At 59.6% G+C, this 230,686-nt stretch carries 210 protein-coding genes and 1 tRNA gene (2 of these 211 only partly in view); 99 read left to right on the forward strand and 112 right to left on the reverse strand.

What is annotated here, in order from left to right; all coding sequences use genetic code 11:
- Together JZX88_RS15565 and JZX88_RS15570 are read left to right on the forward strand one after the other, a co-directional pair.
- Positions 1 to 156 carry the 3' portion of a response regulator transcription factor gene (locus tag JZX88_RS15565; protein WP_065117356.1) on the forward strand. Its footprint begins 519 nt before the window's first position, so 156 of the gene's 675 nt are visible here — the last part of the coding sequence; its start codon lies beyond the left edge, outside the window; the stop codon is at positions 154 to 156.
- Entirely contained in the window at positions 153 to 1,508 is a 1,356-nt protein-coding gene (locus tag JZX88_RS15570; RefSeq protein ID WP_065117355.1) for a HAMP domain-containing sensor histidine kinase, read from the forward strand. Before JZX88_RS15565 ends, JZX88_RS15570 begins: the two co-directional genes overlap by 4 nt.
- A gap of 201 nt (positions 1,509 to 1,709) precedes the next feature.
- Here JZX88_RS15570 and JZX88_RS15575 read toward each other — a convergent pair whose 3' ends face one another.
- From JZX88_RS15575 to gltB, 3 genes are read right to left on the reverse strand one after another with little or no spacing between them, the layout of a single operon-like run.
- Positions 1,710 to 3,164 carry a glutamate synthase subunit beta gene (locus tag JZX88_RS15575; protein ID WP_206914088.1) on the reverse strand — a complete coding sequence of 485 codons (1,455 nt, stop codon included), beginning with the start codon at positions 3,162 to 3,164 and terminating at the stop codon, positions 1,710 to 1,712.
- Between the two features lie 15 nt (positions 3,165 to 3,179).
- Complete coding sequence (locus JZX88_RS15580; protein ID WP_161490922.1) at positions 3,180 to 3,338, reverse strand: hypothetical protein; 159 nt, start codon at positions 3,336 to 3,338, stop codon at positions 3,180 to 3,182.
- An 8-nt stretch (positions 3,339 to 3,346) separates the two neighbouring features.
- A complete protein-coding gene (gene gltB / locus JZX88_RS15585) occupies positions 3,347 to 8,092 on the reverse strand; it encodes a glutamate synthase large subunit (protein WP_206914089.1) in 4,746 nt (1,581 codons plus the stop codon).
- A gap of 370 nt (positions 8,093 to 8,462) precedes the next feature.
- On the opposite strand from gltB, the gene JZX88_RS15590 reads away from it, so the two are divergent.
- Positions 8,463 to 9,515 (forward strand): low specificity L-threonine aldolase, encoded by a 1,053-nt coding sequence (locus JZX88_RS15590; RefSeq protein WP_142856329.1) that lies wholly within the window; start codon positions 8,463 to 8,465, stop codon positions 9,513 to 9,515.
- Between the two features lie 33 nt (positions 9,516 to 9,548).
- Here JZX88_RS15590 and JZX88_RS15595 read toward each other — a convergent pair whose 3' ends face one another.
- From JZX88_RS15595 to JZX88_RS15635, 9 genes are all read right to left on the reverse strand, one after another.
- A complete protein-coding gene (locus tag JZX88_RS15595) occupies positions 9,549 to 10,238 on the reverse strand; it encodes a response regulator transcription factor (RefSeq protein ID WP_065117352.1) in 690 nt (229 codons plus the stop codon).
- Positions 10,239 to 10,298: 60 nt separating this feature from the next.
- The gene (locus JZX88_RS15600) at positions 10,299 to 13,001 is read right to left on the reverse strand and encodes a sensor histidine kinase KdpD (protein WP_206914090.1); all 2,703 of its coding nucleotides are present in this window, start codon (positions 12,999 to 13,001) and stop codon (positions 10,299 to 10,301) included.
- Positions 13,002 to 13,056: 55 nt separating this feature from the next.
- Positions 13,057 to 13,623 (reverse strand): potassium-transporting ATPase subunit KdpC, encoded by a 567-nt coding sequence (kdpC, locus tag JZX88_RS15605; protein ID WP_110758121.1) that lies wholly within the window; start codon positions 13,621 to 13,623, stop codon positions 13,057 to 13,059.
- Between the two features lie 12 nt (positions 13,624 to 13,635).
- Entirely contained in the window at positions 13,636 to 15,720 is a 2,085-nt protein-coding gene (gene kdpB / locus JZX88_RS15610; protein WP_206914091.1) for a potassium-transporting ATPase subunit KdpB, read from the reverse strand.
- A gap of 44 nt (positions 15,721 to 15,764) precedes the next feature.
- Entirely contained in the window at positions 15,765 to 15,929 is a 165-nt protein-coding gene (locus tag JZX88_RS15615) for a hypothetical protein (RefSeq protein WP_188356034.1), read from the reverse strand.
- A 9-nt stretch (positions 15,930 to 15,938) separates the two neighbouring features.
- On the reverse strand, positions 15,939 to 17,642 hold the full coding sequence (gene kdpA / locus JZX88_RS15620) for a potassium-transporting ATPase subunit KdpA (RefSeq protein ID WP_206914092.1): 1,704 nt from the start codon (positions 17,640 to 17,642) through the stop codon (positions 15,939 to 15,941).
- A gap of 33 nt (positions 17,643 to 17,675) precedes the next feature.
- Positions 17,676 to 17,765, reverse strand: coding sequence for a K(+)-transporting ATPase subunit F (gene kdpF, locus JZX88_RS15625; RefSeq protein WP_206914093.1), 90 nt, complete (start codon positions 17,763 to 17,765; stop codon positions 17,676 to 17,678).
- A 317-nt stretch (positions 17,766 to 18,082) separates the two neighbouring features.
- Positions 18,083 to 19,036: an asparaginase gene (locus JZX88_RS15630; protein ID WP_206914094.1), complete on the reverse strand. Its 954-nt coding sequence runs from the start codon at positions 19,034 to 19,036 to the stop codon at positions 18,083 to 18,085.
- Entirely contained in the window at positions 19,033 to 20,490 is a 1,458-nt protein-coding gene (locus JZX88_RS15635) for an amino acid permease (protein ID WP_065117347.1), read from the reverse strand. The genes JZX88_RS15630 and JZX88_RS15635 overlap by 4 nt, the downstream gene beginning before the upstream one ends.
- Before the next feature lie 271 nt (positions 20,491 to 20,761).
- Here JZX88_RS15635 and JZX88_RS15640 point away from each other — a divergent pair, with 271 nt between their 5' ends.
- Positions 20,762 to 22,189 (forward strand): aspartate ammonia-lyase, encoded by a 1,428-nt coding sequence (locus tag JZX88_RS15640; RefSeq protein ID WP_309578293.1) that lies wholly within the window; start codon positions 20,762 to 20,764, stop codon positions 22,187 to 22,189.
- Here the strand turns inward: JZX88_RS15640 and JZX88_RS15645 are convergent.
- From JZX88_RS15645 to JZX88_RS15660, 4 genes are all read right to left on the reverse strand, one after another.
- On the reverse strand, positions 22,158 to 22,874 hold the full coding sequence (locus JZX88_RS15645; RefSeq protein WP_065117345.1) for a FadR/GntR family transcriptional regulator: 717 nt from the start codon (positions 22,872 to 22,874) through the stop codon (positions 22,158 to 22,160). The two genes, JZX88_RS15640 and JZX88_RS15645, sit on opposite strands and share 32 nt — an antisense overlap.
- Before the next feature lie 237 nt (positions 22,875 to 23,111).
- Entirely contained in the window at positions 23,112 to 26,183 is a 3,072-nt protein-coding gene (locus JZX88_RS15650) for an efflux RND transporter permease subunit (RefSeq protein ID WP_142856343.1), read from the reverse strand.
- Positions 26,180 to 27,265 carry an efflux RND transporter periplasmic adaptor subunit gene (locus JZX88_RS15655; protein ID WP_142856345.1) on the reverse strand — a complete coding sequence of 362 codons (1,086 nt, stop codon included), beginning with the start codon at positions 27,263 to 27,265 and terminating at the stop codon, positions 26,180 to 26,182. The genes JZX88_RS15650 and JZX88_RS15655 overlap by 4 nt, the downstream gene beginning before the upstream one ends.
- Positions 27,265 to 28,341 carry an efflux RND transporter periplasmic adaptor subunit gene (locus tag JZX88_RS15660; protein WP_065117452.1) on the reverse strand — a complete coding sequence of 359 codons (1,077 nt, stop codon included), beginning with the start codon at positions 28,339 to 28,341 and terminating at the stop codon, positions 27,265 to 27,267. Before JZX88_RS15660 ends, JZX88_RS15655 begins: the two co-directional genes overlap by 1 nt.
- 300 nt (positions 28,342 to 28,641) lie before the next feature.
- Between JZX88_RS15660 and JZX88_RS15665 the strand changes: the two genes are divergently transcribed.
- Positions 28,642 to 29,256 carry a TetR/AcrR family transcriptional regulator gene (locus tag JZX88_RS15665; protein WP_206914095.1) on the forward strand — a complete coding sequence of 205 codons (615 nt, stop codon included), beginning with the start codon at positions 28,642 to 28,644 and terminating at the stop codon, positions 29,254 to 29,256.
- 17 nt (positions 29,257 to 29,273) lie between these two features.
- On the opposite strand, the gene JZX88_RS15670 is transcribed toward JZX88_RS15665, so the two are convergent.
- The 23 genes from JZX88_RS15670 to JZX88_RS15780 form a co-directional block, all read right to left on the reverse strand.
- On the reverse strand, positions 29,274 to 30,728 hold the full coding sequence (locus tag JZX88_RS15670) for an NAD-dependent succinate-semialdehyde dehydrogenase (protein WP_206914096.1): 1,455 nt from the start codon (positions 30,726 to 30,728) through the stop codon (positions 29,274 to 29,276).
- A gap of 10 nt (positions 30,729 to 30,738) precedes the next feature.
- Positions 30,739 to 31,821 (reverse strand): ABC transporter ATP-binding protein, encoded by a 1,083-nt coding sequence (locus tag JZX88_RS15675; RefSeq protein ID WP_110758142.1) that lies wholly within the window; start codon positions 31,819 to 31,821, stop codon positions 30,739 to 30,741.
- The gene (locus JZX88_RS15680) at positions 31,818 to 32,618 is read right to left on the reverse strand and encodes an ABC transporter permease (RefSeq protein WP_174034618.1); all 801 of its coding nucleotides are present in this window, start codon (positions 32,616 to 32,618) and stop codon (positions 31,818 to 31,820) included. The genes JZX88_RS15675 and JZX88_RS15680 overlap by 4 nt, the downstream gene beginning before the upstream one ends.
- Before the next feature lies 1 nt (position 32,619).
- The gene (locus tag JZX88_RS15685) at positions 32,620 to 33,447 is read right to left on the reverse strand and encodes an ABC transporter permease (protein WP_246753495.1); all 828 of its coding nucleotides are present in this window, start codon (positions 33,445 to 33,447) and stop codon (positions 32,620 to 32,622) included.
- 107 nt (positions 33,448 to 33,554) lie between these two features.
- Positions 33,555 to 34,565, reverse strand: a complete 1,011-nt coding sequence (locus JZX88_RS15690; RefSeq protein ID WP_206914098.1) for an ABC transporter substrate-binding protein — start codon at positions 34,563 to 34,565, stop codon at positions 33,555 to 33,557.
- A gap of 57 nt (positions 34,566 to 34,622) precedes the next feature.
- Entirely contained in the window at positions 34,623 to 34,937 is a 315-nt protein-coding gene (locus JZX88_RS15695; RefSeq protein ID WP_206914099.1) for an NIPSNAP family protein, read from the reverse strand.
- Between the two features lie 4 nt (positions 34,938 to 34,941).
- Entirely contained in the window at positions 34,942 to 36,408 is a 1,467-nt protein-coding gene (locus JZX88_RS15700; RefSeq protein ID WP_206914100.1) for an aldehyde dehydrogenase, read from the reverse strand.
- 3 nt (positions 36,409 to 36,411) lie between these two features.
- Complete coding sequence (locus JZX88_RS15705) at positions 36,412 to 37,452, reverse strand: LLM class flavin-dependent oxidoreductase (protein WP_206914101.1); 1,041 nt, start codon at positions 37,450 to 37,452, stop codon at positions 36,412 to 36,414.
- Positions 37,449 to 38,387: a flavin reductase family protein gene (locus tag JZX88_RS15710; RefSeq protein WP_206914102.1), complete on the reverse strand. Its 939-nt coding sequence runs from the start codon at positions 38,385 to 38,387 to the stop codon at positions 37,449 to 37,451. The genes JZX88_RS15705 and JZX88_RS15710 overlap by 4 nt, the downstream gene beginning before the upstream one ends.
- Positions 38,384 to 39,229 carry an alpha/beta fold hydrolase gene (locus JZX88_RS15715; RefSeq protein WP_206914103.1) on the reverse strand — a complete coding sequence of 282 codons (846 nt, stop codon included), beginning with the start codon at positions 39,227 to 39,229 and terminating at the stop codon, positions 38,384 to 38,386. The genes JZX88_RS15710 and JZX88_RS15715 overlap by 4 nt, the downstream gene beginning before the upstream one ends.
- Positions 39,230 to 39,240: 11 nt before the next feature.
- Positions 39,241 to 39,843: an amino acid synthesis family protein gene (locus JZX88_RS15720; RefSeq protein WP_173989708.1), complete on the reverse strand. Its 603-nt coding sequence runs from the start codon at positions 39,841 to 39,843 to the stop codon at positions 39,241 to 39,243.
- A gap of 117 nt (positions 39,844 to 39,960) precedes the next feature.
- A complete protein-coding gene (locus JZX88_RS15725; RefSeq protein WP_206914104.1) occupies positions 39,961 to 41,139 on the reverse strand; it encodes an iron-containing alcohol dehydrogenase in 1,179 nt (392 codons plus the stop codon).
- A 98-nt stretch (positions 41,140 to 41,237) separates the two neighbouring features.
- A complete protein-coding gene (locus JZX88_RS15730) occupies positions 41,238 to 41,969 on the reverse strand; it encodes an amino acid ABC transporter ATP-binding protein (RefSeq protein WP_110758157.1) in 732 nt (243 codons plus the stop codon).
- Between the two features lie 29 nt (positions 41,970 to 41,998).
- Entirely contained in the window at positions 41,999 to 42,688 is a 690-nt protein-coding gene (locus tag JZX88_RS15735) for an amino acid ABC transporter permease (protein WP_046799979.1), read from the reverse strand.
- Positions 42,689 to 42,763: 75 nt separating this feature from the next.
- Positions 42,764 to 43,624 (reverse strand): transporter substrate-binding domain-containing protein, encoded by an 861-nt coding sequence (locus JZX88_RS15740; protein WP_065117328.1) that lies wholly within the window; start codon positions 43,622 to 43,624, stop codon positions 42,764 to 42,766.
- A gap of 183 nt (positions 43,625 to 43,807) precedes the next feature.
- Positions 43,808 to 44,503 (reverse strand): GntR family transcriptional regulator, encoded by a 696-nt coding sequence (locus JZX88_RS15745; protein ID WP_065117327.1) that lies wholly within the window; start codon positions 44,501 to 44,503, stop codon positions 43,808 to 43,810.
- 158 nt (positions 44,504 to 44,661) lie between these two features.
- On the reverse strand, positions 44,662 to 45,546 hold the full coding sequence (gene purU, locus JZX88_RS15750) for a formyltetrahydrofolate deformylase (protein WP_065117326.1): 885 nt from the start codon (positions 45,544 to 45,546) through the stop codon (positions 44,662 to 44,664).
- 88 nt (positions 45,547 to 45,634) lie between these two features.
- A complete protein-coding gene (gene glnT / locus JZX88_RS15755) occupies positions 45,635 to 46,942 on the reverse strand; it encodes a type III glutamate--ammonia ligase (RefSeq protein WP_206914105.1) in 1,308 nt (435 codons plus the stop codon).
- 85 nt (positions 46,943 to 47,027) lie between these two features.
- Positions 47,028 to 48,356 carry an FMN-binding glutamate synthase family protein gene (locus JZX88_RS15760; RefSeq protein ID WP_065117324.1) on the reverse strand — a complete coding sequence of 443 codons (1,329 nt, stop codon included), beginning with the start codon at positions 48,354 to 48,356 and terminating at the stop codon, positions 47,028 to 47,030.
- A 16-nt stretch (positions 48,357 to 48,372) separates the two neighbouring features.
- Positions 48,373 to 49,059: a GXGXG domain-containing protein gene (locus tag JZX88_RS15765; protein WP_065117323.1), complete on the reverse strand. Its 687-nt coding sequence runs from the start codon at positions 49,057 to 49,059 to the stop codon at positions 48,373 to 48,375.
- A gap of 37 nt (positions 49,060 to 49,096) precedes the next feature.
- Positions 49,097 to 50,002, reverse strand: a complete 906-nt coding sequence (locus JZX88_RS15770; RefSeq protein WP_206914106.1) for a glutamine amidotransferase family protein — start codon at positions 50,000 to 50,002, stop codon at positions 49,097 to 49,099.
- Between the two features lie 96 nt (positions 50,003 to 50,098).
- A complete protein-coding gene (locus tag JZX88_RS15775) occupies positions 50,099 to 50,779 on the reverse strand; it encodes an XRE family transcriptional regulator (protein ID WP_161991349.1) in 681 nt (226 codons plus the stop codon).
- 34 nt (positions 50,780 to 50,813) lie between these two features.
- Positions 50,814 to 51,788 (reverse strand): GlxA family transcriptional regulator, encoded by a 975-nt coding sequence (locus JZX88_RS15780; protein WP_206914107.1) that lies wholly within the window; start codon positions 51,786 to 51,788, stop codon positions 50,814 to 50,816.
- A 90-nt stretch (positions 51,789 to 51,878) separates the two neighbouring features.
- Here JZX88_RS15780 and JZX88_RS15785 point away from each other — a divergent pair, with 90 nt between their 5' ends.
- From JZX88_RS15785 to soxG, 4 genes are all read left to right on the forward strand, one after another.
- The gene (locus JZX88_RS15785; RefSeq protein WP_206914108.1) at positions 51,879 to 53,129 is read left to right on the forward strand and encodes a sarcosine oxidase subunit beta family protein; all 1,251 of its coding nucleotides are present in this window, start codon (positions 51,879 to 51,881) and stop codon (positions 53,127 to 53,129) included.
- A 77-nt stretch (positions 53,130 to 53,206) separates the two neighbouring features.
- Positions 53,207 to 53,482, forward strand: coding sequence for a sarcosine oxidase subunit delta (locus tag JZX88_RS15790; RefSeq protein WP_065117318.1), 276 nt, complete (start codon positions 53,207 to 53,209; stop codon positions 53,480 to 53,482).
- Positions 53,479 to 56,442 (forward strand): sarcosine oxidase subunit alpha, encoded by a 2,964-nt coding sequence (locus tag JZX88_RS15795; protein ID WP_206914109.1) that lies wholly within the window; start codon positions 53,479 to 53,481, stop codon positions 56,440 to 56,442. Before JZX88_RS15790 ends, JZX88_RS15795 begins: the two co-directional genes overlap by 4 nt.
- Complete coding sequence (soxG, locus tag JZX88_RS15800) at positions 56,435 to 56,983, forward strand: sarcosine oxidase subunit gamma family protein (protein WP_206914110.1); 549 nt, start codon at positions 56,435 to 56,437, stop codon at positions 56,981 to 56,983. Before JZX88_RS15795 ends, soxG begins: the two co-directional genes overlap by 8 nt.
- A gap of 10 nt (positions 56,984 to 56,993) precedes the next feature.
- Here soxG and JZX88_RS15805 read toward each other — a convergent pair whose 3' ends face one another.
- On the reverse strand, positions 56,994 to 58,034 hold the full coding sequence (locus JZX88_RS15805) for a LacI family DNA-binding transcriptional regulator (protein ID WP_206914111.1): 1,041 nt from the start codon (positions 58,032 to 58,034) through the stop codon (positions 56,994 to 56,996).
- Positions 58,035 to 58,182: 148 nt separating this feature from the next.
- Between JZX88_RS15805 and JZX88_RS15810 the strand changes: the two genes are divergently transcribed.
- The 16 genes from JZX88_RS15810 to JZX88_RS15885 all read left to right on the forward strand — a co-directional run bounded on the left by JZX88_RS15810 (position 58,183) and on the right by JZX88_RS15885 (position 75,729).
- Positions 58,183 to 59,148: a substrate-binding domain-containing protein gene (locus JZX88_RS15810; protein WP_206914112.1), complete on the forward strand. Its 966-nt coding sequence runs from the start codon at positions 58,183 to 58,185 to the stop codon at positions 59,146 to 59,148.
- A 98-nt stretch (positions 59,149 to 59,246) separates the two neighbouring features.
- A complete protein-coding gene (locus JZX88_RS15815; RefSeq protein ID WP_065117313.1) occupies positions 59,247 to 60,251 on the forward strand; it encodes an ABC transporter permease in 1,005 nt (334 codons plus the stop codon).
- A gap of 9 nt (positions 60,252 to 60,260) precedes the next feature.
- The gene (locus JZX88_RS15820; protein WP_065117312.1) at positions 60,261 to 61,082 is read left to right on the forward strand and encodes an ATP-binding cassette domain-containing protein; all 822 of its coding nucleotides are present in this window, start codon (positions 60,261 to 60,263) and stop codon (positions 61,080 to 61,082) included.
- Between the two features lie 79 nt (positions 61,083 to 61,161).
- Positions 61,162 to 62,064, forward strand: a complete 903-nt coding sequence (locus tag JZX88_RS15825) for a sugar phosphate isomerase/epimerase family protein (RefSeq protein ID WP_206914113.1) — start codon at positions 61,162 to 61,164, stop codon at positions 62,062 to 62,064.
- 82 nt (positions 62,065 to 62,146) lie between these two features.
- On the forward strand, positions 62,147 to 63,319 hold the full coding sequence (locus tag JZX88_RS15830; RefSeq protein WP_206914114.1) for a Gfo/Idh/MocA family protein: 1,173 nt from the start codon (positions 62,147 to 62,149) through the stop codon (positions 63,317 to 63,319).
- 82 nt (positions 63,320 to 63,401) lie between these two features.
- Entirely contained in the window at positions 63,402 to 64,343 is a 942-nt protein-coding gene (locus JZX88_RS15835; protein ID WP_206914115.1) for a sugar phosphate isomerase/epimerase, read from the forward strand.
- 56 nt (positions 64,344 to 64,399) lie between these two features.
- Complete coding sequence (locus JZX88_RS15840; RefSeq protein WP_206914116.1) at positions 64,400 to 65,329, forward strand: sugar phosphate isomerase/epimerase; 930 nt, start codon at positions 64,400 to 64,402, stop codon at positions 65,327 to 65,329.
- Between the two features lie 164 nt (positions 65,330 to 65,493).
- On the forward strand, positions 65,494 to 67,209 hold the full coding sequence (locus tag JZX88_RS15845) for an AIPR family protein (protein ID WP_246753491.1): 1,716 nt from the start codon (positions 65,494 to 65,496) through the stop codon (positions 67,207 to 67,209).
- 345 nt (positions 67,210 to 67,554) lie between these two features.
- Entirely contained in the window at positions 67,555 to 70,023 is a 2,469-nt protein-coding gene (locus JZX88_RS15850) for a class I SAM-dependent DNA methyltransferase (RefSeq protein ID WP_206914117.1), read from the forward strand.
- Between the two features lie 5 nt (positions 70,024 to 70,028).
- On the forward strand, positions 70,029 to 70,292 hold the full coding sequence (locus tag JZX88_RS15855; protein WP_206914118.1) for a type II toxin-antitoxin system RelE/ParE family toxin: 264 nt from the start codon (positions 70,029 to 70,031) through the stop codon (positions 70,290 to 70,292).
- Between the two features lie 124 nt (positions 70,293 to 70,416).
- Complete coding sequence (locus tag JZX88_RS15860) at positions 70,417 to 71,580, forward strand: plasmid recombination protein (RefSeq protein ID WP_206914119.1); 1,164 nt, start codon at positions 70,417 to 70,419, stop codon at positions 71,578 to 71,580.
- Positions 71,577 to 72,242 (forward strand): hypothetical protein, encoded by a 666-nt coding sequence (locus tag JZX88_RS15865; RefSeq protein ID WP_206914120.1) that lies wholly within the window; start codon positions 71,577 to 71,579, stop codon positions 72,240 to 72,242. Before JZX88_RS15860 ends, JZX88_RS15865 begins: the two co-directional genes overlap by 4 nt.
- Positions 72,239 to 74,215 (forward strand): DotA/TraY family protein, encoded by a 1,977-nt coding sequence (locus JZX88_RS15870; protein WP_206914121.1) that lies wholly within the window; start codon positions 72,239 to 72,241, stop codon positions 74,213 to 74,215. The genes JZX88_RS15865 and JZX88_RS15870 overlap by 4 nt, the downstream gene beginning before the upstream one ends.
- Complete coding sequence (locus tag JZX88_RS15875; protein WP_206914122.1) at positions 74,212 to 74,499, forward strand: hypothetical protein; 288 nt, start codon at positions 74,212 to 74,214, stop codon at positions 74,497 to 74,499. The genes JZX88_RS15870 and JZX88_RS15875 overlap by 4 nt, the downstream gene beginning before the upstream one ends.
- 530 nt (positions 74,500 to 75,029) lie before the next feature.
- Positions 75,030 to 75,398 (forward strand): hypothetical protein, encoded by a 369-nt coding sequence (locus tag JZX88_RS15880; protein WP_206914123.1) that lies wholly within the window; start codon positions 75,030 to 75,032, stop codon positions 75,396 to 75,398.
- 4 nt (positions 75,399 to 75,402) lie between these two features.
- On the forward strand, positions 75,403 to 75,729 hold the full coding sequence (locus JZX88_RS15885) for a hypothetical protein (RefSeq protein ID WP_206914124.1): 327 nt from the start codon (positions 75,403 to 75,405) through the stop codon (positions 75,727 to 75,729).
- 114 nt (positions 75,730 to 75,843) lie between these two features.
- On the opposite strand, the gene JZX88_RS15890 is transcribed toward JZX88_RS15885, so the two are convergent.
- The 6 genes from JZX88_RS15890 to JZX88_RS15915 all read right to left on the reverse strand — a co-directional run bounded on the left by JZX88_RS15890 (position 75,844) and on the right by JZX88_RS15915 (position 79,161).
- The gene (locus JZX88_RS15890; protein ID WP_206914125.1) at positions 75,844 to 76,215 is read right to left on the reverse strand and encodes a hypothetical protein; all 372 of its coding nucleotides are present in this window, start codon (positions 76,213 to 76,215) and stop codon (positions 75,844 to 75,846) included.
- Positions 76,169 to 76,498 carry a hypothetical protein gene (locus JZX88_RS15895; RefSeq protein ID WP_206914126.1) on the reverse strand — a complete coding sequence of 110 codons (330 nt, stop codon included), beginning with the start codon at positions 76,496 to 76,498 and terminating at the stop codon, positions 76,169 to 76,171. The genes JZX88_RS15890 and JZX88_RS15895 overlap by 47 nt, the downstream gene beginning before the upstream one ends.
- 85 nt (positions 76,499 to 76,583) lie before the next feature.
- Positions 76,584 to 76,820, reverse strand: coding sequence for a hypothetical protein (locus JZX88_RS15900; protein ID WP_206914127.1), 237 nt, complete (start codon positions 76,818 to 76,820; stop codon positions 76,584 to 76,586).
- Between the two features lies 1 nt (position 76,821).
- Positions 76,822 to 77,004, reverse strand: a complete 183-nt coding sequence (locus tag JZX88_RS15905; RefSeq protein ID WP_206914128.1) for a hypothetical protein — start codon at positions 77,002 to 77,004, stop codon at positions 76,822 to 76,824.
- 19 nt (positions 77,005 to 77,023) lie between these two features.
- Positions 77,024 to 77,296 (reverse strand): hypothetical protein, encoded by a 273-nt coding sequence (locus tag JZX88_RS15910; RefSeq protein WP_206914129.1) that lies wholly within the window; start codon positions 77,294 to 77,296, stop codon positions 77,024 to 77,026.
- 614 nt (positions 77,297 to 77,910) lie between these two features.
- The gene (locus JZX88_RS15915; protein WP_206914130.1) at positions 77,911 to 79,161 is read right to left on the reverse strand and encodes a hypothetical protein; all 1,251 of its coding nucleotides are present in this window, start codon (positions 79,159 to 79,161) and stop codon (positions 77,911 to 77,913) included.
- 114 nt (positions 79,162 to 79,275) lie between these two features.
- Here JZX88_RS15915 and JZX88_RS15920 point away from each other — a divergent pair, with 114 nt between their 5' ends.
- Positions 79,276 to 79,569, forward strand: a complete 294-nt coding sequence (locus tag JZX88_RS15920; protein WP_206914131.1) for a hypothetical protein — start codon at positions 79,276 to 79,278, stop codon at positions 79,567 to 79,569.
- A gap of 350 nt (positions 79,570 to 79,919) precedes the next feature.
- On the opposite strand, the gene JZX88_RS15925 is transcribed toward JZX88_RS15920, so the two are convergent.
- The 7 genes from JZX88_RS15925 to JZX88_RS15955 form a co-directional block, all read right to left on the reverse strand.
- Positions 79,920 to 81,500 (reverse strand): DUF6538 domain-containing protein, encoded by a 1,581-nt coding sequence (locus JZX88_RS15925; protein ID WP_206914132.1) that lies wholly within the window; start codon positions 81,498 to 81,500, stop codon positions 79,920 to 79,922.
- 86 nt (positions 81,501 to 81,586) lie between these two features.
- Positions 81,587 to 81,676, reverse strand: a tRNA-Ser gene (locus JZX88_RS15930).
- A 197-nt stretch (positions 81,677 to 81,873) separates the two neighbouring features.
- Positions 81,874 to 82,755, reverse strand: a complete 882-nt coding sequence (locus tag JZX88_RS15935; RefSeq protein WP_110758189.1) for a dihydrodipicolinate synthase family protein — start codon at positions 82,753 to 82,755, stop codon at positions 81,874 to 81,876.
- Positions 82,752 to 84,395, reverse strand: coding sequence for an ABC transporter ATP-binding protein (locus tag JZX88_RS15940; RefSeq protein ID WP_206914133.1), 1,644 nt, complete (start codon positions 84,393 to 84,395; stop codon positions 82,752 to 82,754). The genes JZX88_RS15935 and JZX88_RS15940 overlap by 4 nt, the downstream gene beginning before the upstream one ends.
- Positions 84,388 to 85,311, reverse strand: a complete 924-nt coding sequence (locus tag JZX88_RS15945; RefSeq protein WP_142856402.1) for an ABC transporter permease — start codon at positions 85,309 to 85,311, stop codon at positions 84,388 to 84,390. Before JZX88_RS15945 ends, JZX88_RS15940 begins: the two co-directional genes overlap by 8 nt.
- Positions 85,312 to 85,326: 15 nt before the next feature.
- The gene (locus JZX88_RS15950; RefSeq protein ID WP_142856404.1) at positions 85,327 to 86,241 is read right to left on the reverse strand and encodes an ABC transporter permease; all 915 of its coding nucleotides are present in this window, start codon (positions 86,239 to 86,241) and stop codon (positions 85,327 to 85,329) included.
- Positions 86,242 to 86,317: 76 nt separating this feature from the next.
- Positions 86,318 to 87,826 carry an ABC transporter substrate-binding protein gene (locus JZX88_RS15955; RefSeq protein WP_110758363.1) on the reverse strand — a complete coding sequence of 503 codons (1,509 nt, stop codon included), beginning with the start codon at positions 87,824 to 87,826 and terminating at the stop codon, positions 86,318 to 86,320.
- 322 nt (positions 87,827 to 88,148) lie between these two features.
- Here JZX88_RS15955 and JZX88_RS15960 point away from each other — a divergent pair, with 322 nt between their 5' ends.
- From JZX88_RS15960 to JZX88_RS15970, 3 genes are read left to right on the forward strand one after another with little or no spacing between them, the layout of a single operon-like run.
- Positions 88,149 to 89,345, forward strand: coding sequence for an exo-alpha-sialidase (locus tag JZX88_RS15960; RefSeq protein ID WP_206914134.1), 1,197 nt, complete (start codon positions 88,149 to 88,151; stop codon positions 89,343 to 89,345).
- Positions 89,342 to 90,298 carry a 4-hydroxythreonine-4-phosphate dehydrogenase PdxA gene (gene pdxA / locus JZX88_RS15965; protein ID WP_206914135.1) on the forward strand — a complete coding sequence of 319 codons (957 nt, stop codon included), beginning with the start codon at positions 89,342 to 89,344 and terminating at the stop codon, positions 90,296 to 90,298. Before JZX88_RS15960 ends, pdxA begins: the two co-directional genes overlap by 4 nt.
- A gap of 6 nt (positions 90,299 to 90,304) precedes the next feature.
- Positions 90,305 to 91,423, forward strand: coding sequence for an iron-containing alcohol dehydrogenase (locus JZX88_RS15970; protein WP_206914136.1), 1,119 nt, complete (start codon positions 90,305 to 90,307; stop codon positions 91,421 to 91,423).
- A 46-nt stretch (positions 91,424 to 91,469) separates the two neighbouring features.
- Here the strand turns inward: JZX88_RS15970 and JZX88_RS15975 are convergent, their stop codons facing one another.
- From JZX88_RS15975 to JZX88_RS15990, 4 genes are all read right to left on the reverse strand, one after another.
- Positions 91,470 to 92,177, reverse strand: a complete 708-nt coding sequence (locus tag JZX88_RS15975) for a FadR/GntR family transcriptional regulator (RefSeq protein WP_035260774.1) — start codon at positions 92,175 to 92,177, stop codon at positions 91,470 to 91,472.
- Positions 92,178 to 92,181: 4 nt separating this feature from the next.
- Entirely contained in the window at positions 92,182 to 93,222 is a 1,041-nt protein-coding gene (locus tag JZX88_RS15980; RefSeq protein ID WP_206914137.1) for a four-carbon acid sugar kinase family protein, read from the reverse strand.
- 332 nt (positions 93,223 to 93,554) lie between these two features.
- Positions 93,555 to 95,798: a polysaccharide deacetylase family protein gene (locus JZX88_RS15985; protein ID WP_206914138.1), complete on the reverse strand. Its 2,244-nt coding sequence runs from the start codon at positions 95,796 to 95,798 to the stop codon at positions 93,555 to 93,557.
- A gap of 172 nt (positions 95,799 to 95,970) precedes the next feature.
- Positions 95,971 to 96,360, reverse strand: coding sequence for an acyl-CoA thioesterase (locus JZX88_RS15990; protein ID WP_110758204.1), 390 nt, complete (start codon positions 96,358 to 96,360; stop codon positions 95,971 to 95,973).
- Positions 96,361 to 96,533: 173 nt separating this feature from the next.
- Here JZX88_RS15990 and JZX88_RS15995 point away from each other — a divergent pair, with 173 nt between their 5' ends.
- A complete protein-coding gene (locus JZX88_RS15995; RefSeq protein ID WP_065117449.1) occupies positions 96,534 to 96,728 on the forward strand; it encodes a hypothetical protein in 195 nt (64 codons plus the stop codon).
- Between the two features lie 38 nt (positions 96,729 to 96,766).
- Here JZX88_RS15995 and JZX88_RS16000 read toward each other — a convergent pair whose 3' ends face one another.
- Positions 96,767 to 98,575, reverse strand: coding sequence for an ABC transporter ATP-binding protein/permease (locus JZX88_RS16000; RefSeq protein ID WP_206914139.1), 1,809 nt, complete (start codon positions 98,573 to 98,575; stop codon positions 96,767 to 96,769).
- Between the two features lie 292 nt (positions 98,576 to 98,867).
- Between JZX88_RS16000 and JZX88_RS16005 the strand changes: the two genes are divergently transcribed.
- The 7 genes from JZX88_RS16005 (at position 98,868) to JZX88_RS16035 (ending at position 110,648) form a co-directional block, all read left to right on the forward strand.
- Positions 98,868 to 102,194 (forward strand): DUF2126 domain-containing protein, encoded by a 3,327-nt coding sequence (locus JZX88_RS16005; protein WP_206914140.1) that lies wholly within the window; start codon positions 98,868 to 98,870, stop codon positions 102,192 to 102,194.
- Position 102,195: 1 nt separating this feature from the next.
- A complete protein-coding gene (locus JZX88_RS16010) occupies positions 102,196 to 104,601 on the forward strand; it encodes a circularly permuted type 2 ATP-grasp protein (RefSeq protein ID WP_206914141.1) in 2,406 nt (801 codons plus the stop codon).
- A gap of 4 nt (positions 104,602 to 104,605) precedes the next feature.
- Positions 104,606 to 105,487, forward strand: a complete 882-nt coding sequence (locus JZX88_RS16015; RefSeq protein WP_206914142.1) for a transglutaminase family protein — start codon at positions 104,606 to 104,608, stop codon at positions 105,485 to 105,487.
- Between the two features lie 166 nt (positions 105,488 to 105,653).
- On the forward strand, positions 105,654 to 106,892 hold the full coding sequence (locus JZX88_RS16020) for a TadE/TadG family type IV pilus assembly protein (protein ID WP_142856423.1): 1,239 nt from the start codon (positions 105,654 to 105,656) through the stop codon (positions 106,890 to 106,892).
- Between the two features lie 160 nt (positions 106,893 to 107,052).
- Complete coding sequence (locus JZX88_RS16025) at positions 107,053 to 108,675, forward strand: ABC-F family ATP-binding cassette domain-containing protein (protein ID WP_206914143.1); 1,623 nt, start codon at positions 107,053 to 107,055, stop codon at positions 108,673 to 108,675.
- Between the two features lie 64 nt (positions 108,676 to 108,739).
- The gene (locus JZX88_RS16030; RefSeq protein WP_206914144.1) at positions 108,740 to 109,750 is read left to right on the forward strand and encodes a 2-hydroxyacid dehydrogenase; all 1,011 of its coding nucleotides are present in this window, start codon (positions 108,740 to 108,742) and stop codon (positions 109,748 to 109,750) included.
- Between the two features lie 145 nt (positions 109,751 to 109,895).
- Entirely contained in the window at positions 109,896 to 110,648 is a 753-nt protein-coding gene (locus JZX88_RS16035; RefSeq protein WP_174034545.1) for a FadR/GntR family transcriptional regulator, read from the forward strand.
- Positions 110,649 to 110,706: 58 nt separating this feature from the next.
- On the opposite strand, the gene JZX88_RS16040 is transcribed toward JZX88_RS16035, so the two are convergent.
- On the reverse strand, positions 110,707 to 111,504 hold the full coding sequence (locus JZX88_RS16040) for a carbohydrate-binding protein (protein WP_174032073.1): 798 nt from the start codon (positions 111,502 to 111,504) through the stop codon (positions 110,707 to 110,709).
- Positions 111,505 to 111,514: 10 nt separating this feature from the next.
- Positions 111,515 to 113,302 (reverse strand): heparinase II/III family protein, encoded by a 1,788-nt coding sequence (locus JZX88_RS16045; RefSeq protein WP_206914145.1) that lies wholly within the window; start codon positions 113,300 to 113,302, stop codon positions 111,515 to 111,517.
- Positions 113,303 to 113,549: 247 nt separating this feature from the next.
- Between JZX88_RS16045 and JZX88_RS16050 the strand changes: the two genes are divergently transcribed.
- From JZX88_RS16050 to JZX88_RS16090, 9 genes are all read left to right on the forward strand, one after another.
- Positions 113,550 to 114,479, forward strand: a complete 930-nt coding sequence (locus JZX88_RS16050; RefSeq protein ID WP_210347514.1) for a carbohydrate ABC transporter permease — start codon at positions 113,550 to 113,552, stop codon at positions 114,477 to 114,479.
- Between the two features lie 3 nt (positions 114,480 to 114,482).
- Positions 114,483 to 115,319, forward strand: coding sequence for a carbohydrate ABC transporter permease (locus JZX88_RS16055; protein ID WP_065117286.1), 837 nt, complete (start codon positions 114,483 to 114,485; stop codon positions 115,317 to 115,319).
- 4 nt (positions 115,320 to 115,323) lie between these two features.
- On the forward strand, positions 115,324 to 116,496 hold the full coding sequence (locus JZX88_RS16060) for a glycoside hydrolase family 88 protein (protein ID WP_206914147.1): 1,173 nt from the start codon (positions 115,324 to 115,326) through the stop codon (positions 116,494 to 116,496).
- Between the two features lie 13 nt (positions 116,497 to 116,509).
- Positions 116,510 to 117,619 (forward strand): ABC transporter ATP-binding protein, encoded by a 1,110-nt coding sequence (locus tag JZX88_RS16065; RefSeq protein ID WP_206914148.1) that lies wholly within the window; start codon positions 116,510 to 116,512, stop codon positions 117,617 to 117,619.
- Between the two features lie 19 nt (positions 117,620 to 117,638).
- Complete coding sequence (locus tag JZX88_RS16070; RefSeq protein WP_206914149.1) at positions 117,639 to 118,343, forward strand: DUF624 domain-containing protein; 705 nt, start codon at positions 117,639 to 117,641, stop codon at positions 118,341 to 118,343.
- A gap of 48 nt (positions 118,344 to 118,391) precedes the next feature.
- Positions 118,392 to 119,672: a sugar ABC transporter substrate-binding protein gene (locus JZX88_RS16075; protein ID WP_174032097.1), complete on the forward strand. Its 1,281-nt coding sequence runs from the start codon at positions 118,392 to 118,394 to the stop codon at positions 119,670 to 119,672.
- 66 nt (positions 119,673 to 119,738) lie between these two features.
- Positions 119,739 to 121,604, forward strand: coding sequence for a DUF2264 domain-containing protein (locus JZX88_RS16080; RefSeq protein ID WP_206914150.1), 1,866 nt, complete (start codon positions 119,739 to 119,741; stop codon positions 121,602 to 121,604).
- 2 nt (positions 121,605 to 121,606) lie between these two features.
- Entirely contained in the window at positions 121,607 to 123,268 is a 1,662-nt protein-coding gene (locus JZX88_RS16085) for an acyltransferase (protein WP_206914151.1), read from the forward strand.
- 61 nt (positions 123,269 to 123,329) lie between these two features.
- Positions 123,330 to 124,478 carry an alpha-hydroxy acid oxidase gene (locus JZX88_RS16090; RefSeq protein WP_206914152.1) on the forward strand — a complete coding sequence of 383 codons (1,149 nt, stop codon included), beginning with the start codon at positions 123,330 to 123,332 and terminating at the stop codon, positions 124,476 to 124,478.
- Between the two features lie 27 nt (positions 124,479 to 124,505).
- Here the strand turns inward: JZX88_RS16090 and JZX88_RS16095 are convergent, their stop codons facing one another.
- Entirely contained in the window at positions 124,506 to 124,850 is a 345-nt protein-coding gene (locus JZX88_RS16095; RefSeq protein WP_110758231.1) for a hypothetical protein, read from the reverse strand.
- A gap of 231 nt (positions 124,851 to 125,081) precedes the next feature.
- On the opposite strand from JZX88_RS16095, the gene JZX88_RS16100 reads away from it, so the two are divergent.
- Positions 125,082 to 126,023 (forward strand): bifunctional helix-turn-helix transcriptional regulator/GNAT family N-acetyltransferase, encoded by a 942-nt coding sequence (locus JZX88_RS16100; protein WP_206914153.1) that lies wholly within the window; start codon positions 125,082 to 125,084, stop codon positions 126,021 to 126,023.
- 33 nt (positions 126,024 to 126,056) lie between these two features.
- Here JZX88_RS16100 and JZX88_RS16105 read toward each other — a convergent pair whose 3' ends face one another.
- Positions 126,057 to 126,494 carry an Lrp/AsnC family transcriptional regulator gene (locus JZX88_RS16105; RefSeq protein ID WP_046799006.1) on the reverse strand — a complete coding sequence of 146 codons (438 nt, stop codon included), beginning with the start codon at positions 126,492 to 126,494 and terminating at the stop codon, positions 126,057 to 126,059.
- A gap of 131 nt (positions 126,495 to 126,625) precedes the next feature.
- Here JZX88_RS16105 and JZX88_RS16110 point away from each other — a divergent pair, with 131 nt between their 5' ends.
- From JZX88_RS16110 to JZX88_RS16135, 6 genes are all read left to right on the forward strand, one after another.
- Complete coding sequence (locus tag JZX88_RS16110) at positions 126,626 to 127,675, forward strand: ornithine cyclodeaminase (RefSeq protein ID WP_065117277.1); 1,050 nt, start codon at positions 126,626 to 126,628, stop codon at positions 127,673 to 127,675.
- Positions 127,676 to 127,683: 8 nt separating this feature from the next.
- Positions 127,684 to 128,610 (forward strand): citrulline utilization hydrolase CtlX, encoded by a 927-nt coding sequence (gene ctlX / locus JZX88_RS16115; RefSeq protein ID WP_206914154.1) that lies wholly within the window; start codon positions 127,684 to 127,686, stop codon positions 128,608 to 128,610.
- A gap of 404 nt (positions 128,611 to 129,014) precedes the next feature.
- Positions 129,015 to 129,791 (forward strand): ABC transporter substrate-binding protein, encoded by a 777-nt coding sequence (locus tag JZX88_RS16120; RefSeq protein ID WP_206914155.1) that lies wholly within the window; start codon positions 129,015 to 129,017, stop codon positions 129,789 to 129,791.
- An 80-nt stretch (positions 129,792 to 129,871) separates the two neighbouring features.
- Positions 129,872 to 130,519, forward strand: coding sequence for an amino acid ABC transporter permease (locus JZX88_RS16125; protein ID WP_206914156.1), 648 nt, complete (start codon positions 129,872 to 129,874; stop codon positions 130,517 to 130,519).
- Positions 130,520 to 130,529: 10 nt separating this feature from the next.
- Positions 130,530 to 131,183 carry an amino acid ABC transporter permease gene (locus JZX88_RS16130; protein ID WP_206914157.1) on the forward strand — a complete coding sequence of 218 codons (654 nt, stop codon included), beginning with the start codon at positions 130,530 to 130,532 and terminating at the stop codon, positions 131,181 to 131,183.
- Positions 131,180 to 131,968 (forward strand): amino acid ABC transporter ATP-binding protein, encoded by a 789-nt coding sequence (locus JZX88_RS16135; RefSeq protein ID WP_065117273.1) that lies wholly within the window; start codon positions 131,180 to 131,182, stop codon positions 131,966 to 131,968. The genes JZX88_RS16130 and JZX88_RS16135 overlap by 4 nt, the downstream gene beginning before the upstream one ends.
- A gap of 75 nt (positions 131,969 to 132,043) precedes the next feature.
- On the opposite strand, the gene JZX88_RS16140 is transcribed toward JZX88_RS16135, so the two are convergent.
- The 15 genes from JZX88_RS16140 to JZX88_RS16210 all read right to left on the reverse strand — a co-directional run bounded on the left by JZX88_RS16140 (position 132,044) and on the right by JZX88_RS16210 (position 145,444).
- Positions 132,044 to 133,075 (reverse strand): L-idonate 5-dehydrogenase, encoded by a 1,032-nt coding sequence (locus tag JZX88_RS16140; RefSeq protein WP_206914158.1) that lies wholly within the window; start codon positions 133,073 to 133,075, stop codon positions 132,044 to 132,046.
- A gap of 64 nt (positions 133,076 to 133,139) precedes the next feature.
- On the reverse strand, positions 133,140 to 133,814 hold the full coding sequence (locus tag JZX88_RS16145; RefSeq protein ID WP_142856457.1) for a 4-carboxy-4-hydroxy-2-oxoadipate aldolase/oxaloacetate decarboxylase: 675 nt from the start codon (positions 133,812 to 133,814) through the stop codon (positions 133,140 to 133,142).
- Positions 133,815 to 133,904: 90 nt separating this feature from the next.
- On the reverse strand, positions 133,905 to 134,741 hold the full coding sequence (locus JZX88_RS16150) for an ABC transporter substrate-binding protein (RefSeq protein WP_065117270.1): 837 nt from the start codon (positions 134,739 to 134,741) through the stop codon (positions 133,905 to 133,907).
- Positions 134,742 to 134,774: 33 nt separating this feature from the next.
- On the reverse strand, positions 134,775 to 135,539 hold the full coding sequence (locus JZX88_RS16155; RefSeq protein ID WP_065117269.1) for an amino acid ABC transporter ATP-binding protein: 765 nt from the start codon (positions 135,537 to 135,539) through the stop codon (positions 134,775 to 134,777).
- Positions 135,536 to 136,297 (reverse strand): amino acid ABC transporter permease, encoded by a 762-nt coding sequence (locus JZX88_RS16160; RefSeq protein WP_065117268.1) that lies wholly within the window; start codon positions 136,295 to 136,297, stop codon positions 135,536 to 135,538. Before JZX88_RS16160 ends, JZX88_RS16155 begins: the two co-directional genes overlap by 4 nt.
- On the reverse strand, positions 136,294 to 137,001 hold the full coding sequence (locus JZX88_RS16165; RefSeq protein WP_206914159.1) for an ABC transporter permease subunit: 708 nt from the start codon (positions 136,999 to 137,001) through the stop codon (positions 136,294 to 136,296). Before JZX88_RS16165 ends, JZX88_RS16160 begins: the two co-directional genes overlap by 4 nt.
- Entirely contained in the window at positions 136,998 to 137,801 is an 804-nt protein-coding gene (locus JZX88_RS16170; RefSeq protein WP_065117266.1) for an SDR family oxidoreductase, read from the reverse strand. Before JZX88_RS16170 ends, JZX88_RS16165 begins: the two co-directional genes overlap by 4 nt.
- Positions 137,802 to 137,983: 182 nt before the next feature.
- Positions 137,984 to 138,919 (reverse strand): 2-hydroxyacid dehydrogenase, encoded by a 936-nt coding sequence (locus JZX88_RS16175; RefSeq protein WP_206914160.1) that lies wholly within the window; start codon positions 138,917 to 138,919, stop codon positions 137,984 to 137,986.
- A 9-nt stretch (positions 138,920 to 138,928) separates the two neighbouring features.
- Positions 138,929 to 139,684, reverse strand: coding sequence for an SDR family oxidoreductase (locus JZX88_RS16180; RefSeq protein ID WP_206914161.1), 756 nt, complete (start codon positions 139,682 to 139,684; stop codon positions 138,929 to 138,931).
- Positions 139,681 to 140,667, reverse strand: coding sequence for a D-erythronate dehydrogenase (gene denD / locus JZX88_RS16185; protein ID WP_206914162.1), 987 nt, complete (start codon positions 140,665 to 140,667; stop codon positions 139,681 to 139,683). Before denD ends, JZX88_RS16180 begins: the two co-directional genes overlap by 4 nt.
- Before the next feature lie 43 nt (positions 140,668 to 140,710).
- Positions 140,711 to 142,222, reverse strand: coding sequence for a tripartite tricarboxylate transporter permease (locus JZX88_RS16190; protein WP_065117262.1), 1,512 nt, complete (start codon positions 142,220 to 142,222; stop codon positions 140,711 to 140,713).
- On the reverse strand, positions 142,219 to 142,671 hold the full coding sequence (locus tag JZX88_RS16195; RefSeq protein WP_065117261.1) for a tripartite tricarboxylate transporter TctB family protein: 453 nt from the start codon (positions 142,669 to 142,671) through the stop codon (positions 142,219 to 142,221). Before JZX88_RS16195 ends, JZX88_RS16190 begins: the two co-directional genes overlap by 4 nt.
- A gap of 73 nt (positions 142,672 to 142,744) precedes the next feature.
- Positions 142,745 to 143,413 (reverse strand): 4-carboxy-4-hydroxy-2-oxoadipate aldolase/oxaloacetate decarboxylase, encoded by a 669-nt coding sequence (locus JZX88_RS16200; RefSeq protein ID WP_110758255.1) that lies wholly within the window; start codon positions 143,411 to 143,413, stop codon positions 142,745 to 142,747.
- A 95-nt stretch (positions 143,414 to 143,508) separates the two neighbouring features.
- Complete coding sequence (locus JZX88_RS16205; RefSeq protein ID WP_206914163.1) at positions 143,509 to 144,462, reverse strand: tripartite tricarboxylate transporter substrate binding protein; 954 nt, start codon at positions 144,460 to 144,462, stop codon at positions 143,509 to 143,511.
- A gap of 94 nt (positions 144,463 to 144,556) precedes the next feature.
- Positions 144,557 to 145,444 (reverse strand): LysR family transcriptional regulator, encoded by an 888-nt coding sequence (locus tag JZX88_RS16210; protein WP_065117258.1) that lies wholly within the window; start codon positions 145,442 to 145,444, stop codon positions 144,557 to 144,559.
- Positions 145,445 to 145,642: 198 nt separating this feature from the next.
- On the opposite strand from JZX88_RS16210, the gene JZX88_RS16215 reads away from it, so the two are divergent.
- Positions 145,643 to 146,572, forward strand: a complete 930-nt coding sequence (locus JZX88_RS16215) for a DMT family transporter (protein ID WP_206914164.1) — start codon at positions 145,643 to 145,645, stop codon at positions 146,570 to 146,572.
- Here JZX88_RS16215 and JZX88_RS16220 read toward each other — a convergent pair.
- The gene (locus tag JZX88_RS16220; RefSeq protein WP_174032155.1) at positions 146,541 to 147,467 is read right to left on the reverse strand and encodes a DMT family transporter; all 927 of its coding nucleotides are present in this window, start codon (positions 147,465 to 147,467) and stop codon (positions 146,541 to 146,543) included. The genes JZX88_RS16215 and JZX88_RS16220 overlap by 32 nt on opposite strands.
- Before the next feature lie 195 nt (positions 147,468 to 147,662).
- Here JZX88_RS16220 and accB point away from each other — a divergent pair, with 195 nt between their 5' ends.
- The 6 genes from accB to JZX88_RS16250 are packed head-to-tail and all read left to right on the forward strand — an operon-like array spanning position 147,663 to position 152,450.
- Positions 147,663 to 148,127 (forward strand): acetyl-CoA carboxylase biotin carboxyl carrier protein, encoded by a 465-nt coding sequence (gene accB, locus JZX88_RS16225; protein ID WP_110758369.1) that lies wholly within the window; start codon positions 147,663 to 147,665, stop codon positions 148,125 to 148,127.
- Complete coding sequence (accC, locus tag JZX88_RS16230) at positions 148,124 to 149,515, forward strand: acetyl-CoA carboxylase biotin carboxylase subunit (protein ID WP_206914165.1); 1,392 nt, start codon at positions 148,124 to 148,126, stop codon at positions 149,513 to 149,515. Before accB ends, accC begins: the two co-directional genes overlap by 4 nt.
- Complete coding sequence (locus tag JZX88_RS16235) at positions 149,512 to 149,952, forward strand: biotin/lipoyl-containing protein (protein WP_206914166.1); 441 nt, start codon at positions 149,512 to 149,514, stop codon at positions 149,950 to 149,952. The genes accC and JZX88_RS16235 overlap by 4 nt, the downstream gene beginning before the upstream one ends.
- Complete coding sequence (gene pxpB / locus JZX88_RS16240) at positions 149,949 to 150,662, forward strand: 5-oxoprolinase subunit PxpB (RefSeq protein ID WP_206914167.1); 714 nt, start codon at positions 149,949 to 149,951, stop codon at positions 150,660 to 150,662. The genes JZX88_RS16235 and pxpB overlap by 4 nt, the downstream gene beginning before the upstream one ends.
- Positions 150,659 to 151,657, forward strand: a complete 999-nt coding sequence (locus JZX88_RS16245; protein WP_206914168.1) for a biotin-dependent carboxyltransferase family protein — start codon at positions 150,659 to 150,661, stop codon at positions 151,655 to 151,657. The genes pxpB and JZX88_RS16245 overlap by 4 nt, the downstream gene beginning before the upstream one ends.
- Positions 151,658 to 151,682: 25 nt before the next feature.
- Positions 151,683 to 152,450, forward strand: coding sequence for a 5-oxoprolinase subunit PxpA (locus JZX88_RS16250; RefSeq protein ID WP_206914169.1), 768 nt, complete (start codon positions 151,683 to 151,685; stop codon positions 152,448 to 152,450).
- Positions 152,451 to 152,603: 153 nt separating this feature from the next.
- Here the strand turns inward: JZX88_RS16250 and JZX88_RS16255 are convergent, their stop codons facing one another.
- The 4 genes from JZX88_RS16255 to JZX88_RS16270 are packed head-to-tail and all read right to left on the reverse strand — an operon-like array spanning position 152,604 to position 156,551.
- The gene (locus JZX88_RS16255) at positions 152,604 to 153,707 is read right to left on the reverse strand and encodes an ABC transporter ATP-binding protein (protein ID WP_206914170.1); all 1,104 of its coding nucleotides are present in this window, start codon (positions 153,705 to 153,707) and stop codon (positions 152,604 to 152,606) included.
- 9 nt (positions 153,708 to 153,716) lie between these two features.
- Positions 153,717 to 154,793 carry an ABC transporter substrate-binding protein gene (locus JZX88_RS16260; RefSeq protein ID WP_206914171.1) on the reverse strand — a complete coding sequence of 359 codons (1,077 nt, stop codon included), beginning with the start codon at positions 154,791 to 154,793 and terminating at the stop codon, positions 153,717 to 153,719.
- A gap of 25 nt (positions 154,794 to 154,818) precedes the next feature.
- Positions 154,819 to 155,622 (reverse strand): ABC transporter permease, encoded by an 804-nt coding sequence (locus JZX88_RS16265; RefSeq protein ID WP_003519698.1) that lies wholly within the window; start codon positions 155,620 to 155,622, stop codon positions 154,819 to 154,821.
- On the reverse strand, positions 155,619 to 156,551 hold the full coding sequence (locus JZX88_RS16270) for an ABC transporter permease (RefSeq protein WP_206914172.1): 933 nt from the start codon (positions 156,549 to 156,551) through the stop codon (positions 155,619 to 155,621). The genes JZX88_RS16265 and JZX88_RS16270 overlap by 4 nt, the downstream gene beginning before the upstream one ends.
- Positions 156,552 to 156,981: 430 nt before the next feature.
- Between JZX88_RS16270 and JZX88_RS16275 the strand changes: the two genes are divergently transcribed.
- Both JZX88_RS16275 and JZX88_RS16280 read left to right on the forward strand, forming a co-directional pair.
- On the forward strand, positions 156,982 to 158,184 hold the full coding sequence (locus tag JZX88_RS16275) for a pyridoxal phosphate-dependent aminotransferase (RefSeq protein WP_142856491.1): 1,203 nt from the start codon (positions 156,982 to 156,984) through the stop codon (positions 158,182 to 158,184).
- A gap of 10 nt (positions 158,185 to 158,194) precedes the next feature.
- Positions 158,195 to 158,887, forward strand: coding sequence for an SDR family NAD(P)-dependent oxidoreductase (locus tag JZX88_RS16280; RefSeq protein ID WP_206914173.1), 693 nt, complete (start codon positions 158,195 to 158,197; stop codon positions 158,885 to 158,887).
- 64 nt (positions 158,888 to 158,951) lie between these two features.
- On the opposite strand, the gene JZX88_RS16285 is transcribed toward JZX88_RS16280, so the two are convergent.
- The 3 genes from JZX88_RS16285 to JZX88_RS16295 form a co-directional block, all read right to left on the reverse strand.
- Complete coding sequence (locus tag JZX88_RS16285) at positions 158,952 to 159,857, reverse strand: LysR substrate-binding domain-containing protein (protein WP_065117244.1); 906 nt, start codon at positions 159,855 to 159,857, stop codon at positions 158,952 to 158,954.
- A 380-nt stretch (positions 159,858 to 160,237) separates the two neighbouring features.
- On the reverse strand, positions 160,238 to 160,849 hold the full coding sequence (locus JZX88_RS16290) for a response regulator transcription factor (RefSeq protein WP_206914174.1): 612 nt from the start codon (positions 160,847 to 160,849) through the stop codon (positions 160,238 to 160,240).
- A gap of 12 nt (positions 160,850 to 160,861) precedes the next feature.
- Positions 160,862 to 162,775: a nitrogen regulation protein NR(II) gene (locus JZX88_RS16295; protein ID WP_206914175.1), complete on the reverse strand. Its 1,914-nt coding sequence runs from the start codon at positions 162,773 to 162,775 to the stop codon at positions 160,862 to 160,864.
- Positions 162,776 to 163,078: 303 nt separating this feature from the next.
- Between JZX88_RS16295 and JZX88_RS16300 the strand changes: the two genes are divergently transcribed.
- The 3 genes from JZX88_RS16300 to JZX88_RS16310 all read left to right on the forward strand — a co-directional run bounded on the left by JZX88_RS16300 (position 163,079) and on the right by JZX88_RS16310 (position 166,107).
- Entirely contained in the window at positions 163,079 to 164,083 is a 1,005-nt protein-coding gene (locus tag JZX88_RS16300) for a TRAP transporter substrate-binding protein (protein WP_110758286.1), read from the forward strand.
- Positions 164,084 to 164,158: 75 nt separating this feature from the next.
- On the forward strand, positions 164,159 to 164,785 hold the full coding sequence (locus JZX88_RS16305) for a TRAP transporter small permease (RefSeq protein WP_065117241.1): 627 nt from the start codon (positions 164,159 to 164,161) through the stop codon (positions 164,783 to 164,785).
- Positions 164,785 to 166,107, forward strand: coding sequence for a TRAP transporter large permease (locus JZX88_RS16310; RefSeq protein ID WP_206914176.1), 1,323 nt, complete (start codon positions 164,785 to 164,787; stop codon positions 166,105 to 166,107). Before JZX88_RS16305 ends, JZX88_RS16310 begins: the two co-directional genes overlap by 1 nt.
- A 247-nt stretch (positions 166,108 to 166,354) precedes the next feature.
- On the opposite strand, the gene mctP is transcribed toward JZX88_RS16310, so the two are convergent.
- The 6 genes from mctP to JZX88_RS16340 all read right to left on the reverse strand — a co-directional run bounded on the left by mctP (position 166,355) and on the right by JZX88_RS16340 (position 172,202).
- Complete coding sequence (gene mctP / locus JZX88_RS16315; protein ID WP_110758289.1) at positions 166,355 to 167,830, reverse strand: monocarboxylate uptake permease MctP; 1,476 nt, start codon at positions 167,828 to 167,830, stop codon at positions 166,355 to 166,357.
- Positions 167,820 to 168,023 carry a DUF3311 domain-containing protein gene (locus JZX88_RS16320; RefSeq protein WP_110758290.1) on the reverse strand — a complete coding sequence of 68 codons (204 nt, stop codon included), beginning with the start codon at positions 168,021 to 168,023 and terminating at the stop codon, positions 167,820 to 167,822. Before JZX88_RS16320 ends, mctP begins: the two co-directional genes overlap by 11 nt.
- Positions 168,024 to 168,138: 115 nt before the next feature.
- Positions 168,139 to 168,783 carry a response regulator transcription factor gene (locus JZX88_RS16325; protein ID WP_142856502.1) on the reverse strand — a complete coding sequence of 215 codons (645 nt, stop codon included), beginning with the start codon at positions 168,781 to 168,783 and terminating at the stop codon, positions 168,139 to 168,141.
- Entirely contained in the window at positions 168,780 to 170,150 is a 1,371-nt protein-coding gene (locus JZX88_RS16330; RefSeq protein ID WP_206914250.1) for a cache domain-containing protein, read from the reverse strand. The genes JZX88_RS16325 and JZX88_RS16330 overlap by 4 nt, the downstream gene beginning before the upstream one ends.
- Positions 170,151 to 170,265: 115 nt before the next feature.
- Positions 170,266 to 170,877: a 3'-5' exonuclease gene (locus JZX88_RS16335; RefSeq protein WP_206914177.1), complete on the reverse strand. Its 612-nt coding sequence runs from the start codon at positions 170,875 to 170,877 to the stop codon at positions 170,266 to 170,268.
- Between the two features lie 143 nt (positions 170,878 to 171,020).
- Positions 171,021 to 172,202: a citrate synthase family protein gene (locus JZX88_RS16340; RefSeq protein WP_246753492.1), complete on the reverse strand. Its 1,182-nt coding sequence runs from the start codon at positions 172,200 to 172,202 to the stop codon at positions 171,021 to 171,023.
- A 94-nt stretch (positions 172,203 to 172,296) separates the two neighbouring features.
- On the opposite strand from JZX88_RS16340, the gene JZX88_RS16345 reads away from it, so the two are divergent.
- The 13 genes from JZX88_RS16345 to JZX88_RS16405 all read left to right on the forward strand — a co-directional run bounded on the left by JZX88_RS16345 (position 172,297) and on the right by JZX88_RS16405 (position 187,540).
- On the forward strand, positions 172,297 to 173,397 hold the full coding sequence (locus tag JZX88_RS16345; RefSeq protein ID WP_174032188.1) for a citrate synthase/methylcitrate synthase: 1,101 nt from the start codon (positions 172,297 to 172,299) through the stop codon (positions 173,395 to 173,397).
- Between the two features lie 271 nt (positions 173,398 to 173,668).
- Entirely contained in the window at positions 173,669 to 174,595 is a 927-nt protein-coding gene (locus JZX88_RS16350) for a prohibitin family protein (RefSeq protein WP_174032192.1), read from the forward strand.
- 41 nt (positions 174,596 to 174,636) lie between these two features.
- Complete coding sequence (locus JZX88_RS16355; RefSeq protein WP_174032194.1) at positions 174,637 to 175,119, forward strand: hypothetical protein; 483 nt, start codon at positions 174,637 to 174,639, stop codon at positions 175,117 to 175,119.
- 93 nt (positions 175,120 to 175,212) lie between these two features.
- Complete coding sequence (locus JZX88_RS16360; protein ID WP_206914179.1) at positions 175,213 to 176,751, forward strand: B12-binding domain-containing radical SAM protein; 1,539 nt, start codon at positions 175,213 to 175,215, stop codon at positions 176,749 to 176,751.
- A 159-nt stretch (positions 176,752 to 176,910) separates the two neighbouring features.
- Positions 176,911 to 177,759 (forward strand): hypothetical protein, encoded by an 849-nt coding sequence (locus JZX88_RS16365; RefSeq protein ID WP_206914180.1) that lies wholly within the window; start codon positions 176,911 to 176,913, stop codon positions 177,757 to 177,759.
- A 582-nt stretch (positions 177,760 to 178,341) separates the two neighbouring features.
- On the forward strand, positions 178,342 to 180,219 hold the full coding sequence (locus JZX88_RS16370) for a TRAP transporter large permease subunit (protein WP_206914181.1): 1,878 nt from the start codon (positions 178,342 to 178,344) through the stop codon (positions 180,217 to 180,219).
- 67 nt (positions 180,220 to 180,286) lie between these two features.
- Positions 180,287 to 181,297, forward strand: a complete 1,011-nt coding sequence (locus JZX88_RS16375; RefSeq protein WP_110758306.1) for a TRAP transporter substrate-binding protein — start codon at positions 180,287 to 180,289, stop codon at positions 181,295 to 181,297.
- 76 nt (positions 181,298 to 181,373) lie between these two features.
- Positions 181,374 to 182,177, forward strand: a complete 804-nt coding sequence (locus JZX88_RS16380; RefSeq protein WP_206914182.1) for an SDR family NAD(P)-dependent oxidoreductase — start codon at positions 181,374 to 181,376, stop codon at positions 182,175 to 182,177.
- Between the two features lies 1 nt (position 182,178).
- The gene (locus JZX88_RS16385) at positions 182,179 to 183,039 is read left to right on the forward strand and encodes an IclR family transcriptional regulator (protein ID WP_206914183.1); all 861 of its coding nucleotides are present in this window, start codon (positions 182,179 to 182,181) and stop codon (positions 183,037 to 183,039) included.
- Positions 183,036 to 184,205 (forward strand): acetyl-CoA acetyltransferase, encoded by a 1,170-nt coding sequence (locus JZX88_RS16390; protein ID WP_174032205.1) that lies wholly within the window; start codon positions 183,036 to 183,038, stop codon positions 184,203 to 184,205. The genes JZX88_RS16385 and JZX88_RS16390 overlap by 4 nt, the downstream gene beginning before the upstream one ends.
- Complete coding sequence (locus JZX88_RS16395; RefSeq protein ID WP_206914184.1) at positions 184,202 to 185,842, forward strand: acyl-CoA synthetase; 1,641 nt, start codon at positions 184,202 to 184,204, stop codon at positions 185,840 to 185,842. The genes JZX88_RS16390 and JZX88_RS16395 overlap by 4 nt, the downstream gene beginning before the upstream one ends.
- A gap of 31 nt (positions 185,843 to 185,873) precedes the next feature.
- Positions 185,874 to 186,653 (forward strand): SDR family NAD(P)-dependent oxidoreductase, encoded by a 780-nt coding sequence (locus tag JZX88_RS16400; protein WP_174032209.1) that lies wholly within the window; start codon positions 185,874 to 185,876, stop codon positions 186,651 to 186,653.
- A complete protein-coding gene (locus tag JZX88_RS16405; protein WP_206914185.1) occupies positions 186,650 to 187,540 on the forward strand; it encodes a PCC domain-containing protein in 891 nt (296 codons plus the stop codon). The genes JZX88_RS16400 and JZX88_RS16405 overlap by 4 nt, the downstream gene beginning before the upstream one ends.
- 56 nt (positions 187,541 to 187,596) lie before the next feature.
- On the opposite strand, the gene JZX88_RS16410 is transcribed toward JZX88_RS16405, so the two are convergent.
- Both JZX88_RS16410 and JZX88_RS16415 read right to left on the reverse strand, forming a co-directional pair.
- Positions 187,597 to 188,004 carry a PPC domain-containing DNA-binding protein gene (locus JZX88_RS16410; protein WP_181423964.1) on the reverse strand — a complete coding sequence of 136 codons (408 nt, stop codon included), beginning with the start codon at positions 188,002 to 188,004 and terminating at the stop codon, positions 187,597 to 187,599.
- On the reverse strand, positions 187,991 to 188,557 hold the full coding sequence (locus tag JZX88_RS16415; protein WP_206914186.1) for a DUF296 domain-containing protein: 567 nt from the start codon (positions 188,555 to 188,557) through the stop codon (positions 187,991 to 187,993). Before JZX88_RS16415 ends, JZX88_RS16410 begins: the two co-directional genes overlap by 14 nt.
- A 161-nt stretch (positions 188,558 to 188,718) precedes the next feature.
- On the opposite strand from JZX88_RS16415, the gene JZX88_RS16420 reads away from it, so the two are divergent.
- The gene (locus JZX88_RS16420; RefSeq protein ID WP_174032215.1) at positions 188,719 to 189,204 is read left to right on the forward strand and encodes an Lrp/AsnC family transcriptional regulator; all 486 of its coding nucleotides are present in this window, start codon (positions 188,719 to 188,721) and stop codon (positions 189,202 to 189,204) included.
- A gap of 20 nt (positions 189,205 to 189,224) precedes the next feature.
- Here the strand turns inward: JZX88_RS16420 and JZX88_RS16425 are convergent, their stop codons facing one another.
- Entirely contained in the window at positions 189,225 to 189,422 is a 198-nt protein-coding gene (locus JZX88_RS16425) for a hypothetical protein (protein WP_206914187.1), read from the reverse strand.
- 185 nt (positions 189,423 to 189,607) lie between these two features.
- On the opposite strand from JZX88_RS16425, the gene JZX88_RS16430 reads away from it, so the two are divergent.
- The gene (locus JZX88_RS16430) at positions 189,608 to 190,777 is read left to right on the forward strand and encodes an MFS transporter (RefSeq protein ID WP_065117218.1); all 1,170 of its coding nucleotides are present in this window, start codon (positions 189,608 to 189,610) and stop codon (positions 190,775 to 190,777) included.
- Here JZX88_RS16430 and JZX88_RS16435 read toward each other — a convergent pair.
- Positions 190,774 to 191,097, reverse strand: a complete 324-nt coding sequence (locus tag JZX88_RS16435) for a hypothetical protein (protein WP_206914188.1) — start codon at positions 191,095 to 191,097, stop codon at positions 190,774 to 190,776. The two genes, JZX88_RS16430 and JZX88_RS16435, sit on opposite strands and share 4 nt — an antisense overlap.
- Before the next feature lie 2 nt (positions 191,098 to 191,099).
- Between JZX88_RS16435 and JZX88_RS16440 the strand changes: the two genes are divergently transcribed.
- From JZX88_RS16440 to JZX88_RS16475, 8 genes are all read left to right on the forward strand, one after another.
- Positions 191,100 to 192,368, forward strand: a complete 1,269-nt coding sequence (locus JZX88_RS16440; protein ID WP_110758326.1) for an extracellular solute-binding protein — start codon at positions 191,100 to 191,102, stop codon at positions 192,366 to 192,368.
- 13 nt (positions 192,369 to 192,381) lie between these two features.
- Positions 192,382 to 193,470, forward strand: coding sequence for a carbohydrate ABC transporter permease (locus JZX88_RS16445; protein ID WP_206914189.1), 1,089 nt, complete (start codon positions 192,382 to 192,384; stop codon positions 193,468 to 193,470).
- Positions 193,470 to 194,348 carry a carbohydrate ABC transporter permease gene (locus JZX88_RS16450; RefSeq protein WP_246753493.1) on the forward strand — a complete coding sequence of 293 codons (879 nt, stop codon included), beginning with the start codon at positions 193,470 to 193,472 and terminating at the stop codon, positions 194,346 to 194,348. Before JZX88_RS16445 ends, JZX88_RS16450 begins: the two co-directional genes overlap by 1 nt.
- A 311-nt stretch (positions 194,349 to 194,659) precedes the next feature.
- A complete protein-coding gene (locus JZX88_RS16455; RefSeq protein WP_110758330.1) occupies positions 194,660 to 196,255 on the forward strand; it encodes a peptide ABC transporter substrate-binding protein in 1,596 nt (531 codons plus the stop codon).
- A 54-nt stretch (positions 196,256 to 196,309) separates the two neighbouring features.
- Positions 196,310 to 197,233: an oligopeptide ABC transporter permease OppB gene (gene oppB / locus JZX88_RS16460; RefSeq protein WP_065117214.1), complete on the forward strand. Its 924-nt coding sequence runs from the start codon at positions 196,310 to 196,312 to the stop codon at positions 197,231 to 197,233.
- Positions 197,226 to 198,356 carry an ABC transporter permease gene (locus tag JZX88_RS16465; RefSeq protein ID WP_065117213.1) on the forward strand — a complete coding sequence of 377 codons (1,131 nt, stop codon included), beginning with the start codon at positions 197,226 to 197,228 and terminating at the stop codon, positions 198,354 to 198,356. The genes oppB and JZX88_RS16465 overlap by 8 nt, the downstream gene beginning before the upstream one ends.
- A gap of 1 nt (position 198,357) precedes the next feature.
- Complete coding sequence (locus JZX88_RS16470) at positions 198,358 to 199,971, forward strand: ABC transporter ATP-binding protein (protein ID WP_206914190.1); 1,614 nt, start codon at positions 198,358 to 198,360, stop codon at positions 199,969 to 199,971.
- A gap of 157 nt (positions 199,972 to 200,128) precedes the next feature.
- Positions 200,129 to 201,817, forward strand: a complete 1,689-nt coding sequence (locus tag JZX88_RS16475; RefSeq protein ID WP_206914191.1) for an SEL1-like repeat protein — start codon at positions 200,129 to 200,131, stop codon at positions 201,815 to 201,817.
- A 14-nt stretch (positions 201,818 to 201,831) separates the two neighbouring features.
- Here the strand turns inward: JZX88_RS16475 and JZX88_RS16480 are convergent, their stop codons facing one another.
- Both JZX88_RS16480 and JZX88_RS16485 read right to left on the reverse strand, forming a co-directional pair.
- A complete protein-coding gene (locus tag JZX88_RS16480; RefSeq protein ID WP_206914192.1) occupies positions 201,832 to 202,761 on the reverse strand; it encodes a dihydrodipicolinate synthase family protein in 930 nt (309 codons plus the stop codon).
- Positions 202,762 to 202,812: 51 nt separating this feature from the next.
- Positions 202,813 to 204,006: an FAD-dependent monooxygenase gene (locus JZX88_RS16485; protein ID WP_206914193.1), complete on the reverse strand. Its 1,194-nt coding sequence runs from the start codon at positions 204,004 to 204,006 to the stop codon at positions 202,813 to 202,815.
- A 67-nt stretch (positions 204,007 to 204,073) separates the two neighbouring features.
- Here JZX88_RS16485 and JZX88_RS16490 point away from each other — a divergent pair, with 67 nt between their 5' ends.
- On the forward strand, positions 204,074 to 204,559 hold the full coding sequence (locus JZX88_RS16490) for a MarR family winged helix-turn-helix transcriptional regulator (protein WP_206914194.1): 486 nt from the start codon (positions 204,074 to 204,076) through the stop codon (positions 204,557 to 204,559).
- Between the two features lie 143 nt (positions 204,560 to 204,702).
- Here the strand turns inward: JZX88_RS16490 and JZX88_RS16495 are convergent, their stop codons facing one another.
- From JZX88_RS16495 to JZX88_RS16555, 13 genes are all read right to left on the reverse strand, one after another.
- Positions 204,703 to 206,100, reverse strand: coding sequence for an FGGY family carbohydrate kinase (locus JZX88_RS16495; protein WP_206914195.1), 1,398 nt, complete (start codon positions 206,098 to 206,100; stop codon positions 204,703 to 204,705).
- Entirely contained in the window at positions 206,100 to 207,362 is a 1,263-nt protein-coding gene (locus tag JZX88_RS16500) for an FAD-dependent oxidoreductase (protein ID WP_206914196.1), read from the reverse strand. Before JZX88_RS16500 ends, JZX88_RS16495 begins: the two co-directional genes overlap by 1 nt.
- Positions 207,359 to 208,768 (reverse strand): NAD(P)/FAD-dependent oxidoreductase, encoded by a 1,410-nt coding sequence (locus JZX88_RS16505; protein ID WP_206914197.1) that lies wholly within the window; start codon positions 208,766 to 208,768, stop codon positions 207,359 to 207,361. Before JZX88_RS16505 ends, JZX88_RS16500 begins: the two co-directional genes overlap by 4 nt.
- 105 nt (positions 208,769 to 208,873) lie before the next feature.
- Positions 208,874 to 209,650: an ethanolamine ammonia-lyase subunit EutC gene (gene eutC, locus JZX88_RS16510; protein WP_206914198.1), complete on the reverse strand. Its 777-nt coding sequence runs from the start codon at positions 209,648 to 209,650 to the stop codon at positions 208,874 to 208,876.
- Positions 209,650 to 211,050, reverse strand: coding sequence for an ethanolamine ammonia-lyase subunit EutB (locus tag JZX88_RS16515; protein WP_110760403.1), 1,401 nt, complete (start codon positions 211,048 to 211,050; stop codon positions 209,650 to 209,652). Before JZX88_RS16515 ends, eutC begins: the two co-directional genes overlap by 1 nt.
- A gap of 11 nt (positions 211,051 to 211,061) precedes the next feature.
- A complete protein-coding gene (locus JZX88_RS16520; RefSeq protein WP_065117203.1) occupies positions 211,062 to 211,856 on the reverse strand; it encodes an ABC transporter permease in 795 nt (264 codons plus the stop codon).
- A gap of 12 nt (positions 211,857 to 211,868) precedes the next feature.
- The gene (locus tag JZX88_RS16525; protein WP_206914199.1) at positions 211,869 to 212,747 is read right to left on the reverse strand and encodes an ABC transporter permease; all 879 of its coding nucleotides are present in this window, start codon (positions 212,745 to 212,747) and stop codon (positions 211,869 to 211,871) included.
- A complete protein-coding gene (locus JZX88_RS16530; protein ID WP_065117201.1) occupies positions 212,744 to 213,817 on the reverse strand; it encodes an ABC transporter ATP-binding protein in 1,074 nt (357 codons plus the stop codon). The genes JZX88_RS16525 and JZX88_RS16530 overlap by 4 nt, the downstream gene beginning before the upstream one ends.
- Before the next feature lie 286 nt (positions 213,818 to 214,103).
- Complete coding sequence (locus JZX88_RS16535; protein WP_206914200.1) at positions 214,104 to 215,144, reverse strand: ABC transporter substrate-binding protein; 1,041 nt, start codon at positions 215,142 to 215,144, stop codon at positions 214,104 to 214,106.
- A 62-nt stretch (positions 215,145 to 215,206) separates the two neighbouring features.
- Entirely contained in the window at positions 215,207 to 215,872 is a 666-nt protein-coding gene (locus JZX88_RS16540; RefSeq protein WP_065117199.1) for an RraA family protein, read from the reverse strand.
- A 14-nt stretch (positions 215,873 to 215,886) separates the two neighbouring features.
- Positions 215,887 to 216,690 carry a carbon-nitrogen hydrolase family protein gene (locus JZX88_RS16545; protein ID WP_206914201.1) on the reverse strand — a complete coding sequence of 268 codons (804 nt, stop codon included), beginning with the start codon at positions 216,688 to 216,690 and terminating at the stop codon, positions 215,887 to 215,889.
- A 126-nt stretch (positions 216,691 to 216,816) separates the two neighbouring features.
- Positions 216,817 to 217,725 carry a LysR family transcriptional regulator gene (locus JZX88_RS16550; RefSeq protein ID WP_065117197.1) on the reverse strand — a complete coding sequence of 303 codons (909 nt, stop codon included), beginning with the start codon at positions 217,723 to 217,725 and terminating at the stop codon, positions 216,817 to 216,819.
- A gap of 232 nt (positions 217,726 to 217,957) precedes the next feature.
- A complete protein-coding gene (locus tag JZX88_RS16555) occupies positions 217,958 to 218,638 on the reverse strand; it encodes a DUF2161 domain-containing phosphodiesterase (protein WP_206914202.1) in 681 nt (226 codons plus the stop codon).
- Positions 218,639 to 218,920: 282 nt separating this feature from the next.
- Between JZX88_RS16555 and JZX88_RS16560 the strand changes: the two genes are divergently transcribed.
- From JZX88_RS16560 to JZX88_RS16605, 10 genes are all read left to right on the forward strand, one after another.
- On the forward strand, positions 218,921 to 219,577 hold the full coding sequence (locus tag JZX88_RS16560) for a response regulator transcription factor (RefSeq protein WP_065117195.1): 657 nt from the start codon (positions 218,921 to 218,923) through the stop codon (positions 219,575 to 219,577).
- Complete coding sequence (locus JZX88_RS16565; RefSeq protein WP_206914203.1) at positions 219,574 to 220,950, forward strand: ATP-binding protein; 1,377 nt, start codon at positions 219,574 to 219,576, stop codon at positions 220,948 to 220,950. Before JZX88_RS16560 ends, JZX88_RS16565 begins: the two co-directional genes overlap by 4 nt.
- Before the next feature lie 109 nt (positions 220,951 to 221,059).
- Entirely contained in the window at positions 221,060 to 221,743 is a 684-nt protein-coding gene (locus JZX88_RS16570) for an MtnX-like HAD-IB family phosphatase (RefSeq protein ID WP_206914204.1), read from the forward strand.
- A gap of 23 nt (positions 221,744 to 221,766) precedes the next feature.
- Positions 221,767 to 223,188, forward strand: a complete 1,422-nt coding sequence (locus JZX88_RS16575; RefSeq protein WP_206914205.1) for an aspartate aminotransferase family protein — start codon at positions 221,767 to 221,769, stop codon at positions 223,186 to 223,188.
- A 4-nt stretch (positions 223,189 to 223,192) separates the two neighbouring features.
- Positions 223,193 to 224,146 (forward strand): arginase family protein, encoded by a 954-nt coding sequence (locus tag JZX88_RS16580; protein ID WP_110760397.1) that lies wholly within the window; start codon positions 223,193 to 223,195, stop codon positions 224,144 to 224,146.
- Positions 224,143 to 224,496, forward strand: a complete 354-nt coding sequence (locus JZX88_RS16585) for an EamA family transporter (RefSeq protein WP_206914206.1) — start codon at positions 224,143 to 224,145, stop codon at positions 224,494 to 224,496. The genes JZX88_RS16580 and JZX88_RS16585 overlap by 4 nt, the downstream gene beginning before the upstream one ends.
- Positions 224,493 to 225,365, forward strand: a complete 873-nt coding sequence (locus JZX88_RS16590) for a fatty acid desaturase (RefSeq protein ID WP_206914207.1) — start codon at positions 224,493 to 224,495, stop codon at positions 225,363 to 225,365. Before JZX88_RS16585 ends, JZX88_RS16590 begins: the two co-directional genes overlap by 4 nt.
- Positions 225,355 to 226,170 carry a carboxylesterase gene (locus JZX88_RS16595; RefSeq protein WP_206914208.1) on the forward strand — a complete coding sequence of 272 codons (816 nt, stop codon included), beginning with the start codon at positions 225,355 to 225,357 and terminating at the stop codon, positions 226,168 to 226,170. The genes JZX88_RS16590 and JZX88_RS16595 overlap by 11 nt, the downstream gene beginning before the upstream one ends.
- The gene (locus tag JZX88_RS16600) at positions 226,151 to 227,296 is read left to right on the forward strand and encodes a GNAT family N-acetyltransferase (protein ID WP_142856564.1); all 1,146 of its coding nucleotides are present in this window, start codon (positions 226,151 to 226,153) and stop codon (positions 227,294 to 227,296) included. The genes JZX88_RS16595 and JZX88_RS16600 overlap by 20 nt, the downstream gene beginning before the upstream one ends.
- Positions 227,296 to 227,658 (forward strand): EamA family transporter, encoded by a 363-nt coding sequence (locus JZX88_RS16605; RefSeq protein ID WP_206914209.1) that lies wholly within the window; start codon positions 227,296 to 227,298, stop codon positions 227,656 to 227,658. The genes JZX88_RS16600 and JZX88_RS16605 overlap by 1 nt, the downstream gene beginning before the upstream one ends.
- A gap of 56 nt (positions 227,659 to 227,714) precedes the next feature.
- On the opposite strand, the gene JZX88_RS16610 is transcribed toward JZX88_RS16605, so the two are convergent.
- Positions 227,715 to 228,548 carry a MipA/OmpV family protein gene (locus JZX88_RS16610; RefSeq protein WP_206914210.1) on the reverse strand — a complete coding sequence of 278 codons (834 nt, stop codon included), beginning with the start codon at positions 228,546 to 228,548 and terminating at the stop codon, positions 227,715 to 227,717.
- Positions 228,549 to 228,642: 94 nt separating this feature from the next.
- Positions 228,643 to 230,686: the 3' portion of a caspase domain-containing protein gene (locus tag JZX88_RS16615; protein WP_206914211.1), read on the reverse strand. 332 nt of this gene lie beyond the right edge of the window; the window shows 2,044 of its 2,376 coding nt (coding positions 333-2,376); its start codon lies off the right edge, out of view; it ends in the stop codon at positions 228,643 to 228,645.

Genomic DNA, 230,686 nt, shown 5'->3' on the forward strand with positions numbered 1-230,686 from the left:
CTTGAGGAAGCCGTCTATAATTTCGATGACGAAATCCAGTCCAACGCACTCGATTCCCATATTTCCCGTCTGCGCCGCAAACTGGCGGCAGCGGATGCGGGTGTCGAAGTTCACGGCATCCGGGGCGTCGGTTATCTCCTGAGGGCGGCAGCATGAAGCCGGCGAAGAGAAAATCGCTCAAGCGCCGCCTGACCATTCAGCTGCTGCTCTTCCAGATCGGCAGCCTTTTCATCGTCAGCGCCGCCTTTGTCGCCTACCTGTCGAGCGGTGGCGCAGGCAGCGCGCTGCTCAGCCCGCAGGCAGCCCAGATCACCGCCAACGCGCTCGTGCGGGACGAAAATGGCCGGCTGGTCCTGAAGGAAACGAATGAGTACGCCGAGTTGCGCAACACCACGCCCGATTTCTGGTTCGTTGCCGTCAGCGAAGCGGGGGAAATCATACAGGGCGGCCAGGTACCGGAAGCCTTCAGCAACATGGATCAGCAACTCAGCGACGTCAGGCTCTCCGACATACGCGATGCGGCATTGTCCTATTCCTATCTTGCCGTCGTGCGCATCGCCATCGTCCGCCGTGTTTCCGGGCCGGTAGGCGAATTCGCCATGATCGGCAAGGGCGGGCCCTTCAGCATGACATTTCCGGTATTGCTGTTTTCCAACATCCTGATCATGCCGATCCTCTTCATCATGTCTCTCGTCACGATCATCACCATTCCCTGGATCATCCGCAGGGAATTCCTCCCCCTGTCCGCCATCGCCCGCACGGCGGAAACGATCGATATCGACAAGCGCGGATACCGGTTGCCGGATGGCGATATTCCAAGAGAAGTGCAGCCGCTGGTGCACGCCGTCAACGGCGCGCTGAAACGGCTCGACGATGGTTACGAGCGGCACAAGCGCTTCATTCTCGACGCCGCCCATGAATTGCGAACTCCCGTCGCCATCCTCCAGACCCGCGTTGAAACGCTGCTGGAAGGCCCGTCACGAAACAGGATATTGGCCGATGCCAGCCGCATCGCGGTGCTGGCGGAACAATTGCTCGATCTGCAGCGCCTCGGCGGGCAGAAGGCCCCCCTCGTTCCGCTTGATCTCGTCGGCCTGTGCAGGTCGGTTGTGGCGGATATGGCGCCGCTTGCCATCTCTCAGGGATATAATCTCTCTTTCGAGCCGGAAGAGGAACCTATTCTCGCCCTTGCGGACGACGCCTCGCTGCAGCGTGCCCTTATGAATATCGTGCAGAATGCCATCGAACATGGCGGTAATCGCGGAACGATCACTGTAAAAGTCGCCGCGAACCGGGTGATCGACATATCCGATGAAGGCAACGGAATTCCCGAAGAAGACAGGGAACTGGTGTTCGACGCGTTCCACCGGCTGAGACCGAAGGACCGTGGCACCGGGCTTGGTCTCAATCTCGTTCAGGAAATCATTCGCTACCATAAGGGCGAGATCGCCATCAGTGATTCCTCTACCGGCGGCGCCTGTTTCCGCATCAGCCTTCCCTATTGCTGAGCATCTGTCGCCTGCCGGCAAAACTGCTTTTCGGGAAAGCCGCAATGCCGTTGCAATTCGCGGGCGCGATATTTCGCCCGTCCCCATGAATGCAACACCCTCAATCGCATTTCTGGTCGTCCAGTCAGACAAAGGGCCTGTTGTGTCCGCACAACAGGCCCTTTGTTCCGGTTCGTGTGGCTTGCGCCGCCTCAACCAGCGTCAGCGCGGCAATACGGTCGCGCCCATCAGTGCCTCGTCGATTGCCCGCGCAGCCTGACGGCCTTCGCGGATGGCCCAGACCACCAGCGACTGGCCACGGCGCACGTCACCCGCCGCCCACAGCTTGTCGACCGAGGTTTTGTAGTCCGTTTCGTTGGCGATCACGTTGGTGGAGCCGCGGCGGTCGGTGTTGAGCGTCAGCTTTCCGTCCATTTCCTTCAGCACGCTGTCCGTGAAGGGGCCGGAGAAGCCGATGGCGATGAAGGCGAGATCCGCCTTGATGATGAATTCCGTGCCGGCAATCGGCTTGCGGCGGTCATCCACCTGGCAGCACTTTACGCCGGTCAACACGCCGTCTTCGCCAACGAATTCGAGCGTCGCCACCTGAAACTCGCGGATGGCGCCTTCGGCCTGCGAGGACGAGGTGCGCATCTTGGTTGCCCAGAAGGGCCAGACCGCCAGCTTGTCTTCCTTTTCCGGCGGCATCGGGCGGATGTCGAGCTGTGTGACTTTCACCGCACCCTGACGGAAGGCTGTACCGACGCAGTCGGATGCGGTATCGCCGCCGCCGACCACGACGACATGCTTGCCGCCGGCAAGAATCGGATCGGCCGGCCAGCCGACGCTGTCGATGTTTTCGCGACCGACGCGGCGGTTCTGCTGCACGAGATAGGGCATGGCATCGTAAACGCCATGCAGATCGCCGCCGCCGATACCGGCCGGGCGCGGGGTTTCCGAACCACCGCAATAAAGCACGGCATCGTGGTCGGCGAGAAGCGCCTCCACCGTCACATCGACGCCGACATTGACGCCGCAATGGAAGGTGACGCCTTCGCCCTTGATCTGTTCGACACGGCGATCGATGAAGTTCTTCTCCATCTTGAAGTCGGGGATACCGTAACGCAACAGGCCGCCGGGCTTGGATTCGCGCTCATAGACATGAACCTCGTGGCCGGCGCGGCCAAGCTGCTGCGCCGCCGCCATGCCCGAAGGGCCGGAACCGATAATCGCGACTCGTCTGCCGGTATGGATCGTCGCCGGCTTCGGCACGATGAAGCCCAATTCATAAGCCTTGTCGGCAATCGCCTGTTCCACGGTCTTGATGGCAACAGGCGTATCTTCGAGGTTCAGCGTGCACGCTTCCTCGCAGGGCGCGGGACAGACGCGACCGGTAAATTCCGGGAAGTTGTTGGTGGAGTGCAGATTGCGGATCGCCTCCTCCCAATTGTTGTTATAGACCAGATCGTTCCAGTCGGGGATCTGGTTGTGCACGGGACAGCCGGTCGGGCCATGACAGTAGGGAATGCCGCAATCCATGCAACGCGCCGCCTGCTTCTGCACTTCGGCATCCGACATCGGAATGGTGAATTCGCGGAAATGGCGGATACGATCCGATGCGGGCTGATACTTGCCCACCTGCCGGTCGATCTCCAGAAAACCTGTAACCTTGCCCACGTTTATGTCCTCACATCAAAGCGGAGCGCCTGTCGGGCCCCAGTACCAGGTGGCGAAACCAAAAGCCGCCCCCAATACGATGAACTCAAATCCGGTCTCGCCGCTCGTCCAATAGATCGCCGTGGGAACGGCGACCGCGATCATCAGCGAGACCAGTTGGTGTAGTGTCCTCACGCGGCGGATTACTCCGCCGCCACGCCCATGCGCATGCGCTCCATTTCCTCAAGCGCACGGCGGTATTCCACCGGCATGACCTTGCGGAACTTCGGACGGAACTCGCTCCAGCGGTCGAGTATATCCTTGGCACGCGACGAGTTCGTGTAATGGAAGTGGTTGGAGATCAACTGGTAGAGGCGCTCCTCGTCGTGGCGCGTCATGTCCTCGGAAACGTCCACGCGTCCCTTGTGCATGAGGTCGCCGCCGTGATGGTGCAGCTTCTCCAGCATGTCGTCCTCTTCCGGAACCGGCTCCAGCTCGACCATGGCCATGTTGCAACGGGTGGCGAAATCGCCCTTTTCGTCGAGAACATAAGCCACGCCGCCGGACATGCCGGCTGCGAAGTTGCGGCCCGTTTCACCCAGAACAACGACGATGCCGCCGGTCATATATTCGCAACCGTGGTCGCCGACACCTTCGACAACCGCGACCGCGCCGGAGTTGCGCACCGCGAAACGCTCGCCAGCCACGCCACGGAAATAACACTCGCCGGTGATTGCGCCGTAAAGCACGGTATTACCGACGATGATCGAGTTTTCCGCCACGATACGGGTGTTTTCCGGCGGGCGCACGATGATGCGGCCACCCGAAAGGCCCTTGCCGACATAGTCGTTGCCGTCACCCACCAGATCGAAGGTGATGCCACGGGCGAGGAATGCGCCGAAGGACTGGCCCGCCGTGCCCTTGAGGGTGACGTGGATCGTATCGTCCTTCAGGCCCTTGTGACCCCAGCGCTTGGCAAGCGCACCCGACAGCATGGCGCCAGTGGAACGGTCGACGTTCTTGATCGGCACTTCGAAGACCACGGGCTCGCGGTTTTCGAGCGACGGCAGGGACTTCTCAATCAGCTTGCGGTCGAGAATGTCGTCGATCGGATGCTTCTGGCGCTCGGTCCAGAAGGTCGCTTCCTTGGGTGCCTCGACCTTGTGGAAGATGCGGCTGAAATCCAGCCCCTTGGCCTTCCAGTGCGCCAGCATCTCATCCTTTTCGAGCAACTCAGAAGCGCCGATGATCTCGTCCAGCTTGGTGACGCCAAGCGAGGCAAGGATTTCGCGCACTTCTTCGGCCACGAAGAAGAAATAGTTGATGACATGTTCCGGCGTGCCCTTGAAGCGCTTGCGCAGAACCGGGTCCTGCGTGGCAACACCCACCGGGCAGGTATTGAGATGGCACTTGCGCATCATGATGCAGCCCGCCGCAATCAGCGGCGCGGTGGCAAAGCCGAATTCATCCGCACCGAGCAGCGCGCCGATGATGACATCGCGGCCGGTCTTCAGGCCGCCATCCACCTGCAAAGCGACGCGCGAGCGAAGGCCGTTCAGCACCAGGGTCTGCTGGGTTTCGGCAAGGCCGATTTCCCATGGGGAACCAGCGTGCTTCAGCGAGGTGAGCGGCGAAGCGCCGGTGCCGCCATCAAAACCGGAAACGGTGATATGGTCGGCGCGCGCCTTGGCAACACCGGCAGCAACCGTGCCGACGCCGACTTCCGACACCAGCTTCACCGAAACATCGGCTTCCGGGTTGACGTTCTTCAGATCGTAGATCAGCTGCGCCAGATCTTCGATGGAATAGATATCGTGATGCGGCGGCGGCGAGATGAGGCCGACGCCCGGCGTGGAGTGACGGGTTTTGGCAACCGTCGCATCCACCTTGTGGCCGGGCAGCTGGCCGCCTTCGCCGGGCTTTGCACCCTGCGCCACCTTGATCTGCAGCATGTCGGCATTGACGAGATATTCCGTCGTCACACCGAAGCGTCCGGAAGCGATCTGCTTGATGGCGGAGCGCTCGGGGTTCGGCTTGCCGTTCAGAAGCGGCATGTAACGGTCGGATTCTTCGCCGCCCTCACCCGTGTTGGACTTGCCGCCGATACGGTTCATGGCGATTGCAAGCGTGGTGTGCGCCTCACGGCTGATCGAGCCGAAGGACATGGCACCTGTCGAGAAGCGTTTGACGATTTCGGCTGCCGGCTCGACTTCATCGATGGAAACCGGCTTGCGGCCGAGCGCTTCCGCCGACTTGACCTTGAACAGCCCGCGAATGGTGTTCATGCGCAGCGCCGTCTCATTCACCATGCCGGCGAATTCGCGGTAACGGTCCTGGCTGTTGCCGCGCACGGCGTGCTGCAACGAAGCAACAGCATCCGGCGTCCAGGCGTGGCTTTCGCCGCGCATGCGATAGGCATATTCGCCGCCGATATCGAGCGTGTTGGCAAGGATCGGGTCCTTGCCGAAGGCAGCCGTGTGGCGGGTTACGGTTTCTTCGGCAATCTCCGTCAGACCGACACCTTCGATGGAGGTGGCGGTGCCGAAGAAATACTTCTCGACGAACTCCGAGGAAAGGCCGATGGCGTCGAAAATCTGGGCGCCGCAATAGGACTGGTAGGTGGAAATGCCCATCTTGGACATGACCTTGAGGATGCCCTTACCAACCGCCTTGATGTAGCGATAGACGACTTCGTCGTCGGACACTTCCTTCGGGAAGGCGCCGTGCTTGTGCATGTCGAGCAGCGTATCGAAGGCGAGATAGGGATTGATCGCCTCGGCACCATAACCGGCCAGCAGGCAGAAATGGTGGATTTCGCGCGGCTCGCCGGTTTCCACCACGAGACCGACGGACGTGCGCAGACCCTTGCGGATCAGGTGGTGATGCACGGCAGCCGTCGCCAGAAGGGCGGGGATCGCAATGCGGTCCGGGCCGAGCTGGCGGTCGGAGAGAACGATGATGTTGTAACCGCCGCGGACGGCCGATTCCGCACGCTCGCACAGGCGCTCAAGCATCTCGGGCATGCCTTCGGCGCCGCGCTCCACATCATAGGTAAAGTCGAGCGTCTTGGTGTCGAAACGGTCTTCCGTGTGGCCGATGGAGCGGATCTTTTCCAGATCGCCATTGGTCAGGATCGGCTGGCGCACTTCCAGACGCTTGGCGCGGGCAGCACCCTCGTGATCGAGAATGTTCGGACGCGGACCGATGAAGGACACGAGGCTCATGACAAGTTCTTCGCGGATCGGGTCGATCGGCGGGTTCGTCACCTGCGCGAAGTTCTGCTTGAAATAGGTGTAGAGCAGCTTCGACTTGTCCGACATGGCCGAAATCGGCGTATCGGTGCCCATGGAGCCGATGGCTTCCTGACCGGTCGTCGCCATCGGCGACATCAGCAGCTTCGTATCTTCGCTGGTGTAGCCGAAGGCCTGCTGGCGGTCGAGCAGCGACACGTCGCGGCGCAGCGCACGCGGTTCCACCGGCTTCAGCTCTTCAAGGATAAGCTGCGTGCGGTCGAGCCAGGTGCGGTAAGGGTGCTTGGCGGCAAGCTCGTGCTTCACTTCCTCGTCGGAAACGATGGAGCCCTTTTCCATATCGATCAGCAGCATCTTGCCGGGCTGCAGGCGCCACTTCTTGACGATGCGCTCTTCCGGCACCGGCAACGTGCCGGCTTCCGACGCCATGATGATGCGGTCGTCATCGGTGACGAGATAACGCGCCGGGCGCAGGCCGTTGCGGTCGAGCGTCGCACCGATCTGCTTGCCATCGGTGAAGGCGACGGCGGCCGGGCCGTCCCACGGCTCCATCAGCGCTGCGTGATATTCGTAGAAGGCCTTGCGCTCGGCGGACATGGACTGGTTGCCGGCCCAGGCTTCCGGGATCAGCATCATCACGGCATGGGCCATGGAATAACCGCCGCGCACGAGGAATTCGAGCGCGTTGTCGAAGCATGCGGTATCCGACTGGCCTTCATAGGAAATCGGCCAGAGCTTGGAAATGTCGTCGCCGAACAGCACTGAGGACACCGACGCCTGACGCGCCGCCATCCAGTTGACGTTGCCGCGCAGCGTGTTGATTTCGCCGTTATGGGCGACCATTCGGTAGGGATGTGCCAGCTTCCAGGACGGGAAGGTGTTGGTCGAGAAGCGCTGGTGCACGAGGGCGACAGCGGATTCGAAACGCGGATCCGACAAGTCCTTGTAATAGGCGCCCACCTGATAGGCGAGGAACATGCCCTTGTAGACGATGGTCGAGGACGACAGCGAAACGGGGTAGAAATCCTGCGTTTCCTTGCCGCCACCCTCATCATAGATACGGTTGGAGAGCACCTTGCGGATCAGGAACAGCTTGCGCTCGAAATCGGGATTGGTCGCAGCCTCGCGGCCGGCGCCGATGAAGACTTGAACATGGTGCGGTTCGGTCGCTGCAATGTCCGGCGCCTTGGAGAGCGAGGCATTGTCGACGGGCACGTCGCGGAAACCGAGAAACTGCTGTCCCTCTTCACCGATCACGTCGACGATGACCTTCTTGTAGTGCTCGATGCGGGCCGGATCGCGCGGCATGAAAATGTGGCCGACAGCATATTCGCCGGCCTTCGGCAGCGTCACGCCCTGCGCCGCCATTTCCTCGCGGAAGAAACGGTCGGGAATCTGCACGAGAATGCCGGCACCATCGCCCATCAGCGGATCGGCGCCAACGGCGCCACGATGCGTGAGGTTTTCGAGGATGAACAGGCCGTCCTTGACGATCTGGTGCGACTTCTGACCCTTCATATGGGCAACGAAGCCGACGCCGCAGGCATCATGTTCATTGGCCGGATCGTAAAGACCCTGCCTTTCCGGCAAACCGCCCGCGAAACGCGCCTTCGCAGAAACGGGTGCGGCCGCAGCCGCGGTGGGACAGTCTGTGGTCAGGGTTGCGGCGGCGATTTCCGCCTGCGGCTTGTTCGTCATTTTTGTCCCTCCTGCAAAATTACTTGCACGGTTTCATGCGAAGATCCGGCTCGACACGAATTTTCGCTTCCCGCAAAATCCGCACTCAGGCCGGCTGGATCAAATTTAGGACAGCAAAGCTGTCTCAATTCCTGAGGATTTTGGCAGAAATGGGCGGAATTGGCAAGGGTGCGAATCCAATTAGTAAAGAGGTTGATGGCAGCGAAGTTTCGATACTGACCTATTGCGCGAAACTTTCTTGTCGCAAAACAGGTAGAGCCATTGCTTTCATTACCGGATTTGCCAATCGCGAGGTTAGGTCCTAGAACTTTTGCGACCACCAATTCACGCAGCCCAACACAGAACCTCAGCTATCGGAAAGCCTTCAGAGATGTTTTTTGCTTCAGACAATTGGGCTGGCGCCCATCCGGCCGTCAATGAGCGGCTTTCACGGGAATCCACCCGCTTTGCCGCCGCTTACGGCACCAGCGAACTCGATCTCTCCATCGAAAAACGTTTCAACGAGATATTCGAGCGCGAGGTTGCGGTGTTTTTCGTCGCCACCGGCACGGCGGCCAATTCGCTTTCGCTGGCCAGCATCGCCCGCGCCGGCGGCCTGACCTTCTGTCATTCCGAAGCGCATGTGATCGAGGATGAATGCGGCGCGCCTGACTTCTTCAGCGGCATGCGCATGGTCGCCGTCGAAGGTCCAAACGGCAAGATGCTGCCGGAAAATCTGATCGAGCGTATTGCGCGTTATCCGCAGGATGCCGTTCACCATGGCCGCGCCGCCGCCATCACCATGACGCAGGCAACCGAGGCCGGCACGGTCTATACGCTCGATGAAATCGACGCCATCGCCAGGATCGCCAAGGACAACGGCCTGCCACTGCATATGGATGGCGCGCGTTTTGCCAATGCGCTTGCCGCACTTGGCACCACGCCCGCTGAAATGACCTGGAAACGCGGCGTCGACGTCCTGTCTTTCGGCGGCACAAAAAACGGCTGCTGGTGCGCGGAAGCCATCGTCTTCTTCGATCCCTCGCTCGCCCGCGACTTCTCCTTCCTGCGCAAGCGCACGGCCCAGCTCTTTTCGAAATCGCGTTTCATCGCCGCGCAGTTCGAGGCCTATCTGCAGGACGACCTGTGGCTTGGTCTCGCCGGCCACGCCAATGCCATGGCCAACCGGCTGCGCGCCGGCTTCGGCTCGCTCAATAGCGCCCGCCTCGCCTGGCCGACACAGGCCAACGAAGTGTTCGCCATTCTGCCGAAAGCAGCCGCCGAAGCCGCAACGGCCAAGGGTGCGAAGTTCTATGACTGGCTGGAGCCGCGCGACATGCCGGAAAAGGTCGGCAAGGACGAAGTGCTGATCCGTATGGTCACCAGCTTTGCGACGACCGAGGCCGACGTGGATGAATTCCTGTCGATCTGCGCCTCTGTCTGACACAACATTTGAGGGCGCTCCATAACGGCGCCCTCAAACCTCCTGAAGCCGGTAGCCGACACCGGTTTCCGTCAGGATATAACGCGGCTGGTCCGGGATTTTTTCGATCTTCTGGCGGAGCTGGCGCACGTAAACCCGCAAATATTGCACGTCGGTCAACTCATCCCACGCATGCTCAAGTAAAAATCGGTGCGTCAGCACCTTGCCCGCATGCTGCACCAGAACCCGCAGAATATCATACTCCTTGGGCGAGAGTTTCACCTCCCGGTCCTCCACCTTGACGATGCGCCGGACGAGATCGACCGAAAGATCGCCGGTCTGAAATACCGGTCTTTCCCCCTGGCTCTGCAGGCGGTGGCGCAGGGCGACGCGGATGCGGGCGACAAGTTCGTTCATGCCGAAGGGCTTGCTGATGTAATCATCCGCCCCCAGTTCCAGTGCCTTGACGATACCCGCCTCATCCGTGCGGCTGGAGAGAATGATCACCGGCAACGCCAGTCCTTCGCCGCGCCATTTCGCCAGCAGATCATGCCCCGACATGTCAGGCAGGCCCAGATCGAGAACGACGAGATCGGGCTTGTCCTGCTCGACAAGCTCCATCGCCACCTTGGCATTCATGGCCTCGCTCACCGCATATCCCTGCGTCGACAGCCCCACCCGCAAAAGCTTGCGGATCGGCGGTTCATCGTCGACGATCAGAATGCGGACGGCGGCATTGGTCATTCCCGATCTCCTTCAACGGCATGGCGCGGCGCATCATCACCTGTTGCCGGCAATAGCGCCTTAATCATGATCCAGCACCGGCGTATCAGCGGGAACGGGCAGACCTATGGTAAATTGCGCGCCGCTGCGACCCGGCCTGTTCTCCGCGCGGATCGACCCGCCCATGGCCTCGATGAAACCCTTGCAGATGGACAGGCCAAGCCCCGTTCCGGCCTGCACATGGTCCGCCTTGCGCACCCGGTAGAAGCTGTCGAACACCCGCTCCGTATCGTCCGGGGGAATGCCCGGCCCCTCGTCGATGACGGACAGAAAGACATGTCTGCCCTGCCGCCATCCTCTGATCTCGATGGCCGTCTGTTCTGGAGCGTATTTGGCGGCATTATCGATGAGATTGAACAGAACCTGCTCGAACAGTACCGGATCGACCTTCAGCATCGGCAGATCGGAGGGAATATCCAGAACGATCTCGTGCCGGACGACGATTTTCGCCGCACGAGACAGCGCCGTACCGACCATGTCCCCCAGAAAATGCAACCCGTAATTCGGCTCCATCGCGCCCGAGCCGATCCTCGTCATATCGAGAAGATTGGAAATAAAGCGGTTCAGCCGTTCGGATTCCTCAACGATTGTCGACAGCAGCTCGGCGCGCGCATCGGGCGGGATATCCTCGGCAAAATCCTTAAGCGTTCCGGCCGAACCCAGAATGGCCGCAAGCGGCGTTTTCAGATCATGGGAAATGGAGGTAAGGAGCGCGGTGCGCAGCCGGTCGGTTTCCGCCGCAAGCCTTGCCCGATCAACATCCGAGACAAGCTGGATACGTTCAACGGCAAGGGCCGCCTGATCGGCCAGCGCATCGAAGAGCCGCTGCTGTTCGGGCGTCAAAAGCGGGCCGACCCGGTCGTCATCCAGCCCCACCACGCCGATGGCACCGCTGCCGGTGCGCAATGGCAGATAAAGGCGCTTGGCACCCGGCAGCGTATCCGCACCGCGGCCCGTGGGCTTGTTATGCTCCCATGCCCATTGCGCGGCAGCGATATCGGCATCCGCCAGCGTATCATCCGGCGGATAACCTGCCTTGACGGTTATCGTATTGTTCTCCGGCAAAAGCAGAACCACGCGCACCTTCAGCATCGACGCCATCTGGTAAGCGGTTGCCCACAACACATCATCCAGCGTGCCCGTGCCGGCCAGTTTTTTCGAAAACAGATAGAGGTCCTCGGTCGTTCGCGCCCTCGCCCGCGCCGATGCCGCCTGCCGCTGCACCGCGACGGCCAGATTGGAGGCAACCAAAGCCACCCCGAAATAAAACAGCAGCGCCACGACGCTGTCCGGCGCGCTTACCGTCAGCGTGTAACGCGGCTCCAGAAAGAAGAAATTGAAGGCGAAGGCGCCAAGTAGCGAGGCATAAAGTGCCGGCCCCAGCCCGCCGCGCACCGCGGCGGCCAGAACCGCCATCAGGAAGACCAGTGCCAGGTTCCGGACGTCGAGCATCTGGTCCAGCCCGATGCCGACAACGATAGCCACCGCCACCAGCAGCGTACTACTGAGATAGGCCTTGATCCGATTGCCAAGGCGCGGAGATGCCTGCTTTATCGTCGGCGCCGGCTTTTCCCCCGTCTTGTCGCCGGAAATGACGTGGACGCTGATATCGCCCGCATGGTCGATCAGTTCATGGGTGAGCGAGCGCTGGAACAGGCGCTGCCACCAGTTCTTTTTCGGACGACCGATGATAATGTGAGTGAAATTATTGGCGTTTGCATAGGCAATGATCTCGCGTGTCAGATCAAGTGCCGGCAGGGTTACCGTCTCGCCGCCCAGCTTCTCGGCAAGCCGCATGGTGCCGGCCAGCCGGTCCTTCTCCGCCTCCGATAATTGCTGCGAACGCGGCGTATCGAGATGCAGCGCCGTCCATGGCGCGCGCAGCCGGTCTGCCTGCCTTCGGGCATAACGCACCAAACCCGGGCCGTTGCCGCCGTGGTCGAGACAGACCAGAACCCGGTCTCCAGCGGCCCATGGTCCGGAAATGGCATGCGACTGCATGTGGTTGAGCAATTGCTCATCCACCCGTTGCGCCGTGCGTCGCAGTGCCAGTTCACGCAACGCCGTCAGGTTGCCGCGCGAGAAATAATTCTCGATGGCGCGCCGCGCGGTGCGGGGCATGTAGACCTTGCCATCCTGCAGGCGTTTCAGCAGATCATCGGGGGTGATGTCGATGATTTCGACATCGTCGGCCCTGTCGATGATGCTGTCAGGCACGGTTTCGCGGACGCGAATGCGGGTGATCTGCGCCACCACATCATTCAGGCTTTCGACATGCTGGATGTTCAGCGTCGTATAGACATCAATGCCCTGCGCGAGGATTTCCTGGACATCCATATAGCGCTTGGGGTGGCGGCTGCCGGCGGCATTGGTATGGGCAAGCTCATCGACCAGCACCAGAGCGGGGCGGCGGGCAAGAATGGCATCGAGATCCATCTCATCCAGCATCTGACCGCGATAATCGATGCGCTTGCGGGCGACCACCTCCAGCCCTTCGACCAGCGCCTCGGTTTCGCGGCGGCCATGGGTTTCCACGACGCCGATGATGGTGTCGACGCCATCCGCAAGCTTCGCACGGCCGGACATCAGCATTTCATAGGTCTTGCCGACGCCGGGGGCTGCGCCTAAAAAAATCTTCAACCGGCCCCGCGCCTCGCGCCGGGCATTCTCCAGCAGCGCATCGGGCGACGGTCGGCTCGGCATATTACTGATATCGTCAGGCATATAACCCACCAGTGGTCGAAGCTATGGCTTCCGAAGAAGCCATAGCCATTTCAGTTCATGAGCCGGCTGCGTCAAGAGCCATGTTGAGCGCCAGTACATTTACGACGGGTTCCCCCATAAAGCCCAGTTCCGGTCCCTCGACATGACGCTCGACGATGGCACGCAACGCGGTTTCATCCATGCCTCTTGCCTTTGCGACGCGCGCAACCTGAAAATAGGCGGCCTCAGGCGAAACATGCGGGTCGAGACCGCTGCCCGATGCAGTCACCAGATCGGCCGGCACCTCGGCTGCCGGGTTCTCGGCTTTCGCCGTCTCATAATCCTGTTTCACCCGGTCGATCAGCTTGGCGCTGGTCGGGCCAAGATTGGAGCCGGAAGAGGAGGCAGCATTATACCCGTCACCAGCGGCCGACGGCCTGCCGTGGAAATATTTCTCACCGGTAAAGGCCTGTCCGATCAATTGTGAACCCACCACGCTGCCGTTTTTCTCGATCAGGCTGCCATTGGCCTGAAAGGGGAAGAGCGCCTGCGCAAGGCCCGTCATGCCCAGCGGATAGGCAAGGCCAGTGATGGCGGTGGTGGCAAGGATCAGCACCAGTGCGGGACGAAACTGTCTAAACATTGTCTTTACTCCTCAGGCAAGACCGAGCGCCGTAATGGCGAGGTCGATGGCCTTGATGCCGATAAAGGGAACGATGATGCCGCCGAGGCCATAAATGACCAGATTGCGCGACAGCAGCGCACCGGCGCCGATCGGGCGATATTTGACGCCTTTCAGCGACAGCGGGATGAGCGCGATGATGATCAGCGCGTTGAAGATGATGGCGGAAAGGATCGCGCTCTGCGGCGTCGAAAGCCCCATGACGTTCAGGACGCCAAGCTGCGGATAGAGCACCACGAACATCGCCGGGATGATGGCGAAATATTTGGCGATATCGTTGGCAATGGAGAATGTCGTCAGTGCGCCGCGCGTCATCAGCAATTGTTTGCCGATTTCGACGATCTCGATGAGCTTGGTCGGGTCGCTGTCGAGATCGACCATATTGCCCGCCTCGCGCGCCGCCACCGTGCCGGTATTCATGGCGACGCCGACATCGGCCTGCGCCAGCGCCGGGGCGTCGTTGGTGCCGTCACCGCACATGGCGACGAGCTTGCCCTTGGCCTGCTCCTCGCGGATCAGCTCCAGCTTATTTTCCGGTGTCGCCTGGGCAAGGAAATCATCGACGCCTGCTTCCGCCGCAATGGCAGCCGCCGTCATCGGATTGTCGCCGGTGATCATGACGGTGCGGATGCCCATGCGGCGAAGCTCGGCGAAACGCTCGCGAATGCCGCCCTTGACGATATCCTTCAGCTGCACGACGCCGAGCAGTTTTCCGTCCCGCACCACGGCAAGCGGCGTGCCGCCAGCCTTGGCGATCTCTTCCGCGATGGCACGGATTCCACGCGTGGCATCGGTTTCGGTTTTGACGGCCAACGCCGCATTGCCCTGTTGCGCAACGCCGCCATCGACATAAGACAGCACGGCATCGACCGCACCCTTGCGAATGGAGGCGCCCTCAAAATCGACGCCGCTCATGCGGGTCTGGGCGGTGAAGGGCACGAAGGTGGCATGCAGCTTCTGCATGTCGCGCGCACGGATGCCGTATTTTTCCTTGGCGAGAACGACGATGGAGCGGCCTTCCGGCGTCTCATCGGCAAGCGAGGCGAGCTGTGCGGCATCGGCAAGTTCCTGCTCGGAAACGCCGGCGATAGGCCGAAACTCGGTCGCCTGCCGGTTGCCGAGCGTAATCGTACCGGTCTTGTCCAGCAGCAGCGTATCGACGTCACCTGCCGCTTCGACGGCGCGGCCGGACATGGCAAGCACGTTGAAGCGCACCAGCCTGTCCATGCCGGCAATGCCGATGGCGGACAGAAGAGCGCCGATGGTTGTCGGGATGAGCGTCACAAACAGCGCCACCAGCACGATGATCGGGATGGAGCCGCCGGCGTAGGTGGCGAAACTTGGAATCGTCGCGGTGGCCAGAACGAAGATCAGTGTCATGCCCGCAAGCAGGATGTTGAGCGCGATCTCGTTCGGCGTCTTCTGGCGCTCGGCACCTTCAACCAGCGAAATCATCCGGTCGAGGAAGGTGGAGCCGGCAGCAGCGGTGATGCGCACCCTTATCCAGTCCGACAAAACCTGCGTGCCGCCGGTGACAGCCGAGCGGTCGCCGCCGGATTCGCGGATAACAGGGGCGGATTCGCCAGTAATTGCCGCCTCGTTGACGGAGGCCACACCTTCGACGACTTCGCCATCCGAGGGGATGATATCGCCGGCTTCCACCAGCACGATATCATTCACCTTCAGGCTGGTGCCCGCTACCATCTTGTACTGGCTGCGGTCATCGCCGGTCAGCAGTTTCGCCTGGGTTTCGGTGCGGGTCCGGCGCAGCGAATCCGCCTGCGCCTTGCCGCGCCCTTCGGCAACGGCTTCGGCGAAATTGGCAAACAGCACGGTGAACCAGAGCCAGAGGTTGATCTGGAAGGAAAAGCCGAGATTACCGCTGCCGATGATCAGATCGCGGATGAACAGCACGGTCGTCAGCACCGAGACCGTCGCCACGACGAACATGACCGGGTTGCGGGCAAGCGTGCGCGGATTGAGCTTTTTGAATGCGGCGACAATGGCCGGCACGAGAATGCGAGAATCGAGGATGCTCGCTTGTTTGGACTGGCTCATGAAGAGGCTCCAGCGTTTGAAACAGGGCGACCGATAAGGGTCGATCAGCCCGTGAGAACTTCGAGAGCGACGACGGCGGCGAACAGGGCCGCCATCATCGCAAGAATGAGATTGGACGCGCACCAGCCGCCGGGACCGGCGCTCCTTTTGACGGGAGCGCCAGTGCGGACAGGAAGGTTGCGTCGGTATCGAGGGGTTTCATTGGTCATCGTGCCACCTCAAAAGACCTGGCCCGCTGCCATCACCAGGTGTTCCGCAACCGGGCCAAGCGCCAGCGCCGGCAGGAAGGTGAGGCCACCGACAATCAGGATAGTGCCGACAAGCAGGCCGACAAACAGCGGACCATCGGTCGGGAAGGTGCCGGCCGATGCCGGAACGGTCTTCTTGGTGACCAGCGAACCGGCAATGGCCAGTGCCGGAATGATCACCAGAAAACGCCCCATCAGCATGCCGAAACCAAGGGTGATGTTGTACCAGACGGTATTGCCGGTGAGACCGCCGAAAGCCGAGCCGTTATTGGCGGCTGCCGAAGTATAGGCATAGAGGATTTCGGAGAAACCGTGCGGTCCCGCCGTGCCGATCGACGCCACCGCCGATGGCAGGACCGTGGCCGTGGCGGTGAAAGCCAGCATGGCGAACGGCAGGCAGAGAATGGCCAGAATCGCCATCTTCATTTCCTTGGCCTCGATCTTCTTGCCGAGATATTCCGGCGTGCGGCCAACCATCAGACCCGCCACGAAGATGGCGATGATGATGAACAGCAGAATACCGTAGAAACCCGCGCCGACACCGCCGACGATCACTTCACCCAACTGCATGTTGATGAGTGGGACGAGACCGCCAAGCGCCGTGAAACTGCCATGCATGGCGTTGACCGCGCCGCAGGACGCGGCTGTGGTGATGACCGCAAACAGCGACGAAAGCGCCACACCGAAGCGGACCTCCTTGCCTTCCATATTGCCGCCCGCAAGACCAAAGCCGTGCATCAGCGGATTTCCGGCCGCTTCCGCCCAATAGGTGACGGCGACGCCGGCGATGAACAGAACGCCCATGGCCGAAAGGATCGCCCAGCCCTGGCGCTGGTTGCCCACCATGCGCCCGAAGACATTGGTGAAGGCCGCACCGATCGCAAAGATCGAAACCATCTGGATCATGTTGGAAAAGGCATCGGGGTTTTCAAACGGATGCGCGGAATTGGCGTTGAAGAAACCGCCGCCATTGGTGCCGAGCATCTTGATCGCCAGCTGCGATGCCACCGGGCCGACCGCAATCGTCTGCTGCGCACCTTCGAGCGTTTGTGCCGTGACATAGGCACCGAGCGTCTGCGGCACGCCGAGCCACACATAGACAAGGGTCAGTACGATGCAGAGGGGCAAAAGCACGTAGAGTGTCGCACGGATCATATCCACCCAGAAATTGCCGATGGCCTTGCCCGAAGCGCGCGAAAAGGCGCGGATGAGGCCGATGGCAATTGCCATGCCCGTGGCGCCGGAAACAAAATTCTGGACGGTCAAACCAGCCATCTGGGTCAGATAAGACATGGTGCTTTCGCCGCCATAATTCTGCCAGTTGGTATTGGTGACAAAGCTGACCGCCGTGTTGAACGACAGTTCCGGCCCGACGGCCGGCATCGCCTGAGGATTATAAGGCAGCACGGCCTGAAAACGCATCAGCGCGTAAAGCAGGACAAAACCGAGGAGGTTGAAGAGCAGCATGGAGAACGCATAGGTCGTCCAGTGCTGTTCCTCGCGCTCGCTTGTTCCTGCAAGGGCATAAAGACCGCGCTCGACGGGTACAAGAACCGGCGAAAGCAGGGTGCGTTCACCACTAAAGACACGCGCCATATAGAAGCCGAGCGGCTTCACCAGCGCAAAAATGATCCCGCAAAACAGCAGAATCTGAAACCATCCATTGAGGGTCATTGTATTGGACTTTCAATAGCCGCCGCTTCCCGATCAGAAGCGTTCGGGGCGAATGAGAGCATAGGTGAGATAGGCGGCGATAAAGACGGTGGCGGCACCGCTGAGGACATAGTCGAATATCATCGCAGCCTCCGTCTAAAGCCGGTCACAGGCGCGCGTATAGGCAAAGCAGAGAGCGAAAAACACCGTCGCTGCGCCGATCAGAACAAGGTCCATCATGATGGGACTCCTTTTTTCCACGAGGAGCCGGACAGGAAGAAAAGCGCCGCCATGTGGGACGTCGCTTTTCATTCTTTCTGGCTCAGGAAGGGAACACCATCCCTTCCCGAACAGAAGAATGCACCCGAACCGCATAAAGGTTCGAGACGGCCGCAGAGGGAATAAAATAGGAATCCTATAGGAATTTCGATGCCCGCAGACGCGGGCATCGTCACCGTCTCTTAGTGCGAGAGCGGCTCGCCGAAAGCGGAAACGATGGTTTCCGCCGAGCTGTTATCTGCCAGCAACGCCGCCAGCAGAATGCGGGCCTGCCCCGGGCGAAGCGTGGAGGAATGCACGGCGCCGGCCGCGACAAGGTCATGTCCGCCGCCGCCGCCGCCATAACTTGCAACGAGACGGCCTTCCGGCACACGGCTGGAAACGACGACGGGGACGCCGCGCTTGGCGCAGCGTTTCACCGCCTCGGCAATATGCGGATTGGCGTTGCCGGAACCAAGCGCCGCAAGAACGATACCTTTCGCGCCCGCCTGCAGGCTGGCATCGATGTGGGTCGCGTCACAGCCGGGATGGATGGCGACGATATCAACCCTGATGTCGGCGACGGGAGCGACAAGGCTCGGCGCTGAGGCCTGAACCAGTGGTCGCGCCGAGCGAAAGGCGTCCGCCGCGTCCGCGCTCAGCTTGTAAAGCCCCCAGGCCGACAGACAGCGACCGCCGAAAGAAAGAAGCACGCCCTTTGCGACGTTCTGCGGATCGAGCGCGGTTTCTATGGCCTGCGCCAGATTGGCGGGGCCGTCTGCATCCTTGTGGTCTGCGGTGAATTGAGCACCGGTGAAGACCACCGGCTTGGTGAGCGCGTGCTGCAGATTGACGAGCAGCGAGGATTCTTCCATCGCGTCGGTTCCGTGCAGAACAACGACGCCCGCCACCGCGGCGTCATTGAGTTCCACGCCTACCGCATCGCTGATGCGCTGCATGTCGGCCAAGGTCAGGCTGGACGAATCCTTGGCCATCAGATCGACCGGCTTCAGCCGGGCGCTGACCTGCGGAACCAGCGCCAGCAGGTCCTCGCCGGAAAGGCTGGGTGTGCTGGCGCCATCGGCGCCGCGCCGGCTGGCGATGGTGCCACCGGTGGCGATGACCGCCACCAGTGGAGCATTCCCCTCCCCGCTCAATGCGATGCTCCCGCGCCCGCCCGCTCGGCGGCCAGACGATAGATGCGGTCACGCAGCAGATACCAGCCGATGACCAGCGCCGGGATGATGATCAGCAGCGAAGCGATGGTCCAGGAACCGACAGGATAATCAAACGCCATCAGCACCAGCACGCCGAACAGGAAGATGAGCGTGAGGATACCGGTATAGGGCGCGCCGAACATGCGGAAATCCGGACGCGCCAGCTCACCGCGCTGCGAAAGCTGCCAAAGCTTCAGCTGGCAGAGCACGATGACGGCCCATGCGCAGATGATACCAAGCGCCGAAAGGTTGAGGGCGATCTCGAAGGCGGAAGCGGGCACGACGGCGTTCAAGGCCACGCCCAGAACGGTGACGACGGCGGTGACCGCAATGCCGCCATAGGGCACGCCCGCCTTGTTCATCTTTGCCAGCGCCGCCGGAGCCGAGCCGGAAACCGCCATGGAATGCAGGATGCGGCCGGTGGAATAAAGGCCGGCATTAAGCGAGGACAGCACGGCGGTCAGAACGACGAGGTTCATGATCACGTCAGCACCCTCTACGCCAATGGAACCGAAGAAGGTGACGAAGGGGCTCTCACCGGCCTTGTAGGCGGTATAGGGCAGAAGCAGCGTGAACAGCAGCACCGAGCCGACGTAAAACACCACGAGGCGCAGAACCACGGCGCGGATGGCGCGTGGCATGACCTTGCGCGGGTCTTCGGTTTCGCCCGCCGCCGTGCCGATCAGCTCGATTGAGGCATAAGCGAAGACGACACCCTGAATGATGACGAAGGCCGGCAGAATGCCGTTCGGGAAAAAGCCGCCATTATCGGTAATGAGGCTGAAGCCGGTGACATGGCCCTCGATGGGCGTGCCGAAGATGACGAAATAAACGCCGACGACGAGGAAAATGGCAAGTGCCAGAACCTTGATCAGGCTGAACCAGAATTCAAGCTCGCCAAAGACCTTCACCGACAGCATGTTCATCGCCAGCACGACCAGAAGCGCCGTCATGGCGAAGACCCATTGGTCGATGCCCGCCAGCCACGGAACATATTGCTTGAAGAAATTCATGTAGAGCGCAACGGCGGTCACATCCGCCACCGACGTCATCGCCCAGTTCAGCCAATACATCCAGCCGGCGGCAAAGGCCATTTTCTCGCCGTAGAACTCACGGGCATAGGACACGAAGGAACCGGAGCTCGGACGGTGCATGATAAGCTCGCCAAGCGCGCGCAGGACCAGAAACGCGAAGAAGCCGCACAGCGCATAAACGAAGACCAGCGCCGGACCCGCCTGCGCCAGCCGGCCGCCGGCGCCAAGGAACAGGCCGGTGCCGATGGCGCCGCCAATGGCGATCATCTGAATCTGACGCGGCTTGAGGGCCTTGTGGTAACCGAGCTCTTCTTCGACGAAGACCTCACGTTCGGCGGATGCCGTTTTCCCAGAATGCATGGATATTTATCCTCCCGATAAAGTGCTTTGCAGTCGGCGATAAGCCGGAAATCAAAATGAAACTGGCACAGTCCGTGCTGGAAATATGGCCAGCATGCTCATGCACGCTGTAAAGCTGCATGACAGATTTTCGACCCTCATAATGGCAGATAATGCCGCTCGTCAAGGGGATGTGATGATTATTGACCTTCTCTCCACCAAGGACTAAGGTCAAAAAATCTGTAAGACAGCTTTACAGATATAGCAACGCTTGAAGCCAGTGGAGGAAAAAGTGAGCGTGACGCGCAGGGAGCAGGATTTGCTCGGGACGAAGGAAATTCCGGCTGATGTCTATTGGGGCGTGCACACGGCACGCGCGGTGGAGAACTTTCAGATCACCGGCGTGGCGATCGGCCATAACCCCTATCTCGTCCGGGGACTGGCCTATGTGAAGGAGGCGGCGGCGCGCGCAAATCACGAATTAGGCCTGCTGGACACCGAACGAATGGAAGCCATTGCCGAAGCCTGCCGCGAAATCCGCGCCGGCGCGCTGCACGAGCAATTCGTGGTGGATGAAATCCAGGGCGGAGCCGGCACCTCCACCAACATGAATGCCAATGAGGTCATTGCCAACCGTGCGCTCGAACTGCTTGGCCACGAAAAAGGCGATTATGCCCGTCTTCACCCCAACGACCACGTCAATCTCAGCCAGTCGACCAACGACGCCTATCCGACGGCGGTCAATGTCGGTCTGATTGAATCAATCGACGATCTGGCGGCTTCCATGGGCGTGCTGAAGGACGCTTTCGACCGCAAGGCGCAGGAATTTGCCGGTTTCATCAAGATCGGGCGCACGCAATTGCAGGACGCCGTGCCGATGACGCTCGGCCAGGAATTCCGCACCTTCGTGGTGATGCTCGGTGAAGACCAGGCCCGCCTGATCGAATCCGCGGCCCTGCTGCACGAGATCAATCTCGGCGCCACCGCCATCGGCACCGGCCTTAATGCGCCGCGTGGTTATGCGGCGCTCGCCTGCCAGCATCTGGCAGCGCTGACAGGCCGGCCGCTGGTGACGGCGGCAGACCTTATTGAAGCGACGCAGGACCCCGGCGCATTCGTGCACCTCTCCGGCGTGCTGAAGCGCGTGGCCGTCAAGCTGTCGAAAACCTGCAACGATCTTCGCCTGCTCTCCTCCGGTCCGCGCGCCGGTATCGGCGAAATCACTCTGCCGTCGGTTCAGGCAGGTTCCAGCATCATGCCGGGCAAGATCAACCCGGTCATTCCCGAAGTCGTCAATCAGGTCGCCTATGCGGTCATCGGCAACGATATCACCATCACCATGGCCGCCGAGGCCGGGCAGCTGCAGCTGAACGCCTTTGAACCGATCATCGTGCGTGCCCTTTCCCAGAGCATCAGCCAGCTCAGCGCCGCCTGCCGCACACTGGCGGAACGCTGCGTTGACGGCATCGTGGCCAATCCGGCGATCATGGCACAGCGTGTGGAGGAATCGATCGGCCTCGCCACGGCGCTCAACCCGCTGATCGGTTATTATGCGGCGACGGAAGTGGCCAAGGAGGCGCTTGCCAGCGGCCGCACCGTGCCGCAGGTGGTTCTGGAACGCGGATATCTGACGGATGCGCAATTGCAGCAGGCGCTCAGCCCGCGGCATCTCGCCAACCTGCCGGCGCTTACGGTTGACGAGCCCGATCTTCTCCAATGATCGTTGTCACCACCTGCTTCACCTGCCCAAGGTGAAGCTCCATCGCCTCGCGCGCCTCGGGTGCCGAACCCCGCCGGATCGCTTCGACGATCCGGCGGTGCTCGTAATTCGACGCAACGCGGCGGCCCGCCATCAGATTGACCATCTCGGATTGCTGGGACACAGCCTCGCGGGCATCGGCGACCACCTTGGCAAACAGGCCATTGGCCGAAGCCTCCGCGATGGCGCAGTGGAACTGCCCGTCCAGCAGCACCCAGGGATGCGGCCTCTCTTCGGCTTCCATCCGGTCACAGAGGTGCAGCAATATCTCCAGTTGCGCATCGGTGCGCCTGAGCGCCGCCCACCCGGCCGCCGGCACCTCGATGAAGGGCCGCGCCTCGATAAGATCTCGGGCGGAATAAGCGCCGTAATTCAGTTCGGAAGGCGGCGTCGGCGTCATCACATAGGTGCCGCTTCCGGTGCGGGTCTGTGTCAGCCCCAAAGTCTGGAGTGATCGCAACGCCTCGCGAATGATCGGCCTGCTGACGCCATATCGTGCCGCCAGATGGGCTTCGGAAGGCAGCCGGGTGCCGACCGCAAGCTGCCCGGAAGTAATGGCGGAGCGTATATCCTCAAACACCGCTTCTGCGGCATTCTTGCGATTGATCGGCTGCGCCTCCGCAAGCCAATCCGACAACCCGCCCATCTTTCAACCCTCCTGCACCCCAGTATGACCAGCAGTATCGGCGCAAAATCCTGAAAGATATTACAGGGCGCGACATGCGGATTCGATACGCCAGACCATGCGGCCGTCCAGAAACGAAAGGACGGCCGCCGCTCTCGCGGCTAAGCCGACCTTCCTAACATTATCCAGCCCGCCGGAACAACGACGACGGCCATTTTTATGGGAGTGAGGACGCCACGCCCTCACCCCGCTTCGACATCAGGCCGTTGCGTCCTGTCCTTTCGGCTCGTCATCCTCACGCGGAATACGGAACCACGCGACATAAAGTGCCGGCAGGAAAAGCAGCGTAAGGGCCGTGCCAATCACGATACCGCCCATCATCGCATAGGCCATCGGCCCCCAGAATATCTCCCGCGAGATGGGGATAAGGGCAAGTGTGGCCGCCGCCGCCGTCAGCATGATCGGCCGCATGCGGTGCTCGGTCGCCTCGATGACGGCGTGCCATGCCGAAACCCCTTCGCTCCTCAGATGCTCGATCTGCACGACAAGGATGACCGAGTTGCGGATCAGGATGCCGATCAGGGCCAGCACACCCAGAATGGCGACGAAGCCCATGGGCGCATTGGAGAAGAGCAGCGCCACCACGACGCCGATCAGGGCCGTGGGCGCCACGGCGAAGACCAGGAACAACCGGCTGAAGCTTTGCAGCTGGATCATCAGGATCGTCGCCATCGCAAACAGCATCAGCGGCACCACGGCAATGATCGGCGCTTGCGAATCCGCGCTGGATTCCACCGAACCGCCCGTCTCCAGCTTGTAGCCGACGGGAAGCGTTTTCTGGAATGCCTCGATCTTCGGCTTCAGCTGCTCGACGATCGTCGCCGGCTGCGTCGGGCCGATAATGGCGGCCTTGACGGTGATCGTCGGTATCCTGTCACGACGCCAGATGGTCGGCTGCTCCAGCTCGTAGCGGAAATTGGCGATGGCCGAGAGAGGTACGGCCTTGCCGTTCGTCGCCGGCAATTGCAGGTTCTGCAACGTCTCGATGGAGCCACGCTCGGACATCTGCGCCCGCGCCACCACATTGACGAGATAGATATCGTCCCTGACCTGGGTGACGGTCGAGCCCTCGACAATGCTGTTCATCGCATTGGCGATATCTTCCGACGAGACGCCAAGCTGGCGGGCCTTGTCCTGCAGGACATCGACCTTGACCACACGCGTCGGCTCGTTCCAGTCCATGACCATGTTGGACAGCAGCCGGTGTTCGCCGACGATGCCCGACAATTGCTGTCCGAGTTCGCGGACCTTCTGGATGTCCGGACCGCTCAGGCGATATTGCACCGGTTTTCCGACCGGCGGGCCGATATCGAGCAATTTCACGAAGGCGTCAGTGCCGGGGAATGTCCGGTTCAGGTAATCCTGCAGTTCGGCGCGCACCTTGTCACGCACGTCCAGCCCCTTGGTGACGATCACCGTCTGGCCGAAGGTGACGTCAGGCGTCTGCACGTCGAAGGACAGGATGAAACGTGGCGCGCCTTCGCCGACATAGGTCGTCCAGTGATCGATATCCGTATTCTTGGCCAGCATCTCCTGCTCGAACTGCGCCATCTGCCGGTTGGTTTCAGCAATCGAGCTGTTCTGCGGCAGATTCCAGTCGACAATCAGCTCCACGCGGTCGGATGACGGGAAGAACTGCTGCTGCACGAGGCTCATGCCGCCGACGGAAAGACCGAACAGTGCGATGGTAAGGAGGATCGTCACCCAGCGCCAGCGCAGTGCCCGGCCAAGAAGCCAGGAAAAGGCGGAGGCGAAGCGGCCCTTCTTTTCGTGGTGGGACTTCATCGTTTTCGGCAAAATCGTCACGCCCAGCAGCGGCGTGAACAGGACCGCGACGATCCACGACACGATCAGCGAAACCGCAATCACCACGAACAGCGTGAAGGTGAATTCACCCGCCGCGCTGTTGTTGAGGCCGACGGGAATGAAACCGGCGACCGTGACCAGCGTACCCGTCAGCATCGGGAAGGCGGTCGAGGTATAAACATAGGTCGCCGCCTTTCTGAGATCGTCTCCCACCTCAAGCCGCGCGACCATCATCTCGACCGCGATCATCGCATCGTCGACGAGAAGGCCGAGCGCGATGATGAGAGCGCCGAGCGAAATACGTTGCAGCGAAATGCCGCTGTATTCCATGTAAACGAAGGTGATCGCCAGCACGAGCGGAATGGAGACGGCAACCACCATGCCGGCCCTGAGGCCAAGGCTGATGAAGCTGATGACGAGAACGATGGCGATCGCCTCGAACAGGGCCGAGGTGAAGCCGGAAACGGCCTCATCGACCACGGCCGGCTGATCGGACACGCGGTGCACATCGACGCCAACAGGCAGGTCCGCCACCACGCGCTTCATCTGCGCATCCAGCGCCTCGCCGAAATGCAGGAGGTTCGCACCCGTTTTCATGCCAATTGCAAGGCCGATGGCCGGCTGGCCGTTAAAACGGAACAGCGAGGATGGCGGATCGACATAACCGCGCCTGATCGTCGCCACTTCCGTCAGCGGGAAGAACCTGTTGTTGACGCGCAGATTGATGGACCTCAGGCTGTCTTCCGAGGTAAACTGGCCGCTGACACGCAACGCGACGCGTTCAGGTCCAGCATTGACGAAACCGGACTGCGTGACGGCATTCTGGGATTGCAGCGTCTTGATGATCGACTGCTGGTCGATGCCGAGTGCCGCGATCTGCCGCGTGGAAAATTCCAGATAGATCGCCTCGTCCTGCGCACCGATGACATCGACCTTGCCGATATTCTCAACGGTCAGAACCTTCGCACGGGCATCCTCCACCAGATCGCGCAATTGCCGCTGGCTGAGACCGTCGCTGGTGAAGGCGTAGATATTGCCATAGACATCGCCGAAGCGGTCGTTGAAGAAGGGGCCGACGACGCCGGAGGGGAAATCGCCCTTGATATCGCCGATCATGTTGCGCACCCGCACCCAGGTGGGTTCGACGTTGCGCGCCTTGGTTTCTGGCACCAGTTCCACGAAGATCGTCGTGCGGCCGGCCACCGTCTGGCTGCGCAGATGATCGAGATTGTCGAGTTCCTCGAGCTTCTTCTCGATCCTGTCGGTCACCTGCCGGGCCACTTCCTCCGCCGAAGCACCGGGCCACTGCGCACTGATCACCATCGTCTTGATGGTGAAATTCGGATCTTCCTCACGTCCGAGGTTGAGATAGGAGAAAACGCCGGCGAGAACGAAGACCAGCATGAAGTACCAGACGAGCGAACGGTGTTCGAGCGCCCAGTCGGAAAGATTGAACTTCTTCACTGACGGACCTCCTGATCGATCCTGATGGCTTGCCCATCTTTAAGCTTGTGAACGCCGGCGCTGGCGACACGCTCGCCGGGCTTGACGCCGCCGGTGATACGCACGCTGCCGCCTTCGACCGGCTCGCCCTCTATCGTGACCGGGCGGTAGGTCACCGTTGCCGCATCGGCATTGACGATCCAGACGCCCCATCCATTATCTGTCTTCAGCAGGGCCGATGCGGGAAGCGTGATCTGCGGTTCGGATGCCGCAAGGGCCAGAGCCGTGACGACGGACCCCAGCCGGAATGCCGGCGGCGCATCCTGCAGGCTGATTTTCGTGCGGCGCGTTCGCGTCGCCGTTTCAGCTTCCGGGGCGATTTCGCGCACCACACCGGTGGTGCGGATTTTCGGATCGAGCTGCAGGGCAATCTCGAAGGTCGAGCCGATTTCCAGCCGCTGCGCCGCAAATTGCGGAACATCCACCACAACGTCGCGCACTTCCGGCCGGGCGATGGTCACCACCGTCTGCCCGGCGGAAACGACCTGACCGATTTCACCTGATGTGGCAGTCACCACGCCATCAAATTCCGCACGCAACTGCGCATAACCCAGCTGCTCCTCGGCCTTGTCCAGATTGGCGCGGGCCTTGGCGACAGAGGCATTGGCGGTACGCGTGGCCTGCTCGGCCTCTTCCAGTGCCGCTTCCGTGCCGCTGCGGGCCTCGGCCAGCACACGCTGGCGCTGTTCGGTCGTGACCGCATTGGCGAGCTGCGCCTCAGCATTGGAAAGATCGGACTGGGCGCTTTTCACCGAAAGTTCCAGCGCCAGCGGATCGATCGACGCGACCACGTCGCCTTTCTTGACCAGATCGGCCACGTCGACATTGCGGGCGATGATCCGGCCGAGAACGCGAAAACCAAGGTCGGTCTGGATGCGCGATTCCACCGTGCCGGTGAGGCGCAGCGCATCCGCCGACTTCTCCTCCACCACAACGGAGAGCACCGGGCGCGGTGCCTCCGCGGCGGCTTCCTGCTTTTCCTGGCAGGAAGAGACTGCGATTGCCGCAATGAGCAAAAACAAGCTTCTGTTGATCCTGAACATTATTGTGCCTGCCCCTTTTCATAGGCGACCTTTTCACCGGTCCGGAGAAATTTGGTCCCGCCGGTGACGACGATATCGCCGGGGTTGAGCCCCCCCGCGACAACGAACTGGCCGGTCTCATAATCGGCAACCTCGACCCGATGCATGGCGACCTCCGAGGACTGCGGATCAACCAGCCAGACTGCGGGACGACCGTTCTGCGAGGCCATCGCCGACCATGGAAGCTCGATGGCATCGACCTGTTTGAAGCGGAAATGGCCGGAGACCGGCGCGCCGAGTGGCATGGTCAGATCGCCGTTGAGGCCAACCTTGACCCGGATCGTCCCATTGTCCGGATCGATCGTCGGGGAAATCTCCCGCACCGGCGCCGCAACCGTGCGGGACGGATCCGACAGCAGGCTGACATTGACGAGATTGTCGATATCGCGCTCGAGGAACAGCGATTCATAGACATCGAAAACCGCATCGCGCGGCCCATCATGTGCCAGCGTGAAAACGAGCTGTGCGGCCTGCGCCACCTGGCCGACTTCGACGTTGCGCGCCGTAATCACACCGTCCGCATCGGCTCTGAGTTCGGTGTAGGACAGCGCGTCACGTGCGGTGTCGAGCTGCGCCTGCGCCGATCTCACCGCGCCCTGCGTGGTGAGCAGGGTTTCCTGGGCCTTGTCGACCGCTGAACGCGAAGTGACCTGTGTTTTGAACAGGCTCTGCTGGCGGTCGAACGTCAGTTGCGCCTGCGTCTGCTGCGCTTCGGCGGATTGCAGGTTGGCCACGGCGACATCGATGTCGGCCTTCTGCTCTTCGGGGTCGATGCGGGCGAGCAATTGTCCGGTTTTCACCCGCGCACCTACATCTACCAGCCGCTCGGTGATCTTGCCGCTGACCCGGAAGGACAGGTCCGTCTGGACCCGTGCCCTCACTTCCCCGGTGATGACGCTGCCACGATCAACCGGCTTTTTCACCGCCGTGACCACATCAACTGTCCGCAACGGTTTTTCGGCCGGCGGCTCTTCATTGCTGCAGGACGACAGGGCAAAAACACCGCCAACCGCCAGCGCGATAAGAATGGTTTTCATGGTGACCTCTTGATCTTCGCCCAATCCTATAATATTTGACTGACTGAATAGTCAATGAAATTCTTGTGCCGCCGATCCGGGAACCGTCCGGGCATCACGCCGGGCTCCCGGATGACCGTTGTAGATTTGTCCCGGTCATTCGTGGGAGACACCGGGAATGGGCTGACAGACTGAACCACGCACCACCTGCAAAAATCGATTCCGGTTTTTGTGCCGGTGCGATAGGCAGGCCATCAATGACGTCCGCCGCTCACGACGGATAGAAGGGCACGCGCCGAAAATACGTAAGGAGCCGGGGTCATGACAAAAACAAAACTGACACGTGCAGAACAGAAGATACAACGTCCGTTGCAAATTCTCGATGCCGCATTTGAGGAATTCACCAAAAGGGGATTTACGGCGACGCGGGTCGAGGACATTGCCGACCGGGTCGGGGTGACGAAGGGGACGGTCTATGTCTATTTCGAAACCAAGGAAGCCCTGTTTGCCGCGATGATCGAGCATGTCGGCAGGCCGTTTCAGGAGGCTTTCAAAGCCTATGCCCGTACCTCCGACGATCCCGTCGAGGAGCTTCGCCTGCTGCTCGAATTCCTGTTCGAAACCCTTGTCGATGACAGGCGGATGCGGGAACTGTTCCGCTTCGTCGTTGCGGAGGGCGCGAAGTTTCCTGATCTCATCGATCAGCATCATGACGTTCTGATGGCGCCGGTGCTGGGACACATCAACGCGATCCTCAATGAGGGCGTGGCGAAAAAAAGGTTCAGGGCCAATCCGCCCGAACTCGCCAAGGTCGTCATGTCACCCGTGGTCGGAACATTGGTGTTCCGGCTGATTTTCGATGATCGGCGCAGTCTGGACAAGCAGGCCGTTCTGAAGGTTCATCTCGACCTGCTCATGCGCGGGCTGCTGGCGTAACCGGCGGCATCCTGCTTTCAGCTGATGCCACCAATGCAGACATATTTGAGTTCGGTATATTCCTCGATACCGTGGCGAGACCCTTCCCGCCCGAGCCCCGACATCTTGACCCCGCCGAATGGCGCTTCGGCCGTGGAAATCGCCCCCGTATTGACGCCAACCATGCCGTATTCCAGCGCTTCGGCAACCCGGAAGACACGGGAAAGATCACGCGCATAAAAATAGGAGGCGAGGCCGAAATCGGTATTGTTGGCCTGCGCGATCACATCCGCTTCATCCTCGAAACGGAAAAGCGGGGCAAGCGGCCCGAAGGTTTCCTCACGCGCCACCTGCATGCCGGCATCGACATTGCGCAGGATCGTCGGCTCGAAAAAATTGCCGCCCAGCGCGTGTCTTCTGCCCCCTGTGGCGATCTCGGCGCCTTTCGAAAGCGCATCGGCAATATGCGCTTCCACCTTGGCGACGGCGTTGCCATCGATAAGCGGACCGAGAACGCTTGCCTCCTCCAGTCCGTTGCCGACTTTCAACTTTAAGACGGCGCGTGCGAATTTTTCAGCGAAGGCGTCATACACGCCGCCCTGCACATAAAGACGGTTGGCGCAGACGCAGGTCTGGCCATTGTTGCGGAACTTCGCAAGGATAGCGCCTTCCACGGCGGCATCGAGATCGGCATCGTCGAAAACGATGAAAGGCGCATTGCCGCCAAGCTCCAGCCCCAGTTTCTTGATGGTCGGCGCGCATTGTCTGTAAAGGTGTTCTCCCGTCCGGGTCGAGCCTGTGAAGGTCAGAAGGCGAATATCCGGGCTTGCCGTCAGCACGCCGCCTATTTCAGCAGCGGGACCGGTCACGATGCTGAAAAGTTCAAGCGGCAGGCCGGCACGCTCGGCGAGAATGGCAAGTGCTATGGCCGAAAACGGCGTCTGCGGCGCAGGCTTCAACACCACCGCGCAGCCGGCGGCCAGCGCCGGGCCGACTTTACGGGTAATCATGGCATTGGGAAAATTCCACGGCGTGATGGCCGCAACCACGCCGACCGGCTGGCGCAGAACCAGAATGCGCTTATCCGGCTGATGGCCGGGCATCGTCTCGCCATTGATGCGGCGCGCCTCTTCGGCAAACCATTCGATGAAGCTTGCGCCATAGGCGATTTCGCCTTTGGCCTCAGTGAGCGGCTTTCCCTGTTCCAACGTCAGGATCACGCCGAGATCGTCGCGGTTTTCCATGACGAGCCGGTGCCACGTCTTGAGAATAGTCGCACGCTCACCGGCGGTGCGGCGCGCCCATGCCCGCTGGGCAATCACGGCAGCAGCGATAGCCTCCTGCGTTTCCGCTGCGCCGAGTTCGGGAACCTGTCCGACGATCTCCCCCGTCGCGGGGTTGCGGATCGTCGCCGTTTCGCGACCATCGCAGCCGATCCATCGGCCAGCCACGGGCACTTTTTCACCTAGAAGTGTGGGATCATTCAGATGCATGGCAAATCCCTCAACAGAAAACCTGAGCCGACGCCGGATCGAAGGCGAGATGCACGAGATCGCCACGGCTAAGACCGGAAATCGCTTCGTGGCCGAAGGGCAGACGGACCGCGAGCGGTTCACCCGAGCCGGTATGGGCAACCACGTGAACGTTGTTGCCGAGGAAGGTGATGTCGCTGACGGTGGCCTGAAAGCCGGTTGCGGCGGCCGACCGGTTACGGCTGAGCTGCAGGCGCTCGGGGCGCAGCATCAACGCCGCTTTCTTGCCCGGCGCGGCCTCGCCATGCATCGGAATATGATCGAAGACGATATCCCGGCCCAGTGAAACCGTTGCCTTGCCACCCGATGCGGCGAGGAGATCACAGGCGATAAAATCGCTATCGCCGATGAATTCGGCCACGAAGCGGGTAGTGGGATGGGCATAAAGCTCCGGCCCCGTGCCGATCTGGTCGATCACCCCTTTCGAAAACACGGCGATCCGGTCGGAAAGACGCAAGGCCTCTTCCTGATCGTGGGTGACATAAAGGATCGTCACTTCCGTCTGCTGGTGGATGCGGCGAATTTCGAACTGGATTTCTTCGCGCAGCTTCTTGTCGAGTGCCGACAGCGGCTCATCCATCAGAAGTACCGGCGGATCATAGGCAAGCGCGCGCGCCAGCGCCACGCGCTGCTGCTGGCCACCGGACATCTCCGCGGGCTTCCTGTCCTCGAAACCCTCGAGGCGGACAAGCCGCAGCATTTCCTTCACCTTGGCATCGATTTCCGCCTTGCCCTTGCGGCGGACCTTCAGCGGAAAGGCGATGTTCTCCCCGACCGACAGATGCGGAAACAGCGTGTAGCGCTGGAAGACCATGCCGATATTGCGCTTGTGCGACGGGGTGGACAACAGGCTCTCGCCGTTCAACAGGATGTCCCCCGCGGTCGGCTGCTCGAAGCCGGCGAGAATATAAAGCGTCGTGCTCTTGCCCGAGCCGGACGGCCCGAGAAATGTCATGAACTCGCCCGGCTGCACGTCGAGATTGACGTCCTGAACGGCGACGACCGGCCCATATTGTTTGCGGATGCCGCGAATTTGCAGGAGCGGTTTGGTCATGTTTTCAGTCCTTTTCGCACAGCTGCGACAAGCAGCATGAGAATGATGGTCACCGCGATGAGAAGCGTTGAGGCGGCGGCGATGACAGGCGTCAGATCCTGACGCAACGTCGCCCAGATTTTCACCGGCAGCGTCTGCAATGTCGGGCTTGCCATGAAGATCGCCAGCACCACCTCATCCCAGGAGGTGAGGAAGGAAAAGATCGCCGCCGAAAACAGGCCGTGGCTGATGGCCGGAAGCGTGATGCGGATTTTCGCCTGTAACGGGCTTGCACCGCATAGCACCGCCGCATCCTCGATCGACTTGTCGAAACCTTCCAGCGCACCGGTCAGCGCCAGAATGGAGAAGGGCAGCGCCACGACGAGATGGGCGATGACGAAACCGGTCGTGGTGCCTGCAAGACCGAACTTCAGGAAAAAGGCGTAAAGCGCCACCGCCAGCACCACGACGGGCAGGATCATCGGTGTCATGAACAGCGCCCGCAGAGTGCCGCGCCCGATGAAACGGCCGCGCACCAGCCCGAAGGAGGCGACAAGACCGATGAGCACGGACAGCACGGTTACCATCAGCGCGATGCGCAGGCTCGTCCAGGCGGCATCCAGCCATCTCGGGTCAGCGAAGAAATCCGCATACCATTTCAGCGTCCAGCCGGGCGGCGGAAAAATCAGCCATTGTGACGAACCGAAGGACAAAGCGGCGATAAAGATGATCGGGAGGATCAGAAATGCCGAGGTCAGCACGGTGATGAGGAGCAGCAGCCATTTCCAGAGGCCGAGGCTGTTATAATTCAAGAGCATGTCAGCGCCCCCTTGCCCCGGCCGCGCCGAAGAATTTGAGCTGCACGGCGTAGAGAGTGAGCGTCACCACCAGAAGCACCAGTGCAGCGGCCCCGCCCATGCCCCAGTTGACGAGCGACTGGACGAATTGCGCGATGAGTTCGGCCAGCATCATGTTTGCCGTGCCGCCGAGCAGCGCCGGGGTGACGAAATAACCGAGCGACATGACGAAGACCATCAGCGCGCCGGAGATCATGCCGGGTGCGGCGAGTGGAATGAGAATGCGGATCAACGCCTGCAAACGGGTTGCCCCACACAGCGACGCCGCCTGCAGAATGGCCGGGTCGATCTTGCGGATGACACCGTAGAGCGGAATGATGATGAAGGGCAGCATGATATAGGTCATGCCGATGGTAACCCCGGTGAGATTGTTGACCAGCGGCAGAGGCTGATCGATGATGCCGAGGCTCATCAGCGTCTTGTTCACCACACCCGTGCGCTGCAACAGCACCATCCAGGCATAGGTGCGCGCCAGAAGATTGGTCCACATCGAGAGCAGCAGGATAGCGAAAACGATGGAGGCAAGCCGCGCCGGCATGATGGCAAGCGCCCAGGCGACGGGAAAGCCGATCACCAGCGACACCGCCGTTACCAGCGCCGACACCACGAAGGTGTTGAAGAATATCTTCAGATAGGTGGAGCTGCCCAGCAGTGCCGCATAGTTGCCAAGGCCGAAGACAGGCTCGGTAATGCTGCGCGACAGCAGGATCAGAACCGGAACGACGAAGAACAGGACAAGCAGAACCAGCGCCGGCAGGGTGGCGGCAAAATTGCCGGGCCGGAAGGGCATTCGCGCCCTCGCCTTCGTGCTGACTGTTTCATCGGTTAGCGAGACCATGTCCAAACCTCCCCGGACTTGGAAAATCGCGCGGGCGCTTCACTGCCCGCGCCGTTATCTTATTTCGCCTGCCAGGCGTACCAACGTTCGCCGATTTCATCGCGGTGCTGTGCCCAGTAGCTCATATCGGCATCGACCTGGCTTGCGGTCTGCTGGTCCGGCAGGGTTTTTGCCGTTTCCGGATCCATCAGCTTGGCGGATTCGATATTAACAGGGGCGTAACCCGTCGCCGTCGCCATATCCGCCTGCGCCTGCGCGGAGGTGGCGAGTGCGATGAACTTCATCGCCGCGTCCCTGTTCTTCGTTCCCTTGGGCACGACGAGGGAATCCGCTGCGGTGATGTTCTGTTCCCAGGAGGTCTCCACCTTCACGCCGCTCTTCTCAAGCGCCGTCATGCGGCCGTTCCAGACGCTGCCGAAGGGCGCTTCCGCCGATGCGATCAGCTGTTGCGACTGCGCGCCACCCGACCACCAGATGATATCGGATTTGATCGTATCGAGCTTCTTGAAAGCACGGTCGAGATCGAGCGGATAGAGCTTGTCGGCGGTCACACCATCGGCAAGAAGGGCGGCTTCGATCACGCCCGGAGCAGACCACTTGTAGAAAGTGCGCTTGCCGGGAAACTTTGCCGTATCGAACAGGTCCGCCCAGCTCTTGGGGCAGGCAGCCACGGCATCGACATTGCAGCCGATGACGAAGGAGTAATAAAAGCTGCCGACGGAATAGTCCGTCACGAAACGCGGATCGAGCTTCGCCTTGTCGATGACGGAAAAGTCGAGTTTCTCCAGCAGGCCTTTCGGTCCGGCCTGCGCGGCATAGTCACCTTCGACATCGACCACATCCCAGGTCACGCCGTTGGCCTCAACCATGGCCTTCAGCTTGCCGTAGTCGGTCGGGCCGTCCTGCACCACATTGATGCCGCTCGATACCATGAATTTATCGGCCCAGGCCGCCTTCTGGGCGTCCTGTGTGGTTCCTCCCCAGCTGGAAAAAACCAGATCATTCGCCTCGGCAGATGCGCCAAGGGCGAAAAGTGCTGCGCATGTCGTCAATACCAGTTTCGATCTCATGTTCCCTTACTCCGTTTTAGAGCTTGTCGTTGGCATGCACGTCGCGGCCGGCGGCTTTCACACGAGCGGAGAAAAACGCGCCGGCTTCATGATCTTGTTTTCGGCGACTTCGATCAGGTCGCGAATTTTCGGCAGAAACGATAACCAGCGCGGATCGGACATCAGCTTTGCGCGCCGCTCCTCCCGGTCATCAAGGCTCACAAAAGCCCAGATATGGACAATTTCGTTGATCGGGCCGATCTCGGAAAAGAAGTAACCCACCAGTTCGCCAAGGTGGCTTTTCTGGATTTCGATACCCTCTTCCTCCACGACCTTGAGATAGGCCGGGATGGCGCCGTTCTTCAGCCTGTAGGTGCGAATCTCGTAAAACATCGGCTCACCGCATCACGAAAGGATCGGGGATCGGGTCGTCGGAGGTACGCAGCCATATGGTCTTGGTACGCGTGTAATCAAGCGCCGCCGCAAGCCCGCCTTCACGTCCATCACCCGACAGGCCAAAGCCACCGAAAGGCGCGATCGGTGAGACCGCGCGATAGGTGTTCACCCAGACGATGCCGGCACGGATCGCCTTCATCAGCCGATGGGCGCGTGTCAGGTTCTGCGTGAAAACGCCGGAGGCGAGGCCGTAGACGGTATCATTGGCGAGCGCGATGGCTTCGGCCTCGGTCTCAAAGGAAACGGCCGAAAGAACGGGACCGAAAAATTCCTTTTCCATGGACGGCGAACGGATGCCATCGCAATCAAGAATGGTCGGCCGATAGAAATAGCCGTCACCATCCAGAGGCTCACCACCGGTAACCACTTTCGCACCGGCATCCACGGAAGCGGAAACCAGTGAGACGATGTGCTTGCGCTGACGCTCCGTCGCCAATGGCCCCACTTCCGTCGCCATTTCCAGCGGTGAACCGATGCGGATCGCCTCAGCCTTCGCCGCCAGAATCTGGAGGAAACGGTCCTTGACGCTTCTTTCGATAATCAGGCGCGAGCCGGCGACACAGCTCTGGCCGGTCGCGGCAAAAATGCCCGCCACCTGCGCATTGGCGGCGCTCTCAAGATCGGCATCGGCGAAAACAAGGATCGGCGATTTGCCGCCGAGTTCCAGCGATGTCGAGGCAAGGTTTTCAGCCGAATTGCGCACGATATGACGTGCCGTTTCCGGCCCGCCGGTAAAGGCGATATGGGCGACCTTCGGGTGCGTGGTAAGCGCAGTGCCGCAGGACGCGCCGAAACCGGTGACGACATTGACGACGCCGGCGGGAAAACCGGCCTCATGCACCAGCCGGGCAAATTCCAACAGCGGCGCCGGCCCATCTTCCGACGCCTTGACAACGACCGTGCAGCCGGCGGCAAGCGCCGGGCCGATCTTGACGGCGGCGAGAAACAGCTGGCTGTTCCACGGCACAATGGCTGCTACCACGCCAACCGGCTCGCGCCGCAGCCAGACATCCATATCCGGCTTGTCGATCGGCAGATAAGCGCCCTCGATCTTGTCGGCGAGCCCGGCATAATAGCGGTAATAATCCGCGACATAGGCAATCTGGGCGGAGGTTTCGCGGATGATCTTGCCGGTATCGCGGGTTTCGAGCTCGGCCAGCGTCTTTGCATTTTCCGCAACCAGATCGGCCAGCCGGTAAAGCAGCTTGCCACGCTGCGTCGCCGTCAGCTTTGACCAAGCCGCATCCTCATAAAGCGCCCGGTGCGCGGCCTCGACCGCGCGGCCGATATCCGCCTGCCGGCTTTCCGGCATTTCGGCCCATGCCGTGCCGGTTGCCGGATCAAGGCTTGAAAAGCTCGCCTCGCCATCCTCGAAACGTCCGTCGATATAGCACTGAAAACGGCGCATCACTTACTCCTTGAAAGCCGGCATGACATCGGAAAGGAAACGCTCCAGTGAGGCTTTCTTCCGCTCGAAGCTCATGCCGGTGTCGATCCAGAAGGAATATTCGTCGTAACCCATGGCCTCATAGGCTTTAAGCCGGGTAATGACTTCATCGGCATCGCCGACGACGTTGTTCTTGCGCATGACATCGCCGGAAAGCATGGCGTTTCCAGCAATATCCTCCGGCGCAATGCGCTCGATGAGGCCCTGATGAACCGGCTTTTCGTTTTTGAACCACGCGAAGAAGTAATTGTAATAAACGCTCATCTCATGCGCCGCCTGCGCGATATCGGCTTTATCGGAACCGACGTAAGTGTGGCGCAGCAGCATGATTTTCGGCCGCTGTTTTTCCGGGTTTTTGGCGCAGGCATCGTTGAAGCGGCCCATCAGGGTTTCCACCTCGTCATCGCCCTGCCACAGCGGCGTCACCTGCACGTTGCAATCATTGGCAACTGCGAATTCATGCGAATTCGGATCACGCGCCGCCACCCAGATCGGCGGGAAAGGCTGCTGCAGCGGTTTGGGAGCCGACGTGGTGGCGGGGAATTTGTAGAATTCACCATCATGAGCGTAGTCGCCCGCCCAGACGCCTTTTACGGCCGGGATCAACTCACGCATACGCTGGCCGGCGCCCCAGGCGTCGAGCCCCGGAAGCAGCCGTTCATATTCGAAAGAATAGGCACCGCGGGCAATGCCGATATCAAGGCGGCCATCGCAGATGAGATCCGTCATCGCCGCTTCACCCGCCAGTTTGATCGGATGCCAGAAGGGCGCGATCACCGTGCCGGTGCCGAGACGTGCCGTCTTCGTGCGACGCGCGAGATCGGCAATCGTTACGAAGGGGTTCGGGGCAATGGTAAAATCCATGCCGTGATGTTCGCCGGTCCAGATGGCATGCATGCCGCCGCGATCGGCAATCTCGCAAAGGGTGACGAACTCCTCATAGAGCGTCTTGTGATCCTGCGAGGCGTCCAGCCGCTCCATGTGGACGAAGAGCGAAAATTTCATGGGTTTGCCCCCTTCATGGAAATGGGATGGACCTTGCCGGCGGTCTCGTTGCCGACATAGACACCGAAATTGCCGATGGAACTTTCCAGCGCGAAACGATTGACGATATCCGCAGTCGCGGCGGAATCGAATTTTGTGGAGCCAAGCGCACTCGGCAACAGGAAACGACCCTGTTCCGGCGCGTCGTCACCCTCGGCAAGCGCGTGGTAGACGATATGCTGGCGTCCATCCGCCTTGTTTTCATAAACGGAGTAGAGGAAGCCCGTCCTGACGGAGAGGCCCGTCAACTCCTCAAGGCGCGACGTCAGCGCCGCAACGGGATCACCGCCTGCGACGACGCAGCCGGGCAGCGACAGCACGTCATCACCAACGAGGTAAATCTCGCCGCGCCGCTCCAGCACGGCGCCAACCGTAATTTCGCCCTCGGCTGCCGCCGAGACCGCCTTGGCGGCCAGCATCGGCGTGAAATAACCGCCACGCGCATAGCCCAGACCGTTCAAGCCGCTATTGTCGAACGCACCAACGCGACCGAGCAGGATGACGTGGTCACCCGCCTCGATAACCTCCTGCATGGAGCACTCAAACCAGGCCGCAACATCAGCGAAGACTGGCGATCCCTGCGGCGCATCCGACCAGGCGGCTGCGGCGAAACGATCCTCCACCGGACGGGCGAAGGTGTTGGACAGGTCCTTCTGGCTTTCCGACAGAATGTTGACGGCGAAATTTTTCGCGCCGGTCATCGTCGCGAAATTGCGCGAGGTGCGTGCGAGGCAGATCAACAGCAGCGGCGGATCGAGCGAAACGGAAGTGAAGGAATTTGCGGTGAAGCCAACCGGCTTTCCCGCGTCGTCCCGCGTGGTCACGATCGTTACTCCCGTCACGAAAGCGCCGAATGCGTCGCGCAAAGCGCGCGGGTCAAGGGTTGCAACAGTCATTGCGGCTCCTCCTCAATAGCCAGCCATTCGGCCATCAATGCATTGACAGTTTCAGGTGCGGTCAGATTGACCATATGCCGGTGCGCCTCGACGATGCGAGCGTAACCGCGCGGCGTGATTGCCGCCATCTGCTCGGCCATCAGCGGCGTCGAATTCGGATCATCAGAACCAGTCAGGAAAAGCGCGGGGCAAGCGACCGAAGGCCAGCGATCCGCATAGGTCTCATCCCCGCCCGCAAAGGCCGTGTAGGCAACTGCGTAACCTTCCGGGTCGACCATTTCCAGCCAACCGCGTGTCAGTTCCCGCGCATGCTGGCTCTTGGCGTCGTCGCCGAACCAGCGCAGCAGCGGACCTTCCTTGTCCACGCCCTCGGTGCGGATTGCCGCCGCACGGGCAAGCACCGCTGCCTTTGCCACCGGATCACGGCGATAGACGCCGTTCAGGTAACCGACGCGCGCAATGCGATCTCCGAAGGTTGCTGCCGCCCCGCCGGAAATCAATGCGCCCATGGAATGGCCGGCAACATTGGCGCGTGCGATCCGCATATCGTCAAGAAAACGGCCGAACCAGCCGACAAAATCCGTAAGCGTGCTGCCCGCGGCCAAACGTGCGCTACCGCCATGGCCCGGCATATCGACCGCGATGACACGGTGCGTCCGGGAAAAAACTTCGATCTGCGGCTCCCATGCTTCAAGCCGCATGCCGACGCCGTGGATGAGGATCAGATCCTCACCCGCACCGGCTTCGAAGTAAGCCGCCCCGCCCTCGGTCGTCTTGCGAGGGAGCGCGGCAGCACCTGCCTTTGCAACATTGACCCTTGAGGTGGTGGCGGCCTCCTGCATTGACGTCGCCCTCAAACGCCGGCCGGGTTGGCGACATCCTGACCGAGATCTTTCAGATCCTGGTAACGGTCGCCAATACGGTGATGGGGCCGGCCGCCAACCGAAGCACCGAGTGCCACGACGATCTCATCTGCGGCCGGGGCATCGGGAATGGCGGTCTGAATGGTCAGATAATGCGAACGGCGGCCTTCATCATTCTTGTCCATCAGCGGGATCATGATCGGTGCATTGCCCGGACCACGGGTGTTACAGAAGGCCAGGTAAGATTTCGCGCCAACCGCCTGGCGATAGTGATTGCCGAACCGCAGCGTGTGGATGAGCGCGGACGCATGTTCGATCTCGCCATCCAGCCCGACGACCGCCGCCTTGCCATAGGCCTCCACAGCTTCGCCCGAGCCGACGGCATCAAGGATCATCTTCGTCAGCAATTCACCCAGCACGGGCGCACCGGCATGGATTTCCGGCTTCAGGTTTTCGACGAAGCCTTTTCCCGCCCAGGGATTTTTCACGACCGCAATCGCGCTGAACAGCTTCAAGGGCGTAGCGGCAGCCTTGCCTCCCTCAATCAACGTCGTTTCGACCTGCAGCAGGGTCTTGCGGATCTGGATGGACATGGGCGTTCTCTCCGTAAATATGATGTCTTATGGTATGCCATAATACATTGCTGTCAAGAGCCAGATGGTTTTCGTTTGAAAAATCGAAAATCCTTAATTTTAACAGTATGTTATGGCTTAAAATTCCGCGATGCTTCCGTCATAGGCGAGCGCGTACAGACGCGTCATTTCGGCAATTGTGGGCACCCGGGGGTTATTGGCGGGCGTGCCGGACGCAAGGCCCTGACGCACCATTTCCGGCAACAGTTCGAGATAGCGGCTCCTGTCGATGCCGAACTCTTGCGGGGTCGGCACCTTCAGCCGCCTGTTCAGGCCGGTGAAGGCCTCCACCAGCTTCGTACCGGCAATCTGGTCGCTATCCGCCGCGCTGGCACAACCCAGCGCACGGGCGGCGGCGGCATAATGCGGCAAAGCGGAATTCAGCGAAAACTGCGTGACCAGTGGCAGCACCATCGCATTCGACATGCCATGCGGCACATGGAAAAAAGCACCGACCGGCCGGCTGAGACCATGGATCAGCGCAGTCGATGTGTTGGAGACGGCAAGCCCGGCATGGGTTGCGCCCAGCATCATCGCTTCGCGCGCATCCCGGTCATCAGGATTATCTGCCACTTTTTCAAGATTTGCGCCGATCAGCTTCAGCGCGGAAAGCGCCAGCGCTTCGGAATGGGCATTGCCATTGCGGTTGACCAGCGCCTCCAGCGCATGGGTCAGCGCATCGATGCCGGTATCGACGGTGACGCGGTAGGGGCAGGTCAGCGTCAGCTCGTAATCGATGATGGCGGCGACAGGTAAAGCGGCGGTGCCAAGGATCAGCATTTTTTCGCTTGCCACCGTATCGGTCACGACGGCAGCGCGTGTCACTTCCGATCCGGTTCCCGCCGTCGTGGGAATGGCAATCACCGGCATGACGGCGAAATCCACGATCCGCGGCACCTTCAGGGTGCGCAACTCTTCGCCGCTGGTCGCGACGATGGCGCCTGCCTTTGCGGTATCCATGGCGCTGCCGCCACCGAGGGCGACAAGACCGTCATGACTGCCATCGGAAATGCGCTTCACCAAAGCAGCGATCGATATGTCCGTGGGGTCCTCAACGACTTCGGAGAAAATGGCGCCATTTATGCTTTCGCCTGAAAGCGCCTGCAAAAGCGCATCGGCATGGCCGAGCTTCTGCATCACGGGGTCACAGACGAGCAGAGGACGATTAACCCCGAGCGATTTCAGCATGGCCGGCAATCGGAAACGGCTGCCGCCGCCGATCAGCATTTCGCGGGGCATCAGGACACGGTTTATCATTGCAGTTCTCCGCCAATCTCATTCTGCATTGTTCGGAACGGCCGAAGGCCCGATGACCTGAAGCGGAATATCGTTATCCCGCTCCGGCCGAGACGAGCCTAGTGCGCCAGGATTTTCGACAGGAAGGAGCGGGCACGCTCCGTCTTCGGATCGGTGAAGAAACTGTCACCCTCACCGATTTCCACGATTTCGCCGCCATCCATGAAGACGATGCGGTCCGCCACCTTGCGGGCAAAACCCATCTCATGCGTCACCACCATCATCGTCATGCCCTCCTGCGCGAGCGAGACCATGACGTCGAGGACCTCGTTGATCATTTCCGGATCGAGCGCCGATGTCGGCTCATCGAAGAGCATGGCGACCGGGTCCATCGCCAGCGCACGGGCAATGGCGACGCGCTGTTGCTGACCGCCCGACAATTGCCCGGGATATTTCCTGGCATGCGCCGTCAACCCCACCCGTTCGAGAAGGGCATTGGCCTTGGCAAGCGCTTCCGCCGGCGAACGGCCCAGAACCTTCTCCTGCCCGATGCAGAGATTTTCAAGGATCGTCATATGCGGGAAAAGTTCGAAATGCTGAAACACCATGCCCACTCTGGAGCGCAGTTTCGGCATATCGGTCTTAGGATCTGTCACCTCCACACCGTTGACCGTGATGACGCCGTTGCCAATCGTCTCCAGCGCATTGACGCATTTGATCAGGGTCGATTTTCCGGAACCGGAAGGCCCGCAGATCACGACGACTTCCCCCTTGGCGACATTCAGGCTGCAATTGGTCAGAACCTGAAAATTAGGGCCATACCATTTGTTGACGGATTGTAGTTCGATCATGCTGATTGCTTGCGACATCGGACCGCTCCTTAATGCACGTCAGTCGACATGGGGCCATAGGCCTTGCCGAACCGCTTTTCGATCCGGCGCTGGATCAGTTCCCAGGCGGTCGTCATGGCGAGGTAATAAAGGGCTGCGACCATAAAAAGCTCGAGAACCAGGAACTTTTCCTGAATGAGCACCTGCGTGCGGCGCAGAAGCTCTTCCATGGAAATGATCGAAGCGATCGACGTCGTCTTGAGCACGCCGTTGACGGAATTGCCGAGCGGCGGAATGATGATGCGGAAAGCCTGCGGCGCAACGATGTACCGCATCACCTGCGCCTCGGTCATGCCGATGGCGCGGGCCGCATTGATCTGGCCCTTTGGAACCGCGGCAATGCCCGCCCGGACGATTTCCGACAGATAGGCCGCTTCACAGAGCGACAGGCCGATCAGCGTTGATTGCAGAACCGTCAGCTTGATGCCGATCTGCGGCAGACCGGTATAGATGATGATGAGCTGCACCAGAAGCGGGGTGCCGCGAAAGATCCAGGTGTAGAAATAGGCCGGCCCGGACAGGAACCGGTATTTCGACATACGCATCACCGCAATAACGAAGCCTAGCGCGAGACCCGCCGTCATGGCGAAAACAGTGAGGCCGAGCGTCACCAGCGCGCCCTCGAACAGATAATAATTCGTCAGATATTCGAAGAAACCTTCCCAGTTCCAACCCTTCACGTCTTTCTCCAATTCATGCGGGAACGGTCGCGGCGAGAGCTTTCCCGCCGCGATGACTGTTCAGATGGATGGAACTCAGCCTTCCGGGCCGAGAACGGCGAGATCGCCCGGCGCAATGCTGACGCCATACCCGCCCATCAGCTTCTCGAGCGCGCCATCGGCCTTCATCTCCTTCAGAGCGGCAGAAACGGCGTCGGCGACGTCCTTGTTACCGAAGGAAAGCGAACCGGGTGTGGGATACATGCCGGAAAGCGCATGGGTGAATTCGCCACGATCCTGATATTGCTTGGCAACCGGATCGATCGATACCGCCGCCTGCACCTGGCCGGCGCGCAACGCCTGATAAACCGTCGCGTAATTGTCGAAGAGGTTGATCGTCATCGGCGCCAGACCGCGCTTCTTGAAGTCTTCGTTCAGTTCCTTGATCTTGCGCTCGGCATAACCGCCAATATCGGTGCTGACGGCCTTGCCGGCGAGATCATCGACCTTGGTGATGGGATCGGACGCGCCGACCGCCGTGGAAATGCTGATGGCGAGGTTTTCATAGGGGATCATGAACAGGATCTTGCGTCGCTCTGCCGTTACGAACAGGCCGGCATTGATCATGTCCCAGCGGCCACCCTGCAGGCCCGGCACCATGGTCGCATATTCGGTGCTGATATATTCCGGCTTCAGGCACAGACGCTTGGCGATCTCATAACCCAGCTCAATGCGCAGCCCTTTAAGGACACCCTGCTGATCGGCATAGGCCATGGGCGGCAGGGTCGGGCTGGTGGCCATGACGAGATGACCGGGCTTGATGAGATGATCGTCGGATATTTTCGGTGTGCAGTCCTGAGCAACAGCAGCACCGGCAAAAAGAGTGATGGCAACGCCGGCCAGGAAGGTTTTGGCGCGCACGGCTGTGCATTTCCGGGAAATCGGATTCCAGTTCATATTAAGCTCCGCTCTTTATATTATTTATTATGGCATACCATCACACCAAACGGTTTGCCCTGTCAAGAAGCGGTCGAGGATTTTTCTAAATTACTGAAAAACAAAGATAAACATAATAATCGCAACCTTGCGGCTCCCGGCAGGGCAACCACAAGGGCGGGATAATCGGAGCACCGAAAACCGTTAGTCGGCGGTTTTTTGCGCCGTCAGAACGGCTTCGGCGATGGCGCAGGCGCTTGTGACGTGATCGAGCGCCGCTTTGTAGGCAGCGTCACCGTCTCCCTTTCGGATGGCCTCAACGATCTTTTCCATCTGCGCCGGACCGTCAGTGTCGCGGCTTTTCGTCTTGATGGTCATGGAGCGCAGATGGTTGATCCGAACCGTCAGCAGATTGACGACGCCCCAGGCGACATGCCGGTCGATCTTGCTGAACAAGGTCTGGTAGAAGGACGAGGTATGTGCCAGCACGCCCGGCATATCCTTCGCGAGATAACTTTCACGGATGTGCCTGAGCGAAACCTCCAGCGCCTCGACGATGGCGGGATCACGGCGTTCGGCGCAAAGGCGCGCCGCCATTCCCTCCAGCGCACCGCGAATTTCGTAAATCTGCTTGGCCTCATCCAAATCGAGCAGCGCGACCATCGGGCCCTTATTGGGCAAATTCGCCACCAGCCCCTCGGATTCCAGATGCCGCAGGACCTCGCGCACAATGGTGCGGGAAACGCCGAGCTGGGCGCAGAGATCACGCTCCACAAGACGGTCTCCCGGGCGGAAATAACCATTCACGATGGCATCCCGCACCTTGTCGAGCGCGAGTTCCCTCAGCGTCTTCGTCGGACGCTCAACGCGAATGGCAGTTCCCTGCAAAGCACCGGTCATGGTATCACCTCGTTTGGCACATTCCGCTTCGGCTCGCCGCACGCCAAAGCAGGTTCTGGCTCTTGATATTATGGCGTACCAACTTATTTAGCCGCGCATCATCTTTATGGCAACAGCAGACCGTGCAGCAGGACAGCCTGCCGCGGCACCGGGAAACCTTATCCCATTCTTTCCGAGGCATAGGAGCCGGGACCGGGCGGAAACACCACGGTTCGGCTGCCGTTCAGGAATACCCGCCGATGGATGTGGGCGTGAATGGCGCGGGCCAGCACCTGTGCTTCCACATCGCGGCCAAGCGACACGTAATCCTCCGCACTCTGGGCGTGGGTGATGCGCACGATATCCTGCTCGATGATCGGGCCTTCATCCAGATCCGCAGTGACATAATGCGCCGTCGCGCCGATCAGCTTCACACCGCGCTGATAGGCCTGTTTATAGGGGTTGGCGCCCTTGAAGGATGGCAGGAAGGAGTGGTGGATATTGATGATCTTCCCCGACATCGCCGCGCACATCCTGTCGGAAAGCACCTGCATGTAACGGGCGAGCACGATGAGTTCCGTTCCGGTGCTTTCGACGATCTCCATGATCCGGGCTTCGGCCTGCGGCTTGTTTTCTTTCGTCACCGGAATGTGGTGGAAGGGAATGTCGTGGTTGACGACGACCTTCTGGTATTCGAAGTGGTTGGAGACCACGCCGACAATATCGATCGGCAGGGCGCCGATGCGCCAGCGATACAGCAGATCGTTGAGGCAATGGCCGAAGCGCGACACCATCAAAAGAACCTTCATCCGTTCGGACTGGTCGTGCAGCGCCACCTCCATGCCGAATTTTTCCGAGATCGGTGCAAGCCCGGTCATAAGCTCGTCGCGTTTTGCTCCCTCCTCCGAAATGAAACCCACACGCATGAAGAAGCGACCTGTGCCCAGATCATCGAACTGCGAACTGTCGATGATGTTGCAGCCCTTGTCAGCCAGAAAGCCTGAAAGGGCGGCGACGATGCCACGGGTGGACTTGCATGTTACGGTCAGGACGAAATTCGTCATCTGGCGTTCTCTCTGTCATCAATAAGGGAAAAACCCGCGCTGTTTGACGAGCGCGGGAAGAGCCGCAAGGGCGGCGGGGAAACCGGGTTCAAACGTCGAGTGTGGTCTGATGCTCCCAGGCGGTGAACTGCGAGCAATAGCTGTTCCACTCACCCTGCTTCAGCTTGAGATAAGCTTTCGAGAATTCAACGCCCAGCGCCTGCTGCAGTTCTGCATCCTTCTCATATTCGCGCAGCGCATCGAGAAGATTGAGCGGCAGCTTCGGGGCATCCGTGACCTTGTGCCCCTCGCGATACATGTCGATGTCGTGATGCGGACCGGGATCGGCCTTTGAACGGACGCCGGAGAGGCCGGCGGCGATGATGATGGCCTGCAGCAGATAGGGGTTCACAGCGCCATCCGGCAGGCGCAGTTCAAACCGCCCCGGCCCCGGTACGCGCACCATATGCGTGCGGTTATTACCGGTCCATGTCACCGTGTTTGGCGCCCAGGTAGCACCCGAAATGGTGCGCGGCGCGTTGATGCGCTTGTAGGAATTGACCGTCGGATTGGTAACCGCCGCAAGAGCCGACGCATGTTTCATGATGCCACCGAGAAAGGTCTTGCCCTTGGCGGAAAGCCCAAACGGCATCGCTTTGTCGGCAAAGGCATTGATCTTGCCGTCGAGATCCCAGACCGAAATATGGGCATGGCAGCCATTGCCGGTCAGGCCCTTGAAAGGCTTCGGCATGAAGGTGGCGCGCAGCCCGTGCTTTTCGGCGACGGATTTGACCATGAACTTGAAAAAGGAATGTTTGTCGGCGGTCTGCAGCGCGTCATCATATTCCCAGTTCATCTCGAACTGGCCATTCGCGTCCTCATGGTCATTCTGGTAGGGCTTCCAGCCCAGTTCCAGCATGTAATCGCAAATCTCGGCGATCACGTCGTAACGGCGCATCACCGCCTGCTGGTCGTAGCACGGCTTTTCCGCCGTATCGTATTCGTCGGAGATTTTCGCACCGTCAGGCGAAATAAGGAAAAATTCTGGCTCAACGCCGGTCTTGACCCGCAGCCCCGCACTTGCCGCTTCCGCGATGAGCTTTTTCAGAACCACCCGCGGCGCCTGTTCCACTGGCTGGTCTTCCATGACGCAATCGGCAGCGACCCAGGCGACATCCCTTTTCCACGGAAGCTGGATGACCGACGAGGAATCGGGCACGGCAAAAAGATCGGGATGAGCAGGCGTCAGATCGAACCACGTGGCGAAACCGGCAAAACCCGCCCCGCCCTTCTGCATATCGGCAATGGCTTCCGCGGGAACCAGCTTGGCGCGCTGGCCGCCGAAGAGATCGGTATAACTGATCATGAAATATTTGATGCCCTTTTCGGCAGCAAATTTGGAGAGGTCCAGTGTCACGTCATTCCCCTTTTTTTGGTATCAGACACTTCATTGAAAAAAGACGGGCACATCCTCCCAAATGCGCCCGTCCGTTCTTTATGGCTTAAAAGCTGCCTTTCCCCGGGAACCAGCTCGTTCCCGCCAGCGGAACCTGCGCCATTGCCGCAGCCTCCATGGTCAGCGCCACCAGATCTTCCGGCTCCAGATTGTGGAGATGGTTCTTGCCGCAGGCGCGCGCGATGGTCTGCGCCTCGAGCGTCATGACCTTCAGATAATTGGCGAGGCGGCGGCCGGCGGCAACGGGATCGAGGCGTGCTGCCAATTCCGGGTCCTGCGTGGTGATGCCAGCTGGGTCTTTGCCCTCATGCCAGTCATCATAAGCGCCGGCGGTGGTGCCGAGTTTCTGATATTCCGCTTCCCAATGCGGATCATTGTCACCCAACGCCACCAGCGCCGCCGTTCCAATCGCAACCGCATCGGCACCAAGCGCCAACGCCTTGGCGACATCAGCGCCTGAGCGAATGCCGCCGGAGACGATGAGTTGCACCTTGCGGTGCATGCCGAGATCCTGAAGCGCCTGCACGGCGGGGCGAATGCAGGCAAGCGTTGGCATGCCGACATTTTCGATGAACACATCCTGCGTGGCGGCCGTACCGCCCTGCATGCCGTCAAGAACCACCACATCGGCACCGGCCTTCACCGCCAAAGCCGTGTCGTAATAGGGCCGTGCACCACCGACCTTGATGTAGATCGGCTTTTCCCAGTCGGTGATTTCGCGCAGTTCGAGGATCTTGATTTCGAGATCATCAGGGCCGGTCCAATCGGGATGGCGGCAGGCGGAGCGCTGGTCGATACCCTTCGGCAGGTTGCGCATGTTGGCGACACGATCGGAAATCTTCTGGCCGAGCAACATGCCGCCACCGCCCGGCTTCGCGCCCTGGCCGACCACGACCTCGATGGCATCCGCACGGCGCAGGTCTTTCGGGTTCATGCCGTAACGTGAGGGCAGATACTGGTAAACCAGCGTCTGGCTATGGCCGCGCTCCTCATCCGTCATGCCGCCATCGCCCGTCGTGGTGGACGTGCCGGCGATGGTCGCGCCACGGCCGAGCGCTTCCTTGGCATTGCCCGAAAGCGCGCCGAAGCTCATGCCGGCAATGGTGATCGGTGTTTTCAGCGTAATCGGCTTCTTGGCGAAACGCGTGCCGAGCGTGACGGTCGTATCGCACTTCTCGCGGTAACCCTCGAGCGGATAACGCGAGATCGACGCGCCGAGAAACAGCAGGTCGTCGAAATGCGGCACCTTGCGCTTGGTGCCGGCGCCGCGAATGTCATAGATGCCGGTCGCCGCCGCGCGGCGGATTTCCGCCAGCGTGTGATCATCGAAGGTTGCGGATTTGCGCGGCGGGGTGAAGGGGTTGTGATAGCTCATCGGAATATCCCTCGCCTCAATACGCGTCGGCGTTGTCGATGTTGAAATTGTAGAGCGTGCGGGCCGAGCCGTAGCGCTTGAACTCACCGGGGCTGACATCGGTGACGCCGGCCTTTTCGAGGAGTTCGGCAAGCTTTTCGAGATGTTCCGGGCGCATCTCCTTTTCGATACAATCGGCACCCAGGCTCTTCACCGAACCGCGCACAAAAAGCTTCGCCTCATAAAGGGAATCGCCCAGCGCATCCCCCGCATCGCCGCAGACGACGAGATGGCCGGACTGGCCCATGAAGGCGGACATATGGCCGATATTGCCCTTCACGACGATATCGATGCCCTTCATGGAAATGCCGCAGCGGGAGGCGGCGTTGCCCCTGATGACCAGAAGCCCGCCGCGACCGGTGGCTCCGGCATATTGCGAAGCGTCACCCTCGATGACGACGGTGCCGGACATCATGTTTTCCGCAACACCCGGCCCGGCCGAACCGTGCACGGTGACGGTGCCGCCATCATTCATGCCCGCACAATAATAACCGACCGAGCCGCGTACATCGACGATCACAGGACTGTCGATGCCGACAGCTACGGCATGGTGGCCGCGCGGATTGACCACTTCGAATTCAGTGTCATTGGCTCCAGAGGAAAGGCCGTGGAGAGCACTGTTGAGTTCACGCAATGGCGTGTGGGAGAGATCAAAAACTGGCATGGATTATGACTTTCAAAACAGGCGCCGATGATGGATCTCAGGCGGCTTTTTCATGGTCCCAGAAATAGACGGTCGCCGGTTCCGGCTCCCAGACGCGGGCATTTTCGATGCCGGGCAGATTGACCAGCGCGCGATATTCCGAGCCGAAAGCGACATATTGGTCGGTCTCGGCCATGACAGCGGGCTTGCAGGCGATGGGATCACGCACCACGCCAAAGCCGGATTTGGTGCCGACGACGAAGGTGAAGAAGCCATCGAGATCATCGAGCGCACCCTCGAGCGCCTCGCCCAGATCCTTGCCCTTGGCCATCTCAGCCGTGAGATAGGCGGCGGCGACTTCCGAGTCGTTCTGGGTCTCGAACGTCATGCCCTCGCGCACCAGTTCGCGGCGCAGATTATTGTGGTTGGAAAGCGAGCCATTATGCACGAGGCACTGGTCGGCACCGGTGGAGAAGGGATGCGCGCCAAGCGTCGTCACCGCCGATTCCGTTGCCATGCGGGTATGGCCGATGCCATGGCTGCCGGCCATGGAGCGCACGTCGAAACGGGCGACGACATCTTTCGGCAGGCCGGTTTCCTTGTAGATTTCGACACTGTCGCCCGAGCCCATGACCCGCACATTTGGTCGGGTGGCCAAAAGAACCGGACGAATAACATCCAGCTTCTCGGCTGGAATATCGAGAACAGCATGGGTGCTCTTCACCGTGACCACGGCCTCAACGCCATTTTCCTTCAGCGCTTCAGCGAGGCCGGAGAAATCGGCGGCGGGATCGGCCGACTGAATCGTTACTTTCGCTCGGCCATTGGCAGCGCTGCCATAGATCGCAATCCCGGCCGAATCCGGGCCGCGATCGGTCATGGTGACGAGCATGTCCGAGAGCAGCTGACCCAGCTGCGGTTCAAGGCTTTTGTCTTTCAGGAATAGTCCAACAATGCCGCACATCGACAGGCACCTCCATTCGTTTCTGAATGAAGGGCTAACATATGGAATTCCAATTCGTCAACTATCAGGAATATTTTTTTCTTCTAAGGCAAATTCTCAATCACTGGTCACGCGCCTTTGCGGATAGGAAATGATCGACAGATAACGGGCGGGGAGCTTTACCAATTCCTCCGGCCCGTGCGGCGCATCAGCGTCGAAAAACAGGCTATCGCCTGCCTGCATGGTGAAAAGCTGCTCGCCGTGGCGATAGACCACCTCGCCCTCCAGCATGTAGAGAAACTCCATTCCCTCATGCTGGAAGGTCGGAAACACATCCGAATCCTTGGTGAGCGTGATGAGATAAGGCTCGACGGTGACGCCGCTGGTATTGTTGTCGATATGGCCGAGCAGGCTGTATTGGTGGCCGGCCCGGGTGCCCCTGCGTTCAATATTCACCCCTTGCCCCGCTTTGACGAAGGTGGCACTGCGCGGCTCCTCAAAACCGCGAAAGAACGCCGTGATCGGCACGCCCAGCGCCTTTGAAAGCGTCTGCAGCGTGGTGAGAGATGGCGAGATATTGCCGTTCTCGATCTTGGAAAGCATGCCCACGGAAACGCCTGTGGCCGATGCAAGATCGGTGACCGTAATGCCGAGTTTCTTGCGATAGGCGCGCACCTCATGGCCGATCGCCATTTCCAGATTGTTGACCCTCGGCTCGCGAACGGCATGCGGGTCCTGCGACAGGAACTGCGCCTGCTCGGTCTTGGTGGTATCCTTGGCCATCGGTTCCTCCGGCATTTTCGTGTTTTCCCTTCTTTACAGGAAAACTATTTTAATTCAGGGGAAATCTTTGTCGCATGGCATTCGGTGTTTGCCCGAAGCGGGCCTTGAAGCATGCCGAAAAATGGCCTGCACTGGAAAAACCGGTGGCGAAGGCCACTTCCGCGATGGAAAGTGGGCTTTGCTCCAGCAATCGCCGGGCGTGGTCAAGGCGAATGGCGCGGTAGGTCTCCAGAAATGTCGACTTCAGATGGCTCGCGAAAAGCCGGTCGAGATGCCGCGCGCTGGTTCCGGCCAGCTTCGCCATGGTCTGCCGGTCGAGCGGGCTTTCGATGGTCGTTTCCATTTTTTCCAGCACGGTCAGCAAGGCCGGATGGTGGGTGCCATGACGTTCCGCCGAGGAGCCACGCTGCGGCGCGCCGGGTTCGGCGACCGCCGTGTGCAGATACCAGTCGCTGACACGCCTTGCGAAATGGGCGCCCATTCTCTGCGAAATCATCGCATGCATCATGTCGAGAGGCGCAACGCCGCCGGCACAGGTAATGCGGTCCCCATCGATGACGAAGCGGGCCTGTCTGGGCGTGAGATGGGCAAAGGCTTCCCGGAGTACCGGCGCGTGCTCCCAGTGGATCGTGAAATCGCGATTATCCAGCAAGCCCGCCGCCGCCAGCAGGTAAGCACCGCTGGAAATGCCACCAATCCTGACGCCCTGGCGCGCCAGCCGCCGCAGCATGCCAAAAGAACCTTCCCCCACCGCCCAGTCCTGCGGCCCACCGCCGGCACAGATGAAGATCGTATGGCATCGCTCGCCCACCATGGCGAGTGACTGGCAATCGACGAGGATTCCCGACGAGCTTCTGACGGCTTCACCGCCGAAGGACAAAGGCACGACCTCATAAAGATCGGTCCCGGCAATGAGATTGGCAGCCCGCAGCGGCTCCGCCGCCGAGGCGTAGGACATCAGCGCAAAATTCGGGACGAGGACAAAACCGATATGCTGGGTATTTTTTTGCTCGATGACGGACATGTCTCTTTTTTAATTCATAATGTCCCTTTTGTGCAATCGTCTTTCGAGCCGTGTCGGTAAGCTTGTGTGATATCGTTCGAGGTACGCCAGATGCGCTATTCCGCCTTTTCCATTTTCATGAACGGCCTTCTTGGCAACAAATCATGGAAGCCCGCATGGCGGGATGTGTCACCGAAACCGCATTATGACGTCATCATCGTTGGCGGCGGCGGGCATGGGCTGGCGACGGCCTATTACCTTGCCAAGGACTTCGGCATCACCAATGTCGCGGTGCTGGAGAAAAACTATATCGGCTCCGGCAATGTTGGCCGCAACACCACCATCATCCGCTCCAATTACCTGCTGCCGGGCAACAACCCATTCTACGAGCTTTCGATGAAGCTGTGGGAAGGGCTGGAGCAGGATTTCAATTTCAACGCCATGGTTTCTCAGCGCGGCGTGCTGAACCTTTTCCATTCGGATGCGCAGCGCGATGCCTATACAAGGCGCGGCAATGCCATGCGGCTGCACGGCGTCGATGCCGAATTGCTGGATCGCGCCTCGGTCAAGGCGATGCTGCCGTTTCTCGATTTCGACAATGCCCGCTTTCCGGTTCAGGGCGGCCTGCTGCAAAAGCGCGGCGGCACGGTGCGGCATGATGCCGTTGCCTGGGGTTATGCGCGCGGTGCAGATAGCCGGGGCGTCGATATCATTCAGGGCTGCGAGGTGACGGGTATTCGCCGCGAAAATGGCATGGTCGTGGGTGTGGAGACAAGCCGCGGCTTCATCGGCTGCGGCAAGCTGGCGCTGGCGGCAGCGGGCAATTCATCGCAGGTGGCCGCCATGGCCGGGTTGAAACTGCCGATCGAAAGCCATGTGCTGCAGGCTTTTGTGTCGGAAGGGCTGAAGCCCTTCATCGATGGCGTCGTCACCTTCGGGGCGGGCCATTTTTACGTCTCGCAATCGGACAAGGGCGGCCTCGTCTTCGGCGGCGACATAGACGGTTACAACTCCTATGCCCAGCGCGGCAATCTGGCGACGGTCGAACATGTGGCGGAAGCCGGCAAGGCGATGATACCGGCGCTCTCCCGCGTCCGGGTCCTGCGCTCCTGGGGCGGCATCATGGATATGTCGATGGATGGTTCACCAATCATCGACCAAACCCCGATCGACAATCTCTATCTCAATGCCGGCTGGTGTTACGGCGGCTTCAAGGCGACGCCCGCTTCCGGTTTCTGCTTCGCCCATCTTCTGGCGCGCAGCACACCGCAGGAAACGGCAACAGCCTTCCGGCTGGACCGCTTCCGGCGCGGTTATCTCATTGATGAAAAGGGTCAGGGCGCACAGCCCAACCTTCACTAAATCTGTCGCGGGATTTCAGGCGAAAACCGCTCACACTTTTCGGCATCCCGCTATCTGGCGGATCAAGGACATCTGAAATGGCAAGTCTCGTGCCCTGCCCGCATTGCGGGCCAAGACCCAGGCAAGAATTCACCATCAAGGGCGCTGCCCTTCAGCGACCGGCGGCGGATGCCGGTGCTGAGGAATGGTTCGATTATGTCTATCTGCGTGACAATCCGCGCGGCGCCTATGAGGAATATTGGCACCACACCTCCGGCTGCCGACGCTGGCTGATCGTCGCCCGCGATACGGTCACCCATGAGATATCCGCTTGCCGGGATGCCGCCGGAGAGAAGGAAGTGACAAGCGCATGACATCCAGCCGCCTGAAGACCGGCGGTCTGATTGACCGCACCCAGCCGCTTTCCTTCACCTTCGATGGCAAGGTGATGCAGGGTTTTGCAGGCGACAGTCTCGCCTCCGCCCTGCTCGCCAATGGCCAGCAGCTCGTCGGACGCAGTTTCAAATATCACCGCCCGCGCGGCCTATTGACGGCGGGTGCCGCCGAGCCGAACGCCCTGATGACGATCGGCAGCGGCGGGCGCACGGAGCCGAACACGCGCGCCACCATGCAGGAGCTTTATGCCGGGCTTGAAGCAAAAAGCCAGAACCGCTGGCCCTCTCTCGGTTTCGATATCGGCGCATTGACCGGCCTTCTTTCGCCCTTCCTCGGTGCGGGTTTCTATTACAAGACCTTCATGTGGCCTGCCGCCTTCTGGGAAAAAATCTACGAGCCCTTCATCCGCAAGGCGGCCGGCCTCGGCAAGGCGAGCTACGCGGCAGACCCGGACGCCTATGACAAATGCTGGGCGCATTGCGACCTGCTGGTGATTGGCTCCGGCGCGGCAGGGCTTGCCGCAGCCCTTGCCGCTGGGCGCGCCGGCGCGCGCGTCATTGTTGTCGATGAACATTCCGTGGCGGGCGGCGGACTCCTTTCCGAAACCGCGACCATCGGCGACAAGAGCGCCGCGGATTTCGCGGCGCACTGCGTCGCCGAACTCGAAACCCTGCCGAATGTGACGATGCTGACGCGGACCACGGCCTTCGGCTGGTACGATGGCAATGTCTTTGGCGCGCTGGAGCGTGTGCAAAAACATGTGGCCAACCCGGAAGCCCACGTGCCGGTGGAGCGCCTGTGGCGCATCGTCGCCAAGCAAGCGCTGCTCGCCACGGGTGCGGAAGAGCGGCCACTGGTTTTCGGTGGCAATGATATTCCCGGCGTGATGATGGCCGGCGCCATGCGCAGCTATCTCAACCGTTATGCCATCAGTCCCGGCACGGCGACGGCGATTTTCACCACCAATGACAGTGGTTATGCCCTTGCCCGCGACCTGGAAGCACAGGGCGTCACTCTTGCCGCCATCATCGACAGCCGCGAGCAGGGTAATCCGGGCTACGAAGGCAAGGCGCGTGTCATCAAGGGTGGCGTCGTCTCGAATGCAAAGGGCGGCAAGGCACTTTCCGCCATAGAAATTTATGCCAATGGCCGCACGGAAAGCATGAATATCGATGCGCTCGCCATGTCGGGCGGTTTCAGCCCCATCATCCATCTCGCCTGCCATCGCGGCGGAAAACCGGTCTGGTCGGAAGACAATGCTGCCTTCCTTGCCCCCACCAATCTCAAGGGGCTCGAAATTGCCGGTGCGGTATCCGCGATCAATGGCATCGCCGCCTGCCTTGAAGACGGCGCGCGAAAGGGTGCGGCGCTTGCGCAGGATCTCGGTTTTGCAGCAACCACACCAACATTTGGCGTCGTGGAAAACGATATCGTCGCCCCGCCCGCAAAGCCGCTCTGGTCGATCCCCGGCATCAGGGCCAAAGCCTTTGTCGATTACCAGAATGATGTTCATCGCAAGGATCTCGGTCTCGCCGTCAGCGAAGGTTACGGCCATGTGGAACTGGCCAAGCGTTATACGACGAACGGCATGGCGACCGATCAGGGCAAGCTTTCCAACGTCAACGCCATCGGGCTGCTTTCCGAGGCGCGCGGCGTTTCCCCGGCAGAAGTCGGCACCACCACCTTCCGGCCTTTTTATACGCCCGTCTCCTTTGGCGCGCTCACCGGCGCTTATCATGGCCAGCATTTCCAGCCTGTGCGCAAATCGCCGCTGCATGGCTGGGCCGAGAAAAATGGAGCGATCTTCGTTGAAACCGGTCTATGGTATCGCTCCTCCTGGTTTCCCCGCAAAGGTGAAGACAGCTGGCGGGAAAGTGTCGATCGCGAGGTTCTGAACGTTCGCAAGAATGCCGGCCTCTGCGATGTATCGATGCTCGGCAAGATCGAGATTTGCGGCAAGGACGCCGCCGAATTCCTCAACCGGGTCTATTGCAATGCCTTTCTCAAGCTGCCGGTCGGCAAGGCGCGATATGGCCTGATGCTGCGTGAAGATGGCATGATCTATGATGACGGCACCACCAGCCGGCTGGAGGAGAACCGTTTCTTCATGACCACCACCACGGCCTATGCGGCGGGTGTCATGAACCATCTGGAATTCTGCGCCCAGGCACTCTGGCCGGATCTGGACGTGCGGCTTGCCTCCGTCACCGATCAATGGGCGCAGATGGCGATTGCCGGACCAAAGGCGCGCACAATTCTGCAAAGAATCGTCGATGAGGATATTTCCGACGAGGCTTTCCCGTTTCTTGCGGCCAAAGACGTCTCGCTGTTTGGCGGGGAACTGCACGGACGCCTGTTCAGGATTTCCTTCTCCGGCGAACTGGCCTACGAGCTTGCCGTTCCGGCCGGTTACGGTGAAAGCGTTGCCGATGCGCTGATGGAAGCAGGAAAGCCGGAGAGCATCATGCCCTATGGTGTCGAGGCGCTTGGCGTGCTGCGCATCGAAAAGGGCCATGTCACCCATAATGAAATAAACGGCACGGTGGTGCCCGCCGATCTCGGCTTCGGCAAAATGGTCTCCGCCACCAAGGCCGATTTCATCGGCCGGCGAATGCTGGAGCGCGAGGGGCTTTCCGCTGCCGACCGTCCGAGCCTCGTCGGCGTCGTGCCGCTGGATAAAAACCAGCCCTTCCGCACCGGTTCGCATATTCTCGAAAGGGATGCGGCGGCAACGCTGGAAAACGATCAGGGTTATGTGACCTCAAGCGCGTTTTCACCCCATCTCGGTTCCACCATCGGCCTCGCCCTCGTCAAGAATGGCCCCGCGCGGCATGGCGAGGAAGTCGTGGTCTGGAACGGTCTGCGCAATGAATTCACTGCCGCCCGCCTGTGCCATCCGGTTTTCTTCGACCCTGAGAACGAGAAGCTCCATGTCTGATTTCAAGCCCGATTTCAAATCTGGTTTCCGGCCGACGCTCCGCCCGGTGCTGGGCAAAAAGGCAGCGATCGCTTCCACCGCCATCAAGCTCTCCCCCCTGCCGGAAGGCGCGATCATCCATGTGCTGGCCGCGCCCGGCGCAGCGGATATGGAGGTCCGTCTGCGCAGCCTCGCAAAAGGCGATGTGCGGGCGGTCTCTCCCGGCCAATGGTTCATCGTCGGCGAAGAGCCGCTGTCCCACGCGGAGATGAAGGCGTTTCTTGCGGCGCTTGAGCCACAGGCAACAGGTGTGGACCAGAGCCAGGGACGTGTACGCATCCGCATCGAAGGCAGAATGGCCGAGCGGGTGCTGGCAAAAGGAACGGCGGTCGATCTTTCCATCGCCGCTTTTCCGGTGGGACGCTCCGCGACGACGCTGATCGGCCATATCGCCGCGCATCTCACCCGGCTCGACGGGCAGGTGTTCGAAGTCATTGTTTTACGCGGTTTCGCCGAAAGCCTGTGGGACGATATTGCCCGGATGAGCCTTGAATTCCAGTGATCCTATCGGCCTAGGTCCAGATGCTTTCGGGCGTCAGGATTTCAAAGGGAACGATCCGCTGTTCGACGGATGATGTGTCGCCATTCTCGACGCGCCGTAACATCACGTCGATCAATTGCTGCGGCATCCTGTCGAGGGGAAGCGGCAGCGAGGCGGTAATCAGCCCCTCATTCAGACCCTTGCGCGTTTCCGGGCCGATATCGTTGCAGACGATCTTTATGCCGCGCTGCTTTTCCATGGGCAGCTCCCGAAGTGCCCGCAAAACGCCGGATATACCACCACCATTGACATAAATCCCCTTGAGGCCGGGTTCGGAAGCGATCATGTCGCGGATGATGACATAGGCATTTTCAGGCTCTTCGAAGGTCAGCAGCGTTTCCGCCACCTGCAATTCAGGCGTGTTCTCGCGGATATAGGAGCGGAAGCTGGCATCCGAAACATCCTGACACTGATAGCGGTTGCTGCCGATCAGCGGCACGACCACCCCCTCGCCCTTTACCGTCTGGCTGAGGAACCATGCCGCAGTCCGACCGCGTTTCCAGCTGTCGGTTCCAACAAACCCCGCGCGGCTCGCCGCCGACAGATCGGATACGTAGGTTACCACGGGAACGCCCCTGCCCCGCAGCTCGTCGATCGCCTGGCTGACGAGCGGATGATCGGCCGTCACCACCGCGATTGCGCCGCAGGATTGCCCCATTTTCAGGAGATTGGCGGAAACGGCCTCCGGTGAGAGGTCGTCCTCAAACACGACATCCGGCTCGATGACGCTGTCCGGCCTCTGGCGTGCGGCGGTAACGATCCCCTCCGCCCACAACCGGTAGAGCGGACGATGGGATTGCTGCAGCAGGAACCCGAGCCTGTAATGGGGCATGGCCTCACGACGCCGGTCCTTGATGGTGCCGAGACCATAAAAACCGATCTCTTCCGCAGCCTTGAGAATCTGGTCGATCGTATCCTGACGCACAGCGGTCGAACCGTGCAGCAACCGGTTGACCGTGGAGATGCTGACACCGGCTGCCTTGGCGAGATCGGTAATGGTCGGGCGGTTCATGACACCTCACAATCGTATCATTCATGAATGACATGGAATGATACGAAATGCAACATTAAATGAAATATAAATTCCATTCTCAAGAAAATGAAAGATATAAATCATCCTGTCATTTTGGCCCATCGGGAGAATGGGCAGGGAGGAAACAATGGCATATTTCAAGAAATTTCTCATCGCGGGTGCTGCATCGCTGGTGATGGCATCCGGCGCGTTTGCGGCCAATATTGCCGTTGTCGGCGGCAAGAACGACGATGCGTTCTGGAACCTCATCAAAAAAGGTCTGGATGACGCACGCCTCGTGGTTGAGGCAAATGGCGGCAAGGTCAATTATCTGCGCCTGCAAACCTACGACAATTTTGCGCCCGATGTGGTGCAGCTGATCCAGACCGCCATCAGCCAGAAGGTCGATGGTCTCGTGATCCCGAACTGGGTGCCCGAAGGCGAGGACCCGGCGATCCGCGAAGCCATCAATGCCGGCATCAAGGTCATTCTCATGAATGCCGGTGGGCACGAAAAGGCCAAGGAACTCGGCGCGATCAACTATGTCGGCTCCGACGAATATCTGGCGGGTGTGGCCGGCGGCGAATATTTCGCCAAGCAGGGCAAAAACAACGTCATCTGTGTCAACACCGTTCCGGGCGCCGCCAATCTCGAAGCTCGATGCAAGGGTGTCCTGGACGGCATCACCAGGGCCGGCGGCACCGGCAAGCAGCTGCCGCTGCCCGCCACCAGCTTTGGCGACGCCACCGCCGTGGCCGAAGCAATCAAGGCGACGCTGCTTCAGGACGGCAAGATCGACGGCGTTCTCACCATTTCCGCCGGTGATGCGGATTCGGCCGCCATCGGCGTCATGCAGGCCGGCAAAACCGAAACGGCGCTGCTCGGCACCTTCGACCTCAACCAGTCCGGCCTCGACCGCATCAAGGACGGGACACAGGGTTTTGCAATCGACCAGCAGCCCTATCTGCAGTCACTGCTGGCGGTAACACTTCTGGCCTCGGCCATCGATTTCGGAACCGATCTGCCGACCGCACCGGTGCTGACCGGCCCCAACATCGTCGACAAATCCAACATCGAGGCCACGCTTGCCGGCGTCGCCAAGGGTGCACGCTGAGCAATGATCCATGCGCTGTCCCGATCCCGATAGCCGGGCTCGGGACACAGCGGACAGGACATCGCCGCAAAACCCGGAATCTATCGTGGAGTAACGACGTGAAAAATCTCTCTTTGGGCGACCTTTTGCGCCGCCCGGAATCAGGCGCCTTTCTCGGCCTTGTTTTCGTTCTTGTCTTCTTCGTTGTATTCGGCAGCATCGAATTCCTGAAACCGGCGGGTGCCGCAAGCTGGCTGAATGTCGCCGCCAATCTCGGCATCGTCGCCATTCCCGTCGGCCTTCTCATGATTTCCGGCGAGCTGGACATTTCCATCGGCGCGATGATCCCGGCCGGCGCGCTGACGGTCGCCATCATCACCGGTTATTACGGCATGCCGATCTGGCTCGGCATCATCGGTGCGCTTGGCCTTGGGGTGCTCGTCGGGCTGATCAACGGCTTTCTGGTGATACGGACCGTGGTGCCGTCACTGATCGTCACGCTCGGCACGCTGTTTGCGGTGCAGGGACTGATCCTCGGTTTTTCCGTGCTGCTGACCGGCACGACCAGCGTGGCGCTGAGCCCGGCGCAATCCGGCCCGATCGCAAAATTCCTGTTCGGGCAGTTCATCGGCGGCAGTTTTCAGGTCAGCATCGTCTGGTGGCTGCTGCTGACGGCGATCTATATCTTCTACGTCCATTATTCGCCCTTCGGAAACTGGATCTTCGCCATGGGCGGCGACCGCGTGAGTGCCCGCAATGCCGGCATTCCCACAGACAAGCTGACGGTCACGCTGTTCGTCCTTTCCTCCGTCAGCGCCTCCTTCGTCGGGGTCTGTCAGGCAATCCTCTTCAATGTCGCCCAGGTTTCAGCCGGCATGACCTTCATCTTCAACTCCATCATCGCAGTCGTCGTGGGCGGGGTGCTGCTAACGGGCGGTTTCGGTTCGGTGATCGGCATTTTTCTCGGCACCATCACCTTCGCCATCGTCAACCAGGGCATCTATTTCACTTCGTTTGACCGCAACTGGTCGAGCCTCATCATCGGCGTCATGCTGCTCTTGGCGGTGCTGATGAACAACACCTTCCGCGTCATGGCGCTCACCTATTCGCCGAAGAAGAAGTGAGGCTGGACGATGACCACACCCATTCTCGAACTCAGAAACGTCAACAAATCCTTCGGCCCGATCGATGTTCTGCACGATATCTCGCTAAAGGTGCGCGCCGGCGAGGTGCTCTGCCTGCTGGGCGACAATGGCGCTGGAAAATCCACACTGATCAAGACACTGGCCGGGGTTTATCAGCCCAGTTCCGGTGAGTTGCTGATGGATGGCAAGCCGGTCGATTTCGACGGGCCGCGCGATGCGCAGCGCATGGGCATTTCCACCGTGCACCAGTTTGGCGGAACCTTTCCGTTGATGAGCATTGGCCGCTCCTTCTTCATTGGTGCAGAACCCACGAAAGGCTTTTGGCCCTTCCGCATCTACGACCGCAAGAAGGCCAATGAAATCGCCGTCAAGGCGGTGCAGGAATTCGGCATCACCCGCATCGATGATGGTGACCGCCTGATCGGCGGGCTCTCCGGTGGCGAGCGGCAATCGCTCGCCATAGCCCGCGCGGTGCATTTTGGCGCACGCGTTCTGATCCTCGATGAGCCGACGGCGGCGCTGGGCGTGAAACAGGCGTCCCATGTCCTGCGCATCGTCCTTGAAGCCCGCAAGCGGGGGATCGCGGTGATCTTCATCACCCATCAGGTCACCCACGCCATCGCCGTCGGCGACCATTTCGCCGTGCTCATCCGCGGTGCGGTCGCCGCCAATTTCCGCAAGGGCGAAAAATCCCGCGAGGAGATCACCGACCTGATGGCCGGCGGTGAGGCGCTCGCCGATCTCGGGGCTGAGGTGGAAAATTACATGGCCAGCCATGACGGCCACCCGCCGCAGCCGCCATCCAGTTAGAGCATTTCCAGTAAAAACGATTCCGCTTTTACGTCCGGACAATGCGTAAAAACAAAGACATAGAGAAGGATCAAGACCGATGAAAATCGCCATCGACCCCCACATGCACCGTTTCACCAGCCTCGATGAGCTGCCCGCCAAGGTGAAGGAGCTTGGCTTCGACTGGATCGAACTCAGCCCCCGCGCCGATTTCCTCGAATGGTTCAAGGCGCCGCGCGTCTTTCCCGAGCGGATCAGGTCCTTCAAGAAGGCGCTGAAAGACGCCGATGTCGGCATCGCTGCGCTGCTGCCGATGTATCGCTGGGCCTCAAATGATGAGACCGAACGGCAGGCGGCGGTGAAACACTGGAAACGCGCCATCGAGATCGCCATCGAACTGGAGGTCGACACGATGAACTCCGAATTCGGCCGCGGCCCGCATCCCGACAAGGGTTCATGTTATTGCTGCCATACCGGCTCGATGATCGAGGCCTGCGAGGATGCCTGGTGGCGCTCGATGGAAGAACTGGTGCCGATCTTCGAACGAGAAGGCATCAACCTCAATGTCGAGCCGCATCCGGAAGACTGGTGTGAGACGCTGCAGCCGGCGCTGGACATCATCCGCACCGTCAATTCGAAGAACGTCAAATTCCTCTATTGCGCGCCGCACACCTTCTATTTCGGTGACGACACCAAGGCGATGCTGCGCGAGGCGAAGGATGTGCTCGCCCATGTGCATGTGGGCGATACCTTCAACCACAAGGCCAGTTCCGGGCTGCGCTACATTCTAAATCCGCCCGGCACGCAGGCGCGGGTGCACCAGCATCTCAATATCGGCCAGGGCGAAGTGCCGTGGGACGACTTCTTCAGCACACTTTCCGAAATCGGTTTCGACGGAATCATGACCTCCTGCGTCTTCGCCTGGGAAGACAGGGCCGATGAATCGAGCCGGTTCATGCGCAGCAAGATGCAGGACTATATCGACCTCTATTTCAAGAAATAACGCGGCAAACCGGCGCTGAAGCTGAGGCGGACCAAGCCTCCGGCCACGGCCATTGGCAACATCAAATGGAAAGACGACTGACATGATCAACGGAGAAAGACTGATTTCACGCCCGCTGCGCTGGGCCATGGTGGGCGGCGGACGCACGGGACAGGTGGGTTACAAGCACCGCACCGGCGCCTTGCGCGACGGCAACTACCAGCTCGTCGCCGGCGCATTCGACCTCGATGCCGAAAGAGGCCGTGACTTCGGCGTCAATCTCGGCGTTGCGGCGGAACGCTGCTATGCGGATTACAGGGCGCTGATTGCCGGTGAAACGGCACGCGAAGACGGTGTTGACGTCGTCTCCATCGCCACCCCCAATTTCACCCACTATGAAATCACCAAAGCCTGCCTTGAGGCCGGGCTGCATGTCATCTGCGAAAAACCGTTATTCTTCACCGTGGCGGAATGCGACGAGGTGGCGCGGCTGGCCGAACAGAAGGGCCTGATCGTCGGCGTTACCTATGGTTTTACCGGGCACCCGCTCGTCCACCAGATGGCGGCCATGGTCAAGAAGGGAATGCTGGGCGACATCCGCATCGTCGACCTGCAATATACCCACGGCTTCAACGCCGGTGACGATGTGGACGCGGGCGAGGCCGTCAAATGGCGCACCAATCCCCGCACCGCCGGCCCGACCTTCGTGCTGGGCGATATCGGCACGCACCTATATTATCTCTCGGAAGTCGTGCTGCCGCATATGAAGGTGAAACGCCTGCTCTGCGACCGCAAGGCTTTCATCCCCACCCGCGCGCCGCTGGAGGACCACGCCACCGTTCTGATGCATTACGACAATGGCGCACGCGGCCGTCTCTGGGTCTCCTCCGTCAATGCCGGTAATATGGGATCGCAGCGTTACCGCTTCGTCGGCTCCAAAGCCTCGCTCGAATGGTCAGATTCTCATCCCGACCAGCTGATCTACGAGGTTCAGAGCGAACCCGGCCGCATCCTGCATCACGGCATGCCCTATCTGGAACAGGAAAGCCTCGCCATCGACCGCATGGGCGCGCTCCATACCGAAGGTCTCGGTGACAGCTGGTCGAACATCTATCTCTGGATCGCCCAGGCTATCGACGCGGCAAATCGCGGTGACAGGGCTTTTCTGAAAACCCACCATTATCCCGGCATCACGGCCGGCACCGAAGGCGTTCGCTGGCTGGAAAACTGCGTCCGCTCGGCCGATGCCGGCGCCGCCTGGGTCGATTTCGCATAACCAGTTTGGGGGCGCGCCGGACCACTCTCCCATCCTCCTCTTCCTCAAGCGCGTCCCCATGCCTCTTCCGAAAGATGAAACGATGAAACTCGCAATTTGTACTGATGTCATGGCAAGCCTGTCCTTCACCGATATGCTCGACAAATGCGTCGCGCTCGGCGTCGAGGGCATCGAGATGACCGGCGGCGGCTGGTCCAGCGGCCCACATTTCCGCGCGGACGAACTTCTGGCGGACAGGGGGCTGCTCAAGTCCAGGCTGAAAGAAATCGAGGCCCGCGGCCTCGAAATCGCCGCGCTGAATTGCTCCGCCAATCCGCTCGATCCCGGCGACATGGGCAGGCGCCACCTGAAGGAAATGCAGGACACCGTCCGACTGGCAGGCGAAATTGGCGTGACGAAGATCGTCACAATGTCCGGCCTGCCGGAGGCAGCGCCCGGCGACACGGTGCCGAACTGGCTCGTCTACACCAAGAGCTGGCCGAACGAGATGCCGGAGCGCGACCGTTATCAATGGGAAGACCGCGCCTTCCCGCTCTGGCATGGGCTCGTGAAGCTCGCCAAGGAAGCCGGCGTCGAGAAATATGCGCTCGAGAATTTCTCGGCCATGCTCGTCTGGAACCCGGAAACCCTGTTCCGCCTGCGCAACGAGGTTGGCCCGGCGGTGGGCATGAATCTCGATCCCTCGCACCTGATGTGGATGGGTGCCGATCCCATCGCCTCTGCCCGCGCACTTGGCAGCGCGATCCATCATTGCCATGGCAAGGACACCCGCATCGAACGCGGGCTGGCGGATGTGAACGGCCTCCTGGAGCTGAAAGACGTGACTGACGTCGCCAACCGCAGCTGGAACTATGTGGCTGTCGGCGCCGGCCGCGACCTGCAATGGTGGAAAGAGTTTTTCTCCGTGGTGCGCATGGCCGGCTACAATGGCTGGGTGAGCCTGGAAATGGAGGATTTCACCATGTCCACCGAGGCAGGCATCCAGTCCTCCATCGACGCCCTGCAAGCGACCATCAGCCGCTGAGACGAGCTCCCGGGCCGCAGAATGCGGCCCGGCACCGATCGCACTACGAGGATGCCATGACCAACCCGATCACCATCACCACCGCCCCCTGCTGCTGGGGCGTCGATGACGTCAAAAACCCCCATCTGCCCCATTGGGAAAAGGTGCTGGATGAGGCGAAGGCTGCCGGTTTCGGTGGTCTGGAACTTGGCCCCTACGGCTATCTGCCGCTTGATCTCAAACGCGTTTCACAGGCGCTGGACGAGCGCGACCTGAAGATCGTTGCCGGCACGATCTTCGACGATCTGGTCTCACCTGACAACCGCGACAACCTGCTACGCCAGACCGACGATATCTGCGCGCTGATCACCCGTCTGCCGAAACCAGAAACCCATACCGGCCAACACTTTTCCGCCCCCTACCTGACGGTGATGGACTGGGGCCATGATGAGCGAGACTATGCCGCCGGCCATTCCGACCGCGCACCGCGCCTCGATGGCGACGCATGGAGCGGCATGGTCGCAAACATCCGCGCCATCGCAACGCTCGCCCGCGACAAATATGGTGTGCGCGCCACCATCCACCCCCATGCTGGCGGCTACATCGAATTTGCCGATGAGTTGCAACAGATCGGTGAGAACATTCCCGCCGATCTGGCGGGCCTCTGCCTCGATACCGGCCATATGGCCTATTCCGGCATGGACCCCGTCACCACGCTTCGCAAATATTGGGACCGTGTCGACTATATTCATTTCAAGGATATCGACGCAACGGTTTTCGAAGAGGTGATGGCAGAACGCATCCGCTTCTTCGACGCCTGCGCCAAAGGCGTCATGTGCCCCATCGGTCGCGGCTCAATCGACTATCCAGCCATCCGCAGCCTTTTGACGGAACTCGGCTATGGCGGCTATATCACCATCGAACAGGAGCGCGACCCGCGCAATGCCGGCGGCATTCTGGATGATCTAGCGGCCAGCAGGGCGTTTCTTGCTGAGTGTGAGTTCTAATATCAAACCCTAAACAGCCTTCTACGCCCATTCTTTCTTCCGGAAAACGCGATCCCCACAAGATGCTAAGATTTTTACTCACTCCCGATATTTACAACCCTCGCGATAAAATCATATGCTGCATAAATCTAGATTGAATCATCGCGGAATGAGGGAACTGCACTATGCATTTGGTAACAAAATCATACTTCAACACCTTTTGTCAGAACTTCGGTGCACCATACTCAGACAGCAAGAATTTCGAAGCATTTGCAAATTATTGCATTTTTTCAAAATATACTGGCGATAGTGTTGAAATTTCTGACCTTGTCTACGACGGCGCCGATCCGGGCATTGACGGAGCTTTTCTTTACCTTGACGACCGTGCCGTAATGTCTCTCGACGAATTAAGCGAGATATTTGAAGGTTCAAGGCGTGAGTATTCTGTGTCGGTTGTGTTTACACAGGTAAAATCATCAACCTCTTGGAGCAAGATGGAGGTGGACTCCTTTATAGCCGCCGTCGTGGATCTTCTCTCGGATGAACCTGCACAGCCACATGCACCGCATCTTGCAGAATTTCGATCGATGTTCAAAACTGTCTTCGATAACATAGGCCGAATAAAAAATGGCCTCCCTGATCTACACGTCTATTTTTTGACAGCGGCACCGGATACGGATGCTCCTGAGATAAATGCTGCATTTTCGATAGGAGAAAACTCACTAAAGAAGCTGGGCTATGCCCATGACACGCGATACGTCAAAGGTCACAGAGACTTTATTCACGATCTTTGGCTCTCTGCTGATGGACCAGTCGAAGCGCGGCTCCCAACTATCGGATACGCACCCTTTCCTGCTGCACCAAATATAAACAACGCCTATGTTGCGACAGTTCAGGCCCGAAACTTCATAGACACCGTCTTAAAAAGCGCCGACGGAACACCGAGAAAAAAACTCTTCGAAGAGAATGTTAGAGACTTCCTTGGGGTTGATGCAGACGTCAATTCTGAAATTGCCAGTACCCTTGATGAAGCAGACAAAAAGTCGCGGTTTGGCTTGATGAATAACGGAATAACGATCGTCGCGTCCAGCGTACGACCAGCAGGCCAAGAAATCTTCATACGCGATTTTCAAATCGTCAATGGCTGCCAGACTTCTAACGTTTTGATCTCGCTAGATGAAAAGGTCGATGCGAGTGTTAGCCTCATGGTGAAGCTTATTGAAGCAGATGAACCCTCTGTAATCGATGACATCGTAAGAGCAACAAACAGACAGTCAAAAGTCGAAGATGCGCAATTTATATCGACCCTTGATGTACTGAGAAAACTTGAGCAATATTTTAACGCTCGAGGTGCTTCTGAAACGAACCGCTTATATTTTGAGCGCAGAAAGGGGCAATACGCACCAGAAAATGTTGTGCCTGTTAGGGTATTTGACGTGCGAGAGACGGCGAGGTGCTACGCTGCGATCACAATGATGCGTCCGGATTTGGCAAGCCGTTATCCAAATCGATTGACAGGCGAACTGTTAAACGACGTCTTCAAGCCAGGATCACCAGAAGAAACCTACTACACCGCTTGCTTTGCTCACTATCGCCTAAAGATGCTTATTTCCAATAAGAAATTTGATGGCAGATACTCTAAGTTGCGTTGGCATTTGATGTGTGCCGCTTCAAAATATTGCTCTGAGAACTATAAAAATCTTGGTTGCAAAACAAAGAACGAGGCCATTTATAGCTTATTTTCCTCGAACGAAGGTGTCTGGTTCGATCGACTAAACGCTTTGGTCACAGCAGCCATTCCTGATCCGGACATCTCGCGGGATCTACTGAAATCACCGCCGCTAACCGCTACTATTCTTTCAAATGTGGATGCATTGCAGGAAAATGCGTCATTCGCTTAGCAGGAGGCCTCGGCGCAAAAAAACGCGGGCATTGCCGCCCCGACAGCCGCCTCCTCGAAGACTTTCTAATTGAGACGATATGGGAATCATTTGTAAATGGCGGAGAGGGTGGGACTCCCGCCTAATCGTTGAATAGCCCAGAAAACGAGGGTCTTTAAGCTGCCGAGTTGATGTAGTGTGTACCAATGCTGTGTACCGCGCTTTTAGACGCTTAGCCTACGCGACGCAACTTTGCCGCAAGCTTACATTCATAGAAATGTTGCGATTGATAGGTGCGGTCTGTATCACAGTCGCAAAGACCCATTGACGATGGGCAGATTTCGCATGCGTTGAATTGAGGATTGGATGGCAAAAGCACTTTTGAAGCGGGTTTCAGAACGTAGAACTGAGCACCTTCTAAACGATTTGCTCGTTTCTCAGGGCTGGGACCTGCGGCGTCCTCCACTCGGCAACCTGCTTCTGCAAAACGAATACAAAAATTATCCCGACCTGTCAGAGGCGTTAGCCTCTGCAAGTAAAACAGGAAAGTCCTTCGGGATACCTGAAGCTATCCTGATCGATCCGGCCACCACGCTTCCGATCGCTGTAATCGAGGCAAAACCGCGCTTTGAGCAGATAGAGCAGGCGACAGTAGAGGCACAGGGATATGCTGACGCACTCTCTTCGGCAGGAGATACTCCGCTCGCCATAGCTATATCGGGAAATTCAGAGGACGAGTTCGTTCTCCGTGTATTCAAGAAAAAAGTTCGTGGCTGGGAACCGGTTACCTATGACGGCTCGCCTATATCTTGGATTCCTAATCCATCAGACGCGGCGCGGGTACTAAACCCCACGGGCCCAAGTGAAATTAGACCAACTGTCCCTCCAATCGAAGTGCTGGCCGCAAGAGCTGATGAAATCAACCGCCTCTTGCGCGAGGCAAGAATTAAGGACGAATTCCGGCCCGCCGTTGTAGCCGCGATAATGCTCGCGCTTTGGCACTCGAAAGGGCAAATTCGCCGAGAGCCGCAGTATATCCTCCGAGACGTAAACGAGGCCTGCAGAGATGCGTTTATTAAAGCCGGCAAAGCTGACTTAGCACGTAGCCTTCGTGTTGATGAGGCAAATGAAAAGCTTCGCCTCAAGGCTCGCCGGATAGCAAAAATTCTCGAGCGCCTAAACGTTACAGTATTAACAGCTGAGCACGATTACCTCGGGCAGCTTTACGAGGCGTTCTTCAGATATACTGGCGGAAATACCATAGGTCAGTACTTCACCCCAAGACATATAGCCAGACTTATGGCTGACGTCTGTGGCGTTACCAAAAATGATGTGATCATCGATCCTGCCTGTGGAACGGGAGGTTTTCTTGTCGCATGTATGGATCGAATTTTAACTGAGCACCATCTGTCACGCCAACAGATGGTAGACATCGTGAGCAAGAATCTAATTGGCTATGAAGATGAGCCCGTTACTGCGGCGTTATGCGTAGCGAATATGATCCTTCGCGGTGATGGCTCTACGCGCGTTTATCGTGCCGATAGTCTCACAGCCGTCAGTTTCCCTCAAGATGCCACAACTGTTGCCCTCTTAAATCCTCCTTTTCCACACCGCAAAACCGATACCCCCGCTGAGGCCTTTATAGAAAGGGCTCTCGATAGCTTAGGTACTCGGGGTAAAATGGCTGCCATCATGCCGCTTAGTCTCCTCGTCAAAAAAGAGAAAGAGGGTTGGCGTGAGGGATTGCTACGTAAGAATACTCTTCTCGCAGTTTGCCAATTGCCCGACGAGCTATTTCAGCCTTTCGCGAGTGCAACCACTTGTTTCGTCGTGATGGAAAAAGGCATTCCTCATGGCAAAAACCGCAAGACGATGTTCGCACGTATTGAAGAAGACGGCTATCAACTGAAAAAAGGCACTCGTGTCGAAACGCCCTTGGCCAAGAATCAAATCCCTCTGGCGCTAGACGCAATAATCAATGGGACTGAGCGCCCAGGCTTCAGCACCGCTGTTGCAATCTCTGGAAAAATGGAATGGTCACCCGGAGCGTACATTGAAAGTAAGCCCGCAGAGGATAACGAATCCAAAATTGCAGTGGATACGCTGCTACGGAGATTGGCCTCTTTCTACACACGCTATGCTCCGGAAATACTGGCACAGCGGAATGCGATACATTCAGGCGAAATTGAGCAAGTTGATTATCGCGTTCATGTCTCGAAGGCTAAGTTGGCCAACTCCGCCTTGATATCAGGAAACGCAGATGAAATCGGAAGTCATTTCGACATACTTTACGGTTTCGGGGAAATCGAATCTCGTGATGGCATAGCCCCAGGCAGCACCCTCATAATATCGCCAACTGAGCGATACAATGGGTGCTATGGCTGGCTCGAATTTCCGAAAGTCATAAAGCCTCCATTCATAACAGTGGCTCGAACTGGGAGCATTGGTGAAGCGTTCGTACACTTAGAGCCATGCGCGCCAAACTCTGATTGCTTGATTTTACTACCGAAGACTGAACGATTTTCGTCCATCCCGGAGCTTCTTCTTGCAGCTTCGGCTATAAGACTTGAGAAATGGCGATACAGCTATGGCAGAAAGATAACACCCAGTCGAATTGCGTCCGTAAAACTTAACCACGCGAGAGACGTCACAAGCTATGTAGACGAAATATGGGTCCGATTTATCGACGTCATTAACTCTTCACTAGCGCCCTATGTCCAGAGGGATCATGGGCAAACCCCCGCGAATGCGATCGAAGCTTACTACGACAAATTGGACGTCGAGGCCATTCAGACTGATGACGACGACGAAATAGTCTCGTGGAATGAGATTTGATACCCATGGCCTTCGATATCACGATCCGAAATTCTGCGGTGAAGTCTCTTCGCCGAATTACTAAAAGTGCACAGAAGGACATCCGGGAAAAGGTTGACGCTATGAAAGCGGAAACAGTAATCGAGGATGCGATTAAAGTAGTAGAACTGAAAGATGCATTTAGGGTGAGAGTCGGAAATTACCGTATTATTTTTCGGTATGGACAGTCTCCGGGCACAATTGAGATTATTGCGATAGGGGACCGAAAGGACATCTATCGAGGCCTTTGAGCCTCGCGTAGAGCCGATGCTTAGAACGCAGTGATAAGCTATATTCGGTCTATATAGTACACTTTTCTGTTGTCCTGATCTTCGCCGGTAGGCACGCTTTGGGTATTTCTCCGAGCGCCCTCCAATGGCCTACCAGTTCGCCCGCATTGAAATTTTTGCCCGTTCCGATAAGGCGGGGCGAACCACGGATTTCATCTTTGATGAGGTCACGCGGGTTCCCTCGGCATCGGTGCATGTCCAATCCCCGAAGCCCCCGGAAGTCGTGTACGGCCTCGACGTGGACGTGCTGCGCACGCTGCATGACGAACGGGCCGCGGCGGCCAAGACGCCCCGGACGGACAAGAACGGCAAGACGACGTTTAAGGCGATCCGCAAGGCGCAGAACACCCTGGCAGCCGTCGTATTTAGCCACCCCGCGACGATGGAGGAATACCGCGCCAGCGCCGACGTCCGCCGCGACGTCCAGAAATGGGAGCGGGCCTCGATCGACTGGCTTCGGGAACAGTACGGGGATCGGCTGGTGTCCGTCGTGCGGCACACTGACGAAAGCCACCCGCACGTACACGCCTATCTGCTTCCCGACGATACGGAGATGCGGGCTGGGCGGTTGCACCCCGGCTATGCCGCGAAGAACACTGTTATCGACGGCGGGATGCTTCCAGGCGAAAACAAGAAGGCTCTCGATAAGCGGGCGAACCGCGCATACATCGGGGGCCTGCGGGCGTGGTTGGACGATTACCACCAGCGGATTGCCGTTCCTGCCGGCTTGACCCGCCTCGGTGCCGGGAAGCGTCGCCTGACGCGTGCGCAATGGCATCAGGAGAAGGCGCAGGCGGCGGCACTCAAGCAGGCCGTAGAGCGGGCTGCCGTCGTAGAAGCGAAGGGTCGCGCCTACATCGAGAACACGAAACGTAAGGCGGCGGCGATCAAGGCGGACGCCGCAAAGGTGAAGGCTTCGGCGGATCGCCTGAAAGGCGTCGGCGGGGCCGTCCGTGCTGTCCTCGACGGAGCGCGGGAGTCCTCTCTACGTGAGAGTGTCCGTCAGGAATATGCCGCCGAGATCATTGCCGCGAAGGCTGCCGTGGAAAAGGCCAGAGCCGCCGCCGGTAGAGAGCGAAACTCACGTCGTGAGTTTGAGCGAAAGGCTTCCGATGCAAGTTACGCATTGCGCCAACAGCGGCAACGTCTCCTCGCTGCGCAGCAGGAAATCCGGACTTTATCCAAGGCACTCGCCGCCGCGCTGGATGAGCCGGCACCGACACCAGCACCGGGAGGGATGACGCCATGAAGGACGTCGGCGAAGAGATTTTTTGGCAGAACGCCCGTGCGGTCACACGCGATATCGGAATGTCCCACCTCGACCCGGCACATGGGGCGGCGGTGGAAATCGTGCGGTGGTGCTTACGACACCGAGGACGTCCGACACACCACCGGCAGACCTTTTTAGAGGCGGAGTCTCCACCACTTCTCGCCTACCTCGAAACGCTGGCGACGTCAGGGGACGCGGCAGGCTGGCGGTCGCTGGAACAGCGTATCCGGTTGCATGCAGAACTCCCGCGGGACGGCGACATGCAACCGTGTCGCCGGCCATGGTTGGCCGCGATCTGGCACACGCTCCCCGAACTCGCGGGGATCGGCCAGACGATCCTTGACGGCGCGGACGAACCCAGGAGCGTGGCGGATTTCGAAGTCGTGCCCGCGCCGACCGATACCGACGCGAAGGCCAGCGACGGCGGAGACGACAAGGGCAGCGCGGGCAAGGCCGGATCGGCAGGAACTACGGCGAAGCCGAAACTGTCGCCGCGGCTGGTCCTATCGGTCGTCGCTGTGGTGCCGACCGAGGCCGAGATGAAGGCCCTCGATCTCGGCGACGACGCCGACGCGAAGAACGATACCACGCCTGACGGTCCAGAGGGGCCGACAGGTCCCAAACCAGGAGGCTCGAAATGATCGACTACATAGCAAGTTTGTTTCAGGAACCTCCTGACTCGAATCTAGCTTGGCAGCTTGTCAAGGCGGTCTTGCCGACGGACACGACGTCACCATGGGGGCAGACGTTGCAGGTATTCACGTCGGCGCTCTTCGGGTTCTGTTCCGTGATTCTCGGCTACGGTGTCATTTCTGGGCTCGTGCAGTCAGCGTATACCGGGAAAACGCTCGGTGACCGCTGGCATCAGATATGGACGCCGTTGAGGGTGATCGTCGGTTTGGGACTCCTGATTCCGACGCCGTCGACGGGGTACTCGCCAGCGCACTACCTGCTGCGCGACGTCGTTGCGCGCGGCGGTATAAATCTGGCTGATGCGTCATGGGGGGTCTTCGTCAAAACCGTGGCCTCGGGGGAGACGACAATCCGCCCGGTTTCGTCCTCGGGATCGACGGTCGCCATGGCGGTCCTGCAACACGAAATATGCGCTGCCGTCTACAATCAAGCGGGTTCCCTGTGGGGCTGGCAAGCACCGTTGCCCGAACCGGCCGGCGACGTTGCAGGCCTCGGTATCCCTGGTTACGAGAAGAAGGTCGTATGGAGTTACGGGCCAACCTGCGGGCATTTCTCGTATACGGTCCCCGACAACCGGGAGGGCTTCTCGAACGCACGGCGTGAGGCCGTCAAGGAAATCATTTCCGCCTACAGGACCGAAGCTCAACGTTACGCGACGCTGGCCGCCGAGACTTCGGGGCTCTCGTCCGCCGACGCCATGACGCGGGCGCTTGGCAGCAAGGGCCTGTCCCTGACGATCGTGCAGGATATCCGCGCCCGTGGGGCAGCGTTAGACGCGAAGATTTCCGAAGCGGCCAAGACGGAGGCGATGACGGTCGAAAAGGAGTCGCGGTCGAAGTTGGTCGAGAACGCGAAGCTGGAAGGCTTTCTAAGTGCGGGCACGTACTTCCGCGCGCTGAGCCAGATCAGCGAGTTGACGACGGCGCTTTCGAACGAGACCTTGGAAGACGTCGCACCGCGGACGGATGGGGATTTCGGGCTGGCGCTGGATCGGGCCTTCGCCGTCCTTCGCCTCCAGGTATCCGGAGAGGCCGACAGAGTGTCCCTGTCCGCCAACGATTTTGCCGCGGCGGGGGATGAAAGCTCTAACTTCCTCGTGAAGCGCCTTGCACCGATCTCCCGTAGCCTGGCCGAGTGGGGCGCTTCGCCATCGGCGAAGTCCGGTGACGCCATGTCGAACATGATCTCTTCCGGACACGCTATGATCTCCATCGCGTGGACGGCGCTGGCGGCGGGTGCAACGCTCATGGTGACATCCTCGAACTGGTTTTCATCGGCTCTCGGCGCTGGCGGTGCTGCGTCCTACCTCTTGGATTGGGGAAATTGGGTCGTCGGCGGGCTGTTCTTCATAGGTACTGTAAGGGCCTACCTGATACCCGTCTTGCCGTTCATCTTCATCATGGTCTCCGGGATTGCCCTGGTCGCGGCATTGCTGGAAGCCATGATCGCGCTGCCGCTCTGGTGCCTGAAATGGATGCGAATGGATAACGGACAGGACTTCGCCGGCGAAAGCGTCCGCATGGGCCTGCTGATGACCGTCAACATTTTCTTACGTCCGTCGCTCGCCATCCTGGCGTATTGCGGCAGCTACCCGGTGTTCAATGTCGTGCTGCGTACAATGGATTCGATGTGGGCCACGGCGTTCCTCGGACAGACCGGCGGAGCGATCGTCGGCCTCATCGGGTTCTTGGTGATGTCCATCATCCAGCTTTACCTAACCTGGTACCTGAGCTTCAAGCTCTTCGGCCAAAGCTGGGCGCTGCCTGACGGCGTCCTGAGGTGGCTGGGGCTTCCGGGGACGGCCGGCGAGTCGAGCCTCGCGGCGGGTGCTGTCGGCGGAATGTTCGCGGTTGCCACACGCGGACAATTGCCGAAGACTGGTCTTCCAGGGCTTTCGAAAAAGGGAGGGGAATCGAAATGAACAACCGAAGGAAACTGACGCTGGCGGTGGGTGTGGGGACTATCGCGATTGAGCTCGCCTTATTTGCCCCCCTGTTGTTCCTGTTTGTCGAGGGACTGCCGCTCATTGAGGCGTTCGCACAGAAAATGGCCCAGGGCGGCGTCGGTATCGGTGAGAAAAGCATGCTCTTCGTATCGGTCCTGGCGACACTGTTGCTGTTTCTCGGGGTTGGTCACAAAGCTTCGGACTATCTCCGTTCGCGTATGTGCTGGGCACTGGTCCGCCATTTCCACGGGAAGGGCTGACGTCATGAAAAAGCTACTTCTCTGGACGGCTGGCGGGCTTGGTCTGGCGACGATCAGCGGGCTCGCTGGACTCGCGCATCTGTCGGCATCGATCGTAACTTTGACGGCGTTCTGCGCCGTGCCGGCTCTCCTTGTTTTGGCGCTCGAAGCCCTGTCTCGCAGAGGGGTAGCGCGATGAGATGCGTAGCAATTGCCGTCATCCTAGCGGCAATCTCGACGGGGAGCGTCAGCGCCGAAACCTTCCGGTTTCCCGCTGCGGCACGGGCGGCTTATGGTGTCCCGCAGGTCGACATTGCCATGTCCATCTACATCTACATGCACCCCGATTGCGCGGGCCGCTGGTCCGTCGATTACCCGGCGGGCTTCACTTTTCGGCGCGGGGGACCGAACGGGGGGAACCTCTACGGCAATCCCGGCAGGGGTTCGTATGACGTCGCCATAAAAACAGACGCCTGCCCGTCGCGGAATTCTGATTACGTCGATCCGCCGCGCACGACTTGGCACAAAGTTGTCGTTTACTGAGAGGTTCCATGAAAACGATCCTGACTATCCTTTTCCTCGCTCTGGCGACCCTACCGGCTAACGCCGGTTCTATCCTCGACGCCATGGAGCCACCCGCCGACGCGCTACGCGTGGAGTTCACCAGTCCCGACACTTCGCCAACCGAACGCCTCAAGGCAGGCCAGCCGTTGACCGTGGGCGTCGTCGTCACCAGGTCGACGGGGGCCGTGGAGGTCATGCCGACAGCAAAACCTGATTGGATGACCTACGACGCTGCCGCTCGCCAGTTCTCAGGGGTTCCCGTACAGGGTGAGCATGAGCTCGCCGTGCGGGTGACTGATGCCGGAACGGGGCAGTCCGCTACAGGCATTCTGTCCTTCAATGTCGAGTCGAGGTGAGCGGATGGAAGCCAGAGAGTTCACGGACGGCGAACTTGAGTTCGTTATTGACTCCCTGACGGGAGCGATATTGACGTTAGAAGGGAGACCGCGCGCACGCCAAAACAGTAGGCGGGTATCGCCTCCGGATGAGTTCGACTTCAGCAGCTACACACCAGAAAGCCCGACCTTGCTCGGATTTCGTGACGAAGACCCCCGCATTGACGAACAACTGACCTATGCCCGCAACGTCCTCGATCGGCTCTTGAGCGAACGGGATCGCCGCCGCGCCGTGACCGTCCAGCGCATATGCGAATGGGCGGAATACGGCCTACCCAGAGTCTCGCAGTGAGATAAGCGCCTACTACGGGCGCGCAGGCGAGGCCGTACAGCACCTTTCCTAGTTTCGACGATGCAAACCCCATCCCGAAACCGTCATCTGTGCGGTTGGCCTCCGCGAGATGTCTCATGCTCCATTGGAGGAGAGGGACGCCAGCTTGTCCCTGACCTGTTCGAGGTCATAGCCCTTGTCGAGAAGAACCAGTGTGGCGACGGATCGCACCAGTTCCACGGCGTCCCGAGTTCGGGCGTCCACGTCGCAGTCCGGCGCGAGCTTTCCGATGTAGACGCGCATCATCCGCTCCAGGCCGCCGCCTTCGACGGCTGCCAGATAGGCGTCTGCGATGGTGCGGGCATCGGGGCGGCGGATGGCTTTCGCCTTCCGCCGGTTCTTCGCCGCATACGCTGCCTGACGCTTCTTGTGGTCCAGTGCGATGTCCGCCATCGTCTCCTCACCGCCGCATGATGGCGAGGGCAACGGCGGTCGCGTTGTCGCCATGGGTATTGTCCAGTCCCTTCCAGGCCGTTCCTTCGGTCAACGCGTCGGCCTGACGCGAGAAGTCGGCGGCGTGAAGCATGGCGGCCAGTACAGAGAGTTCGCCCGTTGAAAGGACGCCGGCGATTTCCTTGGCCCTTGTGACCAGATGGCCGACGTCCTTGTCGTTCGCCGCCCGGAACCGGCTGCCATAGTCGTCCCAACTGCCGCACCGGCTGACGTCGAAACCGAGCTTGTGGGCGATGTCCTCGACGGGATCGAGGGTTTTCCAAGTGTTGAAATCCATTCTGTTACCTCATGTTTTCGATCTATGTTTATGGTCTCACGGCGTGAGATCGGCGGCAAATAAAAAATCACGCCGTGAGATATTTTCAGGCAGCACGGATGAATGCGCGGCGGCCGGCGACCTCGGCAGCGCGACGAGCCTCGTCGGCGCTGGCGGCGGTGTCGGAGGCGATTGAGTCGCAGCCGTCAACAATCTCCCAAGAGAATGTCCCATCGTCGCAATACGTCACAACAAGATCGAGTACACGACCGTCACACGCCAGTCCGGCGGCTTCACCGCACACGTTGGCGTCAGGTTTCCAGCCCATGAAATACAAGTCCATTTCAATTCTCCTGTTTACGGTTGAGAAGCTTGTGGCCGAGCTTGGCGGTCAGGGTGACCGGCAGCAGGAGCCAGAGGATGATGTTCGTCACCTCGGCGGCCTCGGGGGCCTTGGTGGCGATGACGTAGAGGATGGCAAAGGCTGCGACGGCGATCGGGAAGCCGAGGAGGCGGAGTGCGAGCATTTGTGTGTCCTCTCGTGTTTCAGGCTGTGGCTTGTTCGAGGCGTCGGAAAGCCTGAATGCCATCACGTTGAAATTCGTGCTTCATGTCGTCGGCAGCGCCTGGGATGCGGGAACGCCGGACAAGGTGGCGAGCGGAGGTCTTGGGATCGAGCCGGTAGAGCGAGGCAAGGTAACATATGAGGCCGCCGAGACTATCGCGATGATTAACCTCTTCGATCTGAATAGCGAAGGTTAAGCCCGGAATGGTTGTTGTTTTGACCTGCATCGGAGCGCCTTTTACCTCTGTTTTCACTACCCTTTCTTTTTATCACAGCGTGAGAATCGAGCCCAGGGAATAACGCGGCATGGTTGAGTTGTGCCGGAGGAGCGGTTAACGGGATCGGTAGGATTTTAGGGATTCTGAGATGAAAGCCGTGCTCCCTGTTCGATCCTGCCGGAGGCGAGGTCGAACCCGCGCGCAGCGCGGTCTTCTGATGCTCCCCGTCCCGATGCCTCCAAGACGGCCGGTGCTCGCAGCGGCAGTCACCCCGCAGGGGCCGCAACGCAGTGAAGGACGCCTTTGCGTTGACAGAGCGAGAACGCTGGCAGGCTCGGCGGTGAGGGTGGGGAAGTGGATTCAGGGGCATCTTGACCCATCTGAACGGCCAAACGTGCTGTACGAGGCTCTATGCGCGCTCGTACAGCACGTTTGACATCAAAATGGACCCGTGGGCCATTCAAATGCGGGAACCGTATGTGATGTGAGAATGAGCGCATTGGAGCGACAAGCATAGCGTTCCCCGATATCGGGGATGACGTGGTAATTCGCGCATGCCGAGACCGGAAGCAAGGGTAGCCGCAGGAGCGCCAGCATGGCGACCCGGAACGGGTGGCGCGGGACCGACTGCCCCCGGCGAGGTATTCCGTTCAGGCAACCGCCTTGTAGAGTTCGACCGGTTCGAGCGGACGGGCCGCGGGGAACACCGCGGCGGCTTCCGCAATCACGCGGGTGATGCGACCCCTCGAACCGTGACGATCGGCGAGACGTCGGAGACGGTCGAGCGCATAAGCCTTGGCGAATGCGGTATCCCTGTCGGCGCGATCCGCCTCGCGCCGCTCAGCCTGACGGGCGAAGGAACGTTCTGCCCGGAGCCGTTGATATTCGGATTCGAGCGGCGCGGCATCCCGCTCGGTGGCTTCCACGGCTGCGTCAAATCCTTCCTCGCCGCCGAACTCGACGCGTGACAGGAAGGTGGCTGCGAGACCGTGGCGCATCCAGACGCGCCACATGGGCGCTTCCACACGGCCGACGACTTCGTCGGTATCGTGCAACACCTGCTCGCCACCTTCGCCGTCGCCGGCCAGCGAGGGAATGTCGAGCTTTTTGGCGAGCGCGGCGGAGACGACGCAAGAGCGCGTTCCGGGCATGGTTTCCATGTATTCCCGCCAGCGGGCGAACATCGCGGTGTCGCCGTCCGCCGCGGCTATGGCGATATCCCACGGTGTCAGCGACGTCTCGGCCTTGGTCTGGTCCTTATGGCCTCCAGCGATCTCCCACGCCATGCTGCCCTTGGCTGTATAATCGCTTGCGTCGGCGGCGTCCCGCGCAACCCGGACATGCCAGCCGTGCCGATCCGAAACCTTGCCACCTCTGGCGCGGACTTGCTCAGCGTAGGCCCTGGCGATCCAAGCGCCAGCCGCTTCTGCACGCTCGTAGGCGTCGGGAAACTCGTAGAACTCGGCACCCTCGCCGTCGGGGCCGTCCACCATGACGGAGAGGTGTTGATGATAGTGCCAGCCGTTCGCCACGCTATACGTCACTTCCTGACCGACGACGACGCCGAGAATACCATAGTCCCTGACCGCCTTCGTCCAGGCGCGGCCCTTGCGGGCGGTGCTGGAGGCGGACGCTACGAGGCCCTTGATATCGGCAAGCGACATGTCGAGCGAGTGGGATGCGGTAAGGACCACGAGAGCCGCGCGACCTCCGCGCTTGAACGTGGCATCGGCAGCAGCCTGAACACGTTCGGCTCGGTCGTGAGCTTTCTTCGTGGCACAGACGGGGCAGAGCCACGGCGAGCCACATCGGAAGATGCCGGAAACGCCGGCGCGTATCTCGCCCGTCTCGGTCGTGGTGCGGAGGTGGATATTGACGCTGGTGGCGTCGTGTCCGGGCATACCGCAGCCGACGACGGCGGGACCGCGAGCACCTTCCTCTGCGGGTCGGCAGAGCCGTTGGATTTTGGATAATAGGCTCCATCGTTTTACCGTGGATGATCCAGGGAGAGAGGCTTGGGCAACCTGGTGGGGGAGCGTAGAAACTCCGTTCCCGCGATGCGGAACCGTAGCTCCTCCACTCCCAAGGCGGCCCTTTTTGGGCCTTACCTGCGCGCCTTCGGCTTGCTCATCGCCTTCGGCGATACGGGCGCGGGCGCGCGCCACCGAGGCAGCAATCATGTCCTGAACAAGCTGGGAGGGCTGCGAGACGGCGGCACCTACACGCGCATCGTCTTCATAAGGATCGAACGTAAAGCCCTTGTCAGCGAAGAGCTTGTCAACAAATTTGAGTCTGAGGGTCGGGGGTGACGTCGGCTTGGCTGGGTTATGTCCCAGCCCGGCGGTCACTCAGCCGTCAACGGCGGCTTTACAACAATTTCAAGATCGTTCATCATTATCGAACATTCCTTGAGAAAACCGCCGGAGGGTTGCGAGCCCGTTGATGGCGGTTTTTTCATGGTCGGTCGATACTGCGCATCGGTCAAGCGCCGATGGATCGCGCCGACGCTGTTACAGACGTCACGTACAATTACATGACGCTTTCCATCCCCCACCCCGCCCAAGGGCGGTGCTGCGGCCCTCCCCCAGGGAAGGGCCTCACGCCCCTCGCGGGGCGACTGGGTCTCATCGCCGTCGCGCAAGCGCTCGGGCGATGCAGGTTATTTAATCTCAAATCTCGGGAACTTCGCTATTTCGTGCGCCAATACGTGAGGTTTGAAGCCGCCGTATGCTTCCCCTTCGGTCGCGGGGATATGGCCTTGCATGTAGTCACGTGCGCCAACATCCATGTAAACGCCACGGGCCTCAGTCTTGAAAAAATGACGCCACGCGTGGTTTGGCCTTATCCTATCGTCATTTACGCCGAGTTTCCTGACCCAATCGGCCAGCCGCTCACCGACCTTGTTGTACTGCGGGTTACCTTCTGTGCCGCCACGATGTCGAGAAGGGTCGTAAAACAACGGGCCTTTCCGTCTCGCCTTAACAAAGTCCAAGAATCCCTGGTCAACGAGGTGCGAGTGGATGGCGACAAATCGTGGATTCCGGTTCTTTGTCGATCCAGCCTCGGGCGTGATCCAGATCAGGGAGTGCCCGTCGTGAACTTGGATATCTTCTTTGCGTAGCTGCGCGATCTCGCCCACCCGTGCTCCTGTGTAAGCACATAACCAAGGAACCCACCGGTACGCTGCTTTCATCTCGGATGAACACCTTGCGGGTGGCATAGCAAGCGATCCTTTCAAGATCGTCATTGCTTCATCGATTGTAAACCACTTCTGGCGCGTTGTCGTCTTATGTGGTACCGCGACCGTTATTCCCTCAAGCGGGTTGATCTGTATACGCCTGTTTCCTTTTGCCCATGTGCATGTTGCGCGAAGGCATGCCAAATGACCGTCTCTAATTGAAACGGCGCTCAGACCTTTTTTGAGGAGGCTGTCTTTCCAGTCAACGACCCAGTCGGCGGTCAAATCGCGAATATCTGGCACCTCTAGCGCCACTTTTGCGATAATCCCCCTCCACTTCTTATAGGTGGCCGCAGCCTGTTGTTTTTCGGCGAAGAAATCCTCGAAAACCTGGAGCAGGCCGTATTTTCCAGAATCCTCATGACCGTTTTCCTTTGGAGCCTTCTTTGGCGCGAGTTCAAGTTGGGGAAAACGATCGGCATCAGGATCGGGACGGTAGTCTCCGTTTGAGAGCTTCAGCAGATGTTCCTTTGCTTGCATGACGGCATGGGCGACGGCGTTGCGGAGGAGTGTCATGCTCAGGTCGTCGACACGATAGCCGTGACGATTAAGATAGTCATTGATCGCTCGGTCATTGCGGCGAACCTTGTATGTTTCCATGACTCTCTCGAAAAGCGCGTCATCCTTAGTCAATTGGAAGACCTTCACTTTCTCCGGGCGAAGATGCAGATGATCTGCAATCAGCGATGCCTCTCGAAGGTGAGGTGCTCCTGGATCATCCTCATTTTCGGCAATCATCGCTCGATAGATTTCCCCGGACATGGCGACCGCTTGCTTCTGGGAAAGGGAAATTTGGCCGGCAGATAGCTGCCGCCATCGTGCTTCGGTTTCCGCGAGTATCCGGGCATGCACAATCTTGGCTTCTTGGGGATCGCGTGTGCCGAGGCTGACCTTTTCCTCTCTCTTTCCTATAAGAGGAACCAGATGCTCAGGAACGCGCTTTCGGAATTGATAGATACCTGTGGTGGGGTGCTTCGTGGGACGTGACATTTTCAGGACCATGTGGACCGCCTTTGTGTACCAAAGCGACGGTTACAAATCCCTTAAAACTCAATGTCTTGAGCGTTTCCAATAGCTTCTGTGATTTATGGCGGAGAGGGTGGGATTCGAACCCACGATACCCTTGCAGGTATGCCGCATTTCGAGTGCGGTGCATTCGACCACTCTGCCACCTCTCCGCATGCGCGAACGCTTGCGTTGCGCGCTCCTCTTAAACATCAATGGTCGGGCTGACAAGGGGAATTTCGTGTTTGTGTCACAAATTATTCGTCATGGAGGAGGCCGGGGAAGCACTGTGGAGTTTCGCTGTTTTCACCGCTTGTTTTTGACGTGGCGCGCACAGTGTTTTCCATGCGCCCCACATTCGGCGCCGGCATCACAGCCGCTGATAACGCCGCAGGATTTCCAGGATGCGGCCGTCCTGTTCCGGATCCGGCAGAAGGGCCGGCTGGCGGCTGGCGCCGACGGAGGGGTCCTGCAGATAGAGCGAGCGCTTGACCATGGCCGGCGCAAAACCGAGCGCATAGAGATCGGTACGGAAGGCCGCGTAGATCGCCTGCTGGCGTTCGGCCTCAGCGGTGTTACCGGTATTAAAAGCGCTGAGAATGCCGGCGAGCACATCCGGCAGGGCGTTGCCGAGGCCGGAGATGCAGCCGGCGGCGCCATTCTGCAACGACCAGAGAACGAGATGGTCCGGGCCGGAATAGACTTCGAAACCGGGCACCTCCCTTGCCACCTGAAGATAGGCCTCGAGCGTCTGCTGGGCACCGCCGGAATCCTTGATGCCGGCGATGTTGCCATGGGTCGCAAGTTTGCGCGCGGTTTCCGGTTCTATGTGGTTCTGGGTGCGGGCGGGAATGTCGTAGAGATAGACCGGTGTTTCGACAGCATCGGCCACCGTCGAGAAATGGCGGATCAGGCCATCCTGTGTGCAGGCGATGAAGAAGGGCGTGATGACGGCAATGCCGTCGACGCCGATACGGTCGAAGGCTTTGGCAAGCTGTATGGTCTCGAACGTGGCGGGCATGCCGGCATTGACGATGACTCTGGCGCGGCCCGCCACCTCGTCCACCACCTCTTCGGTCAGGCGGATTTTTTCCTCATGCGTCAGGGCGGTGAAATCACCATTGGTGCCGGCGCACATGATGTTGTTGCCGGCAGCCACCTGGCGGCGCACCTGCGCGCGGGTCGCCTCGTAATTGATGGTTTCGTCCTCGTTGAAACAGGTGACGAGCGCGACGAAGGCTTGTTTGCTCATGAAAGAACTCCGCTTGAATTTCCGATGGCGTGACCGGCGGCAGCCGGATGACGCTGGGATTGCATGTCGGGGTCGGAATCGAGGCTGGCGGCGAGCAGCGCACGGGTATAGGCTTCGCGCGGCGCCTCGAAAACCTGTCGCACCGTGCCGAACTCCACCACCTCTCCCCGCTGCATGACCATGACGTGATCGGCAAAATCCCGTACCACCGGCAGGTCATGGGCAATGAAGATGAAGGAGAGGCCCATGTCGCGGCGCAGCCTGTCGAGAAGCGTAATGACCTGCGCCTGAACCGAAACATCGAGCGCCGAGACCGCCTCATCACAGATGATGAGCTTCGGCTCCAGCGCCAGCGCACGGGCAATGGCGATCCTCTGGCGCTGGCCGCCGGAAAACTGGTGCGGATAACGGCGCATATGTTCCGGCGAAAGGCCGACCTGCTGTAGCAGCTCCGCGACGCGCTCCCGCCATTTTGCCTTAGGCAATATGTCCGGATGGATCACCCAGGCTTCAGAGATCAGCTGGAACACGGTCATGCGGGGATTGAGCGACTGGGTGGGATCCTGAAACACCATCTGCAGATCGCGCCTCAGAGCAAACAGTTCCGCTGGCGACAGCCTGAACAGATCCTGTCCTTTCCAGACGGCGCTGCCCGCATCCGGCTCGTCGAGCCGTAGCAGAATGCGTGCCAGCGTCGACTTGCCGGAACCGCTTTCGCCGACGACGGCGATGGTTTCGCCGGGCATAAGGTCAAAGGAAACGCCCTTCAGCGCTTCGAATGCACCATAACGCTTGCGCACGTCACGGACACTGAGCAGCGGTTCGCCCGCCGCTTTCGGCTCGTGCATGTCGCCGCGCCCGGGCGCGGCATTGATGAGCTTGCGGGTATAGGGATGCTGCGGATTGCGATAAACTTCGCGCACGGTGCCAGCCTCCACCAGCACGCCTTTTTCCATCACCACCACCCGGTCGGCGATTTCGGCGACGACACCGAGATCGTGGGTAATGATGAGTACGGCCATGCCGGTTTCACGCTGCAATTCCTTGAGCAGCGAAAGCACCTCGGCCTGCACCGTCACGTCAAGCGCGGTGGTCGGTTCATCGGCAATCAGAAGATCGGGCCGCAACGCCAGTGCCATGGCGATCATCACACGCTGGCGCTGACCACCCGAAAATTCATGCGGATATTTCGAAAGCGACCGGTCGGGATCGGGAATGCCGACACGGGCCATGAGCCGCCTTGCCTCCGCGTCTGCTTCCGCCTTGCCCATGCCATGGGTCGTCATCGCCTCGCGGATCTGCCAGCCGACGGTATAGACCGGATTGAGATGGCTGAGCGGGTCCTGAAAGATCATGGCGATACGGCGGCCGTTGATCTCGCGGCGCGCCTCGTCCGGCATGGTCAGCAGGTCTTTGCCGTCGAGCAATATCCGGCCGCCGCTGATACGGCCGGGCGGCATATCGATGAGGTTCATGATGGCCGAGGACGACACCGACTTGCCCGAGCCGCTTTCGCCAAGGATCGCCAGCGTTTCACCACGGTCGATATGATAGGAAACGTCCTTCACCGCATGGACGACACCGCTTGCGGTGTGAAACTCCACGGAAAGGTTGCGCACGTCGAGAAGATGGTCAGCCATGCTTGCGGCCCTTCATTTCCAGCCGCCAGCGCTGCACGGGATCAAGCGCGATGCGCAGCCAGTTGGACAGCAGGTTGAGCGAGAGGGTGGTGAGAATGATGGCAAGCCCCGGCCAGAAAGACAGCCACCAGGCATTGGTGAGATATTGCCGTCCCTGCGAAATCATCAAGCCCCAGGTGATTTCAGGCGGCTGAATGCCGATACCGAGGAAGGACAGCGCGCTTTCCGCCAGCATCACATAGGCGAAATCGAGCGTTGCAAGCGTCGTCAGCGTTGGCAGCACCACAGGCAGGATGTGGCGGAACAGGATGCGTTTGCCCGATGCGCCCATGACGCGCGCCGCCTGCACGAACATGCGTTCGCGCACTTCCAGCACTTCCGCCCGGGTGGTGCGGATGTAAACCGGGATGCGGGTGATGGCGAGTACCAGCATCAGGTTGAGGATGGAGGAACCGAGCAGATAAAGCACGATGACCGCGATCAGCAGCGACGGGAAGGACATGATCACATCGGCAAGCCGCATGATGATCTGGCCGACACGGTTGGAGGAAAAACCGGCGATCAGGCCAAGCACCGTGCCGGTGATGGCGGAGAGGAGGACGGCGCCGGCGGCGATCATCAGCGTATTTTGCGTGGCGGCGACGATGCGTGCGAGAAGTGAGCGGCCGAGCGCATCCGCCCCCAGCCAGAAATACCATTCGCGCTGCCAGTCGAACGGGGCAAGGTTGCGCCCGCGCAGGTTCTGTTTCGTCGCGAGATCGCCGAGCCAGGCCGGGCCGACAAAAGCGAGCACGACGATGGCGACGAGAAAGATCGCGGCGCAGAGCGCGAATTTATCCGCCCACAGCATGCGCAGCATGCGTGTTGCGAAGGACGGTTCATTGATGATCTCGGTATCGGCGTTCGAAAGGCTCATGGCTAACTGGCCTCCTCAGTGCCGGATGCGCGGATCGAGCAGCGCATAGGCGATGTCGATCAGAAGGTTCATCAGGAAGATGGCGAGCGCGGTCACGAGAATGGCGGCCAGCACGACATTGAAATCCCGCTGAAGAATGGAATCGATCATCAGCTTGCCGACACCGGGAAACCCGAAGATGGTTTCAACGATGACTGCGCCATTGAGAAGGCTCGCGGCCTGATCGCCGATGACGGTGATGACCGGCAGCATGGCGTTGCGCAAGGCGTGGATGAAGATGATCGGCCCAGATCTCACACCCTTGGCCCGCGCCGTCTTGACGTAAGCGGAAGACAAGGCACCGATCATCGAGCCGCGCACCACCTGCACGATGATACCGAAGGGCCGCACGAACAGCACCGAGATCGGCAAGATCCAGTGCAGCACCGAGCCCGTACCTGATGTGGGCAACCAGGCGAGATTGACGGAAAAGACGACGATCGCCACGATGGCCAGCCAGAAATCCGGAACCGAAGCCCCGATCAACGAAACGGTCGAGGCCATGCGGTCGAAAAAACCGCCGGAGCGGAAAGCCGCAAGCGAACCGACAACGATGGCGGCCGTTGTGACCAGCGACATGGTGATGACCGCAAGCCAGAGCGTCCAGTTGAAAGCCTCCAGCACCACATCCAGTGCCGGCCGGGCTTTTCTGAGCGATTCTCCCAGATCTCCGGTCATCACATCGCCTGCATAACGCAGGAACTGCACCATCAGTGGATCATTCAGCCCGTGCAGCGCACGAAACTGCTGTTTCAGCTCCTCCGACGCTTCCACCGGCAGAAACAACGCAGCCGGGTCCCCCGTCAGACGGGAGAGGAAGAAAACCATCACGATGAGGCCGATCAGGGAGATCAGGCTCGCAACGGAACGTTTTCGGATGAAGCTCAGCATGGTTGACTCCGGTTTTTCAACGCAGGCGGCGAAGCTCTCGCCCCGCCGCCGCTTTTTGGCAGATCAAGACACCGGCTTATTTGATGCCGATTTCCGAAAGCTGCAGCATCGAGTTGGTGGCGATGGTGGGCTTGAAATCCAGCCGTTCCGAAACACGGGAGAAACCGACCATGTGGAACAGCAGCACATCCGCCACCACGTCATCATGCAGGTAGGCGATGAGTTCGGACCAGAGCTTGGCGCGTTCGTCACCAACGGCTGCGGAGGCACGTTCGATCAGATCATCCACCTTGGGGTCAGAGAAGCCGGACTGCGTGCCCTTGGTGGCATATTTGAAGAACATGGTGAAAGACGGATCACCCTTTGAATTGTCGTGCATCGCAGCGACGATCTGCGGTCCGCGGCCTTCCTTGAAGGGCTTGGAATAATAGCTCTCGTGCTCGGCCACTTCCACGAACTTCAGATCGATCTTGAAGCCGACATCCTGCAATTGCTGCTGAATGGCCTCCATGATCTCCGTGACATTCGGGAAGTTTGCCGTGCGCGCGATGATGGTAATCGGCGTATCCACCTTCACACCGGCAGCCTTGGCTTCCTCGAGCAGTTTCTTTGCGCCTTCGGGGTCGTACGGGAAAACCTTGACGTCAGGGTTCCAGCCAAGCGTGGTCGGCGGAACGAGCGCTGTCGCCAGCACCGCGCCCTCTGGAACCAGCGTGCCGAGGAAAGCCTGACGGTCGATGGCAAGGTTGAGTGCGCGGCGTACCCGCACGTCGTTCAGCGGCGCGATGTTGTGATCAAGGCGCATATAGACCGTTTCACTGTCGAGATAGGAAAAATCGGTCTTCGGATTTGTCGCGTCGAGCTGGGAAATGGAGGGCGAAAGATCGGCCTCCCCCGTTTGCACCATGGCGGCGCGTACCGAAGGATCGGCGCGGAAGAGATAGGTCGCTTCCGTCACCTGCGGCTTCGCGCCCCAATAATCATCACGCGCGGTCAGAACGATCTGCTGGCCGGGCGTCCAGTTGGTCAGCTTGTAGGGCCCGGTACCAACCGGCTCGCGGATGAATTCCATCTTGGTTTCTTCCGGAACGATGGTGACCAGCGACATCAGGAGCGGCAGGATGGGCTGGGCCGGCTCCGTCTTGAAATCGATCGTATAGTCGTCGACAACCGAAGGCGTCACCGTCATACCACCAAAATAGCGGCGGGATTCGCAGGCATTCTTGTCGCTCATGATGCGCTCAAAGCTGTGCTTCACATCCTTGGCGTCAAAACCCGTACCATCTGAAAACTTCACGCCGTGACGCAGGTGGAAACGCCAGCTGCCGTCCGCGTTCTGCTCCCATTTTTCGGCAAGGCGTGGCTGAACGCCGTTCTTGCCGCGCACATCAAGCTCGGTCAGCGTCTCACTGACATTTTCCATGATGATACGGCCGATATTGGAGCGGGTAGCCATGCAGGGCTCCAGCAGGTCCGCCTCTTCCGCCAGCACGATCTTGATCGGCCCCGATGCCGCAAACGCCGGCGAAACCGCAGCGCTGAGGGAACCCAAAACAAGGGCGCCCGCAATCAATGACTTCTTCATTCCGTTCTCCTCCCAGATCAGAAATTCAGCAACATGGCGGCGTGCCGCAAGGGGTTTTAAGAAAAGCCCCGTCTCCCGCATTGAGGAGCATGGCATGCGGATGATTGTTTCCTCCACCCGTGAACAGAGCATCGGCGCTATCACATTTTTTGTCAATTTATTTTTCGTAAGCATTTTTTATTGGCGGCATCATAACAAATTTTATCATTTTAAAACAGATAATTAGGTAAAATAATCAAAAGATCAAAGATCCAATTTCTATTGAAATAAACTTGACAACTTTTCGAATATGTCATTTTCATCAGACCAAGAGGAGACCACGATGACCCCTGATGACATCGCTCATGCCATGACCGGAGCCATCCGCACCACGTCAGAAAACCGGCAGGAAGCACTGCTGCCGTCGCCGATGATCCAGAACCATGCAAGCTTTCTGCACCTGGCTGATGACGGCGCCTTGCTGTGCGCGTGGTTCGGCGGCACGCTGGAAGGAAAATCGGATATTTCGATCTTCGCTTCCGTGTTGATGCCCGGCGCGACAAGCTGGGGCGCACCACAGCGCCTGAGCCACGACCCTGCCCATTCCGAACAGAACCCGGTTCTTTTCACCGCGCCGGATGGTGCCCTTTGGCTGTTTCACACCGCCCAGCCATCCGGCAATCAGGACGAATGCCGCATTCGCATGGCACGGGTTACCCGTGATACGACGGCACCGGAAAAGCTCGTCTCCGAAGAGGGGCATTTTCTCGATCTTCCGAAGGGCTGCTTCATTCGCGCGCCGCTGCGCATTCGTGATGATGGCGCCTGGCTGTTGCCGATCTTCCGCTGCATCCAGCGCCCCGGCCAGAAATGGAACGGCAGCCACGACACCGCAGCACTTGGCATATCCAGGGACAATGGCCTGACATGGCAATTGCAGGAGCTGGAAAATTCGACCGGCTGCGTGCATATGAGTCCGGTTTCCGGCGGTGATGCACGCTACTCCGCCTTCTTCCGCCGTCGTCAGGCCGATTTCGTCTACCGCACGGAAAGCACCGATGGCGGCCGCTCATGGTCGAAGCCGCAGCCAACCGACGTGCCGAACAACAATTCCTCCATCGCCGCAATCAGGCTCGGTGACGGCAGACTGGCGATGATCTGCAACCCCGTCAGCGCCGCGCAATCAAGCGACCGGCGCGCCTCGCTCTATGACGAACTGGGAGAAGATGACGGCAGGCCGGATGCCGATCCGAGTGGCGGATGCGTGCCTGTCTGGGGCGTGCCGCGCGCACCGGTTTCCATCTGCCTCTCCGATGACGATGGGCGCAGCTTCCCCACCCGCATCCTGATCGAAGACGGGCCGGGCACCTGCCTGTCGAACGATTCGACCGATGGCCGCAATCTGGAAATGTCCTATCCGTGGCTTCTGGAAGCGCCGGACGGTACGCTGCACGCAAGTTACACCTATCATCGCCGCGCAATCAAATATGTCCGGCTGGCGCCCGGCTGGGCCGTGGTCAAGGACGAGGGAAAAAGATGAGCAACATCATTGGTATAACCATGGGAGATCCCTGCGGCGTGGGCCCTGAGATCACCGTCAGGGCGCTGGCTGAGATGTCCGTGCCTGACCGGGCCGCGACGCGGATCTACGGCAACCTCGCAACGCTTCAGGCGGCGCGGGATGCGCTCGGCGTTGATATGGACCTTGTCCCCCATGTCGTCGATCTGCCTGTTGAGGGCGCACCACTTGCCTGGGGCACACTGTCGCCGGTGGCCGGAGACGCCGCTTTCCGTTTCATCGAAAAGGCCGTTCGCGATGCCGAGGCGGGCGAAATCGGCTGCATCGTCACCGCGCCGATCAACAAGGAGGCGCTTAACCTTGCCGGCCACCATTATGACGGCCACACCGGCATGTTGCGCAGCCTCACCGGCTCTTCGGCCGCCTATATGCTGCTCGCCTCCGAGCGGCTGAAGGTCATTCATGTCTCGACCCATGTGTCGCTGCAGGATGCCATTCGTCGGGCAACGACCGAACGGGTGCTGGCGACCATTCGCGCCGGCAACGCCCATCTGAAACGCATCGGTTACGAGCAGCCGCGCATCGCGGTTGCCGGCATCAATCCGCATTGCGGTGAGAACGGCCTGTTCGGCACCGAAGATGACGATCAGATCGCGCCTGCGGTTGCTGCCGCCCGTGCAGAAGGTATCGAGGTGCAGGGACCGATTTCCGCCGATACCGTATTTCACCGGGCCTATTCGGGCGCTTTCGATCTCGTTGTCGCGCAATATCACGATCAGGGCCATATCCCGATCAAGCTGGTCGCCTTCGATACCGCCGTCAATGTCTCGGTCGATCTGCCGATAGACCGCACTTCCGTCGACCATGGCACGGCCTTCGACATTGCCGGCAAGGGCATCGCCAATCACGGCAACATGAATGAGGCCATCGCCTATGCGCGCAAGCTGGTGGCGGGCAAGAGCGCGAAAGGATAAAACCCCATGTCCACAGCTCCCATTCTCATCCACCAGCCACGCAGGCTTGCTGTCGGCGCCGGCACTATCGCGCAGGTTGGCGCCTTCGCCGGAAAAACCGCCTCGACCCTGGTGGTCGCCACGCCGCTGACGGCGAAATTCGTCGACCGTCTGCAATTGCAGGGTCCATTCACGGTCTTCGATGCCATTCCCGGCGAGCCGGATACCGCAACACTGGATGCAGCGCTGACGGCAGCACGCGCGGCCAAACCCGACCTCGTCATCGGCCTTGGTGGCGGTTCGGTGATGGATGTGGCAAAGCTGGTCGCCGCATTGTGGAATTCAGACCGGATGCTTGAGGATGTGGCCGGACCGAACAGGGTCGCTGGCCGCAATACCCGACTTGTGCAGATCGCCACCACCGCCGGCACCGGCTCGGAAGCCGGCATCCGCTCGCTCATCACCGACCCCGTAAAGGGCAACAAGATCGCGGTCGAAAGCCCGTTTCTGATCGCGGATTTCGCCGTGCTCGATCCGGAACTCACCTATTCCGTGCCATCAGCCGTGACGGCGGCGACCGGGGTGGATGCCATGGCCCATTGCGTGGAAGCCTTCACCAACCGCAAGGCTCACCCGATGATCGACGGGTTTGCCCGCATGGGCTTTGCGCTGGTCGGCAAATATCTGGCGCGCGCCGTTCGCGATGGCGGAGATACACAAGCCCGGGAGGGAATGATGCTCGCCTCCTATTATGGCGGCATCTGCCTCGGCCCGGTCAATACGGCCGCCGGCCATGCCATCGCTTATCCGCTCGGCACGCTTCTCAACCTGCCGCACGGACTGGCGAATGCCATCGTCTTTCCGCATGTTCTGGCTTTCAACCAGCCCGCGGTTTCGGCAAAAACGGCGGAGGTGGCGGATGCGCTCGGGCTTCGCGAACACCTTTCGTCTGATGACCTGCGCAAGGCGGCGACGGATTTCTGCGCCGGGCTCGGCATCGAAATGTCGCTGGCAAAACACGGAGCGACCGAAACCGATCTTCCCCGTTATGCCGAGGACGCGCATGCAATCCGCCGGCTGATGGACAATAATCCGGTCGATATGAGCCTTGAGGATGTGCTTGGCATCTATCGCCGCGCCTTTTGAGCGACGGCATCCGGTGCGCGGTCACGCGCATCCGGCCAGATCCTCCTTAATCCGCGTGCGAGGACTCGAAAAGGCGATCGCGCGACCCCGTCAAGTGCTGGAGCATCAGCTGCCGGGCCGCCTCCGCATCCCCATCCGCAATCGCCTTTGCAATCGCCTCATGTTCGGCAAAAACGCGTGTCAGACCGGATGCCTCGCGTTTGACCGACATACCGTGGAATTTCATGCCCATCGCGATATGATCTTTCAGAGCTTCCATCGCGGTGGAGAAATAACTGTTCCTCGCCGCCCGGGCGATGGCGAGATGAAACTGGTAATCGGCATCCTCGCGGTGGGACTGGCGATTGGTAGCATCCCGCATCAACTCAAGCGCCTTCCTGATCGCCGCAAGCCTCTCGCCATCATGCCGCAATGCAGCGGCGGCAGCAGCAGCTGGTTCCAGCGTCAGCCGGAATTCGTAACAATTCAGCAGATCCGCGACATTTTCCAGCTGCCCGAAGCCGAGTGGCTCGCGCAGGCCGAAGGCCCGCACATAGCTGCCGGAACCCCTGCGGGAATAAATGAACCCCTGCTCGCGCAACCGCCGCAACGCCTCGCGCACGACCGGTCTCGACACTTCGAATTCCATGGCGAGTTCATGCTCGGTCGGCAACCGTTCATCCGGTTTGTAGGCGCCGGATTTGATCGCCCGGTGCATTCTCTCGAAAATAATGTCCGGAAGTGCCTTGCGCGCCGTTTCTTTCATCAGCCCCATCTGATCAGTTCTCTCCAGCACCATTTTCGCCAAGCATCATTTTCGCAATGCGTTTCAACGTGTCAGCTTGCCCAAAACCGCCGGACTTCGCAATGATACATTGGTCGCCGGACCAGCCGACGCCGAGACCCGGCAGGCATTCACCGGCAAGGCGCAGACGCGTAACGCCCATGGCGCGCAACACGGCTTCCGCGGTCGCCCCACCCGACAGGAGCAGCCGGGCCGCACCATCCGTCAAGTGCGGCACGACGCCTTCCGCCAGATGGCGTGAAACCGCAAGCGGAGACACTTCTTCCGCCCCGTCCGTCGCCTGAACGAGCATAAGGTTGGAGCCATCCCCGGCGTGGCGGGGCACAACACCATTTGGCGCCTCTGCAATCGAAACAGATGCAATACTCTTCAGCACCTCAATCTGCTCCAGCGTAATCGGATCACGAGAACCGATGACAAAAAGCCCCTTGCCGGGGGGAATAACAGCCGCCTCAGCAACAGCCTGCGCCGTCATCGTCTCCGCAAGCGCTTCGGCAAGCCCACGCGCGCCGACCAGAAGATCGACTCCTTCCGCCTGTGCCGCGATGAGAGCTTTTCTGACATCCGCCTGTGTATGCGTATCGGGTATCGTGCAACGGCCGGCATGACCGCCAAGCTTCCCATGAACCGGAATGGCGGTTTCGACGCCGAAACCGGACACGGCTCCCCCAGTGACCACACGCCCGAAATCGGGAATGGCGGGCGCGACAAGTGCCTGCCTATAGGAAATCGCGTCCATCTCGGCTGCAATATGCCCCTTCAGCCGGGAATCGATCTTCTTAAAAAGGAATGTACCGACCGGAACCAGCCCCATCAGTTCCCGCGTGCGGCGGCAGGCTTCATCCGCTTCGCCATCGCGGCATCCAAGATTGACGCCGAGAACGGCAGGCCCATTCGCCAGCGCTGCGCGCACGCCATCCAGCCCGATTGCGACTTCCGTCACCAGGCCACGCCCGGCAAAGGGAGCGGCCGCATCGAGCGCACCGGTCAGGTCATCGGCAAAAATCAACAGCACGGACAGAGCCTTCAAAAAAGTTGTAATGTTTTACCTCAATAAATTTATTTATAATCAATAGATAAATGGATGTGAATAACAAAAATGATCCCGTGGATGATGGCGTCGGCCGTCCGACGCAAACAGCCCGCAGGATGAAAGCCGAATTCGAAAGTTAAAGATAAAATGGAAACCTCGCCCGCCCGCGCATGGCTACCGATGAAGAAGACGACGAACGGCAGCCGTCATCAAAGCATTCCCAGTAAAAGTACGTGGTGGTTTTACACTCGGAAAGTGCGAAAAAACAAAAGGCTGGAGCACGCCCGGCGATTCCGTTTCAGACCGGACGAACTTTAGACCAGCCGGAAAGGCAGTCCCGAAATAAGCGCTTTGACAAAACGCTTCTTCTGAAAGCGTCCGTTCAGCGAAACACGCGGCAATTGCGTTGGCTTTTCAAGGCTATGGGGCCCTAGAACTCCAGCCTGCGTGGTGACTGCCACGGAAAATCCGGCCTGAAGCACCGCCGTTGCCTCACGCTCCGCCACGGCCTTTGTCCAGCCATAGGGATAAGAAAAGGATTGGGGCCGACGGCCGACGTAAGCCTCCACGCGGCGCGTCGATTCCTCTATTTCGTGGGCCAGGCGCGCAGCATCTATCTTACGCATGTTCACATGCGTCATTGTGTGCGCACCGAAATGCACCAGCGGGTCCTGCGACAGCGCCCTGAGTTCGGCGGCATCCATAACGAGTTCGTCCACAATCGAAACGGGATCGATACCATGCTGCCTCGCTGCGCGATCGATCCTTTCCACCGCCTCATCCTCGGCAAAGGACTGCACAAAGTTTTCCAGGCGGGCGAATGCCTCCGCTTTCTGCGAGGAGGTGGCGGCTTCCACATGCTCAGTCCCCGCCCCGAAATCGAATTCGAACGACGCGGCCTTCTGTGTCAGCGCGGCGGCGGTTTCCCACCACAGGCTGCGCGTCCGCTCGACAAAACCCGGCGTGATGAAAATCGTGTAGGGAACGGCATATTTGCGGAAAATCGGCGCGGCATATTCGGCATTGTTGCGATAGCCGTCATCTAGCGTGAAGGCGCAAAAAGACCGGCCTTCGCGATTGTCGGCAAGCAGCGTCGGCAAATCGTGCAGATGGACAGGAACGAGGCCACATTCGAGTGCGGCCTGTATCGCTTCTTCAAGAAATTGCGGCGTGACGGACAATTGTACATTGGGTGCGGACACCGAAACCGCCCGCCCCGGCCGCACATGGTGAAGCGTGAAGATCATTCCCCGCCCGGCAAGGGATGGAAATGCCGCGCGCACCGCCGGCAGGGCGCTCACCTCCAGCCCTGCCCGTATGGCCCCATACCTTGCGAGACGTTTCAGCGACGGCAAGAACGCCGTCGCGGATTGCCGTAACTTCAGACCGGGCAAAACCCGCTTTTTGACGACCCTCCACGCGGTCAGCGGAAGGTCGATCATGCCGGGAAGGGGATCGTTCAGCGCAAAAGCGGCCCAGCTTCGGATTCTGCCGAGCGAGGCAAGGTAGTCCCCCACATCCACCTTGCCGCGCCGGCTCAATGTGAAGGCCGCAACCGCATCCCGGACAAAATAGGACCACGAAACACCTTGCAGCACACTGCGGGGCTGGCTTACCGGCAGGTCATTGGCGGTCCGCCACAGCAATGCGCCGAGATCGATACCCGCAGCCGAACACAGGCCGAACCACGACCATGGACGCGGATTGACGTCGAGAAGTTTCAGCGCACCATCCCTACTATCGAACTTGAACTCCACCTCCACCAGTCCGCTATGACCAGCCGATTTTAATATTGTCCGGGCCGCATCGATCGCCTGCTGGTTGTCGACAACCTCGACACAGGTACTGGTATAGCCGAAATCGACGGGATATTGCCGGGCGCGCCGGGCGGTGAACTCGGCAACCGGCTCGCCGTCCAGCCAGAGGGCCGCATAGGAAAACTGGCTCTCTCCCCCGCCGGGAATGAGTTCCTGCACCACGACATTGGCCGCGCCGATCTCTGCGCTTGCATCCAGGAAAGCGGTTTTCAAGGCCTGCCGGTCATCGGCACGAATGACCTTGGCCCGGGAAATCACGGTATTGCCGCCACCCATGTTCGGTTTGAGAATGACGGGAAACAGCACATCCAGCGTATCCACACCGTCGATCGATGTCAGCGCATAGGTCCGGGGAATACTGACGCCAAGCTCCACGGCACGCTTATAGAGCAGCGGTTTTTCACACAGCCATTGCAGCGCGGTCCACTCCGGCAAAATGATCTTGTAGAGCGCGGACAACTGCTCCCGATGCTGCGAGACGAGCTGAACCTCGCCATCTCCCGACGGCACCAGCAGGCAGCCTTTCAGATGATGTTTTGCGGCCATTTCCCGCAAGAACGGCAACGCCCCGGCATCGTGAGGCCCGGCCCAGCGGATCGTTTCCCGCACGAAACGCGACCAGCCAGGCAGGGGTGAATCATGAGTGAGGTAATAAACGGGGATATTGAGTGCGCCAAGGCTGCGGGCAAGGGCGAGCGTGCCGTGAGCGCCACCGACAATAACAACACCTGGAATGGTCACAGCCTGATCCCCGTCCTATTCCGTACCTTGATCGCAAAAATTGATAAATAAATTGGATATTTCTAAAGTAATGGGCGGCTGGCGGTCGAAGTGCCGGAGCGGAAGCGCATGTTGTTCTTTCGGGCATTCATCACGCGCTTCGCAGTAGCCTTGAACGGAAACGGGAGCCCGCTCACGCCTCCTTGCGAACGGGGCGCGGCTCGCCATTATCGTCCACCGCGACCATGATGAAGACGGCTTCCGTGACCTTTTCACGGGAATCCTGATAGTGCCTGCGGGTCCAGGCCTCGATCCTGAGCGTGACGGAGGTACGGCCAACCTTTTCGATCCGGGTGTAGACGCACAATGTGTCGCCGATCTTGACCGGTTTCTTGAAGACGATTTCATTGACCGCCACGGTGACGGTGCGGCCGCCGGCCACATCGTTGGCGCGAACGAAAGCGGCAAGGTCCATCTGCGACATGACCCAGCCGCCGAAAATATCACCGGCCGGATTGGCATCGGCAGGCATGGCAAGCGTTCTGAGCGTGAGTTCCATATCGGCGGGCGGTTGCTGGTCCATGTCTCAAAATCCTTTCACAAACCTCCCGCCGTCGGACTTAAACAACCGCGCCACCTCAGCCAATAGCCGATTTGTCGCGGCAGCCCCTCCAAAACAGCAAGGAATCACAAAGCAATCGTAAGCTTCGGTTAACCATGATGGGGCACGATTCCAAAAAACGCGAGGGCGTGCGAATGGCCTATGACTGGAGTGGAAACAACACCATACAGCAACGTTACGACCGCATCGTGCTGGTGGTCGCAGGCGTTATCGCCATCAGCGTGGCGACCGGAACCGTTGCCCTGAATTCACAGGCAGGCGCGGACACCACCATAAATCTCGCAAAACAGCAGCGCCTTAACCTGGAAAAGTGGCATTTGCGGCTTTAGCACCCGTGGTCAGGCGGAAGAGGAAACCAGCCTGACGACTATTGGGGCGTGACATCGCGCCTGTTGATATTCTCCTTCGGGGAGACGTGGTCGAGATGCGCCACGGCAGGAGAAAGAACCGAAAGAAAAGTCTCCGACCGACCGATATAGATGATTGCCGCACCATCTATCCCGTTCAGGACCCCGGCCAGCGTATCCTGCGTCTGTTTCTCCAACCCTTCCAGCAGATCGTCGATGACGACGAATTTCGGTTTCAGCAACAGGGCATTGGCGATCCTGATACTTGCCTGCTCGTCCGAATCCAGTTTCTTGTCCCAGCGGATATTTTCATCGAGACGGGAGGCCATGTCGCCAAGCCCGCATGCGCCAAGCGCGGCGACATAATCTTCTTCCGCAAACCGCTGCGGCGCGCGGGGATAAGCCAGAATTTCCCGCAGCGAGCCCGTGGGCAGATAACCATGCTGGGCGATGAAAAGCGTATCGGACTGATCCGGCATTTCTATCCGGCCCTGCCCCCAGGGCCACAGACCCGCCATGGCGGCAAATAACAGCCGCCGGTTCACGCCCTGTTCGCCATTGATCATGAGACGGTCGCCCGGGCCGATCTCAAGCTCGGCTTCACGCAGCCTGAACCCGCGCTCCACATCCTGCCCGCCCGCATCCCGGCAAATGATGACCGACTGCAGACGGATCCTCTCATTCTGCGCGCTCCGTTGCAGATCGATCGCCTGGCCATGCTGCTCGACGCTATCCATCTGGATCAGGGCGTTGCGGAATACCGAAACACGCTGCAACGTCGCCTTCCAGCTGGCGATCGGTCCGAAATTGTCGATGTACCAGCGCAGCGCCGTATTGACCTGATTGAAGGCGCCGACCGCCATCATCAATCCACCGAATGTGAGGTTGCCGGAAAAATAGACCGGGGCTGCGATGAGGATGGGCGCCACCACGGCCAGCCAGCCATAACCCGCAGACACCCATGTCAGATGCGTCAGCGCCATGGCCAGACCCCGGATAACCCCCAGCACCGCATCGATATCGATGCCGATCCGCCGCCTCTCGTTCTTTTCACCGCGCGCAAGCGCAATGGCGGCGAGATTTTCACTCGCACGCATCAGTGAAAAGCGCAGTTCCGCCTCTTTGGAATAACGCTCGGCGTTCAGCCCCACCAGCCGGTAACCGACAAGGTTGCTGAGCAACGAGGCAGAGCCGGCATAAAGGATCGCCGCCCAGACCATATATCCCGGAATCGCAACCGGACTGCCATTGATGGTGATGGCAAAACCGGCCGAGAGCGACCAGAGGACACCGATGAAACTGATGAGCAGGATCGTCGCATTCACGAGGCCAATGGAAAGCGCCGTGCTGCTTTCGGCAAGATTGCGGACATCGTCATGCAGCCGCTGGTCCGGGTTGATCGCAATGGTGCCGAAACCGGCGAGGCGGGCGGCCCGTCCGGGTTTCAGCCATTGATCCACCATATCCTTGGCAAGACCCTCGCGCATGTTCAGCGCCGTCATCTGATTGAGCCAGGTCTGGATGACATTGAGGAGCAGCAAGAGCCCGGCGATGATGGCGAAGACTTCAAGCTGATGAATAAAAGCGTCGAGATCGCGCCGTTCCAGCGCGTTGTAAAACGGCGCGTTCCATTCATTGAGCCTGATCTGTCCGTAAGCCGTCAGCAATATCACCGTGAGCAGTGCTATCGACAGGAATATCAGCCGGTTGCGCACCGGTGACGTCCAGAAGGCACGCCCCATCATGCGCAGCTGCGCCGGAAAATCGAGGTCGAAACCCGAAAGGTTAGCCGCGCTCTTGCGCTGATCGTCGGTCACCGTTGTTGCCATTCATTCCATTCCGAAACGTCAGTCGGCAAAGAAAGCGGGTCGCGATCCCGCGCCTTTCGATGCCAAGCAATAACACGCCGTTTCACCTTGTCCACAATCCCGGCAATATCTGAGGGGCGACAATTGAAAAGCCCGTACAATTCCTCGTGCGGGCAAATGGCGCGGCTTCAACCAACAATGCAATTGCCCCCGGAAATGATCCTTGCTTTCTTTTCCTGCATTGCACAAAATCCGAATAATTTCAGAGGGGCGGATAACCGCATAAGCCGGAAAAACCGGGCAAGGCAGATTAATGGCGATCAAAGCGAGCATCTATCATCTGACGCATTATAAATATGACAATCCGGTCCGCCTTGGACCACAAATCATCAGATTAAAGCCAGCCTCGCATTCCAGAACCCGCGTCATCAGCCATTCGCTCAAGGTTTCTCCATCCAATCACTTCGTGAACCTGCAGCAGGATCCATACGGCAATTATCTTGCCCGTTTCGTTTTTCCCGAGCCGGCGACGGAGTTCAAGATCGAAGTCGATCTTGTCGCCGATATGACGGTTTATAATCCGTTCGATTTCTTCGTGGAGGAAGAGGCGACAAAGTGGCCTTTCGATTATCCGCAGGAGTTACGCGACGATCTGTCCATCTATATGAAGCCGGAACCGACCGGACCCCTGCTCGCCGCCTTCATGGCGACGGTCGACCGGGCCCCGGGTCAGCCGACGGTCGATATGGTCGTCGGCCTCAACGCGCGTCTGCAACAGGAAATCGGTTACGTCATCCGCATGGAGCCCGGTGTCCAGACACCGGAGGAAACACTCGCTTCCGGCAAGGGATCTTGCCGTGATACGAGCTGGCTGCTGGTGCAGGTTCTGAGGCATCTCGGCCTTGCCGCCCGCTTCGTGTCGGGATACCTCATCCAGCTGACGCCCGATCTCAAGGCCTTGGACGGCCCGTCCGGTACCGAGGTGGATTTCACCGATCTTCACGCCTGGGCCGAGGTCTATATGCCCGGCGCTGGCTGGATCGGGCTTGACCCCACTTCGGGACTTCTGACAGGCGAAAGCCATATTCCGCTGGCGGCAACGCCGCATTATCGCAATGCCGCGCCGATTTCCGGCGGCTATTACGGCCACGCCAATACGGAATTCGCCTTCGACATGCAGGTCCGGCGCGTCGCCGAAACCCCACGGATTACGAAGCCGTTTTCCGATGACAGCTGGGAAGACCTCAACGCGCTCGGCGAAGCGGTCGATGACGTTCTCAATGCCCATGATGTCCGGCTCACCATGGGCGGTGAACCGACATTCGTTTCCATCGACGATTTCGAATCCGACGAATGGAACACCGGCGCCGTCGGACCCACGAAACGCGAAAAGGCCGACGCCCTGATCCGCCGGCTGCGCGAACGCTTTGCCCCCGGCGGTTTTCTGCATTACGGGCAGGGTAAATGGTATCCGGGCGAGAGCCTGCCGCGCTGGACCTTCTCGCTCTACTGGCGAAAGGACAGCCTGCCGATCTGGCAGAACCCGGCGCTTATCGCCGAGGAAGGTGCCGATACCAGCGTCTCGTCCGACGATGCACGGAAACTGCTCGGCGGCATTGCGGCCCAACTCGGCATAGATACGGATCTGGTGCTGCCCGCTTATGAAGATCCGGCCGAATGGATCATCAAGGAAGGCAGCCTGCCCGACAATGTCGACCCGTCCAATTCCAGGCTGAAAGACCCGGAGGAGCGCAACCGCATCGCCCGCGTCTTCGAACGCGGCTTGACGACCCCGACCGGCTACATCCTGCCCGTTCAGGCATGGAACGCGCGCGCCACCGGCAAACGCTGGATCAGCGAAAAATGGAAGACGCGACGCGGCAAAATATTCCTCGTTCCGGGTGACAGCCCGGTGGGTTACCGCCTGCCGCTCGGTACCCTGCCCTATGTGCCGCCATCCGCCTATCCCTATATTCACGAGGCGGACCCGTCGATCCCTCGCGGTCCGCTCCCCGATGTCTTCTCACCATCGGGCCGCGCCATGCCCGAAGCCTCCTTCCATGCCAGCGAGACAGCCGGGCAGGAGCGCGTTGAACAGACGCTCGGCGAAATCGGTGGCGCGGTGCGCACCGCGCTCTCCGTCGAGCCGCGCGACGGCCGGCTCTGCGTCTTCATGCCCCCGGTCGAACGCATCGAAGACTATCTCGAACTGATCGCAGCAGCAGAAGCGGCAGCGGCCGAGCTCGGGCTGCCGGTCCATATCGAGGGTTATGCGCCGCCCCATGACGAACGCATCAATGTCATCCGCGTCGCGCCCGATCCCGGCGTCATCGAGGTCAATATCCATCCCGCCGCAGGCTGGAAGGACTGCGTCGACATTACCACCGCGGTCTATGAAGAGGCACGGCAGGCGCGGCTTGGCGCCGACAAATTCATGATCGATGGCCGCCACACCGGCACCGGCGGCGGCAACCACGTGGTCGTGGGTGGCGCCAGCCCCAATGACAGCCCTTTCCTGCGCCGTCCCGATCTTCTGAAGAGCCTCGTTCTGCACTGGCAGCGGCACCCTTCCCTTTCCTACCTATTCTCAGGCCTGTTCATCGGCCCGACCAGTCAGGCGCCCCGTATCGACGAAGCGCGTCACGACAGCCTCTACGAACTGGAAATCGCGCTCTCGCAGGTACCCGCCCCCACTGAAGGGGTTCCGCCTTTGCCGTGGCTGGTCGATCGGCTGTTCCGCAATCTGCTGACCGATGTGACAGGCAACACCCACCGCGCCGAAATCTGCATCGACAAGCTGTTTTCGCCTGACGGACCGACCGGCCGCCTCGGTCTCGTGGAGTTCCGTGGTTTCGAAATGCCGCCGAATGCGCGCATGTCGCTCGCCCAGCAATTGCTGGTGCGCGCGCTTATCGCCCGTTTCTGGAAAAATCCGGCCGGCGGCAAATTCGTGCGCTGGGGCACCGCGCTCGCGGACCGTTTCATGCTGCCACATTATATCTGGGCGGATTTCCTCGACGTACTTGCCGATCTCAGGGAAAACGGCCTCGACCTGAAGCCCGAATGGTTCACCGCCCAGCAGGAATTCCGTTTCCCCTTCTTCGGTGAGGTCGAATATGAGGGTGCGAAGCTGGAACTGCGTCAGGCGCTGGAGCCCTGGCATGTGATGGGCGAACAGGGCGCCATCGGCGGAACCGTGCGTTATGTCGACAGCTCCGTTGAGCGCCTGCAGGTGCGGCTGGAAACCTCCAATCCCGCGCGCTACGCGGTGGCCTGCAACGGCCGCGCCGTTCCGCTGACCCCGACGGAAAACCGCAGCGTCGCGGTCGCCGGCGTGCGCTTCAAGGCATGGCAACCCGCTTCCGGCCTGCATCCCGTCCTGCCCGTCAATTCACCCTTGACCTTTGACATTTATGATACATGGTCGAGGCGATCGATCGGCGGATGCATCTACCATGTTGCTCATCCGGGCGGGCGCAATTACGAGACGTTTCCCGTCAACGGCAATGAGGCCGAGGCACGCCGCCTTGCCCGTTTCGAACCATGGGGACATACGGCAGGGCAATATCCGCTACAGGTGGAAACCGTGTCACCAGAATTTCCGCTGACGCTCGATCTGCGTCGGCCCTACGGAGTGTAAATTGTCCAAAGCCCCGGCAACGGAACGCAAGACGGAAACGGGCGCGCCACCGCGCGGGCTTGAATATTCCCCTTTGCCGGGCGTTGCCGACGAAATGCTCGATACCAACGGCAAGGTCAGACCGGTCTGGAAAACCCTGCTCGACGCCCTGTCGCGCATGTCGGAACGGGAATTGCACGAGCGTTTTGCCCGTACCGACCGCTATCTGCGCGATGCCGGCGTGTTCTACCGCGACTACGGCAAGGGCAGCAGCGAAAGAAACTGGCCGATCTCCCATATTCCGGTGCTGATCGACGACAGGGAATGGGCGGTTCTCTCCGAAGGACTGAAGCAGCGCGCCAATCTTCTGGAAGCCATGGTCGCCGATTTTTATGGCGACAACCGTCTGGTGAAGGAAGGCTTCGTGCCGCCGGCCCTGATCGCCTCCAATCCGGAATATCTGCGGCCCATGGTGGGTATAAAACCGGCAAGCGGCCATTATCTGCATTTCTGCTCGTTCGAAATCGGCCGCGGGCCGGATGGAAACTGGTGGGTGCTGGCAGACAGGACGCAGGCGCCTTCCGGTGCGGGTTTCGCGCTTGAAAACCGGGTGGCCACCACCCGTGCGCTTTCAGATATCTATGCGGAAACCCACGTCCACCGTCTCGCCTCTTTCTTCGGCGCTTTCCGCGACACGCTGCAGGCGCACCGAAAGCATCCCGATGACCGCATCGCCGTGCTGACGCCAGGCCCGGCCAACGAGACCTATTTCGAACACGCCTATATCGCCCGTTATCTCGGCTTCATGCTGCTGGAGGGCGAGGATTTGACCGTCGTCAACGGCCGCGTCATGGTCAGGACCGTGGCCGGGCTGAAACCCATCGGCGTTCTCTGGCGGCGTCTCGACGCCTCTTATTCCGACCCGCTGGAACTGAACCAGCAATCCCATATCGGCACGCCGGGCATGGTGCAGGCGCTGCGCAATGAAGCGCTCACCATCGTCAATGCGCTTGGCAGCGGCATTCTCGAAACGCGGGCGCTGCTCGCCTTCATGCCCCGCATCTGCCGCCACCTTCTGGGCGAGGAACTGAAGCTGCCATCCATCGCCACCTGGTGGTGCGGGCAGGAAGCCGAGCGCCGCCATGTTGCCGGCAATATCGAGGGCATGGTCATCGGCCCGGCCTATTCGCGGCTCCCCTTCTTCGACGATAATGGCCAATCCGTACTCGGGTCCTCACTGCGCGAGACGGCGAAGGAATCGATCAGCGACTGGCTTGCCTCCGATGGCCATAAGCTGGTGGGTCAGGAAGTCGTGAAGCTTTCAACGACCCCGGCCTATATTGACAACAAGCTCGTGCCGCGTCCGATGAGCCTTCGCGTTTTCGCCGCCCGCACCCAGGATGGCTGGCAGATCATGCCGGGCGGCTTCGCAAGGATCGGCAGCGGCGATGACGTTTCCGCCATTGCCATGCAATCGGGCGGCAGTGCGGCGGATGTCTGGATCGTCAGCGACAAGCCGGTGGAACGCACCACGCTTCTGCCGGCGGAAGAAAGTTTCACCCGCAACATGCCGGGCAGCCTGCCGAGCCGCGCGGCGGACAATCTCTTCTGGCTCGGCCGCTACATCGAACGCTCGGAAGGCGCGTTGCGCATCCTGCGCGCCTGGCACGGACGTTATGCCGAGTCAGCCGACCCGCGCCAGCCGCTGCTCGCCCATGTGACGCGATATCTCGAAGCGCTTGATGTGGAGATGAACGATGCCGTGCCGGAAAGCCTGCTCACCAACATCAACAGCGCGCTTTATTCCGCCAGCAATATCCGTGACCGCTTTTCGCCTGATGGATGGCTGGCGCTGAACGATCTCGCCAAGACGGCCCGCCGTTTCCACGCAAAAGTCGCTCCCGGCGACGACGCTACCCATGCCATGACGATCCTACTGCGCAAGCTTGCCGGCTTTGCCGGTCTCGTGCACGAAAACATGTACCGCTTCACCGGCTGGCGTTTCATGTCTATCGGCCGTTATCTCGAACGCGGCCTGCATATGACGCGGCTTCTCGGCCATATGACCGGCCCGGATGCGCCTGATGGTTCCTATGACATGCTGCTTGAAATCGGCGACAGTGTCATGACCCATCGCCGCCGCTACAATGTCAACACGGCCGGGCTGACCGTGACCGATCTGCTGGCGCTCGATCCGCTCAATCCCCGCTCGATCCTGTTTCAGCTGAACGAAATCCGTACCGAGGTGGAGCAGCTTCCGAATGCCTTCGTCAACGGCCAGATGTCCCCATTTTACCGCGAGACGATGCGCCTGCATTCCGGGCTCGCCGTCATGACGCCGGAAAACATGAACGGCGCGATCTATCGGCAGCTCGAAACCGACATGGAACATCTCTCCGATGTTCTGGCCCGGACCTATCTCGGATAACCCTATGCTCTACGATCTTTCCCTGCATATGGGTTACACCTACGACACGCCGGCCCATGGCGCGCGGCACATCATTCGTGTACTGCCGCTATCCATTCCCGGCCGGCAGCGGCTCGTCGCCGGTTCGATCGATGTTTCGCCGGTACCGGAAGAACGCGCTGTCTTCGAGGACTTCTTTCACCAATCGGCCACATCAGTGCATTTGCGCGCGCCGCATGAAAAGCTGGATATCCGCATGCAGGCGCGTGTGATGGTGGAAGCACCGGCATTGACTGCCGATTTTTCGCCCGAGCTTTCACGTCTGCCGCAGGACATGGCCGATGTCTGGTCGATCGATTTCCAGTCGCCACACCACTTCATCGGCACAAGCCCGAAAATAGGGATGGATGCGACGATATCGGCCTATGCACGGGAGTTGCTGACGCCCGGAATGACCATCCGCGAGATCGCGCTGGCCATGTGCAAACGCATCCACAGCGACTTCACCTATGATGGCGAGGCAACAACCGTGGATACGACGCCATCGGAGGCCTTTCAGCTGAAACGCGGCGTGTGCCAGGATTTTTCGCATATCATGATCATGGCGCTGCGCAGTCTCGGCATTCCCGCCGGTTATGTCAGCGGTTTCCTGCGCACCATCCCTCCGCCGGGCAAGGAACGGCTGGAAGGGGCGGATGCGATGCACGCCTGGGTCCGCATCTGGTGCGGTGAAGCGGCCGGTTATCTGGAACTCGATCCCACCAACGATATAGTTGCCGGAAGCGACCATATCGTCGTCGGTTACGGCCGCGATTATTCCGACGTCGCCCCGGTGATCGGGGTCCTGAAGAGCTATGGCAATCAGCAGATAAAACAGGCCGTCGACGTCATTCCCGTCCAGCAATGACGCAACCTGTATTATTTCAGCCCGCAAACAAATTAATTCTTGAAAATACTTCAAATTCTGCACCAATTTGAACGATTGGTAAGATTTGAATCTTCGCGTTAGCAGATTTTACATCCTTTGCGGGTTTCCTGCGCTCAATCGAATATTCTAATCGTTGGGCCCCGCCATGACCGCCTCCGCAGATCAAAAACTCAAGCGCCGTTTCCTTGCCGATACGAGCGGCAATTTCGGTATCATGACGGCAATATTGCTGCCGATACTGCTGGGTGTGGCCGGAGCCGGCATAGAATTCGCAAATGTGATGCAGGTGAAAGCTGATCTGCAGAACACGGCGGATTCCGCAGCGCTTGCTGCGGCGACCGAGGCACGCGTGAAAAAAGGTGATGCCACCGACGAAGAGATCAAGGAAATCGCCAAGGCTTTCATCGCCAGCCAACAGCTGAAGAACCTGACCGAGGAAGAGAGGAAAGAGCTCGAAAAGAACTCTCCGATCAGTATCGCGACAACCGAAGATGCCCGCGGCAAGACCTATATCATCGAGACCACGATTAACCGTCAGCTGCAGCTCAATCCCCTTATTGGCTTCTTTGGCACCAAGACCATCAATATTTCCGCCACAGGCATCGCGAAAAGCACGGTCAACAAGGGCGCGCCGATCTCGATGTATCTGGTGCTCGACCGGTCCGGATCGATGTCCTTCAAGACGGATACGATCAACACCGCGAAAAAATCTTGCCCGAACTACACCGCGAACAACTGGGGCAAAAGCGAAGCACAGGTCACATCCAGCCCGTGTTACGTCAACAAGGCCACATCGCTGAAAACCGCAGTTGGCTTTCTCGTCGCGACGCTGAACAAGGCCGACCCGACCTATACCGCCAGCGGCGGTTCCCAGCTCGTTCGCACAGGCGCGTCCGTCTATACACACGAGTCCTATCCTGCGCAGTCGATTACCTGGGGCACAAGCAGCATCGTCAGCTATGTCGACAAACAGATACCGGAATTTCCGACAGGCGGCACGGACGCACGCAGCAGCCTGACTGCCGCATATAACGCCCTCAAAAAGACGAATACCGTCGAAGCGGACGCGCACGAGTCAAAGGAGAGTGAATCCTTCGAGCGCTATATCGTCCTCATGACCGACGGCGAAATGACGGGAAACAGCGCCGCCTGGAATTCCAGCATCGACCAGTCGGTACGCACCACCTGCGAGACTGCCAAGAAAGACGGGATCAAGATTTTCAGCGTCGCCTTCATGGCGCCGGACAAGGGCAAGTCGCTGCTGCAATATTGCGCTTCCAGCGCCGACAACTATTACGCTCCCGAAAACATGGAACAGATCGTTACCGCCTTCGGCGAAATCGCCCGCAAGGCAGCCGGCAGCATAGCCACGCTCACCAACTGACAAAAATCCGGCTGGCACAGTCGGAAACCATCCGGCCTGCGGGGCGCATATGCCCCGCGGCGATCTTCGCCAGTTCTGCATGGCTGGCAGGCCACGCGCGGCAGGTGACAGCGGCTGCTGCCCGTGGCATAGGAGGGCGCTCCCATTCACAGGCCCTGTCATGATCCGCATTGAAAATATCAGCAAGTCGAACAGCCACCGCATTCTCTACATCGAAGCTTCCGCGGCACTCAACCGCGGTGAGAAGATCGGCCTTGTCGGCCCGAATGGCGCCGGCAAGACCACGCTGTTCCGGATGATAACAGGCGAAGACCAGCCCGATGAGGGCCAGGTGGTCGTCGAAAAGGGCATGACGGTCGGTTATTTCGACCAGGATGTCGGTGAAATGTCCGGCCGCTCTGCCGTAGCCGAAGTCATGGAGGGCGCAGGCCCCGTCAGTGAAGTGGCGGCGGAACTTAGGCAGCTGGAAGCCGCCATGTCCGATCCTGACCGGATGAATGAAATGGACGCCATCATCGAACGTTACGGCGAAGTGCAGGCGCGTTACGAAGAGCTGGACGGCTATGCGCTGGAAGGCCGCGCCCGTGAGGTGCTGGACGGGTTGAGCTTCAGCCAGGAGATGATGGACGGCGATGTTTCCAAGCTTTCCGGCGGCTGGAAGATGCGTGTGGCGCTCGCCCGCATCCTGTTGATGCGCCCGGACGTCATGCTGCTCGACGAACCCTCGAACCATCTCGATCTCGAAAGCCTGATCTGGCTTGAGGATTTTCTGAAGAACTATGACGGCGCGCTGCTGATGACCTCGCACGACCGCGAATTCATGAACCGCATCGTCACCAAGATCATCGAGATCGACGGCGGCAGCCTCACGACCTATTCCGGCGACTACGGCTTTTACGAACAGCAGCGCGCCCAGAATGAAAAGCAGCAGCAGGCGCAGTTCGAACGCCAACAGGCCATGCTCGCCAAGGAAATCAAGTTCATCGAGCGCTTCAAGGCGCGCGCCTCACATGCCGCGCAGGTGCAGAGCCGCGTGAAGAAGCTCGAAAAGATCGACCGCGTCGAGCCGCCCCGGCGGCGCCAGACCGTGGCCTTCGAATTCGCGCCGGCTCCCCGCTCGGGCGAGGATGTCGTGGCGCTGAAGAAGGTGAACAAGGCCTATGGCAGCCGCACCATCTATGGCGAACTCGATTTCATGGTGCGACGCAAGGAGCGCTGGTGCATCATGGGCGTCAACGGCGCCGGAAAATCGACATTGCTGAAACTGGTAACCGGCACGGCGGAACCGGATTCCGGCAATGTCACCCTCGGCGCCAGTGTCAAGCTCGGCTATTTTGCCCAGCACGCCATGGATGTTCTGGATGGCGACAGCACCATTCTGGAATGGCTGGAAGAGCGCTTCCCCAAGGCCGGCCAGGCACCGCTACGCGCCCTTGCCGGCTGTTTCGGCTTCTCGGGCGACGACGTGGAAAAACGTTGCCGTGTGCTTTCCGGCGGTGAGAAGGCCCGCCTCGTCATGGCGGCCATGCTGTTCGATCCACCGAATTTCCTCGTGCTGGACGAGCCGACGAACCATCTCGATCTCGACACCAAGGAAATGCTGATCAAGGCCCTGTCGGATTATGAAGGCACGATGCTGTTCGTTTCCCACGACCGCCATTTTCTGGCCGCCCTTTCAAACCGGGTGCTGGAACTGACACCGGATGGGATCCACCAATATGGTGGCGGATATACCGAATATGTCGAAAGCACCGGGCAGGAAGCGCCGGGCCTTCGCAGCTGAGACGGCCTGCCGGACAAACAATCCCTGCGACGGCAGCTTTCGTTTTCGAATACCGGAGAAGCAGATGCGGATCGTGGTTTACAGCGCCAAGCCCTATGACAGGCAGTTCCTCGACGGTGCTGCCAGGCCCGGCATGCGGATACATTATTGCGAAGCGCGCCTGTCTCTTGAAACAGTGGCGTTGGCGAAGGGAGCGGATGCCATCTGCGCTTTCGTCAACGACGACCTGTCACGACCCGTGCTCGAAAAACTGGCGGAAACGGGAGTAAGGCTGGTTGCCCTGCGCTGCGCCGGCTTCAATCAGGTCGATCTCGCGAGCGCCGAAAAGCTGGGCCTGACCATTGCCCGCGTCCCGGCCTACTCCCCTTACGCGGTTGCCGAACACACCATGGCGCTCATCCTGTCGCTCAACCGCAAGATCCACCGCGCCTATAACCGCGTCCGCGAAGGAAATTTCGCCCTTGATGGCCTGCTCGGTTTCGACCTTCACGGCAAGACAATCGGCATTGTCGGCACGGGCAAGATAGGGGCGATTTTCGCGCGCATTGCGGCCGGCTTCGGCTGCCGCTTTGTCGGCCACGATCTTCGCCCCAACCCCGATTGCGAGGCGCTCGGCATGGCCTATGTCACGCGGGAGGAACTGTTTCGGACATCGGACATTCTCGCGCTGATGTGCCCGCTCACACCGGAAACCCGTCACCTCATTCGCAGGGAGACGCTGCCGCTTCTGAAAAAGGGCGTGATGCTCGTCAATACCAGCCGCGGCGCCATCATCGATACGCAGGCCGCAATCACCGGACTGAAAGACGGCACGATCGGTTCCCTCGGCATCGATGTCTATGAAGAAGAGGCCGATCTCTTCTTCGAAGACCTTTCCAACGAGGTGCTGCGCGACGATGTTTTCGCGCGACTGCTGACTTTCCCCAATGTTCTGGTCACCGGCCATCAGGGCTTCTTCACGCAGGAAGCTCTCAAGAACATCGCGGACACGACGATTGGTAATATCGAGAGCTTTTTCAGTACCGGCACGGCGCTATATGCGGTTTCCACGGAGCAGTTGGCCGGCCCCGCCTAAACTCTGCTGCCGAATTCGAGAAGATTTTTGATGCCCTCATCTGCGACCTCCGCATGAAATTGGGTAAAATTGGTATGATCATTGAGTTTTTCTAAAATTCATCATACATATTTGACAGGCTCCACGCCTGCCTCGATTTTAATGCATGGTGACCGACGTGCCTGAACAGCAAAAACAGCGCAGCAAATCCTCCGGTTCTCTGGTCAGTCAAGTCAGCCTGAGCCTTAGAAACGCGATTGCCTCCGGGCAATATGGACCCGGTGACCGCTTGCCCAGCGAAATCGAAATGACGGAAACCCACGGCGTCAGCCGCACGGTCGTGCGCGAGGCGGTGACGGCGCTACGCTGCGACGGGCTGGTGGAGGTTCGCCAGGGGGCCGGCATTTTCGTGCTGAAGCGCGAAAAGGAGATGTCCTCCACCCCCGGCATCGATCGCGCCCGGCTGTCGTCCGATCTTGAGGTTCTGGAAATCAGAACGCCGCTTGAAATCGAGGCGGCGGGGCTGGCCGCCCTTCGCCGTTCCCCCTCGCAGGAGGAGGCGATTTTCGACTGTCACGTCCGGCTTCTCAAATGCATCGACGAAAACCGCTCCATTCGCGAGGCCGATCTGGCACTGCATCTGGCCATTGCGGCGGCAACCAACAATCCGCTCTTCACGCAGTTCCTCGAGCTGCACGGTCAGGCCGTGATCCCGCAATCCCGCGTGGTGCCTGAAACCCGGGAAAACGACCAGACGGCCTATCGACGATTGATCCACAAGGAACATGAGGCGATCGTCATCGCCATATCGGACAGGAATGAACAGGATGCCAAACTGGCTATGCAGGCGCATCTGCGCGGCAGCCAGAACCGCTATCGCGACATGATGCGCGACCTTCGCGGCATTTCGCACAGCTAGAGCATCTCCGAAAAAGCTGCGTGGCGGTCTGCGGCCAGGGAGCTAGGCAATCAGAAATCTATGATGCTTCCCGCAGATCCGCGCCCCAGACCTCGATTTGCGTCAGCGCGGGAAACGGCGAGGGATCATCCGCTTTTTTCAGGTCGTGCAGGCGGATCCATTCCACACGGCGCGGCGCGACCGAGAACGTCTGGGCGGCACCGGTTTTTTGCAGTGGGAAGCGCATGCTTTCGCCGTCGGAAAATGTGACGCTCGCCTCTTCCCACCAGGCGTCATGGGGAAAATCTGCCCTCAGATAAAATGTCAGCTGGTCGATCAGAACCGCGCGACCGAAAACAAGCGTCAACGAAGCTTCGGGATCACGGTTGATGCCCCAGCTGGTATAGGGCCAGAAACCATGGCCGGCGCTGACCTTTTCGCCATCAATGACATTACGGGCCGCAAACGCGGCTTCCCCACGCGTTTCGGTACTCGCATGGACATGCGGAAACAGCGAGGTGTTTTCGTGGTCATCGAAAGGGTTCAGGGCCAGGTTCCTGCGAACTCCGATCTCACCGGCAAGCGCACAACGCGCCGCAATCCGGTGAATGCTCCCGCTGAAAGCCTGCGGCGGATAGGATTTGCGCTTCGCTGCGAAAGGAACAGGCAGGACAAATTCGGCCGTCTGCAAAAAAACCAGCGTGGGCGGCATGCCGGCATCAAGGCCGAGCCAGATATGACCGGGCTGCGAAGCTTCGACGACGAGCCTGTCGCCTTCGCAATATTCAGCGCGGTAGACGAGGAACACCTCGTTCTCCGCCCCGGCCTCCGCCAGAATAGCACCGGCCGCATTAACGACCTTGAGTGTAAGCTTCATCGGCATTTCCTTAGCTGATCGTCAGGCACAGGCGCTTGGCTTTGATGGGAACAAGAATGCGATAGATCATCGGCGGCAAAGACTGGCGAAGCCTGGTGTCGTCGATGGGGATGGCCTCGATGGCAAGCTCTCCCGCCCCTTCGCAGGCCACCTCGCCAAGACCCGCAAAGATCAGGCTTCCCGGCGTGACGACGGGCTTTTCGGCAACCATCAGTGACAGAACCGCGCTTCTCTCGCCCTGATAATCATCAGTGATCTCGATGCGGCTGCCACGCAGCAACCGGATGCGGCGGCGGTAATGCTCGATACCCGCTTCGGGCGGATAAGCTCCCGCTATATCGAAAGCAATTTCCGCCTGTTTTTCCGAAAACTCCGCCACGAAATCCCGTGTCGCAAACTCTGCCCCGGCGCCCTGCATGACGCCACCGAAGGTCGGCAGATTGTGAAAGGCCGACTGCATCGTCCAGATGTCATAGCGCCGCGGCGAGAAAGTTTTCGCGTTGTAGGTTTCCACCCCCACATCGATGATGAATGGCCTGCCATTCTTGTAAAGCGTGAAACTGCCGACATCGTTGTGGTTATGGCTCTCGCCATTATTACCCGCCTTCACGGCAAGATCGAACACCCCGTCACGGGCAATTGCCAGCCCGATACCGGTATAGACAATGTCGGTCTTCATCGGTTCTGCAACAGCAAGTGCAGACAATTCCGGCGTGACGAGAACCGCCTGGACGCGATACCAGAGGTTCCACTCCCTGCGCATCAACTTATCCGTTGATCGGTTCCAGCAAGCTGCGGCGAAAGCCTGAAGCGGCAGGGAAGAGACGGCTTTGCCGAAGAGATATTCCCGAACGCCTGATATTTCGACCTTCGCCGGCGCATCGGCGAAGTTGAAAAAACTGTCTCCCGCCACATGCATGTTGAGGATGAATTCCGCCATGTTGCGCAGTTTCGGCGCCTTGAAAAGCGACGCCATGGAGCCGGGCGCGGCGGTATCGAGAATGCTCATCGCCCCGAACAGGCACAGCGCTGCATGGCCGTAATAAAGAACACCCTCTTCGCAGGCTCCGTCTTCCGCATAGTCCTTCTGAAACGCATCGAGACTCTGGAGCGCCTTTTCCACGACCCAACGCCGCGTCGGCTGGTCGGTGGGCAAAAGCAGGGTGGAGAGCAGAACATTCTGGGTGATCCAGGCCGTCCAGTTGTTCATCCGCTCATCACCACTCCCCATCCACCAGAAATGTCGGGCGAGATAGGGCTTCGTAATCCGACATTCGATCTCGGTGCGGACGCGCGATATAAGAGTTGGGGCCGCTTGCTCCAGTTCCGACGCAAGCAGGTGCAAGCACAAAGCAAGATTGGCACCCGTTTCCGCGGCGAACAGGTCGATCACCGTATCCTGCGGGTCGGGAAGCGACGCGCGGGGCCCACCGCGAATATGGGAATTATGCGCGGGCAATTGCCAGCCGCTTTCCTCACATATCAGCCAGAGACCATCGATGATGGCATCGAGAAAACGACCTTGCCCCTCGGCGCATTCACCGAGAACCAGCGCGTTCAATTTCAGCCGGCGGGAGAAATAAAGCGCCTCGAAACGATCACGATTGCCGCTCCGGCCATATTCCCGGTAATCGCCCGCCAGAATGACGGACCAGGGCTCGCCAAGAGCCTGCTCCGCCGCATCGACGAGACTGCCGCGAACCGCTTCCGTTGCTGAAGACCGAATTTTTTCCGCCGTCAGCTCCGCGCCGAAATCGGCGAACCGATCAGGCAGGAGCCGCATCATTTCGACAAACACGCCCTCAAACCTCCCGCGCGTTCCGCAATCCGATATGGGCCTCCTATCATACGTATTTTTGAAAAACCAGAAAATTTGTCTGACTTTATGTAAAGTTGTTTGACCAATATCGATATTGTGTTATCCAGAGCGCGGGAGGCGGCAAGGTGAAGACCCGGGCCGCAATGGAAAATGCAGGCAGCCGGCACCGATGAAGCGGTGAAACGGCGGCAATGGGAGATATGCTGTGGCAATCGCAACCGCGACCATGTCCGACAAGCAGGCGACTCCGTATCGCAGGAAAAAAGTCCGCATCGTCTCCAAACGGCGGCGCGGAATAGAAAATGCGCTCGTTGCCTATTCCTTCATTGCGCCCAATTTTCTCGGCTTTGCGATTTTCACGCTTGGGCCGATCCTCTTTGCCTTTGCACTGGCCTTCATGCATTGGGACGGCTCCAATGCGATGCGTTTTGCCGGTCTCGATAATTTCTGGCGGCTGTTCGAAGACAGGGCCTTCATCGCGGCCTTCTGGAACACGGTCATCTACACCGTCGCATCGGTGCCGGCCACGCTCGCCTGCGCGCTCGGGCTTGCGATCCTGCTCAACCAGAAAATCCGCGGCCGCAATTTTTTCCGCACGGCCATGTTTTTTCCCTATGTCGCGTCACTGGTCGCCGTGGCCGTCGTCTGGAACATGATTTTCAATCCGGAAATGGGTCCGGTCAACATGCTGCTCTATACGCTCGGCCTTGATCCCGCCGATATGCCGGGATGGGCGGCGGACCGGCACTGGGCCATGGTCACGGTCATCCTCTTCGGCGTGTGGAAGAGCATGGGTTATTACATGGTCATCTATCTCGCCGGGTTACAGGGCATCAATTCGGAACTTTATGAAGCAGCAGGGCTCGATGGTGCCAATGCCTGGCAGAAATTCATCCACGTCACCCTGCCGCAGCTTGCACCGACGACGTTTTTCGTGACCGTCATGCTGACGATCCAGTCCTTCAAGGTTTTCGATCAGGTCTACATGATCACACAGGGCGGCCCGGGCACCTCGACGCTGGTTCTCGTCTATCACATCTACAATGAGGCCTTCATTTCCTGGGATCTCGGCTATTCCAGCATGATCGCCCTCGTCCTGTTCTTCCTGGTCCTTGTCGTCACCATCGTACAGTTCAAACGGCAGCGGGAGGACTGATCCATGCGCATCATGGGCCGCAAAATCCCCGCCGCCACGATCGGCATCTATCTGACGGTGATCGTCGTCACCATCGTCATGCTTCTGCCCTTCGCATGGATGCTGTCGGCATCGCTGAAACTCAGCCGCGACGTCTTCGCGTTCCCGATTGAGTGGATACCCTCTCAGCCGCGCTGGGAAAACTATGTGGAAATCTGGACGAAGATCCCGCTGGCGCTGTTCATCTACAATACGTCGAAGCTGACGATCATCGTCACATTGCTGCAATTGCTGACCTCAAGCTTTGCTGCCTACGCCTTCGCCAAGCTGCATTTTCCCTACAAGAACACGCTGTTTCTCGGCTATATCGCCACCATCGCCATGCCCTGGCAGGTCTATATGGTGCCGCAATTCCTGCTGATGCGCGAATTCGGGCTGAACAACACCCATCTTGCGCTGATTTTCCTGCAGGCCTTCACTGCTTTCGGCGTTTTCCTGATGCGGCAGTTTTACATGTCGATCCCGAACGAGCTTTGCGAGGCGGCGCGCATCGACGGCATGAACGAATACCAGATCTGGGCAAAGATCATGCTGCCGCTCTCCAAACCGGCGCTTTCCACCTTGACGATCTTCACCTTCGTCACGACCTGGAACGACTTCATGGGTCCGATGATCTATCTCACCAAGACCGAGCTGAAGACCATCCAGATCGGCCTGCGCATGTTCATTTCGCAATATTCGGCGGAATACGGGCTGATCATGGCCGCCTCGGTGGTGGCGCTCATTCCGGTTCTCATCGTTTTCCTGGCGTTGCAGCGCTTCTTTGTCGAAGGCGTCGCCTCCACCGGCCTCAAGGGTTGATTTCATGCTCGATTTGACCACGTCCGTTCCAGCCCCGATCACGACAGAGGAAGTCGATGCCGCACTCGCCGCCGCCGTCGCGCAGGTCAGGCGCAACCTGCCCGAGTTCACCTACGCGGCGCAGAACCATTCGAGCGTGAAGAACTTTTACCCGGCAGTCGCCAATGACCAATGGACTGCCGGTTTCTGGCCGGGCCAGATATGGCTCGCCTTCGAACATACCGGCGACAGGACCTTTCAGCATGCGGCGCAAATTCAGGTGCAGAGTTTCCTGCACCGTATCGAGAACCGCATCGAGACCGACCATCACGATATGGGCTTCCTCTATTCGCCCTCCTGCATCGCCGCATGGAAACTGGTGGGCGATGAGGATGGAAGACGCGCGGCGCTGATGGCGGCGGACCAGTTGATGGAGCGGTTCCAGCCGGTCGGTCAATTCATCCAGGCCTGGGGCCGCAGGGATAATCCCAACGAATATCGCTATATCATCGACTGCCTTTTGAACCTGCCGCTGCTTTATTGGGCGAGCCGCGAAACGGGCCGGGAGGACTACCGCACCGTGGCGCTTGCCCATGCCCGCACCACGCTTGCCCATTCCGTTCGGCCGGACGATTCCACCTATCATACATTTTACATGGACCCGCAGACCGGCGCGCCGGTGCGCGGCGTCACGAAACAGGGTTACAGCGATGAGAGCTACTGGGCCCGCGGACAGGCCTGGGGCATTGCCGGCATGGCCATTTCCTATCGATACGAGCGCCTGCCCGCCTATCGCGACACCTTCGAGCGGCTTCTCGCCTTCTATCTCAAACGCCTGCCCGATGATCTCGTACCCTTTTGGGACCTGATTTTTGCGGATGGCGATGGCGAACCGCGCGACAGCTCGGCGGCAGCCATCGTCGCCTGCGGTCTTCTGGAAATGGCGGAGCTGGAGACACCGGAAAAGACGGCGGAATATCGCGATCTGGCAAGGCGCATGGTGAAAAGCCTCGCCGATGTCTATTCGGTTCGCGATCCCGCGATCTCCAACGGGCAGCTTCTTCACGGCACCTATTCCAAGAAGACACCCCATAATACCTGCCGGGGCGAAGGTGTCGATGAGTGCGTCTCCTGGGGCGATTATTATTATCTGGAAGCGCTGATCCGGCTTTCGCGCAACTGGTCTTCCTATTGGTGAGCGCGAGGCACAGATGGCTAGCATTTCCCTGAAAAAACTTAACAAGACCTTCGGCGCGCTCAAGGTCGTTCACGATATCGATCTGGATATTGCCGACAAGGAATTCATCATTCTGGTCGGCCCTTCCGGATGCGGCAAATCCACGACGCTGCGCATGATCGCCGGTCTGGAAGAAATTTCCGGCGGCGAATTGCGCATCGGCGAGGACGTGATGAATGACGTGCCCTCCAAGGATCGCGACATTGCCATGGTGTTCCAGAACTATGCGCTTTATCCGCACATGACGGTCTACAAGAACATGGCCTTCGGTCTCGAACTCCGAAAGGCGCCGCGCGATCTCATCGCCACCAAGGTCAAGGATGCGGCGAAAATTCTCGACATCACCCATCTCTTGAACCGAAAGCCGAAGGCGCTCTCCGGCGGTCAGCGCCAGCGTGTCGCGCTCGGCCGGGCCATGGTGCGCAACCCGGAAGTCTTCCTGCTCGATGAGCCGCTTTCCAATCTGGATGCCAAGCTGCGCGGCACGATGCGGTCGGAAATCTCCAAGCTGCACAAGCGGCTGGACGCCACCTTCATATACGTCACCCACGATCAGGTGGAAGCCATGACCATGGCGGACCGCATCGTGGTGATGAAGGACGGCCATATCCAGCAGGTGGATACGCCGCAAAATCTCTACGACCGGCCGATCAACATGTTCGTCGCGGGTTTCATCGGCGCACCGCAGATGAACATGCTGCCAGTCACGCTGCGCCGTGACGGCGACCGCTTCACCGCCCTGTTCGACGGCAATCCGCTGCCTCTGCCGGCTGATATCGATTCCGGGCGGCTGCGATCTTACGAGGGAAAGAACATCGTCCTCGGCATCCGCCCGGAAAATTTCCACGAATTCGCCCCGGCGGATATCGATGCCGCCAATGTCGCACCCTTCCGGGCGACGGTGGAACTGGCGGAGCCGATGGGATCGGAAGTGCATCTCAACCTTGTTTCCGGCGGTAAAAACCTTGTTGCGCGCGTCTCACCGCGTTTCAGGGCGAAGATCGGTGATCCCGTCGAACTGGTGGCCGATCTGACGAATGCGCAGCTTTTCGATCCCGCCACCGAACAATCGATCCTTTATTGAGGCGATGGAGACAAACGCGATGCAATGGCTGGAAGGGTTATGGACGAGGGAAGGTGCCGGGATCGACAAGAACGCCCCGCCGCTGACCGGCCTTGCCCTGTTCCTCGACATCATCAAACGCGAATGGTGGGAGATGGTGAAGCTCAACCTCCTCTTCATCGTCGCCAGCCTGCCGGTGGTGACGATGCCGGCAGCGATGCTGGCCATGACTCGTGTCTGCGTTTCCTTCACGGACGATGAAAATACCTATCTGCTGCGCGATTTCTTCGAAGCCTTGCGGAAATTCGCCCTGCGCGGCACTACGCTTGTGGTTTTAAGCGCGCTGCTGGTGAGCGCCGGTGTTTACGCGACTGTCAGCTACGCCGGGGCGGCCCGGCTTCAGCTCGTCTACAGCCTGCCCTTTGCGGTCAGTCTGGCAGTGACGCTGTTCCTCATCCTCCTGTGCGCCTACGCCATTGTTCTCATGGCGAGACAGGACCTGCCGCTTCGGGAAACGCTACGGCAGGCGGCATTTTCTGCGATCACCAGGCCACTGCCCATGCTGGCGGCACTCGGTTTCGTCACGGCACTCTGGATCGCGCACATCCTGCTTTATCCGGTGTCCGTCTTCATGCCGGCCACCGTCAATTTTTCGCTCGGCATGTTCGCCCTGTGTTTCGCGGCAAGAAACGCCGCTACGCGGATGCGAGTGTCGATACCCGAACCGGCGGGGAGCAGCACTTAAGGCATACCGAAAATCAAACGACATCAGTCAGGGAAGGAGAAACGGGCTATGGAGTTTAAGACAACCAGACGTGCATTCGCTCTCGCAACCGCCGGTCTCGGCATTGCCATGGGCATGGGAGGAACGGCGTTCGCTGCGGGCGATGCACCCGTCACCTTGAAATGGGCCCTTTGGGATCTGGACAAGGGTGCCTACTTCAAGCCCTTGATGGAGGCCTACAAGCAGAAGCACCCGAATGTGACGTTCGAGGTGGTGGACCTCGGCTCGCAGGACTATACGCAGATGATATCCACGCAGCTGACCGGCGGCTCGAAGGATATCGATGTCGTCACCATCAAGGATGTGCCCGGCTACGCCAATCTGGTGCGCGCCGGCAACATCACCGATCTCAGCGGCTTCATCAAGGAGCAGAAGATCGAGACGGCACCCTATGGTGGCCTGATCGAGGAACTGACCATCGACGGCAAGATCTACGCCCTGCCTTTCCGCTCGGATTTCTGGGTGGTCTATTATAACAAGGATATTTTCGACAAGGCCGGTGTGCCCTACCCCAGCAATGACATGACCTGGGCACAGTTCGATGAAATCGCCGGCAAGCTGAAGGGTGGCATGGGTGCCAACCGCATCTATGGCGCGCTGTTGCACACCTGGCGCTCGACGGTGCAGCTGCCCGGCATTCAGGATGGCAAGCACACGCTGGTGGACGGCAATTATGAATTCCTGAAACCCTGGTATGAGCGGGCGCTTGCCCTGCAAAAGAGCGGCGCGATACCGTCCTATGCCTCGCTGAAAACGTCGAACACCCATTATTCCGCTCTGTTCTTCAACGGAACGATCGGCATGCTGCCCATGGGCACATGGTTTGTCGGCACCCAGATCGCCAAGGTGAAATCCGGCGAGTCGAAAAGCGTCAATTGGGGCATCGTGAAATTTCCCCATCCGGATGGTGTAGCAGCCGGCGCGACGGCCGCGCAGATTGCCGGATTGTCGGTCAATGCCAATTCCGGCCACAAGGAAGCGGCGCTGGATTTCATCCATTTCGTCACCGGCCCTGAGGGCGCGGCCATAGTTGCCTCCACCGGCACCTTCCCCGCGCTCAGAACCGATGATGTGGCCGAGAAGATCGCAGCGCTGCCGGGCTTCCCGCAGGATCAGGCCAGCAAGGACGCATTGCAGGCGGGCAAGGCCTATCTGGAAATGGCGGTCAACCCGAATGCGGCCAAGATCGAAGTCGTTCTGAACCGCGTGCATGACGCGCTGATGACCGACAATATCTCGATCGATGACGGCATCAAGGACATGAATGACGGCGTCAAGGCCATCAAATAGTTGCCGCAGGGCCGCAGGCGGCGAGCCTGCGGCCCCTTCTCTGATCACGACCGGAAATTGATAATCGTGCCTTACGACAGCGCCACAGCCAATCCGCTCTTTCACAATCCGCTTCGCAGCCGGGACGATCTCGCAAAAGCGGTGATCGACCTCTTCAATCCGCTGCTGGCCTGTTTTTCACCCGGCGGCGCGCGTGTGCGGCTTGGAGCAACGGGGGCGATTTTCGATTTTCCTGCGGCGGAACTGGAAGGTTTTGCCCGGCCATTATGGGGCATCGTTCCGCTTGCCGCCGGCGGTTATGATTTTCCGCACTGGGATCTCTACCGGCGCGGGCTGGCCAATGGCACCAATCCGGCCCACCCGGAATATTGGGGTGACACGGCTGATCGGCACCAGCGGCTGGTCGAACTGGCGGCCATAGGATTTGCGCTCGCCATGGTTCCCGAACATATCTGGGAGCCGCTAGCCGAAACGGACAGGCGGGCTGTCGCCGCCTATCTTCTGGCCGCCCGCGAGCGGGAGTTCGTCGACAATAACTGGAAATTCTTCCGGGTGCTGATCGATCTTGGGCTGGAACGGGTGGGTGTGGAATTCGACCGCGCCAAAACCCAAACCTATCTCGATGAGCTAGAGGCTTTCGATATCGGCAACGGCTGGTATCGGGATGGACCGGTGCGACGTGTCGACCATTATATCCCTTTCGCCATGCATTTTTACGGTTTGATCTACACGGTACTGGCGAAAGGTGACGGCGCACGAAAAGCGCGGCTCATCGAACGCTCGCGCATTTTCGCCCGTGACATGCGCCACTGGTTCGGGCCTGACGGAGCTTCGCTCGCCTTCGGGCGCAGCCAGACCTACCGTTTTGCTGCCGGCGGTTTCTGGGGCGCGCTCGCCTTTTCCGGTCTGGAGGCGCTGCCATGGCCGGAAATCAAGGGCTATTACATGCGCCACATCCGCTGGTGGTCGAAGCGGCCGATCGCCGATCGCGACGGCGTCCTGTCCGTCGGATATGGCTATCCAAACCTTCTGATGAGCGAGAGCTACAATTCTCCCTGCTCTCCCTATTGGGCGCTCAAATTCTTCCTGCCGCTGGCGCTGCCCGCCGACCATCCTTTCTGGACTGCGCAGGAAACCGAGGCGGAAGAATTCGCCGAACCCGTTTCGTTGCCGGAGCCCGGCATGGTGGCCTTTCACACGCCCGGCAACATCGTCGTTCTATCCTCGGGGCAGCAGCATGACAGGATGCGCGGCGCGCAGGAGAAATATTCGAAGTTCGTCTACTCCACCCGTTATGCCTTCAATGTCGAGGCGGATGACCGGCATTTCGCCGCCGCAAGTTTCGACGGCATGCTCGGCCTTTCCGACGACGGCGTGCACTTGCGCACCCGCGAGACGATGGAGGAGGCGTTGATTGCCAAAGACTGCCTTTATTCCCGTTGGCAGCCATGGGCGGATGTGGAGATCGAGACCTGGCTCGTGCCACAAAACCCCTGGCATGTGAGGCTGCACCGCATCCGGACCCCACGACCTCTGCAAACTTCCGAAGGGGGTTTCGCCATAGAACGCGCCGACTTCAACCGCGACCGAACTCAGGCCGAGGAAGGTCGCGCTGCGTGTTACGGGCAAGGCGACACAAGCGTCATTGTCGACCTTTCGGCCGGAATTCGTCGCGAAGGACTGTGCCATCAGGCCATCGCCAACACCAATCTCATCCACGCCAGAACCCTCGTTCCGCAATTGCGCGGGACTGTTCCGTCCGGCGAAACGTTACTGATAACGGCCTCCATGGCGCTACCCGTCGGCAAGGCCGCCGAAGCCGCATTGGCAACCCTGCCGGATGCTCCCGATCTCGCCGGGCTGGAAGAGATGTTCAGGCGTGACGGACGACGTGTTCCGGCCTTTGCACTCAATGAAAACCGCGCGGGCTGACCATGACGACGGACGAACCCCCGACTGTTTCCCGAAGGCAGGATCGGCTGAACATCCTGACCTGGGAGCGGAAGCCGGAGGATATAAACAGCCCCGATCATCAGGCACGTTTGCGTGGCCTTGAACACTCTGCCAACGCCGTTTTCGGACAAGACGTTTATATTGCCGCCAGAGCAGAGGTGCATACGAACAGGCTGCTGATGGGCGCACAGTCGTGGATTGCCGGTTACGCGATCGTGCGCGGCGACATTGAGCTTGGCGAAAATGTTTCGATCAACCCCTATGCCTGCCTTTCCGGCAAGGTGACCATCGGCAATGGGGTGCGCATCGCCTCCCATGTCAGCATCGTCGGTTTCAACCACGGTTTTGACGATATCGACACCCCCATCTATCGCCAGCCGCTGACTTCGCTTGGCATAGAGATCGACGAGGATGTCTGGATCGGCGCCAATGCGGTGGTGCTGGATGGCGTGAAGATTGGACGCGGAGCGATTATCGCGGCAGGCGCAACCGTGGTGAAGGATATTCCCGCCATGGCCATTGCCGGCGGCGTTCCCGCCCGGGTTCTGCGATATCGCGGAGAAAAAGCGGCCGCGTCAAAACTCCCGGAAATAGAACCACTGCTACGGAAGCTCGGTGGGGAAATCGCCGGCGACTGGCTGGCGGCCATTCGTTCCTATGAGGAAGAGGGCGCCTATCATTCAGCCGATGCATCCGGGCAAGTCGTTGAAAGCACCAGACATCTGTGTGACGCTATCGAAATCGCCGCAGCCTTCGGGCAGGAAGGAACTGCCTTCGACACCGAAAAGACCGTGACTGGCCTGCAGGCGATGCAGGATGCGCAAACGGGGCTGTTTTTCGACGCCGAGGCGCCCGCTGTCGATGCGCCGGCGGAGCGGAACCCCTCCATTCTCTACAATATTCTGGCCATCGGATATGCGCTGGAATGTTTTGGGGCCGCGCCGAAACAGCCAATTGCCTTTGTCGAGCACATGCGCGCCGGGGAACTGACCCGTCTGCTGGAAGAACTGCCATGGCAAAGCCGGGCATGGCATTGCGGCGCCACCATCGACGCCCTCGCCACCGCGCTTTATTTCAACAGGCGCTATTTCACATCCGGCGACAATCTTGCCATGCTCTTCGGCTGGCTTGCGATGAATGCGGACAGGGCAACCGGTCTCTGGGGTGAACCGACGGCCGCGCAGGGCCTGCTACAACCGGTCAATGGCTTTTACCGTCTCACACGCGGCTCCTACGCCCAGTTCGGGGTGCCCGTGCCCTATCCAGAAGCGACAATCGACTCCGTCATCGCCAATTACCGCGCCTATGGCGGTTTTCATGGCGTCGAATTTAACGCCTGCAACCTGCTCGATACGATCCACCCTCTGCTTCTGTGCCTGAAACAGACGGATCACAGACGAAACGAGGCGAAAGAGATCGCCCGCGAAATTGTGCGCCGAAACGAGGGGCGATGGCAAAAGGGGAAGGGATTTGCCTTCGCCGAGGGGCATCCGGCCGGGCTGCAGGGCACGGAAATGTGGATGTCGGTCCTCTGGCTTGCCGCAAAACTTCTCGGAGCGGAGCAGTTCCTGCCGTTCCAGCCCCGCGGTATTCATCGCCTTGAACCTGCGGAAATTGTCGGCGGCACGATTGCCCGGCCCTGATCGCCGGTATAGGTTTCCGACACTCTTTAGAAGCCTTCAAACCGGACCGGTCGAGCGACAGATGCAACTCAAAGACTGCTATAATTTTCATGATTTTCGCCGCATGGCCAAGCAGCGTCTTCCCGGGCCGATCTTCAACTACATAGACGGCGCTGCCGACGACGAAGTGACATATCGGCGGAACACGGCTGCCTTTGAAAATTGCGATCTCGTTCCGGATGTGCTGCGCGGCGTGTCCGACGTGGACATGTCAGTGACCGTCATGGGGCAAAAACTCTCCATGCCGGTCTATTGCTCCCCAACGGCGCTTCAGCGCCTCTTCCACCATCAGGGCGAGCGGGCGGTGGCGGCAGCGGCGGGAAAATTCGGCACGATGTTCGGCGTCTCTTCGCTTGGCACCACAAGCCTTGAGGAAGCGCGCAGGATCAGCGGCGGCCCGCAGGTCTATCAATTCTATTTCCACAAGGATCGTGGCCTCAACCGCGATATGATGGCACGCGCCAAGAGCGCCGGCGTCGAGACGATGATGCTGACCGTGGACAGTATCACCGGCGGAAATCGCGAGCGCGACAAGCGCACCGGCTTTGCCATTCCCTTCAAGCTCAATCTTTCCGGCATCGCGCAATTCGCCGTCAAACCGGCCTGGGGCATCAATTACCTGGCACATGAGCGCTTCAGCCTGCCGCAACTCGACGGCCATATCAAAATGGATGGCGGCGCGCTCTCCATCAGCCGCTATTTCACCGAGATGCTGGATCCCTCGATGAACTGGGACGACGTGGCGCAGATGGTGCGCGAATGGGGCGGACCCTTCTGCCTCAAAGGCATCATGTCGGTGGATGACGCCCGGCGCGCTGTCGAAATCGGCTGCAGCGGCATCGTGCTCTCCAATCATGGCGGTCGCCAGCTCGATGGTTCCCGCAGCGCCTTCGACCAGCTGGCAGAGATTGTCGATGCCGTCGGCGACCGGATCGACGTGATGATGGATGGCGGCGTACAGCGCGGGACCCATGTTCTGAAAGCACTGTCTTTGGGTGCCAAGGCAGTCGGGCTCGGCCGCTATTATCTTTTCCCGCTCGCCGCTGCCGGTCAGCCCGGCGTCGAAAGGGCGCTCGAACTGATGCGCATCGAAATCGAACGCGGCATGAAGCTGATGGGCTGTACCACTGTCGAGCAGCTGACGCGACGAAATCTGCGGTTTCACGGCTAGGCCGGCGTTCCGCGTCTCAATGCAAGGTCAGAGTTTTCCGCTTGAACCACAGGCCATTTCCGCGGCGTTGAGCCGGTGCTCCTGAAGCGCCAGCCCGATGTTCCAGACAAGCACCAGAGATACCACCACACAAATGCCGCCGGAGATCAGGGAACGGTGGCGCTTTGCACCCGACAGGAACAGCCAGCCGATAATGGCATAGGCTGCAAGCGCCGGTACGGCAGGGATCAGAACCGATATAGGCCCGTCACAATCAACTGCGTCGATGCCAACGGCGCGATACTCATTCGGCGTCGTCACGATGCCGAGGACGGCGACGGGCAACATCGCAGCGAGAATGGCATAACGGAAGAAGCGAGGTGTATCGGGCATGTCGGCTCCATAGCCGGGTAATTAAATATCGCGATGGTCCGAAAACTTCCGCGCAGACTGCTTGAGGATAATCTTTTCTCGATGGCGGTCATTACCCCCAAGCCGTGCCAACGATCCTGAACGGGAGCTTGCCCGATTTCCTGGAGAAATCCAGCATTTTAAAGAAGACCGAACTTGGCAGGTCGCGTCGAGTATGATTATGGTTGCATTATGCAACAATATGGATTCACCATGTCCGAACAGCCTCTCCCCATAGATGACATCCGCTTCACCTCGCGCCGGCTTGTCCGGGAACTCGGCTTCATGGGCGGAGATTTCGCAGGCACCGATCTGCCACCTTCCGCCGTTCACGCCCTGATCGAGATCGAGACATGCCCCGGAATTACGGCGCGTGATCTGGGAAAGATTCTGCGGCTTGAAAAATCCAGTGTCAGCCGCATGCTGCGCAAACTCGTTCTGTCAGGAGATATTCTGGAGAAGACGGACGGGCAGGATAACCGTATCAAGCTGCTGTTTCTTGCCGACAGGGGACAAAAGCGGGTCGAAGCCATTCACGCCTTCGCCAACCGGCAGGTATCCGGCGCCCTGACACAGCTGACATCGGCGGATGCAAATACCATCCTTGCCGGGCTTCGCCTTTATGCCGATGCGCTGGGAGACCGAAGCGATGCCACCGCGCCCGCCATCGATATCGTCTCGGGATATCGGCCAGGCATCATCGCCCGCATAACACAGATGCATGCGCTCTACTACGCCCGAGCATCCGGCTTCGGCCAGCGTTTCGAATCCGTCGTCGCCGAAGGCCTCGCCTCCTTTTGCAACCGGCTCGAAAGACCGCGAAATGCGATATGGACCGCGATGCGCGGCGACGAGATTGTCGGCTCCGTCGCCATCGATGGCGAAGACCTGGGATCGGACATCGCGCATCTACGCTGGTTCATCGTGGATGACAGCGTGCGTGGCGGCGGTGTCGGACGCAGGCTGCTTGCAGCCGCCCTGGCCTTTGCCGATAAGAACGCCTTTGCCGAAACCCATCTATGGACATTCAACGGCCTTTCGGCCGCCCGGCATCTCTACGAGACGCATGGTTTCGCCTGCGTCGAAGAACATCCCGGCAGCCAATGGGGAAGCGAGGTTCTGGAACAGCGCTTTATCAGACGGCTGAAGAGATGATGTGAGCGGCAGTCTTGTCTCGCAAAGCAGCCCCTAAACGCTGCTCAGCAAGAGGCTGGTTTCGCTGTTCGAGACGCCGTCTATCATACGGACCTCCCGCAGCACCCGGTCGAAATCCGAGAGGCTGCCGGCGCGGATATTCGCCACCAGATCCCAGTTGCCATTGGTGGTATGGAGCGAGGAAATCTCGGCAATGCCACGCAGCTTGCGGATGACCTGCGTGGTCGATTTTCCCATGACCTCGATCATCATCACCGCGTGGACAGCACGATCATCATAATCCTCGCGCACCCGCACGGTAAAACCGAGCAGCGTGCCGGTTTCCGTCAGCCGGTCCAGCCGGTTCTGCACCGTGCCGCGCGCGACACCCAGCGCATCGGAAAGTTTGGCAAGCGACGCCCGGCCATCGACCCTGAGGTGAGCGATGATTTGCCGGTCGAGTTCATCCGGTATGTATTTTGCGATGCTCATGGAGATTTGACCGAATTGACAATTGGACTGAACATATTGTTCAAAATGACTTCAGAAACAACAAGCTTCTGCGATTTCAGTTGAACAGGCCCCGCAGCTATCTTCGCTCTCGCAAGTGAGGAGTTGCCCATATGCCCCTGTCCCCGTCTTCAAAAGCCCTTATCCCTTTCGTCAGCGTCGAGAACATGATGCGGCTGGTGCATCACATCGGCATAGAGCAGATGCTCGTTGAACTCACCGATGCCATCGAGGCGGATTTTCGCCGGTGGCCATGTTTCGACAAGACGCCACGTGTCGCCTCGCATTCACGCGAAGGCGTCATCGAGCTTATGCCGACATCCGACGGGGAAATCTACGGCTTCAAATATGTGAACGGCCACCCGAAAAACATGGCGGAAGGGCTTCAGACGGTCACCGCCTTCGGCCTGCTCGCGGCTGTGTCCACCGGTTACCCCGTGCTTTTGACGGAAATGACCCTGTTGACGGCGCTGCGCACCGCCGCCACCTCGGCAATGGCCGCCCGGCATCTCGCGCCGAAGGGCGTCAAAGTCATGGCGATGATCGGCAACGGAGCCCAGGCGGAATTTCAGGCGCTGGCAATGAAAGCCGTGCTCGGTATCGAGGAGGTACGCCTTTACGACATCGATCCCCGCGCAACGGAAAAAACGGCCGCCAACCTGAAGGAAAGCGGCCTGACGGTGATCCCGTGCAAATCGGCCCAGGCCGCAATCGAAGGGGCGGGTATCATCACCACCTGCACCGCCGACAAGCAATATGCAACCATTCTGACCGACAATATGATCGGCGCCGGCGTGCACATCAACGCCATCGGCGGCGACTGCCCCGGCAAGACGGAGCTGCACCGGGATATCCTGCTGCGCGCCGACACCTTCGTCGAATACCCGCCGCAGACACGCATCGAGGGCGAAATCCAGCAGATGGACCCGGATTATCCGGTAACGGAGCTCTGGAAAGTGGTTCTCGGCGAGGCCGAAGGCCGTCGGGACACACGCCAGATCACCCTGTTCGACAGCGTTGGTTTCGCCATAGAAGATTTTTCCGCCCTGCGTTACGTGCGCGGTAAACTCGAAGGCTCAAGCTTCTATCAGGACATCGACATCATCGCCGATCCCGATGATCCACGTGACCTCTTCGGCATGCTGCAACGTGCGCGGGCCTGAGGAGCGGGATGATGAAAAGAACCTATTCCGTTCAGGCTCCGGCCGCCGTCGTCATGGTGCGGCCACACCATTTCACGGTCAATACCGAGACCGCCGCCGACAATCGCTTTCAGGCAACACCCGACAGTGGTGAGGACTTCAGCGCCATCGCCCATGCGGAAATCACCCGTGCGGCGCAGACACTCGAAAGCCATGGCGTGACGGTGCATCTCTTTGAAGACGAAGGCACGAAAACACCCGATTCCGTCTTTCCCAACAACTGGTTTTCCACCCATGCCGGCGGCCATGTCGCCATCTATCCCATGAAGGCCGAAAGCCGCAGGCGCGAGCGTCGCCAGGATGTCATCGAGATGTTGAAGAGCCGCTATCGGGTTCAGGACATCATCGATTACTCCGGCCTGGAACCGGACAGTCTTTTTCTGGAAGGCACAGGCGCCATGGTACTCGATCATATCGACCGGGTCGCCTATGCCGTGCGCTCCGACCGCACCGATCCGATCGCGCTTGAGCGCTTCTCGACCCATTTCAATTTCGAGCCGATGGTATTCGATGCCCGTGACGAGGCGGGAGTGCCGGTCTACCACACCAATGTCCTGATGTGCATCGGCACGGATTACGCAATGATCGGCCTCGACATGATCACCGATGAAGGCCGACGTGCTGAAATCGTCGCCCGGCTTGAGCGCTCAGGGCGACGGGTCATCGCCCTCACCAATGCCCAGATCCGCAATTTCGCCGGCAATGCGCTGGAATTGCAGGGACGGGACGGCCGCATCCTCGCCCTTTCCTCCACTGCCTACGCCTCGCTCACTCAGGCGCAGATCGACACGATCCGCGAAAGCGCCGTTCCGGTGGCGCTCGACATACCGACCATCGAGAAGGCCGGCGGTTCGGTGCGCTGCACGCTTGCCGGCATTCACCTGACGCCAAGATAACAGAGGTTTGCAATGGAATTTTGAGCGAGTGTCAATTTCGACAATTCCGCTATACAAATCGCGCAAAATACCGACAGAAAATGCGCTGAAATGCCATTTTTTATAGCCGTTCAATTTCGCTAGACTATTTTCATCGATGCCGCATCGGTCCCTTCACACTGGACCACCAGCGCATCTCTCGTCATCCAAAGGCTTGGGAGGGCCTTCCTCATGAAGACAAAAACAAAGAAATCATTGCTCATGTTCTGACGCCTGTCACGGGAAGGAGCCCCGCGCCGCCCTATGATCCGCAACGGCAAAAGGGCGTTTCCTCAACAGGCAGTCACCGTTGTTTTTCACCTTCGTGCAGCGCGTTCCGCTGTCCGCAGCCAGATAGCTGCACGCTTTTTATACGGAGTTTCCCCATGTCGATCCTCAAGAAAATAGCTTTTGCCGGGCTGGCCGTCGCCGCTCTGGCAGCCGCCTTGCCGGCTTCCGCCGACGATCTGGCCAAGGTCAGGGAACGCGGCACTTTCAGCTTCGCCATGAGCGGCAGCTTTCCGCCCTTCAGCTTCGTCAACGACAAGAACGAAGTTGTCGGCTTCGATGTCGATATCGGTAATGAACTGGCAAAGCGCCTTGGCGTGAAACCGGTTGTGGTGACGACGGCGTGGGACGGCATTATCGCCGGCCTGATTTCCGGCAAATACGATGCAGTCGTAGGGTCCATGACCATCACGCCGGAACGCGAAAAGGCCGTCGCCTTCGCCGGCCCCTATTACCATAGTGGCAGGGCCGTCTTCGTTCCCGAAACATCACCGGCGAAATCGCTCGACGACCTGAAGGACAAGAGCGTCGGCGTCACCCTCGGTGAAGTCAGCGACAAGTGGGCACGCCAGCGCAGCGGCTGGACCGTGCGGACATACAAGGCTCTGTCGGAAGCACTGCTCGACCTCCAGGCCGGCCGCATCGACGCCATCGCCGCAGATTCCATTCCCGTTCTCGTGGCCTCGAAAAGCAGCGGTCAGAATGTGCGCGAAATCGCCATTCCAGACGCCGGAAATGGCGACAGCATCGGCATTGCGCTGCGCAAGAACAGCGGCGAACTCAAGGACGCCATACAGAAGGCGCTGGACGACATGCGCGCCGACGGCACCTACGAAAAGATTTCGATGAAATGGGTCGGTCGCGACATTCGCTGACAGCTGCCCCGACATAAATCATGGAAGGAGGGTCCGCCCGTGGACCTTCCCTTTCCTTTCTCAGTTCGAGAGGAGGCACAATGGGCTTCTCCTTAATGACGCAGGTTTTTCCGTTTTTTCTGGAAGCCGCTCTCGTCACACTTGAAATCACCGCGCTTGCCCTGGCCCTCGGCCTCGTCCTTGCCACGCTGGCGACAGCGGCGCGCCTTGCCCGCTCGAAGCTTCTGCGCTTCGTCGGCGGCGCCTATGTCAGCGTCTTTCGCGGAACGCCCTGCCTGCTGCAGCTTTTCATTCTCTATTTCGGCGGCCCGCAGATCGGTATCGATCTCGACCCTTTCACCGCCGGCGCGATCGGCCTCGGCATCAATGTCGGCGCCTATCTTGCCGAAGCCATGCGCGGCGCAATCCTCACCGTCGACAAGGGACAGACGGAAGCGGCCCGTTCGATCGGTTTCGCCCGTGGGCAGACGATGCGGCTCGTGGTGTTGCCACAGGCCGGCCGGCTGATGATCCGATCCATCGGCGTCAACGCGATCATGCTGCTCAAGGGCTCATCGCTGGTTTCCGCCATCTCCGTCGTGGAGCTGACCTATACCGCCCAGCGGTTCATCGGCTCGACCTATCGTCCCTTTGAAATCTTCGCCGTCTCGGCAGCGATCTACATGGTGCTGGTCTATCTGCTTGCCCGCCTGATCGACGCGCTCGATGCCCGTTTTGCGCTGAAATAGGAGGTATTCCATGCTGGATTTCACCATTGTTCCGCCCTTTGCCGCCGCGATCCTCACCGGCGCGCTGTGGACGGTCATCATCGCCGCAAGCGCCGCCGTCATCAGCTTTGCCGGCGGCGTGCTCATCGCGCTCGCCACGCTTTATGCGCCGCGTATCGCGCAATATCCCGTGCGTTTCGTCAGCTGGGTGCTGATGGGAACGCCGCTGCTACTGCAGCTCTATTTCATCTATTACGGCCTTTCCCAGATCGGGGTGAACATACCGGCAATATGGACCGGCATCATCGGCCTCGGACTGCATTTTGCCGTCTACAATGCCGATATCATCCGCATCTGCATCCTCGGCATCGATAACGGCCAGACGGAGGGCGCCCGCAGCATCGGTTTCAGCAAGGTGCAGACGCTGCGTTACGTCATCGTGCCGCAGGCCGTGGTGCGCGCGCTGCCGCAGATCGGCAACAACATGATCGCCATGCTGAAGGACACCGCCGTGGTTTCGGTTCTCGGTGTTTCGGAACTGGTTCTCGCCTCCCAGCAGGCGATCAGCGAAACCTATCGTCCCTTCGAATTCTATCTTGTTGCTGCCGCGATCTATTACACGATCAACGTGGCGCTGGAATTCGCATTGCGCAGGGCAGACAAAAAAATGGAGTTTATCCGATGAGCAATTCCCGGCCGATGGTCCAGCCCGCAATCCAGCCCACTGTCGACGTGCGCAATGTCGCAAAGTCCTATGGCGAGCTCGAAGTTCTGAAGAATATCAATCTTTCCGTCGCAAAGGGCCAGATCGTTGCGATCATCGGGCCGAGCGGCTCCGGCAAGAGCACGCTCTTGCGCTCCATCAACCATCTGGAAACGGTCAATTCCGGAGAAATCTATCTCGAAGGCGTGCAGGTAAACCAGCCGCTCAAGGGCCGGGCTTTCGAACGCCACATCAATGCCGTGCGCCAGGACATGGGCATGGTCTTCCAGCACTTCAACCTGTTCCCGCATCTCAGCGTGCTGGAAAACATCACGCTGGGGCCGATCACGCTCAAAAACATGGCCAAAGGCGCGGCAACGGAGCTTGCCATGTCACTGCTTGCCAAGGTGGGGCTGGATGCCAGGGCGGCGGCCTATCCTTCCATGCTCTCCGGCGGCCAGAAACAGCGGGTTGCTATTGCCCGGGCGCTCGCCATGCGGCCGAAAGTCATGCTGTTCGATGAAGCCACCTCCGCTCTCGACCCGGAACTGGTGGAAGAGGTCAACCAGGTCATGAAACAACTGGCGAGAGAGCACATGACCATGCTGATCGTGACCCATGAAATGCGTTTTGCCGCGGAAGTCGCCGACCGCGTGCTGTTCATGGACAAGGGGCTGGTGGTGGAGGAAGGCCCGCCCTCCGAAATCTTCGTCCGGCCGCAACAGGAGAGGACGCGCAGCTTCCTCAAGACCTATCTCAACAACTGACCGCCAGCAGGACACAAGATCACAAGCGCAGACTGTTGCGCTTGTGATCCACAGCGCTGACCGCGCCGGGAAAAATCAGAAGGCAAGCTGGACCTTCATGGATTTGCTTCTGTCACCCGCAGTTTCGAAGGCTGTGACCGCCTCTTCCAAAGGAAAGGTTCCGGTCAGCAATAGCTTCAGATCAACACGGCGGTGGTTGATGAAATCGACGGCAAGTCCAAATTCCTCATGGAACCGGAAGGTGCCCTTCATCTCGATTTCCTTGGCCACCACCATGTTCTGCGGAATGGACACATCACCGCCAAGACCGAGCTGAACCACGGTGGAGCGCGGTTTCAGCGCTTCAAGCCCCGAACGGACGGCTCTTTCATTTCCGGATGCCTCGAACTGGACGTCGAAATAACCCTTGTTCGCCGAATAGGCGGAGAGCGCATCCGGGTCGCTGGCGACATTGATGACACGGTCGGCGCCGATGGCGAGCGCCTTTTGCAAAACCGCATTCATGACATCGGTCGCGACGATTTCCCGGGCGCCATGGGCGCGGGCGGCGATGATGGCAAGCGCGCCGATCGGCCCGCAGCCGGTGACCAGAACGCGCTTGTCGGTCAATGCGCCGGCGCGGTTGACGCCATGCAGCGTTACCGCGAAAGGTTCGGCCATGGCCGCTTCATGGATGGAGATGCCATCCCGTACCTTGTGGCACTGATACGCCTCGGCAACGAGGCGCTGGCGAAACGCGCCCTGAATATGCGGCATCGGCATGGCGGAGCCATAAAAGCGCATGTTCAGGCACTGGTTCTGCTGGCCCTTCAGGCAAAATTCACAATGGTTGCAGGGCCGGCTCGGCGATACGGCGACGCGGTCGCCGACGGCGAGACCGGAAACACCCTCTCCCAAAGCCTTGATGGTGCCGGCCACCTCGTGGCCGAGGATCATCGGCTCCCGCACGCGCACGGTGCCGAAACCGCCGTGATTGTAATAATGCAGGTCGGAGCCGCAGATACCACCCGCCTCGATGGCGACCTCGACCTGCCCCGGGCCGGGCTGCTCGGTCTCCCGTTCCTCGATCCGCAGATCCTTCGCCGCGTGGATGACAACCGCTTTCATAGTCTCTCCTCCCATAAGGCTCACACGGCGGCAGTCGCCGCCGTTGCCCATTGTCCGACTTGTCTCAGATATCGACCACGAGGCCCTTGGCTTTCAGAACCGGCTCAAGCTTGCTGACCTCGATCACCGACTTGCCCTGCTTGTAGGCTTCGATGTAACCGGCCTCGGCATCTTCGCGGGCCTGCGAAAGCTTGGCCGCTTCCTGTGCTTCATCGCGCCTGACGACCACCAGCCCGTCGGCATCACCGACGATGATATCGCCCGGATTGATGATTTCACCACCGACGATCACCTGATCGTTGACCGCGGCAATGGTCTCCTTGACCGTGCCCTTGATGCAGACACTGAGCGAGAAGACCGGGAAGCCTAGGTCCCGCAGCTGCAGTGTGTCGCGCACGCCGGTATCGGTCACCAGACCGCCAATGCCTTTTGCGAGGCAGGCATTGGCGAGCACATCGCCGAAGGAACCGGCTTCTTCATATTCGCCGGCGGAAACGACGATGATGTCGCCCGGCTTGGCATAGTTGATGGCAAGCTGCAGCATGATGTTGTCGCGCGGCGCACATTTGACCGTGAAGGCCGGGCCGCAAAGCTTCATGCGATAATCGACCGGCTTCAGCCGCGAAGACAATGCGCCACGGCGCCCCTGCGCCTCATGGATCGTGGCGGGAGAGAATTTGGCAAGGGCGTCGACATCCGCTTGGGTAGGGCGCTGTGCGATATCTTTAATGTGGATCATGAAAACCTCCCACGTTGAAGCTGTCGGCGAGAGCGTCTCGCCAACCGATAGTGTTGAAGAATTGGAAATTGGCCGAGGCTGAGCCGAGGCTCAGGGGATCGGATCGAACTTCAGTTCGGACAGAGGCACGACCTTATCGGTACGCGTCATCTTGTATTCGGTGTCCGGGCCAAGCCACTTGTCCCAGATACGATTGATTTCGCCATCCGCATCGAGCTTGCGCAGGATTTCGTTGATCTTCGCGGTCAGCGCCGGATTGTCCTTGGCCATGCCGATGCCGATGGGCTGGAAGAGCATCGGCTCTTCGATCATGCGCATCTGCTTGCCCTTGGTCTTGGATTCGTTGACGAACTTGGTCATCGTCATGGTGTTGCCGACGATGCCCCGCGCCTTACCCTGCTGAACGGCGAGATAGGCGGACGCCGTATCCTGGAACGTCAGCGGCTCGGACTTGTTGAGCTTGACGGAGAGTTCCGATGTCGAGCCCTTGCTGGACGCGATGCGCTGGCCGACAAAATCGGACTTCTTGGTGCCGGGGTCATCGACCGGAACGATCAGCATTTCCTTAGCCAGATAATATGGGTCGCTGAACTGGATCTGCTCGGCGCGGCTCTGGGTATAAGCGAGGTTGGCGACTGAGAGATCAACGCGGCCGAGCTTGACTTCGGGAACGCGCGCCTCGACCGACACCGGCTTGATCTCGGCCTTGACGCCGAGTTCCTTGGCGATGGCGCCGCACAGATCAACGTCGAAGCCGGCCATTTCACGTGTCTTCGGGTCCGGTGAGGCGAAAGGCGGCACGTCGGCGAAAGTGGCGCAACGCAGCGTCTTGTTCGCGATGATCGTGTCGAGCTGGTCGGCCTTGGCCGGCAGGACCGCAGCCGAGGTGGCGATTGCGGCAGTAAGAGTAATGCACTTCCAGTTCATTTCAGTTCTCCCTGTTATTATAGAGGTTGGGTCCTAGTGTCTCAGATCGGCAAGAAACCGTTGGGCACGCGGATGTTGCGGATTTTTGAAAAACTCGTCCGGTTTCGCGGTTTCGAGAATGCGCCCGGCATCGATGAACCAGATGCGGTCAGCCACTTCACGGGCAAAGCCCATTTCATGGGTGACGCAGAGCATGGTCATGCCTTCGGCGGCGAGGCTCTTCATGACGGCAAGCACCTCACCGACCATCTCAGGGTCGAGAGCGGAGGTCGGCTCGTCGAACAGCATGACCGGCGGCTCCATGGCAAGCGCCCGTGCAATGGCAACGCGCTGCTGCTGGCCGCCGGAGAGCTGGGCCGGGTAAGAGCTGGCCTTGTCGGCAAGGCCGACGCGATCGAGAAGCTTCAGCGCCTTGTCATGGGCGACGGCCGGAGCAACGCCCTTCACCCGGATCGGCGACATGGAGACGTTCTCCACCACCGAAAGATGCGGAAAGAGGTTAAAGCTCTGGAAGACGAAGCCTACCCGGCTGCGCAGCGCATTCAGCTCCTTTGCGCGCATCTGGGCATGGATGTTCCTGCCATCCAGCATGATCGACCCGCTGCTGATCTCTTCCAGACGGTTGATCGTGCGGATGAGGGTGGACTTGCCGGAGCCCGACGGCCCGCAGATGACGACAACTTCGCCACGGGTGACATTTTCGTTGACGTCCTTGAGTACCTGATAATCGCCATAGCTCTTGCAGACCTGCGAAAGCGTGATGGTGTAGTCCTGAGTGGCGGAAACTGGCGCGGTCATAGCTGCTCCGTAACGATATTGGCGGGGGCCGGGGCCGTGTCAGCGGCAAGCTTGCCACGCGGGCCAGCCCGGCGGCGGGCGATACGCCGCTCGAGAAGATTGGCGACATGGGTGAGCGACCAGCAGATGATGTAATAAACCAACGCCAGAATAAGGAAGACCTGGAAGGGCTGGGTCAGGAGCTGGTTGTTCACCTGATTTGCCGCAAAGGTCAGGTCCGGCACATTGATGACGTAGCCAAGGGTCGTATCCTTGATGGTCGACACGAAGGTCGAGATCAGGCTCGGGATCATGTTGTAGAGCGCCTGCGGCAGGATGATGTAGCGCATCGCGCCGAAATATCCGTGGCCGAGCGCCCGTGCCGCATCCATCTGCCCCGTGCCCAGCGATACGATGCCGGCTCGGACGACTTCGCTCATGAACGCGCCCTGATAGATGACGAGCGTCGCCAGCATCGTCACGAAGCTCGGCACATCCGCCCCGGTCCAGAGCGGAACGAGAAAATAGCTCCAGAGGATGAGCATCAGCAGCGGCACGCCGCGGGTGAAATACACCACCGCGGTGACCGGCCAGCGCAGGACCCGCCATTTCGACAGCCGCGCCAGTGCCATCAGAATGCTGACGGGAAAGGCGAGCGCGATGCTGAGCGCCGACAGGATGAGCGTGTTGGCAAGGCCGCCCAGCGGCCCGTTGGGATATTGGCCGATGAGGAGCAGCAGCCAGTAATCCTGCACGATTGCAATCATATCGTGGATCATGCCCGTGCCCTCCTGAGCGGATCGGCGCGCATGGAGATATAGGCTCCGAGACCCATGATCAGCAGCGAGAAGAACAGATAAAGCACGGTGGCGACCAGATAGACCTCAAACGTCCGGAAACTGAGATTTTCGACTTCCTTGACCGCATGGGTGAGTTCAGGCGCCCCGATCAGAACGCCGAGACTGCTGTTCTTGAACAGCGAGGTGCTGTGGTTGATCAACGGCGGCAGCGCGTTGCGAACGCCCTGCGGCATGATGACGAAACGCATGGCCGAGACATAGCTATGCCCGAGCGCACGTACGGCCTCCATCTGGCCGGGATTGATGGAGCGAACGCCGGAACGCAGATCCTCACTGAAATAGGCGGCCTGACAGAGGCCGAGGCCGATAATGGCGAAGATCGATTCCGCATTGTGACTGGAAAGCCAGCTGGCCAATCCGCTTGGCAGCAGCGTGAAAACGCCGAAATACCACAGCATCAGCTGCACGAGTGTCGGCACGTTGCGATGATAGGAAACATAAGCCGCCACCAGCGGATCACCGAAGCGGAAGGGTGACAGGCGAATGGCAAGCAGCACGATGGCGAGCGACATGGCCAGCAGCCACGAGCCGGCATAGATGATGAACGTCATCTGGATGCCATGCAAAAGCATCGAGACGTAGTCCGCATTGCTCAGGATTGCCCAGAGGTCAAAACCGCTCACGCGACTTTTCCTCCGGCTCCGCCCGCCGCCGCCTTATTTTCAGCCGGCCGATTTTCAACCGTCTGGGGCTTGGCCGTCTGCAACCCGCCCATGACCTGAAGCGTCGGGGTAATTTCCATATGGCCGATATTCATGGACACGGGTGCGGCGATGGCAAAGGCAATCGCATCGGCGATATCGGATGCCTGCGGCAGCTCGAAACCATCGATGAAACGTTCGCGAATGCTCGGATCGTTACCATGCACATGGTTGAAAATATCGGTTGCGACGCGGCCGGGGCAGATTTCCGTCACCCGCACGCGCTTGCCGAAAGCATCGATGCGCAGCTGGTTTGACAGCATCGCCACGCCGGCCTTGCTGGCATGATAGGTGGAATTGCCGCCGAAATTGTAATTACCGGCTATGGAGGAGATGTTGATGACGTGGCCGCGATCACGCGCCACCATGCCCGGCACCACCATGCGGCACAGATGCAGCACGGCGCGCAGGTTGACGTCGATCAGGAGATCGATATCGCTCTCATCCGCTTCCAGAAATTTCTTCGGGCGGTCGACGCCGGCATTGTTCACGAGGACATCGAACGCAACTTCGCTGGTGAGCTTCGCAAGCGCCGGCCGGTCCGTCACGTCAATGGCATGGGCAAAGCAGCCAGTGCGCTTCGCCAGCTGGCTGAGAGCGTCCGCGCTTCTGGCAACCGCATGCACCTCCAGCCCTTCGCGGCAAAGGCGCTCGACAACGGCGGCGCCAATTCCGGAGGATGCGCCGGTCACGAGTGCGGTCTTGTAGTCTGAGAATGGCATGTCTGTCCCCTATCGTTGAGCAAACATTAGTGAAGCTTTCACCGCTTGCCTAAGACCGATTTTTTTTGGAGTAATAAGCAACTTGTATGGATGGTGAATACGGACGCCACTTCCGGTACTGCGCCCGTCCAGCCGGCGAAACGGAACGCCTCCCCTGCCACCGCCCGAACCGGCAGAAGCGCCTAGACGACCGGTGTCGGCAAATCTTTCCCAGCAAAATGTGCATCCAGATTGGCAAGAACCAGAGCGCCCATTTCCAGCCGCGTCTCATGGGTCGCAGCGCCGATATGCGGCGCGAGAACCACATTGCGCATGCCAAACAACGCCTCGGGAACATGCGGTTCGTTCTCGAAGACATCGAGTGCCGCGCCTTTCAGCCCACCCGCCATGAGAATATCGACCAGCGCCTTTTCATCGACAAGCGACCCCCTGGCGACATTGACGAGAACCCCGTCCGGCCCGAGTGCCTCCAGTACCTCGCGGTTGATGGCGTGTTTCGTCTCCGGCGTTGCCGCCGCCGCGACGATCAGGACGTCGCAGCCACTTGCGAGCGACACGGCCGTGGGATGATACTCATAGACCACCTCCTGTTGCCGCCGGCTGAAATAGGAAATCTCCGCATTGAACGCCTCAAGCCGCGCCGCGATGGCGCGGCCTATGCGGCCAAGCCCGTAAATACCGTAACGCCGCCGTGAAGCCTTGTTGCCAAGCGGCATCTCGGCTTTTTTCCACTCCCCCGAGCGGACATGGTGATCCGCGCTGACAAGCTGGCGCAGCAGCATGATGGAAAGGCCGATGGCGAGATCGGCGACGTCCTCGGTCAATACATTCGGCGTGTTCGTCACCCTGAAGCCGCGCGCACGGGCCTGCTCGAGATCGACCTTGTCAAAGCCGACACCGTTGATGGCGACAATTTCGAGAGCGGGCAGACAGGCGGCGAGTTCAGGAGCAAGGCCGATATGACCGCCCGTGACAACGGCCTTTATCGACGCCGCCTCCGCCTGCAGAAATGCCTGTTTGTCGGATATTTCGTGCCAGCGATGGACCCGGAAGCGCTTTTGCAGTTCGGCTTCTATCTGTGGCTGAAGCGGATAGGTTTGCAGAAGATCGGGCTTCATGCGCGCTCCTTAGCCGCGACCGACGAAAGGCATGCCGCTCGCCATCACGGTCATGGTCAGCACATTCGCTTCCAGCGGCAGCGAGGCCATATGCACCACAGCCCGGGCGACGATGCTCGCATCGATGGTCGGTTCGATGGCGGTGCTGCCATCCGCCTGCAGCACGCCGGTCGCCATGGCGCGCGTCATCTCGGTGCTGGCATTGCCGATATCGATCTGCCCGCAGGCAATGTTGAATGCCCGGCCATCCAGCGTGGCCGACTTGGTAAGGCCGGTGATCGCGTGTTTGGTCGCGGTATAGGGCGCCGAACGCGGACGTGGCGTGGTGGCCGAAATCGAGCCATTATTGATGATGCGCCCGCCCTGCGGCGACTGCGCCTTCATCTGGCGGAACGCCGCCTGCGTGCAAAGGAAAGCGCCGGTGAGATTGGCTCCCACCACGGCATTCCAGGTTTCGAACGGTACATCTTCGATATGGACCGCCGGTGCCGACATGCCGGCATTGTTGACCAGAAGGTCGAGGCGGCCGAAACGTCCGGTGACCTCCGCAAACAGCCGTTCGACATCGACCGGAAGGGAAATATCGGCCGCGACGGCCAGAATACGGTCTCCATGTTCGCGCCATTCGGCAACGGCAGCATCAAGAACCTCCCGTCGCCGGCCAGTTATCGCGACACTGTAACCATCTTCCAGAAGCGCTTTGGCAATTGCCTTGCCGACGCCTGTTCCCCCACCCGTGACGAGCGCGATCTTTCCATCAGTCATGCTGCTTCCCCCTCCAGCTCATCTTCCACGTGCGCCTGAATGATTTCGGCGAAGGATGTTTCCGCCCTGAAGCCGAGCGACAGAGCGAGTTGCGGATCGTAATCCTCCGCCCAGCCGTCGACGATCCGGATGATCCGTTCGTCGGGAACGCGCTTGATAAGCGCCACAGCCTTCTCCCCGGCAAAGGCGCGCAGGGCCTCGATCTCGTCGGCCACCGTGGCCGAAAGCCCCGGCATGATGAGATTGCGACGAACGCCAAGCCCGGAAAGATCGACGGTCGCGGCGCGCAGCAGGAAGGCGACGGCCGAGCGCGGGCTGGCGAACCAGTGGCGCACGGTATCGGCAACGGGCAGCACCGCTTCCTGGCCCACCAGCGGCTCGCGCAGGATATTGGAGAAGAAGCCGGAGGCGGCCGCATTCGGCTTGCCGGGGCGGATGCAGATGGTCGGCAGACGGATGCTGACGCCATCGAAGAAACCACGACGGCTATAATCCGCAAGCAACAGTTCCACGATCGCCTTTTGCGTGCCGTAGCTGGTCAGCGGCGCGGTCAGGAACTCATCGCCGATTACCCTGGGGAATGGCGACCCGAACACGGCGAGCGACGAGCAGAAGACCACACGAGGACGATATCCGTCCTTCTGATGTTCCAGACGAATGGCTTCGAACAGCGAACGTCCGCCATCGAGATTGATGCGATAGCCTTTTTCGAAATCGGCTTCCGCCTCACCTGAAACCACGGCGGCGAGATTGAAGATCACATCCGGTCGTTTTGCGATCAGCTTTTCGGCGACGCCGGCATTCGACAGATCGCTGCGCTCGACGGTCACCGTGCCGCCAAAACCTTTTGGCGCAACCGGATCGAAAACATCCGTCAGCGTCATAGCGCTGATCTTCACGCCGCCAAGCGTTCCGTCGGAAGCAAGACGTTGCGTCAATTTGCGGCCGATCATTCCGGCGGCGCCAATTATCAGAATGTGCATTGTTTCACCTTTGCTTGGCCAGCAGTGCCGGCTCGATTGATTATCAGTCGTCGTCACCCTGAAACACCACCTCGCGACGGCGCATGATCGCCGGCATCGCCATCATGATGACGACCATGCCGGACAAGGCGAGCAGGGTGGCACTGATCGGATGGGTGACGAATGTCGAAAAATTGCCCTGTGAGATCAGCAGCCCGAGGCGCATGTTCTGTTCCAGAAGCGGACCGAGGACGAAGCCCAGCACCAGCGGTGCCGGCTCGCAGCCGATCTTGCGCAGGAAGAAGCCGACAATGCCGAAGACCGCGCAAAACAGAACATCAACGACGCTGTAGGACAGGCCATAGGCGCCAATGGCGCAGAACATCAGAATGGCGGGGCACAAAAAGCGATAGGGAATGCCGAGAAGGCGGACCCAGATGCCGATCAGCGGCAGGTTCAGCACCAGAAGCAAAAGATTGCCCACCCACATGCTGGCGATCAGCCCCCAGAAAAGGTCGGGCCGCGACTGCATGACCTCCGGTCCCGGCGTAATGCCCTGGATCATCATCGCCCCGACCATCAGCGCCATCAGCCCGTTGGCGGGAATGCCGAGTGTCAGAAGCGGAATGAAGGAGGTCTGCGCGCCGGCATTATTGGCGCTTTCCGGCCCCGCCAGCCCTTCGATTGCGCCCTTGCCGAAACGGGACGGGTCCTTGGCGATCTTGCGCTCCAGAGCATAGCTGGCAAAGGAACTCATGATCGCACCGCCACCGGGCAGCACGCCAAGGAAAGAGCCGAGCGCGGTGCCGCGCAGCACGGCCGGAAAGGCCTGCTTGAAATCTTCTTTCGTGGGCATCAGCGATCCAGTCTTTGCCGCACCCGCATCACGCTCCACGCCCTGCTGCAGGTTGAAGAGAATTTCGCTGACGCCGAGAAGCCCGATGGCCAGCACCACGAAATCGATACCGTCGAATAGCTCCGCCATGCCGAAGGTGAAGCGCTGCTCGCCCGATGTCGGATCGATGCCGACGAGGCTGAGCGCGATACCGAAGGCGACCATGCCGACCGCCTTGACCGGCGATCCGCTCGACAGGAACACGGCAAACAAAAGCCCGAAGATCACCAGACTGAAATAATCGGCCGGACCGAAGGCCAGTGCCACGGCCGAAAGCGGCTTTGCGACAACGACGATCAGCACAGTCGCCACCGTGCCGGCAAAAAACGACCCGAGCGCCGCCGTGGCCAGCGCCACACCCGCCCTGCCTTGGCGAGCCATAGCATAGCCATCGATGCAGGTGACGACGGATGAGGATTCGCCCGGCAGGTTGACGAGGATCGCCGTGGTCGAACCGCCATATTGCGCGCCATAGAAAATACCCGCGAGCATGATCAGCGCCGCCGTATCCGGCATCGTATAGGTGATGGGCAGAAGCAGTGCGACGGTGGCGGAAGGGCCGATGCCCGGCAGGATGCCGATCATCGTGCCGAGCGTGACACCCAGCAGGCAGTAGAAAAGGTTTACCGGCGTGACGGCCACGCCAAAACCGAGAACGATATTCGAAAGAAGATCGGTCATGGCAGCAACGGTATCCTCTGTCCGAGGCCCACAACGAAAATGAGGATGCAGGCAAGGATGAGCACAGCGGAGAGCAGCAGGACCTCAACCGGCCGGATCCTGCCATAGGCGATACAGGCGAGCACGATCAGCACGAAGGCGGCGGCGATAAAGCCCAATGGCTCGATCAGCAGCGCAAAACCGACAATGCCGGCCACCGCCAGAAACGGACGCATTTTCGGCGCCACCCAGGCTTCGGACGGTGTCTTTCCCAGCAAATCCTGCAAAAGCAGCGCGATGCCGAGCGCGAACATCAACGCCGCGATGACCGTCGGCATATAGCCGGGTCCGGGCTGGAAATTGGTGCCCATGCTCAGCGGCCGCGCGCCGTAATAAAGCCCGGCAGCGGCCACCAGAAAGAAAGCCCCGGACAGAATATTCGCCGTCAGTTTCGAGCCGTGTTCGGCCATGATTATCTCCCCTCCTCGTCGAGGAATACGCCGCGCCTCCCGACACGGCGTATTCAGATGCCGGATTGCTGGCTCAATCGGCCCAGACACATCCCTTCGAGCGCATCATTTCATAACGATCCTCGATATCCATCTTGCCCTGACGGTGCAGTTCCATCATGTGGTTCTCGTGATCGTCGCGCTCCTGGCAGGCCTTGACGAGTTTCGGGATATCGTTCTCACGAACGACGACGACGCCGTCATCATCGCCGCAGATTATATCGCCGGGGCTGATCAGTTCGCCGCCCACCACAACCGGATGGTTGATGGTGCCGAGCGTGTCCTTGGAAGTGCCCTTCATGCAAAGCCCGAGCGAAAACACCGGGAAGCCGATCTCGCGCAGACCCTTGCCATCACGCACGGCGGCGCTGACCACGAAGCCGACAATGCCCTTGCCGATGCAGGCGGCAGCCAACACATCGCCAAAGCCACCCTGATTGGGATTGTCGCCACCATCGATGACCAGCACATCACCGGGCTTTGCCAGATTGATGGCCTCGAAAATCATCAGATTGTCGCCGATATGGCATTTCGCGGTGATCGCCGGGCCGCAGATTTTCAGGCCGGGCTTGATCGGCTTAATGCGATAATCGAGAGCACCGAGCTTGCCCTGCGCCTCGTGAATGGTGGCGGGGCTGAATTTGCTGATCGCCTCGATATCGGCTCTGGAAGGGCGCTGGAAATTGCGGATGACATGGGCCATTGGCCGGGTTCCTTTCAACAGTGGGTCATAGCCGGGCCGCAGGCCGGCCCAGGCGTCATTTGGTTGGGGTGAGAGAAGCGGTCGGGTACGGCCGCTTATTTTGTCCAGGGCTTGCTTTTCCAGAGCTCGGCCAGATTGGCGTTGCCCTTCTTGAGCGCCTCGGCAAATTCGGCCTGCGTCAGCGGCAGCGTCGTCAGCTCACGCTTTTTGGCATCGGCAAGATAATCCGGGTCCTTCAGCGCCTTCTGGAAGGCATCGACCAACTTTGCCTCCACCTCCGCCGGCAGGCCTTTCGGCGCACCGAAACCGGCAAGCAGGCTGAACTGAATATCGTAGCCGGCCTCCTTGAATGTCGGCACGTCAGGTGAAAGCGGCGAGCGCTCGGTGCCCGAAGTCGCCAGCACACGAAGTGCGCCGGAACGGTTGTCGGCGAAGACCTCGTTGAGGTTCATGAAACCGAGTGTGACGTGGTTGCCGAGCATGGCAAGCCGCGCCGGCCCGCCACCATTGAAGGGCACGAAATTGAGCTTCACACCCGCCGCATCCTCAAACAGCAGGGCAGTGATCTGGCTCGGATGGCCTATACCCGTCACACCGACGACGACCGGGTTCGCCTTGGCCGCCTCGACGAATTCCTTGGCGGTCTTGATCGGCGACACCTTGTTGACGGTCAACGCAAGATCGCCACCGATCTGGTTTGCGAGCGGCGTGAAGGCGTCTTCCTTGTAGCTGGCATTGCCCTGCACGATCGGCGAATACATGGACGGAAAATTCAGCGCCCCGATGGTGTACCCGTCAGGTTTCGCATTGGCGATATAGGTCGCGCCGATCAATCCGCCGGCACCTTCGCGGTTTTCCACCACGACGGATGTGCCGAGATATTTTTCAAGATAGGGCACCAGCGCCCGCGACTGGATATCGGTGCCGCCGCCGGCCGGATAACCGATGACGAGCGTCACCGGCCGCTCCGGATATTCCGCCGCCGCCCCTCCCGCAGCCAGCATTCCCGCCGCTGCCAGCATGCCAAACAGAGATGTTTTCAAACGCATATCTTTTCCTCCCCGATACGCTTTCAACGGGGAGGCTAGGAAGAAGCCATCAACAATACAAATACCGAGTTTTCAATTTACCCATACATATTGTTTATGGGTTGGATGCCGGCTCGCGTCTTGCAACCGCCCGCAACAGGTCGCGGAACAGCCTGAACGTTCGCTCATCCACTTCCCTGCCCTTCAGCAGATGGATGGAGCGATAAATGACGGGCTCGGTAATATGAGCGGCCTGAAGCTGACCGGCCTCCTGCTCCTGCTGCACCGAATTCCATGACAGGATCGTCGCGCCAATACCGGCGCTGACGGCGCGTTTGATCGTATCCTGCCCGTCGATCTCCATGGTGACATTCAGTGTAATACCGGCACGGGCAGCGGCCTCGTCGATCGATATACGCAGCGGATTGTCCTTCGGCGGCAGGATCAGGTTAAGCCCTGCCGCAGCCTCAAGCGGGATTGACCGGCCGATAGGCCTTGAAGAAACGGCAAACAGGCTCTCCTTGACGATAAGATCGTCGGCCTTGTCCTCCGCTCCCACCAGCGCAACGGCCATATCCACCTTGCCGAGACGGATGAGCCGCAGGGATTCGTCATTGCGCGCCTCTATCAGCCGCAGCGATACCTTGGGCATCGAAGCGGCAACCTCGCTGATGATGCTCGGCGCAAAGGCTGTGGCCCAGGAGGGAATGAGGCTCAGCCGGATCACCCGCTCGTCCAGATAGGCCATGGCCCGGATTTCCGCTTCCGCCTGCCGCACCTTCTCGGTAATCTCCCGCGCATGGGAAAGCAGGACTTCACCCTTTTCCGTCGCCTTTACGCCGCGCGCCAGCCGGTGCAGCACGGGAAAACCCACCAGCCGTTCCAGTTCCGTGATGTGGTGACTAAGCGCCGGCTGAGCTATCCCCAATTGCCGCGCCGCCGCCGACATGGAGCCGCAATCGGCGATCGCGACCAGATATCGCAGCCTGCGCAAATCCAACATGCCCGCTTAAACCTCCCGCCGGTTAGAAATGCGATCATGACACCAAATCACCGCGGTGGCCTAGGGGAAAAGCGCCGTGCGGTGGTCCTGTCGCTCTTCAAGGGAGTGATGGGGTAAGACAAGATTCTTATGACAGCCGGCTAAGGCTTTTCTCAATGTCTTCCCCATGACACGGTCCTGGCTGCGATGGGGAGCGGGATGAATCCTAAAACCGGAATTTTGCTCAAGCTGACGGCCATGCTGGCTTTTACAGTCATGTCCGCCTGCGTGAAGGGCCTGGACGGGGCGATACCCGTCGGCGAAGTCGTCTTCTGCCGGGGATTTTTTGCCCTCATTCCCCTCTGTCTCTGGTTCATCGCCTCCTCGGAGCAGATAAGCGTGCCGGCCGCGAGGAATATCGGCCGCCTGCTCGCGGGCAGTTCGGCCGGGCTTGGCGGCATGTTCTTCGGCTTTCTGGCACTCGCCTATCTGCCGCTGGTGAATGTGACGGTGCTGAGCTACACGACACCGCTTTTCACCATCATGCTGGCGGCGCTGCTTCTAGGCGAAAAAGTGCGGATATACCGCTGGTCCGCCGTGCTCACCGGTTTCATCGGCGTCTTCATCACGCTCTCGCCGAAACTGATCTTCGATGCCGCCTCAGGCCCGGCCCAAATCGACAGGGTCGCGATGATCGGAACCGCACTGGCGCTGACCGGTGCGCTTTGCGCGGCCTTTTCCTCCATCGCCGTCCGCCATCTGAACAGTATCGAAAAGCCGTCGCGCATCGTGCTCATCTATACGCTGACGGGTGTGGTGGCCGGCCTCGCCACGCTCGGATTCGGATGGAAGATGCCGGATTTTCACCAGTTCCTGCTGCTCGCCGGCGGCGGCCTTGCCGGCGGCATCGGCCAGATCACCATGACGCTCAGCCTGCGCCATGCCCAGGCCTCGCTGCTGGCGCCCTTCGACTATACGACGATGATATGGGCGATCGCGCTAGGCTATCTCTTCATGGCCGAAGTGCCGACGGGCGCAACGATCGCAGGCGCGCTGACGGTCATCGCCGCCGGGCTTTTCGCCATGTGGCGCGAAAACCGGCTGGCGAAACAGGCCGTCAGGGCGCCGACAGCGTCAGCTGTTCCGTGACCCGCTTTTTGTGCAGCCGCCTTTCCCGCCACAGCGTGAACAGGCCAGCGGCAACCACGATTGAGGCTCCGAGAATGGTCGTCAGGGCCGGAACCTGATCCATGAAGGTGTAACCGATCAACAACGCCCAGATCATCGTGGTGTAATCGAACGGCGCCAGCAGCGAAGCCTCGGCATAACGCAGGCTGAGCGTCACCAGTATCTGCGCGGTTCCGCCAATGAGACCGGTGCCGATCAGCAGGGTCCATTGCCACGCGGTCGGCATTGTCCAGCCCATACCGATGCTGGCAAGACCGATGACGGTGGTAAGCAGGGTGAAATAGAAGATGATCGCCCCGGTATTTTCCGTCTGCGTCAAATGCCGGATCTGGATCATCGATATGGCGGAGAAAAAAGCCGCCGCCAGACCGAACAGGCCGCCGAGCATGGCGACGCCGGAACCGGAAGCGACATCCGAAACATCGAAGGAAAAATGCGGCGACAAGATCAGCACGATGCCGCAGAGCCCGACGACCACCGCTGTCCAGCGATAAATCCTGACGACTTCCTTGAGAAGCAGCACCGCCAGAATGACGGTGAAGAGCGGTGTCGCGTAGCTGATGGCCGTCGCGTCAGCCAGCGGAATATAGGCGAGCGCCAGATAGCTGAAGACCATGCCGCCGGTGCCGGAAAAACTTCGCACCAGATGGCCGCCAATATGGCTGGTTGCCACCTGCCTTCGAAAACCGCCCTGCGCCGCCATCCACAGACAGAGCGGCAGCATGGCCACAGCCGACCTGAAGAAGACCACCTGCCCGATGGGTATCTCGCCCCGGAGGCCGCTGATGCAGGCGCCCATCAGCACCAGAGCGAGCGCTGCGGAGATTTTGAGGAGAATGCCTTTGCGGGAATCCATGGTTCGTTTCCTTCGGACGTCTTTGAACCGTTTCACCACGCAAAGGCGGGATATCAAACCGCAAAGCAGTGTCCATAGGAACTTCGTCTGACCCCATCAATCCCGCCCCCATGGTAGCTATTGCTGATGGACAGGGTACGGATTTCGCTCCGCCCACCTGCCGCCGTGGGGACAAAAAAGACGTTGGAAACCAATATGGATCTGGAAAAGATCAAGAAACTGATCGAGTTCGTCGGCTCTTCGCGAGTATCCGAATTGACCGTGAGCCAGGAGGGAACCACGGTCCGGATCATCCGCGAAAACAATGCCGTTTCACTGCGGGCGCCATCATCTCAGCCCCGGCCCGTTGCGGTAGCCGAAACGGCATCCGAGACACCCCGCGCCGAAGAACAGGCGCCGGCATCCGCCGCAGCCGCGCCGGCGTCATCCGGCATCGTCGCAGCACCGTCATTCGGTCTTTTCCATCGCGCCCCCAGCCCGGGTGCGGCACCTTTCGCCGAGATCGGCGATGAGGTCAGGCAAGGACAGGAACTCTTCATCATCGAGGCGATGAAAGTGTTCAACACCGTGAGGGCCGAACGAAGCGGCAGGATCGCCAGATTTATCGCCAATGACGGCGAAGACGTCGAACTCGGACAGCCAGTGCTGGAGTTCGAATGATGGATGCGACACTCTCAAAGGTGGCTGAGCCAAGAATATTCGACAGCGTCCTGATCGCCAATCGCGGCGAGATTGCCTTGCGGGTGCAGCGCGCCTGCCGTGAACTCGGCCTGAAGACCGTCATGATCTACTCCCAAGCCGATAAGGATGCCGACTATCTGAAGGCGGCCGACACCGCCATTTGCATCGGCCCGGCATCCCCCGCCCAGAGCTATCTCAACGCGCCGGCCATACTGCTTGCGATGGAGCTGACCGGTGCTGGCGCGGTTCACCCCGGTTATGGTTTTCTGTCCGAAAGAGCGTCTTTTTCGGAAGCCGTGGAAGCGGCAGGGGCGGTCTTTATCGGCCCACGCGCCGACGCCATCCGCACAATGGGCGACAAAATCGCGGCGAAGCGGGCGATGATGGCGGCCGGCGTGCCCTGCGTTCCCGGCCCCGATTCCGCCCTGCCGGATGACGCCGTGGAAGTCGCGAAAATCGCCGCAGAAATCGGTTATCCCGTCATCGTCAAGGCGGCCGGCGGCGGCGGTGGGCGCGGCATGCGCGTCGTTCGAGAGGCTTCCGCCCTTCAGGACGCCGTGCTCGTCACGCGTGAGGAGGCAAGCCGGGCCTTCGGAACGCCGGAACTCTATATCGAGAAATTCCTCGAACATCCGCGCCATGTCGAAATTCAGGTTCTCTGCGATGGTCAGGGTAGCGGCGTCTGGGTGGGGCTGCGCGACTGTTCCATGCAGCGCCGGCACCAAAAGGTCGTCGAAGAAGGTCCGGCCATCGGCATCCCGCCCAATGTCGCGGCTTTCGTCGGCAATCGCTGCGTCGAAGCCTGCCGCCAGATCGGTTATCGCGGTGTCGGCACCTTCGAGTTTCTTTACGAGAATGGCGAATTTTATTTCATCGAGATGAATACCCGCCTGCAGGTGGAACATCCGGTCACGGAAATGACCTCGGGCGTGGATCTGGTGCGCCAGCAGCTTCTCGTCGCCCTCGGCCATCCGCTCGAGATTTCGCAGGAGGACATTGTCTGCGAAGGCCATTCGATCGAATGCCGCATCAATGCCGAAGACCCCTATAGTTTCATTCCCTGCCCCGGTTTGATAACGGCCCTTCACCTGCCGGGCGGCCCCGGCGTGCGGGTCGATACACACGTGACGGCGGGTTACAGGGTTTCCGCCCATTACGATTCGCTGATCGCCAAGCTCATCGTCCACGCGCCGACGCGCGAACAGGCGATCCTGCGCATGCGCCGCGCGCTTGGCGAAATGCGCATCGAAGGTGTTTCCACCAACCTGCCGCTGCATCGGGAAATATTGCAGGACCCGGCCTTCTCCGAAGGCGGCACGGATATTCATTACCTAGAACATTGGCTTGCAGCGCGGAGTGCAAAGTGAAGCGACAGCCTGTTTCCATATCCCGCTACAGCGAGCCCGGCACGATTGCCGATCTTGCCGCTCACCTCGAGCGCAACAACGTCTCCACCATCGAGATAGAGACCCCCGATGGGTCATTGAAGATCGTTGCCATAGCAGGCGGTCAGGCCCCTGCCGGAGAGCGGCCGATTGAAGCTGCCAAAGTGCCGGTAAAGGCGGGGGATATTCTTGCCCGTGCACCGATGGCCGGCATCTTCACAGCCGCCCATCCGCAGCGCCCAGACCGGGCGGTTCAGGCAAGACAATCCGTAGCGAAAGGCGAGATCGTCGCATTCATCGCGGCTGGACCCGTGCTTGTTCCGGTCATCGCCGAAAAAGCCGGCACCGTCAGCGAAATCGTGGCGGAAACTGGTGTGCTTGTCGGCTATGGCTCCACCCTTCTCAAGACCGAAACATGATGGTGACGTCGATGAGCAACCTCCCGCTGAAAACGCCCCACCTCACCCCAGCCCATCTGGGCCTGCCGAAAATCTCGATGATCGGCAACAGGACCTTTCTGATCGAAGCGCCCGGCGAGCTGGACCTTCCCGCCCAGCGGCGCATCTGGGCGCTGACGCGCGCGCTGAAAGATCGCCCCGAGGTGCTGGAACTCATACCCGGCATGACCAACCTGCTGATCGTGCTGCGCAGCACGCCCGAAGATGCCGGGCATCTGCAGGACGAGCTTCTCGACCTCTGGCAAAGGACGGCGGAGCTCGATCTTCTCGGCAAAACCATCGAGGTGCCGACGACCTATGGCGGCGAGCACGCCATCGACCTTGCGGCGATCTGCGATTATTCCGGCTTGCCGGACAAGGAGGTCGTGCGCCTTCACTTTGAGCGCACCTATACGGTTTTTGCTGTCGGCAGCGCACCGGGTTTCGGTTATCTCGGCGGTCTCGATCCGCGCATTTTCATGCCGCGCAAGAAAGTCCCTTCGCTTCGCATGTTGAAGGGCATGGTGACGATCGGCGGCATGCAGTCCGGCATCTCGGTTCTGACCGGGCCGAACGGCTGGAATTCGCTGGGTTTCACCGAAATCACCATGTTCGACGCCACAGCCGAGCAACCGGCGGTGCTGGCGCCCGGCGACCGGGTTCGCTTCCTTCCCGAAAGGATCGAACTATGATCCATATTCTTGCCTGCGGACCGCTGAACACCGTGCAGGATCTCGGCCGCGCGGGTTACCGCAATATCGGCATCACCGCCACGGGCGCGATGGACCCGATTGCGCTCAGGGTCGGCAATCTTCTCGCCGGCAACGGCGAAGAGGCCGCGGCGATTGAAATCCAGACCTTTCCTTTCCGCATCGAATTCGAAGAGGCGCTGACCTTCGCGGTAACCGGCGCCGACTGCGCCGCACGGCTCGATGGTGCGGATTTACCGCCTTACTGGTGTGTGCGGGCCGAGAAGGGTCAAATCCTCGAGCTTTCGACCCCGCTGAAAAATGCGCGGGCCTATCTCTGCCTTCAGGGCGGCGTCGATGTTCCGGTGGTGATGGGATCGCGCAGCACTTCTCTTCGCGGCTCCTTCGGCGGTCACGAAGGACGGCACCTCACCACCGGCGACAGGTTGCCCGTTCTGCCATCCGTGCCGCTCGCTTTGCCTTCAAGCGGCCTTGGCCTTACGCCGCTTGCAGAAGCGATGCCGGACATGTTTCCGATGTCCGACACAGGCGAATTGCTGCTGAGAGCCATTCCAGCCGCCGAACATGATCTTTTCGGCGACATCGCCGAACGTTTCTGGTCGGAAGCCTGGAAAATCACCTCACAGAGCGACCGCACCGGTTACCGGCTGGCCGGAACGCCGCTGACGCTTTTGGCACCAGTAGAACTGCGCTCCTATGGCGTCATTCCGGGCGTGGTTCAGGTGCCGCCAAGTGGCGAGCCTATCATCCAGATGAGCGACGCCAACACGGCCGGCGGTTATCCCAAGATGGCTGGTATCATCGACAGCGATCTATGGCGGCTTGGTCAGGCCCGCATCGGCAGCCGCATCCGCTTCGTGCAGGCAACGGTGCACGAGGCGCTGGAGGTCGAAAAGGCGATCGACGCCTATTTCGCGGATATCCGCAGAACCCTGCCGCTGGTTGCCGCCGCACTCGGCACGCTGACAAAACGATAATCCTGAAGAACAAGGAGAGGGAACCATGAAGATCGATGTTAATTCCGACATGGGCGAAGGTTTCGGCGTCTATAAGGTCTGCGACGACGAGAAGCTTATGGAAGTCGTCTCTTCGGCGAATATCGCCTGCGGCTTCCATGCCGGCGACCCGGAAATGATGGCGCGCATGGTGCGTCTTGCCAAACAGAACGGCGTCGGTATTGGCGCGCATCCCGGCCTTGCCGACCGTCTCGGCTTCGGCCGCCGCGAAATTCCCGTCGATGCGGAAGAAATGGAACAGCAGGTTCTCTACCAGCTCGGCGCGCTTTCAGCGATTGCGAAAGCGCAGGATATCGCGCTCTCCCATATCAGCTTCCATGCCGCCATGGGCAACATGATCAATCGCGATGCGGCGCTTGCCGAACGGATCATGAAAAAGATCAGGGCGGTCGATCCCAATCTCATCGTCTTTTCGATGCCGGACATGCTGATCGAAAAGGCAGCCTTGGATTGCGGCCTGAAAGTGCTCAATCTCTTCCTCGCCGACCGGGCCTATGATGTGAAAGGCCAGCTCGTGCCACGCAAGCTGCCCAATTCCGTCATCAAGGAAGAGGGAGAAGTTCGTGCGCGGGTGCGCCAGTTTTTAGAAAAAGGCACGGTCACGACCATCGAGGGCGAGATCATTCCCGTTCGCGCCCGGTCGATCCTTGTTCACAGCGATACGCCCGGCTCGCTGGAGCTTGCCCGCACGGTGCGTAGCGAAGTGGAAGCCTGCGGCGGCAGCGTCGTGCCGGCTCGCGAAGTGATCGCCTAAAGCGGGGCACGCCTCATATTCTAACGTACCAAAAGTTACGGCACCGCATTCCATTCAGGAGCGCGGCGCCGTAACTTTGCCGGCTATCTAATTACGGCATAGATTTGCGTCCACCGCAAGCCGGGCCGCATGAGCGCCCCGGCCACAGAAGCATCAATTCAGCTGGATCACGTGGTTGCTGTCGCTAGTCCAGCTCAGTCTCACCCGGTCACCGGCGGCGCTGACGGCATTGGTGAAACCTTCTGTCTGGGTCTGCCGGTAAGCGATCATCGGCTCACCATTGTCGAGACGCAGATAATAATGCAGCATGAAACCGCGATAGACGACCTGCTCCACCCGCGCCGTGGTGGAATTGCCGGGGCTTTCAGCGGAATCGGCCGCAAGAGGCGAAACCGAAACGGCCTCGGGGCGAACAGTGACGACGACCTTGTCCCCTTGCACGGCACCCATATCATCCACATCGAGCCGAACGCCGGAACCGGTCACGAGCCGCGCGGATCGGCCGCGACGTTCCTCCACCATCGCCTCGAAGAAGTTCGAGGCGCCGATGAAACCGGCGACAAAGCGGGTCAGCGGCTTCTGGTAGATTTCGCCGGCCGGTGCGATCTGCTCGAGATTGCCGTCCCGCATCACGGCGATCTGGTCCGCCATGGTCAGGGCCTCGTCCTGATCGTGGGTTACCATGATGGTGGTGAGACCAAGTCGCTGCTGCAGGCTGCGGATTTCGACCTGCATGCTTTCCCGCAGGCCCTTGTCGAGCGCACCGAGCGGCTCGTCGAGAAGCAGCATCGAAGGTTCGATCACCAGAGCACGGGCCAGCGCCACACGCTGCTGCTGGCCGCCGGAAAGCTGCACCGGTAGCCGGTCTCCGAAGGCGTGCAGCTGAACGAGATCGAGCGCCTGCTTTACCCGCCCTTCCCGGTCGGCCTTGGAGATACCCCGCATCTCAAGACCGAAGGCAACATTTTCGGCAACGGTCATATGGGGAAACAGGGCGTAGTTCTGGAAGAGCATACCGACATTGCGGCGGTGAACCGGGGTGCGCGTGGTCGGCTTGCCGTCGACCACGATTTCACCCGAGGTGGGATCGACAAGCCCCGCAATCATGCGCAGGCAGGTCGTTTTCCCGCATCCGCTCGGACCGAGAAGCGCGAGAATCTCCCCTGCCTTGACGGTCAAAGAAACATCATCGACGGCAACGACCTGACCGCCGTAGTGTTTGGTCAGTCTTTCCAGGCGGACTTCGACGGATTTCATCAGCGTTCCTCAGCCGTTAAAAGTCTGGTTGTACTTCTCGAGCCACTGGGCGCGGCGCGGAATGATGTATTTCCAGTCCGGCGTGAACAGGTTCAGCGATTCCATCTTCGCTTCCGGATAGGCGAGGAATTTCGCCGTATCTTCGCCGAACTCGACACCCTTGACCGAAGGCGCGCTGAGAGTGGCCTCCGAAAGCATCTTCTGCACGCCGGGGTCGAGAATGCGGTTGATATAGGCAAGCGCGAGATCGCGGTGCGGCCCGCCCTTTACCAGCGCGATGGAGTTGATGCCGGTGAAAGCGCCTTCCTTCGGGAAGGTCATGTCGAGCGGCACGCCCTTCTTGGTGTGCGGATAAACCGCCTTGGAATATTCGATACCACCGAAATCCGCCTGGCCCTGCGCCACCATCATCGTCTGCGCTTCCGCGTCATAGATTGAGAGCACGTTCGGCTTCAGATCGGCCAGTTTGGCCCAGCCGGCATCCGTATCATATTGCGCTTCTTTCAGCGGCTTGCCGGTTGCAAGGGCGGCCGCCACCATCAGCATCAGCACGCTTTGCGTGTTCTTCGGTGTGTTGAGAAGCATGCGGCGGGCATATTTCTTGTCGAACATCTGTTCGTAGCTCTCGAACGGCTTGCCCGTCGTCGGATTGTAAAACAGGCCGGCGATAGAGATTGCAAAACCGACGCCGAAATTGTCTTCGAAAAGATAACGGGAATAGACATTCTTGAGGTTGGGGATTTCGTCCATCGGCAATTGTTCGATCAGGCCTTCCTCCTTGGCCTGCGGAACGCCGACATCGTCCATCGACATCACGCTATATTGCGGATTTTCGCGGGTCGCGCGCAGCGTGGCGATATTGGCAAGCGTCGCACCTTCGGTCGTCAGCACCCGGCACTTATATTCCTTTTCGAAGGCCGGGATCACTTCCTTCTTGATCAGCCCGCCCTGCGCCGAATTATAGACACCGACATACATGGTGCGGTCCTGCGCGGAAGCCGCAGTGAAGAAATAGGGTGTGGCGAGCGCGCCTGCGGTGACTGTCAGGAAACTGCGCCGTTTCATGATGATGGTCTTGTCTGTCATTTCCGGTACCCCTCTTGTTGTTGATTTACATAGCCATTGCCCGGCGCAGACCCACCAGCCTGTCGAGGACGAGCACGACGGTCACCGCCAGAAGAATGATGATGGTGGACATGGTCGCGACCGAGGGGTCGAAGACCGTGCCGATCTGGCGATAGAGAACGATGGGCACGGGCAGGTTCGCGGAATCGGCCAGCCACATCGAAACGGGATAATTGTCGAAAGAAACCATGAAGCAGAAGATCGAGCCGGAGGCGACGCCGGGCGCGATCTGCGGAAAGATCACCCGCGTGAAGGTTTTCCAGCGCGTGGCGCCAAGCGTGCGCGCGGCCTCCTCGAGACTGACATTGACGAGCTGAAGGCTGGTCAGCACCGTGCGGATCACATAGGGCGACGTCACGACGGTGTGGGCGATCAGAAGTTTCAGCTTGGTATCCATCCAGCCATAGCCGGAGAAAAGCTGCAGCAGTGCCAGGCCGGTCACCAGCACGGGAAAGATCAGCGGCGAAAGCAGCAGCCCCTTCATCAGCGAACGGCCGATGAATTTTCCCCGGGAAAGCGCGAAAGCTGCGGGAACGCCGAGCGCCAGTGAAAGGATGGTGGTCGCAACAGCCAGCGCCGCGCTGAAGGTGAGGCCAGCGGTGAATTCCTCGTTCTGCATTACCGCCGCATACCAGCGGAAGGTGAAACCCTGCGGCGGGAAGGTGACGAAGTAGCTGTCGGAAAACGAGATGGCGACGACGAGAACGATGGGGGCCAGGATGAAGACCATCATCGCGGCGGTGATCGCATAAAGGACGATGGCGGAAGTGCCGGTCAGCTTGTTGTTCATGACGCGCTTGCCTTGATACGACGCCCGCCGAGCAGCCGCATCGAAATGGCGTTGATCAGAATGACGATGAAAACGAGGATGGTGGCGATGGTGGCGCCGAACGGCCAGTCATAGACCGCGAGAACCTGCTGTTCGACCATGTTACCGAGCATCTGCGAGCCGGGACCGCCGATCAGAGCGGGAATGACGTAGGATGCCGAGGCCAGAGAGAAGACCAGCGTGAAACCCGCGACCAGACCGGGAAGGCTGAGCGGGAAGGTGATCCGCAGGAACACTTTCCATGCCGGCGCACCGAGCGTGCGGGCCGCCTGCTGCAGGTTCGGATCGATCTTGCCAAGCGCGGAGGACAGTGGCAGCACCATCATCGGGAAGAAAATGTGCAGGGAGCCGATGATGACGGCAGCATCGGAAAACAGCAGCGTCAACGGAGTGTCTATGATACCGAGATTCATCAGCACATAATTCAAGAGACCCGTTGGACCGTTACCAAGGATGAGCTGCCAGCCATAAGCGCGAACCACGACGCTGACGGCCAGCGGTGCGATCACGATCAGCGTTATGATGCGGGTCGTGGTGATATTGCCGCGCACGAAAACGGTCGCGACCGGATAGGCCAGTATCGCCGCAAGAAACGAGGTGATGAGACTGATGCGGATCGTCGCCCAGAGCACCTTCTGGTAAAGATCGACCTCGAAAAACCTGATGTAGTGGGCAAGCGTGAAGGGTGTACCGATCAACCCTTGCGAATTCTGCGTCATGACGCTGAAGGTCATCAGGCGGATGGCCGGAAGGAAGAAAAAGATCAGCAAAAATATCAGCAGCGGCAATATGAGTATGCCGGGCGAAAACAGCCGACGCTCGAGAGCTTTCCAGCCGGAAACTCCACGGCGTGGCGGGGCATGTGGTTCCATGATCGCAATATCCGACATCTATACTCCCGTCGCGTTGAATACGGCACGAGGCATCGCGTTGAGCCGAACGAGATCGTCCAGACCCTATGACTAGAATTTGCTGGGTGTGCTCCCTGTCGAGGCATCCGGTCTTGTGCCGGCGCCTGTCGCATATTTCTGCATTTTCGCGCCGGTTACCTCTTCGGGTAACATTGCCCGACGCGTCGTTCCCTTGTTGTTAAGCCGAGCTTAGGGGCTAAGCTGACGGGCTGCATAATATTTTATTGCTCTGAGGTCATCGCATACGCATATGGACTGCCCATCCCATTTTGACGGCGATGCATCAAAATCCCGTATGACCTCACATCGAAGTCGTATTGGGGAAACGGCGGAAAATTCCCGTAACCTCTTTGTCATGCACTGGCGTCGCGACGATGCCTGCCTTCACCGTTACAATCGGAAATAATCCATGCCCACTATCGCCCAACGCCTTAACAACGTCACCGTGTCAGCTTCGCTCGCCATGACCCAGAAAGCCCGCGATCTCGCCGCTCAGGGCATCAAGGTCATCAGCCTGTCGTCCGGCGAGCCGGATTTCCCGACGCCTGCCCACGCGGTCGAGGCGGCGCATGCGGCGGCCCTTGCCGGCGACACGAAATATCCACCCGCTGACGGAACCCCGGCACTACGGGCCGCGATCCAGCGGAAGTTCAAGCGCGACAATAATCTCGATTACGATCCGAGCCAGATTTTGGTGGCGGGCGGCGGCAAGCAGATCATCTTCAACGCCATCATGGCCACCTGCGACCCGGGCGATGAGGTCGTCATTCCCGCGCCGTCATGGATCAGCTATGCGGATATCGTGAAGTTCGCGGGCGCCACGCCCGTGCCGGTGGTTTGCCCGGAAAATAACGGTTTCCGCCTGCGAGCCGAAGATCTCGAAGCCGCCATCACCCCAAAAACCAAATGGCTGCTTTTCAACTTCCCCAACAACCCCACGGGCGCGGCCTGCTCGCGCGCGGAAATGAAGGAAATCGCCGAGGTCATGCTGCGGCATCCGCATGTCTGGATCATGACCGACGACATGTATGAGCACCTGATCTATGACGACTTCGAATTCTGCACCATCGCCGAAGTCGAGCCGCGCCTCTATGACCGGGTCCTGACCGTCAACGGCGCATCGAAAGCCTATGCGATGACCGGCTGGCGTCTCGGCTTCTGCGGCGGCCCAAAGGATCTCATCAAGGCGATCAGCAACGTCAATACCCAGAATAGCGGCGGCGTCGCGACCATCGTTCAGGCTGCCGCCGTTGCGGTTCTCGACGGCCCGCAGGATCTGCTGAAGGAGCGCGCCGACATCTACAAGACGCGCCGTGACTTCGTGCTCGGCAAGCTTTCGGAAATCGAGGGGCTTCGCTGCCACAAGCCCGAAGGCGCCTTCTATATCTTCCCGAACATTGCCGCGCTGATCGGCAAGACGACGAAGGGCGGCACGAAGATCGAGAACGATACCGATTTCGTCATGGCGCTGCTCGCCGAACATCACGTTGCGACAGTGCAGGGCGCGGCCTATGGCCTGAGCCCCTTCTTCCGGCTCTCCTATGCCACCAGCATGGAGAACCTCGCCGAAGGCTGCGCCCGCATCGCCGAATTCTGCAACGGAATGAAATAGGGAGAACAGCATGCTGGGAGGAAATGGCCGTGTCATCATGGTTTCCGGCGCATCGCGGGGTCTTGGCCTTGCGATCGCCAAAAGGCTTCACGAAGCCGGTTTCACGGTGGCGGCGGGAGCGCGAAATCCGGCCGCCGTTGCGGTGAAGGACCGGCTTTCGGCCGATCGCTACGATGCGGAAGAGGCGGGCTCGGCGGAGGCCTGGGTTGAGGCCGTTGCCGCCAGATATGGCCGGATCGACGGGCTGGTGAATTGCGCCGGCATCAACCCCAAAGTCAAGGTCATGGATACGGGCGAAGAAAGCCTCGACCAGATGTGGCGCATCAACGTCAAGGGTCCGCTGAGGGTCACGCGCGCCGCCATTCCTCATCTCGTAAAAACCGGACAGGGCAGGGTCATCAATGTCGCCTCGCTGGCGGGACGCCGCGTGGGGTCGAATGTGGGTTATGCCATGACGAAATTCGCTGTCGTCGCCCTCACCCATGGTATCCGGCAGGAATTATGGGACAGTGGCGTGCGCGCCACCGCCCTCTGCCCCGGCTATATCGCAACCGATATGACATCAGGCGAAACGGAGGTCAGCCGCGAGGACATGACCCAGCCGGAAGATCTCGCCGAAATGGTGGAAACCCTGCTTCGCCTGCCGAACAACCTTTCGGTGGCCGAATTGCTGGTGAACTGCCGCAAGGAAGCAATGCTTTGATCTTTTCCACGCGCGGCACCGAGAAACGGTGCTGCGCGTGGCTGCGAAACCGGCCTTGACCCGTTTATTTCAGGGTCTCCGCCAGTTGCAGCAATATCTCCTTGACGGCAAGCGCCGGCTCGGAGAGCGGCGTATTGTCCGATACGCAGAAGGACAGCGTTTCCTCGATCATCGGGCTGGCGATCTGCCTGACGACGATTTCCTCATTGGATTCCGCCACGATACGGTCGGCGATGGCCTTGGGTGTGATGGTCGCACCAAGCCCGGCATCCACGCCGCGCGCGATGGTCCTTACCGATTCCAGCTCCGCCATCACGATCAGATCCTTGCGGCTGCGGGTAAAGGCGAGATTGATGGCGCGACGCACAAAATTATAGGTCGGCGGCAGAAGGAAGGGCAGATATGCCAGATCAGCGACCGTGATCGGCGCATCGCCCGGTTCCACACCGAAGCTGCGATGCACGACCAGCACGAATTCCTCACGCAATAGCGGCGTGAACCTGACGCCCCGGATCGGCCCGGTACCGTGGATCAAGCCCATCTCCAGACGACCATTCATGATCATCTGGCTATAGGGCTGACTGACGCTTTCCGTGATGTGCAGCAGAATGCCGGGATGAAGCCGCTTGGTTTCCTCCATCAGACGCAGCGAAAGCGTGGCGGCGCTGCTGAAGGGCGCAAGCCCCACCGATACCTTGCCGGACAGCACGGCACCTGCCTCCAGCGCCTCCGCCTGCGCCTGCTCCATCTGCCGCAAAATCACCTGCGCATGCCTGTAGACGACCTTGCCGGCATCGGTCATGACGACGCCCTGCTGGCTTCGGGTCAAAAGTTTCTGGCGGAAATGTTCCTCGATGCTCGCCAGCTGCTGGCTCAATGCCGGCTGGGCGATATGCAACACATCCGCCGCCCTTGTGATGCTCCCCATATCGACAATCGTTATGAACGATTTCAGGCGCCTGATATCCATCTGCTGCTGCTTCTTATCCCATTACTGCTTGCAGGAATAAGATGCTCAATTTGCAGATAAAGTCCATCTTCCATTTCCCCGCCTTCGACATGCAGACGCATCGGACTGCCGCGAAAGACGGCAGCGGGTGACATGCTGAAGAAAGCCGCCCAGGGTGGTCGGGCAAGCAGCCCTGAGGGACCTCCAGAATCAGGGGCGCCATTGTCCCCGGAAGACTGCGGAAATCGGCGCCAGCGGGCACCGAACGAGAGTTGCTTCCCTCCGCTGGCTAAGCGGGAGTGAGACCGCAATACGCGCCTTACCAGGCCGGCAACACCGTCATGAAGATAACCGACTGCGAAAGAGTGCGTGCCGGCACATCAATACGCCGGGCAGTCCGCTCATATCCTGTTTTTCTCCTGCCGCCTGTTGATCGCGGCAAGTTCCAGGGCGTTGCGGACACCCATCTTCGTCAGCACCTTGCCACGATGCGCCTCGACGGTTCTCATGGCGATCCCGAGATTGTCTGCGATCTGCTTGTTCATCGCGCCTGTGAGCATGAGGTCCATGACCTCCACTTCCCGCGCCGAGAGCGACGCACGCCGTGCCTGAAGGTCACGGCGGCTTTCCGCCTGTGCCTGCACGACCTGCCCGGCGGCAATGGCGTTGAGTGCGAGATCAACGATTTGATTGTCGTTGAATGGTTTTTCCACGAAGTCGAAAGCGCCTGCTTTCAATGTCCGCACTGCGACGGGAACGTCAGCGTGCCCGGTAAGGAAGATGACCGGCACCTCGGAGCCCATGATGCGCAACCGCTCATAGACCTCCGGGCCAGAAAGCGCACCCATGCGCACATCCATGATGATACAGGTCATGTCATCAAGTGGCTGTGCCGCCAGAAACTCCTCTCCAGAGGCCCATGTACGGGTTTGCACACCACGCGAAGCCAGCAGGAACGAGAGTGCGTCGCGAATTGCCTCCTCGTCGTCGACGATATCGATCAAACTACCCATCAATCCCCTCCCTCATGTTTCCTCCAGTTCTGCCGGTTGCGCATATCCCGCTTCAGATAGCGGAAGCGCGACGGTGAATACCGTTCCTCCGCCGCATGCCGCATGATGCGTCAGATGCCCCCGATGCAGTTCGATGATCGTCCGGCAGATTTTCAACCCCATGCCCATGCCCTGTGCCTTGGTACTGGCAAAGGCATCGTAGATCGTGTCCACCATCTCCGCCGGTATTCCAGCGCCGCCATCCTCCACTTCGATCACGGCCTGTCCGTCACGCTCGAATAAACGCACGGTGACGGCGGCATCCTTGCCGGACTCGGCCATTGCCTCCATGCCGTTGCGAATGAGATTGATGAGGACCTGCTCCAGCAGAATGGCGTCGGCAGCGACGACGCCGGCTCCCGGCCCCTGCCGCACAAGCCGGACGCCGTGTTCACGCGCATCGGCTTGAAGGAAATCCAGTGTCTCGTCTATGACATCCGAAAGCTGCAGGTTCGAGAAACGCGGCTCACGCTTTTTCACGAGGTCCTGAATACGGCGAATGATGAGCCCTGCCCGATCGGCTTGACGCGCCAGCTTCTCGGTCGCTTCCCGCAAGACCGCGAGGTCGGTTCCCTGCCGGTTCATCAGGTTCAGCATGCCTGCGGCGTAAGATGCGATTGCCGAAAGCGGCTGGTTTAGCTCGTGCGACAGTGTCGACGCCATTTCGCCGAGGGTCACCAACCGTCCGGTTCTCGCCAGCGCCTCATCATGAAGCCGGGCACGCCGCGCGGCTTGCCTCGCCTCCGTGACATCGATGATCGATCCCATCCATCCTCGATGCTCGCCGCGCGCATCAATCAGCGGCGCTTCATACACCTCGACCTCGATTTCGCGACCGTCACGCGAGACAAAACGGGTTTCAAACCGCTGGCTGACTGCCCCGCCTGCGGCAAGGCGGCGATGCCGCTGTTCCGTCTCCGACAAATATTTGGGGTCCCAATACGGTAAGGGAGCGGCATGTCCGACAAGCTCCTGCGCGGTCCACCCGACGAGTTTGCAGAATGCCGGATTGACAAAGAGAATTCGGCCCTCGTGATCTTTGGCCCGCAAACCGACAGTCAGGCTCTCTTCCATCGAACGCCTGAAGGCGGTTTCTGCCCAAAGACGCATCTCGGTATCGCGCCTGCGCTTGCTTGACCGGTGGAGAATTGCCATTGCCAACACGGCAAAGACAGCAAGGCCGGCAATGGCACCAAAAAGCGCCGTCGAGAGAAACGTCAGAGGGCGGCCGTAGGCACTGATGCGAAGCCATGTTCCATGCAGCGGCGGATCGATGCTGATAACATGGGTGGGGTTTTCCGGATCAATCTCCAGTCGCTGGCGGTTGGCCAGCACATTCCCGGACAGATCAACCAGCGTGACGCCATATTGCTCTGCAATCCACCACGGCAGGTGCCGGTCCAGGACAGAGGGCAAGGAGATCGTCGCGGTGAGGGCTCCACGTCTGTCGGCCAGCAACAGCCCGAAAGTCACAAGCCCTTTCGACGTGATCTTCCCGTAAACCGGCCTTGAGGTTGCGGTAGCCACCTCCAAAATCTGCGCTACCAGAGCCGGATCGCCGGGCGCGGCAACATCCGGCAAGCCAGTTTCAGCGCGGCCGTCCGGCCCATACCAGAGAATGGAGACGACCTCCGGATTTGTCGAAATGTGGCTGCGTGCCCTGGCCGCTATCACCGCGTCCTCTGTTCCACCCGCATGGTCCATGGCAAGCCGGACAAGCATGTCTTCATCGACACCGAGCTGGAACCGTAACGTCTGTTCCACCCACAGGGCATCGGTCGCCAGCTTGATGCGCGCACCTTCACTGTCATCGCGCGCAACAGCCCAGACGAATGCCCAGACCAGCGCCGCCAGCGCAATGATTGCAATCAATGGAATGAGCGACAACAGATCGATCCGGGCCGCCAGAGGTCCGGGACTATCACCCGGCCAAGGATACCACGCCGAGTTTGAAGGAGCCTTGGCCTCCTTTCGCAGGGAGCCGCCCGGTATCAAAAATTTCGCATTTCTCATTGCCGGCTTCGTCCCCCCAAACGTCGGCAAGCCTCCCATGCCTGTCCTCGCAATATATCTTCATGCCCATCACGCCACTATTGCGGGAATCCACAATAGCGGGATCGCAAACATGGTGGCAAGGAAGCTTCCGATAGCGTCGCAACTGGAGGGTTGCGGAATTTTAGGAGGAAAACAATGTTCACTCGTCGTTCATTCGCGGCATTCGCCGGTGCCGCCGCCATTGCCTTGGCCGCGGCTTTCCCGGCCCTTGCCAATCCGGTTACCATCAAGTTCAGCCATGTCGTCGCCCCCGACACTCCAAAAGGCAAGGGTGCCCTGAAGTTCAAGGAGCTTGCCGAGAAGTATACCAATGGTGCGGTACTGGTCGAAGTCTACCCCAACAGCCAACTCTATAAAGACAAGGAAGAGCTCGAAGCGCTCCAGCTCGGTGCCGTTCAGATGCTGGCTCCCTCCCTTGCGAAATTCGGCCCGTTGGGTGTGCAGCAGTTCGAGCTTTTCGATCTGCCTTATCTGATGTCCAACTACGAAGACCTTCGCAAGATAACTGACGGCGAAGTCGGGCAACATCTCCTCGGCCTGCTCGACAGCAAAGGGATCAAGGGCCTGGCCTATTGGGACAATGGCTTCAAGGTGATGTCGGCAAATTCGCCAATCGCAAGCCCGGATGACCTCCTGGGATTGAAGATGCGTATCCAGTCCTCGAAAATCATCGAGGCACAGATGCTGGCTCTGGACGCCGTGCCGCAGGTCCTGCCTTTCTCCGAAGTTTACCAGGCGCTGCAAACGGGCGTTGTCGACGGTACGGAAAATCCGCCGTCAAATATGTTCACCCAAAAGATGCATGAAGTGCAGAAGCACGCGACGCTGACCAACCACGGCTATCTTGGCTATGCGGTGATCGTCAACAAGGCATTCTGGGATGGCCTGAACCCGGATATTCGCGAACAGATCGACCGCGCCATGGATGAGTCGACCACCTACGCGAATTCAATCGCGCGCGAAGAAAATGAATGGGCGATGGCCGAGATGGTCAAGGCCGGAGCGACGAAGTTTCATGAACTGAGCGACGACGAACGGGCTTCGTGGATCGAGCGTTTGCGCCCGCTCCACGAGCAGATGGCGTCTCGCATCGGCGAAGACCTGGTCAAACAGGCACATGGCGTTCTGGGCATCCAGTAACACCGTCAAAACCTCTTTCCATTTTCTTCAAGGGGGTGCGTCCCGCGCCCCCTCTCTTGTTCGTGAGGTTTGATTATGCTGCGCATGCTCGACCGTTTCGAAGAAATCCTGATCGCGGCGCTGATGGCTGCTGCCGTGACATTGATCTTCGTCGCCGTTCTTCATCGATTTTCGATTGGTTATGCTGCCGATCTCGTTCGTTTTGCCCGTGCCAACAACATGCCGGAACTCCAGGCCTGGGCGCGTTCGATCTTCTCCACCATCAATGCCATCAAACTGACCTGGGCGCAGGAAGCCTGCATTTACCTCTTCGTATGGATGGCGAAATTTGGCGCGGCCTATGGCGTGCGTATCGGCATCCATGTCGGGGTCGACATGCTTGTGAACATGCTGGAGGAGAAACGGCGCCGGATATTGACGATAATCGCGATGTCGGGTGGCGTGATCTTTACCGCAATCCTTGTGTGGATTGGCTCCACTTTCGTTTACCACGTCGGTGTCGGGGGCCAAATCTCCGCCGATCTCGAAATCCCGATGTGGATTGTCTATCTCGCGGTTCCATTGGGTTCGGCCCTGATGTGTTTTCGCTTCATTCAGGCGCTTTGGCTGTACCTCACCACAGGCATCATCATTCACCACGAGATTGGCCATGTGGATGGCGTTGATGACGAGTCCGCCGCTCAGAACGGAGGACAGAAATAATGACCGCCCTCATCATTTTTGCCATCCTCACAATTTTGCTGGCGACAGGCATGCCTGTCTCGATCGCGCTTGGTTTGACCGTATTCAGCTTCCTGTTCGCGTTCACCAAAATCCCGATGGATTCCATCGCGTTGAAACTTTTCACCGGCATCGAGAAATTCGAGATCATGGCGATCCCGTTTTTCATTCTGGCGGGCAACTTCCTGACACACGGTGGCGTCGCCAAACGCATGATAGCCTTCGCCACGTCGATGGTCGGACATTGGCACGGCGGAATGGGACTTGCAGCGGTAGTGGCCTGCGCGCTCTTTGCCGCAATCTCGGGATCGAGCCCTGCAACCGTAATGGCGGTCGGATCCATCATGATTCCCGCCATGGTCAAGATGGGGTATCCGCCACAGTTTGCTGTCGGGCCGGTGGCGGCGGCGGGCGGACTGGGCATTCTCATTCCACCTTCCATCGTCATGGTCATGTATGCCGTTGCGACGTCAGGAATGCTTGCGACCGGACCGGATGGCGAAACCATTTTCTCGCCTTCGATCGGGCAAATCTTCATCGCAGGTGTTGTGCCCGGCCTGATCCTTGCCGCGATGTATGCGATCACGACGGTGTGGCGCGCATGGAAGAACGGCTATCCACGCCTTCCGCGGGCAAGCTGGCGGGATCGGCTGGTTGCCTTCCGGAAATCCGTATGGGGCCTCCTTCTGATCGTCATCATCATGGGCGGCATTTATGGCGGTCTGTTCACCCCCACAGAGGCAGCCGCAGTCTCGGCGGTATATGCCTTCGTGATCGCCGTCTTTGTCTACAGGGACATACGGATGAGCGATGTCCCGCGCATTTTGCTCGGGTCGGCCGCCATGTCAGCCATGCTGCTCTACATCATCACAAACGCTGTCATGTTCGCCTTCATTCTGACTTCGGAGCAAATTCCCCAGCTTATGTCGGATTGGATCGTATCGCTTGGCTTCGGCAAGATCGGCTTCCTGCTGGTCGTCAACATCATGCTCCTCGTCATCGGCATGGTCATGGAACCGTCGGCCATCATCCTCATCATGGCACCGATCCTTTATCCGATTGCGGTCAAGTTGGGGGTAGATCCCGTCCATTTCGGCATCATACTGATCGTGAACATGGAAATCGGCCTCGCGACGCCTCCTGTAGGGCTTAATCTCTACGTTGGTTCCGCGATCTCACGACTGGGCCTGACAGAGGTGTCCAAATCGGTCATTCCCTGGCTGCTGACAGCCCTCGTGTTCCTGATGCTGATTACGTATATCCCGGAAATCACGCTCTTCCTGCCAAGATTACTGGGAATGTAGCAAGGTCACACAATCTCCGCATCAGCCGCGGCAGGCGCCCAGTCTGCCGCGGCATCGCTTCACGACAACTGAGAGCCGCTTTCAGGTATGAAAACTCATCCGCCCTGTTCATAGGCGGCCGATCGCGGTTCAGCGTTCATGGATGAGTGCTGTCTACCATCGCGATCATCACTGGGCTCCGTTTCCGGGCACAATTTAGGCAGAGCCCCTGCAAGCCGCCCTGAAGGCGGCTTGCAGGGTTCGCTCCTCAGACCGACAGAGGCTTTGCGGAACGAAGGGCCACATTGACCACGCATGTGATTGCGATGTTCGCAGCCAGGGCAAGCAACCCCGTGTAGACGGTGAATGGCTCACCACCCAGACTGATGGCGTGCAGGGGTTTCCAGCCCGCGTCCCAGACAAGGTATGTTCCGCCGACAAAGCCTGTAATCCATCCGGCCAGCAACGCTGGCGCACGGAACCAACTGGAATAAAGACCAAAGATCAGCGCCGGCAGTGTCTGCAGGATCCATATGCCGCCCAGCAATTGCAGATCGAGGGCGAACTGCGTTGGCAGGAGAAGAATGACCAGCAAGGCCCCAACCTTGACGACCAGCGACGACAGTTTGGCGACCTTGGCTTCCCCTTCCGTGGTCACGCTGGGATTAACGTAAGCCTTCCAGAAGTTGCGGGTAAACAGGTTGGCGGCACCAATGCTCATGACGGCTGCCGGAACCAATGCGCCAATCGCGATCGCAGCGAAAGCGAAGCCCGCAAACCAGCTCGGAAACAGCGTCTGAAACAGGGCCGGCACGACGTCGTTCGGACTATCCAGCTTCAGGCCTGCAGCGTGCCCCATATAACCAAGCAGCGCCAGCAGGCCGAGCAGAAGCGTATAGGCCGGCAAAAGCACCGCGTTCTTCCGGATCGTGTTGGCGCTGTTGGATGCGAATATGCCCGTCAGGGTGTGGGGGTACATGAACGCGGCCAGCGCCGAACCCAAGGCCAGGGTCGCATAGGCGACATATTGGTTTCCGCCAAGCAACAGGCTGCCGGTGCCCTTGGCATCAAATGCAGCCTTGGCGGATGCGAAGACGTTTTCATAACCGCCGAGCTTGGACGGAATGAGCAGGACGGCAACGATCACCACGATATAGATCATGATGTCCTTGACGAAGGCGATCAGCGCCGGCGCGCGCAACCCTGCCGAATAGGTGTAAAGCGCCAGGATGATAAAGGCGATGGACAGCGGGATTTCCCCGTGAAGACCCAGCGCCTTGAGCGCAGCCGTCATGCCGATCAGCTGCAAGGCGATATAGGGCATGGTGGCGACGACGCCGGTCGCGGCAACCGCCAGTTCAAGGGCACGCGAGCCGAACTGGCCATGGACGATGTCGCCGGCTGTCACATAACCCGCGTCTCGCGCGCGCTTCCAGAGGAGTGGCATGACCGCGAAAACGAAGGGATAGACGATAATCGTGTAAGGCAGGGCGAAAAACCCGTAAGCACCCACGACATAGACAAGCGCCGGCACGGCGATAATCGTATAGGCGGTATAAAAGTCGCCTCCGACCAGAAACCAGGTGATCCAGGTGCCGAAAGACCGGCCTCCCAGGCCCCATTCATCGATATTGTCGAGATCTTTGGGCTTGCGCCAGCGGGATGCCACGAAGCCGAGCATGGTGACCAGAACGAAGAAGAAGGTGAAGACGGACAGCGCCGTGACGTCGATCTCAGTCGTCATCGCGCACACTCCGATAAGCGATATAAGTGATGCAAGCGGTCAGCGGCACCCAGGCCAGCTGATACCAGTAAAAAAAGGGAAAGCCGAAAAGAGACGGTTTTTCGAAATTGTAGAAGGGGACCCAGAGAAGTCCGATATAAGGAAGGGCAAGAAGCGACAAAGCCGCTTTCTTGCCCGGGGATGGTTTCGCCATTGTGGTTCCTCCCGATTTGGCGTGTACATCCGGGAGGTGGTAGGGTGATTGACCTGTGGCTGCAATCGCGCGGCCGGCAAACCTGAAAGCGCCTACCCAGAAGTGGGTAACGGCGTTATGGCCTCAGGACGCCGATCCCCCGATCAAGCGCATAACGCACCAGTTCCGCCGTCGATTTCAGCCCTAGCTTCTTTTTCAGGTGCTTTCGATGGGTTTCGGCAGTCGCCAGGGTGATGCCCAGAACATCGGCAATTTCGCGATTGTTTTTCCCGGCGACCAGCTCCCGCAGCACGTCGCGCTCCCGCGTGGTCAGAGGCTCGGCTTCATCGACGCGCGCCGTCTCCAATATGGCGTCGGCGACACCGGAAGAGAAATAGGTGCCGCCTTTCGCCACCGCTTCGATAGCCGCTGCGATCTCGTCAGTCGAAACGTCCTTCAGAATATAACCGGAAGCGCCGCGCAGCACTGAGGAGGAGATGTATTCCTTGTCGTCATGCATGGAAAGCATGATGACGCCACATGCCGGCAGGGCGCTTTTGAACAGGCTGATTGCCTCTATGCCATTGATTTTCGGCATATTTATATCCAGCAGAACGACATCCGGATGAAGGGCTGCGGCCATTTCAAGCCCGGCCTGTGCATCTGCGGCGGTCCCTGCGACATTCAGATGGGCATAGGTCTGGAGAATGGCCCGGAGCCCATCCAGAACCACGGGATGATTGTCGACAAGCAGGACGTTGATGGGGCCGGATTTCGTCATGCCGCCGACTCCGCAGGGTCGCGATGGGCAGAGAGCGGCGTCAAGACAGTTAACATGGTTCCCTTCTCATCACTTTTGATCAGCAGAACGCCACGGAAATGCGCCACCCGTTCTTGCATGTTACGCAAGCCGAGGCCCTGTGCAGCGGTTCCCGCGCTATCGAAACCGACGCCATCATCACCGATCGTCATCCGGCTGCGGCCACGCTCACTCCGCAACCGAATGAAAACCGTGGTCGCATCGGCGTGGCGCTCGACATTGGTGAGAGCCTCCTGCGCGATGCGGTAAAGCGCCGTACTGACGTTGGCCTTCAGATTATCCGCAAAAAAGCTGGCATCCAGAACGGCATCTACACCCGTTCTGTCACGAAAGCCCTCACACAGGGCGCGCAGCGCCGCTACCAACCCCAGATCATCAAGCAGAGGCGGCCTCAACGCATGCGACAGCTGGCGAACATCGCGGATCGCATCGTTGAGTGTCTTGATCCCACCTTCTATCGCCCCGGACACATCGCCGTCACCCGCCTTGACCTTGCGTTCTGCAAGGTTCATCGCATAGCGGGCGCCCACCAGGCTTTGCGAAATCCCGTCATGCAGGTCGCGGGCAAGTCGGGTTCGTTCCTGTTCCTGCGTATCGATGACCCGCTGCGTAAGCAGCCGCAGCTTTCGGTCGGCAAGCCGTCGCTCGCTGAGGGTTATGACCATGCCCGTCGCAAACACCAGCAGGATCGCCGGAATAGCGACCAAAGCGACAATTTTGAATGTCCAGCCAATGGTGCTGCGAAAATCCGTTTGAGCCGCTTCGGTCTGGGTATGGATCTCATCAAGATAGATGCCGGTTCCCAGCATCCAGCGCCAATTATCCAGCTTGTCCACATAGGACAGCTTGTCACCAATCTGGCCCGTTGCAGGCCTCGCCCATTTGTATTGAACGAAACCGCCGCCCGCCTTCGCCGTCGCGATCAGGGTTTCAATTACCTTCTTTCCATCCGGATCGATGAAATCCAGCCAGTTGCGGCCCGGGAATTCGTTTTGTCGGGGATGGACGATGCTGTTTCCGGCATAATCGTAGACGAAGAAATACCCGTCCTCTCCATAGTCCAGGCTCTTGATGAGCTCGATCGCCCTCTGCCGCTTCTCGTCATCGGACAGGCCGCCCTGCGCCATGATTCCGCGGACGGCAGACATGGCCACATAGGTGAGATGAACGATTTCGCTTTCCTTGGCTTTCAGCATATTCTGCTCGAAAGTCGATATGCTGCTCTCGGCCAGGGTTCTGGACTGCCATGTGATGAAAGCCGTGATGGCAAATACCGCCAGCACCAGCGGCAGAATGGAAAGGGCTATGATCTGCTGCCGGAGGTTCATCGACGTAATAGTACCTTCTATCTGCGGAGCCCGGGGGCTTTTGCCTGGTGAGAACCAGCACATGATTTAGTTTTTCTTCCAGACCATTGCCATCGCCGAACGGCAGCGTTTGACCCTATCGGTCAAAGGCCGAGACCTGCAGTTTCCCGCAACGCAGAAGGTGCTGAAGAGTATAGGCAACCGACAGGGCATCATCCAAGGCATCGTGCCCTCTCAGGACGGGATGATCGACATCATAATAATCCGCAAGTCTGTTGCTTGGTGTTCTTGCCAGGTCCTCCACGGGCATGCCGGCAGCAAGCAAAAGCTTGACCGCGTTATCGAAGCGGGACGCGGGAATCGGTGGGCTTATGCCCGCTATATAACAACTGATCGCGAGCATATTCAGCTCGTCCTTTCCCCAGGACCAGAAGCCTGCTCCTTCCGAGAAATTCTCCAGACCCGACAGCGCCTCCTGAAGGCTTGTGCCCTGCTGATCGATCTGTTCTTCGGTAATTCCGGTCAGATTTACGAAGTATGGATCAAGCGCATATTTGTCGTCATGCCGGTCAACCGGCGTGACGTAGGCTTTGAAGGTTTCCAGAATGGGGAAGCCGGCTTCAAGTCCGATCCTGACCGCGCCGATCTGGGCAATGACAGGATCAGGGTCGATCGCCCCACACCAGAACCGGCTTTGAGAACCCTGTATGCAGAGAAATTCACAGTCGAAGACGATAGCTGTTTTCATGTGCCCTGCTCGCCAATCGGATCGCTTCGCTCCCACACTATTACCGATCAAGAGAATGGCAATGGCGGCTCTTGGCGCATTGCGGACAAACGAACAGGCATAAATTTTGAAAACACCGTGCCTACAGGGGTAAAACCTTCCGCCTATTGCCCCACATAACGGGCCCGGGGTCGGATCAGCTTGTCATCCAGCTTCTGCTCCAGCGCATGGGCGACCCAGCCGACAGTTCGCGCGACGGCAAAAAGTGCGAGTGCCGCACCGCGCGGCAGCTTCAGGCTTCGCCGGAGGCTGACGAGCGCCACATCGCAGGTCGGCAGTTGCCCGGCAGTGTCGTTCATCATTTTAAGAAGCTCGTCGCGTTGCGCATCCGGCGGGAGATAGGGCAGCAGGCCAGTCGCTCGTGGGTCACCGTCCGGATAGAGCGGATGATGAAAGCCGGGAATGGCTTCACCCCGGCGCAGGCGCTCGTCGATGACCCGCTCTACATCCCCATATCGCTCCAGCTCGTCGAATAAAAGTTCGACAAGGCTTGTCATGCCGCCATGCAGGGGGCCGCTCAGCGCGGAAAGCCCCGCATACAGGCACGCGCCCAGCGATGCTCCCGTCGAAGCGACGACGCGCACCGCAAATGCCGAGGCATTGAGTTCGTGATCGGCCTGCAGCACGAGGGCCCGGCGAATGAGATCCGCGCCTGCCGCATCCGCCTGCCATGCGTGCGCGAGGAACAGGTGAACCGCCTGCGTCTTCGGTTGGCTCGAGGTGCAGGCACCGGCGACACCCCGCAACATGGCTGCGGCCCCAGGCCAGAGACGTCGGTTGTCACGCCGCCAGGCGGTCACGCGGCCGGCTTCCACAAGCGGAAGAAGCGCCTGGCATCGCTCTGTCAGTGGCAGATTTCCGACATGGTCGAGCACGGGCTGTGGCCACAGCGTCGGAACAGCCTTTACATCATCGAATGGATCAGCTTCGCCGCAATCCCATAGCAGCCGGGCGACATCCTCAAGGCTCGCCGCCTGCGAAAGAGCAAGAGCGTCCTGACCGCGATAGCGTAACCGGCCCTCCGCAATTTCGGTAATGGCGGACTCGAGCACGGGCAGCCCCCAGTCAAGCGCAGCGGCAGCCACCTGCCGGGGACGCCGTCCAACGTTTTTCCTCTTCTTCAGCGCTTCAATGTCGTGCGCGCTGTAGAGCCTGCGGCGCGGATCGTCGGCTGCGTCACTCGTGTGGATCAATCCACGGCTTACATAGGCGTAAAGCGTTGCACGACTGATGCCCAACTCGGCCGCAGCGCGATCGGCGGTCATGAACTTGTCGGAGTGCCGCATGATGATCTCGTATTGATTATATGAATCAAGATTGACCATATATGTGCACCGCAGCATCCTCAAGCATGTTTCACATTGAATGAGGAGAATGACCATGTCCGCCACCCCTGCGCTTGTCGGCAAAAGCCCGGCTCCCGGTCTCGATGATGTCGTTGCCGCCGAAACCATGCTCAGTCATGTGGACGGGCAGGCGGGCGAGCTTGTCGTTCGAGGCCATCACCTGACGGAACTGGCTGACTGGTCTTTCGAACAGGTGCTGGAACTCCTGTGGTCCGGGCAGACGGCGGTGAAGATCACAGCCCAGGACATTCGTTCGCAACTGGGCAAGGCGCGGCAGCGCACATTCGAACGCATGCAGCTTCTGCTTCCGGGCCTGTCCGCCCTCACCTCCGTCGAGGCCTTGCGTCTTCTGTTGTCTTCGTTGCCGGATGATGAAACCACCCCGCATCACATAATGGCTGTCGCAGCCGTGCCGGTCTTTGCCGCAGCCATCATCCGCAACAGGCAGGAACTTGCGCCGATAGCACCCGATGCGTCGCTTGCCCATTCTGCGGATTTCCTGCGAATGCTGTCCGGCACATTGCCTTCGACGGAGAAGGTGCGAGCCCTTGATACATATCTGACCACCGTTGCCGATCACGGGCTGAATGCTTCCACCTTCACCGCCCGGGTAATCGCCTCGACCGGGGCCGGGCTGTTTTCATCGGTCGTTGGTGCGCTTTGCGCCTTGAAGGGACCTCTTCACGGCGGTGCACCGGGCCCGGTACTGGATATGCTGGACGCCATTGGCACCGAGGCGGAAATCGAACCATGGCTGCTGGATGCGCTGGGGCGCGGAGAACGTCTTATGGGATTCGGCCACCGGATCTACCGTGTGCGTGACCCACGTGCCGACGTGCTGAAACATGCCGTTTCCAGCCTGAAGGAGGGCTCCGACCGCATTGCCTTTGCGGGTAAAGTGGAGGAAGCGGCACTGGCGCTTCTGAAGGAAAAGAAGCCTCTGCGTCCTCTGCAGACCAATGTCGAATTCTATACCGCACTCGTGCTGGAAGCGGTGGGTTTTCCGCGCGACAGCTTTACCAATGTCTTTGCGGCCGGGCGTATGGCGGGCTGGACCGCCCATGTATTGGAACAGGAGCGCACAGGGCGCCTCATTCGCCCGCAATCCCGCTACATCGGCCCGCAGCCGAGATGAGGTTTGGACCCTGACAACACGCGGGGGCCGAATCGATATTTCCAGTCAGGAACGCAACATTTTCGCTGGGAGGCGACCGTGAGCCGCCTCCCTCCTGACGCAAGGTGATCGCTCCCGTTTGACCGTGTCGGGACAATGACCCCAATACCGGCCAACCCCGTACATGCGGGGCCCTGCGGGCGGGAAAAATATCCTGATTATTCCAAGTGGCTTTTATTTTCGCAAAAGACACTTTATGCCCTTTATGGTTGAAACAATCAGGACGTCTTGAGTGAAAATAACCTCCTTCATTCCCTCCGCCATTCTTGGAATTGTTGGCCTTGCAGCGCTGAGCATCGTCTTCGGTTCGTGGTATACGATCGATCAAGGCGAGCGCGGCGTCATCCTGAGATATGGCGCGATCGCGGGAACGGCAGAGCCCGGTCTTGGTTTCAAACTTCCCGTCATCGATTCGATCGTCCGCATTTCCGTGCAATCGCAATCGAAGGTTTATGAACACATGGAGGCCTACAGCCGCGACCAGCAGCCAGCGACGGTCAAACTTTCGGTCAACTATCGCATTCCCGTCGATCAGGTTGCTTCCGTCTATGAACAATACGGCTCCGAGGAAGGACTTCTGGGTCGTCTTGTCGAACGCAAGGTCTTTGAGGAAAGCAAGACGGTCTTCGGACGCTTCAATGCCGTCACCGCCATACAGGAACGCGGACGCCTCAATCAGGAGATCGCGCAGGCGATCCAGGACAGCGTGCGGGGACCGGTGATCGTCGACAGCGTCCAGATCGAGAACATTGATTTTTCCGATGCCTACGAGGCAAGCATAGAGCAGCGTATGCTCGCCGAGGTCGAAGTCCAGAAATTGCGGCAAAATGCCGAACGGGAAAAGGTGCAGGCGGAAATTACCGTCACGCGCGCCAATGCCGACGCGGATGCCCGACGTGCCGAAGCCCAGGCGCAGGCGGATGCGGTCCGGTTGCAGGCACAGGCGGATGCCGAGGCGATACGCCTTCGGGGCGATGCCGAAGCGCAGGCGATAAAGGCGCGCGGTGACGCGCTCCGCGACAATCCCGGCCTTGTCTCCCTCACCCAGGCCGAAAAATGGGACGGCCGCCTGCCCACAACCATGTTGCCGAATGGTGCCTTGCCGATGATCAATCTCGACGAGAAGACAGCTTCCCATCGTAACGGGGAGGCCGAATAGCTAACCGCAAGGCGGCCTCCGGTTCGGAGAAAACGCATACCGTGCCAGCAAAACCTGAGGATGGTAAACAATCACCAACAGCACCGCGCAGCCATGCCGGAGAGCTATTTCTGCTGGCCGTGGTGATAGCCTTCATTTCTGCATTCATGCTGGCGATGCTTCTCCATCTCTTCAATCCGGATGCCTTCGGGTCGTGTTTCGAGGGAGGGTGCGGTTATGCCGCGATGTTCGGTTTCGTCCCCGTTGCTACCTTCGCTCTTGCTCCGATCTGGTGGTTCTGCTTGCGACACGCCGGCCCTCTCAGTCGTCTCATATTGTGGTTCCTGCTGTTGTTCGTGGCCGGGCATTTCATCTTGGCACCACTCATCAGCTTGCCGGGCTTGGCAGGGCTATTGTGGATGATGGTGCGGCTGTGGCGTGAGAACAACAAACGGGGTCAACCGATCAACGATCTGTTCGTAAAACCTGTGGCGAAACGAGTGTCATCGGTTTCCCGGGAAGCAAGGGCAGGGAAAGCGACATGAAAACGGGTATATCCTCCGCCAGTCTCATACGCCCGGCAGGTTCAGACCACGCAGGCCGATGCCGCGCTACCCATTGAAACAAGGACGGACCCGATGCGCATCCTGCTGATCAATCCTCCCTACATCTCACTGTCGTCGAAAGGTACCGGGCACCAGATTCCTTTTGGGCTCCTGTGTATTGGCGGCCCGCTCATTGATGCAGGTCATGTGGTGAACCTTCTCGACGCAGAACGTCATCACCTGTCTCAACAGGATATTGAACGGGCAATACGCGCTTTCGCACCCGATATGGTCATGACCGGTCACGCAGGCTCGACGCCGGCGCATCGAGCCTGCCTGGAAACACTGGCCACCTCAAAACGCATCTCCCCTCAGGCCGTAACGGTTTACGGAGGCGTTTACCCTACCTATCACGCTGCCGATATTCTTCAGTCCGCGGCAGATGTCGACATCATCATCCGCGGTGAAGGCGAAACAGCAGTGACTGATCTTGCAGCGGCCATTGCGCAGGGCAATCCGCTCATCCGGGTGAACGGCATCACCTGGCGTCAGCAGGATGGTTCCATTCGTGAAAATCCGTCTGCGGCGCTGATCACCAAACTGGACGAACAGCGCATTGGCTGGGAACTCATCGAAAATTGGGACGACTATCAGTGTTTCGGGCGAGGCCGGGCTGCCATCATCCAGTTTTCCCGCGGCTGTCCGCATGTGTGCAGCTATTGCGGCCAGTACCAGTTTTGGAGCAAATGGCGTTACCGTTCTCCCGGAGCCGTTGCCGCTGAAATCGGCTGGCTTCACCGCCAGCACGGCATCGGTTTCGTAACCCTAGCCGACGAGAACCCTACGTCTTCTAAACGGTTGTGGCGGGAATTTCTCGAAGCGCTTATCGAACAAAACGTGCCAGTCCGCCTGTTTGCGACGATTCGGGCCACCGATATAGTACGCGACGCAGATCTTTTGCCGCTCATGCGACGTGCGGGCATGACCTGCATCCTCATGGGAATCGAGACAACGGATCCCGCAACGCTTGAGGCAATCCGCAAGGGCTCCACGACGAAGGACGACCAGCAGGCCGTAAAGCTTCTGCGTCAACACGGCATCCTGTCCATGCTTGGCCACATCGTTGGTTTCGAAGAGGAACGTCTCGCCGATTACGGCCGCGCCATCCGCCAGATCGCGCTCTACGATCCAGATCTCGTCAATGCCATGTATGTCACGCCACACAGGTGGTCGGACTGGGCGGCGGAGAACAACGAGCGTGGTGTCGTTCAAACCGATCCCGCCAAATGGGACTACCGGCATCAGCTTCTTGCCTCAAGGTATCTCTCCACACGTTCCGTCTTTTGGCTGGTCAAGCTGATGGAAGTGGCGGTTCACCTGCGCCCGGGAACATTGTTGCGTATCCTTGCACATCCCGACAAGGACATCAGAGCCGATCTTCGCTGGTGTTTCCGTAACAGTTTCCGTGTCTGGCGGGCCGAGATCGTTGAATTTCTGCAAAGCCCGCCGCATGCTCATCCACAGATGCCCCTCGGTGAATGGTTGCGCAGGGACAGCAAAAAAGCAGGTCTTCCGACGGATGCAGAACAGGCATCCAGCCCCACAGGGGTTGGCCGAACGGCGGTGTTGTAGCCTTGCAATGAGATCACGCAGGGAGTGCTTCGGGTATGCGTCAGCCTATTCGGCGGGCCGTTCCCAGTCCGGATTTTCCATGCCAGAGAACATTCGCAGGATTGCCTTGTCGCCGACGTCTTCATCCAAGACAGGGTATGAACGGGAAGGAAAGCGCCGATGAGGAAAGCTCATCTAACAAAGTGGATATTTTCCGGGCTCCTGGTCTTCAGCACCGTGTTTTTCAGCGCCGACATATCGGCTGCGGCAGAGAACGAATGCGGCACCCACGGCGAGGATATTATCCACCAAGCCTATCCAGCTGCTCAGAAGACCACCGAGTTGGAATTCAATATTGGCAACGCGACACTGAGGTTGGCCGCCGATACCTTCATCGGCAGTGATCCGCACGTCATCGTGTGCCGGCTCTGGCCCGCCAATCCGGACCTCATGCTGGTTGCCGTACCCTTGATGACGAAGCTTTCAGACTACGAAAACGAGGGAGACCTGGACATACTCGTCGTTGAAAACAAGTCACTCCAGCTCAGGCAAAGGCTGCGAGTGAAAGGGATAATGAACGATGACGCGATCAGAATCCGCGGCATGACCTTCGATACCGCCCGCTACCAGCTGGCACCCGGCAAAACAGCCTTCGGCATACGGATCGAGACCGAAGGCTCTTCCAGAGCCAACCCTTTCGGCGACACCACATTACGGCTCTACACGATCGACGGCGAACACCTGCGCTCCGTTCTCGACAATATCGTCGTTCGGGAAAATGTGGGAGAGTGGGATACCACTTGTGCAGGAAATTTCCAGACAACGACGCGCATACTGACCATGGCCAGACGAACCCACGGGGGAGCCGCCGATATTGTCGTGACGGAGACCGAAGCACCCAGCATTTTCAAGGTCATGCCGGATGGGCAATGCGAGAGCTTCGACGAAAAGAAGCAGATCAGGAAAATCCAGGTGACATATGACGGCAAAGTCTACGTGGTTCCTCGCGGTCTGAAACGGGAATATTGACCTTCACCAGAACAGTTCCGAACTTGCCGCCCGACACCCGACCATATGTCGACTCGGGTAAGAAAGCAGGCGGCACGGCCATTCCGGTACCCTCGACGGACACCCGCCATAATTGCCACTCACCCATTAGCCAATAGACCAGCAGGCTAGTCAGAGGACACCTCCCTCTTGCGACAGCTGTCGGATCATTCTGCAAGCCTGCAATAAAAGCGGGTGAACCATTCTGGAAGCACGCGGACCCAGACCGCGTCAGGCACTTGCGAATGTATCCTTTGTCGCATCGCCTTTACCGATGGACGCGCAACAATATTAAGTATGATCCACTATATGGACCTTATGGGCACACGAATAAACTACACAAATCCGCCTATTTACTGTTGATTTCGTCAAATTTCCTGTGTATCCCGAATACATGGTTTTGTAACGGTCCATATTGTGGAGGCAATATACCGATACGTTCAGACTTTCGGAGGGGTCTGACCAGCCTGGCAACAACAGATAGTGTCGCGGTTGCGGCATGGACGGCCTGTTTTGCTGGCTACCATCCATTGCGAAGGTTGTTCTGCGGGAGAGGAGGCCCCAATGACCATGACCGCAAGCACAGATGACGACGTATTTGTACTCGATGGCGAGTTATTGCACACGGAGCCGGTGACGGGCTCGTGGTTCATGCGACCGATTGAGGCCGTCGCAGCCGTGCTGTTGGCCGTGATGATTGGCCTGCTTCTGCTGGGTGTGACATCGCGCTATGCCTTACATCTGCCCATCGTCTGGATCGATGAAATGGCGTCGTTGTGCTTCCTGTGGTTTGCCATGCTGGGCGCGGCAATTGCCATTGATCGCAGCGAGCACCTGCGTCTGACGCTATTTCTCAACATGTTTCCGCAGCGTTTTCTGGGCTACATCAATTCACTTGCCCTGGTGCTGGTGGCGACATTTCTGGCGGCGATCATTAAGCCCGCTATCGAATATGCCATCGAGGAGTGGGTGGTCACCTCGGCCGCGCTCAATATTCCCATGACCTTCCGCGCTGCGGCTCTGCCATTTGGCGCGTGTCTTATGCTGCTGCTGGTTTTCAACAATCTCTTCCGCAGGGAGAAATTGCGCGACATCATCGTGGCCGTTGTCACTGTCGCGGTCGCTTCCGGCCTGCTCTATCTGGTATCGCCGGTGCTCGAAACCTTCGGCAATTTCAATCTGGCGATCTTCCTCGGCCTGTTCGTGGCCGTGTTTCTGGTGCTGGGCGTGCCGATCGCCTTCTGCTTCGGTCTTGGAACCCTCGCCTACCTGACCTTCGCCACCTGGGTTCCGACCATCGTGATGATCGGGCGTATGGATGAGGGCATGTCGGGCATCATTCTGCTGTCGGTGCCGGTTTTCGTGCTGCTGGGCTGTGTGCTCGATGCCACCGGCATGGGCAAGGCGATCGTCGAGCTCCTGTCCTCGATGTTCGGCCATATCCGCGCCGGCATGTCCTATGTACTGCTCGGCTCGCTGTTTCTGGTCTCGGGCATTTCCGGCTCCAAGGTCTCGGATATGGCGACCGTCGCACCGGCGCTGTTTCCGGAAATGAAGCGCCGCGGCCACAAGCCCAAGGAAATGATCGCGCTTTTGGCCACCGGTGCGGCCATGGCCGATACGGTTCCGCCATCCATCGTGCTGATCGTTCTCGGTTCTGCGGCGGGCGTATCGATTGCCGGTCTGTTCACCTCCGGTTTCATGATTGCCATGGTGCTGCTTCTGGTGCTGGCCGTTTTGGCCCGCTGGAAGGCGCGGCATGAGAACATGGAAGGCGCAAGGCGCACCCCATGGCCGCTGGTGGGCAAGGCAGCCCTGATTGCCGCCCCGGCGCTGGTCCTGCCTTTCCTCATCCGCAGCCTGGTGGGCGGCGGCGTGGCGACGGCAACCGAAGTCTCCACTATCGCCGTGCTCTACGCCATGATCATCGGCGCGGTGCTTTATGGCGGCATCAGCCTCAAGAAGCTCTATTCCATGCTGGTGGAGACGGCGGCCCTTTCCGGCGCCATCCTGTTGATCCTCGGCTGCGCTTCGGCCATGGCCTGGGGGCTGACCCAGAGCGGCTTTGCCTTCCAGCTCACCGCCATGATCACCGATCTGCCGGGCGGCTGGATAACCTATATGATCGTGTCGATCCTGATCTTCATGATCCTGGGCTGCGTGCTGGAAGGTCTGCCGGCGATCGTTCTGCTCGCACCGATCATGTTCCCCATTGCCCGCACGCTCGGCATCAACGACATCCATTATTCGATGGTCGTGGTGGTCGCCATGAATATCGGCCTGATGGCACCGCCGATCGGCATCGGCTTCTATATCGCCTGCAAGATCGGCAATGTCTCGCCCGATGAAGCCATGGGCGCCATCTGGCCCTATCTCGCGGCCATGGTCATCGGCCTGTTGCTGATTGCCGCCGTTCCGGGCTTTTCGACAATTCTGCTCTGAGACCATGGCGGGGACCTGCCCGCCATGCCGATTAACGATCGCATGCTTTATTTGGGAGGAGAAAGCAATGAATATCAACAGACGTACCATGCTCGCCGGTGCCGGTTCCGCCGTTCTGGCCACCGCCTTCGTGTCACGCGCCCGCGCTGCCCAATACAATTATAAATATGCCAACAACCTGCCTGCCGCGCACCCCATGAACATCCGCGCCAAGGAGGCCGCAGACCGTATCGCCAAGGAAACCGATGGGCAGGTGAATATCAGCATCTTCCCCAGCAGCCAGCTGGGCGCTGATACGGACGTTTTGAGCCAGGTGCGGTCCGGCGGCGTTGAGTTCTTCACGCTCTCGCCGCTGATCCTGTCGACACTGGTGCCGAATGCCTCCATCAGTGGCATTGGCTTCGCCTTTCCGAACTACGATTCCGTGTGGGCCGCCATGGATGGCGACCTCGGCAAATATGTGCGCGGTGAAATCGCCAAGCAGAACCTCGTTGCCATGGATACCATCTGGGATAACGGCTTCCGCCAGATCACCAGCGCGTCCAAGCCCATCGCCACACCGGCCGACCTCGAAAGCTTCAAGATCCGCGTGCCGGTAAGCCCGCTCTGGACATCGATGTTCAAGGCCTTCAAATCGGCCCCGGCCTCAATCAACTTCGCCGAAGTCTACACCGCGCTGCAGACCGGCGTGGTCGATGGCCAGGAAAACCCGCTGGCGATCATTTCCACCGCCAAGCTGTTCGAAGTGCAGAAATTCTGCTCGGTCACCAACCACATGTGGGACGGTTTCTGGTTCCTGGCCAACAAGCGCGCCTGGGAGCGCCTGCCGGACGATCTGCGCGCCATCGTCGCCAAAAACCTCAACCAGTCCGGCAAGGATGAACGCGCCGATGTGGCGAAGCTGAATGCCTCGGTGCAGGAAGACCTCATTTCCAAGGGCATGACCTTCAACGACACGGATGCGACGCTCTTCCGCGCCGCGCTGAAAGAGGCAGGCTTCTATTCCGAGTGGAAGGGCAAGTACGGCGATGAGGCCTGGGCCATTCTCGAAAAGGCCGTTGGCGCCAGCCTGACCTGAGCGGTCCGCTGAATAACTGGCCCCGCCCGTAGCGGGGCCAACCCGACTATATCTGACGATTGGAATGGAGACTGTTTTGACAGGTCGCCTGACGGGAAAACGCGCGCTTGTGTTCGGCGCAGGATCATCGGGTCCGGGTTTTGGCAATGGCAAGGCTGCCGCCGTGCAATTTGCCCGCGAAGGCGCGCGCGTGGCATGCGTCGATCTCTCCGCCGACGCCGCCGAAGAGACGGCACAGCTCATTCGCGACGAAGGTTTCGAGACGATCGCGGTTGCGGCAGATGTCACCGAGCTACTGTCCGTATCGGACGCCGTTGCCCTTACCTGTGAAGCCTTTGGCGGCATCGATATTCTGCATAATAATGTCGGCGTGACCCATATGGGCGGCCCGGTCGAGCTGGACGAGGATCGTTTTCGCGCCTCGGTCGATCTCAACATCGGCTCCGTTTATCGCACTGCAAAGGCCGTATTGCCGGTAATGCTGGCGCAGGGCGGCGGGGCCATCGTCAATATTTCCTCACTCGCCTCCATTCGCTGGACCGGCTATCCCTATTTTGCCTATTACGCCATGAAGGCCGCCGTCAATCAGGCGACCGTGGCGCTGGCCATGCAATATGCCCGGCAGGGCATTCGCGCCAATTGCATTCTTCCCGGCATGATCGACACCCCGCTGATCTACAAGCAGATCAGCAGCCAGTATGCCACAGTGGAAGACATGGTGGCGGCGCGCAATGCCGCAGTTCCGGTGGGCCGCATGGGCGATGCCTTCGATATCGCCCGCGCCGCCGCCTTTCTGGCATCCGATGAAGCGAAGTTCATCACCGGCATCTGTTTGCCTGTCGATGGCGGGCAAAGCTGCGCTGTGGGGGCGTTTTCCTGAAATGGCCACAACAACGATCCCGGCAGAGAACGATCTGACAGGTGCACGGGCGGTGGACCGGGCGCTGGCGCTGCTCTCCATGGTGGGGAGGCACGCGGAACGCGGCGTGGCGCTTTCGGTCATCGTCACCGAAAGCGGGTTGAACAAGCCCACGGCCCGTCGCCTGCTATTGGCGCTGATCCGCGCCGGCCTTGTCGAGCAGGACGAGGAAACCCGGCGATATTATCTCGGCGAGGAAGCCTATGTGCTGGGTAGCCTGTCGTCACGCCGTTTCGGCTTGCTGCAGATGGCGCAGGACGGGCTGACACGCATTTCCCGTCGTACCGAGGATTCGAGCTTCCTCTCCGTGCGCCGCGATACGTTCGCGCTGTGCCTTTACCGCGAGGAAGGCACCTGGCCGGTGCGCACCCATGCGCTTCAGGCCGGTTTTGAACACCCCTTAGGCATCGGCGCTGGATCGCTCGCCATGCTGGCCGCCCTGCCCGATGCCGAGGTGGAAAGCGTCATCGCCGCCAATAGCGGGCTGATTGCTGCGAACTATCCGGGCATCACCCTCGAGGGGTTACGCCGGGATGTCGAGTTGACCCGGACGAATGGCTATTCGCTCAACCCCGGCCTGATCCTGTCGAACTCCTGGGGCATCGGTGTTGCCATCCGCACACCGGATGGCGCGTTGGCGGGCGCGCTCAGCATCGCCGCTGTCGATAGCCGCATGCGGGCGGAGCGTCAGCCGGAACTCGCCGCCCTGCTGCGTGAGGAAGTGACCCGCATCGAAACACGCATCGCGGAAATGATGGCCAGCCGCGCCCGCACGCGCGGCGATGGTGACACGAAACGGCAAACAAGGAGAACGAGCAAATGAGCAAAGCGCAGATCGTCGGCTGGGCGCATTCGCCTTTCGGCAAATCGGCCCTTGAAAATACCGAGCAACTGATGGCTTCGGTCGTAGCGCCAGCCATAGATCATGCCGGCATCGACGTCGGCGATATCGACGGCATCTTCGTGGGCGTGATGAATAACGGCTTCTCGAAGCAGGACTTTCAGGGCGCTTTGGTGGCGATGGGCGATGAGCGGCTTGCCTATACGCCGGCGGTGCGGTTCGAGAATGCCTGCTCGACAGGATCGGCCGCCCTTTACAGCGCTATGGATTTCATCGAGGCAGGGCGAGGGCGCATCGCTCTTGTCGTTGGGGCCGAAAAAATGACGGCGCTGCCGACGGCGGAAGTCGGCGAAATCCTGCTCTCCGCCTGTTACCGGGCGGAGGAAGCCGATATTTCGGGCGGCTTTGCCGGCCAGTTCGGACGCATCGCGCAGGCCTATTTCCAGCGTTATGGCGATCGCTCAGAAGAACTGGCGATGATTGCCGCCAAGAACCATGCCAATGGCGCGGTCAATCCCTATGCCCATATGCGCAAGGATTTCGGCTTCGATTTCTGCAATACGGTATCGGAGAAAAATCCCTATGTCGCAGGCCCCCTGCGCCGTACCGACTGCTCGCTGATCTCCGACGGGGCCGCCGCGATCATTCTAGCCGATGAGGAAACGGCAGCCACACTCAACCGCGCCATCGGCTTCAGGGGCCGCAGGCATGTCAATGACATTCTGGCGCTGAGCCGCCGCGATCCGCTGGCGTTTGAAGGCGCGCGCCGCGCCTGGGCTGGCTCGCTGGAACTTGCCGGCGCAACGCTCGACGATCTCTCCTTTGTCGAAACACACGACTGTTTCACCATTGCCGAACTCATTGAATATGAGGCCATGGGGCTGGCGAAGCCCGGTGAAGGGCACCGGGTGGTGCAGGAGGGCACAACGCTGAAGACTGGGCGCCTGCCGATCAACCCATCCGGAGGCCTGAAGTCGAAGGGCCATCCCGTTGGCGCGACCGGCGTTTCCATGCACGTCATGGCAGCCATGCAATTGATGGGCGAGGCAGGCGACATGCAGATACCCAATGCCTCGCTGGCCGGCGTGTTCAACATGGGGGGCACTGCTGTTGCCAACTACGTCTCGATCATGGAGCGCGTGAAATGACGACGCAAAGTGCCGTGCAGCATCCTGCGGGCGGGGTCGCGCCCTCCACCACGCGGGTGATGAATCTCTCGCATTTCCTGACCCAGGCGGCACGCCGCAATCCTGACCACGTCGGCTTCGTCTGGGGCGAAAACACCTGGACCTGGGCTCAAATGGATGCTCGCGTCGATGCCATGGCCCATGCGCTGGTGAGTGAATTCGGCGTCAGAAAGGGCGATCGCATTCTGGTGCAGTCTTCTAACAACAACCAGATGTTCGAATCCATGTTCGCCTGCTTCCGGGTGGGTGCGGTGTGGGTGCCAACCAATTACCGCCAGTCATCAGATGAAGTGGCTTACCTGGCTAAAGCCAGCGGCGCGCGCGGCATGATCTGCGGCGGCGGTTTTCCCGATCATGCCAAGGCAAGCCGTGAAGCAACCGCAATCGAATTCACCATTGCCATCGGCCGGGCCGATTTCGGTGAGGATTACGATGCCATCGTGGCCCGTCATCTGGGCCGGAAGGTCAAAAGCGAAGCCGTGAACCGAGACGACCCCTGCTGGTTCTTCTTCACTTCAGGCACCACCGGCCGCCCCAAGGCGGCGGTGCTGACCCATGGTCAGATGGCCTTCGTCATTACCAATCATCTGTGCGATCTGATGCCGGGAACGGGAACGAACGATGCCTCGATCGTTGTCGCGCCGCTTTCGCATGGTGCCGGCATCCACCAGCTGGTACAGGTTGCCCACGGGTCAAAAACGGTGCTTCCGGCTGCGGAAAAGCTCGATGTGCCGGCCGTATGGGCACTGATCGAGAAATGGCATGTCACCAACGCCTTCACCGTGCCGACCATTCTGAAAATGCTGATCGAAGACCCGGCCGTGGACCGCTTCGATCATTCCTCCCTGCGCTACGTCATCTATGCTGGCGCACCGATGTATCGCACCGATCAAAAACGGGCATTGGCAAAACTCGGTCCGGTGCTGGTGCAATATTTCGGCCTCGGTGAGGTCACCGGAAATATCACCGTGCTGCCTCCTTCTTTCCACAGCGCCGAAGATGGCCCGGACGCGCGGCTCGGCACCTGTGGTTTTGATCGTACCGGCATGGAGGTGCAGATTCAGAACGAAGCAGGCGAGGAACTCGCAGCCGGCGAAACCGGCGAGATCTGCGTCATCGGTCCCGCCGTTTTTGCCGGCTATTACGATAACCCCGAGGCCAATGCCAAGGCCTTCCGCAACGGCTGGTTCCGCACCGGCGATCTCGGTCATCGCGATGAGAACGGCTTCGTTTACATCACCGGCCGTGCCTCCGACATGTATATTTCCGGCGGCTCGAACATCTACCCGCGTGAGATCGAGGAAAAAATCCTCATGCATCCGGATATCAGCGAGACCGCGGTTCTGGGTGTGCCGGATGCGGTGTGGGGCGAGGTCGGCGTGGCGGTTTGTGTGGCGCGCGAGGGCGCGGATATCGCCGGCATCGACCTCAAGGCCTATCTGGAGGGCAAGATGGCCCGCTACAAGCTGCCGAAAACCGTGGTGTTCTGGGATGCCATGCCGAAATCCGCCTATGGCAAGATCACCAAGAAAATGATCCGCGAGGAGCTGGAAAAACGTGGCCAGATGCCGGTTTTCGAAGAAAAACGGACAGGTTGACGCATACGACATCCAACCGGGAGGAGAGGCTATGACACAGCAGACGGTAGGGACAAAAGGCGCGGTCGCAATCACCGGCGGTGCATCCGGCATCGGTTTTTCCACGGCGCAGCTTTTGATGGCGCGCGGCTGGCAGCCATGGCTGCTGGATCTCAAGCGCGAAGCGCTGGATGCGGCCTGCGAAAAACTCGGCATAGCCCCCTCGCGCGGCATCGTCTGCAACGTGGCGGATGAGGCGTCGATAGAAGAGGCTTTCGCCACCTTCACGGTAGGCGGCGGCGATCACGCGGTTGATCTTGTGGCCGTGGTCAACAGCGCCGGCATCGGTATTGACAAGCTCTCCGTCGACACCAGCGTCGAAGAATTTCGCCGTATCGTTGATGTCAACCTCGTCGGCAGCTTCGCAGTGGCTCGTGCCGCAGCCCGTTATTGGCTGAACCGTGAGATTTCCGGCTCGATCGTCAATATCAGCTCGGTTTCCGGCATGTGCGGCAATCGTGGCCGCAGCGCCTATGGCGCTTCGAAAGGCGGTGTCAATCTTTTGACGATGGTGATGGCAAACGAGTTGGGGCAATCAGGCATTCGCGTCAATGCGATTGCTCCCGGTCCGGTCGACACTCCGCTGACCCAGGCAGTCCATACGGAGAATGTTCGCAGCCAATGGCATAGCCGCGTTCCCATGCATCGCTATGGCAGGACGGATGAGATCGCCTCTGCGGTGGCTTTCCTCGTGTCAGATGACGCGAGCTACATCAACGGACAGGTGCTTGCCGTGGATGGCGGCTTCATTACCGCAGGGCTCGCGGTATGATGGAGACAGGTACGCAGGAGCTTCCCCGCCGCATCGTCCATCCCGGACCGATAACGCCCGAACGCTTTCGCGCCGTCGGCTGCCATGCCCATCCCGTCACGCTGACGGCCAGATCCGGCGTCTGCGTCAACGAGGCAATTGCCGATGCCTTTGCGGCGCGGGGTTTCGAGGGTGGTTACATCAGGTTGAAAAACGTACCGATGAAACGGCTGGATTATGTCATGCCCGCAGCGGCGCCCGATGATGCCCATGCCGCCTGGTATAGCGAAACCTTTTCCATGCCAGGCGGCACCATCATCGATGCCGGCCTGCATATGGGACGCCGTGACGGCAAGCCCTTTCTGCACTGCCATGGCTCATGGAAAAGTGCCGACGGCGTTGTCTCCATGGGGCATCTGCTGCCTTTCGAGGCCGAATTTGCTGCAGAGACGCCGCTTGAGGCGCTGGCGCTGGATGGCGCAATCCTCGATGTGCAAAGGGATGAGGAAACCAATTTCCCGCTCTTCACCCCCATCGTGCAACCACGCAACCGCAAGGATGCGGGCCTGCGGGCGCTGTTATGCACCGTGCGGCCCAATACCGATATCTGCACGGCCCTTGAAGCCGCCTGCCAGCAATTCGGCCTGCAACAAGCCGAGGTCAATGGTGTCGGCAGTCTGATCGGCGTGGATTACGAGGACGGAACGTCGCTGACGGCCTATGCGAGCGAAATCCTCATCCTCAATGGCCGTATCGATCCCGTTATGGGCGATCAACGGGCGACGCTGGATATCGCAATGGTCGATCTCACCACCCACATCAGCGGCGGACGATTGGTACGCGGCAAAAACCCGGTTTGCGTCACCTTCGAATTGCTTATGAGCGAAAGACAAGGGGCGGCCGCATGAGTTGCGCCGGGGCTGTTGGCAACACCGCGCAACTCAACGGCCGATCATGTCGCAACTCACGCCGCCTGGGGCGTCTCCGAGGGCAACCATTCTTCCAGCGTCACCTCAAAGGTCATACACACGGGGTTGGCGCCCGCGATGAACGGACCGCCGTAAACCGCACCCTCGGTATCGGCGACAACGCCGGTCAACGCGGCCCGCAGCGAGCCGTCGGGCTGGGCACGCACTTCACCGGCAATCGAGACGATTTCCACCGCCGGACCGCGAATTTGTACGAACTCGCTGCTGCGGGTGCCAAGGCAGGCATCGACGAGACTACCAAGCGCACCGCGCACGAAGGCATTGCGGAACCCTTCCGCGAGGCACAGCTTCTCGACGCCCAGCACGAGGTCCTCATTGGGCGCGATGCGGGCATAGGCCACACGGCCCATGGAGCCGGATTCGACATGATCATGCGTGTTCATCGGCGCGCTCCGTGCGGTTCTTCGGTTGAAGAAGAGGAATATTGGTTTCGGGATCGAAGGATTGCTGCAGCACGAAACTGTCGAGCGAGGTCACAAGTGCGGAAATACCGCCCTCTCCGACAATACAGGATTCCGTCAGCAAATGGCCGCCCCTGACCACACCCGCTGCGGTGCGCATGGCCGCATGGCAGTGAACGATCGGCTCATCCTTCATGCTGCGCCCCAATGTGGCGTTGCCGAAAACCAGCCAGGCTGCACCGGCATCGATGGGTTTCGTATAGGCAATGACCGCCCTGCCGGAAGGATCGGGCGGGGCCACGCAATAGGACAATATGTCGAAATAACCACCGAGAATGGTGAGCGAGGCATTTTCGATGCCGTTTTCGAAAAGCGGCTGCACGATGCCGTCGAAAAGGCTGTGCCCCGGCGCAATGGACAACCGCACATGACGCGCAGACGGCGAGCGCAGGCTATTGATGCGCACCGGCGAGGAAATGCCGGGATGGATCAGCGTTCTCGGCCTTGGAAAATGCTGTTGCTGTACTGGTGCCATGCCTGCTCCTCCCTGCTGCCTGTACCTTGCAGTACGGTACTCAAAGCCCGACCGAAGGTGCTTTCGAATGACGCCGCCAAACGGCGTGCCGGAAAACACTTCTTTCGCCAGCAGCCTCATGGGCGGCAGATTTTTTTGCAGCATGTTTCGGGGAGATCGGCATGACGAAGCCGTTGGACAGAATTGACCGCAAAATATTGCGGGCCCTGCTGGAGAACGGCAGGCTGAGCAATACGGAGCTGTCAGAAAAGGTGGGGTTGTCACCCAGCCCTTGCTGGCAGCGCACCAAGCGGATGGAAGACGAGGGGGTCATTCGCGGTTACACGGCCATTATCGATCAGGCCCACCTCGGACTAACCGAGACGGTAATTATCGAAGTGATGCTGGAGCGCCACGACGATGAGGTTCTGGAACGTTTCGGCGCAGCCATGGCGGCACTTCCGGAGGTGCTGGAAGCCTATCTGACCACCGGCGAATATGATTATCTCATCAAGGTGGCGGTGGCAGGAACGAAAGGCTACGAACAGTTTCTGCGCCGCAAGCTCTACAAGATCGAGGGCGTACGTCATTCCCGTTCCTGTTTCGCACTTAAATGCCTCAAGCACACATTGTCAGTTGTGCCCGACGTCGAACCTCCGCCTGGTTGATTGCCTGCCCACCTTGATCCTCAATCTTCTGCGATGTGGAGGGGACGGCACACATACGCTTCAAAAACATCGCTGCGGTCGCTCCAGCGAATGCCGATGTCGCAGATATCGTTGGTAGCCGCAGAAATTCGCTCCTCCGAATAGTTCCGGGCAACGGCCGCATCAGAAAAACCTGTATAGAGAGCAGAAATGCGCCAATGGCCGCCATATCTGTCCATTTTCCGGGAGTACTGCCCACCATTTTAATGGGCGGTTTCACTGGCTGGTGGTTCGCGACCCCAAGGCTCCAGGAAGGATAAAGCCTCAATGTCGGCTGGCGCAGCGCTGAAAGATCAAATAATTGAATAACAGGAATCAATGCAGCATAATTGGTCGTATGGCACGCTTCTGATACCAAGGAACGATGTCTACGGCCCCGAAAACGTCACTGCTGTTCGTTCTCATTGCCAGCGGAACCGTTCTTGGTATCGCCGGGACCGATCTGGTGCTTCCAGCCATTCCAAGCTTACCGCTTCAGCTTGGTGGAACTGTTGAGATTGCCCAGCTCGTCCTTGCGGCCTATGTTTTCGGCACACTGGTTGGCCTCTTGATCTTTGGTGAGCTTGGCGCACGCTTTGATTCATGCATGCTGCTGGTTGCGTCACTTGCCCTGTTTGGGGTTGCATCTCTGGCCGCCGCAGCGTCACCTTCCATCGAGTGGCTGATTGTGTTGCGGTTTGCCCAAGGCGCATTCGGATCGGCTCCGGCTGTATTCGCTCCCGGCTTCATTCAAGGTCTCTACCCGCAAGACAAGGCAGCTTCGGCCATGGGGCGACTCGGTTCCATCGAATCGCTGGCACCCGCACTGGCCCCGATCGCTGGAGCATATCTGCTGGAGATCGGGAGTTGGAAGCTTTCCTTCCTCATCTTGGCGCTGCTCGCAGCACTGGTCGGTGCAGCCATTCTCTGGCAGCAAGCATATTTTCCACGTCCAGCGCAGAAGCTGCAAAGTCATAGCGGCTACCTAGCGATCCTGAAAAATATCGAATTTGTCAGCTATGCCTCAAGTCAGGCACTCTCGCTGGGTGCTCTACTTGTTTTCGTCTTTGGTGCGCCAGCCGTGTTGACTGGCCCTCTGGACAAGGAGATCAGGGACTTTGTGATCCTGCAGGTCTTTGGCATCGTGGCATTCATTCTCGCGGCGAATTCCTCTGCATGGCTGGCAATGAAATTCGGTACTTTGAGGACCATCCGCGCGGGCACAACGATCATGCCTGTCGCGTTTCTTGCGATTCTCATCTACGCACTCGCCGAGGGAAAGAACCTTTATGTGCTTGTTCCAATGTGGGTGGTCGTGAATTTCGGGTTCGGCATCAGAGGCCCGATAGGGTTTCATCGGGCAATAATTGCCGCCCGCGGCGACCCCTCGCGCGCTGCGGCAATCGTTGTCGCCGCAATTTTAAGCGTCGCCACCTTTGGAACCGTCGTTGTCGCCCCATATATTCTGGTCGGTCTCTGGCCGCTGACGATAGCAAGCGCAATCTTTTCGGCCCTTGCGATGGTCTCACTAACACCGCTGCGAAATTCCAACTAGAATCCAGTTTCGCAGGTGAGCGGGCTCGATCTCCCAAGGCTTATTGCCGTCAAAACTTTGAATAAAATCAAATTCCTGGCTTCCGAATGGCAGCGCACCAGTGAATCGGAAGCAACTGGCACCATAAGCTTGTGGATTGCCTGCAAGGACAAATCAGAGGCGACTGCTGCAACACCGCTTCGGCGGAGCAGCATTGTTTTGGCGAATTCCCGGAAGCTCCTTCCACTTGCGTTCTTGAGAGGATGCAGCGCCAGAATGCAGACTTTTTTGCGGAACAATCTGTAGATGTTGAAGTTACCCTTCATCAGGAGGAGGACCATCTATGATTACCAAAGCCATTTTTGTGGGGGCAGCCGCTGCCTTGTCGACGCTTTTTTCCACTGTGGCACTGGCGCAGACCGACCTGACGATGTGGTATCACGGTGCTGGCAATGTTGAAGAACGCAAGATCCTGGCCGGCATCATCGAGGACTTCAATTCATCCCAGTCGGACTGGCGGGTCTCGCTTCAGGAATTCCCTCAAACCGCATATAATGAATCCGTCACCGCCGCCGCTCTTTCCAACAAGCTGCCTGACATTTTGGACGTCGATGGGCCAAACATGCCGAACTGGGCCTGGTCCGGCTATCTGCAACCGTTGCAGATAGATGAGGCGAAGCTTGCGAATTTCCTGCCCGGCGCCGTGGGCAAGTGGGGAGACAAGCTGTATTCCGTCGGCCTGTGGGACGCAGCCGTAGCGGTCTTCGCCCGCAAATCGGTTCTCGATGAAAACGGTATTCGCATTCCAACACTGGAACAGCCGTGGACCGGTGAAGAGTTCAATGCGGCACTTGAGAAGCTCGCGGCCAGCGGCAAGTTCGAATATGCGATCGACCTTGGAATGGCCGATAAAACCGAATGGTACAGCTATGCCTTCAGCCCGTTTCTGGAGAGCTTCGGCGGCAGCCTGATTGACAAGGAAAACTATCAAACCGCCGAGAACGTTCTCAACGGGGAAAATGCCATCAAATTCGGAGAATGGTGGCAGTCTCTGTTCGAGAAAAAACTTGCGCCCGGAACGTCACAATCGCCTGCCGACCACGAAACCGGCTTTCTGGAAGGTCGCCACGCCTTGCAATGGATGGGCAACTGGGTTGCGGTGAAGGCGCTGGAGAAATACGGCGATGATCTGCTGTTCCTGCCGGCGCCCGATTTCGGGCAGGGACCGAAGATCGGTGCCGGATCCTGGCAGTTTGGTGTGTCGGCCACCAGCAAGCATCCGCAAGGCGCGTCCGCCTTCATCGAATTTGCCATACAGGACAAATATCTCGCACAGTTCTCCGATGCGATCGGTCTCATCCCGGCCACCTCATCGGCTGCCCAGATGACGAAGAATTACAAACAAGGCGGTCCGCTCGAGGTTTTCTTCGAACTGTCCAGGCGTCAGGGAACATTGCGTCCGGTCACGCCAGCTTACGCCTTCATCTCGCCGGTCTTTTCCAAGGCTCTTTCCGATATGGCCAACGGCGCGGATGTTGCCGATACGCTGGACAACGCGACAGACGAGATAAACAACAACATAGAGCGCAATTCCGGTTACCAACCCAAATAGGGGCAGGTGGTCGATGGCGTTCTTTTCTTCAAAGGGAAAGCTGACCCGAGACAGCGTCACAGGCTGGCTCATGGCTGCACCGGCGATGGTGCTAATCGGGCTGTTCCTGATCACACCCTTTTTGCTGGGGCTCGGTTTTTCCTTCACCAACCAGCGGCTGACATCTCCCAATCCGACCGAGTTTGTCGGCGTTGAAAATTACACCCGACTGTTGGGTATCGGCGTGCTGACGCTCGAGCCGGAAAAAGAGGCGGACGGCAGCATCAGCCGGGATGCGGATGGCTCCGTCTCCTATCCGCGAATTCGCAATTTCACCCGCAACAATCCCGACTATCCCCATCTGGAAGGAATGCGGGAATATAAGAGCTTCAGCTGGGGCGAGAACCGGATCGTCATTCTGGCCAGCGATGTCGTATTCCTGACGGCCCTCGTGAACACGCTTTCCTTCGTGGTCGTCGTCGCGCCGGTTCAGGCTGCGCTGGCGCTGTTTCTTGCCCTGTTGGTGAACCAGAAGATACCCGGTGTCACAATTTTCCGCGCGATCTACTTCATGCCTGTCGTGCTGTCGGTGGTGGTGGTGGCGCTGCTCTGGCGGTTTATCTATGCGGCCGATAACGGGCTCCTGAACAGCCTTTTGAGTTACATGAGCTTCGGGCTCTTCCAGCCGATCGACTGGCTGGGCAGAACCGATACCGCCTTATGGGCCATTCTGGTGATGTCGGTCTGGCAGGGTGTTGGGTTCCACATGGTCATATGGCTCTCCGGCCTGCAAACCATCTCTCCGGATCTTTACGAGGCAGCCGACATCGAAGGAGCGAGCCGCTGGCAGAGGTTCAGCATGATAACCTGGCCGCTGCTGCGCAACACAGCCGTGCTGATTATCATCGTCATCACCATGCAGGCTTTTGCACTTTTCGCGCAGATCGATGTGATGACCAAGGGCGGGCCTCGTGATTCCACTCAAAGCATCGTCTACCAGGCCGTTGAACGAGGATATCGACAGCAGGACATCGCGGCAGGCTCCGCAATCTCGGTCGTCCTGTTCCTGCTTGTTCTGTGCATTTCCTTGACCCAGCGGTACATGACAAGGGAGAAGCAATGATGCAGGCCGGACAACGCAAGAGCCTCGCTTTTCTCATCGGCAACTATGTGCTCATGCTCGCCTTCGCGGCGATCTTCATTTTGCCCCTGTTGTTCATGGGCTTCTCGTCGCTAAAACCGAACGACCAGTTGCTGAATGATGCCACGTCGATACGAGCCTTCCTGCCGGTGGGACATCTCTCGCTTGAAAACTACACGGCAGCTTTCGCCCGGGCGCCGATTGCGACCTTCATATTCAATTCGGTTCTGGTCACGGTCGTTACCGTGTTTCTCGCTCTGCTTTTTGGCTCGCTTGCCGCCTTCGCCTTCACCTTTTTGAACTGGCGCGGGAAAGATGTTTTATTCTCGATCATCCTCGCCACGCTCATCATTCCCTTTGAAACGATTGCCGTACCGCTCCTGCTGGAAGTCAACAATCTGCCATGGATTGGCAGCGGTGGATTTACCTGGGGGTGGCTCAACTCCTGGCATGTGCAGATCATTCCGTGGATTGCAGATGGGCTGACGATTTTCCTCTTCGTGCAATATTTCAAGGATCTGCCGAAGGAATTGCTGGAGGCGGCGCGCATCGACGGGGCCGGCTGGCTGCGGATTTATGCGCAGGTGGTGATGCCGCTCAGCGGCCCGGTCATCGCGACGGCGGCAATCCTCAAGTTTCTCGTCATGTACAGCCAGCAATATCTATGGCCGCTTCTCGTTACCCAGTCCGAAGCCTACCGGCCCGTGATGGTGGGGCTGCAATATTTCTTCCAGCTCAATACGCCCTGGGGTGAGGTCATGGCCTATCTCACCATCATCACCCTGCCGGTGCTGGTCTTTTATCTCTGCCTGCAGAGGTTGTTCATCTCCAGTATCGCGGCAAGCGGAATAAAGGGATAGCGCCTCATCATGCATAGGCACGCCACGTCGGTGGAGCAGAATTTTCCTGACGGATTGCGGATGAGAAGATCGAGAAAAGTGCAAAAAGTCCACGTCAAAACCCCTGAGCGCCGACATCTTCGCTGTGGGACAACTTGGCGCAGGACGGGCTTCAGTCAAAGTGTTTTATAAGAAACTGCCGGGTCAAGCACGGACGTGTCAACTTAAGTGAAACTTGTGGTTTCCGCATCAACTCACAATTTATTGTGGTTGCGCTTCGGAGCGATTTGGCCTTGTTTGTGGACTTAAAATCTTTACGGGGAGAGAAAACAATGTCGATAAAAACAACAACTCGCGCCGCTCTGCTGGTAGGCTCGCTTCTGCTCGGTGCCAGTTCCGCACTTGCAGAAACAGTTCTGCACCGCGGCAATTCCGGGGAACCGCAGACACTGGATCAGGCGCAGACCTCGATCAACATCGAAGCATTTATTCTGAAAGACCTTTTTGAAGGCCTCACCATTTACGATTCTGCTGGCAAGATCATTCCCGGTACTGCGGAGAGTTGGACGCTGTCCGACGACGGTACCGTCTACACCTTCAAGCTGCGAGCGGATGCGAAGTGGTCGGACGGCACTCCGGTAACGGCGGGCGATTTTGTCTTCTCCTACCAGCGCGTCGAGGACCCGAAGACCGCAGCGAAATATGCGAATATTCTTTACCCGATCAAGAACGCCGAAAAGATCAACAAGGGCGATGTGCCGGTGGACCAGCTCGGTGTAAAGGCAGTGGATGACAAGACCCTCGAGGTCACGCTCGAGCGCCCGACACCTTTCTTCCTCGAACTCCTTGCTCACCAGACGGCTCTGCCAATCTCGAAGGCAAGCTACGAAAAGAACGGGACCAACTTCGTAAAGCCGGGCGTCATGGTCTCGAACGGTGCCTACAAGCTCGAATCGCATGTTCCCAATGACAGCTTGACGGTCGTCAAGAACACCAATTTCTGGGACGCACCGAACACCAGGATCGACAAGGTCATCTTCTACCCGATCGACGATCAGGCCGCATCCGTTCGCCGTTTCGAAGCAAAGGAAATGGACCTCGCATACAACTTCTCCGCTGACCAGATCGACCGTCTGCGCAAATCCTATGGCGAGCAGGTTCACGTGTCCCCGACGCTTGCCACCTACTACTATACCTTCGACACCCGCGAAGCGCCGTATAACGATGTCCGTGTCCGCCGAGCGCTGTCCATGGCAGTCGACCGTGACTTCCTTGCCAAGGAAATCTACAGCGGTTCACAGGTTCCGGCCTATTCCATGGTTCCCCCGGGTATGGATTCCTATGGTGAGCCGGCCAAGGCCGATTTCGCCACGCTGTCGCAGCTTGATCGTGAAGATGAAGCCCTCAAACTGATGAAGGAAGCCGGTTACGGTGAGGGCGGCAAGCCGCTTTCCATCGAAATTCGCTACAATACAAACCCGAACCATGAACGCGTCGCGACAGCTATCGCGGACATGTGGAAGAACACCTTCGGCGCGAAGGTGTCACTGGTGAACCTTGATGTCGCCTCGCATTATGGATACCTCCAGGAAGGCGGCAAATTCAACGTCGCGCGCGCCGGCTGGGTTGCCGACTATGCGGATGCGGAAAACTTCCTTGCGCTTTCGGTTTCCTCCAACAAGACCTTCAACTATTCCAAGTTCAACAACGCGGAATATGATGCGCTGCTGCAGAAGTCCTACGACGAGAAGGACCCGGCCGCACGTTCCAAGCTGCTTCATGCGGCAGAAACCATCCTCATGAAGGAACAACCGGTTGTTCCGCTTCTGACACAGGCCGACCTTTGGCTGGTTTCCAACCGCGTCAAGGGTTGGGAAGACAATGCTGCCAACGAACACCTCAGCCGCTTCCTGAGCGTTTCCGAATAAGCAGCGTTGGCACGGTGGCCAACACCACCGTGCCATGCCGGAGCCTGAAAAACCATGATCTCCTTTATCCTGCGCCGTTTGGCGAGCGCCGTGCCGACCTTGTTTATCGTCGTCACGATTTCGTTTTTCCTGATGCGTTTCGCACCGGGCGGTCCGTTCAATCTTGAACGCCCCCTGCCGCCGCAGACGATGGAAAACCTGATGAGAACCTATCATCTGGATGAACCATTATGGCGCCAGTATCTCATCTATCTGGGCAATGCCGTCACCGGTGATTTCGGTCCAAGTTACATCTACAAGGACAATACGGTCGCGCAGCTGATCGGCAAAGGTCTGCCCTATTCCCTGGAACTCGGTTGCTACGCTCTCCTGCTGGCACTGGTGGGCGGGGTTCTCGCCGGCACCCTCGCCGCACTCAGGCAGAACAGCGCCTTCGATTTTTCGATCATGTCCATTTCGACAGTCGGCGTTACCGTGCCGAACTTCGTTGTCGCACCTGTTCTCACACTCATCTTTGCCGTTCTGCTCGGACTTCTGCCGGCAGGCAGCTGGGGCGACGGATCGCTGCGGTATCTCATCCTTCCGATGATCGCGCTCGCTTTGCCACAGCTTGCGGTTATCGCGCGTCTGACACGCGGCGCAATGATCGAGGCTTTGCGGATGGACCATATCCGCACCGCCAAGGCTTACGGCCTTCCAGCCCGCAGCGTGGTGGTGTTCCATGCCATGCGCGCGGCGATGCTTCCGGTCGTTTCCTATCTGGCTCCCTGCGCCGCAGCTCTGCTGACGGGTTCGGCGGTCATCGAGACGATCTTCACTATCCCGGGCGTCGGCCGCTATTTCGTTCTCGGCGCCATCAATCGTGACTATACGCTGGTCATGGGAACCGTCGTTCTCGTCGCCATTTTCGTCATTGTGTTCAATCTCGTGGTCGATATTCTCTACGGCCTGCTCGATCCGAGGGTCAGACATGACTGATATCCCCGGGAACAATGCCCATCAGCCATTGGTGAAAAGCCGAAGCCTGTTCCAGCTGGCAGTCCTTCGTTTCAGACGAAACAAGGCCGCCATGGCGGGTTCCTTCATGCTTCTGCTGATCACGCTTTTCTCATTCATCGGCCCGCAGTTCCTCACACACACCTATGATCAGGTGTTCTCGTCCTATGTCTCCGTCCCGCCGAGCCTTGAGCCACGTCCGGATGTAAACAACCTGCAAGGCGTGATGGACGGGGTTGCCGGCCGCGCGCGCGTGGAGCTGAAGGAATTTTCCGTCGAAGGGCAGACCTTCACGGCCACCGTCACCTCCAGCAGCCCGATCGACCCGCGCACGACACGTTATTTCGACCGCGCCAACGAATTCGAAAACACGAAGGTCGTTGCCACCGAAGATGAGGGCCGAACGCTGAAGCTGGAAGGCAGCGTCAACCGCGAATACTTCTTCTTCGGCACGGATTCGAACGGCCGCGACATGCTGGCCCGCGTGATGCTGGGTGGCCAAATCTCGATCGCCGTCGGCGTTCTCGCGAGCCTCGTTTCACTCGGGATCGGCGTGCTTTACGGCGCAACGGCGGGATACATCGGGGGGCGTGTCGACAATGTGATGATGCGTTTCGTCGAAATCCTCTATTCGCTGCCCTTCGTCTTTCTGGTGGTCGTTCTGGTGGTCTTTTTCGGCCGCAGCTTCATCCTGATCTTCCTGGTCATCGGTGCCGTGGAATGGCTCGATATGGCGCGTATCGTCCGTGGCCAGACGCTTGCCCTGAAGCGTCGGGAATTTGTGGGCGCCGCGCAGGCGTTGGGCCTGAGCGACTGGCAGATCATCCGCCGTCATATCATTCCCAATACGATCGGCCCCGTCGTCGTGTTCGTCACTGTCGTCGTACCCAAAGTCATTCTTCTGGAAAGCTTCCTCTCCTTCCTCGGCCTTGGCGTACAGGCGCCGCTTACGAGCTGGGGGGCGCTGATTTCCGAAGGTGCCAACAATATCCAATCGGCCCCGTGGCTCCTGATATTTCCGGCGATCTTTTTCGTGCTGACCCTGTTTTCGCTCAACTTTGTGGGTGACGGGTTGCGTGACGCACTCGATCCCAAGGATCGCTGACATGAATACGACATCTGAAACCATCCTCACCGTCCGTGATCTCAAGGTCGATTTCACGACACCGGACGGCACGGTGAGTGCCGTCAAGGGCATAAATCTCGACGTCAAACAGGGTGAAACGCTTGCCGTCGTCGGAGAATCCGGTTCCGGCAAGAGCCAGACCATGATGGGCATCATGGGACTGCTTGCATCCAACGGCGCTATCGAGGGCTCGGCGAAATATCGCGGACGCGAGCTGATCGGCCTGCCGGTCAGCGAGCTGAACAATATCCGGGGTGCGAAAATCACCATGATTTTCCAGGAGCCGATGACCTCGCTCGATCCTCTCTACCGGATCGGCGCGCAAATCGCCGAACCGATCGTTCACCACAGGGGTGGCAGCAAGAAGGAAGCGCGTGCACGCGTTCTCGAACTCCTGAAGCTTGTTGGGATTCCAGAGCCGGAGCGGCGTATAGACAGCTATCCACATGAACTTTCCGGCGGTCAGCGCCAGCGCGTCATGATCGCCATGGCTCTCGCGAACGAGCCCGATATTCTGATTGCGGATGAGCCGACCACCGCGCTTGACGTGACGATACAGGCGCAGATTCTCGATCTTCTGAAGTCGTTGCAGCAACGCTTCGGCATGGCCATCGTCCTGATCACGCACGATCTCGGCGTTGTCCGCTATTTCGCCAATCGCGTCGCGGTTATGCGCCGCGGGGAGATTGTCGAGGCCGGCACGACGGAAGATATCTTCGATCGCCCGCAGGCTGACTACACCAGAATGCTTCTCGATGCAGAACCCAGCGGGCACAAGCCGACAGTCGGTAAAGAGGCACCTATCGTTCTCTCCGGCCAGAGCGTGACGGTCGATTATAAAATTCCGGGTGGTTTCCTGTCGAAGTCGCACAAGTTTCGGGCTGTCGACGACGTCAATCTCAGCCTTCACCAGGGACAAACCATCGGTATCGTCGGTGAATCCGGATCAGGCAAGTCCACACTCGGGCGCGCGCTTCTGCGTCTTGCACATGCAAATGGCCGTATTTTCTTCGGCAAGACGGAAATCAGTGGTCTTGACCGAAAGGCGATGCGGCCATTGCGGCGGCATTTGCAGCTGGTGTTTCAGGATCCCTATGGTTCGCTTTCGCCAAGACAGACGGTCGGCGAGATAATCACTGAAGGTCTGTTTGTGCATGAACAGCGGCTGAGCCGAGCGGAGCGGGACAAGCGGGCAATCGAAGCGCTGAAGGAAGTGGGCCTCGATCCTGCCGCCCGCAACCGCTATCCCCACGAGTTTTCAGGCGGACAACGTCAGCGTATCGCAATTGCCCGTGCGATCATCCTCAAGCCGGACGTCGTCATTCTCGATGAGCCTACATCTGCGCTGGACCGATCCGTTCAAGGACAGGTTATCGACCTGCTGCGCGATTTGCAGGAGGCGCATGGCCTTTCCTACATCTTCATTAGCCACGACCTTTCCGTCATCAAGGCCATTTCGGACTACGTCATCGTCATGAGAAACGGGAAGATTGTGGAGGAGGGAGAAACGGACGCGATATTCAACAGGCCGGCGGCTGAATATACCAAAACACTCATCAAATCCGCGTTTTCGTCGTTCAATGAAGGGAGCTGATGGCGATGAAATCGCCTCGGCTTGCCGTGACAGGTGACGCAATTTTGATCTAGGGTGTCGGCTCGCCCTCTGCCGGGAACGACCCCTGGGATGCCGGCCGGGGAATATGGTGTCGCCAAAAATGTGAAGTCGGGTTTGCGTTCGGAGAAGCACACTCATGCTGAAAAAGTATCTGACGACGCTTGCAGACCGCTATTTCGAGAAGCGCACGGCCGGTCCGGTCCCGGAGAAACGCTGGCACGGCCTCTATGATGTTCCGCTCGACGATCTGAAACAGCGGGCAATATCCGGCGATGCCGATGCCGCCTTCGTATTGGGTGACATTTACGATCAGGGCTATTGCAATGTCACCCTCGACAGGGTGCAGGCAGTCGAATGGTACGAAAAGGCGGCGGCCCTCGGGCATGGCGACGCGATGAACAATATCGCCAGCATGTACCAGCACGGCGACGGCCCTTTCCCGGCCGATCTCCTCAAGGCACGCGATTACTACGAGCAGGGCGCCAAAGCCGGCTGCGGAACGGCCATGGGCAATCTCGGCCATTTTTATACCGACGGCAGAGCCGGGCTGAAGCAAGATCATCGCCGCGCCGTCAAGCTCTTCAGCCAGGGAGCCCACCTCGGCGACAGCGATTCCATGGTCAGCCTCGGCCATCGCTACAGTACCGGCACCGGTATCCGCAAGAGCCCGATCCAGGCGCTTTACTGGTATCGCCGCGCCCTTCAGGCCGGCAATCCCCGCGGCGCCAACAATCTCGGCGTAGCCTATTATTATGGAACGATCGTGAAGGAAGATGCCGAAAAAGGCATTCAGTTGCTCGCCGCCGCGCTTGATGGCGGTTTCGACCGAGCAGCCTACACACTCGGTGTGGCCCACGAGGATGGCAAGGGCACGGAATGTGACCTCGAAGAAGCGCTCTATCTGTTTCGTCGTGCCCGAATGGGTGGTCGCGACGATGCGGACGAAGCAATCGAACGGGTGCTGACAAGGATGGGCAGGGAATTTTCCCCGGCCGTCGATCCCGAACAACGGCTGGAAGACCTTCGGATTATGATCCGCAATCCGGAGAAGCGCTTCAGCGTCGAGGCACTGCTTCTGGAGCTGGCCCGTATCTGCGAGGAACTGGTCGAGGATAAGGACAATCCCGCCGCTGACCAACCCCATGTGCTTGGCAGATCGAGCCTGATCCGCGGTTTCGTACTGTGGAAGCAGCGCAATCCCGCCTATATGGAGCCGGTTGAAACTGCACTTGCGATCGACGGCAAGCACCCCTTTCTGACACCACCGGAACGCGCCTCTCTGATGACCGCAAGGGCCGTTGCGTTTGCCCGCGACCACAAGTGGCAGGAAGCGATCCATCTGCATCGTGGTGCGCTGACGATCGTCAGGGCCGATCCGGATGCAGAGGAGAACACCGTGCTTGCCGCAATGACGGATCTTGCTTTCTGTCTGCATGAAGCCGCTGAATTTGAAGAGGCGCGCGACCTCAATTCGGAAGCGCTGGCGCGTGCCGAGATCGCCTTCGGCAAGGACGATCCGGCCCTGTTGCGTATAATCGGCAATCTCGCCCAGAACGAGTTTGCGCTCGAACACCCTGACAGATCAGTGGAACTGATGCGCCGGCGGCTGGAAATCGCCGAGCGGCATGAAATTCTCGACGCGATCGGCGCGGCATTGCGCGATCTGGCAATAGCCAGTTTTTCGGCAGGGGACCATGCCGGCGCTGAGGATCTGTTCCGGCGACAGGTGGCCTTTGCCGAGCGCAACGGCGACAGCGAGGACATCGCCCGCGCCCGCGCTGACCTAAACGGCCTGTTTGAACGACTGGACAAGATATCGCGATAGCCAGCCGCAGGAAATCATGAGGCTTGGCTTAGGCGCCGGCGGAAATCAGCGGTTCCCTGCATGATCTTGTCCAGCAGCGCCTCTATCGCCCAGAAACGCTCCTGAATATCAAACGTCACCGCACGGCTTTCGATCTCGCGAATGGTGCCGAGACGCTGGTGATAAAGCTTCGCCAGTTTGGGATAACCCATGGGTTCCGCCATGGCGGCAAGTGCCAGGTAAACCGACAGTTCGTCTGCGAGTTGCGGATGCCGGTGAGCTTTCGTGAGCATCCATTTGTAGAGATCGGGGTGGAAATTGGTGAAGACACCGGTAAAGCCGCGAGATCCTGCTTTCATGGCGTCAAATGCTATCGCGGCATTGGCGTTGACGATGGCAAGCGGCGTACCCTCGGTGAGAGCCACACGCCGCTTAACCGTTTCAAGATCGCAGGAGACATCCTTGAGAATGACGAAGCGACCGCTGCCGGCACAGAAGGAAATTTCGGCATCGGTCATGAGACGGCGGTAAGGCGCAGGGCATTCGTAGAGGCCAAGCGGCAGATCGGAAGGCAGACGCTCAAGAAGCCAGCCGAGATCGTCGAGAAACTTCGAGCCACCCTCCTGCCCCGCGTCGAGCCGGTTGGTGACAAGCACCATGCCGTCAACACCCGTCTGCGCGATCGCATCGAGTTCTTTCCGTTGACCTTCCAGCGTCTCACTGACATGCCCCGAGGCAATGACGGGAATGCGGCCAGCTGCGGCTTTCTTGACGAAAGCGGCCAGTTCCACCCGCTCCTCAAGGGTGAGGAACAACATTTCGGATGACTGGCAAACGGCAAACAGCGCGTCCGATCCATTGGCGATGTACCATTCCACGAGATTTGCAACGCCTTCGAAATCTATCTTGCCGTCCCTGAACGGCGTGATCATGACGGGAATGATGCCTTCGATTTGCCTGGTCATTGTTTTCGTCCTGTCAAACATATGTGGTCCGGGTCTCGTAAGAAAAAAAGCTCAGGGTGGTGATAGAGGGTCTCGGTCGGCTCGATAAGCAAAGAATTTCTCCTGTGCCTTCTGCCCGAACGGAATGACAAGCGGGAGCAGCAGGTCACGCAGCCGCAGCGAAAGCCAACCTTGGGCCTTTTTCGGCCCACCGCTTTGCCGGCCGAGACGCACCGCCGCTTCCACCCTCGCCCGGCGCAGCGATTCGAAACGCCGGAAGGCCTGGGTGGGTGCCGTTTCCACGGCAATAGCCGCCGCCAGAACGAGCGCATCCTCCAGCGCCATCGAGGCGCCCTGACCGGAATGGGGCGTTACGGCGTGGGCCGCGTCTCCGATCAGCACTGTCCGACCGACCGACCAGTGTGCGAGGCTTGGCATGTCGTAATCCGGATACGCGTGGATGGAGGCAGGATCGGCTGCGGCGATGATGCGTCGGTTCACTTCGGGATCCAGCCGGTGCAGTTCGGCCAGATATTGCAACAGCGCGGTTCCTGTCAGTGGCTGGGCCCGAGTTTCATCGGTCTGCCGATAGGTATTGAACCAATAGACCGGCCCATCCGCCGCCTTGAGATAGCCGAAAAAAGCGTTGCGGCCAAAAGTCATGAGCATGCGCCCATCGGTGTCGGGGACTTCGGGTACGTCCACAATGCCACCGCTGCCCTGGAGTCCGCTGTAGATCGGAAGTGGCAACTCGGGCATGCCGAGGTGCCGTACGGTGGAGCGTAACCCGTCGGCGGCAACGAGAATGTCGAAGCCCTCCGTGCCGCCGTCCGGACCATGCACCAACACTTCAGATGGAGTCTCCACGATGGCTTCGACCGCCGCGCCAAAGCGCATTCTGATCCCGGCAGTCCGCGACGCTGCGAGGAGGATGGAAACCAGTTCGCCCCGACGGATGGTGACCGACGGTGCGGCAAAACGCTGAGCATGTTTTGTGTAATCAAGTGCACCCAGCGTACGACCATGCGCGTTGTGAAAAATCAGCCCCCGCGTCTCGATACCCCGCTCAAGCGCGGCTTCGGCCAGACCCAAGCCGCGCAACGCATTCATGCCGTTGGGCGCCAGCGTCAGGAAAATGCCCTCGTTCCGTAACTGCTCTTCGCTTCTTTTTTCAATGACGGTGGGCGAAAAACCTTTCCGGGCGAGTGCAAGGGCCAGACCCAGTCCGGCAAAACCCGCCCCAACGATACCAATCCTGGTTTTCATTCTTGCCTCATCGACCATGGTCGAGACATAATGCGACAGCTTAAATATTAGATGATATGATAGTTAGATGATCGAAGTAAAAAAGTCAAGCACTGCGAAACCCGAGCTCATTGAGAAACTTGGCGTCCTGATCATGCGCTGGCAGGAAGCAAGCCAGCGTTATGACGAAACGGTAGGCGATATTTTCCAGCTCGGCCCCGCCGAGCGACTGTGCCTGAGCTTTCTCACCAGTGGCCCCCAGACAGCGAGCGCGATTGCCCGGGCAACTCGGCTCACCCCGGCTGCGGTAACGGCCCTGGTGGACCGGCTCGAAGCCCGCAACTATGTTCGTCGACGACCTGATCCACGCGACCGGCGCAAGGTGCTGGTAGAGGCGTCCGCAGCGACCGAAGCGCTGATCCATGAGGTCTATCTGCCATTGGCCAAGGCCGGCGCCGCCGCCTTTGACAAGCGCAGTGCCGAAGAGCTGCAGATCGTGGCCGAAGTACTGGAACAGACCATCGCCATCCAGAATGAGATGACCGAAAGACTGCTCGTTCGACCGGAAAAATGAACGTGCCAGAAGCAATCGCCCTTCGGTCTGCGAGACGAATGACGACTGGCCATAATTGCCTTGTCACCGACACCCACGGGCATTCACCACGGATAACCGGCAAACAGCGGGTCAAAAATTTGCGACAGGCGCAGCAAAAACCCTCAACCGTTCCGCCAGGCCCGCGCATTGTCTGTGGCACGTGCGAAGCGTTGATGGTCTGTGGCGTCAACCGATCCGTCCGGTGCAAATATCTCGGCATCGTTTCGCATCGCGGTTACATCAATGCCGCACAGTTCCGCCAGCCCCAGCGCCGTCAACTCTCGCATGGCGGGCACGCGAATGGTTCGGCCACTGGCAGCCGCGAGGAAACGGGCGAAATAGCGGCTATTCGACAAACCGCCGTCGATGGAAATCGTATCGCTGACAGGAACGGCAGCCGCCGCAGCCTCCATCAGACGGACTGTCAGCAGTGCAATGCCTTCCAGCATGGCGCGCACCATGTCGCTTCGTTCTGTGGCATGGTCCATGCCGATGAACAGCGGCACGGCCTGCCTGTCCCAATAGGGTGCGGCAAGGCCCGAAAGGGCGGGCACGAATGCGAGACCACGGCGAATGGCCGACGCCCCCTCGAAACCGTCAAGTTCGGCATTCTCCGCATAGAGACCGATCTTTCGCGCCCATTCGAGCACCGCACCGGCATCATAGACCCCGCCTTCGATGGCAAAGACGGTAGAGGCATCCTGCATTTGCCAGCCGACCGCCGGCAAGAGCCCTTCCGTCAGGGGACGCTCATTCCCCGCCACGGCCAGGAGAAAAGCACCCGTGCCGAAAGTTATCTTGCAATCGCCGTGCTTGCGGCAGCCATGCCCATAAAGCGCCGCCTGCTGGTCGACGATGGAAACGCGGACCGGCGTTCCGTCAATCGAACCGAAGCTGCCATCGACAGGGCTGATTGCAGGCAGGCAATCCCGCGGCACGCCGTGAAGCGCGCAGAGTTCCGGGCTCCAGTCTCCGGTATCCAGATCGAGCAATCCCGTGCGCGAGGCTGTTGCGAGGTCGGTGTGAAAACAGCCCGCCAGCCGGTCCAGAAAGAACGCATCGGTGGTGCCCAGCCGCAACCTTCCTGCGGCCCTTGCCCGGGCAACCGCCGGATTGTGCTTGACCAACCACGACAGTTTGCTGGCCGAAAAATAAGGATCGAGCGGCAGCCCGCAAATTTCTTTCGAAAGATCAACAGCCGATTGCGGCAGGGCAGCCAAGGCCTCAGCTGTTCGGGCATCCTGCCAGACGATGACCGGTGAGAGCGCCTCGCCGCTTTCGGCGTCCCAGGCAAGACAGCTCTCACCCTGATTGGCGATGGCTATCGCATCCACCGGACCGGCGGCGGCCAGTACCGCGCGGATATTGCGCAGCAGTTCTTCCGGATCATGCTCGACCTGACCCGCGGCCGGATAAAACTGCGCGTGACGCAGGCTCGACACGAGCTTCGCCGTACCACCATCGTCCACTAGGAGGCACCGGGTCGATGTTGTCCCCTGATCGATCGCCGCAATACGCATCAATCCGTCTCCAGAAAGTGAAAGGCAATCCGGCTCGCTTCAAAGGCGGCACCGGGAATGGGCACAAGCACGCGGCGTTCCGGCAGCCAAAGGCCAGCCCTGCTCCACACCTCCGCACCGTCGAGATGAAGAGAAAGCCGGCCTCTGACACGTCTCGCAAAACGCAGCTGAAAATCGCAAAAGGCCGGACGATCAAGCCCGCCCGGCCGCAACATGGCGGGAACCGCCAGCTTGAGCGGATCGGCGAAGGTGACAGGCACCGCACGGGTGTTGCAGGGTTCACGGGCAAGATCATCAGCCACCGCAGCACCAACCCGACGGCCTTCGCGAAACGACCATCCACCCGTTTCCACCGCCCGCAATATATTCCCGCCGGCAAAGAAAACCGGATTGGGCATCCGTCCGTCCTGATCGATCATCGCCCCGGCGCTGCCTGCCGCCACGTCGAGCGAGGATGCGTCGAGAAGCGCTGCCTCCGGCGTGAACCGCCCGGTCAGAAGGACACCATCGCACTTGACCGTCAGGAGGCGACCGTCCGCCAGCCGGATATCCGCCTCCTCGACACGGCCTCGCCCGCGAATATCCGCAAGCGTCGCACGGCAATGAAAGGGCACGCCGAACAACCGGGGAAACCATTGAAAAGCGGACCACGCCAGCGGTTCCGGCTCAGGCTCGATCATCGCCACCGGCCGCGCATGATGCGTCAGGCACGTGAGAAGTGCCGAGAACGAAACCAGTTCCGAACCAATGATCAACGGTCGCCTGAAGGGCATGATGCCATGAAAGGCGACAAAGGACTGCAACGTACCGGTGGTGATCACGCCCACCGGCCGATCGCCAGGCAAAAGCCGCGCCGAACGCGGTTTTTCCCGCGCGCCGGTGGCCAGAACGATGCGTCTGGCGCTCAATGTCTCGACACCGCGCGCCGATGCCACTAGCACCGCACCATCCTGTGCGAGTTCCACGACCGAATGGCCGAGGCGGATATCCACCCCGGCATCCAGCACTTCCCGCTGCAGGCGTTTCGCATAGGCCGGGCCGAAATAGACGCGACCGAATTCGCGCATACCGAAAGGCGAGTGCGAGCAATGCCGGGGCGCGCCGCCAATGGCCTGCTCCCGGTCGAGGATCACCACGCGGGCAATGCCGCGCGCCTTCAGTTCCAGTGCCGCGGCCACGCCCGCCGGACCGCCGCCGATTACGATCACATCAGCATCCGGAGTTCTTTCTCCCATTTGCTGAAAAGGCTTTGAACCGTTCATCGGTCGTCTCCCCCATTGACCGCAAGCGGTACAGCCAGACGCCCACCCGTCATCGCGGCCAGCCGGGCGTTGCAGTAAAAACCCTGGCAGCGCCCCATCCCGGCGCGGGTGCGCCGCCGCAATCCGCCGAAATCGCCCGGTGGCACCGCACTGGAAAATGTCTCCTCTATGTCGCGCCGGGTGACGAGTTCGCAATGGCAGACGATTTCGCCGTGATCGACACGCTGCCAGTCCCGCTCGCTGGTTTCGGTGAGGTTGGGCACCGTCACTTCTGGCACTGATGGAGGCGGGACAAAAGGGCTGGCGAAACCCTCGTGAAGCGCCAGCGCATGTTGCGCCAGACCAAGCGCAGCGCTGAGACCGGTGGAGCGGATACCGCCGAGCGTGATCGCCCGCCGGTCCGGACGCGCGGAAATCCGGTAGTGCTTCTTTTCAGACGCCGGGCGCAGGCCGGCATAAACGGCGGTCACGGAAACGGCTGCCAATGCGGGAACGATTTCCGCTCCCCGCTTCAGCAACGCCTCCAGCGTCGCCGTCTCCACGGTCACACGTTCGCGATCATCCTGCTCTTCCGCCGTCGGCCCGACGAGAACATTACCAAAGGCGGTCGGGCACACCACGATACCCTTGGTGATTTCGGTGGGAACGGGCAGGACGATGCGCGGCACATGCCGGCGGGCCGCCTTGTCCAGCACGACGAACTGCCCCTTGCGGGGCTTGATCCTGAATTCAGGCGCAAGACCCAGGCGCGCATCGACGATATCGCCGAACAAGCCGGCGGCATTGACGACACTCGCTGCAAGGATCGGACCCGCCGCCGTCTCGATGTGCCATGCACCATCAAACGCACCGGACAGGACCTCGGCATTACGCACCAGCTGCGCCCCAAGCGCCAGCGCCTGCGTGAGATAACCGAGCGGCGCGGACCACGGATCGATGATGTGTTCTCCTGGCACCTCGAGCGCGGCCGCCAGATGGCCGGACAGGCCCGGCATGGCTTCCCGCGCCCGCCCGGCGGTAAGGAGATCAAGCTCGGCAATACCGTTGCGCCTCCCCTGATCGGCGATAGCCTCCAGCCTTTCAGCTTCGCCCGCATTCCAGGCGCAGACCAGCGCACCGGTTTCGACAAGGCTGAGACCCATCTGTCCGTGGATCGACAGGTATTCCGCCCGGCCCGCCTTCACCAGTTCCAGCTCCAGACTGCCTTCCGGGGCATCGAAACCGGTATGGAGAATGGCGCTGTTGGCCTTGGAGGCCCCGGAAAGGATGTCAGAGCCTTTTTCGATGACCACCACCTTCGCTCCGGCCAGTGCGAAACGGCGGGCGACTGCGCAACCGACCACCCCTGCGCCAATAATGGCGACGTCGAATTGCGTGGCGCGGCTCATATCAGATGTCTGGGCCATAACGGCGTCCCTTTGCCTTGGTGGTTCGAAAGCGAAATCGTGGGCGCAACGGGCTGAGCCGATGCACCTTGCAGGTTTACGAACGGAAGTGAAATTCGCCTGGTTCTATCCAGACAAAGCCGTGACAGGCTCCTCGAACTCAATCAGTACCACCCCACTCGTCTCCTGCTGGCACATGGCGCGGATCAGGATCATGATCTTGCCGGCCGCTTCGACGGGCGGCACGCCACCATCGCGAATGTTGGAGACGCAGTTGCGCCGGGAATCGGGCAATCCGGTCTTCGGCCCGAATGTCACATAGGCCCCCAGACTGTCGGCGGCCGAAAGGCCGGGACGCTCGCCGATCAGGATCACCGCCACCTTTGCGCCGAGCGCGGCGCCCACATCGTCACCGAGAGCCACCCGCGCCTGCGTCGCAAGCGTGATCGGTGCAACCGTCAACCCTTCGCTTGCCAGCGCCTGCAGCAAGGCTGTCGCCACCGGCACGGCATTCGTCTCCACAGCCGTTGCCGAAAGGCCATCGGCAATTACCAATGCGACATCGGCTCCCCCGCCCCGCCCCTCAAGCGAGCGCGCCCCTTCGTCGGAAAGGGCGCGGCCGAGATCGGGTCGACGCAGATAATCCGCACGATCCGGCGCGCGGCTTGCCACATGCACGACATCGGCACCCAGGGCACGCAAATCGCGTCCCACCCCGTCGATATCCAGCGGACGCCACACGGCCTGACGCGCCTGCGCGTGATCCAGCAGAAATGTCTGTACCGCGCGTGTCGGCGGGCTTGCCCCGGTGCGGCCAAGCGCCACCCGCGCATCCGTCATGGCCCGCAGAGCCTTGAGGCGCTCCGGCGGACCGGAAACGAGGGAGGATCGGCGATCGCGCATCAGGCGGCTTCCCTTGCCAGAAAATCAAGTTCACAAAGCGCGCGGTTCATCAGCGCCGGATTCTCGATCATGCGGCCACCGGCATCCGTCAGGCCCACCTTCTCCAGCCAAGCCGCAAATTCCGGCGCAGGCCGGCGTTTCAGCGTTTCGCGGGCATAGATGGAATCATGGTGGGAAAGCGTCTGGTAATTCAACATCACATCGTCCGAACCGGGCACGGTGATGACGAAATTGACATTGGCCGCACACAGCATGGTCAACAGCATGTCCATGTCTTCCTGATCGGCATCGGCATGGTTGGTATAACAGACATCAACGCCCATCGGCAGGCCGAGCAGCTTGCCACAGAAATGATCCTCAAGGCCGGCACGGATGATCTGCTTGCCATTGTAGAGATATTCCGGGCCGATGAAGCCAACGACGGTATTGACCAGAAGCGGCGAGAATTCCCGCGCCACGGCATAGGCGCGTGCCTCCATGGTCTGCTGATCGACGCCGAAATGGGCATCCGCCGACAGGGCAGCCCCCTGCCCCGTCTCGAAATACATGAGATTGCTGCCGATCGTTCCGCGCTTCAGCGACAGACCGGCCTCATGCGCTTCCCGCAGAACGGCAAGATTAACGCCGAAACCGGCATTGGCCTTCTCGGAGCCGGCAATCGACTGGAACACCAGATCGACGGGCGCGGCCCGCTCCATCGCCCGGATTGCCGTCGTCACATGGCCGAGGCAGCAGGTCTGGGTGGGAATGTCGAGCCATTGCCGCAGATCGTCGAGCAATTGCACGACGCGGATATAGTCCGATAGCGCACTTGTCGCCGGGTTGACACCAATCACCGCGTCGCCGCTGCCGAGCAGCAATCCGTCAACGGCAGAGATGGCGATGCCGAGGGAATCGTCGGTTGGATGGTTCGGCTGGTTGCGGGTGGACAAGCGGCCGGAAAGACCAATCGTGTTGCGAAACCGGCTGACGACTTCCCTTTTGGCCGATACCGTCACCAGATCCTGCAACCGCATGATCTTGGAAACCGCCGCCACCATTTCCGGTGTCAGACCCCATGTTACCGCCTCCAGTTCCGCCTGCCCTGTCCCGGGATTGAGCAGCCACTCGCGAAACTCGCCAACCGTCAGGGACGCGACCGGCGCGAAGGCCCGCGCGTCGTGCTGACGGGCGATAAGTGCCGAAACCTCATCCTCGTCAGAGGCGATCAGCTCCTGCGCAACGAAGGTGGAAAGCGGCAGGTCGGCCAGCGCCATCTGCGCCGCCAGCCGTTCCACCGGCCCCTCCGCCGAGAGCCCGGCAAGCTGGTCGCCCGACCTTTCCGGGGTTGCCTTCGCCATCAGTGTCTTCAAATCGTCGAAACGATAGGTCGTACCGGCGGCGATCTGTCGATATGCCATCCTGACGGCCCCTACTTTACGAAGGTCTTCGTAAGGCCCGCCGTACGATCCACGATCAGGACGACGGCAAGCGTCAGCACGATCAGAAGAACGGAAATGGCGGCAACGAGCGGATCAGCCTGGGTTTCAACATGCTGATACATGGCGACAGGAAGCGTTGTGATACGCGGACCGGTGAGGAACAGCGAAATCACGGCTTCATCGAACGAGACGAGAAAGGAAAGCGCCGCCGTGGCAACAACGCCCGGCGCAATCATCGGCATGGTGATGCGGCGGAAGACAGTGAGCGGCGATGCTCCCAGCGTGGAGGCGGCCTCTTCGAAGATCAGAGGAAGGCCGGCAAGCGAGGTGGTGAGCACACGCAGGGCATAGGGCAGCACGATGATGAGATGCGCAATCACCAGCCCGGTGAAGGTACCGAGCAGACCCGCGCCAGCGAAGACGATCAGGATCGCAAGACCAAGAACGATGGTCGGCAAAAGCAGCGGCGCGGTGAAGAAGGCCAGCAAAGCATCCGCGCCGATCACCCGCATGCGGACAATCGCATAAGAGGCAGGCAGCGCGATCAGCATGGACAGCACGGTGACGATGACGGCGAGGACCGTACTGGTGCCGAGCGCACCGATCATCTTGGAATTATGCATGAGATCGACATACCAGCGCAGGCTCCAGCCCGAGGGCGGGAAGGTCATGTAGCTGTCGGCCGAAAACGAGATCGGCACGACGAGCACGACAGGCGCAAGCAGAAAGAGGAACATGACAAAGGCGGCAATTTTCAGCGCCAGCGGTGCGGAGCGTTCTTCCATCTTCGATCTCCTTTAAAGAACGGCCCGCAGAAGCCGGGAATAGAGAACCAGGGCAGCACCGAAAATCACAAGGATGATCATCGAAAGCGTGGCGGCGAGTGGCCAGTTGAGCGTCACGATGGCCTGATCGTAGATTTCCGTCGCCAGGAGGAAGACCCGGCCGCCGCCGAGCAGCTTGGGCGTGATGAAGGAGCTGACGGCCAGAACGAAGGAGAGCAGGCAACCAAGCGCGACGCCGGGCATGGTGAGCGGCACGATGATCCGCCAGAACACTTTCCAGGGCGACGCGCCGAGCGTTTCCGCGGCTTCCTCGACACGTGGATCGAGCCTGCCGAAACCGGCCAGAAGAGCGAGAATCATATAGGGCATCAGGATTTCGGTGAGGCCGATGACGACGCCGATCTTGTTGAACAAGAGACGCACGCCGCCTTGCGCACCCAGCGCGAACAGAATGTTGTTGATGAGGCCGTCATCGGCAAGGATGGCGATCCAGCCATAGGTGCGCACCACAGCCGAGGTCAGCAGCGGCGAAATGACGAGCACCAGCAGCAGCGTCTTCCAGCGGCCCTGCGCACGGTGAAGGTAAAGGGCGATGGGATAGGAGGCGACGAGCGTCAGAACGGTGATCAGAAGGCTCGTGAGGATGCTCTGGCCGATCAGTTCGATATAAAAACCGTCGGTGAGAGTGGACGACCAGTTTTCCAGCGTGTGAGCTTCCCCAAGGCCACCTCCGCCCAGGCTTTCGCGGAAGGAAAGCAGCAGCAGGTTGAAGACAGGCAGCACGAAGGCCAGGCCGTTGACCGCGATGATCGGCCCGAGAAGCAGGGTGGCGAGAAACACCATGGAGGAGGTACGGCTGCCGGGAGCCGTGATCATAACCGACGCCGTCATTGGTTTGCTCCGAAGACCAGCGTGTCCTCGACGCGCCAGACGAGGCTGACAGCGCTGCCCGCCGCCACCGGCGTTTCACCGCCGGAGGTCGCGCGTTCGACCGACAAAGTCTGTCCGCCCGCGACGATCTCGTACTGGAGAATGTCCCCCGCATAATAGACATCCCGGACCTCGCCGGCGATGCGGTTGACCGGTGCTCCGTCAAAATCAGGCGCGGCGTCGCCGGCGACCGTCATGGCCATGCGATGCGGCCGAACCATAAGATCGATCTTGCCGTTATGCGAACCGGGCGCACGCAATACCGCATCGCCGACCGTGATGCGGTCGCCCGCCGCGTCGCCGACCAGCCTGTTGGTGCGGCCGACGAAGGAAGCGACGAAGGCAGTCGCCGGGCGTTCGTAGAGATCATGCGGCGTGCCGAGCTGTTCCAGCCGCCCGCCGTTGAGGACGGCAACCTTGTCGCACATGCTGAGCGCCTCGACCTGATCATGCGTGACGAAGATGGACGTAATGCCGAGCTGTTTCTGGATACGGCGGATTTCGGCGCGCATCTCGTCACGCAGCTTGGCGTCGAGATTGGAAAGGGGCTCATCAAACAAAAGGATGGAAGGCTGGATAACGAGGGCACGCGCCAGCGCGACCCGCTGCTGCTGGCCACCGGAAAGCTGGGCGGGGCGGCGGTCCTCGCGCCCTTCCAGCCGCACCATGGCGATGGCTTCACGGGCGCGGCGTTCCGCTTCGGCAGCCGGTACCTTGCGCATTTCAAGACCGAACATGACGTTCTTGAGCACTGTCATATGCGGGAAAAGCGCATAGCTCTGGAAAACCAGACCGATATCACGCTTGTAGGGCGCAAGCTGCGTCACGTCCTTGCCACCAATCAGGATCGAGCCTGACGTCACGGGAGCAAGGCCGGCAATCATGCGCAACGACGTCGACTTGCCGCAACCCGAGGGACCAAGGAAAGCAACCAGCTCGCCCTTGGGAATCTCGAGATTGAGATTATCCACGGCGACCATGGTCTCGTAGCGCTTGGTCAGTGAACGAATCGAGAGGAATCCTGGCTGCATGGTGTCTGAAGTTCCCATTCTGGCTTTTTGCCTTTCTCCAGGACATGTCCGGCCCATGAGCGCGAAAATGGCCTGTCTCTTGATCTGTGCAGTCGCAGCAGAAATTCAGCTGTACTGTTTCGCGGCGTTTCCCATCTCGCAGACCTGCAAAGTCACGGGAAACGCATGTCCGTGTTCCTCACCCCTCCGCCGACCCCAGTGTCGACAGAGGGAATGAACCGTTTCGTATGTTTCCGCAGCCATGATGGATGATGCGGAAGACCTGCCATTCTACGCTTGGCGCGCCTCAGCGGCTGAGCGGAATGACCTTGCGACGCCAGTCCTGCGTGACCTGGTCACGGACCTTCGAGAGGCCGATCCAGTCAACCGGGATAACCTTGTCCATCGCCTTGACGACGGTACGGTCGCTGACATCGTCGGCGACAGTGGCCTTGGCATTGGTCGGCGCATAATACATGGCGGCGGTAAAGGCAGCCTGGGCTTCAGGGCTCAGCGCATAGTCAACGAATTTGCGCGCCGCCTCGGACGACGGTCCGCCCTTGACGAGATTGAGCGTATTGATCTGGAGGATCGTGCCTTCCTTGGGAAGAACGACCTTCATCTTGCCGTTGGAGCCATCGGCATTCACCTGGCTGCGGGCATTCCAGCCCACGCCCAGCGAGACCTGGCCATTGACGACATTCGGGTAGACTTCCGGCTTCGGCTCCCAGGTCTGAACATTTGGCGCAACTTCAGCCATGGCATTGATGCCGGCGTCGATATTCTTGATGAAGTCTGTGCCGCCATTCATATGGTCCATGATGATGGTCGTGCCGATACCGACGATATCAGGGGCGCTCAGCATCGCGACTTTACCCTTGAGGGCGCTGTCCTTCAGGGCATTCCAGCTGTCCGGGGCCGTCTTGATCGCATCGGTGTTGTAGATGAGGACAAGGTTATCGAAGGTCACGCCGACGCCGGCCACGCCTTCGAAGCGGGCATTGGGATAGAGGTCGGCGAAATTCCTGGTCACGCTTTCATCGATCTTGTCGAACAGACCTTCGTCCGTGCCGGTCTTGGCGACGGAAACATCCATCAGCGCGATATCGGCCTGCGGCGCAGCCTTCTGGGCGCGCAGCGAGCCGAGCATCGCGGCAGAACCCTGCTGCGGGAAATAGTCGACCTTGATATCAGGGTTGGCGGCCATGAAAGGCTCGATGACGGCCTTGGTATAACGCTCCTGGAAAAGGCCGCTATAACCGAGGAATGTCACGGTCTGCTCCGCGTGCGCCGGAAGGGCAGCCGCGCCAAGCATGAGAATCCCGCTCAGAAGTATCGATTTCTTCATTGTCCTGTTCTCCTCTATTGTTATTGGGAGTGGCGGACTGATCCGCCACCCGTAAGATTGTGTCAGGCGCTCAGTTTGGCCTGGACGAATTTATTCGCGCCGGAAATGTCCGGCAGCTTCTCGCCGTTGCGCAGGCGCTCCAGAAGCACGATCTCGGCCTCCTGCATGCTGATGGCACGTTCCGCCATGGCGCGGGCCTGGCTCGGATGAAGGGCAACAACGCCGCTTTCATCGCACAGGATTGCATCGCCCGGATTGATCATCTGGCCGCCAACACTGATCGGAACGTTGATCGCGCCTTCCAGGCCAAGGATCTTGGTAGTGATCGGCGACGGGCCACGGCACCACATGGGCATGTCGACCTTGGTGAACTCCGAGAAATCGGTCGCCGGGCCATCGACGACACCGGCTTTCACACCGGCCATCTTCATGGTGTTGGTGATGACACCGCCCCAGCAGGCGTGGCGGGTATCACCGCAACGGTCGATGAGGACGATATCGCCCGGACGCACGAGTTGCGTCAGGTAGTGGAGCATGGTCGAATCCGCGTTCGGGATGCGCAGTGTGACGGCGGTGCCGGCCACCCGCTTGCCCGGCAGGACCGCGCGGATTTCAGGGTCGACGAAGCCGGAGTGAAGCACATGGCCGATCGTTGCGACTTCAACCTTTTCAAGAAGCTCGATGATATCGGCGCCGATCTGTTCCGGCATGGGATTGACGGTAAACATAAGTCTTTCTCCGATCAGAGAACGTGGTGGTTTGCCACCGGCACGTTGGCGCGCACCTTGGCCGAATAATCGAAATCGAGGGCGGCGCCGGCGGTCCCGACAGTGTCGGAGCATTGGGCGACGATGTGGCCCCACGGATCGATGACCATGGAATGTCCCCAGCAGGCCTTCTTGCCGCCGGCATGGGTGCCGATCTGACCGACAGCGAGGAAATAGGTCTGGGTTTCGACAGCGCGGGCGCGGGCCAGCACTTCCCAGTGATCCTTGCCTGTCATGAGTGTGAAGGCAGCCGGCAGAACGATGACATCTGCCCCCTTGTCGCGCAGGGCGCGGAAGAGTTCCGGGAAGCGGATATCATAGCAGATGCCGCAACCGACCGTCCTGTCGCCAACCTTGTAGGTCACGACGTCTTCGCCGCGGGCGACTGAATCGGATTCGCGGTAGCTGATGCCGTTCGGGGTATCGACGTCGAACAGGTGAATCTTGCGATAACGGGCGATCTGCTTGCCATCAGGACCGAAAACGAGCGTCGAATTGTAGAAGCGGTTACCTTCCTTTTCGACGATGGAGCCGGCGTGCAGCGTAATTGCGTGCTTTCTGGCGAGCCCCGAAAGCAGCGTATAGATTTCGCCATCGGGGAATTCCTCCCCGCTTTCATGCATCTCCTGGGGATTATCTCCAAGAAATGCAAAGTATTCTGGAAGAACAACAAGGTCCGGATTATCCGCCTTGACCGCCTTCTCTATAAGTTCAGCAGCAACCTTCAGGTTTTCTGCCTTGTCGTTCTGGGTATTCATTTGAACAAGTGAGACTTTCACGTTGCTCTCCTCTCATGTTGCGAGGAGAATTAAGAACGGGAACGGTTTTCATGACAAACGGAAAAACTCTATCGGAACCCATAAGGTAAGCTTATAGATTAATCATTTTGCGCTGCAGCACAAATTTTAGGCCGCAGCGGTCATCCATTGCGTGGTGGTCTCACTGACGATTTCCGCCGCCATGTCGGCTATGGCCCGGGCAAGTGCGTTGTCACCCTGCTCCTGATAAACGGTATGGAAAGTCAGCGGCGGCACCGATGGAACGATGTCGAGAATACGCGCCACGCCTGACTTGATAATGTCGTCCACCAGCACGCGCGGCAAGGCGCCTACGCCGACCGCAGCGGCCACGAGGCGGGTCATGATCGACAGCGAATTGGAGTTGTAGATACGGCTGTCGGAGAGCCCGTGAGCATCGAGCAACGCGCGCAGCGCCTGATGCGGCTGCGAGCCGGTCGAGAAGGTAAGCAACGGAAAATGCGCGATATCTTCGAGTGTGACACCCGTTTCCGGCAACGGCAAATCCACCGCGCCCACCCAGCAGGACTCGAACGTGCAGAGCGGCGAATTATAGATGTTCGCGGCCATGACAGGCCCCATGATGAAACCGACGTCGACTTCGCCATTTTGAATGCGCTGGGATAGTTTCAGACTGGTATCGATGGTCAGATCCAGGCTGACACCGGGATATTGTTCGTTCATGCGGCGAATGAGAAGCGGCAACCAGGCATAGACGATCGTATCCGCCGCGCCGATGCGTACCGTGCCTCTCAGCGCCTCGCGGCTGCTCACGATCTGCCGGAACTCACCGGTCAGGTTGACGATCTTTTCGGCATGCTGCAGTGCCAGACGACCGGCGGGCGTCAGGTTGACGCAGCGCACATCACGGGTGAACAGCACCACGCCAAGCTCCCTCTCCAGAGCGGCGATCCGGTTGGACACCGATGCCTGGGTGGTATGCAGACGTTCCGCCGCCGCCGAAAAGCTGTTCAGTCGTGCAGCCCAGAGGAAAGTTTCGAGAAATCGCGTATTCATGAGGTAAAATCTTCTCGCATGGCTCCGCGATCCAGCACTGCGTCTCTGGCTTCGTCTTGCCCTTGGCCTTTGTGGTTCAAACCTGAGTATGTCCGATGCACACGCTTATAAGCAAGGGATCAACCCCACCGACAGCACCCTCCAGGCGTGTCATCATTGCTTTGGAAACCTCTCTCGGCACGGACAGGTCGGTCCGGAGTAAACGCATGAGGGGAAGATGTGTCTTCGAAAATCAGCCGGTAACGGCGACTGTTGCGGACATGTCCTGCTGCGGCCAGCGCTGCAGCGCTTCTCGTCCGGCCTCGGTCAAGCCATAGATTCCTCTGTCGAGCCGTTCAAACCAGCCATAAACATTCGCAAGCAAAATCTTCCCGGCATCCGGCACAGCGGGTTTGATTTGACGAACGCGCAGCGGCCCTGATGCCAGCGCCAAAGCGCAGCCCAGCGCCTGTTGGCGATATGCGGTCATGATCGGCGCGCGTGTACTCCCGCCTACAGCCGGATCGCCCCGCCGCCGCTGGTGTTCACGCATCAACCGCGAGCGCCGTTTCGGATTGGTTCGCGGCATCGGCGATATGGAACTGACGATAATGCTGACATCGCCGGCATCGGAAATGCCAAGCATACCGATTCCGAGCCTGCGGCAGAGATCGCGATAGCGCCTGTCAGCCTCACGGCCTTTGCCTTTGGCTGACACTCGGGCCGCAATCCAGACCTCCTCCGCAATGGCCGCGCGATCGACGGCCTGCAAAATGAGTTCCAGATTAAAGCTCAGCTTCAGCTCGCAGATCACGACCACGGGCGGATCAGTGTCACTCAGACCAACCAGATCGCAGCCACCAACTTCGCCTTTGACAGTGTAACCCGCCTCCTCAAGGAAGCCTTTGACGGGCAGATAAAGCGATGTTTCCATGTGCCTGCGGGTTCAAGTGAATCTGCACCCTGAATACATCGATCTCCGTGCGCAGGACAACCACCATGACCGCCTGCGGCTACAAGTTATTGCCCATTGCCATGCTTCGGGCAGCCGCTCCGTTGAAACGCACCGTTACGTTCACGGCAATGTGCAGGCCTTGATCGGCGGCACATCTGCCTGCGGATGAGAAAGAGTTGCGATTCCCCGGCAACCCGCCACAACAATGCTTCAAATCGCGCCTCTCATCCGCCCTACCCCCGCCGCAGGAATGGAACGACCGTGCGCATTCTACTTGTTGAAGACGACAGCATTCTCGGCTCATCCCTGAAGAAGGCACTGGAAAAACACGCCTATGGCGTTGACTGGATGCGCGACGGCCAGTCCGGTCTCGAAGCGGCGGAACATTCGGATTTTGCAGCCGTCGTCCTCGACATCAACCTGCCGCTGCTCGGCGGCATCGAGGTTCTGAAGGGTGTGAGGCGCAAGGGTAATACGGTTCCCATCCTGCTCTTGACGGCGCTCGACAACGTCCGGCGCAAGGTCGAGGGTTTCGACGAGGGAGCGGACGACTATCTGGTCAAACCTTTTGATCTCGATGAATTGCTTGCCCGCCTGCGCGCACTGATCCGGCGTCGCGACGGACGGACCGAAAGCCTGCTGCGATGTGGCGATGTCGAATTGGATCCGTCGGCAATGGTGGCCCGCAAAGGCAATGTACAGGTGCATACGACGGCAAAGGAATTCCACCTTCTCAGGCTCCTGATGGAGCGCAGCGGTCGCTACGTCACGAAGAACGACATCGAATACGCACTCTACGATGCCTATAGCAACGTCGAAAGCAATGCCATCGAAGTGACGATCTACAATCTCCGCAAGAAGCTCGGCACCGAATTCATCAAGTCGTTCCGCGGCATCGGCTACATGATCGAACGATGAGCCCCTCCACCCTCACACGCAAACTCTTCCTGCGGATCGCGCCTGTCGTGGTGGTGACGATCCTGATAATCGGCGCCTTTGCGTTTCACAGCGCCACGCGCGAGATCAACAATATCTACGATGCACAGCTCATCAACGATGCGAACGTCTTGTGGAGACTGCTGCACAAACGGCTGCAGCATTCACCCGAACCTACGCCGCAACAGGTGGACGACATCGACTTCAGCATGGACAATCAGCTCGCTTTCAACGAGGACGCAGACGACTACGCCGACGCGCAGATGTTCCGCGCCTGGGTGAACGGCAAGATCATGTTCTACTCCAGCACGGCCTTTCCTTCCGACGTGCCCTACCAGAAAGCGGGCTTCACCGACCTTTCCTACCGTGGAGAGAAATGGCGGGTCTATTCGTTGCCGATCCCGGCTTCAGGCATCGTCATGGAAGTCGGAGAAAAAATGTCCCTGCGCGAGACGCTGGTTGCCAACATCCTGCTGAACCTGTCCTTTCCGCTGCTCGTGCTGGTGCCGGTCATCGGCTTGCTGATCTGGCTCGGCATCCATAACGGCCTGCGGACCATTCGCGGGCTGGTGAACCAGATCCGCACCCGTTCGCCGGACGATCTGTCAGCCATTGCCGTTAAGGAGTTGCCGAGGGACCTCGTGCCCCTCGGCCGTTCGATCAACCAGCTTCTCGAAAAGCTCGGCCGGTCCCTGACGCTTGAGCGACGGTTTTCCGATCTGGCGGCGCATCAGCTGCGCACGCCGCAGGCGAGCGTCAAGCTGCTGCTGCAGATGCTGGCAAGCACCGATGACCAGCAGGAGCAGAAAGCGATCATCTCGGATCTGGTGACCAGCAACAACAGAGCCACGCATCTCATCGAACAGTTGCTGCGCCTTGCCAGGGTCAGCCATCATCCGCTCAACCCCATGCCGGTTCCGCTCTACCACATGATCGCATCAACCCTGGCGGATCTCGGCAATATCATCACCAGTCGCAATCTCGACATCTCGCTGACAGGCCCTGAATCGGCCGAGGTCAGGACAGATGAATCCTTGCTGCAGATGATGATCAGCAACCTCCTGGACAATGCCATCAAATACACGCCGGCCGGCGGCATGATCGAGGTCACCCTGTCTTCGGAAGGCGAATTCTGGCTGATATCGATCAGCGACAACGGTCCCGGCATACCGCCCGAAGAGCGCGAGGCTGTCTTCAACCGCTTCTATCGCCTTGATACGCGCAACGCCGAGGGGGCGGGCCTCGGGCTTGCAATCGTTGCCGACACCGCAGACCGGCTTGCCGCTTCCGTACGGCTTTCCACCCCTTCCTGGGGCCATGGCCTGCGCGCCGAGCTGCGACTGTCCCGGAACTGACGCGGCAACGACGGCTCCATCATTTTTCATCTTGGCATCATTTTCCCATCAGTCCTGCCTCATCAGCCGCCGGTAAATCCGGTCGCAAGGCAGACCGAAGGATTATTTGATGCGGGTATTTTCTGATTTCGATGGCACGATTTCCATTCAGGACGTGACGGATGTCGTGCTGTCCCGCTTTGCCGAACCTGAATGGGAAGACATCGAGCAGCAGTGGAAAGCCGGCCTGATCGGATCGGCAGAGTGCATGCGCCGCCAGATCGCCCTCATCAAGGCAAGCCGCCGTGAGCTCGATGAAGTTCTCGACACCGTGGCCATCGATCCGGGCTTCCTGACCTTTCGTGACTACTGCCGCGTCAACGGCCTGCCCCTGACCGTCGTCAGCGACGGCGTCGACTATTTTATCCGTCATGTTCTGAGGCGAAACGGCATTACCGACCTGCCTGTCGTCGCCAATCTTCTTCGCTACGGCACCGCCGATCGCCTTGAGACCTATACCCTGGCACCAGCCCCCAACTCGACCGGATGTCTGTCCGGCTCGGGCGTCTGCAAATGCCGGATCGTCTCCGGCACGGAGCCGCAGGTTTATATCGGCGACGGGCGGAGCGATTTCTGCGTCGCCGGCAGGGCCGACCTCGTTTTCGCCAAGAGCAAGCTCGCCGACTATTGCCGCGACAACAGCATCCCCTTCATCGCCTTTGATGACTTCACCGACCTGCTTTCCAAGATGAACGCCGTCATTCCCGGTATCGCCCGTCAAAACCGAACGATGCCGCAATCGAAAATCGCCTGAACCGGAAGACCAAGAGGTCCCTCATGAATATTGTGAACGCTGTAACCTTTAACGAAAAAACGCCGCTCTCCAGCCCGACCGAAGCCGAGCTACGCCTGCTTGAAGAAACCTTCTGCTCGCATGGCGACACGGTTCATTATTCGACGGAGCCGAAATTCTTTGAAGAATGTGAGGGGTCCTATGTCTATGACAGCAAGGGAACACCGTTTCTCGATCTGCAGATGTGGTACTCCGCTGTCAACTTCGGCTATCGCAACGAGAGGCTGAATGCTGCCGTCCATCGCCAGCTGGACCGGCTGCCGCAGGTCGCCTCGCAATATCTGCATCGCGAGAAGGTCGAGCTGGCGGCGATGATCGCGCAGGATGCCGAACGCAAGTTCGGCCACAAGGGACGCGTTCATTTCAATGTCGGCGGATCGCAGGCGATCGAGGATTCACTGAAGCTGGTGCGCAACTATACCGGCGGCAAAAGCCTGATGTTCGCCTTTGAGGGCGGCTATCACGGCCGCACGCTGGGCGCGTCGGCGATCACCTCCAGCTACCGTTATCGCCGCCGCTTCGGCCACTTCGGCGAAAGGGCCCAGTTCATCGAGTTTCCTTACCATTTCCGCGGCCCGAAGGGCATGACGAAGGAAGAATATGGCGAACATTGCGTGCGCAAATTCGCCCGCCTGTTCGAAAGCGAATATAACGGCGTCTGGGACCCGAAAGTCGGCAGCGCAGAATATGCCGCCTTCTATGTCGAACCGATCCAGGGCACCGGCGGTTACGTCATTCCGCCGATGAATTTCTTCTCCGGGCTTAAGAAGGTTCTGGACCAGCACGGCATCCTGCTCGTCGTCGACGAAATCCAGATGGGCGTCTATCGAACCGGCAAGATGTGGTCGATCGAACATTTCGGCGTCTCACCTGATGTTCTTGTCTTCGGCAAGGCGATCACCAACGGCCTCAATCCGCTTTCGGGCGTCTGGGCAAGAGAAGAAATGATCAATCCCACAGTCTTCCCGCCCGGCTCCACCCATTCCACCTTCGCCAGCAATCCGATGGGAACGGCCGTCGCGCTTGAGACGATGAAAATGCTGGAGGAAGAGGATTTCGGTGCCGCGATCATGGAAAAAGGCGCCTATTTCCTCGACGGCCTGAAGCAGCTCCAGAAGCGCCATGCGATTGTCGGCGATGTCGACGGGCTCGGATTGGCGCTGAGATGCGAAATCTGCAGGGAAGACGGCTTCACGCCCGACAAAGCAACGATGGACTGGCTCTGCGACGAGGGTATGAAAGGCGATCTCAGGGTCGGCGACAGGACCTATGGCCTCGTTCTCGATGTCGGCGGATACCATAAAAACGTCATCACACTGGCCCCGAACCTCCTGATTACCCATGAGGAGATCGACCTGGCGCTGACACTGCTCGACCAGCTCTTCACACGCGCGGTCCGGAGGTAGGGTCGTGCAGCTTCTCCTCCTTCATCTCGACGATGCTTTGGAGTTGCAGCCGGACTTCGTGCGCGCCTGTACGCTTGCGGGCGCGTGCCACCATGTCGACAAGTCGAGCGGCAAGACAATCAGACTGTGGGGCAGGCAGAAGATGCTTGCCGAACTGGGGCGGGACATAGCCAGATCGCTACCGCCGCGCAGCAAAGGACCGCAGCTTGCCTTCATCGGTTCGGGCGATTTCCACCATGTGACCGCCCTGCTGCTGGATGCCGCTCTCGAACGGTACCCGGTTTCCACCACGCTCGTCCATTTCGACAACCACCCCGACTGGGTGAATTTCGAAGGCGGCATGCATTGCGGCTCATGGATCAACAGCGCACTTTCAAATGCCAATGTCGCAAAGGTCGTGACCATTGGGGTCTGCAGCAGCGATCTGCGCAATCCCGAGCGCAAGGGCGCCAATCTGAGCTGGCTGCGACAAGGCAAGCTGGAGCTCTATCCGTACGAACATCCGCCGAGCCGGGTGAAGGCCGATTATGGCAACGGCGCAAGCTACCGTCAGGACAGAGGCGCCTTGCACTGGAATTCCATCTCCGAGATCGGCGAGGACAATTTCATCGACCGGATACTCAGCCGCATCAGCACCGAAGCCGTCTATTTCACCATCGACAAAGACGTGCTCGCCGTCGATGACGCCGTGACCAACTGGGATCAGGGGCGCATGCGGTTGCCCTATCTGATGGCGCTGATCAGCGAAATCGGTAGCCGGCATCACGTCATCGGCGCTGATGTGATCGGCGATTATTCAGCGCCGCATTATGCTGGAGGCCTCACAACCCGCCTGCTCAAGCAGGCTGAAATATTCATCGACCAGCCGCGCCTGCGGCAGGCGGCCGATGTGGTGCGAAACATCAACAGCGCTGCAAATCACGCATTGCTGGAAGTTCTCGCGGAAACGATGGGATGACCGGCAGCCTTACCGTGCCCACGCTCGGCCTGATCCTCTTCTGCGTGCTGGCGGAAACGGCGCGCGAGGTCTGCTTCAAGCAGGCCGCCAGCGACGGCCCCATGCTGACGACGCTCGCCAAACCACTGACCTGGCTCGGCATCGCCTTCTGGGCCATCGAACTTCTTGCCTGGACAAGCGTGCTTGCCAGCGTACCTCTCACCATCGCCTTTCCGCTGATAGCGCTGAGCTATGTGGTGACCGTCGGCGCCGGCGCCGTCATTTTCAAGGAAAATATCAACCTCCGTCACGCGACAGGCGTGTTTCTCGTTACCGCCGGCGTGGCCTGTGTCGGAGCAACCGGACTATGAAAATCTTTGCTCATACCAGATGGGATGCGGCACCCGTACTCGCCGCCGTCGCGCATCTCGTGTTCGACGTCTACCTGATCGCCGGCTTTCAGAGCAGGCCGCTCTGGGCGTCATTGATCCTGGGCTGCCTTTATGCCGTATCGATATCCTGGAACATCAACAGCATCTCGCATAATTTCATCCACACCCCCTATTTCAAGCCGCGCTGGATGAATTACGCCTTCAGCCTCATGGAATCGGTGGCGATCGGCTTTTCCCAAACCTATTATCACTGGGTGCACATGCGCCATCACTCCGGCAACAGCGACCGGCCGGATGAGAAGGGCGAAACGGTCGATCTGCTGTCGATCTATCGCCATGGCCGAAACGGCGAGCCGGAAAATGTCTGGTCCTACACGCTGAAGAGCTTCTTCCGCGACAGTCTCGGTGACATCCACAAGGCCATCGCCAAGCGGCATCCTTTCGACGCCGCATGGGGTCGTTTTGAACTTCTGGCGTTCCTCGGCCTGGTGGCGATTGCCCTTATCCATGACTGGAAGGCCGTGCTGTTCTTCCTGCCCTTCTATTATGCCGGCAATTGCCTGTCTTCGCTCAACGGCTATTACGAGCATCTTCATGGCGATCCGGACGAACCGATCGCCTGGGGCGTCAGCAGCCACAAGCCCTTCTACAACTGGCTCTGGTTTGGCAATGGCTATCACGCCGAGCATCATTACCGGCCGCGAACCCACTGGACGAAACTTTCGGCCCTGCACGAACAGATCAGGGACGAACAGGAGCGAGCCGGTACGCATGTGATCAGCACCTGTCATGCGCTCGGTTTCATAGCCCCGGAAAACCGGGACGCGGAGCTTCGGCATGAGGTCTGAGGAATTGAGTTTCTACCTTGAAGGCACAAATGGAAAAGGCGTGCTGCTGATACACGGCCTGACCGGAGCGCCGGCGGAGATGAAGCTCGTCGCCCGCCAGCTCAATCGCCGGGGCTACAGCGTCCATGCGCCGCTGCTGGCCGGTCATGGGCAGGATATCAGGACATTGCGCCGGACGCAGTGGAAAGACTGGCTGACAAGTGTGTTGCAGGCTTCCGAACTCCTTGCAGAACGAACGCAACACATGTTTGCAGCGGGCATCTGCGTTGGCGGCGAACTGTCACTGCTTGCGGCCCGGCAGCGGCCGGATCTGATCAAGGCGGTCGCCATTTATTCGCCCTGCTTCCATTATGATGGCTGGGATGTTCCCAGGCACTATACGTTGCTGTCATCACATATCGGCTGGTTGTCCCGCATCCCCTTCCTCGACCGTCTCAACTTCAGGGAAAATGGGTCGCTCGGCATCAAGGACGAGCGGATGCGGCGCATGGTCGAGGGCATGGCTGGCGAGGGCATGCTCGAAAAATTCCCCGGCAAAGGCATCGTCGAAATGTACCGGCTCGGCAAGGCGCTTCGCGGAACCCTGCCGCAGATCCTGACACCGACACTGATCCTGCATGCGGAAGAAGACGATCTGAGCAACCCAAGACACGCCCTCTACATTTCCGAACATATTGGCGGACCGCATGAACTCAGGTGGATCAAGGACAGCTACCATATGATCCATCTCGATCGTCAGCATCGGCAGGTCGCGGGGTTCACGGCCGATTTTTTCGAGGCAAGCCATGCTGCAGTTCGCCCATAAGCAATCCTTGCCCGGGAATGCCAAGCCCGTCGCGCAGGTCTACGATACGATCCGCGCTATCGGCCGGGAGGCGTGGAACGCCTGCTTCCACGGCCATGTCGAGGATTATGATTGCCTGCTGGCGATAGAAGATGCCGGCATTGGCGACTTTGAGTGGCGTTACCTGACCGTCACGGAGAATGGAAAAGTCAGCGCCGCCATACCGGCATTCCTGTGCCCCTATCCGCTGGATACCACGCTCGAAGACGGCGTGGCGCGCCGGCTGATACGCCGCGTGCGACGCCATGTTTCGGGCTTTCTCGTTCTGCGGCTCGCCTGTCTTGGTTCACCCTGCACCGAAACCGGCGCGATCGGCTTTCATGCCGACGTACCGGAGGAACGCCGCGAGGTTCTGCTGGCCGAATTGCTCATCGCCTTCGAGGCGCTTGCGGCTCGAGAGGGCTGCGGACTGATGGGGATAAAAGATATCCCGGCACCGGTTGCCGCCGAATTCGGCGTCCTGCTTTCAAAACACCGCTATGCCGCCATCGGCAGCCTGCCAACCGCATGGCTTGATATCGATTTCAAGACAATCGACGACTACATGGCCCGACTGTCGGCAGGTACGCGAAAGGACATGCGGCGCAAGCTGAAATCCCTCGATGCCGTCAGGGTGGAAATCAGAACCGATATAGGCGATCTGCTTTCCCGGGTGATGGCGCTTTACCACGACACGCGCAATCGCAGCGAATGGCAGTTCGAGGAACTGACCCCAGCCTATTTCGAGGGCATCCTCACCCATATGGCGGGCCGCGCTTTTTGCTTCCTCTATTTCGTCGGCGATACGCTGCTTGCCGCCAATCTGATCGTTCATGACGAGCGGCTCGCAATCGACAAGTTCTTCTGCATGGATGCCGAGCAGGGACGGCCTTACAATCTCTACTTCCTCAGCTGGTTTACCAATCTGCGCTATTGCCTCGATCATGGCCTTTCCCGCTACCAGAGTGGTCAGGCCTATTATGAAAACAAGATTCGGCTTGGCAGCCGGCTGACGGCAAACACCATGTTCTTCCGCCACCGCAATCCGCTGCTGCAGGCATTGTTACAGCTGGTTTCGCCGTTCTTTTCGCAGGATGAGGAGAACTGATGACACCGATCCGCCTGACATGGCTTGCCGTACCCGTCCTCAACACATTGTTCCAGATCTTCACCAAGCTTGGCGCGGCGCAACTCGGCAATACCGGGGGAATGGCATGGCTGGAGAATGCGTTGACCTCGCACTGGATTCTGGCGGCCATCGCCGTCGAGATCATCTGCTTCTTCATCTGGATGACGGTTCTCGCCGAACTCGACCTCAGCAAGGCCTTTCCGCTGTCCGGCATCAGCTACGTGCTGGTCATCGCCACGGGCTGGTTTGCCTTCGGCGAACCGATCGTCGGATTTCAAATCGTCGGCAGCGGTCTGATCCTCGCCGGCGTCTGGCTGATCGCCGGCGCCAGGCAAGCGTAGCGGCGCCACTCCCGTGACGCGCGACATGCCGCCAGCATGAAGCGGAGGCGCAAAATTCAAAACCCGATCTGGAATGAGCGGTTGAGCGTGATACCGATGACGTTCTGATCGGCCGATCCAAGTCTTGAGGTAACGAGGCTGTCGGCGGCATCACCCATCAGGCGGCTATATTTGACGTAGGTTTGTACGCTCCAGGCAGGCGTCAGCATATAGGTGGCCGCCACAGTGAAACCGAGAGATTTGAGGCCGCCATTCGCCTCGAATGGCTCGACACGACCGCTTCTGGCGGCTTCCTCGGCGGAAACCCCGAAATTGTTGCGCATATAGGTTCCGTTCGCCAGAGACAGGCGCGGACCGGCGGACAGCAGCCAGCGATCACCGACCGGCTGGAACCAGTCGAGATAAAGATCGGCCAGCAGACCGTCTCCGCCCCATAGCGCCTGACGCGTTTCCGCACGTACGCGCAGGCGATCCTCCAATGGCCAGTATTGTGTGAAGACGCCGGCGTCCAGGTTCCAATGCACCGAATGCAGACCCTGCAGCTCGGTATCATCGAATGCCGATCGCCCGCCTCTCACCCCGACGACCGGGCCTATGCCGACCCCGCCGATATCGAACAGTCCGTAGTCGATATTATCGTCCGGCGCGCTATATTCAGGCGCTTCGCCGAGCCGCCGAAAATCGAAAGACGGCAGGCCGCTGAAGGACCGGTGCTTCGACCCTTCATGGGAGGGACCGTATTCGACGGACCCGCCAAGCGTTATGACCCACTGGCTATCGGAAGAGGCTGCATCCTGACCCAATGCGGAATGAGTTCCCAGCACTATCAACGGCAATGACAGCGCCGCCCCCCGGAAGAGTGCCATGCCAGATGAGGCCCTGTATGCCATGCACCGCGCCGCGAACATCAGCGACAGATCCTCCACTCGCGGCCAGCCGCTGCCGCAGTCCTTCCAAAACAGCTTCTTCTTCCATGCCCGTTGCCTAGGAACATGCCGGTAAATCCGGAGCACCGCACTTCTTCCTTTCAGCAGCCTGCGGTTTCTTCGATTGCTGCTCGCCCACCATCGGCTTTGGCTGGGGCGGGGCCTGCGGTCTGGGTTTCGGTTCCGCCTCTGGTTTCGGTGCGGGTGCATGCGCCGGCGCAGCCACATGTGGCTCCTTGGGCAGAGACGGCGGCGGAGCGGCCTCATGGAAGGGCGGCGGAACAACATGACCCTGATGACCGAGCCGAGGCTCGCCATTATCAGGAATACCGGACTTTGCCGGCCGCTTGTCATTCATTACCGGTGTGGCGGGCTTTGCTGCCTGGCCGTGCGCTTCAGGCGCCGGAGGAGCGACATCTGCCTTCAGTTTGGCATTCGGAACTGCCGCCGGCGCCGGCGTGCCGGTGACGTTGCCCTGGCCTTTCGCGGCAGACGAATTAACTTCGGGCTGCTTTGGCTGACCCTTTGCACCAGGAAGCACATGTGCACCGGGATTTGCGCCGTGAAGCGGCGGTTGCATAACCGCCGTCGGTTTCTGCGCCGTCTCGGGTTCTGTTTTGGGCGGTGGTGTTTTCTCTACCGGCGCCGCTTGCTGCCTGTTTGCCGGCTGGCCGGCGGTTGGCAGCGGCTCGCCGTTCGCGCCTGGCAGCGCATGGGCCGCAACAGGTCCGGTCTGCATCTGTTGTGTCCGGGGCTGAACCGAATGGGGCGGCGCCGGCACCAGACCGGCTGCGGGTGTCGGCGTCCCGGTTTGGGTCGGAACCTGCTTTTGCACTGCCTCGGCCTTTTTCTGTACCGAGGGCGGCAAGGCAACGTGCAGCGCTGCCGCACCCGCTCCGGCAATGATGGCCGCGCCGGCGAGCTTTTCTCCCGTCGTCAATCCGGACGGCGCAGCCGGTACGGCCTCGTTCTCATGGATAACCGTGTTGTTGACGACAGAATTGTGGATGTTGTTGAAGATGATGTTGTTTTCGGGCGGCGCAACATCACGCGGGGGCTCCACCCATTGAGGAACCGGAACAAAGACCGGCTCCGGCAGCACGTAAAGATCGACTGGGGGTCTGGGCGGCGGGAGCATCACGAAATCCGGCGGAGGCGGCGCCAGAAAAACGGGCGGCAGCGGCGCATAAGCGAAATCCGCATCATCGAAATACACGACAGGCCGCCCGACATAGACGATTTCTGGCTGTGGCGGCGGCGGCACGTCATATGCGATCATCGAGAATGACGGCGGCGGTTCAAGTGCTGCCTCGAAATGGTCGAGACGACGGCGGGCATCCCAGACGTGCGGGCCATGCGGATAACGCCTCAGATAGGACCAATAGGCCTCCGGCGTATCGACATTCCAGGTTTCGCGCCAGGTGATCGCTTCGCGGCGCACCGCAACAATCGCCCGCACCCGCCTTGCCATTGAACCGTTCGGATAGGCCGCCAGGAAATCCTCATATGCACGCATCGTGTCACGATCAAGCGCGGCAAAATAGGCATCCCGTTCGTCGAAGTCACCGATCGGCTTCGTCCGGACGGCCGCATCATCCCCGGCAACCTGAGCGGTGGGTGGATTGGGACCAAGATCGAAAAACGTGAATGCATCCTTGAATTTGGAGGCATTCCAGGAAATCTGACTGCCTCTGGTCAGATCGCTGACGCGCAGCCGTGTCCGGTCGAACACATCGCCGAGCGGGAGCCCACCTGTGCGGATCATTTCCGCCAGGGCATGGGCGTAGGAACCGTAAGGGCCAGCCTCCTGCGTAGCGACCGTGCCCGGCGCGGCGTTAAAGGCAATCAGCTGATTGGCGTCCGGATCGACAAGCGCCAGACCACCGGCCAGCGGCTGACTGGACTGCACAAATGGATTGGCTCTTGCCGCATCGAGCACAACGATGCTGCCGCGATTGTCAAGACTGGCCAGCGATCTCGTGAAATCGGTTATCCGCAGGGCTTCGACGGGCACATCCGTGGCTTGCTTGATCTGCGCATCGACCGGTACGAAATAATTATCGCCCTGATATTGCACCCCATAGCCGGCCAGATAGACAAAA

It is taken from the genome of Agrobacterium sp. OT33, from assembly GCF_017313365.1.
Taxonomy (GTDB): Bacteria; Pseudomonadota; Alphaproteobacteria; order Rhizobiales; family Rhizobiaceae; genus Agrobacterium; species Agrobacterium rhizogenes_A.

Bases quoted from the DNA above. Each gene is read 5' to 3' on its own strand.
- JZX88_RS15570 (WP_065117355.1), top strand. From the start codon at position 153: ATGAAGCCGGCGAAGAGAAAATCGCTCAAGCGCCGCCTGACCATTCAG.
- gltB (WP_206914089.1), bottom strand. From the start codon at position 8,092: ATGACGAACAAGCCGCAGGCGGAAATCGCCGCCGCAACCCTGACCACA.
- JZX88_RS15590 (WP_142856329.1), top strand. From the start codon at position 8,463: ATGTTTTTTGCTTCAGACAATTGGGCTGGCGCCCATCCGGCCGTCAAT.
- JZX88_RS15595 (WP_065117352.1), bottom strand. From the start codon at position 10,238: ATGACCAATGCCGCCGTCCGCATTCTGATCGTCGACGATGAACCGCCG.
- JZX88_RS15600 (WP_206914090.1), bottom strand. From the start codon at position 13,001: ATGCCTGACGATATCAGTAATATGCCGAGCCGACCGTCGCCCGATGCG.
- kdpC (WP_110758121.1), bottom strand. From the start codon at position 13,623: ATGTTTAGACAGTTTCGTCCCGCACTGGTGCTGATCCTTGCCACCACC.
- kdpB (WP_206914091.1), bottom strand. From the start codon at position 15,720: ATGAGCCAGTCCAAACAAGCGAGCATCCTCGATTCTCGCATTCTCGTG.
- JZX88_RS15615 (WP_188356034.1), bottom strand. From the start codon at position 15,929: ATGACCAATGAAACCCCTCGATACCGACGCAACCTTCCTGTCCGCACT.
- kdpA (WP_206914092.1), bottom strand. From the start codon at position 17,642: ATGACCCTCAATGGATGGTTTCAGATTCTGCTGTTTTGCGGGATCATT.
- kdpF (WP_206914093.1), bottom strand. From the start codon at position 17,765: ATGATATTCGACTATGTCCTCAGCGGTGCCGCCACCGTCTTTATCGCC.
- JZX88_RS15635 (WP_065117347.1), bottom strand. From the start codon at position 20,490: ATGCATTCTGGGAAAACGGCATCCGCCGAACGTGAGGTCTTCGTCGAA.
- JZX88_RS15645 (WP_065117345.1), bottom strand. From the start codon at position 22,874: ATGGGCGGGTTGTCGGATTGGCTTGCGGAGGCGCAGCCGATCAATCGC.
- JZX88_RS15655 (WP_142856345.1), bottom strand. From the start codon at position 27,265: ATGTTCAGGATCAACAGAAGCTTGTTTTTGCTCATTGCGGCAATCGCA.
- JZX88_RS15660 (WP_065117452.1), bottom strand. From the start codon at position 28,341: ATGAAAACCATTCTTATCGCGCTGGCGGTTGGCGGTGTTTTTGCCCTG.
- JZX88_RS15665 (WP_206914095.1), top strand. From the start codon at position 28,642: ATGACAAAAACAAAACTGACACGTGCAGAACAGAAGATACAACGTCCG.
- JZX88_RS15670 (WP_206914096.1), bottom strand. From the start codon at position 30,728: ATGCATCTGAATGATCCCACACTTCTAGGTGAAAAAGTGCCCGTGGCT.
- JZX88_RS15675 (WP_110758142.1), bottom strand. From the start codon at position 31,821: ATGACCAAACCGCTCCTGCAAATTCGCGGCATCCGCAAACAATATGGG.
- JZX88_RS15680 (WP_174034618.1), bottom strand. From the start codon at position 32,618: ATGCTCTTGAATTATAACAGCCTCGGCCTCTGGAAATGGCTGCTGCTC.
- JZX88_RS15685 (WP_246753495.1), bottom strand. From the start codon at position 33,447: ATGCCCTTCCGGCCCGGCAATTTTGCCGCCACCCTGCCGGCGCTGGTT.
- JZX88_RS15690 (WP_206914098.1), bottom strand. From the start codon at position 34,565: ATGAGATCGAAACTGGTATTGACGACATGCGCAGCACTTTTCGCCCTT.
- JZX88_RS15695 (WP_206914099.1), bottom strand. From the start codon at position 34,937: ATGTTTTACGAGATTCGCACCTACAGGCTGAAGAACGGCGCCATCCCG.
- JZX88_RS15700 (WP_206914100.1), bottom strand. From the start codon at position 36,408: ATGCGCCGTTTTCAGTGCTATATCGACGGACGTTTCGAGGATGGCGAG.
- JZX88_RS15705 (WP_206914101.1), bottom strand. From the start codon at position 37,452: ATGAAATTTTCGCTCTTCGTCCACATGGAGCGGCTGGACGCCTCGCAG.
- JZX88_RS15710 (WP_206914102.1), bottom strand. From the start codon at position 38,387: ATGACTGTTGCAACCCTTGACCCGCGCGCTTTGCGCGACGCATTCGGC.
- JZX88_RS15715 (WP_206914103.1), bottom strand. From the start codon at position 39,229: ATGCAGGAGGCCGCCACCACCTCAAGGGTCAATGTTGCAAAGGCAGGT.
- JZX88_RS15720 (WP_173989708.1), bottom strand. From the start codon at position 39,843: ATGTCCATCCAGATCCGCAAGACCCTGCTGCAGGTCGAAACGACGTTG.
- JZX88_RS15725 (WP_206914104.1), bottom strand. From the start codon at position 41,139: ATGATAAACCGTGTCCTGATGCCCCGCGAAATGCTGATCGGCGGCGGC.
- JZX88_RS15730 (WP_110758157.1), bottom strand. From the start codon at position 41,969: ATGATCGAACTACAATCCGTCAACAAATGGTATGGCCCTAATTTTCAG.
- JZX88_RS15740 (WP_065117328.1), bottom strand. From the start codon at position 43,624: ATGAACTGGAATCCGATTTCCCGGAAATGCACAGCCGTGCGCGCCAAA.
- JZX88_RS15745 (WP_065117327.1), bottom strand. From the start codon at position 44,503: ATGACCGGTGCTTTGCAGGGAACTGCCATTCGCGTTGAGCGTCCGACG.
- purU (WP_065117326.1), bottom strand. From the start codon at position 45,546: ATGACGAATTTCGTCCTGACCGTAACATGCAAGTCCACCCGTGGCATC.
- JZX88_RS15760 (WP_065117324.1), bottom strand. From the start codon at position 48,356: ATGAGCTATCACAACCCCTTCACCCCGCCGCGCAAATCCGCAACCTTC.
- JZX88_RS15765 (WP_065117323.1), bottom strand. From the start codon at position 49,059: ATGCCAGTTTTTGATCTCTCCCACACGCCATTGCGTGAACTCAACAGT.
- JZX88_RS15770 (WP_206914106.1), bottom strand. From the start codon at position 50,002: ATGTGCGGCATTGTTGGACTATTCCTGAAAGACAAAAGCCTTGAACCG.
- JZX88_RS15775 (WP_161991349.1), bottom strand. From the start codon at position 50,779: ATGCCGGAGGAACCGATGGCCAAGGATACCACCAAGACCGAGCAGGCG.
- JZX88_RS15780 (WP_206914107.1), bottom strand. From the start codon at position 51,788: ATGTCCGTCATCGAGCAAAAAAATACCCAGCATATCGGTTTTGTCCTC.
- JZX88_RS15785 (WP_206914108.1), top strand. From the start codon at position 51,879: ATGCGCTATTCCGCCTTTTCCATTTTCATGAACGGCCTTCTTGGCAAC.
- JZX88_RS15790 (WP_065117318.1), top strand. From the start codon at position 53,207: ATGGCAAGTCTCGTGCCCTGCCCGCATTGCGGGCCAAGACCCAGGCAA.
- JZX88_RS15795 (WP_206914109.1), top strand. From the start codon at position 53,479: ATGACATCCAGCCGCCTGAAGACCGGCGGTCTGATTGACCGCACCCAG.
- soxG (WP_206914110.1), top strand. From the start codon at position 56,435: ATGTCTGATTTCAAGCCCGATTTCAAATCTGGTTTCCGGCCGACGCTC.
- JZX88_RS15805 (WP_206914111.1), bottom strand. From the start codon at position 58,034: ATGAACCGCCCGACCATTACCGATCTCGCCAAGGCAGCCGGTGTCAGC.
- JZX88_RS15810 (WP_206914112.1), top strand. From the start codon at position 58,183: ATGGCATATTTCAAGAAATTTCTCATCGCGGGTGCTGCATCGCTGGTG.
- JZX88_RS15820 (WP_065117312.1), top strand. From the start codon at position 60,261: ATGACCACACCCATTCTCGAACTCAGAAACGTCAACAAATCCTTCGGC.
- JZX88_RS15825 (WP_206914113.1), top strand. From the start codon at position 61,162: ATGAAAATCGCCATCGACCCCCACATGCACCGTTTCACCAGCCTCGAT.
- JZX88_RS15830 (WP_206914114.1), top strand. From the start codon at position 62,147: ATGATCAACGGAGAAAGACTGATTTCACGCCCGCTGCGCTGGGCCATG.
- JZX88_RS15835 (WP_206914115.1), top strand. From the start codon at position 63,402: ATGAAACTCGCAATTTGTACTGATGTCATGGCAAGCCTGTCCTTCACC.
- JZX88_RS15840 (WP_206914116.1), top strand. From the start codon at position 64,400: ATGACCAACCCGATCACCATCACCACCGCCCCCTGCTGCTGGGGCGTC.
- JZX88_RS15845 (WP_246753491.1), top strand. From the start codon at position 65,494: ATGCATTTGGTAACAAAATCATACTTCAACACCTTTTGTCAGAACTTC.
- JZX88_RS15850 (WP_206914117.1), top strand. From the start codon at position 67,555: ATGGCAAAAGCACTTTTGAAGCGGGTTTCAGAACGTAGAACTGAGCAC.
- JZX88_RS15855 (WP_206914118.1), top strand. From the start codon at position 70,029: ATGGCCTTCGATATCACGATCCGAAATTCTGCGGTGAAGTCTCTTCGC.
- JZX88_RS15860 (WP_206914119.1), top strand. From the start codon at position 70,417: ATGGCCTACCAGTTCGCCCGCATTGAAATTTTTGCCCGTTCCGATAAG.
- JZX88_RS15865 (WP_206914120.1), top strand. From the start codon at position 71,577: ATGAAGGACGTCGGCGAAGAGATTTTTTGGCAGAACGCCCGTGCGGTC.
- JZX88_RS15870 (WP_206914121.1), top strand. From the start codon at position 72,239: ATGATCGACTACATAGCAAGTTTGTTTCAGGAACCTCCTGACTCGAAT.
- JZX88_RS15875 (WP_206914122.1), top strand. From the start codon at position 74,212: ATGAACAACCGAAGGAAACTGACGCTGGCGGTGGGTGTGGGGACTATC.
- JZX88_RS15880 (WP_206914123.1), top strand. From the start codon at position 75,030: ATGAAAACGATCCTGACTATCCTTTTCCTCGCTCTGGCGACCCTACCG.
- JZX88_RS15885 (WP_206914124.1), top strand. From the start codon at position 75,403: ATGGAAGCCAGAGAGTTCACGGACGGCGAACTTGAGTTCGTTATTGAC.
- JZX88_RS15890 (WP_206914125.1), bottom strand. From the start codon at position 76,215: ATGGCGACAACGCGACCGCCGTTGCCCTCGCCATCATGCGGCGGTGAG.
- JZX88_RS15895 (WP_206914126.1), bottom strand. From the start codon at position 76,498: ATGGATTTCAACACTTGGAAAACCCTCGATCCCGTCGAGGACATCGCC.
- JZX88_RS15900 (WP_206914127.1), bottom strand. From the start codon at position 76,820: ATGGACTTGTATTTCATGGGCTGGAAACCTGACGCCAACGTGTGCGGT.
- JZX88_RS15905 (WP_206914128.1), bottom strand. From the start codon at position 77,004: ATGCTCGCACTCCGCCTCCTCGGCTTCCCGATCGCCGTCGCAGCCTTT.
- JZX88_RS15915 (WP_206914130.1), bottom strand. From the start codon at position 79,161: ATGCCCGGACACGACGCCACCAGCGTCAATATCCACCTCCGCACCACG.
- JZX88_RS15925 (WP_206914132.1), bottom strand. From the start codon at position 81,500: ATGGTCCTGAAAATGTCACGTCCCACGAAGCACCCCACCACAGGTATC.
- JZX88_RS15935 (WP_110758189.1), bottom strand. From the start codon at position 82,755: ATGAGCAAACAAGCCTTCGTCGCGCTCGTCACCTGTTTCAACGAGGAC.
- JZX88_RS15940 (WP_206914133.1), bottom strand. From the start codon at position 84,395: ATGGCTGACCATCTTCTCGACGTGCGCAACCTTTCCGTGGAGTTTCAC.
- JZX88_RS15945 (WP_142856402.1), bottom strand. From the start codon at position 85,311: ATGAGCCTTTCGAACGCCGATACCGAGATCATCAATGAACCGTCCTTC.
- JZX88_RS15950 (WP_142856404.1), bottom strand. From the start codon at position 86,241: ATGCTGAGCTTCATCCGAAAACGTTCCGTTGCGAGCCTGATCTCCCTG.
- JZX88_RS15955 (WP_110758363.1), bottom strand. From the start codon at position 87,826: ATGAAGAAGTCATTGATTGCGGGCGCCCTTGTTTTGGGTTCCCTCAGC.
- JZX88_RS15960 (WP_206914134.1), top strand. From the start codon at position 88,149: ATGACCCCTGATGACATCGCTCATGCCATGACCGGAGCCATCCGCACC.
- pdxA (WP_206914135.1), top strand. From the start codon at position 89,342: ATGAGCAACATCATTGGTATAACCATGGGAGATCCCTGCGGCGTGGGC.
- JZX88_RS15970 (WP_206914136.1), top strand. From the start codon at position 90,305: ATGTCCACAGCTCCCATTCTCATCCACCAGCCACGCAGGCTTGCTGTC.
- JZX88_RS15975 (WP_035260774.1), bottom strand. From the start codon at position 92,177: ATGGGGCTGATGAAAGAAACGGCGCGCAAGGCACTTCCGGACATTATT.
- JZX88_RS15990 (WP_110758204.1), bottom strand. From the start codon at position 96,360: ATGGACCAGCAACCGCCCGCCGATATGGAACTCACGCTCAGAACGCTT.
- JZX88_RS15995 (WP_065117449.1), top strand. From the start codon at position 96,534: ATGGCCTATGACTGGAGTGGAAACAACACCATACAGCAACGTTACGAC.
- JZX88_RS16000 (WP_206914139.1), bottom strand. From the start codon at position 98,575: ATGGCAACAACGGTGACCGACGATCAGCGCAAGAGCGCGGCTAACCTT.
- JZX88_RS16005 (WP_206914140.1), top strand. From the start codon at position 98,868: ATGGCGATCAAAGCGAGCATCTATCATCTGACGCATTATAAATATGAC.
- JZX88_RS16015 (WP_206914142.1), top strand. From the start codon at position 104,606: ATGCTCTACGATCTTTCCCTGCATATGGGTTACACCTACGACACGCCG.
- JZX88_RS16020 (WP_142856423.1), top strand. From the start codon at position 105,654: ATGACCGCCTCCGCAGATCAAAAACTCAAGCGCCGTTTCCTTGCCGAT.
- JZX88_RS16025 (WP_206914143.1), top strand. From the start codon at position 107,053: ATGATCCGCATTGAAAATATCAGCAAGTCGAACAGCCACCGCATTCTC.
- JZX88_RS16030 (WP_206914144.1), top strand. From the start codon at position 108,740: ATGCGGATCGTGGTTTACAGCGCCAAGCCCTATGACAGGCAGTTCCTC.
- JZX88_RS16035 (WP_174034545.1), top strand. From the start codon at position 109,896: ATGGTGACCGACGTGCCTGAACAGCAAAAACAGCGCAGCAAATCCTCC.
- JZX88_RS16040 (WP_174032073.1), bottom strand. From the start codon at position 111,504: ATGAAGCTTACACTCAAGGTCGTTAATGCGGCCGGTGCTATTCTGGCG.
- JZX88_RS16050 (WP_210347514.1), top strand. From the start codon at position 113,550: ATGTCCGACAAGCAGGCGACTCCGTATCGCAGGAAAAAAGTCCGCATC.
- JZX88_RS16055 (WP_065117286.1), top strand. From the start codon at position 114,483: ATGCGCATCATGGGCCGCAAAATCCCCGCCGCCACGATCGGCATCTAT.
- JZX88_RS16060 (WP_206914147.1), top strand. From the start codon at position 115,324: ATGCTCGATTTGACCACGTCCGTTCCAGCCCCGATCACGACAGAGGAA.
- JZX88_RS16065 (WP_206914148.1), top strand. From the start codon at position 116,510: ATGGCTAGCATTTCCCTGAAAAAACTTAACAAGACCTTCGGCGCGCTC.
- JZX88_RS16070 (WP_206914149.1), top strand. From the start codon at position 117,639: ATGCAATGGCTGGAAGGGTTATGGACGAGGGAAGGTGCCGGGATCGAC.
- JZX88_RS16075 (WP_174032097.1), top strand. From the start codon at position 118,392: ATGGAGTTTAAGACAACCAGACGTGCATTCGCTCTCGCAACCGCCGGT.
- JZX88_RS16085 (WP_206914151.1), top strand. From the start codon at position 121,607: ATGACGACGGACGAACCCCCGACTGTTTCCCGAAGGCAGGATCGGCTG.
- JZX88_RS16090 (WP_206914152.1), top strand. From the start codon at position 123,330: ATGCAACTCAAAGACTGCTATAATTTTCATGATTTTCGCCGCATGGCC.
- JZX88_RS16095 (WP_110758231.1), bottom strand. From the start codon at position 124,850: ATGCCCGATACACCTCGCTTCTTCCGTTATGCCATTCTCGCTGCGATG.
- JZX88_RS16100 (WP_206914153.1), top strand. From the start codon at position 125,082: ATGTCCGAACAGCCTCTCCCCATAGATGACATCCGCTTCACCTCGCGC.
- JZX88_RS16105 (WP_046799006.1), bottom strand. From the start codon at position 126,494: ATGAGCATCGCAAAATACATACCGGATGAACTCGACCGGCAAATCATC.
- JZX88_RS16110 (WP_065117277.1), top strand. From the start codon at position 126,626: ATGCCCCTGTCCCCGTCTTCAAAAGCCCTTATCCCTTTCGTCAGCGTC.
- ctlX (WP_206914154.1), top strand. From the start codon at position 127,684: ATGATGAAAAGAACCTATTCCGTTCAGGCTCCGGCCGCCGTCGTCATG.
- JZX88_RS16120 (WP_206914155.1), top strand. From the start codon at position 129,015: ATGTCGATCCTCAAGAAAATAGCTTTTGCCGGGCTGGCCGTCGCCGCT.
- JZX88_RS16125 (WP_206914156.1), top strand. From the start codon at position 129,872: ATGGGCTTCTCCTTAATGACGCAGGTTTTTCCGTTTTTTCTGGAAGCC.
- JZX88_RS16130 (WP_206914157.1), top strand. From the start codon at position 130,530: ATGCTGGATTTCACCATTGTTCCGCCCTTTGCCGCCGCGATCCTCACC.
- JZX88_RS16135 (WP_065117273.1), top strand. From the start codon at position 131,180: ATGAGCAATTCCCGGCCGATGGTCCAGCCCGCAATCCAGCCCACTGTC.
- JZX88_RS16140 (WP_206914158.1), bottom strand. From the start codon at position 133,075: ATGAAAGCGGTTGTCATCCACGCGGCGAAGGATCTGCGGATCGAGGAA.
- JZX88_RS16145 (WP_142856457.1), bottom strand. From the start codon at position 133,814: ATGATCCACATTAAAGATATCGCACAGCGCCCTACCCAAGCGGATGTC.
- JZX88_RS16150 (WP_065117270.1), bottom strand. From the start codon at position 134,741: ATGAACTGGAAGTGCATTACTCTTACTGCCGCAATCGCCACCTCGGCT.
- JZX88_RS16155 (WP_065117269.1), bottom strand. From the start codon at position 135,539: ATGACCGCGCCAGTTTCCGCCACTCAGGACTACACCATCACGCTTTCG.
- JZX88_RS16160 (WP_065117268.1), bottom strand. From the start codon at position 136,297: ATGATCCACGATATGATTGCAATCGTGCAGGATTACTGGCTGCTGCTC.
- JZX88_RS16170 (WP_065117266.1), bottom strand. From the start codon at position 137,801: ATGCCATTCTCAGACTACAAGACCGCACTCGTGACCGGCGCATCCTCC.
- JZX88_RS16175 (WP_206914160.1), bottom strand. From the start codon at position 138,919: ATGAAGCCCGATCTTCTGCAAACCTATCCGCTTCAGCCACAGATAGAA.
- JZX88_RS16180 (WP_206914161.1), bottom strand. From the start codon at position 139,684: ATGACTGATGGAAAGATCGCGCTCGTCACGGGTGGGGGAACAGGCGTC.
- denD (WP_206914162.1), bottom strand. From the start codon at position 140,667: ATGCACATTCTGATAATTGGCGCCGCCGGAATGATCGGCCGCAAATTG.
- JZX88_RS16190 (WP_065117262.1), bottom strand. From the start codon at position 142,222: ATGACCGATCTTCTTTCGAATATCGTTCTCGGTTTTGGCGTGGCCGTC.
- JZX88_RS16195 (WP_065117261.1), bottom strand. From the start codon at position 142,671: ATGGCCGAACACGGCTCGAAACTGACGGCGAATATTCTGTCCGGGGCT.
- JZX88_RS16200 (WP_110758255.1), bottom strand. From the start codon at position 143,413: ATGGCCCATGTCATCCGCAATTTCCAGCGCCCTTCCAGAGCCGATATC.
- JZX88_RS16205 (WP_206914163.1), bottom strand. From the start codon at position 144,462: ATGCGTTTGAAAACATCTCTGTTTGGCATGCTGGCAGCGGCGGGAATG.
- JZX88_RS16210 (WP_065117258.1), bottom strand. From the start codon at position 145,444: ATGTTGGATTTGCGCAGGCTGCGATATCTGGTCGCGATCGCCGATTGC.
- JZX88_RS16215 (WP_206914164.1), top strand. From the start codon at position 145,643: ATGAATCCTAAAACCGGAATTTTGCTCAAGCTGACGGCCATGCTGGCT.
- JZX88_RS16220 (WP_174032155.1), bottom strand. From the start codon at position 147,467: ATGGATTCCCGCAAAGGCATTCTCCTCAAAATCTCCGCAGCGCTCGCT.
- accB (WP_110758369.1), top strand. From the start codon at position 147,663: ATGGATCTGGAAAAGATCAAGAAACTGATCGAGTTCGTCGGCTCTTCG.
- accC (WP_206914165.1), top strand. From the start codon at position 148,124: ATGATGGATGCGACACTCTCAAAGGTGGCTGAGCCAAGAATATTCGAC.
- pxpB (WP_206914167.1), top strand. From the start codon at position 149,949: ATGATGGTGACGTCGATGAGCAACCTCCCGCTGAAAACGCCCCACCTC.
- JZX88_RS16245 (WP_206914168.1), top strand. From the start codon at position 150,659: ATGATCCATATTCTTGCCTGCGGACCGCTGAACACCGTGCAGGATCTC.
- JZX88_RS16250 (WP_206914169.1), top strand. From the start codon at position 151,683: ATGAAGATCGATGTTAATTCCGACATGGGCGAAGGTTTCGGCGTCTAT.
- JZX88_RS16255 (WP_206914170.1), bottom strand. From the start codon at position 153,707: ATGAAATCCGTCGAAGTCCGCCTGGAAAGACTGACCAAACACTACGGC.
- JZX88_RS16260 (WP_206914171.1), bottom strand. From the start codon at position 154,793: ATGACAGACAAGACCATCATCATGAAACGGCGCAGTTTCCTGACAGTC.
- JZX88_RS16265 (WP_003519698.1), bottom strand. From the start codon at position 155,622: ATGAACAACAAGCTGACCGGCACTTCCGCCATCGTCCTTTATGCGATC.
- JZX88_RS16270 (WP_206914172.1), bottom strand. From the start codon at position 156,551: ATGTCGGATATTGCGATCATGGAACCACATGCCCCGCCACGCCGTGGA.
- JZX88_RS16275 (WP_142856491.1), top strand. From the start codon at position 156,982: ATGCCCACTATCGCCCAACGCCTTAACAACGTCACCGTGTCAGCTTCG.
- JZX88_RS16280 (WP_206914173.1), top strand. From the start codon at position 158,195: ATGCTGGGAGGAAATGGCCGTGTCATCATGGTTTCCGGCGCATCGCGG.
- JZX88_RS16285 (WP_065117244.1), bottom strand. From the start codon at position 159,857: ATGGATATCAGGCGCCTGAAATCGTTCATAACGATTGTCGATATGGGG.
- JZX88_RS16290 (WP_206914174.1), bottom strand. From the start codon at position 160,849: ATGGGTAGTTTGATCGATATCGTCGACGACGAGGAGGCAATTCGCGAC.
- JZX88_RS16300 (WP_110758286.1), top strand. From the start codon at position 163,079: ATGTTCACTCGTCGTTCATTCGCGGCATTCGCCGGTGCCGCCGCCATT.
- JZX88_RS16305 (WP_065117241.1), top strand. From the start codon at position 164,159: ATGCTGCGCATGCTCGACCGTTTCGAAGAAATCCTGATCGCGGCGCTG.
- JZX88_RS16310 (WP_206914176.1), top strand. From the start codon at position 164,785: ATGACCGCCCTCATCATTTTTGCCATCCTCACAATTTTGCTGGCGACA.
- mctP (WP_110758289.1), bottom strand. From the start codon at position 167,830: ATGACGACTGAGATCGACGTCACGGCGCTGTCCGTCTTCACCTTCTTC.
- JZX88_RS16320 (WP_110758290.1), bottom strand. From the start codon at position 168,023: ATGGCGAAACCATCCCCGGGCAAGAAAGCGGCTTTGTCGCTTCTTGCC.
- JZX88_RS16325 (WP_142856502.1), bottom strand. From the start codon at position 168,783: ATGACGAAATCCGGCCCCATCAACGTCCTGCTTGTCGACAATCATCCC.
- JZX88_RS16330 (WP_206914250.1), bottom strand. From the start codon at position 170,150: ATGAACCTCCGGCAGCAGATCATAGCCCTTTCCATTCTGCCGCTGGTG.
- JZX88_RS16335 (WP_206914177.1), bottom strand. From the start codon at position 170,877: ATGAAAACAGCTATCGTCTTCGACTGTGAATTTCTCTGCATACAGGGT.
- JZX88_RS16340 (WP_246753492.1), bottom strand. From the start codon at position 172,202: ATGCGGCACTCCGACAAGTTCATGACCGCCGATCGCGCTGCGGCCGAG.
- JZX88_RS16345 (WP_174032188.1), top strand. From the start codon at position 172,297: ATGTCCGCCACCCCTGCGCTTGTCGGCAAAAGCCCGGCTCCCGGTCTC.
- JZX88_RS16360 (WP_206914179.1), top strand. From the start codon at position 175,213: ATGCGCATCCTGCTGATCAATCCTCCCTACATCTCACTGTCGTCGAAA.
- JZX88_RS16365 (WP_206914180.1), top strand. From the start codon at position 176,911: ATGAGGAAAGCTCATCTAACAAAGTGGATATTTTCCGGGCTCCTGGTC.
- JZX88_RS16370 (WP_206914181.1), top strand. From the start codon at position 178,342: ATGACCATGACCGCAAGCACAGATGACGACGTATTTGTACTCGATGGC.
- JZX88_RS16375 (WP_110758306.1), top strand. From the start codon at position 180,287: ATGAATATCAACAGACGTACCATGCTCGCCGGTGCCGGTTCCGCCGTT.
- JZX88_RS16385 (WP_206914183.1), top strand. From the start codon at position 182,179: ATGGCCACAACAACGATCCCGGCAGAGAACGATCTGACAGGTGCACGG.
- JZX88_RS16390 (WP_174032205.1), top strand. From the start codon at position 183,036: ATGAGCAAAGCGCAGATCGTCGGCTGGGCGCATTCGCCTTTCGGCAAA.
- JZX88_RS16395 (WP_206914184.1), top strand. From the start codon at position 184,202: ATGACGACGCAAAGTGCCGTGCAGCATCCTGCGGGCGGGGTCGCGCCC.
- JZX88_RS16400 (WP_174032209.1), top strand. From the start codon at position 185,874: ATGACACAGCAGACGGTAGGGACAAAAGGCGCGGTCGCAATCACCGGC.
- JZX88_RS16405 (WP_206914185.1), top strand. From the start codon at position 186,650: ATGATGGAGACAGGTACGCAGGAGCTTCCCCGCCGCATCGTCCATCCC.
- JZX88_RS16410 (WP_181423964.1), bottom strand. From the start codon at position 188,004: ATGAACACGCATGATCATGTCGAATCCGGCTCCATGGGCCGTGTGGCC.
- JZX88_RS16415 (WP_206914186.1), bottom strand. From the start codon at position 188,557: ATGGCACCAGTACAGCAACAGCATTTTCCAAGGCCGAGAACGCTGATC.
- JZX88_RS16420 (WP_174032215.1), top strand. From the start codon at position 188,719: ATGACGAAGCCGTTGGACAGAATTGACCGCAAAATATTGCGGGCCCTG.
- JZX88_RS16425 (WP_206914187.1), bottom strand. From the start codon at position 189,422: ATGGACAGATATGGCGGCCATTGGCGCATTTCTGCTCTCTATACAGGT.
- JZX88_RS16430 (WP_065117218.1), top strand. From the start codon at position 189,608: ATGTCTACGGCCCCGAAAACGTCACTGCTGTTCGTTCTCATTGCCAGC.
- JZX88_RS16435 (WP_206914188.1), bottom strand. From the start codon at position 191,097: ATGGTCCTCCTCCTGATGAAGGGTAACTTCAACATCTACAGATTGTTC.
- JZX88_RS16440 (WP_110758326.1), top strand. From the start codon at position 191,100: ATGATTACCAAAGCCATTTTTGTGGGGGCAGCCGCTGCCTTGTCGACG.
- JZX88_RS16445 (WP_206914189.1), top strand. From the start codon at position 192,382: ATGGCGTTCTTTTCTTCAAAGGGAAAGCTGACCCGAGACAGCGTCACA.
- JZX88_RS16450 (WP_246753493.1), top strand. From the start codon at position 193,470: ATGCAGGCCGGACAACGCAAGAGCCTCGCTTTTCTCATCGGCAACTAT.
- JZX88_RS16455 (WP_110758330.1), top strand. From the start codon at position 194,660: ATGTCGATAAAAACAACAACTCGCGCCGCTCTGCTGGTAGGCTCGCTT.
- oppB (WP_065117214.1), top strand. From the start codon at position 196,310: ATGATCTCCTTTATCCTGCGCCGTTTGGCGAGCGCCGTGCCGACCTTG.
- JZX88_RS16465 (WP_065117213.1), top strand. From the start codon at position 197,226: ATGACTGATATCCCCGGGAACAATGCCCATCAGCCATTGGTGAAAAGC.
- JZX88_RS16470 (WP_206914190.1), top strand. From the start codon at position 198,358: ATGAATACGACATCTGAAACCATCCTCACCGTCCGTGATCTCAAGGTC.
- JZX88_RS16475 (WP_206914191.1), top strand. From the start codon at position 200,129: ATGCTGAAAAAGTATCTGACGACGCTTGCAGACCGCTATTTCGAGAAG.
- JZX88_RS16480 (WP_206914192.1), bottom strand. From the start codon at position 202,761: ATGACCAGGCAAATCGAAGGCATCATTCCCGTCATGATCACGCCGTTC.
- JZX88_RS16485 (WP_206914193.1), bottom strand. From the start codon at position 204,006: ATGAAAACCAGGATTGGTATCGTTGGGGCGGGTTTTGCCGGACTGGGT.
- JZX88_RS16490 (WP_206914194.1), top strand. From the start codon at position 204,074: ATGATCGAAGTAAAAAAGTCAAGCACTGCGAAACCCGAGCTCATTGAG.
- JZX88_RS16495 (WP_206914195.1), bottom strand. From the start codon at position 206,100: ATGCGTATTGCGGCGATCGATCAGGGGACAACATCGACCCGGTGCCTC.
- JZX88_RS16500 (WP_206914196.1), bottom strand. From the start codon at position 207,362: ATGAACGGTTCAAAGCCTTTTCAGCAAATGGGAGAAAGAACTCCGGAT.
- JZX88_RS16505 (WP_206914197.1), bottom strand. From the start codon at position 208,768: ATGGCCCAGACATCTGATATGAGCCGCGCCACGCAATTCGACGTCGCC.
- eutC (WP_206914198.1), bottom strand. From the start codon at position 209,650: ATGCGCGATCGCCGATCCTCCCTCGTTTCCGGTCCGCCGGAGCGCCTC.
- JZX88_RS16515 (WP_110760403.1), bottom strand. From the start codon at position 211,050: ATGGCATATCGACAGATCGCCGCCGGTACGACCTATCGTTTCGACGAT.
- JZX88_RS16520 (WP_065117203.1), bottom strand. From the start codon at position 211,856: ATGGAAGAACGCTCCGCACCGCTGGCGCTGAAAATTGCCGCCTTTGTC.
- JZX88_RS16525 (WP_206914199.1), bottom strand. From the start codon at position 212,747: ATGACGGCGTCGGTTATGATCACGGCTCCCGGCAGCCGTACCTCCTCC.
- JZX88_RS16530 (WP_065117201.1), bottom strand. From the start codon at position 213,817: ATGCAGCCAGGATTCCTCTCGATTCGTTCACTGACCAAGCGCTACGAG.
- JZX88_RS16535 (WP_206914200.1), bottom strand. From the start codon at position 215,144: ATGAAGAAATCGATACTTCTGAGCGGGATTCTCATGCTTGGCGCGGCT.
- JZX88_RS16540 (WP_065117199.1), bottom strand. From the start codon at position 215,872: ATGTTTACCGTCAATCCCATGCCGGAACAGATCGGCGCCGATATCATC.
- JZX88_RS16550 (WP_065117197.1), bottom strand. From the start codon at position 217,725: ATGAATACGCGATTTCTCGAAACTTTCCTCTGGGCTGCACGACTGAAC.
- JZX88_RS16555 (WP_206914202.1), bottom strand. From the start codon at position 218,638: ATGGAAACATCGCTTTATCTGCCCGTCAAAGGCTTCCTTGAGGAGGCG.
- JZX88_RS16565 (WP_206914203.1), top strand. From the start codon at position 219,574: ATGAGCCCCTCCACCCTCACACGCAAACTCTTCCTGCGGATCGCGCCT.
- JZX88_RS16570 (WP_206914204.1), top strand. From the start codon at position 221,060: ATGCGGGTATTTTCTGATTTCGATGGCACGATTTCCATTCAGGACGTG.
- JZX88_RS16575 (WP_206914205.1), top strand. From the start codon at position 221,767: ATGAATATTGTGAACGCTGTAACCTTTAACGAAAAAACGCCGCTCTCC.
- JZX88_RS16585 (WP_206914206.1), top strand. From the start codon at position 224,143: ATGACCGGCAGCCTTACCGTGCCCACGCTCGGCCTGATCCTCTTCTGC.
- JZX88_RS16590 (WP_206914207.1), top strand. From the start codon at position 224,493: ATGAAAATCTTTGCTCATACCAGATGGGATGCGGCACCCGTACTCGCC.
- JZX88_RS16595 (WP_206914208.1), top strand. From the start codon at position 225,355: ATGAGGTCTGAGGAATTGAGTTTCTACCTTGAAGGCACAAATGGAAAA.
- JZX88_RS16600 (WP_142856564.1), top strand. From the start codon at position 226,151: ATGCTGCAGTTCGCCCATAAGCAATCCTTGCCCGGGAATGCCAAGCCC.
- JZX88_RS16605 (WP_206914209.1), top strand. From the start codon at position 227,296: ATGACACCGATCCGCCTGACATGGCTTGCCGTACCCGTCCTCAACACA.
- JZX88_RS16610 (WP_206914210.1), bottom strand. From the start codon at position 228,548: ATGGCATACAGGGCCTCATCTGGCATGGCACTCTTCCGGGGGGCGGCG.